This window comes from Serinicoccus shuyuelongi, from assembly GCF_045032955.1.
Classification (GTDB): domain Bacteria; phylum Actinomycetota; class Actinomycetes; order Actinomycetales; family Dermatophilaceae; genus Ornithinicoccus.
The window spans coordinates 1-221264 of record NZ_JBJFZU010000005.1 but is presented as its reverse complement, the minus strand read 5'-3'; the positions used below and the strand labels follow the sequence as shown (position 1 = coordinate 221264).

The 221264-nt window shown below is 72.7% G+C and carries 220 protein-coding genes and 2 tRNA genes (1 of these 222 running past the window's edge); 105 read left to right on the top strand and 117 right to left on the bottom strand.

Annotation, left to right across the window (positions count from 1 at the left end; translation table 11 throughout):
• Nucleotides 1-98, top strand: the final stretch of a protein-coding gene (mgtE, locus tag ACI3EY_RS08810; RefSeq protein WP_405040158.1) for a magnesium transporter. It extends 1261 nt beyond the left edge of the window; the window shows 98 of its 1359 coding nt (coding positions 1262-1359); its start codon lies off the left edge, out of view; it ends in the stop codon at nt 96-98.
• Here the strand turns inward: mgtE and ACI3EY_RS08805 are convergent.
• The 3 genes from ACI3EY_RS08805 to ACI3EY_RS08795 form a co-directional block, all read right to left on the bottom strand.
• Nucleotides 95-394: an antitoxin gene (locus ACI3EY_RS08805; protein ID WP_405040157.1), complete on the bottom strand. Its 300-nt coding sequence runs from the start codon at nt 392-394 to the stop codon at nt 95-97. The two genes, mgtE and ACI3EY_RS08805, sit on opposite strands and share 4 nt — an antisense overlap.
• A gap of 97 nt (nt 395-491) precedes the next feature.
• Nucleotides 492-1094 carry an SIMPL domain-containing protein gene (locus ACI3EY_RS08800; protein WP_405040156.1) on the bottom strand — a complete coding sequence of 201 codons (603 nt, stop codon included), beginning with the start codon at nt 1092-1094 and terminating at the stop codon, nt 492-494.
• 32 nt (nt 1095-1126) lie between these two features.
• A tRNA-Gly gene (locus ACI3EY_RS08795) sits at nt 1127-1197 on the bottom strand.
• Between the two features lie 83 nt (nt 1198-1280).
• Here ACI3EY_RS08795 and ACI3EY_RS08790 point away from each other — a divergent pair.
• Both ACI3EY_RS08790 and tig read left to right on the top strand, forming a co-directional pair.
• A tRNA-Pro gene (locus tag ACI3EY_RS08790) sits at nt 1281-1354 on the top strand.
• 107 nt (nt 1355-1461) lie between these two features.
• A complete protein-coding gene (gene tig / locus ACI3EY_RS08785) occupies nt 1462-2886 on the top strand; it encodes a trigger factor (RefSeq protein ID WP_405036502.1) in 1425 nt (474 codons plus the stop codon).
• A gap of 50 nt (nt 2887-2936) precedes the next feature.
• Here the strand turns inward: tig and ACI3EY_RS08780 are convergent, their stop codons facing one another.
• Nucleotides 2937-3878 carry a DMT family transporter gene (locus tag ACI3EY_RS08780; protein ID WP_405036073.1) on the bottom strand — a complete coding sequence of 314 codons (942 nt, stop codon included), beginning with the start codon at nt 3876-3878 and terminating at the stop codon, nt 2937-2939.
• Nucleotides 3879-4040: 162 nt separating this feature from the next.
• On the opposite strand from ACI3EY_RS08780, the gene ACI3EY_RS08775 reads away from it, so the two are divergent.
• The 3 genes from ACI3EY_RS08775 (at nt 4041) to clpX (ending at nt 6834) form a co-directional block, all read left to right on the top strand.
• Entirely contained in the window at nt 4041-4649 is a 609-nt protein-coding gene (locus ACI3EY_RS08775) for an ATP-dependent Clp protease proteolytic subunit (RefSeq protein ID WP_405036074.1), read from the top strand.
• 29 nt (nt 4650-4678) lie between these two features.
• The gene (locus ACI3EY_RS08770; RefSeq protein WP_405036075.1) at nt 4679-5344 is read left to right on the top strand and encodes an ATP-dependent Clp protease proteolytic subunit; all 666 of its coding nucleotides are present in this window, start codon (nt 4679-4681) and stop codon (nt 5342-5344) included.
• A gap of 212 nt (nt 5345-5556) precedes the next feature.
• Nucleotides 5557-6834 (top strand): ATP-dependent Clp protease ATP-binding subunit ClpX, encoded by a 1278-nt coding sequence (gene clpX, locus ACI3EY_RS08765; protein WP_405036076.1) that lies wholly within the window; start codon nt 5557-5559, stop codon nt 6832-6834.
• A gap of 20 nt (nt 6835-6854) precedes the next feature.
• On the opposite strand, the gene ACI3EY_RS08760 is transcribed toward clpX, so the two are convergent.
• Genes ACI3EY_RS08760 through valS form a run of 6 tightly spaced genes read right to left on the bottom strand, consistent with a single transcriptional unit; the run spans nt 6855 to nt 13787 of the window.
• Entirely contained in the window at nt 6855-7421 is a 567-nt protein-coding gene (locus tag ACI3EY_RS08760; RefSeq protein ID WP_405040155.1) for a hypothetical protein, read from the bottom strand.
• A 1-nt stretch (nt 7422) separates the two neighbouring features.
• The gene (locus tag ACI3EY_RS08755; RefSeq protein ID WP_405040154.1) at nt 7423-8787 is read right to left on the bottom strand and encodes a DUF58 domain-containing protein; all 1365 of its coding nucleotides are present in this window, start codon (nt 8785-8787) and stop codon (nt 7423-7425) included.
• Nucleotides 8788-8791: 4 nt separating this feature from the next.
• Nucleotides 8792-9802: an AAA family ATPase gene (locus ACI3EY_RS08750; protein ID WP_405036079.1), complete on the bottom strand. Its 1011-nt coding sequence runs from the start codon at nt 9800-9802 to the stop codon at nt 8792-8794.
• Nucleotides 9799-10314, bottom strand: coding sequence for a hypothetical protein (locus ACI3EY_RS08745; RefSeq protein ID WP_405040153.1), 516 nt, complete (start codon nt 10312-10314; stop codon nt 9799-9801). Before ACI3EY_RS08745 ends, ACI3EY_RS08750 begins: the two co-directional genes overlap by 4 nt.
• Nucleotides 10311-11045, bottom strand: coding sequence for a DUF4129 domain-containing protein (locus ACI3EY_RS08740; RefSeq protein WP_405040152.1), 735 nt, complete (start codon nt 11043-11045; stop codon nt 10311-10313). The genes ACI3EY_RS08745 and ACI3EY_RS08740 overlap by 4 nt, the downstream gene beginning before the upstream one ends.
• A gap of 9 nt (nt 11046-11054) precedes the next feature.
• A complete protein-coding gene (gene valS / locus ACI3EY_RS08735; protein WP_405040151.1) occupies nt 11055-13787 on the bottom strand; it encodes a valine--tRNA ligase in 2733 nt (910 codons plus the stop codon).
• Between the two features lie 221 nt (nt 13788-14008).
• Between valS and ACI3EY_RS08730 the strand changes: the two genes are divergently transcribed.
• Nucleotides 14009-15625, top strand: coding sequence for an alanine/glycine:cation symporter family protein (locus ACI3EY_RS08730; protein WP_405036083.1), 1617 nt, complete (start codon nt 14009-14011; stop codon nt 15623-15625).
• A gap of 74 nt (nt 15626-15699) precedes the next feature.
• Nucleotides 15700-16581, top strand: a complete 882-nt coding sequence (locus ACI3EY_RS08725; RefSeq protein ID WP_405040150.1) for a class I SAM-dependent methyltransferase — start codon at nt 15700-15702, stop codon at nt 16579-16581.
• On the opposite strand, the gene ACI3EY_RS08720 is transcribed toward ACI3EY_RS08725, so the two are convergent.
• Complete coding sequence (locus ACI3EY_RS08720) at nt 16572-17966, bottom strand: YcaO-like family protein (protein ID WP_405040149.1); 1395 nt, start codon at nt 17964-17966, stop codon at nt 16572-16574. The genes ACI3EY_RS08725 and ACI3EY_RS08720 overlap by 10 nt on opposite strands.
• A gap of 469 nt (nt 17967-18435) precedes the next feature.
• Here ACI3EY_RS08720 and ileS point away from each other — a divergent pair, with 469 nt between their 5' ends.
• Both ileS and ACI3EY_RS08710 read left to right on the top strand, forming a co-directional pair.
• On the top strand, nt 18436-21804 hold the full coding sequence (gene ileS / locus ACI3EY_RS08715; protein WP_405036086.1) for an isoleucine--tRNA ligase: 3369 nt from the start codon (nt 18436-18438) through the stop codon (nt 21802-21804).
• Nucleotides 21801-23246, top strand: a complete 1446-nt coding sequence (locus tag ACI3EY_RS08710; RefSeq protein ID WP_405036087.1) for a bifunctional folylpolyglutamate synthase/dihydrofolate synthase — start codon at nt 21801-21803, stop codon at nt 23244-23246. The genes ileS and ACI3EY_RS08710 overlap by 4 nt, the downstream gene beginning before the upstream one ends.
• Before the next feature lie 61 nt (nt 23247-23307).
• On the opposite strand, the gene ACI3EY_RS08705 is transcribed toward ACI3EY_RS08710, so the two are convergent.
• Both ACI3EY_RS08705 and ACI3EY_RS08700 read right to left on the bottom strand, forming a co-directional pair.
• Nucleotides 23308-24093 carry a DUF305 domain-containing protein gene (locus tag ACI3EY_RS08705; RefSeq protein ID WP_405036088.1) on the bottom strand — a complete coding sequence of 262 codons (786 nt, stop codon included), beginning with the start codon at nt 24091-24093 and terminating at the stop codon, nt 23308-23310.
• Complete coding sequence (locus ACI3EY_RS08700) at nt 24090-24722, bottom strand: DUF3105 domain-containing protein (protein WP_405036089.1); 633 nt, start codon at nt 24720-24722, stop codon at nt 24090-24092. Before ACI3EY_RS08700 ends, ACI3EY_RS08705 begins: the two co-directional genes overlap by 4 nt.
• 117 nt (nt 24723-24839) lie before the next feature.
• Here ACI3EY_RS08700 and ACI3EY_RS08695 point away from each other — a divergent pair, with 117 nt between their 5' ends.
• From ACI3EY_RS08695 to ndk, 3 genes are all read left to right on the top strand, one after another.
• Nucleotides 24840-25211, top strand: coding sequence for a DUF4233 domain-containing protein (locus tag ACI3EY_RS08695; protein ID WP_405040148.1), 372 nt, complete (start codon nt 24840-24842; stop codon nt 25209-25211).
• A 3-nt stretch (nt 25212-25214) separates the two neighbouring features.
• Nucleotides 25215-26045, top strand: a complete 831-nt coding sequence (locus ACI3EY_RS08690) for an undecaprenyl-diphosphate phosphatase (RefSeq protein WP_405036091.1) — start codon at nt 25215-25217, stop codon at nt 26043-26045.
• Between the two features lie 73 nt (nt 26046-26118).
• Nucleotides 26119-26547 (top strand): nucleoside-diphosphate kinase, encoded by a 429-nt coding sequence (ndk, locus tag ACI3EY_RS08685; protein ID WP_405036503.1) that lies wholly within the window; start codon nt 26119-26121, stop codon nt 26545-26547.
• A 69-nt stretch (nt 26548-26616) separates the two neighbouring features.
• On the opposite strand, the gene ACI3EY_RS08680 is transcribed toward ndk, so the two are convergent.
• The 4 genes from ACI3EY_RS08680 to ACI3EY_RS08665 are packed head-to-tail and all read right to left on the bottom strand — an operon-like array spanning nt 26617 to nt 31179.
• Complete coding sequence (locus tag ACI3EY_RS08680; RefSeq protein WP_405040147.1) at nt 26617-27975, bottom strand: lanthionine synthetase LanC family protein; 1359 nt, start codon at nt 27973-27975, stop codon at nt 26617-26619.
• A complete protein-coding gene (locus ACI3EY_RS08675) occupies nt 27972-28913 on the bottom strand; it encodes a T3SS effector HopA1 family protein (RefSeq protein ID WP_405040146.1) in 942 nt (313 codons plus the stop codon). Before ACI3EY_RS08675 ends, ACI3EY_RS08680 begins: the two co-directional genes overlap by 4 nt.
• Complete coding sequence (locus tag ACI3EY_RS08670; protein WP_405040145.1) at nt 28910-29806, bottom strand: phosphotransferase family protein; 897 nt, start codon at nt 29804-29806, stop codon at nt 28910-28912. Before ACI3EY_RS08670 ends, ACI3EY_RS08675 begins: the two co-directional genes overlap by 4 nt.
• Entirely contained in the window at nt 29803-31179 is a 1377-nt protein-coding gene (locus tag ACI3EY_RS08665; RefSeq protein ID WP_405040144.1) for a chymotrypsin family serine protease, read from the bottom strand. Before ACI3EY_RS08665 ends, ACI3EY_RS08670 begins: the two co-directional genes overlap by 4 nt.
• A gap of 175 nt (nt 31180-31354) precedes the next feature.
• On the opposite strand from ACI3EY_RS08665, the gene ACI3EY_RS08660 reads away from it, so the two are divergent.
• From ACI3EY_RS08660 to ACI3EY_RS08605, 12 genes are all read left to right on the top strand, one after another.
• On the top strand, nt 31355-32938 hold the full coding sequence (locus tag ACI3EY_RS08660; RefSeq protein ID WP_405040143.1) for a S8 family serine peptidase: 1584 nt from the start codon (nt 31355-31357) through the stop codon (nt 32936-32938).
• Complete coding sequence (locus ACI3EY_RS08655) at nt 32938-33546, top strand: RNA polymerase sigma factor (protein WP_405040142.1); 609 nt, start codon at nt 32938-32940, stop codon at nt 33544-33546. The genes ACI3EY_RS08660 and ACI3EY_RS08655 overlap by 1 nt, the downstream gene beginning before the upstream one ends.
• Complete coding sequence (locus ACI3EY_RS08650; RefSeq protein WP_405040141.1) at nt 33543-34025, top strand: carboxypeptidase regulatory-like domain-containing protein; 483 nt, start codon at nt 33543-33545, stop codon at nt 34023-34025. Before ACI3EY_RS08655 ends, ACI3EY_RS08650 begins: the two co-directional genes overlap by 4 nt.
• 3 nt (nt 34026-34028) lie before the next feature.
• Nucleotides 34029-36653 carry a CHAT domain-containing protein gene (locus ACI3EY_RS08645; RefSeq protein WP_405040140.1) on the top strand — a complete coding sequence of 875 codons (2625 nt, stop codon included), beginning with the start codon at nt 34029-34031 and terminating at the stop codon, nt 36651-36653.
• On the top strand, nt 36650-37693 hold the full coding sequence (mreB, locus tag ACI3EY_RS08640; RefSeq protein ID WP_405036100.1) for a rod shape-determining protein: 1044 nt from the start codon (nt 36650-36652) through the stop codon (nt 37691-37693). Before ACI3EY_RS08645 ends, mreB begins: the two co-directional genes overlap by 4 nt.
• A 5-nt stretch (nt 37694-37698) precedes the next feature.
• Complete coding sequence (gene mreC / locus ACI3EY_RS08635; protein ID WP_405040139.1) at nt 37699-38520, top strand: rod shape-determining protein MreC; 822 nt, start codon at nt 37699-37701, stop codon at nt 38518-38520.
• Nucleotides 38517-39002, top strand: coding sequence for a rod shape-determining protein MreD (gene mreD, locus ACI3EY_RS08630; RefSeq protein ID WP_405040138.1), 486 nt, complete (start codon nt 38517-38519; stop codon nt 39000-39002). Before mreC ends, mreD begins: the two co-directional genes overlap by 4 nt.
• A complete protein-coding gene (gene mrdA / locus ACI3EY_RS08625; protein ID WP_405040137.1) occupies nt 38999-41071 on the top strand; it encodes a penicillin-binding protein 2 in 2073 nt (690 codons plus the stop codon). Before mreD ends, mrdA begins: the two co-directional genes overlap by 4 nt.
• Nucleotides 41068-41586, top strand: a complete 519-nt coding sequence (locus ACI3EY_RS08620; protein WP_405036104.1) for a GNAT family N-acetyltransferase — start codon at nt 41068-41070, stop codon at nt 41584-41586. Before mrdA ends, ACI3EY_RS08620 begins: the two co-directional genes overlap by 4 nt.
• 28 nt (nt 41587-41614) lie before the next feature.
• Entirely contained in the window at nt 41615-44383 is a 2769-nt protein-coding gene (ppc, locus tag ACI3EY_RS08615; RefSeq protein ID WP_405040136.1) for a phosphoenolpyruvate carboxylase, read from the top strand.
• Between the two features lie 50 nt (nt 44384-44433).
• A complete protein-coding gene (locus tag ACI3EY_RS08610) occupies nt 44434-45093 on the top strand; it encodes a PepSY domain-containing protein (RefSeq protein ID WP_405040135.1) in 660 nt (219 codons plus the stop codon).
• Between the two features lie 70 nt (nt 45094-45163).
• Nucleotides 45164-46000, top strand: a complete 837-nt coding sequence (locus ACI3EY_RS08605) for an Fpg/Nei family DNA glycosylase (RefSeq protein ID WP_405036107.1) — start codon at nt 45164-45166, stop codon at nt 45998-46000.
• Between the two features lie 4 nt (nt 46001-46004).
• Here the strand turns inward: ACI3EY_RS08605 and ACI3EY_RS08600 are convergent, their stop codons facing one another.
• Both ACI3EY_RS08600 and ACI3EY_RS08595 read right to left on the bottom strand, forming a co-directional pair.
• Nucleotides 46005-46715, bottom strand: coding sequence for a PIG-L deacetylase family protein (locus ACI3EY_RS08600; RefSeq protein ID WP_405036108.1), 711 nt, complete (start codon nt 46713-46715; stop codon nt 46005-46007).
• Nucleotides 46712-47707: a DNA topoisomerase IB gene (locus tag ACI3EY_RS08595; protein ID WP_405040134.1), complete on the bottom strand. Its 996-nt coding sequence runs from the start codon at nt 47705-47707 to the stop codon at nt 46712-46714. Before ACI3EY_RS08595 ends, ACI3EY_RS08600 begins: the two co-directional genes overlap by 4 nt.
• A 129-nt stretch (nt 47708-47836) precedes the next feature.
• Between ACI3EY_RS08595 and rpsO the strand changes: the two genes are divergently transcribed.
• Both rpsO and ACI3EY_RS08585 read left to right on the top strand, forming a co-directional pair.
• Nucleotides 47837-48106 carry a 30S ribosomal protein S15 gene (gene rpsO, locus ACI3EY_RS08590; RefSeq protein WP_405036110.1) on the top strand — a complete coding sequence of 90 codons (270 nt, stop codon included), beginning with the start codon at nt 47837-47839 and terminating at the stop codon, nt 48104-48106.
• Between the two features lie 151 nt (nt 48107-48257).
• Nucleotides 48258-50807, top strand: a complete 2550-nt coding sequence (locus ACI3EY_RS08585) for a polyribonucleotide nucleotidyltransferase (protein ID WP_405040133.1) — start codon at nt 48258-48260, stop codon at nt 50805-50807.
• Nucleotides 50808-50886: 79 nt separating this feature from the next.
• Here ACI3EY_RS08585 and ACI3EY_RS08580 read toward each other — a convergent pair whose 3' ends face one another.
• The 3 genes from ACI3EY_RS08580 to ACI3EY_RS08570 all read right to left on the bottom strand — a co-directional run bounded on the left by ACI3EY_RS08580 (nt 50887) and on the right by ACI3EY_RS08570 (nt 52892).
• Nucleotides 50887-51036 (bottom strand): hypothetical protein, encoded by a 150-nt coding sequence (locus ACI3EY_RS08580; RefSeq protein ID WP_405036112.1) that lies wholly within the window; start codon nt 51034-51036, stop codon nt 50887-50889.
• Nucleotides 51037-51138: 102 nt separating this feature from the next.
• Nucleotides 51139-52305, bottom strand: a complete 1167-nt coding sequence (locus ACI3EY_RS08575; protein ID WP_405036113.1) for a heparan-alpha-glucosaminide N-acetyltransferase domain-containing protein — start codon at nt 52303-52305, stop codon at nt 51139-51141.
• A gap of 14 nt (nt 52306-52319) precedes the next feature.
• Nucleotides 52320-52892: a GNAT family N-acetyltransferase gene (locus ACI3EY_RS08570; protein WP_405036114.1), complete on the bottom strand. Its 573-nt coding sequence runs from the start codon at nt 52890-52892 to the stop codon at nt 52320-52322.
• A gap of 133 nt (nt 52893-53025) precedes the next feature.
• Here ACI3EY_RS08570 and paaA point away from each other — a divergent pair, with 133 nt between their 5' ends.
• The 5 genes from paaA to paaE are packed head-to-tail and all read left to right on the top strand — an operon-like array spanning nt 53026 to nt 56762.
• Nucleotides 53026-54051 (top strand): 1,2-phenylacetyl-CoA epoxidase subunit PaaA, encoded by a 1026-nt coding sequence (gene paaA, locus ACI3EY_RS08565; RefSeq protein WP_405036115.1) that lies wholly within the window; start codon nt 53026-53028, stop codon nt 54049-54051.
• Nucleotides 54048-54344, top strand: coding sequence for a 1,2-phenylacetyl-CoA epoxidase subunit PaaB (gene paaB / locus ACI3EY_RS08560; RefSeq protein ID WP_405036116.1), 297 nt, complete (start codon nt 54048-54050; stop codon nt 54342-54344). The genes paaA and paaB overlap by 4 nt, the downstream gene beginning before the upstream one ends.
• Nucleotides 54341-55117, top strand: coding sequence for a 1,2-phenylacetyl-CoA epoxidase subunit PaaC (gene paaC, locus ACI3EY_RS08555; RefSeq protein ID WP_405036117.1), 777 nt, complete (start codon nt 54341-54343; stop codon nt 55115-55117). The genes paaB and paaC overlap by 4 nt, the downstream gene beginning before the upstream one ends.
• Entirely contained in the window at nt 55114-55629 is a 516-nt protein-coding gene (paaD, locus tag ACI3EY_RS08550; RefSeq protein ID WP_405036118.1) for a 1,2-phenylacetyl-CoA epoxidase subunit PaaD, read from the top strand. The genes paaC and paaD overlap by 4 nt, the downstream gene beginning before the upstream one ends.
• 11 nt (nt 55630-55640) lie before the next feature.
• Nucleotides 55641-56762, top strand: a complete 1122-nt coding sequence (gene paaE / locus ACI3EY_RS08545) for a 1,2-phenylacetyl-CoA epoxidase subunit PaaE (RefSeq protein ID WP_405036119.1) — start codon at nt 55641-55643, stop codon at nt 56760-56762.
• A gap of 12 nt (nt 56763-56774) precedes the next feature.
• Here paaE and ACI3EY_RS08540 read toward each other — a convergent pair whose 3' ends face one another.
• Together ACI3EY_RS08540 and ACI3EY_RS08535 are read right to left on the bottom strand one after the other, a co-directional pair.
• Nucleotides 56775-57401 carry a Maf family protein gene (locus ACI3EY_RS08540; protein WP_405036120.1) on the bottom strand — a complete coding sequence of 209 codons (627 nt, stop codon included), beginning with the start codon at nt 57399-57401 and terminating at the stop codon, nt 56775-56777.
• A 31-nt stretch (nt 57402-57432) separates the two neighbouring features.
• Entirely contained in the window at nt 57433-59118 is a 1686-nt protein-coding gene (locus tag ACI3EY_RS08535) for a DUF885 domain-containing protein (protein WP_405040132.1), read from the bottom strand.
• 86 nt (nt 59119-59204) lie between these two features.
• Here ACI3EY_RS08535 and ACI3EY_RS08530 point away from each other — a divergent pair, with 86 nt between their 5' ends.
• The 4 genes from ACI3EY_RS08530 (at nt 59205) to ACI3EY_RS08515 (ending at nt 63235) form a co-directional block, all read left to right on the top strand.
• A complete protein-coding gene (locus tag ACI3EY_RS08530) occupies nt 59205-60239 on the top strand; it encodes a hypothetical protein (RefSeq protein ID WP_405040131.1) in 1035 nt (344 codons plus the stop codon).
• A 10-nt stretch (nt 60240-60249) separates the two neighbouring features.
• Nucleotides 60250-61035: a methyltransferase domain-containing protein gene (locus ACI3EY_RS08525; protein ID WP_405036123.1), complete on the top strand. Its 786-nt coding sequence runs from the start codon at nt 60250-60252 to the stop codon at nt 61033-61035.
• 67 nt (nt 61036-61102) lie between these two features.
• The gene (locus tag ACI3EY_RS08520) at nt 61103-61693 is read left to right on the top strand and encodes an MOSC domain-containing protein (protein WP_405040130.1); all 591 of its coding nucleotides are present in this window, start codon (nt 61103-61105) and stop codon (nt 61691-61693) included.
• Nucleotides 61694-61765: 72 nt separating this feature from the next.
• Nucleotides 61766-63235 carry a sodium/glutamate symporter gene (locus ACI3EY_RS08515; RefSeq protein WP_405040129.1) on the top strand — a complete coding sequence of 490 codons (1470 nt, stop codon included), beginning with the start codon at nt 61766-61768 and terminating at the stop codon, nt 63233-63235.
• Between the two features lie 9 nt (nt 63236-63244).
• Here ACI3EY_RS08515 and ACI3EY_RS08510 read toward each other — a convergent pair whose 3' ends face one another.
• Nucleotides 63245-63511, bottom strand: coding sequence for an acyl-CoA carboxylase subunit epsilon (locus ACI3EY_RS08510; RefSeq protein WP_405036126.1), 267 nt, complete (start codon nt 63509-63511; stop codon nt 63245-63247).
• Nucleotides 63508-65127, bottom strand: a complete 1620-nt coding sequence (locus ACI3EY_RS08505; RefSeq protein ID WP_405036127.1) for an acyl-CoA carboxylase subunit beta — start codon at nt 65125-65127, stop codon at nt 63508-63510. Before ACI3EY_RS08505 ends, ACI3EY_RS08510 begins: the two co-directional genes overlap by 4 nt.
• 23 nt (nt 65128-65150) lie before the next feature.
• Here ACI3EY_RS08505 and ACI3EY_RS08500 point away from each other — a divergent pair, with 23 nt between their 5' ends.
• Genes ACI3EY_RS08500 through ACI3EY_RS08485 form a run of 4 tightly spaced genes read left to right on the top strand, consistent with a single transcriptional unit; the run spans nt 65151 to nt 68553 of the window.
• Nucleotides 65151-65897, top strand: a complete 747-nt coding sequence (locus tag ACI3EY_RS08500) for a biotin--[acetyl-CoA-carboxylase] ligase (RefSeq protein ID WP_405036128.1) — start codon at nt 65151-65153, stop codon at nt 65895-65897.
• A gap of 10 nt (nt 65898-65907) precedes the next feature.
• Nucleotides 65908-66696 (top strand): enoyl-CoA hydratase/isomerase family protein, encoded by a 789-nt coding sequence (locus ACI3EY_RS08495; protein ID WP_405036129.1) that lies wholly within the window; start codon nt 65908-65910, stop codon nt 66694-66696.
• Between the two features lie 43 nt (nt 66697-66739).
• Entirely contained in the window at nt 66740-67483 is a 744-nt protein-coding gene (locus ACI3EY_RS08490) for a response regulator transcription factor (RefSeq protein ID WP_405036130.1), read from the top strand.
• An 8-nt stretch (nt 67484-67491) separates the two neighbouring features.
• Nucleotides 67492-68553 (top strand): sensor histidine kinase, encoded by a 1062-nt coding sequence (locus ACI3EY_RS08485; RefSeq protein ID WP_405036131.1) that lies wholly within the window; start codon nt 67492-67494, stop codon nt 68551-68553.
• Here the strand turns inward: ACI3EY_RS08485 and ACI3EY_RS08480 are convergent.
• Nucleotides 68526-69056, bottom strand: coding sequence for a GtrA family protein (locus ACI3EY_RS08480; RefSeq protein ID WP_405036132.1), 531 nt, complete (start codon nt 69054-69056; stop codon nt 68526-68528). The genes ACI3EY_RS08485 and ACI3EY_RS08480 overlap by 28 nt on opposite strands.
• A 42-nt stretch (nt 69057-69098) precedes the next feature.
• On the opposite strand from ACI3EY_RS08480, the gene ACI3EY_RS08475 reads away from it, so the two are divergent.
• From ACI3EY_RS08475 to ACI3EY_RS08465, 3 genes are all read left to right on the top strand, one after another.
• The gene (locus ACI3EY_RS08475; RefSeq protein WP_405040128.1) at nt 69099-70316 is read left to right on the top strand and encodes a 5-(carboxyamino)imidazole ribonucleotide synthase; all 1218 of its coding nucleotides are present in this window, start codon (nt 69099-69101) and stop codon (nt 70314-70316) included.
• Nucleotides 70317-70378: 62 nt separating this feature from the next.
• Complete coding sequence (gene purE, locus ACI3EY_RS08470) at nt 70379-70855, top strand: 5-(carboxyamino)imidazole ribonucleotide mutase (RefSeq protein WP_405036504.1); 477 nt, start codon at nt 70379-70381, stop codon at nt 70853-70855.
• A gap of 4 nt (nt 70856-70859) precedes the next feature.
• Entirely contained in the window at nt 70860-72020 is a 1161-nt protein-coding gene (locus ACI3EY_RS08465; RefSeq protein ID WP_405040127.1) for an acyl-CoA dehydrogenase family protein, read from the top strand.
• Between the two features lie 18 nt (nt 72021-72038).
• Here ACI3EY_RS08465 and ACI3EY_RS08460 read toward each other — a convergent pair whose 3' ends face one another.
• The gene (locus ACI3EY_RS08460; RefSeq protein WP_405040126.1) at nt 72039-73649 is read right to left on the bottom strand and encodes a serine/threonine-protein kinase; all 1611 of its coding nucleotides are present in this window, start codon (nt 73647-73649) and stop codon (nt 72039-72041) included.
• Nucleotides 73650-73683: 34 nt separating this feature from the next.
• Complete coding sequence (locus ACI3EY_RS08455) at nt 73684-74964, bottom strand: LCP family protein (protein ID WP_405036136.1); 1281 nt, start codon at nt 74962-74964, stop codon at nt 73684-73686.
• An 85-nt stretch (nt 74965-75049) separates the two neighbouring features.
• On the opposite strand from ACI3EY_RS08455, the gene ACI3EY_RS08450 reads away from it, so the two are divergent.
• Nucleotides 75050-76030, top strand: a complete 981-nt coding sequence (locus ACI3EY_RS08450) for a glycosyltransferase family 2 protein (RefSeq protein ID WP_405036137.1) — start codon at nt 75050-75052, stop codon at nt 76028-76030.
• A 38-nt stretch (nt 76031-76068) separates the two neighbouring features.
• On the opposite strand, the gene ACI3EY_RS08445 is transcribed toward ACI3EY_RS08450, so the two are convergent.
• Genes ACI3EY_RS08445 through ACI3EY_RS08435 form a run of 3 tightly spaced genes read right to left on the bottom strand, consistent with a single transcriptional unit; the run spans nt 76069 to nt 78303 of the window.
• Nucleotides 76069-76743 (bottom strand): CoA transferase subunit B, encoded by a 675-nt coding sequence (locus ACI3EY_RS08445; protein WP_405036138.1) that lies wholly within the window; start codon nt 76741-76743, stop codon nt 76069-76071.
• A 2-nt stretch (nt 76744-76745) separates the two neighbouring features.
• Nucleotides 76746-77546 (bottom strand): CoA transferase subunit A, encoded by an 801-nt coding sequence (locus ACI3EY_RS08440; RefSeq protein ID WP_405036139.1) that lies wholly within the window; start codon nt 77544-77546, stop codon nt 76746-76748.
• A gap of 10 nt (nt 77547-77556) precedes the next feature.
• The gene (locus ACI3EY_RS08435; RefSeq protein WP_405040125.1) at nt 77557-78303 is read right to left on the bottom strand and encodes a TIGR03089 family protein; all 747 of its coding nucleotides are present in this window, start codon (nt 78301-78303) and stop codon (nt 77557-77559) included.
• A gap of 60 nt (nt 78304-78363) precedes the next feature.
• Here ACI3EY_RS08435 and ACI3EY_RS08430 point away from each other — a divergent pair, with 60 nt between their 5' ends.
• Nucleotides 78364-79299, top strand: a complete 936-nt coding sequence (locus ACI3EY_RS08430; protein WP_405036141.1) for a DNA-3-methyladenine glycosylase family protein — start codon at nt 78364-78366, stop codon at nt 79297-79299.
• Here the strand turns inward: ACI3EY_RS08430 and ACI3EY_RS08425 are convergent.
• Together ACI3EY_RS08425 and cofD are read right to left on the bottom strand one after the other, a co-directional pair.
• Nucleotides 79277-80386: a coenzyme F420-0:L-glutamate ligase gene (locus ACI3EY_RS08425; protein ID WP_405036142.1), complete on the bottom strand. Its 1110-nt coding sequence runs from the start codon at nt 80384-80386 to the stop codon at nt 79277-79279. The two genes, ACI3EY_RS08430 and ACI3EY_RS08425, sit on opposite strands and share 23 nt — an antisense overlap.
• On the bottom strand, nt 80383-81375 hold the full coding sequence (cofD, locus tag ACI3EY_RS08420) for a 2-phospho-L-lactate transferase (protein ID WP_405036143.1): 993 nt from the start codon (nt 81373-81375) through the stop codon (nt 80383-80385). Before cofD ends, ACI3EY_RS08425 begins: the two co-directional genes overlap by 4 nt.
• Nucleotides 81376-81532: 157 nt before the next feature.
• On the opposite strand from cofD, the gene ACI3EY_RS08415 reads away from it, so the two are divergent.
• Genes ACI3EY_RS08415 through ACI3EY_RS08405 form a run of 3 tightly spaced genes read left to right on the top strand, consistent with a single transcriptional unit; the run spans nt 81533 to nt 86683 of the window.
• A complete protein-coding gene (locus ACI3EY_RS08415) occupies nt 81533-81802 on the top strand; it encodes a WhiB family transcriptional regulator (RefSeq protein ID WP_405036144.1) in 270 nt (89 codons plus the stop codon).
• A 55-nt stretch (nt 81803-81857) separates the two neighbouring features.
• Nucleotides 81858-85043, top strand: a complete 3186-nt coding sequence (locus ACI3EY_RS08410) for a glycosyltransferase (RefSeq protein WP_405040124.1) — start codon at nt 81858-81860, stop codon at nt 85041-85043.
• Nucleotides 85040-86683, top strand: a complete 1644-nt coding sequence (locus ACI3EY_RS08405) for a DUF5719 family protein (RefSeq protein WP_405040123.1) — start codon at nt 85040-85042, stop codon at nt 86681-86683. The genes ACI3EY_RS08410 and ACI3EY_RS08405 overlap by 4 nt, the downstream gene beginning before the upstream one ends.
• 4 nt (nt 86684-86687) lie before the next feature.
• Here ACI3EY_RS08405 and ACI3EY_RS08400 read toward each other — a convergent pair whose 3' ends face one another.
• Nucleotides 86688-87074 (bottom strand): metallopeptidase family protein, encoded by a 387-nt coding sequence (locus ACI3EY_RS08400; RefSeq protein ID WP_405036147.1) that lies wholly within the window; start codon nt 87072-87074, stop codon nt 86688-86690.
• Between the two features lie 95 nt (nt 87075-87169).
• On the opposite strand from ACI3EY_RS08400, the gene ACI3EY_RS08395 reads away from it, so the two are divergent.
• The 4 genes from ACI3EY_RS08395 to ACI3EY_RS08380 are packed head-to-tail and all read left to right on the top strand — an operon-like array spanning nt 87170 to nt 90492.
• Nucleotides 87170-87541, top strand: coding sequence for a DUF3499 domain-containing protein (locus ACI3EY_RS08395; protein WP_405036148.1), 372 nt, complete (start codon nt 87170-87172; stop codon nt 87539-87541).
• 13 nt (nt 87542-87554) lie between these two features.
• A complete protein-coding gene (locus ACI3EY_RS08390; protein ID WP_405040122.1) occupies nt 87555-88979 on the top strand; it encodes a phosphohexomutase domain-containing protein in 1425 nt (474 codons plus the stop codon).
• Between the two features lies 1 nt (nt 88980).
• Nucleotides 88981-89196, top strand: coding sequence for a Trm112 family protein (locus ACI3EY_RS08385; protein ID WP_405036150.1), 216 nt, complete (start codon nt 88981-88983; stop codon nt 89194-89196).
• 6 nt (nt 89197-89202) lie between these two features.
• Nucleotides 89203-90492: an SIS domain-containing protein gene (locus ACI3EY_RS08380; protein WP_405040121.1), complete on the top strand. Its 1290-nt coding sequence runs from the start codon at nt 89203-89205 to the stop codon at nt 90490-90492.
• Nucleotide 90493: 1 nt separating this feature from the next.
• Here the strand turns inward: ACI3EY_RS08380 and ACI3EY_RS08375 are convergent, their stop codons facing one another.
• A complete protein-coding gene (locus ACI3EY_RS08375; RefSeq protein WP_405036152.1) occupies nt 90494-91837 on the bottom strand; it encodes an FtsX-like permease family protein in 1344 nt (447 codons plus the stop codon).
• Entirely contained in the window at nt 91834-92577 is a 744-nt protein-coding gene (locus ACI3EY_RS08370; protein ID WP_405036153.1) for an ABC transporter ATP-binding protein, read from the bottom strand. Before ACI3EY_RS08370 ends, ACI3EY_RS08375 begins: the two co-directional genes overlap by 4 nt.
• A 110-nt stretch (nt 92578-92687) precedes the next feature.
• Here ACI3EY_RS08370 and ACI3EY_RS08365 point away from each other — a divergent pair, with 110 nt between their 5' ends.
• From ACI3EY_RS08365 to ACI3EY_RS08320, 10 genes are all read left to right on the top strand, one after another.
• Nucleotides 92688-93614 (top strand): tryptophan 2,3-dioxygenase, encoded by a 927-nt coding sequence (locus ACI3EY_RS08365; RefSeq protein ID WP_405040120.1) that lies wholly within the window; start codon nt 92688-92690, stop codon nt 93612-93614.
• Nucleotides 93607-94866: a kynureninase gene (locus ACI3EY_RS08360; protein ID WP_405040119.1), complete on the top strand. Its 1260-nt coding sequence runs from the start codon at nt 93607-93609 to the stop codon at nt 94864-94866. Before ACI3EY_RS08365 ends, ACI3EY_RS08360 begins: the two co-directional genes overlap by 8 nt.
• A 22-nt stretch (nt 94867-94888) precedes the next feature.
• The gene (locus ACI3EY_RS08355) at nt 94889-96319 is read left to right on the top strand and encodes a mycothione reductase (protein WP_405036156.1); all 1431 of its coding nucleotides are present in this window, start codon (nt 94889-94891) and stop codon (nt 96317-96319) included.
• Nucleotides 96320-96328: 9 nt separating this feature from the next.
• The gene (ahcY, locus tag ACI3EY_RS08350; RefSeq protein WP_405036157.1) at nt 96329-97792 is read left to right on the top strand and encodes an adenosylhomocysteinase; all 1464 of its coding nucleotides are present in this window, start codon (nt 96329-96331) and stop codon (nt 97790-97792) included.
• Between the two features lie 27 nt (nt 97793-97819).
• A complete protein-coding gene (gene mtrA / locus ACI3EY_RS08345) occupies nt 97820-98497 on the top strand; it encodes an MtrAB system response regulator MtrA (protein ID WP_405036158.1) in 678 nt (225 codons plus the stop codon).
• A complete protein-coding gene (gene mtrB / locus ACI3EY_RS08340) occupies nt 98466-100196 on the top strand; it encodes an MtrAB system histidine kinase MtrB (protein ID WP_405036159.1) in 1731 nt (576 codons plus the stop codon). Before mtrA ends, mtrB begins: the two co-directional genes overlap by 32 nt.
• Complete coding sequence (locus ACI3EY_RS08335; protein WP_405040118.1) at nt 100193-101968, top strand: LpqB family beta-propeller domain-containing protein; 1776 nt, start codon at nt 100193-100195, stop codon at nt 101966-101968. The genes mtrB and ACI3EY_RS08335 overlap by 4 nt, the downstream gene beginning before the upstream one ends.
• Before the next feature lie 86 nt (nt 101969-102054).
• On the top strand, nt 102055-102789 hold the full coding sequence (locus ACI3EY_RS08330; protein WP_405040117.1) for a ComF family protein: 735 nt from the start codon (nt 102055-102057) through the stop codon (nt 102787-102789).
• 118 nt (nt 102790-102907) lie between these two features.
• Nucleotides 102908-103585: a ribosome hibernation-promoting factor, HPF/YfiA family gene (hpf, locus tag ACI3EY_RS08325; protein WP_405040116.1), complete on the top strand. Its 678-nt coding sequence runs from the start codon at nt 102908-102910 to the stop codon at nt 103583-103585.
• A gap of 73 nt (nt 103586-103658) precedes the next feature.
• On the top strand, nt 103659-104867 hold the full coding sequence (locus ACI3EY_RS08320; protein WP_405040115.1) for a winged helix-turn-helix domain-containing protein: 1209 nt from the start codon (nt 103659-103661) through the stop codon (nt 104865-104867).
• Nucleotides 104868-104883: 16 nt separating this feature from the next.
• On the opposite strand, the gene ACI3EY_RS08315 is transcribed toward ACI3EY_RS08320, so the two are convergent.
• Complete coding sequence (locus tag ACI3EY_RS08315) at nt 104884-106080, bottom strand: GNAT family N-acetyltransferase (RefSeq protein WP_405040114.1); 1197 nt, start codon at nt 106078-106080, stop codon at nt 104884-104886.
• Between the two features lie 18 nt (nt 106081-106098).
• On the opposite strand from ACI3EY_RS08315, the gene secA reads away from it, so the two are divergent.
• A complete protein-coding gene (gene secA / locus ACI3EY_RS08310; protein WP_405040113.1) occupies nt 106099-108822 on the top strand; it encodes a preprotein translocase subunit SecA in 2724 nt (907 codons plus the stop codon).
• A gap of 27 nt (nt 108823-108849) precedes the next feature.
• On the opposite strand, the gene ACI3EY_RS08305 is transcribed toward secA, so the two are convergent.
• Together ACI3EY_RS08305 and ACI3EY_RS08300 are read right to left on the bottom strand one after the other, a co-directional pair.
• Nucleotides 108850-109380 carry an Rv3235 family protein gene (locus ACI3EY_RS08305; RefSeq protein ID WP_405038855.1) on the bottom strand — a complete coding sequence of 177 codons (531 nt, stop codon included), beginning with the start codon at nt 109378-109380 and terminating at the stop codon, nt 108850-108852.
• Nucleotides 109377-110213: a LysM peptidoglycan-binding domain-containing protein gene (locus tag ACI3EY_RS08300; protein WP_405040112.1), complete on the bottom strand. Its 837-nt coding sequence runs from the start codon at nt 110211-110213 to the stop codon at nt 109377-109379. Before ACI3EY_RS08300 ends, ACI3EY_RS08305 begins: the two co-directional genes overlap by 4 nt.
• Before the next feature lie 256 nt (nt 110214-110469).
• Between ACI3EY_RS08300 and ACI3EY_RS08295 the strand changes: the two genes are divergently transcribed.
• The gene (locus tag ACI3EY_RS08295) at nt 110470-111024 is read left to right on the top strand and encodes a hypothetical protein (RefSeq protein ID WP_405040111.1); all 555 of its coding nucleotides are present in this window, start codon (nt 110470-110472) and stop codon (nt 111022-111024) included.
• Between the two features lie 27 nt (nt 111025-111051).
• On the opposite strand, the gene ACI3EY_RS08290 is transcribed toward ACI3EY_RS08295, so the two are convergent.
• Nucleotides 111052-111279 (bottom strand): helix-turn-helix domain-containing protein, encoded by a 228-nt coding sequence (locus ACI3EY_RS08290; protein ID WP_405038852.1) that lies wholly within the window; start codon nt 111277-111279, stop codon nt 111052-111054.
• Between the two features lie 164 nt (nt 111280-111443).
• On the opposite strand from ACI3EY_RS08290, the gene ACI3EY_RS08285 reads away from it, so the two are divergent.
• The 4 genes from ACI3EY_RS08285 to pruA all read left to right on the top strand — a co-directional run bounded on the left by ACI3EY_RS08285 (nt 111444) and on the right by pruA (nt 115819).
• Entirely contained in the window at nt 111444-112136 is a 693-nt protein-coding gene (locus ACI3EY_RS08285; RefSeq protein ID WP_405040110.1) for a hypothetical protein, read from the top strand.
• Nucleotides 112133-113602 carry an AAA family ATPase gene (locus ACI3EY_RS08280; protein WP_405040109.1) on the top strand — a complete coding sequence of 490 codons (1470 nt, stop codon included), beginning with the start codon at nt 112133-112135 and terminating at the stop codon, nt 113600-113602. Before ACI3EY_RS08285 ends, ACI3EY_RS08280 begins: the two co-directional genes overlap by 4 nt.
• A 106-nt stretch (nt 113603-113708) precedes the next feature.
• On the top strand, nt 113709-114191 hold the full coding sequence (locus ACI3EY_RS08275; protein ID WP_405040108.1) for a DUF6912 family protein: 483 nt from the start codon (nt 113709-113711) through the stop codon (nt 114189-114191).
• The gene (pruA, locus tag ACI3EY_RS08270; protein WP_405040203.1) at nt 114191-115819 is read left to right on the top strand and encodes an L-glutamate gamma-semialdehyde dehydrogenase; all 1629 of its coding nucleotides are present in this window, start codon (nt 114191-114193) and stop codon (nt 115817-115819) included. Before ACI3EY_RS08275 ends, pruA begins: the two co-directional genes overlap by 1 nt.
• Before the next feature lie 22 nt (nt 115820-115841).
• Here the strand turns inward: pruA and ACI3EY_RS08265 are convergent, their stop codons facing one another.
• Both ACI3EY_RS08265 and ACI3EY_RS08260 read right to left on the bottom strand, forming a co-directional pair.
• Entirely contained in the window at nt 115842-116354 is a 513-nt protein-coding gene (locus tag ACI3EY_RS08265; RefSeq protein ID WP_405038847.1) for a DUF2505 domain-containing protein, read from the bottom strand.
• A 28-nt stretch (nt 116355-116382) separates the two neighbouring features.
• On the bottom strand, nt 116383-116859 hold the full coding sequence (locus ACI3EY_RS08260; RefSeq protein ID WP_405038846.1) for a hypothetical protein: 477 nt from the start codon (nt 116857-116859) through the stop codon (nt 116383-116385).
• Between the two features lie 120 nt (nt 116860-116979).
• Between ACI3EY_RS08260 and ACI3EY_RS08255 the strand changes: the two genes are divergently transcribed.
• Entirely contained in the window at nt 116980-121803 is a 4824-nt protein-coding gene (locus ACI3EY_RS08255; RefSeq protein ID WP_405040107.1) for an NAD-glutamate dehydrogenase, read from the top strand.
• Between the two features lie 19 nt (nt 121804-121822).
• Nucleotides 121823-123331 carry a sensor histidine kinase gene (locus ACI3EY_RS08250; RefSeq protein WP_405040106.1) on the top strand — a complete coding sequence of 503 codons (1509 nt, stop codon included), beginning with the start codon at nt 121823-121825 and terminating at the stop codon, nt 123329-123331.
• A 51-nt stretch (nt 123332-123382) separates the two neighbouring features.
• Here the strand turns inward: ACI3EY_RS08250 and ACI3EY_RS08245 are convergent, their stop codons facing one another.
• A complete protein-coding gene (locus tag ACI3EY_RS08245; RefSeq protein ID WP_010148753.1) occupies nt 123383-123631 on the bottom strand; it encodes a WhiB family transcriptional regulator in 249 nt (82 codons plus the stop codon).
• A gap of 313 nt (nt 123632-123944) precedes the next feature.
• Between ACI3EY_RS08245 and ACI3EY_RS08240 the strand changes: the two genes are divergently transcribed.
• Entirely contained in the window at nt 123945-125156 is a 1212-nt protein-coding gene (locus ACI3EY_RS08240; RefSeq protein ID WP_405038843.1) for an amidohydrolase, read from the top strand.
• A 44-nt stretch (nt 125157-125200) separates the two neighbouring features.
• On the opposite strand, the gene ACI3EY_RS08235 is transcribed toward ACI3EY_RS08240, so the two are convergent.
• From ACI3EY_RS08235 to ACI3EY_RS08220, 4 genes are all read right to left on the bottom strand, one after another.
• The gene (locus ACI3EY_RS08235) at nt 125201-126031 is read right to left on the bottom strand and encodes a (2Fe-2S)-binding protein (RefSeq protein WP_405040105.1); all 831 of its coding nucleotides are present in this window, start codon (nt 126029-126031) and stop codon (nt 125201-125203) included.
• A complete protein-coding gene (ppdK, locus tag ACI3EY_RS08230; RefSeq protein ID WP_405038841.1) occupies nt 126028-128697 on the bottom strand; it encodes a pyruvate, phosphate dikinase in 2670 nt (889 codons plus the stop codon). The genes ACI3EY_RS08235 and ppdK overlap by 4 nt, the downstream gene beginning before the upstream one ends.
• A gap of 76 nt (nt 128698-128773) precedes the next feature.
• Complete coding sequence (locus tag ACI3EY_RS08225; protein ID WP_405040104.1) at nt 128774-129613, bottom strand: pyruvate, water dikinase regulatory protein; 840 nt, start codon at nt 129611-129613, stop codon at nt 128774-128776.
• A gap of 22 nt (nt 129614-129635) precedes the next feature.
• Nucleotides 129636-129989: a DUF4282 domain-containing protein gene (locus ACI3EY_RS08220; protein ID WP_405040103.1), complete on the bottom strand. Its 354-nt coding sequence runs from the start codon at nt 129987-129989 to the stop codon at nt 129636-129638.
• Between the two features lie 28 nt (nt 129990-130017).
• Between ACI3EY_RS08220 and miaA the strand changes: the two genes are divergently transcribed.
• The gene (miaA, locus tag ACI3EY_RS08215) at nt 130018-130953 is read left to right on the top strand and encodes a tRNA (adenosine(37)-N6)-dimethylallyltransferase MiaA (protein WP_405040102.1); all 936 of its coding nucleotides are present in this window, start codon (nt 130018-130020) and stop codon (nt 130951-130953) included.
• On the opposite strand, the gene ACI3EY_RS08210 is transcribed toward miaA, so the two are convergent.
• Nucleotides 130940-131563: a class I SAM-dependent methyltransferase gene (locus ACI3EY_RS08210; RefSeq protein WP_405040101.1), complete on the bottom strand. Its 624-nt coding sequence runs from the start codon at nt 131561-131563 to the stop codon at nt 130940-130942. The genes miaA and ACI3EY_RS08210 overlap by 14 nt on opposite strands.
• A 161-nt stretch (nt 131564-131724) precedes the next feature.
• On the opposite strand from ACI3EY_RS08210, the gene hflX reads away from it, so the two are divergent.
• Nucleotides 131725-133188 (top strand): GTPase HflX, encoded by a 1464-nt coding sequence (gene hflX / locus ACI3EY_RS08205; protein WP_405040100.1) that lies wholly within the window; start codon nt 131725-131727, stop codon nt 133186-133188.
• A gap of 3 nt (nt 133189-133191) precedes the next feature.
• Here hflX and ACI3EY_RS08200 read toward each other — a convergent pair whose 3' ends face one another.
• A complete protein-coding gene (locus ACI3EY_RS08200; RefSeq protein ID WP_405040099.1) occupies nt 133192-133887 on the bottom strand; it encodes an SDR family NAD(P)-dependent oxidoreductase in 696 nt (231 codons plus the stop codon).
• Nucleotides 133888-133910: 23 nt separating this feature from the next.
• On the opposite strand from ACI3EY_RS08200, the gene ACI3EY_RS08195 reads away from it, so the two are divergent.
• Entirely contained in the window at nt 133911-136616 is a 2706-nt protein-coding gene (locus ACI3EY_RS08195) for an MGH1-like glycoside hydrolase domain-containing protein (protein ID WP_405040098.1), read from the top strand.
• Between the two features lie 15 nt (nt 136617-136631).
• On the opposite strand, the gene ACI3EY_RS08190 is transcribed toward ACI3EY_RS08195, so the two are convergent.
• Nucleotides 136632-137213 (bottom strand): DinB family protein, encoded by a 582-nt coding sequence (locus ACI3EY_RS08190; protein ID WP_405040097.1) that lies wholly within the window; start codon nt 137211-137213, stop codon nt 136632-136634.
• Between the two features lie 40 nt (nt 137214-137253).
• On the opposite strand from ACI3EY_RS08190, the gene fdhD reads away from it, so the two are divergent.
• The 3 genes from fdhD to ACI3EY_RS08175 are packed head-to-tail and all read left to right on the top strand — an operon-like array spanning nt 137254 to nt 141012.
• A complete protein-coding gene (fdhD, locus tag ACI3EY_RS08185) occupies nt 137254-138117 on the top strand; it encodes a formate dehydrogenase accessory sulfurtransferase FdhD (protein WP_405040096.1) in 864 nt (287 codons plus the stop codon).
• Entirely contained in the window at nt 138114-138773 is a 660-nt protein-coding gene (locus ACI3EY_RS08180; RefSeq protein WP_405040095.1) for a GNAT family N-acetyltransferase, read from the top strand. Before fdhD ends, ACI3EY_RS08180 begins: the two co-directional genes overlap by 4 nt.
• A gap of 4 nt (nt 138774-138777) precedes the next feature.
• The gene (locus tag ACI3EY_RS08175) at nt 138778-141012 is read left to right on the top strand and encodes an ATP-dependent DNA helicase (RefSeq protein WP_405040094.1); all 2235 of its coding nucleotides are present in this window, start codon (nt 138778-138780) and stop codon (nt 141010-141012) included.
• Here ACI3EY_RS08175 and ACI3EY_RS08170 read toward each other — a convergent pair.
• Complete coding sequence (locus tag ACI3EY_RS08170) at nt 140982-141656, bottom strand: class F sortase (RefSeq protein ID WP_405040202.1); 675 nt, start codon at nt 141654-141656, stop codon at nt 140982-140984. The two genes, ACI3EY_RS08175 and ACI3EY_RS08170, sit on opposite strands and share 31 nt — an antisense overlap.
• A 74-nt stretch (nt 141657-141730) precedes the next feature.
• Nucleotides 141731-142468, bottom strand: coding sequence for a CHRD domain-containing protein (locus ACI3EY_RS08165; protein ID WP_405040093.1), 738 nt, complete (start codon nt 142466-142468; stop codon nt 141731-141733).
• A 175-nt stretch (nt 142469-142643) separates the two neighbouring features.
• Between ACI3EY_RS08165 and ACI3EY_RS08160 the strand changes: the two genes are divergently transcribed.
• From ACI3EY_RS08160 to ACI3EY_RS08135, 6 genes are all read left to right on the top strand, one after another.
• A complete protein-coding gene (locus ACI3EY_RS08160) occupies nt 142644-143228 on the top strand; it encodes a sigma-70 family RNA polymerase sigma factor (RefSeq protein ID WP_405038828.1) in 585 nt (194 codons plus the stop codon).
• Nucleotides 143218-144027 (top strand): hypothetical protein, encoded by an 810-nt coding sequence (locus tag ACI3EY_RS08155; protein WP_405040092.1) that lies wholly within the window; start codon nt 143218-143220, stop codon nt 144025-144027. Before ACI3EY_RS08160 ends, ACI3EY_RS08155 begins: the two co-directional genes overlap by 11 nt.
• Before the next feature lie 46 nt (nt 144028-144073).
• Entirely contained in the window at nt 144074-145054 is a 981-nt protein-coding gene (gene holA / locus ACI3EY_RS08150) for a DNA polymerase III subunit delta (protein WP_405038826.1), read from the top strand.
• Between the two features lie 186 nt (nt 145055-145240).
• Nucleotides 145241-145507: a 30S ribosomal protein S20 gene (rpsT, locus tag ACI3EY_RS08145; RefSeq protein WP_405038825.1), complete on the top strand. Its 267-nt coding sequence runs from the start codon at nt 145241-145243 to the stop codon at nt 145505-145507.
• Nucleotides 145508-145728: 221 nt separating this feature from the next.
• A complete protein-coding gene (leuS, locus tag ACI3EY_RS08140; protein ID WP_405040091.1) occupies nt 145729-148686 on the top strand; it encodes a leucine--tRNA ligase in 2958 nt (985 codons plus the stop codon).
• 5 nt (nt 148687-148691) lie between these two features.
• Nucleotides 148692-149582, top strand: coding sequence for a DegV family protein (locus ACI3EY_RS08135; protein WP_405040090.1), 891 nt, complete (start codon nt 148692-148694; stop codon nt 149580-149582).
• Nucleotides 149583-149621: 39 nt separating this feature from the next.
• Here the strand turns inward: ACI3EY_RS08135 and ACI3EY_RS08130 are convergent, their stop codons facing one another.
• Complete coding sequence (locus tag ACI3EY_RS08130) at nt 149622-150989, bottom strand: patatin-like phospholipase family protein (RefSeq protein ID WP_405038822.1); 1368 nt, start codon at nt 150987-150989, stop codon at nt 149622-149624.
• 109 nt (nt 150990-151098) lie between these two features.
• On the opposite strand from ACI3EY_RS08130, the gene ACI3EY_RS08125 reads away from it, so the two are divergent.
• Complete coding sequence (locus tag ACI3EY_RS08125) at nt 151099-152043, top strand: LysR family transcriptional regulator (protein WP_405040089.1); 945 nt, start codon at nt 151099-151101, stop codon at nt 152041-152043.
• A gap of 15 nt (nt 152044-152058) precedes the next feature.
• Here the strand turns inward: ACI3EY_RS08125 and ACI3EY_RS08120 are convergent, their stop codons facing one another.
• Nucleotides 152059-153645, bottom strand: a complete 1587-nt coding sequence (locus ACI3EY_RS08120; RefSeq protein ID WP_405040088.1) for a ComEC/Rec2 family competence protein — start codon at nt 153643-153645, stop codon at nt 152059-152061.
• Between the two features lie 31 nt (nt 153646-153676).
• Entirely contained in the window at nt 153677-154357 is a 681-nt protein-coding gene (locus ACI3EY_RS08115; RefSeq protein WP_405040087.1) for a hypothetical protein, read from the bottom strand.
• A 101-nt stretch (nt 154358-154458) separates the two neighbouring features.
• Here ACI3EY_RS08115 and ACI3EY_RS08110 point away from each other — a divergent pair, with 101 nt between their 5' ends.
• Nucleotides 154459-155073: a hypothetical protein gene (locus ACI3EY_RS08110; protein ID WP_405040086.1), complete on the top strand. Its 615-nt coding sequence runs from the start codon at nt 154459-154461 to the stop codon at nt 155071-155073.
• Between the two features lie 142 nt (nt 155074-155215).
• Here the strand turns inward: ACI3EY_RS08110 and ACI3EY_RS08105 are convergent, their stop codons facing one another.
• The 5 genes from ACI3EY_RS08105 to ACI3EY_RS08085 form a co-directional block, all read right to left on the bottom strand.
• Nucleotides 155216-156898, bottom strand: coding sequence for a heparinase II/III domain-containing protein (locus ACI3EY_RS08105; RefSeq protein WP_405040085.1), 1683 nt, complete (start codon nt 156896-156898; stop codon nt 155216-155218).
• Nucleotides 156899-157257: 359 nt separating this feature from the next.
• Nucleotides 157258-157647 (bottom strand): hypothetical protein, encoded by a 390-nt coding sequence (locus ACI3EY_RS08100; protein ID WP_405040084.1) that lies wholly within the window; start codon nt 157645-157647, stop codon nt 157258-157260.
• A gap of 2 nt (nt 157648-157649) precedes the next feature.
• Nucleotides 157650-158825, bottom strand: coding sequence for a peptidoglycan recognition protein family protein (locus tag ACI3EY_RS08095; protein ID WP_405040083.1), 1176 nt, complete (start codon nt 158823-158825; stop codon nt 157650-157652).
• 62 nt (nt 158826-158887) lie between these two features.
• Nucleotides 158888-159247 carry a hypothetical protein gene (locus tag ACI3EY_RS08090; protein ID WP_405040082.1) on the bottom strand — a complete coding sequence of 120 codons (360 nt, stop codon included), beginning with the start codon at nt 159245-159247 and terminating at the stop codon, nt 158888-158890.
• A complete protein-coding gene (locus ACI3EY_RS08085) occupies nt 159244-159486 on the bottom strand; it encodes a hypothetical protein (protein ID WP_405040081.1) in 243 nt (80 codons plus the stop codon). The genes ACI3EY_RS08090 and ACI3EY_RS08085 overlap by 4 nt, the downstream gene beginning before the upstream one ends.
• Before the next feature lie 256 nt (nt 159487-159742).
• Between ACI3EY_RS08085 and ACI3EY_RS08080 the strand changes: the two genes are divergently transcribed.
• A complete protein-coding gene (locus ACI3EY_RS08080; protein WP_405040080.1) occupies nt 159743-159970 on the top strand; it encodes a hypothetical protein in 228 nt (75 codons plus the stop codon).
• Nucleotides 159971-159979: 9 nt separating this feature from the next.
• Nucleotides 159980-160189, top strand: a complete 210-nt coding sequence (locus tag ACI3EY_RS08075; protein WP_405040079.1) for a hypothetical protein — start codon at nt 159980-159982, stop codon at nt 160187-160189.
• Nucleotides 160190-160200: 11 nt separating this feature from the next.
• Here the strand turns inward: ACI3EY_RS08075 and ACI3EY_RS08070 are convergent, their stop codons facing one another.
• The 18 genes from ACI3EY_RS08070 to ACI3EY_RS07985 all read right to left on the bottom strand — a co-directional run bounded on the left by ACI3EY_RS08070 (nt 160201) and on the right by ACI3EY_RS07985 (nt 176213).
• Nucleotides 160201-161430 (bottom strand): hypothetical protein, encoded by a 1230-nt coding sequence (locus tag ACI3EY_RS08070; RefSeq protein WP_405040078.1) that lies wholly within the window; start codon nt 161428-161430, stop codon nt 160201-160203.
• Nucleotides 161427-161615: a hypothetical protein gene (locus ACI3EY_RS08065; protein ID WP_405040077.1), complete on the bottom strand. Its 189-nt coding sequence runs from the start codon at nt 161613-161615 to the stop codon at nt 161427-161429. The genes ACI3EY_RS08070 and ACI3EY_RS08065 overlap by 4 nt, the downstream gene beginning before the upstream one ends.
• Nucleotides 161616-161623: 8 nt before the next feature.
• The gene (locus ACI3EY_RS08060) at nt 161624-162466 is read right to left on the bottom strand and encodes a hypothetical protein (RefSeq protein WP_405040076.1); all 843 of its coding nucleotides are present in this window, start codon (nt 162464-162466) and stop codon (nt 161624-161626) included.
• Nucleotides 162466-164679 carry a hypothetical protein gene (locus ACI3EY_RS08055; protein ID WP_405040075.1) on the bottom strand — a complete coding sequence of 738 codons (2214 nt, stop codon included), beginning with the start codon at nt 164677-164679 and terminating at the stop codon, nt 162466-162468. The genes ACI3EY_RS08060 and ACI3EY_RS08055 overlap by 1 nt, the downstream gene beginning before the upstream one ends.
• Before the next feature lie 56 nt (nt 164680-164735).
• A complete protein-coding gene (locus tag ACI3EY_RS08050) occupies nt 164736-165536 on the bottom strand; it encodes a hypothetical protein (RefSeq protein ID WP_405040074.1) in 801 nt (266 codons plus the stop codon).
• Nucleotides 165536-169009 carry a phage tail tape measure protein gene (locus tag ACI3EY_RS08045; protein ID WP_405040073.1) on the bottom strand — a complete coding sequence of 1158 codons (3474 nt, stop codon included), beginning with the start codon at nt 169007-169009 and terminating at the stop codon, nt 165536-165538. The genes ACI3EY_RS08050 and ACI3EY_RS08045 overlap by 1 nt, the downstream gene beginning before the upstream one ends.
• Nucleotides 169010-169033: 24 nt before the next feature.
• On the bottom strand, nt 169034-169366 hold the full coding sequence (locus ACI3EY_RS08040) for a hypothetical protein (protein ID WP_405040072.1): 333 nt from the start codon (nt 169364-169366) through the stop codon (nt 169034-169036).
• 89 nt (nt 169367-169455) lie between these two features.
• Nucleotides 169456-170175, bottom strand: a complete 720-nt coding sequence (locus ACI3EY_RS08035) for a hypothetical protein (protein WP_405040071.1) — start codon at nt 170173-170175, stop codon at nt 169456-169458.
• A gap of 113 nt (nt 170176-170288) precedes the next feature.
• Nucleotides 170289-170822: a phage tail tube protein gene (locus ACI3EY_RS08030; RefSeq protein ID WP_405040070.1), complete on the bottom strand. Its 534-nt coding sequence runs from the start codon at nt 170820-170822 to the stop codon at nt 170289-170291.
• Nucleotides 170819-171052, bottom strand: coding sequence for a hypothetical protein (locus ACI3EY_RS08025; protein WP_405040069.1), 234 nt, complete (start codon nt 171050-171052; stop codon nt 170819-170821). Before ACI3EY_RS08025 ends, ACI3EY_RS08030 begins: the two co-directional genes overlap by 4 nt.
• A 70-nt stretch (nt 171053-171122) precedes the next feature.
• Nucleotides 171123-171593: a hypothetical protein gene (locus ACI3EY_RS08020; protein WP_405040068.1), complete on the bottom strand. Its 471-nt coding sequence runs from the start codon at nt 171591-171593 to the stop codon at nt 171123-171125.
• A gap of 17 nt (nt 171594-171610) precedes the next feature.
• The gene (locus ACI3EY_RS08015; protein ID WP_405040067.1) at nt 171611-172000 is read right to left on the bottom strand and encodes an HK97-gp10 family putative phage morphogenesis protein; all 390 of its coding nucleotides are present in this window, start codon (nt 171998-172000) and stop codon (nt 171611-171613) included.
• A gap of 3 nt (nt 172001-172003) precedes the next feature.
• Entirely contained in the window at nt 172004-172408 is a 405-nt protein-coding gene (locus ACI3EY_RS08010; protein WP_405040066.1) for a DUF6093 family protein, read from the bottom strand.
• Nucleotides 172409-172483: 75 nt separating this feature from the next.
• Nucleotides 172484-172876 (bottom strand): hypothetical protein, encoded by a 393-nt coding sequence (locus tag ACI3EY_RS08005; RefSeq protein WP_405040065.1) that lies wholly within the window; start codon nt 172874-172876, stop codon nt 172484-172486.
• Nucleotides 172877-173121: 245 nt separating this feature from the next.
• The gene (locus ACI3EY_RS08000) at nt 173122-173430 is read right to left on the bottom strand and encodes a hypothetical protein (RefSeq protein ID WP_405040064.1); all 309 of its coding nucleotides are present in this window, start codon (nt 173428-173430) and stop codon (nt 173122-173124) included.
• A 6-nt stretch (nt 173431-173436) separates the two neighbouring features.
• The gene (locus ACI3EY_RS07995; RefSeq protein ID WP_405040063.1) at nt 173437-174528 is read right to left on the bottom strand and encodes a phage major capsid protein; all 1092 of its coding nucleotides are present in this window, start codon (nt 174526-174528) and stop codon (nt 173437-173439) included.
• Between the two features lie 13 nt (nt 174529-174541).
• The gene (locus tag ACI3EY_RS07990) at nt 174542-174910 is read right to left on the bottom strand and encodes a capsid cement protein (protein ID WP_405040062.1); all 369 of its coding nucleotides are present in this window, start codon (nt 174908-174910) and stop codon (nt 174542-174544) included.
• A gap of 1 nt (nt 174911) precedes the next feature.
• Nucleotides 174912-176213: a hypothetical protein gene (locus ACI3EY_RS07985; RefSeq protein ID WP_405040061.1), complete on the bottom strand. Its 1302-nt coding sequence runs from the start codon at nt 176211-176213 to the stop codon at nt 174912-174914.
• Between the two features lie 35 nt (nt 176214-176248).
• Here ACI3EY_RS07985 and ACI3EY_RS07980 point away from each other — a divergent pair, with 35 nt between their 5' ends.
• Nucleotides 176249-176449: a hypothetical protein gene (locus ACI3EY_RS07980; protein WP_405040060.1), complete on the top strand. Its 201-nt coding sequence runs from the start codon at nt 176249-176251 to the stop codon at nt 176447-176449.
• A 137-nt stretch (nt 176450-176586) separates the two neighbouring features.
• On the opposite strand, the gene ACI3EY_RS07975 is transcribed toward ACI3EY_RS07980, so the two are convergent.
• From ACI3EY_RS07975 to ACI3EY_RS07950, 6 genes are all read right to left on the bottom strand, one after another.
• Nucleotides 176587-177645, bottom strand: a complete 1059-nt coding sequence (locus tag ACI3EY_RS07975) for a phage minor head protein (protein ID WP_405040059.1) — start codon at nt 177643-177645, stop codon at nt 176587-176589.
• A 6-nt stretch (nt 177646-177651) separates the two neighbouring features.
• On the bottom strand, nt 177652-179214 hold the full coding sequence (locus tag ACI3EY_RS07970; RefSeq protein ID WP_405040058.1) for a hypothetical protein: 1563 nt from the start codon (nt 179212-179214) through the stop codon (nt 177652-177654).
• Between the two features lie 20 nt (nt 179215-179234).
• The gene (gene terL / locus ACI3EY_RS07965; protein ID WP_405040057.1) at nt 179235-180740 is read right to left on the bottom strand and encodes a phage terminase large subunit; all 1506 of its coding nucleotides are present in this window, start codon (nt 180738-180740) and stop codon (nt 179235-179237) included.
• Nucleotides 180741-180762: 22 nt separating this feature from the next.
• A complete protein-coding gene (locus ACI3EY_RS07960; protein ID WP_405040056.1) occupies nt 180763-181038 on the bottom strand; it encodes a hypothetical protein in 276 nt (91 codons plus the stop codon).
• 13 nt (nt 181039-181051) lie between these two features.
• Nucleotides 181052-181285, bottom strand: a complete 234-nt coding sequence (locus ACI3EY_RS07955) for a hypothetical protein (protein WP_405040055.1) — start codon at nt 181283-181285, stop codon at nt 181052-181054.
• A gap of 114 nt (nt 181286-181399) precedes the next feature.
• Entirely contained in the window at nt 181400-182119 is a 720-nt protein-coding gene (locus ACI3EY_RS07950) for a DUF7341 domain-containing protein (RefSeq protein WP_405040054.1), read from the bottom strand.
• Nucleotides 182120-182277: 158 nt separating this feature from the next.
• Between ACI3EY_RS07950 and ACI3EY_RS07945 the strand changes: the two genes are divergently transcribed.
• On the top strand, nt 182278-182601 hold the full coding sequence (locus ACI3EY_RS07945; protein WP_405040053.1) for a hypothetical protein: 324 nt from the start codon (nt 182278-182280) through the stop codon (nt 182599-182601).
• Between the two features lie 8 nt (nt 182602-182609).
• Here the strand turns inward: ACI3EY_RS07945 and ACI3EY_RS07940 are convergent, their stop codons facing one another.
• Nucleotides 182610-183218 carry an HGGxSTG domain-containing protein gene (locus ACI3EY_RS07940; protein WP_405040052.1) on the bottom strand — a complete coding sequence of 203 codons (609 nt, stop codon included), beginning with the start codon at nt 183216-183218 and terminating at the stop codon, nt 182610-182612.
• Between the two features lie 29 nt (nt 183219-183247).
• On the opposite strand from ACI3EY_RS07940, the gene ACI3EY_RS07935 reads away from it, so the two are divergent.
• From ACI3EY_RS07935 to ACI3EY_RS07925, 3 genes are all read left to right on the top strand, one after another.
• A complete protein-coding gene (locus ACI3EY_RS07935; RefSeq protein ID WP_405040051.1) occupies nt 183248-183469 on the top strand; it encodes a hypothetical protein in 222 nt (73 codons plus the stop codon).
• 84 nt (nt 183470-183553) lie between these two features.
• A complete protein-coding gene (locus tag ACI3EY_RS07930) occupies nt 183554-183715 on the top strand; it encodes a hypothetical protein (protein ID WP_405040050.1) in 162 nt (53 codons plus the stop codon).
• 242 nt (nt 183716-183957) lie between these two features.
• The gene (locus ACI3EY_RS07925) at nt 183958-184509 is read left to right on the top strand and encodes a hypothetical protein (protein ID WP_405040049.1); all 552 of its coding nucleotides are present in this window, start codon (nt 183958-183960) and stop codon (nt 184507-184509) included.
• Nucleotides 184510-184517: 8 nt separating this feature from the next.
• Here ACI3EY_RS07925 and ACI3EY_RS07920 read toward each other — a convergent pair whose 3' ends face one another.
• The 19 genes from ACI3EY_RS07920 to ACI3EY_RS07830 all read right to left on the bottom strand — a co-directional run bounded on the left by ACI3EY_RS07920 (nt 184518) and on the right by ACI3EY_RS07830 (nt 195927).
• Entirely contained in the window at nt 184518-185021 is a 504-nt protein-coding gene (locus ACI3EY_RS07920) for a RuvC family protein (protein WP_405040048.1), read from the bottom strand.
• A 2-nt stretch (nt 185022-185023) separates the two neighbouring features.
• A complete protein-coding gene (locus ACI3EY_RS07915; RefSeq protein WP_405040047.1) occupies nt 185024-186397 on the bottom strand; it encodes a replicative DNA helicase in 1374 nt (457 codons plus the stop codon).
• Nucleotides 186394-187179, bottom strand: a complete 786-nt coding sequence (locus ACI3EY_RS07910; RefSeq protein WP_405040046.1) for a hypothetical protein — start codon at nt 187177-187179, stop codon at nt 186394-186396. The genes ACI3EY_RS07915 and ACI3EY_RS07910 overlap by 4 nt, the downstream gene beginning before the upstream one ends.
• A 91-nt stretch (nt 187180-187270) precedes the next feature.
• Entirely contained in the window at nt 187271-188107 is an 837-nt protein-coding gene (locus ACI3EY_RS07905) for a DUF2303 family protein (protein ID WP_405040045.1), read from the bottom strand.
• Between the two features lie 3 nt (nt 188108-188110).
• Nucleotides 188111-188284, bottom strand: a complete 174-nt coding sequence (locus ACI3EY_RS07900; protein ID WP_405040044.1) for a hypothetical protein — start codon at nt 188282-188284, stop codon at nt 188111-188113.
• Complete coding sequence (locus tag ACI3EY_RS07895) at nt 188277-188654, bottom strand: hypothetical protein (protein ID WP_405040043.1); 378 nt, start codon at nt 188652-188654, stop codon at nt 188277-188279. Before ACI3EY_RS07895 ends, ACI3EY_RS07900 begins: the two co-directional genes overlap by 8 nt.
• Nucleotides 188655-188695: 41 nt before the next feature.
• Nucleotides 188696-189259 carry a single-stranded DNA-binding protein gene (locus ACI3EY_RS07890; RefSeq protein WP_405040042.1) on the bottom strand — a complete coding sequence of 188 codons (564 nt, stop codon included), beginning with the start codon at nt 189257-189259 and terminating at the stop codon, nt 188696-188698.
• A gap of 16 nt (nt 189260-189275) precedes the next feature.
• Nucleotides 189276-189794 carry a hypothetical protein gene (locus ACI3EY_RS07885; protein ID WP_405040041.1) on the bottom strand — a complete coding sequence of 173 codons (519 nt, stop codon included), beginning with the start codon at nt 189792-189794 and terminating at the stop codon, nt 189276-189278.
• Nucleotides 189791-191410: a DNA cytosine methyltransferase gene (locus ACI3EY_RS07880; protein ID WP_405040040.1), complete on the bottom strand. Its 1620-nt coding sequence runs from the start codon at nt 191408-191410 to the stop codon at nt 189791-189793. The genes ACI3EY_RS07885 and ACI3EY_RS07880 overlap by 4 nt, the downstream gene beginning before the upstream one ends.
• Nucleotides 191410-191676 (bottom strand): hypothetical protein, encoded by a 267-nt coding sequence (locus tag ACI3EY_RS07875; protein ID WP_405040039.1) that lies wholly within the window; start codon nt 191674-191676, stop codon nt 191410-191412. The genes ACI3EY_RS07880 and ACI3EY_RS07875 overlap by 1 nt, the downstream gene beginning before the upstream one ends.
• Nucleotides 191673-192443, bottom strand: a complete 771-nt coding sequence (locus ACI3EY_RS07870; protein ID WP_405040038.1) for an exonuclease domain-containing protein — start codon at nt 192441-192443, stop codon at nt 191673-191675. The genes ACI3EY_RS07875 and ACI3EY_RS07870 overlap by 4 nt, the downstream gene beginning before the upstream one ends.
• Entirely contained in the window at nt 192440-193627 is a 1188-nt protein-coding gene (locus tag ACI3EY_RS07865; RefSeq protein ID WP_405040037.1) for a recombination directionality factor, read from the bottom strand. Before ACI3EY_RS07865 ends, ACI3EY_RS07870 begins: the two co-directional genes overlap by 4 nt.
• A 3-nt stretch (nt 193628-193630) precedes the next feature.
• Nucleotides 193631-194560, bottom strand: a complete 930-nt coding sequence (locus ACI3EY_RS07860; RefSeq protein WP_405040036.1) for a hypothetical protein — start codon at nt 194558-194560, stop codon at nt 193631-193633.
• The gene (locus ACI3EY_RS07855; RefSeq protein WP_405040035.1) at nt 194557-194781 is read right to left on the bottom strand and encodes a hypothetical protein; all 225 of its coding nucleotides are present in this window, start codon (nt 194779-194781) and stop codon (nt 194557-194559) included. The genes ACI3EY_RS07860 and ACI3EY_RS07855 overlap by 4 nt, the downstream gene beginning before the upstream one ends.
• A complete protein-coding gene (locus ACI3EY_RS07850) occupies nt 194778-194960 on the bottom strand; it encodes a hypothetical protein (RefSeq protein ID WP_405040034.1) in 183 nt (60 codons plus the stop codon). The genes ACI3EY_RS07855 and ACI3EY_RS07850 overlap by 4 nt, the downstream gene beginning before the upstream one ends.
• Nucleotides 194957-195226, bottom strand: a complete 270-nt coding sequence (locus tag ACI3EY_RS07845) for a hypothetical protein (RefSeq protein WP_405040033.1) — start codon at nt 195224-195226, stop codon at nt 194957-194959. The genes ACI3EY_RS07850 and ACI3EY_RS07845 overlap by 4 nt, the downstream gene beginning before the upstream one ends.
• A complete protein-coding gene (locus tag ACI3EY_RS07840) occupies nt 195223-195453 on the bottom strand; it encodes a hypothetical protein (protein WP_405040032.1) in 231 nt (76 codons plus the stop codon). Before ACI3EY_RS07840 ends, ACI3EY_RS07845 begins: the two co-directional genes overlap by 4 nt.
• Before the next feature lie 76 nt (nt 195454-195529).
• Nucleotides 195530-195676 carry a hypothetical protein gene (locus ACI3EY_RS07835; RefSeq protein WP_405040031.1) on the bottom strand — a complete coding sequence of 49 codons (147 nt, stop codon included), beginning with the start codon at nt 195674-195676 and terminating at the stop codon, nt 195530-195532.
• Entirely contained in the window at nt 195673-195927 is a 255-nt protein-coding gene (locus ACI3EY_RS07830) for a helix-turn-helix transcriptional regulator (protein WP_405040030.1), read from the bottom strand. The genes ACI3EY_RS07835 and ACI3EY_RS07830 overlap by 4 nt, the downstream gene beginning before the upstream one ends.
• 279 nt (nt 195928-196206) lie before the next feature.
• Here ACI3EY_RS07830 and ACI3EY_RS07825 point away from each other — a divergent pair, with 279 nt between their 5' ends.
• The 4 genes from ACI3EY_RS07825 (at nt 196207) to ACI3EY_RS07810 (ending at nt 198615) form a co-directional block, all read left to right on the top strand.
• Nucleotides 196207-196779: a helix-turn-helix domain-containing protein gene (locus tag ACI3EY_RS07825; protein WP_405040029.1), complete on the top strand. Its 573-nt coding sequence runs from the start codon at nt 196207-196209 to the stop codon at nt 196777-196779.
• Nucleotides 196780-196827: 48 nt separating this feature from the next.
• Nucleotides 196828-197643, top strand: coding sequence for a GAF domain-containing protein (locus ACI3EY_RS07820; protein ID WP_405040028.1), 816 nt, complete (start codon nt 196828-196830; stop codon nt 197641-197643).
• A gap of 346 nt (nt 197644-197989) precedes the next feature.
• On the top strand, nt 197990-198370 hold the full coding sequence (locus ACI3EY_RS07815) for an ImmA/IrrE family metallo-endopeptidase (protein ID WP_405040027.1): 381 nt from the start codon (nt 197990-197992) through the stop codon (nt 198368-198370).
• Nucleotides 198361-198615, top strand: a complete 255-nt coding sequence (locus ACI3EY_RS07810) for a DUF3263 domain-containing protein (RefSeq protein ID WP_405040026.1) — start codon at nt 198361-198363, stop codon at nt 198613-198615. The genes ACI3EY_RS07815 and ACI3EY_RS07810 overlap by 10 nt, the downstream gene beginning before the upstream one ends.
• Here ACI3EY_RS07810 and ACI3EY_RS07805 read toward each other — a convergent pair.
• The 3 genes from ACI3EY_RS07805 to ACI3EY_RS07795 are packed head-to-tail and all read right to left on the bottom strand — an operon-like array spanning nt 198599 to nt 201809.
• A complete protein-coding gene (locus tag ACI3EY_RS07805) occupies nt 198599-200023 on the bottom strand; it encodes a recombinase family protein (protein ID WP_405040025.1) in 1425 nt (474 codons plus the stop codon). The two genes, ACI3EY_RS07810 and ACI3EY_RS07805, sit on opposite strands and share 17 nt — an antisense overlap.
• Nucleotides 200024-200059: 36 nt before the next feature.
• Complete coding sequence (locus tag ACI3EY_RS07800; protein ID WP_405040024.1) at nt 200060-200872, bottom strand: hypothetical protein; 813 nt, start codon at nt 200870-200872, stop codon at nt 200060-200062.
• Nucleotides 200823-201809 carry a ComEA family DNA-binding protein gene (locus ACI3EY_RS07795; protein WP_405040023.1) on the bottom strand — a complete coding sequence of 329 codons (987 nt, stop codon included), beginning with the start codon at nt 201807-201809 and terminating at the stop codon, nt 200823-200825. Before ACI3EY_RS07795 ends, ACI3EY_RS07800 begins: the two co-directional genes overlap by 50 nt.
• A 154-nt stretch (nt 201810-201963) precedes the next feature.
• Here ACI3EY_RS07795 and ACI3EY_RS07790 point away from each other — a divergent pair, with 154 nt between their 5' ends.
• The 4 genes from ACI3EY_RS07790 to ACI3EY_RS07775 are packed head-to-tail and all read left to right on the top strand — an operon-like array spanning nt 201964 to nt 205565.
• Complete coding sequence (locus tag ACI3EY_RS07790; protein ID WP_405040022.1) at nt 201964-202695, top strand: response regulator transcription factor; 732 nt, start codon at nt 201964-201966, stop codon at nt 202693-202695.
• A gap of 2 nt (nt 202696-202697) precedes the next feature.
• The gene (locus ACI3EY_RS07785) at nt 202698-204245 is read left to right on the top strand and encodes a sensor histidine kinase (protein WP_405040021.1); all 1548 of its coding nucleotides are present in this window, start codon (nt 202698-202700) and stop codon (nt 204243-204245) included.
• Nucleotides 204242-205147, top strand: coding sequence for a Sir2 family NAD-dependent protein deacetylase (locus ACI3EY_RS07780; protein WP_405040020.1), 906 nt, complete (start codon nt 204242-204244; stop codon nt 205145-205147). The genes ACI3EY_RS07785 and ACI3EY_RS07780 overlap by 4 nt, the downstream gene beginning before the upstream one ends.
• Before the next feature lie 55 nt (nt 205148-205202).
• Nucleotides 205203-205565, top strand: a complete 363-nt coding sequence (locus tag ACI3EY_RS07775) for a PRC-barrel domain-containing protein (RefSeq protein ID WP_405038815.1) — start codon at nt 205203-205205, stop codon at nt 205563-205565.
• Nucleotides 205566-205631: 66 nt separating this feature from the next.
• Here ACI3EY_RS07775 and lexA read toward each other — a convergent pair whose 3' ends face one another.
• Nucleotides 205632-206351 (bottom strand): transcriptional repressor LexA, encoded by a 720-nt coding sequence (lexA, locus tag ACI3EY_RS07770; RefSeq protein ID WP_405040019.1) that lies wholly within the window; start codon nt 206349-206351, stop codon nt 205632-205634.
• Nucleotides 206352-206611: 260 nt separating this feature from the next.
• Between lexA and ACI3EY_RS07765 the strand changes: the two genes are divergently transcribed.
• Nucleotides 206612-206998: a LysM peptidoglycan-binding domain-containing protein gene (locus ACI3EY_RS07765; RefSeq protein WP_405040018.1), complete on the top strand. Its 387-nt coding sequence runs from the start codon at nt 206612-206614 to the stop codon at nt 206996-206998.
• Between the two features lie 7 nt (nt 206999-207005).
• Here the strand turns inward: ACI3EY_RS07765 and ACI3EY_RS07760 are convergent, their stop codons facing one another.
• The 3 genes from ACI3EY_RS07760 to ACI3EY_RS07750 form a co-directional block, all read right to left on the bottom strand.
• Complete coding sequence (locus ACI3EY_RS07760; RefSeq protein WP_405040017.1) at nt 207006-207641, bottom strand: hypothetical protein; 636 nt, start codon at nt 207639-207641, stop codon at nt 207006-207008.
• Between the two features lie 74 nt (nt 207642-207715).
• Nucleotides 207716-210298: a glycoside hydrolase family 65 protein gene (locus ACI3EY_RS07755; RefSeq protein WP_405040016.1), complete on the bottom strand. Its 2583-nt coding sequence runs from the start codon at nt 210296-210298 to the stop codon at nt 207716-207718.
• A gap of 8 nt (nt 210299-210306) precedes the next feature.
• Nucleotides 210307-211020 (bottom strand): HAD family hydrolase, encoded by a 714-nt coding sequence (locus ACI3EY_RS07750; RefSeq protein ID WP_405040015.1) that lies wholly within the window; start codon nt 211018-211020, stop codon nt 210307-210309.
• A gap of 65 nt (nt 211021-211085) precedes the next feature.
• Here ACI3EY_RS07750 and ACI3EY_RS07745 point away from each other — a divergent pair, with 65 nt between their 5' ends.
• Nucleotides 211086-213224, top strand: coding sequence for a RecQ family ATP-dependent DNA helicase (locus ACI3EY_RS07745; RefSeq protein WP_405040014.1), 2139 nt, complete (start codon nt 211086-211088; stop codon nt 213222-213224).
• Nucleotides 213225-213267: 43 nt separating this feature from the next.
• Here ACI3EY_RS07745 and ACI3EY_RS07740 read toward each other — a convergent pair whose 3' ends face one another.
• The 4 genes from ACI3EY_RS07740 to ACI3EY_RS07725 all read right to left on the bottom strand — a co-directional run bounded on the left by ACI3EY_RS07740 (nt 213268) and on the right by ACI3EY_RS07725 (nt 218137).
• A complete protein-coding gene (locus ACI3EY_RS07740; protein WP_405038808.1) occupies nt 213268-214068 on the bottom strand; it encodes a CPBP family glutamic-type intramembrane protease in 801 nt (266 codons plus the stop codon).
• A 41-nt stretch (nt 214069-214109) separates the two neighbouring features.
• On the bottom strand, nt 214110-215408 hold the full coding sequence (locus tag ACI3EY_RS07735) for a VOC family protein (RefSeq protein WP_405040013.1): 1299 nt from the start codon (nt 215406-215408) through the stop codon (nt 214110-214112).
• Between the two features lie 108 nt (nt 215409-215516).
• Nucleotides 215517-216545: an LLM class flavin-dependent oxidoreductase gene (locus ACI3EY_RS07730; protein WP_405040012.1), complete on the bottom strand. Its 1029-nt coding sequence runs from the start codon at nt 216543-216545 to the stop codon at nt 215517-215519.
• A gap of 209 nt (nt 216546-216754) precedes the next feature.
• The gene (locus tag ACI3EY_RS07725; protein WP_405040011.1) at nt 216755-218137 is read right to left on the bottom strand and encodes an HNH endonuclease signature motif containing protein; all 1383 of its coding nucleotides are present in this window, start codon (nt 218135-218137) and stop codon (nt 216755-216757) included.
• Between the two features lie 87 nt (nt 218138-218224).
• Here ACI3EY_RS07725 and ACI3EY_RS07720 point away from each other — a divergent pair, with 87 nt between their 5' ends.
• From ACI3EY_RS07720 to ACI3EY_RS07710, 3 genes are read left to right on the top strand one after another with little or no spacing between them, the layout of a single operon-like run.
• The gene (locus ACI3EY_RS07720; protein WP_405040010.1) at nt 218225-219319 is read left to right on the top strand and encodes a sensor histidine kinase; all 1095 of its coding nucleotides are present in this window, start codon (nt 218225-218227) and stop codon (nt 219317-219319) included.
• Nucleotides 219316-219921: a response regulator transcription factor gene (locus ACI3EY_RS07715; RefSeq protein WP_405040009.1), complete on the top strand. Its 606-nt coding sequence runs from the start codon at nt 219316-219318 to the stop codon at nt 219919-219921. The genes ACI3EY_RS07720 and ACI3EY_RS07715 overlap by 4 nt, the downstream gene beginning before the upstream one ends.
• A 41-nt stretch (nt 219922-219962) precedes the next feature.
• Nucleotides 219963-220718 (top strand): SDR family oxidoreductase, encoded by a 756-nt coding sequence (locus tag ACI3EY_RS07710; protein WP_405040008.1) that lies wholly within the window; start codon nt 219963-219965, stop codon nt 220716-220718.
• A 19-nt stretch (nt 220719-220737) separates the two neighbouring features.
• Here the strand turns inward: ACI3EY_RS07710 and ACI3EY_RS07705 are convergent.
• Nucleotides 220738-221264 (bottom strand): hypothetical protein (locus ACI3EY_RS07705; protein WP_405040007.1); only part of this gene is annotated, 527 nt, incomplete at its 5' end.

The window sequence follows — 221264 nt, the reverse complement described above, 5'->3', positions numbered from 1 at the left end:
ACCCGGCGGTGGTGAGCGCGCCCTTCATCACGACCTTCGTGGACGCCACCGGGCTCGTCGTCTACTTCCTCATCGCCGGGGTCGTGCTCGGGATCTAGGGCCGGGTGGGCCCGGGCGGGACGTCCGGCCCGGGGGTGCCGTCCGGGCCGCGCCCGCCGTCGCCCGGCCCGGGGGCCTCACCGCCGTGACCGCCGGCGATCTTGTCCTTCTGCTGGGTGGCGAAGCCCTGCACCTTGTCGACCTTGTCGGCGTATCTGCCTCCGGTCTTGTCGTCCACGAAGGTGCCCGCGCGCTGGATCCCCTGGTCGATGGTGTCCGAGTGCTCCCGCGCGAGGTCCCTGGCCTTGGCGCTCGAGCGGCTGGCGAAGTCCTTGGCCTTGTCCACGAAGCTCATCGGCGGTGTCCCTCCTGAGGGCGCGCCCCCCGGCGGGGCGTCGCTGCGGCCATCGCACCACACGGCAGCACACCTGTCGACACGTGCGCAGGACGGCTCAGCCGAGTCCCCAGGCCACCTCGACGGTCACGGCCACCTCGTGGTCGGCGGGGTCGACGGGCGGCCCGGCGGCCCGCGACATCATCTCCACCCGGGGCGAGGGCCCCGGCCCCTCGGTGCCGGGCTCGCGGACCCACCGGGCCGGGCCGAGCGGCATACCGACCAGCCGTGCGTAGTGCTCCGCCTTGGCGCGCGCGTCCGCGACCGCGTCCGCACGGGCGCGCTCCAGCAGCGCCGTGGTGTCCGCGATCTCCGGGCGCAGCTGGTGCACGGTCAACCGGTCGCCGACCGCCTCGCCGAGGCGCTGGATCAGCTCCCCGGCCCCAGCCGGGTCCTGGGTGCGCACCCGCACCGACTGGTATGCCGTGTGCCCCACCTGCCGTCCGTCCCGGTCGGAGCGGGCGTGCAGGCCCAGCCCGTGCGTGGTGAGCCGGTGCCCGGGCAGGGCCGCGGTGGCGGCCTCCGAGGCCTCGGTGAGGGCGGCCAGCGCCGCCGTGACGGTGCGGCCGTGACCCTCCAGCTGCACGTCGACGACGAGCGCGTCCGGGGCCGCGGAGGCGCGGCCGGTGCCGGTCACGACGATCGAGGGGGGTGCGTCCATACGCCACAGCGTAGGCCCCGACGTCCTGTCGGAGCGGGTGACGGGAATCGAACCCGCGTAGCCAGTTTGGAAGACTGGGGCTCTACCATTGAGCTACACCCGCACGGCCGTTCCGAGGTGTCTGTCCGGTCGGCCGAGGAGTTAGTCTAAACCCTCCACACACCACGGCCACGACGCCGTTCAGCACGGGGTATGGCGCAGCTTGGTAGCGCGTCCGCTTTGGGAGCGGAAGGCCGCCGGTTCGAATCCGGCTACCCCGACCGCCTAGCATGGTGGGGATCGCGTGCCACGTCCGGGGCCGCCCCCGTGCGCCCGACGAGCACGACACACCCAGAACATCCCCGACATGACTACGGAGCACCCAGCAGTGAAGAGCGCTGTCGAGAACCTGACCCCGACCCGGGTCAAGCTGACCGTCGAGGTCCCCGCCGCCGACCTCCAGCCCCGGCTGGACGCGGCGTACAAGAGCATCGGCGCCAACATCCAGATCCCCGGCTTCCGCAAGGGGAAGGTCCCGGCGCGGATCATCGACCAGCGTTTCGGTCGTGGGTCGGTGGTGCAGGAGGCCGTCAACGAGGCGCTGCCCGAGTACTACACCCAGGCCATGCAGGAGAGCGGGCTGACCCCGCTCGGCCAGCCCGAGGTGAGCCTGACGTCGCTGCCGATGGAGGACGGCCAGGACCTGGCCTTCGACGCCGAGGTCGACGTGGTCCCCGCCTTCGAGATCCCGGACTTCTCCGGCATCGAGGTGCAGGTCGACCCGGTCGCGCTGTCCGAGGAGGACGTGCAGACCCGGATCGACTCGCTACGCGAGCGCTTCGGCACGCTGAAGACGATCAAGCGCAAGGCCAAGACCGGTGACCACCTGACGATCGACCTCAGCGCCAAGATCGGCGACGAGGAGATCGACTCGGTCACCGGCGTCTCCTACGAGATCGGCTCGGCCACCATGCTCGACGGCCTGGACACCGCGCTGCGCGGCACCAAGGCCGGCGACACCGTCGAGTTCACCTCCGCGCTGGCCGGTGGCGAGCACGCCGGGGAGAAGGCGGACGTCACCGTCACCGTGCAGGTCGCCAAGGAGCGTGAGCTGCCGGCGCTGGACGACGAGTTCGCCCAGATGGCCAGCCAGTTCGACACCATGGAGCAGCTCGAGGCCGACCTGCGCGAGCAGGCCGAGCAGGGTGCTCGCTTCGAGCAGGGCGTCGCCGCCCGCGACAAGGTCCTCGAGCGGATGCTCGAGCTGGTGGACATCCCCGTCCCGGACAGCCTGGTCGAGGCCGAGGTGCACCGTCACCTGGAGGGCGAGAGCCGCCTCGAGGACGAGGAGCACCGCACCGAGGTGACCGCCTCGACGATCAAGGCGATGCAGACGCAGTTCCTGCTGGACGCCCTCGTCAAGCGTGACGAGGTGGACGTCGACCAGAGCGAGCTCATCGAGTACATCATGATGACCGCCCAGCAGTACGGGATGAACGCCCAGCAGTTCGCCCAGCAGATCGACCAGCAGGGTCAGGTGCCCGCGATGGTCGCCGAGGTCGGCCGCCGCAAGGCGCTGGCGAACGTGCTCGAGGGCGCGACCGTCACCGACACCGACGGCAACGTGGTCGACCTGGACGCGATCGACCCGGGTGACGACGACGAGGAGAGCGACGACGCCGACGAGGCTGCCGACGCCGACAGTGAGAACGCCGAGGCCGCCGTCACCGACAGCGACGCCGACGTCGAGGACGACGAGAAGGACGAGGCGTCTGCCAAGGCCCCGAAGTCTTCCAAGGCGTCCAAGGCCTGAGGCCCCTCAGCTGACCGCCCGTCGACGTGCCCTGGCACGCCGGCGGGCGGTCAGTGCGTGCTGGCGGGGGACGGCGCCTCGAGACGCGCCGCGACCGCGGGCTGCCGGGCCCGACGCTCGTGCAGCGACAGGGAGACGACGGTGGCCAGCAGCAGGACGATCCCGACCCACTGGCTGGCGTCCGGCCGGCTGGCGAAGGCGAGCACGCCGATGACGGCGGCGGTGAGCGGGAACGCGAGCTCGGCGAGGGTCGCGCGCGACGCCGGGGTATGCCTCAGCGCCCGGTAGTAGAGGACCATCGCCAGCAGGCCTGGCACCAGCGCCAGCGTGATGATGCCCGGGGCGGCGGACAGCGGGACCTGCAGCGGTGTGCCGGTGAGCGCGGCGATGACGGCCAGCGTCGCCAGCCCCACCCCGAAGCGCAGGGCGGTCAGGTCCACGAAGCGCAGCTCGCTGCTGGCCCCCCGTCCGAGCACGGTGCCGCACGCCCACAGGGTCGCCGCCCCCAGCGCCAGCAGGGCCGACTGGGCCGAGCTGATGCCGACCGAGAACGGGTCCGCGAAGGTCATCAGCCAGGCACCCGCCAGCGCCGGAGCCAGGAAGAGCAGGTAGGAACGGCGCAGCCGCTCGCCCAGCAGCACCGCGGCCAGCGCGAGCGCGATGAGCGGCTGCAGCTTCTGCAGCACCTGCGGGGTGATCGGGTCGCCGAGCCGGAAGGCGGCGGTGAAGAGCGTCGTGGCCAGGGCCGAGCTGCCGGCACCGATGACCAGCACCGAGAGCCGGGTGCGCAGCGTCGTCCGCCGCAGGCGTCCCAGGGCCGGGACCAGCCAGGGCAGCAGCAGCACGGTGAGCAGCAGGTGCTCCCAGAACACGATCGCCAGCGCCGGCAGCTCCTGGGAGAGGGGGCCGCGCCAGAGTGCGGAGAGTCCCCAGAGGGAGGCGGCGAGGGCGACCAGCCAGGTGCGGTCGGCGCGGTGCGGTGTCACGGTCACCCGGCCAAGCCTGCCACCCCGGGGACCGGCCGCGCGCCGACCGGTCGGCGCTGCGCTCACGGCGAACAAGCCCACGGCGGGGGAGTTTCGCCGGAGGGCCGGGCGTTATGGTCGACAAGAGGCGACAGTGTCGCCGCACCGCAGACCAAGCGAGGGAAGCAGATGACTGAGGACACCACGATGGCCGAGCGTCCGGCGCCGGCCGGGCTCGACGACCAGATCTACAACCGGCTGCTCAAGGAACGCATCATCTTCCTGGGCTCCGACGTCCGGGACGACAACGCCAACGCGATCTGCGCACAGCTCCTGCTGCTCGCCGCGGAGGACCCGGAGAAGGACATCTGGCTCTACATCAACTCCCCGGGCGGGTCGGTGACCGCCGGGATGGCGATCTTCGACACCATGCAGTGGATCCCCAACGACGTCGCGACCGTCGCGATGGGCCTGGCCGCCTCGATGGGACAGTTCCTGCTGTCCGCCGGGGAGCCCGGCAAGCGCTACGCCACCCCGCACTCGCGGGTGATGATGCACCAGCCCTCGGGCGGCATCGGCGGCACCGCCTCGGACATCAAGATCCAGGCCGAGCAGATGCTGCACATCAAGCACCAGATGGCCGAGCTGATCGCCGAGCACACCGGTCAGAGCGTCGAGCAGATCACCCGTGACTCCGACCGCGACCGCTGGTTCACCGCGTCCGAGGCCAAGGACTACGGCTTCGTCGACCACGTCTACGAGCGTTCCGGCGACGCGCCGACGACGTCGACCTCCTGACCGGCCGCGACAGACGAGAGAGAACTGACATGACGCACCTTCACGACCACCGCGCCGCCGGTCGGCTCGACGCACCGGCCCCCAGCAGCCGGTACATCCTTCCGCAGTTCGAGGAGCGCACCTCCTACGGCACCAAGCGCCAGGACCCCTACACCAAGCTCTTCGAGGACCGCATCATCTTCCTCGGCGTGCAGGTGGACGACGCCTCGGCGGACGACATCATCGCCCAGCTCCTCGTGCTCGAGAGCCAGGACCCGGACCGGGACATCCTGATGTACATCAACTCGCCCGGTGGCAGCTTCACCGCGCTGACCGCGATCTACGACACCATGCAGTACATCAAGCCGGACGTGCAGACCTTCGTCATCGGCCAGGCGGCCTCGGCCGCCGCGGTGCTGCTGGCGGCCGGTGCCCGGGGCAAGCGGTTCGCGCTGCCCAACGCCCGGGTGCTGATCCACCAGCCGGCCCTCATGGGCGGCGACTACGGGCAGGCCTCGGACATCGAGATCCAGGCCAACGAGGTGCTGCGGATGCGCACCTGGCTCGAGGAGACCTGGGCGCTGCACTCCGGTCGCAGCGTGGAGCAGGTCCAGAAAGACATCGAGCGGGACAAGATCCTCACCGCGTCCGAGGCCAAGGACTACGGCCTGGTCGACGAGGTCCTCGGCTCGCGCAAGGCCTCGCTGGACGACTGAGACGCAGCACCGGTGCACGCACGGATGACGGGTCCCCCGGGGCCCGTCATCCGTGTGTCCGGGGCGTTGCGCTGTCAGCGGACGCGCGGCCCAACACGCGGGCATACCCGTGAAAACCCTGTCCGGCGACCGCCGGGCAAGGTAGCGTCGGCGGGACAGGGTGAGCCGTGGCTCGCCCCGACCGCCCGACCGGAGTGAGGAAGGACGACCAGGTGGCACGCATGGGTGAGAGCAGTGAGCTGCTGAAGTGCTCGTTCTGCGGCAAGAGCCAGAAGCAGGTCAAGAAGTTGATCGCCGGCCCGGGCGTCTACATCTGCGACGAGTGCATCGACCTCTGCAACGAGATCATCGAGGAGGAGCTCGCGGAGTCGACCGACCTCGGTCTGGGCCAGCTGCCCAAGCCGCGGGAGATCTTCGACTTCCTGCAGCAGTACGTCGTCGGTCAGGACCCCGCCAAGCGGGCCCTCGCGGTCGCGGTCTACAACCACTACAAGCGGATCCAGGCGGGGGAGAGCAGCAAGGGCGGCGACGACGCCGTCGACATCTCCAAGTCGAACATCCTGCTCATCGGCCCCACCGGGTGCGGCAAGACCTACCTGGCCCAGACCCTGGCCCGGATGCTCAACGTCCCGTTCGCCATCGCGGACGCGACCGCGCTCACCGAGGCGGGGTACGTCGGTGAGGACGTCGAGAACATCCTGCTCAAGCTGATCCAGGCCGCGGACTTCGACGTGAAGAAGGCCGAGACCGGCATCATCTACATCGACGAGATCGACAAGATCGCCCGCAAGAGCGAGAACCCCTCGATCACCCGTGACGTCTCCGGCGAGGGCGTGCAGCAGGCTTTGCTGAAGATCCTGGAGGGGACGGTGGCGAGCGTGCCCCCGCAGGGCGGGCGCAAGCACCCGCACCAGGAGTTCATCCAGATCGACACCGGCAACGTGCTCTTCATCGTGGGCGGGGCCTTCGCCGGCATGGAGAAGCTCATCGAGGCACGCTCCGGCAAGCAGGGCCTGGGCTTCGGCGCCGAGCTCAAGGCGGCCAAGGACGCCGGGGAGCACTTCGGCGACGTGCTGCCGGAGGACCTGATGAAGTTCGGGCTGATCCCCGAGTTCATCGGCCGCCTGCCGGTCATCACCACCGTGACGCCGCTGGACCGGGACGCGTTGGTCAACATCCTCACCCAGCCCCGCAACGCCCTGGTGAAGCAGTACCAGAAGATGTTCGAGATCGACGGCGTCGAGCTGGAGTTCGAGGACCCCGCGCTGGAGGCCATCGCCGACCAGGCGCTGCTGCGCGGCACCGGCGCACGAGGGCTGCGCGCCATCCTCGAGGAGGTGCTGCTGCCGGTGATGTTCGACGTCCCCTCCGACGAGGAGATCGCCAAGGTCGTCATCACCCGCGAGGTGGTGCTGGAGAACGTCAACCCGACGATCGTCCGCCGCGAGGTGGCCCCGCGCAAGGGACAGCAGCGCAAGGAGAGCGCCTGAGGCTCGGCCGGCGCCGAGGCTCAGCCCCTCGGCCCTCTCGGACCCGCGGGTGCCTGCCGCTCCCGTAGCCGGACGAACGCGACCAGCGCTGCCGCGATCAGGGCCAGGCCCACCAGCCCGGGAACCACGTCGGGCCCGGTGCCGGCCCCGCCCACCAGGGCGCCGGCAGCCGCCCACACCACCGTGGTGGCCGCCCCGACGAGCAGCACCCGCTGCCCGGTGAGGACCACGACGGCGCGGGGCAGGCTGGCCTGCGGGGGGACCGAGGCCGCCAGCGCCGCGGACGCGTGCACCAGCAGCAGGCCCCAGGCCGCCGGCAGCAGGGCCCAGTGCCAGGTGCTCTCCGTCCCGGCCCACCAGCAGCCGATGGACCACACCACGAATAAGGCCGGCATCGCCCCGTTGGGCTGGTAGACGACGAGGGCCCCGAGCACCAGCACCCCCACCCAGGCGACCGGTCCGGCCGCACCGGCCAGCATCAGGGACAGCGCGACGAGGCCGGCCCCGGCCAGGGCCGCCAACCGGAGGCGGGTATGGCTCGGGGTCGCCGAGCGCAGGTTCAGCCAGCGCTCGCGCAGCTCGCCCATCTCAGACCCCCGCCCTACGCCCGCGGTGCGCCAGCTCGCGGAGCACGACGTCGAGGCTGCCCGGCCCCAGCCACGGCACCACCGCGACGCCCTGGGCCTGGACGGCGCGGATCTCGCGGTCCCGTTCGAGCATCCGGATCCGCCAGGCGGTGCGCGCCAGCGGGTCGTTGTCGGCGCTCGGCACGGCGCCCTCGGGACCGTCCGCCAGCGCGTCGATCACCACCACGGAGATCCCCCTGGCGGCCAGCATCGCGGCCTGGGTGAGGGCGTCCGGGGAGACCAGGGCGGAGATCATCACCACCAGGGTGCCCTCGTGGACGCCCAGGTGGACCCTGACCGGGTCGGTCCGGTCGTCCACCGAGGGCACCACCCGGCTCAGGGTGTCCAGGATGCGTACCCCGTGCCGCTTGCCGGTCCCGACCGGGACGGTCAGCGGGGTGCGTGCGGACAGCACCCGCAGCCCCACCCGGTCGCCCTGCTGCAGGAAGTGCTCGGAGACGGCGGCGGCCGCCCGCACCGACCGGTCCAGCGAGCTGACCGCGCCGCCCACGCCCTCGGAGCGGCCCAGGTCGTAGTGGGCGTCCACCAGGACCGCCACGTGGGTGTCCTGGTCGGCGTAGCTGGAGGTCACGTGCAGCTCACCGGTCCGGCTGGAGCGGGGCCAGTGGATACGGCGCAGCCGGTCCCCGACCTGGAACGGCCGGATGGAGGCGAACTCCGAGCCCTCCCCGGGTCGGGCCGACCGGTGCATCCCGACCAGGCCGCGTGGGTGCGGTGCCGGGGCGGAGGAGTCGAAGGCGGACGGCTGGGGGAGCACCCGCAGCCCCTGGGCGTCCAGCGAGACCGGCCCCCACCGGTAGCAGCCCCAGGCGCTGCTGGCACTCACCTGCAGGGGACCGATCCGTCGCACCCCCCAGCGGGTGACGCGGAAGCCCACCAGCAGCCGGCGGCGCCCCTCGACCAGCGGCCCCTCGGCGTCCGCGACCGCGGCCGTGCGCTGGGTGAGGAGGCCGTCGCTGTCCCGGGCCTGCCGGGCGCGCTCGGACAGCACCGCCTCGACGTACGGGGCGGGGCTCAGCGCGGCGGACATCACCTCCGCGCCCGGGACCGGCTCCAGGTCGGCGACGGCCAACGCCTGCTCACCCTCGCGCACCTGGGCGTGCGACAGGGCGAAGCGTCGGTCCGGGCGGGCCGTGGGCCGGGTGACGACCCCCCAGACCAGCACCACGGCCAACGGGGTGGCCAGCACCAGCAGGTCCGGCCGGCGGAAGAGCAGCGCCACCGGGGCGACCACCAGCACCGTCACCAGGCAGCGCAGCAGCGCGTGCGTGGGTCTCCAGGCGTCCAGGCGCTCCGCGGTGGCCACCGGCTCAGCCCTGCTCGTCGTCCACCGTGGAGGCACCGGTGCGTGCCCCGGGCACGGGGACCTGCCCGAGCACGGCGCTCACCACCGAGGCGCCCCCGGTGTCGGACATCCACAGCTCGGGCTTGATCGAGATGCGGTGGTCGAGCACCGCGTGCGCCACCGCCTTGACGTCCTCGGGGGTGAGGTAGTCGCGGCCGTGCACGACGGCATACGCCCGGGCGGTGAGCATGAGCGCCAGCGAGCCGCGCGGGGACGCCCCGACCAGCACCGCCCGGTGGCGCCGGGTGGCGGCGGCCAGCTCGACGCAGTAGCGGGAGATGTCGTCCTCGACCGGGACCGTCTCCACCGCGGTCTGCATCCGGGCCAGGCCCTCGGCGTCGGTGACCGCCTCCAGGTGCTGGTCCTCCTGACGACGCCCGACCCGGCGCCGCAGCACGTCCCACTCCTCCTCGGGCGAGGGGTAGCCGAAGGTGACCCGCATCAGGAACCGGTCCAGCTGGGCCTCCGGCAGCGGGTAGGTGCCCTCGTACTCCACCGGGTTGGCGGTGGCGAGCACGTGGAAGGGCTGCGGCAGGCTGAACGTCTGGCCCTCCACGGTGACCTGGTGCTCCTGCATGGCCTCGAGCAGCGCGGACTGGGTCTTGGGTGGGGTCCGGTTGATCTCGTCGGCCAGCAGCAGGCCGGTGAACAGCGGACCGGGGCGGAACGCGAACTCCGAGGTGCGCTGGTCGAAGACGAAGGAGCCGGTCAGGTCGGAGGGCAGCAGGTCGGGGGTGAACTGGGCCCGGGTGAACTCCAGCCCCAGGGTCTGCGCGAACGAGCGCGCGGCCAGCGTCTTGCCGAGCCCGGGGTAGTCCTCCAGGAGCACGTGACCCCGGGCGAGCACCGCGGTGAGGACCAGGGTGAGCGCATCACGCTTGCCGACCACGGCCTGCTCGACCCGGTCGAGCACCTCGCCGGCCTGCCGTGAGACGTCAGCCACGGTCAGCGGTGCGGGCGTATCGGTGTCGTTCACAGTCTCTCGACTCCTTCGATGGCGGTATGCAGGGCGCTCTTGCTGCGTCGGCGGGTGTCGGTGGGTGGGGTGTCCAGGTAGCGCCGGAGTGCGGGGTCGAGGACCGTGCGGGCCAGCTCCGGCTGGGTGTCCAGGTCGATGTCGTGGCGGGCCCGGAGGCGCTCGGCGGTCAGCTCGCGGATCACCGGGTAGATCTCGTCGGCCCGGTCGTCGCGCTCCAGGGCGTCGCGCAGGTCCCTGCGCAGCCGGACCAGCCGGTAGTCCAGGGCCGAGGGCGGGACCGCGTCCTGGCGCGGGGTGGAGACCCAGTACGCCTGGTCGACCTCCTCCCCGGTCCGGGCCAGCACCCACAGGGTCAGGGTGGCCACGGTGCCGCCGAGCAGCACCACCAGCACCGCTTCCGGGAGGCTGTGCGCCAGCGAGCCGATGTAGTAGAGCGCGCCGCCCACGACCAGGGTGACGAGCCCGGCCGGCAGCAGGCTGCGGCGCAGCGTGCCCCGCCCGCGCCTCACGACCTGGCCTGCTCGTCGTCGGCCTGCTCGTCGTCGGCGAGCTCGTCACGCTCGTCCAGCACCTGGGCGCGCAGGTCCTCGTGGATGCGGCGCAGGGCCTCGACGGCCCGGTCCCGCTCCTGCTCGCTCACCGGGTGCCGGGAGAATCGGGCCTCACGGTAGGCGGCGGACAGGGTGGCGATGGCGCTCTCGTCGACCTGCCAGCGGCCCAGCACCCGAGAGGTGAGCTCGGCGGCGGTCTCGGTGGGGTCGCGGCGCAGCCCGGAGTGCTGCACCGCCTCCTCCAGCGCGACCCAGCAGGCGACGACCGCGTTGCGCGGGTCGGACTCGGTGAGGGCGCGGTAGCGCACCTCCTCGCCGGTGGCCTCGAGCAGCGCGGTCAGCTCCTCGTCGTCCTGCAGGGGGAGCGGGTCCTGGCCCCGGTGCTGCCGGTTGGCCAGCATCTTGAGGACGATCAGCACAGCGGTGACGACGAGCAGCACGAAGCCGATGAGCACCCAGTCGACGACCTGCCCCACTTCTTGCGGAGGCTCCTCGACGCCCTCGGCGGTCGGGGCGGCGGTCTGCGCCGCCGGCTCCAACGGGGGCAGCGTGACGGGCGGCGGGGCCCAGGTGCCCTGGGGGGCGTTGACCAGGGGTGCCCCGGTGCTGGAGCCCCAGACCAGCAGCAACGTCGCGGCCAGGGCGGCGACGACCGCCACCACGACGGTCGACGTCACACCCCTGCGCATCACCCCACCCTAGGTCGGCTCCTCGCTGACCAGGACGACGTCGCGCACCTCCAGCGCGTCGGCCTCGACCAGGTCGAGCTCGCCGGTGACCTTGCCGGCGGCCTTGAGGTCGCGCATCGCTGCGCGGACCCGATCCAGCTCCAGCGAGGTCCCGGCCACGGTGCCCGTCGAGATCTCGGTGCGCATCTTGACCTTGGCCTCGGACTTGGCGCGGCGCAGACCGGCCAGGGCCTGGCCGACGGTGCCCAGCAGCTCGGCGTCGGCGTCGGTGTCGCCGGCCCCGCCCAGGGCGGGGGTCAGCTCCTCCACCGTCGGCCAGGGCTGCACGTGCACCGAGCTGCCCTCGTGGTGCCACCAGGACCAGACCTCCTCGGTGGCGAAGGACAGCACCGGGGCGAGCAGCCGTAGCTGCACCCCCAGGGCCAGCCGCAGCGCGGCACGCGCCGAGAGGGTGGACGGGTCCACGTCGTCGCCGGTCGCGCCCCCGGAGGCGAGGTCGCCACCGTAGGCGCGCTCCTTGACCAGCTCGAGGTAGTCGTCGCAGAACGCCCAGAAGAACGACTCGGTGGCGTCCAGCGCCGCCGAGTAGTCCCAGGCCTCGTAGGACCGGGTCGCCCGGTCCACCACCGCAGCCAGGCCGGCGAGCATCGCCCGGTCCAGCGGCTCGGTGACCAGCTCGGCCTCGGTGCCGCCCTCGGGCAGCTCGCCGAAGCTCAGCGCGAACTTGCTCGCGTTGAGCAGCTTGATCGCCAGCCGGCGGCCGACCTTGATCTGGCCCGGGTCGTCGACGGTGTCCACACCGGGGCGCGCGGCGGCCGCCCAGTAGCGGACCGCGTCGGTGCCGTGCTGCTCCAGCATCCCCTGCGGGGTGGTGGCGTTGCCCTTGGACTTGGACATCTTCTTGCGGTCCGGGTCCAGGATCCAGCCGTTGAGGTAGGCGTGGTGCCACGGCACGGTGCCGTGCTCGTGGTGGGCGCGGACGACGGTCGCGAACAGCCAGGTGCGGATGATGTCGTGCCCCTGCGGGCGCATGTCCATCGGGAAGACCGCGGCGAAGAGCTCCGGGTCGTTGCCGAGCTCACCCGTCGGGCGCTCGGCCACCGGCCAGCCGCCCGCGATGTGCGGGGACAGCGAGCTGGTCGCCCAGGTGTCCATGATGTCGGTGTCGGCGGTGAACCCGCCGGGCACGTCGCGCTGGTCCTCGGTGTAGCCCTCGGGCACGTCGCTGACCGGGTCCACCGGGAGCTGCGCCTCCGCGGGCACCAGGACCCGGTCGTGGTCGGGCTCACCGTGCTCGTCGAGGCCGTACCAGACCGGGAAGGGCACCCCGAAGAAGCGCTGCCGGCTGATCAGCCAGTCCCCGTTCAGGCCCTCCACCCAGTTGCGGTAGCGGGAGCGCATGAACGCCGGGTGGAAGTCGATGTCCTCGCCGCGGCCGACCAGCTCCTCACGCAGCTGGGCGTCCTTGCCGCCGTTGCGGATGAACCACTGCCGGCTGGTGACGATCTCCAGCGGCTTCTCGCCGTTCTCGTAGAAGTTGGCTTTGCGCTGGGTGGGGGCGGGCTCGCCGTCCAGGTCCCCGGACTCGCGCAGCGCGGCCACCACCGCCTCGCGGGCGCTGAACGTGGTCTTCCCGGCCAGCTTCTCGGCGTAGAGCTCGGCGCCCGGGCCACCGGCCAGCCACTCCGGGGTGTCCGCGTGCAGCCGGCCAGAGCGGCCGACCACGGAGCGGGTCGGCAGGTCCAGCTCGCGCCACCACTGGACGTCGGTCATGTCGCCGAAGGTGCAGCACATCGCGATGCCGGCGCCCTTGTCCACCTCCGCGGCGGGGTGCGCGAGCACCGGGACCGGGACCCCGAACAGCGGCGAGGTGACGGTGCTGCCGAAGAGGTCGGCATACCGCTCGTCGTCGGGGTGCGCGATCAGCGCCACCACGGCCGGGATCAGCTCGGGTCGGGTCGTCTCGATGTGCACCGGTCCGCCGGACGCGTCGTCACCCCTGCGGTGGAAGGCCACCCGGTGGTAGGCGCCGGGGTAGTCGCGCGCCTCCAGCTCGGCCTGCGCCACCGCGGTCTGGAAGGTGATGTCCCACAGCCCGGGCGCCTCCGCCTGGTAGGCCTCCCCGCGGGCCAGGTTGCGCAGGAACGCCTGCTGCGCCACCGCCCGGGAGCGGTCCTCGATGGTGCGGTACTGCACGCCCCAGTCCAGGGACAGGCCGAGCCGGCGGAAGGTGTCCTCGAAGGTCTTCTCGTCCAGCACGGTGAGCTCCTCGCAGAGCTCGATGAAGTTGGCGCGTCCGATCGGCTTCTGGTCGGCGGCCTTGGTGCTCTTGCCGCCACCGCGCTGCGGCGGCTCGAAGTCGGGGTCGTACGGCAGGGTGGCGTCGCCGCGGACGCCGTAGTAGTTCTGCACCCTGCGCTCGGTCGGCAGCCCGTTGTCGTCCCAGCCGATCGGGTAGAAGACGTGCTTGCCCCGCATCCGCTGGTAGCGGGCCAGGCAGTCGGCCTGGGTGTAGCCGAAGACGTGGCCCAGGTGCAGCGCCCCCGAGGCCGTCGGGGGAGGCGTGTCGATCGAGAAGATCTGGTCACGGGTGGTCCCCGGAGCCAGCGCGGACTCCCGGTCGAAGGCGTAGACGTCCGAGTCCTTCCAGACCGTGACCCAGGTGTCCTCGAGCCCGTCGACGGTGGGGCGGTCGGGGAGCTCGGCCGGGCGTGGGGGATCGAGGCGACGTGGTGCAGTCATGCCGGTCATTGTCCCAGACCGCCGGAGCGCCACCGGTGCCGGTGAACGGGCGGGGACTCAACGAAGGATCACCGCGACGGTGTTCCCCGATCGGGTCACGTTTTGGTCACGATCAAGGTATGTCGTTGACCGGCTCCTCGATGTGGCAAACAGTGTGACGCATGTTGACGTCACCCGTGCCACTTCCTATGACAACCGTCACCGATGATCCAGCCTGGCTGGTGTCCATCGAGAACGCGGTCGACAGCTCCTTCACCAACCTCACCGTGTGGTTCGACGCGGTGCTCTTCTGGTCGCCGAGCTTCTTCCCGATGCCCTGGATCGTGGCCTGGCTGCTGGTCGGCGCGATCGTCATCACCGTCTACCTCGGCTTCCCGCAGGCTCGCGGGCTCGGGCTCGCGACCAAGGTGGTCCGCGGCAAGTTCTCCTCGGACGACGACCCCGGCGAGATCCCGCACTATCAGGCGCTGACCTCGGCCGTCTCCGGCACCGTCGGCCTGGGCAACATCGCCGGTGTGGGTGCCGCGGTGGTCATGGGTGGTCCGGGTGCGACGTTCTGGATGATCATCGCGGGTCTGCTGGGCATGGCGACCAAGTTCGCCGAGTGCACCCTGGGTGTGAAGTACCGGGAGATCCGGGCTGACGGCACCGTCTCCGGTGGCCCGTTCAAGTACCTCCCGGTGGCGTTCAGCCGGTTCCCGAAGTTCATCTCCGTCGGCCTCACCGGCATGTTCGCCGTCGCCATCCTGCTGTTCGGCGTGGCCGGCGGCAACATGTTCCAGTCCAACCAGACCTACGCCCAGCTGGTGTCGGTCACCGGCGGCGAGGAGTCCCCGTTCGCCGTGCTCGGCTGGCAGTTCGGGATCGGCCTCATCATCGCCGCCCTCATCGGTGCCGTCATCATCGGCGGGATGAAGTCGATCGGCCGGGTCACCTCGACCCTGGTGCCGTTCATGGGTGGCATCTACGTGCTGGCCTGCCTCTTCGTCATCCTCACCAACATCGGTCAGGTCCCCGGCGCCGTCGTCGACATCGTGGGTGGCGCGTTCAACCCGGAGAGCGTGGCCGGCGGTGTGCTCGGTGCGCTGATCGTGGGTCTGCAGCGCTCGGCCTTCTCCAACGAGGCCGGCCTGGGCTCCGCGCCCATCGCGCACTCGGTGGTCAAGACCCGTCGCCCCGTCTCCGAGGGCTTCGTCGCGCTCTTCGAGCCGCTCATCGACACGGTCCTCATCTGCACCATGACGGCCCTGACCATCGTCATCGCCGACACCCCCTTCTTCAACGAGTCGCGGACGGCGTACTTCGAGGACGAGGTCTCCGCCGACGGTGTGGTCCTCACCTCGGACGCCTTCGAGTCCTCGATCAGCTGGTTCCCGTACATCCTGGCGCTGGCGGTGACGCTGTTCGCGATCTCGACGCTGATCACCTGGTCCTACTACGGGCAGCGGGCCTGGGCGTACCTCTTCAACGACAGCAAGACCTCGGTCGCGATCTACCGCGGCGTCTTCCTGATCTTCACGGTCATGGGCTGCGTGGTGTCCTTCGGTCAGCTGATCGACTTCACCAACGTCATCCTCTTCCTCTGCGCCTTCGTGAACCTGCTCGGTGTCTACTTCCTGCTCCCGGTCATCAAGCGGGAGATGAAGGAGTACTGGGCCGACTACCGCTCGGGCAAGCTCTACGACCTGGGCAACCTGGACCACGAGAAGGAGCACGCGGTGGAAGACCTGGCCGACGAGAACCAGGTCGTCGACGCCACCGGGCGCAACCGCCTCGCGGACCCGGACGACGACGGCTTCGGCTCGGGCGGGGCCACCGTGCCGCGCGACCGCCGCTGACGGCATACCGCTGAGACGACGGGCCGGGAGCGGGATGCTCCCGGCCCTTCGTCGTGCTCCGGAAGGACGACTGCATGAGCCAGGAGGACCCGATCGCACGGCAGGCCGCCGAGGCGCTCTGGCTGGCGGCGGCGCTGGCCCGGCCGGCCCCCGCCCCGTGGACCGACGAGCCCGGCGCCGAGGCGCTGCACCGGCTCCGGGAGGTGGCGCGACGGCGCTGGGGCCGAGCCGACGGCGACAGCGCTGCCGATGCCCCTCGGCAGCGGTCGGTGCGTCGTGAGCTGGCTGAGGCGTCCGCGCTCGTCCTCGGGGACCCGGCACGGGTCGATGCCGAGGACTCCTTGGAGACCGGACTCGCGTCGGGGCAGGAGCTGCTGTCGGCGCTGGAGGTCCTCGCCAGCGAGGACGCGGGGCTGCTCCACCTGCTGGACGGCGACTTCCGGATGCTGGACGTGGGCACCGGCGTGGCCGGCGTGGCGAGCGCCGTCGCCCGGGCCCGGCCCGGCGCCCGGGTGCACGGGATCGACGTGGACGGCACGGTCCTCGCCCTGGCCCGGCACGTCGTGGCCAGCCGTGGCTGCGCGGACCAGGTCGAGCTGGAAGAGGGGAACGTCGTCGACCTCGAGCCGGAGCAGGGCTACGACCTGGTCTGGCTGTCGCTGCCGATGCTGTCCCAGGACGAGGCGGCCGCCGCGGTCGGGTCGGTCGCCGCAACGCTTCGCCCCGGAGGCCGCGTGGTCGTCGCCGCCCTCGCGGACCCCCGCCCCGGCGAGACGAGCGACGACATCCTCACCCTGGCGCGGGACTGGCGGTTGAGCGCACGCGGCCGCTGCCGGTGGACCGCCGCCCAGATCCTCGCGGCGGTGGGTGCGGCGGGTCTGCGCCCGTACGCCCGCCTGGATCAGGACGGGGCCGGGGCGACCCTGCTGAGCGTGGGGCCGGACCCTCAGACCTGAACGCGCTCCCGCAGTCGGCGGGCCCGGGCGCCGGGACGGGGAGCGTGCCCGACGAGCACCTGGTGGAACGACTCGAGGCCGGGCACGTGCACCTGCCCCACGGTGGTGCCGGAGCCGAAGGTGTGCAGCGGCACCCAGCCGACCCGGTGCCCGGCGTCCTCGAGCCGGCGCACCACCGCGGCCACCTGGTCCGGCACCGACAGGGGCTGGTCGCAGGCCGCCCTCTCCGGCACCGGCTCCACCCGTTCGGGCGGTGACAGGTCGCCGAGCCGGAGGGTCGCGCACCGCAGCAGCGCGGGCTGGCTGACGAAGCGGTCCTGCACGGCCTGGTGCTGGACCGACTGCTCCCGCGCGAGGCGCAGGTAGTGGGGACCGGGCCCCGTGGGCCGGGTCGCGCCGGAAGCCTGGGTGCCCCCGGGGTCCTGGACGGCCCGGCGCAGCAGGTGCCCCTGGACGATCTCGGTGAGTGCCCGCTCCACCGCGACGCGGGGGTCCAGGGACGCCCCCGACCCGTAGACCGGGGTCGCGGTCCCGGTCCCGGCCAGGCACAGCACGGTGGGGATCCCGAGGTCGGTGGTGATGTCCAGCACCGCGATCGGGGACCCCAGGGCCTCCTCCGCCGAGGCCAGGCATGCCGCCAGCTCGTGGTCCTCCTCCGGGACGGTGAGCCGGGGCGGTACCGGCCCGCCGCCGAGGACGTGCAGCAGCAGGAACAGCGAGAGGGCGTCCCGCTCCACGGCCTCGTTCAGCCCGTGCAGGATCGCCTCGTCCGCGGTCGCTCCGATCGCGCTGCCGCTGTTGCTGGCGTAGGCCGCGACGGCGCGGTAGTCCGTGTCGTCGCCCGTCCGTCGGCGCAGCAGGTCCACTTCCGGGGTGTCGTCCAGCAGCCAGGGTGCGCTGCGGAAGACCGGCGCCGGGAAGTCCTCCCCGGGCCCCAGCGCGGTGGCCCGCAGGGTGGTGAGCCGGGCGGTGTCCGGCAGCAGGCCCACCCACTCCTCGCCCGCCCAGGCCCCGGTCAGCTCCGGGTCACCGCGCAGGGTGGTGGTGACCGGGAGTCCCTCCGCCCAGGACGGTCCGGTGACCGCGTGCTCGAGCGCCTCGAAGTGCGAACCCACGAGGGCGACGTCCAGCCGGCCCTTGCCTGCCCCCACGCCCAGCTCGACCTCGGTGCCGCCGCCGTCGCGCAGGATGCACTGGGCGGTGCTCGGCCCGTCCCGCTCGGCCCACCGGGCGCTGCTCGTCCAGCCCAGGTCGTCCAGGTCCCCGTGGATCCGGGCCCAGGCCTGCTCCCCGGAGAGCTCGCGCTCGCCCCGCCCGCCCCACAGGAAAGGACGGCCGGGGAGCGTGAGCTCCCCGGCCGTCCTTCGCCATGATGTGAAGGTCACTCGGTGGTGCCCCACGTGGCGACGAGGCTCTCCAGCTCAGCCGGGTCAACCTCGTTCCTGTCGATCGCTGCGGACATGTTGTAGGAGACGCAAGCCATCTTCTCTACCTCCATCCGAGCTCCACCTCGAGTGAAACTCTGTCGTGGTGCGCTCGACGCTACCTACCGTCGCCGGATCGGGCAACCCCCCCCAGGCATTCGTGCTCGTGCGCCCGTCGGCGCAGCGTTAGCATGGGGGCAGGCGTCCGAGCCGTCATCAGCGGCGAGCCTTCCGGAAGAACGGCCCCCGCACCCGGCGGGTGCGCCCACTAGACCCGGACGGGTATGCCCGACACAGCTGAGCAGAGTGGTGCAGCGAGTGCTGCGCAAGCGAGGTGGTACCGCGGTGCCGACCGGGCGCATACCCGGCAGGTGTCGTCCTCGTGGCACGCAGGACGACCACGACGCACCCGAGACCAGGAGCCACTGCCATGGCCTACCCCCTGTCCAGCACCTCCGCCCAGGCGTTGACCTCCTCACCGCGCTTCCCGGAGATCGAGCAGGCCGTGCTGGCCTACTGGGAGGAGCACGGCACCTTCGCCCGGAGCGTCGAGCAGCGGGACGCCGGCGAGAACGGTGCCGGGGAGTACGTCTTCTACGACGGTCCGCCCTTCGCGAACGGCCTGCCGCACTACGGCCACCTGCTCACCGGCTACGTCAAGGACGTCGTGCCGCGGTACCAGACGATGCGCGGGCACCGGGTGGAGCGGCGCTTCGGCTGGGACACCCACGGGCTGCCCGCCGAGCTGGAGGCGATGGACCAGCTGGGGATCAAGACCAAGGAGGAGATCCTCGGGCTGGGGATCGAGGCGTTCAACGCCAAGTGCCGGGAGTCGGTGCTCAAGTACACCTCCGAGTGGGAGGACTACGTCACCCGGCAGGCTCGCTGGGTCGACTTCGGCAACGACTACAAGACGCTGAACGTCGACTACATGGAGTCGGTGCTGTGGGCGTTCAAGAGTCTGTTCGACAAGGGGCTGGTCTACGAGGGCTTCCGGGTGCTGCCCTACTGCTGGAACGACCAGACCCCGCTGTCGAACCACGAGCTGCGGATGGACGACGAGGTCTACCAGGTGCGTCAGGACCCGGCGGTCACCGTCGGTGCGCGGCTGCTGCCGGCCGAGGGCAGCGGTGGCGGCGACGGCGCCGTGTCCGAGCGGGAGGACCTGCTCGCCGGGGCGCTGGCGCTGGTCTGGACGACCACCCCGTGGACCCTGCCGGCGAACCTGGCGATCATGGTCGGCGAGGACATCGAGTACGTCCTCGTGCAGGGCTCGCTGCCCGGGGAGGAGGGCGACGCCACCGAGCCGCAGCGCTACCTGATCGCCCGGGAGCGGCTGGCCTCCTACGCCCGCGAGCTGGGGGAGGAGCCGCAGGTGCTGGGCAGCTGGACCGGCGCCGAGCTGGCGGGACGGGCATACCGTCCGCCGTTCTCGTACTACGAGGGGTGGGAGCGCGCGCACCGGATCGTGGTCGCCGAGTTCGTCACCACCACGGACGGCACCGGGCTGGTGCACACCGCCGGCGCGTTCGGTGAGGACGACAAGGTGGTCACCGACCGGGAGGGGATCGAGCCGGTGATGCCGGTGGGCGCCGACGGTGCCTTCCTCAGCCCGGTGGACGAGTACGCCGGGATGCTGGTCTTCGACGCCAACGCCCCGATCCAGGACCACCTCAAGGCCGCCACCCGCAACCAGACGTCGGCGGGGCGGTCCGAACGCGGGGAGCAGGGCAGCGTCACCGAGGGCACCGTGCTGCTGCGCCGGGAGAGCTACGCGCACTCCTACCCGCACTGCTGGCGGTGCCGGCAGCCGCTGATCTACAAGGCGGTGTCGTCCTGGTTCGTCGAGGTGACGAAGATCAAGGACGACATGCTGCGCACCAACGAGCAGATCACCTGGGTGCCCGAGCACGTCAAGCACGGCCAGTTCGGCCGGTGGCTGGAGAACGCCCGGGACTGGTCGATCTCCCGGAACCGGTTCTGGGGCAGCCCGATCCCGGTCTGGCGCAGCGACGACCCCGCCTACCCTCGGATCGACGTCTACGGCTCGCTGGCCGAGATCGAGGCCGACTTCGGGACGCTGCCGCGGGACCGGGACGGCGACGTCGACCTGCACCGCCCCTTCGTCGACGAGCTGACCCGGCCCAACCCTGACGACCCGCGTCCGGAGGGGGAGCGCTCCACCATGCGGCGGGTCGAGGACGTGCTGGACGTGTGGTTCGACTCCGGCTCGATGAGCTACGCGCAGGTGCACTACCCGTTCGAGAACGAGCAGTGGTTCGACGACCACTTCCCGGCCGACTTCATCGTCGAGTACATCGGGCAGACCCGCGGCTGGTTCTACACGCTGCACATCCTGGCCACCGCCCTCTTCGACCGGCCGGCCTTCTCCACCTGCCTGAGCCACGGCATCGTGCTCGGCAGCGACGGGCAGAAGATGAGCAAGTCGCTGAAGAACTACCCGGACGTGCGGGAGGTCTTCGACCGGGACGGTGCCGACGCGATGCGCTGGTTCCTCATGTCCTCGCCCATCCTGCGCGGCGGCAACCTGGTGGTCACCGAGCAGGGGATCCGGGACGGGGTCCGGCAGACGATGATCCCGCTGTGGAACGCGTGGTACTTCTTCGGTCTCTACGCCAACGCCGCCGGCCACCAGGCCCGCTGGTCGACGTCGTCGACGCACGAGCTGGACCGGTACCTGCTGGCCAAGACCCGGGAGTTCGTCACCACGACCCAGGAGGCCTACGACGGCAACGAGATCGCCGTCGCGGCCGACACCATCCGGGACTTCGTCGACGTGCTCACCAACTGGTACATCCGGCGTTCTCGGGACCGGTTCTGGGCCGAGGACGCAGCCGCCTTCGACACGCTCTACACCGTGCTCGAGGTGACCTGCCGGGTCGCGGCGCCGCTGCTGCCGCTGCTCACCGAGGAGGTATGGCGGGGTCTCACCGGGGGTGAGTCTGTGCACCTGACCGACTGGCCCGAGGCCGACGACCTGCCCGCAGACCCCGAGCTGGTGGCGGCGATGGACACGGTGCGCGAGGTCTGCTCGGCGGCGTTGGCGCTGCGCAAGGCACGGGGCCTGCGGGTGCGGCTGCCGCTGGCCACCCTCACCGTCGCCACCGCGCACCCGCAGGGGCTGGCCGACCTGGCCGACCTGGTGCGCGAGGAGGTCAACGTGCGCGAGGTCCGGGTGCTCGACGTCGCGCAGGCCTCCAGCGCCGACATCGGGGTCGAGCAGCGGCTGGTGGTCAACGCCCGCGCCGCCGGCCCGCGCCTCGGCAAGCAGGTGCAGGCGGCGATCAAGGGGTCCAAGTCGGGGGACTGGTCGGTGGCCGAGGACGGCACCGTCACCTCCGGCGGGCTGGCGCTGGTCGAGGGCGAGTTCACCCTGGAGACCGTGGTCTCCGGCGGGGACGCGGACTCGGGCACCGCGACCTCGATGCTGCGCGGGCACGGCGGCGGCTTCGTGGTCCTGGACACCGAGGTGAGCGAGGACCTGGCCCAGGAGGGCCTGGCGCGCGACCTGGTCCGGGCGGTGCAGGGGGCCCGCAAGGACGCCGGGCTCGACATCGCCGACCGGATCAGCCTCACCGTGGTCGGTGACGACGACGTCTGGGGCGCCGCGATGGCGCACCAGCAGCTGGTGATGAGCGAGACCCTGGCCGTGCAGTTCGGTGCGGCGGGGACCGGGCAGGTCCTCCCGCCGGCGCGGGACGGGGCATACCGGACCGGAGCGACCCTCGACGGTGAGCGCACCGTGGAGCTGATGATCTCGAAGGTGGAGGCACGATGAGCGACGACTTCTTCGAGGGCAACGAGCTGCCGCTGGACCCGGGGCAGGCCGTCCCGGCGACACCGGCCCGCGAGCCCGAGCCCGACCCCGCGCTGCTGGCGCGCTACGCGCAGGTCAGCGAGGAGATCCTGGCGCGCACCCCCGAGCACATGCCGGAGCCGACCCTGCACCGGGTGGCCAGGGTGATGGAGCTGATGGGCGACCCGCAGCGGACGTTCCGGATGGTGCACCTGACCGGCACCAACGGCAAGACGTCGACCGCCAGGATCACCGAGCGCCTGCTGCGCGAGATGGGGCTGCGGACCGGCAGGTTCACCAGCCCGCACCTGCACGACATGCGCGAGCGGGTGAGCATCGACGGTGAGCCGATCTCGATGCGGACGTTCGTCGACATCTACGACGAGGTGCTGCCCTTCGTTGAGATGGTCGACGCCGAGAGCGCCGCCTCGGACGAGCCGTCCCGACAGGTGCGGATGACCTACTTCGAGGTCATCGTCTGCCTCGGGTATGCCGCCTTCGCCGACGCCCCGGTCGAGGTCGCCGTCGTGGAGGTAGGCCTGGGCGGGGTCTGGGACGCCACCTCCGTCGCCGACGGCGACGTCGCCGTGCTCACCCCGATCGCCCTCGACCACACCCGCCTGCTGGGCGAGACGGTGGAGGAGATCGCGGCCGAGAAGTCGGGGATCATCAAGCCCGGCGCGATCGCGGTCGTCGGTGTCCAGGAGCCGGAGGTGATGAGCATCCTGGTGGAGCGGGCCGAGGAGGTCGGCGCGGACCTGCGGGCCGAGGGCACCAACTTCGGGGTGCTGGAGCGGGACGTCGCCGTCGGCGGTCAGCAGGTGTCGGTGCGCGGCCTGGCCGGCGACTACACCGACCTGTTCCTGTCGATCTTCGGCGGGCACCAGGCACACAACGCGGCGATCGCGATCGCCGCGGTGGAGGCCTTCGTCGGGGGCGGTGAGCAGCCACTGAGCGACGAGGTGCTGCGCGCCGCGCTGGCCGACGTGAGCTCCCCGGGACGGCTGGAGATCGTGCGCCGCTCACCGACCGTGCTGGTCGACGCCGCGCACAACCCGGCCGGGGTGGCCGCCCTGGTCGAGGCGCTGCGTGAGTCGTTCACCTTCACCCGGCTGGTGGGGGTGCTCGCGGTGCTGGAGGACAAGGCCGCCGAGGAGATGGTGCAGCAGCTGGAGCAGGTGCTCGACCATGTCGTGGTCACCCGCACCACGTCACCGCGCGCCATCCGCCCGCGCCGGCTGGGTGAGCTGGCCGCGGAGTTCTTCGGCGAGGACCGGGTGAGCGTGGTGGAGGACCTCCCGGACGCCCTCGACGTCGCGGCCGGCCTGGCCGACGACGGCGGGGTCGGCGGGGCGGTGCTGGCCACCGGCTCGGTGACCACGGCCGCCGAGGTACGGGCCCTGGTGGGCATCACCACCACCTGAGTCAGACCCACCGAGCGTCGCTTGTGGTTGCTCTAGACCCGACGCTCGGTCGGGTATGCGATCAGTGGTCGGAGTGGTCCGGCTGGACCGGTACCGCGGGGGAGTCGTCCTGCGCGGCTTCTGCCTCCTGCTCGGCCAACCAGGCGTCGATGTCCTCCCGGGGTTCGGCGTCCCGCTCCACGAGCATGTCCCGCATCAGCGTGACCTCGCCGGTCTGCGCGTCGACCATCCGCTGGGCGGCGGCCAGCACCTCCGGCTGGTCGGCCGTGTCGAGGGCCGCCTCGGCCATCTCGACGCCGGCCAGGTGGTGGGTGGTCATCAGCTCCAGGAAGAGGACCTCGGCCTCTCCGCCGGAGGCGTCGGTCAGCTCCTGGATCTCGGTCGGTGAGGCCATCCCGGGCATGACCACGCCCGCGGGCAGGTCCATGTCCATGTGGTCGTGACCGGCCATCCACTCCATCCGGTCCCCGCCACGGGCCCGCGGCAGGCCCCAGTCCTGCAGCCAGGTGGCCATCATCCCGCGCTCGAAGGCCTGGTTGTTGGTGATGTCGACGGCCAACCGGCGGACGTCCTCGTCCTCGGTGCGCTGCATCACCAGCGTGGACATCTGCACCGCCTGGGCATGGTGCTCGCTCATGTCCCGGGCGAAGCCCGCGTCCGCACCCCCGTCGTCGGGAGCGCGATCGCCGAAGGCGAGCCAGCCGACCAACGCCCCCAGGCAGAGCGCCACGATGGTGACTGCGGCCAGCGCCGGTGCGCCGAAGCTGCGCCACCGGTCCCGGGGCGTCGTGGGCGCCGCGGGTCCGGCGGTCGCGGCGGGCCCTGGGCGCTCAGCAGGCTCGGTCACGAGCGTGCCACGAGGTCCGTCACCGTCCCGCCGGTGCAGGCCGCTCCGGGCTCGGGGGTATCGATGCCCTGCTTGTACTCGCGGATGTAGGCACGCAGCATCCGGTCGTCGGCGGTGTCGAGGCTCATCTGACGGTTCCAGGAGGTGGCGACGACCGGCGACTCCTGGTCGGGGTTCGGGCTGACGAGCATGTAGTCCTGACCGCCCAGGTCCGTGAGGACGTCGATCTGGTCCTGCGGCAGGTCGGGCTGGTAGGTCAGCCAGACGGCGCCGTGCTCCAGGGCGTGCACCGCGTGCTCCTGCGGGATCTCCTCGGGGTAGACGCCGCAGTTCCACCACGCGGGGTGGTGCGGACCGCCCACGCCGGGCGACTGCTCGTACTCGACCGGGTCGCCGGTGTGGTTGGCGGCCTCGGTCTCGTACTCCTCCACCCCGGACAGCTCCACCAGGGCGGGGGAGTCGCGGACCACGGCGAACACGACGGCCCCGACGATGAGGACGATGACCAGCGCGGCCGACCCCCAGATGAGGAGGCCGCGCCGGCGTTCGCGCGCCGCCCCGGCCTTCTGGATCTTGGCGGCCTTGGCCGCCCGGTCGTTCCCGGCCGTGCTGCGGTCAGGTCTGGGCATCTGGGGGCTCCTGCGGGTGACGGTGCGTGATCGGTCGAGGTGAGCGACACCAGGGTATGCGCTGCTGCTGGCGGGTTGCTGAGAAGGCTCCCAGCCGACGTCTGGGAGGATGACCCGGTGACCCCCGGCATCCTCACGCGTCGCCTGTGCGCCACGACCCTGCTGGCCCAGGCGATGTCGGTCTTCTTCGGTGCGCTGGTGGCCTGGCGCCTCGCCGGGATCGAGAGCGACCCGCGCGCGACGGCATACCTGGTGGGGGGCCTGGCGCTGGCGCTGCTGTGCGCGCTGGCCGCCGGGGCGATGCGCAGCCCGCGCGGGGTGGCGCTGGGGTGGCTGGCCCAGGCCCTCACCCTCGCCTCGGCGCTGGTGCTGCCGGCGATGCTGGCGCTGACCCTGATCTTCACCCCCCTGTGGTGGCTGTGCCTGCACCAGGGACGACGCCTGGACCGGTTGACCGCCGAGCGCGCCGCCGCCGCGGAAGGAGACTGACGGATGGACTACTGGACAGCGGTCATCCTCGGGGTGGTGCAGGGGCTCACCGAGTTCCTGCCGATATCCTCCAGCGCCCACGTCTCGATCGTGGGCCGGTTCCTCGGGCAGGACGACCCGGGCGCCGCCTTCACCGCGATCACCCAGCTCGGCACCGAGGCCGCCGTCCTCATCTACTTCCGGCACGACATCGCCCGGATCGTCGCCGCCTGGTGCCGTTCGCTGGTGGGCAGGGTGCCGCGCTCCGACCCGGACGTCCTGCTCGGCTGGTGGGTGATCCTGGGCACCATCCCGATCGGGCTGCTCGGCCTGCTGCTGCAGGACTGGATCGAGACCGACCTGCGCAGCCTCTGGATCACCGCCACCATGCTGCTCGTCTTCGCCTTCGTCATCCTGGCCGCGGAGCGGGTCGGGACCCAGCGCAAGGAGCTGCGCGACCTCACCTGGAAGGACGGCCTGTTCTTCGGGCTGTGGCAGGCGCTGGCGTTGGTGCCCGGCGTCTCCCGCAGCGGCGGCACCATCGCCGGTGGCCTGTTCATGGGCTTCACCCGGGAGGCCGCGGCCCGCTACTCCTTCCTGCTGGCCATCCCGGCGGTGCTCGCCTCGGGCGGCCTGCAGCTGGTCAAGGTGGTCACCGGGGACGCGATCGGCTCCGGCACCGCCTGGGGCGCGATCGGGATCGCGACCGTCATCGCCTTCGCGGTGGGGTATGCCGTCATCGCCTGGTTCATGCGCTACATCACCACGCACACCTTCACGCCGTTCATGATCTACCGGATCGTGCTGGCGCTGGTGCTCTTCGGCCTCCTCGGCTTCGGCGTCATCCAGCCGTAGACCGGTCCGGGACCCGGGCGGCCGGGGTCCGCTCGCGGCCCGGACGGGCACGTACCCTGGGCGGGTGACCGACATGCCGCAGACCGAACGCTCCCTCGTCCTCGTCAAGCCGGACGGCTACCGCCGCGGGCTCTCCGGGGAGGTGCTCCGCCGGATCGAGGCCAAGGGCTACGTGCTCGCCGCGCTCGCCGTGGTGACCCCCCGCCGCGAGCAGCTGGAGGCGCACTACGCCGAGCACGAGGGCAAGCCGTTCTACGAGCCGCTGCTGGAGTTCATGTCCTCGGGCCCGGTGACCGCGGCCGTCATCGAGGGCGAGGGCTGCATCCCTGGCTTCCGCTCGCTGGCCGGTGCCACCGACCCCACCGCCGCCGCCCCCGGCACCATCCGCGGGGACCACGGACGGGACTGGGGCCTGAAGGTCCAGCAGAACATCGTGCACGGCTCGGACAGCCCTGAGTCCGCCGCCCGCGAGATCGCCATCTGGTTCCCCGAGCAGGGCTGAGACCCTCCGCCGACCTGTCGCGCTGACCCACGCGCCGGCCCGTCGCGCCGACCCCGGTCGGTCCCGATCTCAGCCGGCGCCCCCGACGGGCACCCCGAACAGGCTCGGGCTGGGCGCGCAGGCGGGGTCGGCCACCCGGGCCAGCACCAGCGCGGTCCCGGCCAGCCCCTGGAACAGCCCGTACCCGCCGCGGGTGCGTTGCCCGGTCGGCCAGAGCGACGGGTCGTCCCCCTGGAACGTGGCCACGTCCAGGACCGCGTCCCGCGCCGTCGTCAGGTGCTGCGGCACGTCCCACCGGTGCGCCGCGGTCGCCAGCACGTCCAGCGGGCCGGCGAGGCCGTGGCACAGGGTGAGGCCCGACCCGTCCGGGTCCAGCCGCACCGGGTCCGGGCCGTGCGCCTCCAGGAGCTGCCGGGCCCGGCCCGCGGTCGCCGTCACCTGCCGTCCGCAGAGCAGCACCGCCGACTCCGCCTGCGCCCGCAGCACGTCCCCGAGGATCCCCAGGTCGACGCCCTGCTCCAGCAGCCGGAGCAGCTCCAGGCGGGTGGCCGCGATCCCGGCGGCACCGTGGCACCACAGCACGGGGTATGCGCCGGGTCCCTCGCGCAGGTCAGGCCAGCCGAGGACGGGGTCGGCCCACGCGCTCTCCCAGTCCCAGGTCTGACGCAGCCGCTGCCGGGCGCGGCGTGCCAGATCCGGCCGCGGACCGCCGGCCAGCCAGTGCGCGAGGGCGAGCAGGACCCCGCTGCTGCCGTGCGCCAACCCGGTCAGCGGTGCGAACACCGCAATCGCCTCACCGAACCCACCGCCGTCCCCGACGACCCCGACGTCCGGCCCGGGGTAGCACCAGCCCTCGCCTCGGGCCCGCCCGGCGGCGAGCAGCGCCTCCGCGACCTCGTCGGTGTCCCGCCGAGGGGCGCCCAGGCTCAGGTGGGCCAGCAGCAGACCGGACAGCCCGCTGAGATGGTCCACGTGCGGAGCCACCGCGGTGGCCGGGGGCAGCGCGCCGCGCTCGCTGTCCCCCAGGACGCCATGACCCGGGACGCTGTTCCCCAGGACGCTGGAGGCCTGCGCCCGGGCCACCTGCACCCCCGCCGCACCGTCCAGCAACCCTGCGCCCGGGGTGGTCCGCGCCGACCGGGACGACGGTGGGCCCAACGCGGCCCGGGCCCACGGCTCCAGCTCCGGCAGGCCCAGGGCCGGGGCCAGGTGCGCCAGCGCCCACCCGATGCCCGCGTCCCCGTCGTACACGCTGCCGTCACCGATCCCGAGCTCGGCGGGGGCGTCCAGGTCGGGGCGGTGCCAGGCCGGCCATCCCGTCCGGGTGCCGTCGGTGACCCGTGCCCGGACGACGGCGCCGACGCAGACCTGCGCCAGCCCCAGCACCGCCCGGGCGGTGTCGGGCGGGGCCAGGGTGCTGCTGCTCACCGGTCCGTCCCCTGCCCGACCGTCGCCCGTGGGCGCAGGTGCGGCCGGTCCGGGTCGAGGCCCGCGTCCCGCAGCCCCTGGCGGCAGTCGTCACGGGCCTCGGCCAGGGCAGCGTCATCGTCATCGTCATCGCCGAGCAGTCCACCCCGTGCCTGCCAGGCCCGCAGCCCCCGGGCCAGGGCGGCGCACCGGTTCTCCCCGAAGCTGGCCACGTCACCGTCGTCCTGCGCCCAGGCCAGCCCCGGCGCCGCCGACACGGTCAGCGGAGGCCGGAACGGCGCGAGCAGCCCGGCGGTCTCCCGTCCGAGCGTCGCGAGCGCCGGCGCGGCGACCTCGTCGGGCAGGTACACCACGACCCGGTCCGGGCGGGCCAGGGTGGCCGGGTCCAGCGCCGACTTCAGCAGCCACCCGCGCTGCAGCGGCAGCAGCGCGGTGAGCACGCGGCGCACGACCTCCACGTGCCGAGCGGCCGTGGCGCACACGTAGACCCGGGTCAGCCCGGCCGGCGGCCGGGACCGCGGGTCCCACCCCGGCGACCAGACCCGCCACCACCCGCCGACCACGACGCCGCCCAGCAAGGGGGCCACCCGCACCTGCTCGCCGACCTCCGGCGGCAGCCCGGCGCCACCGCACCCCGGCAACCGGGTGAAGGCGCCGGGCAGCACGACCCGGTGCCCGCCCCCGGTCGGACGCACCACCACCGCCCCCAGCGGGTCGACCCGGCGGACGGTCGCGGGCACCCAGGGGCCCGCGCCGAGGGCGGCCAGGCCCAGCGCCCCGGTCAGTGGTGGCGCCTGGGGATGGGCCGGCTCGACGGGGGTCACCGGATGGGCATACCAGGAGGCGTAGAGGCCGCGGGCCAGGTCCTCCCCGGGCGGCAGCGACCCGGCCACCCGGACCGCCCCGTCCAGCTCGTGGTCGAGGGTGGCCGTGCTCACCGACCGACCGCCCCGGCCGTGGCCCCTGCACCGGCGGCGCTCAGCTCCGTCAGCGCGGCCCGGACGTCGGCCATCGCGTCGTGCGCCAACCGCAGCGCGGGGTCCTCCTCGCCGGACCCGCCGCCGTCCCGGTACGCGCCCCAGAACGCCTCCCGTGCCGCCTCCGCGGCACCCGGCACCAGGGCGTCGTCCAGGCAGCGCAGGGCGCACACGACGTCCCAGGACGGGTCACCCACCCCGGCGTCCTCGAGGTCGAGGAAGCTCACCCGCGCCCTGCCTCCGACCCTGTCCACCAGGGCGTTCGCCCCGGACAGGTCGCCGTGCACCCAGTGCCCGGTGCGCCAGCGCCGGCCCGCCCCGGCGAGGCGGCGGGCGTCGGCACCGTCGCGGACCTGCGCCAGCAGGGTGGCGGCCGCGGAGTCCGCCGGGACCCGGTCGATGCTCGCGGGGGTGGCATCGGTGATAGGCCACGGGAGGGTGGCCCGGGGCGGCTCGGGCCACGGGTCGACCGCGGTCCCGTGCAGCGTGGCGAGAGCCGACCCCAGGGCCGCCGCCACCGGCCCGGGAGCGGTGGGCAGCGCCGCATACAGGGGTATGCCCTCCAGCGCCGCGGTCCAGACGCACCCGTCGTCCGCGTGGAGCAGGTCCGGCACCGGGCCGCCGCCCAGGAGCCGCAGCGCCTGCGTCTCCTGCGCGACGGTGGCCGTCCCGTCGGTGGCCCCCGCCTGGCCCTGCTGCTTGACGAAGGCGACCGGCCGGCCGCCGACGTCCAGCCGGTGCAGCAGGTTGCTACGGGGGACCGGGACGAGGCGGACCTCGTCGTCCAGGACGTCCTTGGCCCCGACCAGCCCGAGCTCCAGGGCCTGGGTCAGCAGCCCTGCGGCGGCCCTCACCGCTGCCCTCCGCCGTCGCCGCCCTCGAGGTCGTCGAGGTCGTCGAGCTGCTGGGCCACCTCGTCGAGGGCGGCGTGGTAACCGGCCCAGAAGGACGCGTCGTCCGGGCTGTAGCCGTACTCGTCGCCGGCGCCCTGCCACGGGGTCGGCACCCAGCCGCCGGGGCCGCCGCAGATCCGGCTGTCGACCGGGCACAGCCGGGTGTCCAGCGGGCCGCACAGCACCCGGGTGTCCAGCGTCGGGCAGCGTGGCGGTCGGGTGGTGAGGACCGGTGGACAGTCCACCAGCACCCGGGTCAGGCGCACCGGTGGGCAGTCGACCCAGGGCCGGGTCCGCAGCGGCGGGCAGTCGACGAGCACCCGGGTCGGGCACAGCGCCGGGATCCTGGTCCGCAGCGGAGGCAGCACCGGCCCCGGGCGTGGCGGGTTGAGCGTGACCTGCAGCTCGGCCAGGACGGCGGCCACCGGGTTGGCGAAGGTGAGGCTGCCGTCGGTGGCACCGGCGAAGAGCAGGCCGACGACACGTCGGGAGCCGTCCATCACCACCGACCCGGAGTCGCCCCGGTCTGAGAACCGCGGGGCACCCGGGGCCGGGCGGATCGAGATCTGCTGCCGCAACGTGCGCAGGCCCACGCCGTCGCCGTAGTCGAGCCGCACGCTGGCGTCGGTGGAGACCACCTCGCCGTGCGTGTGCTCGGTGGTGCGGCCACGCTTCTGCACGGCCATCCCGGCGACGGCCGGGGTGCTGCCCGCGACGGCCCCGATGTCGACGACCTCGTCGACCCAGGTCTCGTCCCCGTCCAGCCGGACGACGGCGCCGTCGACGTGCTCGGAGATGACGCCGCGGGCGAGCGTCCCCACCTGGTCGGTCGCCGGGTTGCCGGAGTCGAACCGGCCGGGTTGCAGGACCGACTCACCGGCCGACCAGGAGGTGTCGACGCAGGCGACGTGGAAATTCGTCAGGATCGACACGGCACCGCTGACCGTGTCCCGCACCATCGCCCCGCCGGTACCGGCGTTGGGGTGCCGCGCCGGGCCGATGCTGATGCCGCCGGCGATGGTGGTGTGCTTGCTGGTGTCGCTGAGCGGGTCCCCGGCATACAGGCCGGGTCCGCCCTGCAGCTCGATCTCCAGCTCCTGCACATCGGTCCTGATCCCGTCGATCTCCGCGGGGACCTGCTGGCTCTTCGCCAGCCGCGAGGCAGGCTTCTTCGCCTGCACGTAGACGACGATGCTCAGCTCGCCGGTGGGTCCGCCGTCGCTGATCTTCTCGCCGATGTCGACCCCGACGACCCCGTCGAGGTCGAGCAGCCGGTCCTCGACCTGCTCCTTGGTGGGGCGGATCCGTGCCGCCGCCGTCTCGTCATGCTCCATGGCTCCTCCTGGTCCCGTCCCCGGGAGCCGTGGTGCACCCGGTTGTCGGTCCAGACGCACGGGTCCCGGCGCAGATACATCACGATCCGGTGTATCTCCTGCCCGAGGGGCTGCTCTCCGAGGTGTCCTACCCCTAGGCTGGAGCTGCCGGGGACGAGCCAGCTAAGGAGCTGTGATGTCAGACCGCGACGACTTCGTCCTCTCCCTGCCGTCCTGGGTGCTCCGGCGACGCGGGGCCCGGATGCTCGACCCGGTCAGCGCCCCCCGCCCGGTCAAGGGCGACGAGGTCTCGCCGCGCACGGCGAGCAGCAGCGCCTACCTGGACGGGCGACTGATGGTGCGCGGTCTGCCGGGTCGGGCCGCCGCGCAGCGCCGGGAGGACCTGGAGTCGGTGCTGCGACGTCGGGGGTATGCCGTGCGGCTGCGCCCCGACCCGGTGGACGAGCGGCTGGAGGGCCTGCTGACCGAGTCCCTCGGCGGTGGACGGTCCGGCCTGCTGGACCAGCTGGACGGCGCCTACCAGACGCGGATGCTGGTGGAGCCGGTCGGCGAGCGTCCGGAGGACCCCGACCCGTGGGTGCTGGTGCTGGTCGCGCGTTCGGCCGGGCTGGACGGGGTCGACCTGGAGCACCTGGTCATCCCCGGCCCCGGGGGTGCCTACTGGGAGGGGCACGGCCCCGGCGCGTACTGGGAAGGCCACGGACCGGGTGCGTACTGGGAGGGCCACGGCGGGGACCCCGGGTGCCTGCCCGGCAGGGCCCCGGTCAGCGTCGCCGTGGCCGACCCCTCGGCCGGGCGCCGCCCGCTGCGCCGGCCCCCGGTGGTGGTGGTCCCGGACACGGGCATCGGGTCGCACCCGTGGTTCGACGGGCACGACCGGGTGCAGGTGCTGCACAGCATCCTGGGCGTCCCGGTCACCGAGAACACCACCCCGGACCCCGAACGGCACGGGATCAGCGAACCGCTGGTCGGGGAGCTGGACAGGCTCTCCGGGCACGGCACCTTCATCGCCGGCGTGCTGCGCCAACGCGCCCCGGACGCCCGGATCGTCGGGTTGCCGCTGATGGACGCCTCCGGCACCGCGGCCGAAGGGGACGTCAGCCGGACGCTGGTGGCGCTGCTGGTCGGTCACGTCCTGGCCCAGGAGCAGGGCCGGACGGACTTCGGCGAGGACGGCGGGGTGCTGGACGTGCTCAGCCTCTCCCTCGGCTTCTACCACCAGGACGGCGAGGTCGCCTCGCACCCGGTCCGGGACCTGCTGCAGCTGTTCGCCGACCGCGGGGTGATGGTGGTGGCGGCGGCCGGGAACCAGGCCACCAGCGTCCCGCTCTACCCGGCCGGCTGGGCCGCGGCACCGGGCGCGGCGGAGCCTGCCCCGGGAGCGGCCCCGCCGCTGGTGTCGGTGGGGGCGCTGAACCCCGACGGGGACTCCGTGGCCATGTTCAGCAACGCCGGTCCGTGGGTCACCGCGCACCGTCCCGGGGTCAACGTGGTCAGCACCATGCCGACCACCTTCGACGCCTCGGCACGGGCGGCATACCGCACCGAGACGGAGACCGGGGTCCGGGCCACCCCGGACCCGGACGACATGAGCGGGGGCTTCGCGGTCTGGAGCGGCACCAGCTTCGCGGCACCGTGGTTGGCCGGGCAGCTCGCCCAGCACCTGTGCGCCGGCAGCGACAGCGACGACGACGTCGGGGTGAAGGCCCTGCGGGCCCGGGCCCGCCGTGCCCTCTCCGCAGAGCTGGGCGGTCGCTGATGCTCACCGACGACACCCGGGAGGTCACCGGTCGACAGGAGGGCCCCTCGCTCGGGGAACGGGCCGGGGTCTGCTTCGAGCGCTACCGCGAGGGTGAGGACGCCGCCCTCGGCGAGCTGGTGGACCTGGCCTCCCCGCTCCTGTGGCACGTCGCGCGGGCGCACGGCTGCGACCGGGACGGCGCGCAGGACGTGGTGCAGGACATCTGGTTGCGGCTGGTCGACCATGCCGAGGGGATCCGTGAGTCGCGGGCCGTCCTGGGCTGGCTGGTGGTCTCGGTCAAACGGGAGAGCTGGCGGTGCTCCCGGCTGGCGCGACGCACCCAGCACGACCCCACCGGTGTCGCCGACCCCGGGGTGAGCGAGGTGGGCCCGGAGGAGGTGGCGATCCTCACCGAGCGGCAGCAGGTCATCTGGCAGGTGATCGAGGACCTGGACCAGCGCTGCCGGGCGCTGCTGCGGATCGTCGCCTTCTGCGACCGCCCGGACTACGACGAGGTGGCCAGCGCGCTCGCCATGCCCCGCGGCAGCATCGGACCCACCCGGGGCCGGTGCCTGGAGAAGATGCGACGCAGGCTGGTCGCCGACCCCCGGTGGGTGGACGCATGAGCGGCGCGCCGGGCGCGGGCGGTCCCGCGCTGGACGCCGCTGACCTGTCCCTGCTGGAGGAGCTCCGGGAGACGGTCGACCGGGTCGACCCGTGCCCGGCCGGCCTCGCCGAACGGGTGAAGTTCGCGCTGACCGTCCAGTCGTTGCACGCGCAGGTGGCCGAGCTCACCCGCGGCGAGGGCGCGCTGACCCGTGGCGCCGACGACGAGCCGGACCGGATGGCCACGATGACGTTCAGCACCGACAGCGTCAGCATCATGGTCACCGTCACCGAGGAGGACCCGGACCTGACCCGGATCGACGGGTGGCTCACCTGCCAGCGCGCGGAGGTGGAGCTGGTGCGCCCCGGCGGGACCGAGCAGCGGGTGAGCGTCTCGGACGGCAGGTTCGTGCTGACCGGGGTGCCCGCCGGTTCCGCCCGGCTGGTGGTGCACCTCGAGGACGCCCGCCCGGTGGTCACCCCGACGTTCAGCCTCTGACCCGTGCCTTCCCCGCCGCCGCTGCCCTCCCTGCAGCCGACGTCCACGGTCGCCGAGCTCTTCGAGCGGGGCCGGGCCGCGAACTCGGCCGGCCGACCGGCCGAGGGGGAGCGTCTGCTCGGTCGCGCCTGGCGGATCCTCGAGGAGCGCGGTCGCGGCGAGGTACCGGGCTTCCCGTGCCTGGGACCGCAGGAGTCCGCCTCCCTGGACGAGGCCCGGATCCGGGTGCTGCTGTCGCTGAGCACCGCCCAGCTGCAGCGGCACGGCCCGGACGCCGCGCTGGGCACGGTGCAGCGGGCGGTCCGGCTGGTCGGCTCCCTCCCCGTCGGGACAGCCGACACGGACGCCCTGCAGGGGATGTGCCGATCCCAGCTGGCGATGATCCACGGGCGCTCGGGCCAGCTGGACGAGGCGTTGCGCCAGCTGGACCTGGCGATGCGGGTCAGCGCGTCCCTCGGCCCGCCGGAGCACTTCGTGCTGCGGCTGTCCCGGGGGGTGATCCGGATGGACCAGGGGGACCTTGACGGCGCGGAGGAGGACTGCCGGGCCGCCGTCCGGATCGCGGTGGCCGCGGGGCTGGCCCGGCAGGAGTTCATGGCCCGGCACAACCTCGCGCTGGCGGCGTCCCTGCGCGGGGACCTGCCCCGTGCGTTGCGCCTGCACCGGGAGAACGACGCCCAGGGGGCGCAGGTCTCCCTCGCGGTGGCCCTGCATGGCAGGTCCCGCGCGTTGCTGGAGGCGGGGCTGGTCCAGGAGGCGACCGAGCTGCTGGAGCGCGCCGCGGTGGACGCGGTGGAGACGGGTCAACGGCTGGTGGCCGGGGAGATTCAGGTCGACCTGGCCCATGCGTGGCTGCTCACCGGACGCGCCGACCAGGCGGCCGAGGCCGCCGGCCGCGCCCGGCGCGCGCTGCGGGGCCAGGCCGCCGGCCTGTACCGGCGCGCCGAGCTGGTGCTGATCGGCGCCCGACGGCGTCGCGGCCGGCGGCTCGGGGAGGTGGCCGAGCGGGCCACCGCGCTGGCCCGGGAGTTCGCCCGGGACGGCGACGTGGTGGCCGCGGACCTGGCCAGGCTGGTCGCCGCCGAGATCGAGGTGGACCGGGGCCGGCACCTCGAGGCGGTGCACCTGCTGCGCCAGACCGCGGACCTGACCCGGGTGGGGTCGCTGAGCACCCGGCTGAGGGCCAGGGGCGTGCTCGCGACCGCGGCCCGGGCCGAGGCGGACCCGGCCACCGCGCGGCGGCACCTGCGGGCCGCCCTCCTGGATCTCACCGAGGCGGTCGGGGCGAGCTCCAGCCTCGAGCTGCGGGCCGCCACCCACCTGTACGCCGAGCACCTGGCCGACCTGGACCTGGAGCTCGCCGGCGGGCACGCCCGGGACGGCCTGCTGGCGGTCGAACGCTGGCGCGAGGCCGCGAGCCGCGCGCCCGTGGTGCGTCCCCCCGCCGACCCCGAGCTCGCGCGTCGCGTCCGGGTGCTGCGGCACCTGCGGCACCAGCTGGTCGAGGACCCGGTCCGGGCGGTGACGCTGCGGCCCCGGCTGCGCGAGCTGGAGCGTTCCGTCGCCAGCCTGTCCTGGTCTGCCCCCGGTGCCTCCGGCCAGCGGCAGGCGGTCACCCGGGAGGACGTCGTCGCCGGGGTGCAGACGGCGGCGGGCCGGTCCACCACGGTGGTCTGCCTGCTGGTCGCCGGCGGTCGGCAGCGGGCGATCGTCGCCACCGAAGGACGCTGCCGGGTGCACGACCTGGGCCCCCTCCCGGCCGTCGTGGAGGCCGCCCGACGGCTGGCGGCGGACCTGGAGACCTGCGCCCGGGCCTGCGGCGGGCCGATGGAGCAGGTGCTGCAGGACTCGCTGGCCCGCTCGTCGGACCTGCTCGACGCCACCGTGCTGCGTCCCCTCGACCTGCACGGGCGGGTGCTGGTGGTGCCCACCCCGGCGCTGGCCGCGGTGCCCTGGGGGATGCTGCCGAGCCGGCGGGGGCTGCCGACCCCGGTCGCCCCCAGCCTGACCTCCTGGGTCCGCGCGGGGACCCGGGTGCGGCAGCCACGGGTGGTGGCCCTGTCCGGGCCTGGCCTGTCCGGGGCGGACGCGGAGGTCGGTGAGGTCGGGCGCGCCTGGCCGGGCGGGGAGAGCCACCCCCGGGCCGACGGGGACGCGCTGCGGGGGGCGCTGGCCACGCACGACCTGGTGCACGTCGCGGCGCACGGCCGGCACCGGGACGACAGCCCGCTGTTCTCCTCGCTGTGGCTGGCGGACGGCCCCTACTTCCTGGCCGACCTGGAGCGGGAGTCCGTCCGCGCGAGCCTGGTGGTGCTCTCCGCCTGCGACTCGGGCCGGGCCCGGCACCGGGGCGGGTCCGCCGCGCTCGGGCTCGCGGCCGGGCTGCTCTCGCTCGGGGTGGGCACCGTGGTGGCCGCGCCCAGCCGGATCCCGGACGGGGTCGCCGCCGAGCACATGCCACGGGTGCACGCCCTGCTGGCCGGGGGGGCCGACGCCGACGCGGCGCTCGCCACCGCCGCCACCGACGCGCACCCGCTGGCCGGGGCCTTCGTCGCCTGGGGCGCACCCTGGCAGGCCCTCGCGGGGGGCTCGGACACCCCGGCCTCGCTGCGTACGATGCCGGGGTGAACAGGACACGCAGCACCGGCGGGGGATCGCTGCTGGGCCGTGACCTCGCGATCGACCTCGGGACCGCGACCACCCAGGTGCACGTGCGCGGCCGCGGGGTGGTGATCGACGAACCGACCCTGGTGGCGGTCAGCACCGACACCGGGCGGCTGGTCGCGGCCGGCACCAGTGCGCACGAGATGCTCGGCCGCACCCCGGAGCGGGTGGTGACCCTACGGCCCCTGTCCGACGGGGTGATCACCGACGCCGAGCTCACCGAGCAGCTGCTGCGGCACTTCGTGGAGCGGGCACGGCGGACCAGGCTCGTCCGGCCGCGCACCGTGGTCTGCGTGCCCAGCGGGATCACCGCCGTCGAACGTCGTGCCCTGGAGGACGCGGCGATGCGCTGCGGCGCCCGACGCGTCGACGTGATCGAGGAGGCGATGGCCGCGGCCATCGGGGCCGACCTGCCGGTGGAGTCGGCGACCGCCAGCATGGTGGTCGACATGGGAGGTGGCACCACCGACGTCGCGGTCATCTGCCTCGGCGGGGTGGTCAACGCGCGCAGCCTGCGGGTGGGCGGCGACGAGGTGGACGACGCCGTCGTCGAGGGCGTCAAGGCGGCCCACGACCTGCTGCTGGGGGAACGCTCCGCCGAGCAGATCACCCGTGCCGTGGGTTCGGTCTGGCCGCTCGCCGAGGAGCTGACCTGCCGGGTCCGGGGCAGGGACCTGAGCACCGGGCTGCCGCGCACCGTGCAGCTGGGCAGCGCTGAGGTGCGCCGGATGATCGAGCCGGTCACCGGGCAGGTCGTCGCGGTGGTCCGGGCCGTGCTCGACATCTGTCCGCCGGAGCTGTCCGGCGACCTGCTGGAGGCAGGGGTCACCCTCACCGGGGGCGGCGCCCTGCTCCGGGGCTGGGCGGAACGGCTCCGGCACGAGCTCGGGGTCCCGGTGCGGGTCGCGCAGGACCCGCAGCACGCGGTGATCCGCGGCGCCGGCGCCTGCGTCGACGACCTGGGGGCGCTGCGTCAGGTGCTGGCCGGCGCGGCGCGGCGGTGACGGCGGTGCCACCCGCCTCGCGCCGCACGGCCCTGCTCGCGACCGTGCTCGGCGTCGCGACCGCCGGGGTGCTGGTGCTGGACCTGGCCCGGCCCGCGCTGGCCGAGCCGGTGCGGGTCGCGGCCGCGACGGTGGCCGCCCCCGCCCAGCGGCTGGTGGCCGGCTGGGACGACGGCAGGGTGCTCGAGCTGACCACCGAACGCGACGAGCTGGCGGCCCGGGTGGACGCGCTGGAGCAGCAGCTGCGCGGGCGGGAGCAGCTGGAGGCGCTGGACCGCTCCGCCGCGGTGCCGCGGGAGCGACCGCTGCTGCCGGCCCGGGTGGTCGCCTTCGCCCCGGTCGCCTCCCCGGTGGGCGGGCGCACCGTCACCCTCGACGTCGGCGAGCGGGACGGCGTGCGCACCGACCAGACCGTCGTCGACGCCGAGGGGCTGGTGGGTCGGGTGCTGCGGGTCGCGCCGCGCAGCGCCGACGTGCTGCTGCTGGGGGACGCCGACGTGGTGGTGGGGGTCCGCTTCGGGGAGCAGGGGGCGCTGGGCAGCGTGCAGGCCACCCCGGTGCCGGGGCTGCCGACGCGGGGCCACGGGGAGCTCACCCTCACCGTGATGGGCGACAGCCCGGTCGCCGTGGGGGACGAGGTCGTCACCCTCGGCAGCCCGGACGGCGTCCCGTACGCGGCCGGCATACCGCTGGGCACGGTGACCTCCCTCGACCCGGACCGGGGGCAGCTGGACCGGACGGCCGTGGTGCGACCGCACGTCGACACCGACACCCTCGACCTGGTCGCCGTCGTGCTGACCGACGTGCCCGCCGGGGACCAGCCGTGATCCGGGTGCTGGGCGTCCTGGTGCGGGCGCTGCTCCTGGTGGCCGCGGTGCTGCTGCCCGGTGCCTGGCCTCCCGGGTGGGCGCGGCCGGACCTGGTGCTGGTGGTGGTGGCGGCGGTGGCCCTCCTGCACCTGCCCCGGGTGGGGGCGCTCACGGGGTTGGCCGGTGGCTGGCTGCTGGACCTGGTCCCGCCGGGGGCGGAGCCGCTCGGGGCGGGCGCGCTCACCTGCGCCGCCCTCGGGCTGGGCCTCGGGCTGGCGCGGCCCTGGTTGCGCGCCTCGCCGCTGCTGCCCTGGCTGGTGACCGGCCTCGGTGTGGCGGCGGTGCTCGGGGTGCGCTGGGTCACCGCGGCCGCCGGGGTCGGCGTCGTGCAACCGGTGGACCTGCTCTGGACCTGGGTGATGACGATGCTGGTGGCCGCGGCGCTGCTGCCGCTGCTGACCGGGCTGGAGCGCCGGCTCTCCTCCTGGGGCTGGGCGTGAGCCGCCCCGTCCGGCCCGGCGCCCGCGCCGACGTCCGGGTGCCACGGCCCGGCCTGGTCACCCCCCGGGTCCGGTGGCGCTCGTCCACCCGGGCCCTATGGGCGACCGTGGTGGTCGTGCTGGCGCTCGGCGGGATCCTGCTGGGCCGGCTCGGGCAGATGCAGCTCTCCCAGCACGAGGAGCTGGCCGCGCAGGCGGCGCAGGTGAGCACCCGCGAGATCCTCACCCCGGCCCTGCGAGGGCGGATCCTGGCCGCGGACGGGACCCCGCTGGTGAGCAACAGCGCCACCTCGGTCGTCACCGTCGAACCGGAGGTGCTGCTGGAGGCCGAGGACGGGGGACGGGCGCTGGTGGACTCCGTCGCCGCCGCGCTGGGGCTGCCCGAGGAGGAGCTGTGGGGCCGCACCCGGCTGTGCGGCACGGCCGGGGCCCCGCCGGTCCCGTCCTGCTTCTCCGGCTCGCCCTACCTGCCGGTGCCGATCGCCTACGACGTGGACCCGGTGACGGCGCTCGCGGTGCTGGAGCGCCCCGAGGACTTCGCCGGCGTCGACGTCCGCAGCGTGCCGGTGCGCAGCTACCCCGCCCCGGAGGGCGTCAACGCCGCCCACCTGCTCGGCTACCTGGGTCGACCCACCCAGGAGGAGGTGGACGCCTCGGCCGGGCAGCTGGGCGCCGACGACTGGCTCGGCCGGGCGGGGCTGGAGACCGTCTACGACGCCGGTATGCGAGGGGTGCCCGGACGCACGACGGTCACCCTGGACCCCCGTGGGGTGGTCACCGGGCAGCTGGAGAGCTCCGACCCGCAGCAGGGCGACGACCTGCGCACCCACCTCGACGTCGAGGTCCAGGCCGGAGCGGAGAAGGCCTTGGTCGAGGCGGTCCGCGCGGCACGGCGCGAGGGTGCTCCGGCACCCAGCGGCGCCGCGGTGGTGCTGCGTCCGGACACCGGCGCGGTGGTCGCCGCCACCAGCTTCCCGACCTACGACCCCGGTATCTGGACCCGGGGGGTCAGCGCCCGCGAGTACGACGGGCTGCTGGACCCCGACCGCGGCGCGCCGCTGGTGAACCGGGTGCTGGGGGAGACCTTCCCGCCGGCGTCCACGTTCAAGGTCGTCAGCCTGGCGGCGGCGCTGCAGACCGGCATCGACCCGGAGGCGGAGTACCCCTGCCCCGGCGCGGTGACGATCGCCGGCCAGCGGTTCACCAACTTCGAGTCCGAGTCCTACGGCGAGCTCGACCTGCCCGGGGTCCTCGAGGTGTCCTGCGACACCACCTTCTACCGCTGGGCGTACGACCACTGGCTGGCCCAGGGCGGGCTGGCGCAGACCTCCGACGACCAGGACCGGTTCATCGCCGTCGCCCGGGGCTTCGGGCTCGGCCAGCGCACCGGCATCGACCTGCCGGCCGAGGAGCCGGGCACCCTGCCGTCCCGGGCGTGGAAGGAGGAGTACTGGGAGGCGACCCGCGAGGAGTCCTGCCTGCGCGCCGAGGAGGGCTACCCGCAGGAGGAGGACGAGGAACGCCGCGAGTTCCTGGAGCAGCTGGCCCGGGAGAACTGCGAGGGCGGCTGGCAGTGGCGTCCCGGCGACGCCGTCAACTTCTCCATCGGCCAGGGCGACGTCGCCAGCACCCCGCTGCAGATGGCGGTCGTCTACGCCGCGGTCGCCAACGGGGGCCGGCTGGTCACCCCCCAGCTCGCCGACGCGCTCGTCGCCGGTGACGGCACGGTGGTGCAGGAGCTGGACGCCGCCGACCAGGGCAGCGTGTCGATCGACGAGGAGACCTGGCAGATCCTGCGCACCGGGCTCGCCGACGTGGTCACCGAGGGCACCGCCGCGCAGGCCTTCGCCGGCTGGCCGTCGCAGGACTACCCGGTCCTCGGCAAGACCGGCTCGGCCGAGGCCTTCGGGCAGGAGGCCACCTCGTGGTTCGCCTCCTACGGCCCGGGCGACGACCCCGAGTACGTCGTCGTCGTGGTGGTCGAGGAGGCAGGGCTCGGGGCGGAGGTCGCGGCCCCGGCGGCCCGGGACATCTGGGACGCCCTACGCACGGTCGAGGAAGAACGATGAGCGGGGTGCTGGTCCGGGACGCGACCGGGCAGGACGCGGCCGCCTGCGCCGGGATCTACGCGCCGTACGTCACCGGCACCGCGGTCACCTTCGAGACGGAGCCGCCCGGCCAGGCGGAGATGGCCACCCGGATCGCCCGGGCCCAGGAGGCGCACGCCTGGCTGGTCGCCTGCACCGAGCAGGGCACGGTCCTCGGGTATGCCTACGCCGGCACCTTCCGGCCGCGCCGGGCCTACGGCCGCACCGCCGAGACCAGCATCTACCTGGCCCCCGCCTCCGGGGGTCGCGGGGTGGGCCGCACCCTCTACACCGCGCTGCTGGACCGGCTGCGGCAGCAGGGCTACGGCACCGCGGTGGCAGGGTCGACCCCGCCGAACCCGGCCAGCGCGGCGCTGCACCGCTCGCTCGGCTTCACCCAGGTGGGGGCCTTCACCCGGGTGGGTCGCAAGTTCGGCCGCTGGCACGGGTGCGACTGGTGGGAGCTGGCGCTGGCCGATGGTGTCGAGGAACCCTGACCGCAGAGCTTGCCGTAGGGTCGGGCCCGTGAGCGAGGAGACCTCCACCGACAGCATCAGCCCCGACCTGCGCGCCGACGTCCGGCGGGTCTCGACCATGCTCGGCCAGTCGCTGGTCCGGCACCACGGGCAGGAGCTGCTCGACGCGGTCGAACGGGTCCGGCTGAGCACCAAGGCCAGCAAGGAGGGGGACCGGGAGGCCGCCGAGGAGGTCCGCCAGGTGCTGGCCGAGCTGCCGCTGGCCCAGGCCACCGACCTGGTCCGTGCCTTCTCCTCCTACTTCCACCTGGCGAACGCCGCCGAGCAGGTGCACCGGGTGCGCACCCACGCCGGTCGCCCGGAGGACCAGGGCTGGTTGACCGCGGCCGTCCGCGACGTCGTCGAGGCCGGCGGGCCGGAGCTGCTGGCCAGCAGCGTCGCCGAGCTCGACGTGCGGCCGGTCTTCACCGCCCACCCGACCGAGGCCTCCCGGCGCAGCGTGCTGACCAAGATCCGGCACCTGTCCGACGTGCTGGCCACCCCCACCGAGCCGGACACCTGGGGGCGCCGGCGGCAGGACCGGGATCTGGCCGAGCTGGTCGACCTGATCTGGCAGACCGACGAGCTGCGGCACAACCGTCCGACCCCGCTGGACGAGGCCCGCAACGCCATGTACTACCTCGACGAGGTGCTGACCACGACGATGCCGGCCCTGCTGGGCAACCTGGGTGAGCTGCTCGCCGAGCACGACGTCCGGCTCCCCGCCGACCACCCGCCGCTGCGCTTCGGCAGCTGGATCGGCGGTGACCGGGACGGCAACCCCTACGTCACCCCGGAGGTCACCCGCGAGGTGCTCCGGCTGCAGGGCGGTCACGCCATCGGCGTCGCCCTCGCCCTGGTCGACGTCCTCATCTCCCAGCTGTCCAGCTCGACCGTCGTGGTCGACGTCGAGCCGGACCTGGAGGAGTCGCTGCGGCGCGACCTGGCGCACCTGCCCGGGCTGGACGCGCGGGTGCTCGAGCTGAACGCGCAGGAGCCCTACCGGCTGAAGCTGACCTGTGTGCGGGCCAAGCTGCTGAACACCCGCAAGCGGTTCGCCGCCGGCACCACGCACGAGCCGGGCCGCGACTACGCCGGGGCCCCGGAGATCCTGGACGACCTGCGCGTCGTCGCCGACTCGCTACGCCTTCACGGGGGCGCCCTGGTGGCGGACGGTCGGCTGGCCAGGGCCAGCCTGACGATCGCCGCGACCGGCCTGCACCTGGCCACCCTGGACGTGCGCGAGCACGCGGAGAAGCACCACCAGGCGGTGGGGCCGATGCTGGAGGCGGCCGGTGCCGCCGGCGAGCAGGGGTACGACGCACTGACCCGGGACGAGCGCACCCGGCTGCTCGGCGAGGAGCTCGGCTCCCGGCGTCCGCTGCTGAACCGTGCCGCCCCGCGCGAGCAGACGCTGGCGGTCTTCGACGAGATCCACGAGGCGCTGACCACCTACGGCCAGGACGCGGTGGAGACCTACATCATCTCGATGACGCAGGGAGCCGACGACGTGCTCGCCGCCGCCGTGCTGGCCCGGGAGGCCGGGCTGGTCGACCTGCACGGCGACACCGACGGGACGGGCACCTTCGCGCACGTCGGCTTCGCCCCGCTGCTGGAGACGATCGACGAGCTGCGCGGAGCGGCCGACCTGGTCGACAGGCTGTTGTCCACCCCCGCCTACCGGGACCTGGTCCGGCTGAGGGGCGACGTGCAGGAGGTGATGCTCGGCTACTCCGACTCAAACAAGCAGGCCGGGGTCCTCACCAGCCAGTGGGGCATCCACCAGGCGCAGCGGGCGCTGCGGGACGTGGCCGCCCGGCACGGGGTACGGCTGCGCCTCTTCCACGGCCGCGGCGGCAGCGTCGGCCGGGGCGGCGGTCCCACCTACGACGCGATCCTGGCCCAGCCGAACGGTGTGCTCGAGGGCGAGATCAAGTACACCGAGCAGGGCGAGGTGATCTCCGACAAGTACTCCCTGCCGGCGCTCGCCCAGGAGAACCTGGAGCTGGCGCTGGCCGCGGTGCTGCGGGCGGCCGCCCTGCACCGGGACCCGCGCACCACCGCCGAGGAGCGGACCCGCTACGGCGCGGTGATGGACGTGACCAGCGACGCGGCCTACGCGGCGTACCGGAGCCTGATCGACGACGAGGACCTGCCCGCCTACTTCGTGGCCGCTACCCCGGTGGACCAGCTGGGGGCGCTGAACATCGGCTCCCGCCCGAGCAAGCGACCGGACACCGGCAAGGGGCTGGAGGGGCTGCGGGCGATCCCGTGGGTCTTCGGCTGGACCCAGACCCGGCAGATCGTGCCCGGCTGGTTCGGGGTCGGCTCAGGGCTGCGCGCCGCCCGGGAGGCGGGGCACGGCGAGGAGCTGGCGCAGATGCTGGAGCACTGGCACTTCTTCCGCTCGGTCATCTCCAACGTGGAGATGACCCTCGCCAAGACCGACCTCGAGGTCGCGGCGCACTACGTGCAGACGCTGGTGCCGACCGAGCTGCGGCACATCTTCGACACCATCCGCGCCGAGTTCGAGCTGACCGTCGCCGAGCTGCGCGCGCTCACCGGTGAGGAGCACCTGCTGGACGACCAGCCCGTCCTGCAGCGCACGCTGGCACTGCGGGACAACTACCTGGACCCGATCTCCTACCTGCAGGTGGAGCTGCTGCGCCGGCTCCGGGAGCGCCCCGACGACGACGCCGGCGAGGAGATGGACGAGCTGCAGCGTGCCCTGCTGGTGACCGTCAACGGGGTGGCCGCCGGCCTGCGCAACACCGGATGAGAGACCTCTCATGAGAGGGGTCCTCATCCACGGGGTGCACCCTGAGAGGTATGACGCGCACACGCCCGCACCTGACCGCCGCCCTCTCCCTCACCCTGGCCCTGGGTCTCAGCGCCTGCGGCGGGGACGAGAGCTCACTGGACGGGGTGAACGCGGACGCACCGGTGGACATGACCACCGACGACGCTGCTGCGGGTGCGACCGACGGGGCCACCGCCACGGACGGCACGGCTGACGACGCCGGCTCCGCCGGCGACCAGGCGGCATCCACCGACACGGCGGCCGCCGCCGACGACGTGACCGCCGCGGCGCTGGCCGCGATCAGCACGGCCGAGGACGCCGTCGGGGGCACCGCCTACGAGATCGACGACCAGGACGGCGACGGCACCTGGGAGGTCGAGGTCGCCGTCGGGGACCGCTCGCACGAGGTGACCGTCTCCGCCGACGGGGCACAGGTCGTGGGGACCCCGGAGGAGGACGGGCTGGACGCCGACGACGCGGCCGCTCTGGAGGCCGCCCAGGCCACCCTTGTCGGTGCGATCGAGACCGCCGTCGACGAGGTCGGCGGGGTGCTCGACGGGGCCTCCCTGGACGAGGAGGACGGCAGCCACCGGTTCGAGGTCGAGCTGGACCGCACCGGCGGCGACGACGACGACATCACCGTCGTCGTGGACGCCGCGACCGGGGAGGTCGTCGCCAGCGACGCCTGACCCGCCACGGACGCGACGCCCCGGCCACCCTGGCGGTCGGGGCGTCGCCACGTGCTGAGATCATCGGCCCATGCCCGAGGGTCACACGCTGCACCGGCTCGCCGCCTCGCTCGACGCCACCTTCGCCGGGGGGACCCCGGCGGTGAGCAGCCCGCAGGGGCGCTTCGCCGACGGCGCCGCCCTGCTGGACGGGCTCGCCGTCCGCCGGTCCTGGGCGCACGGCAAGCTGCTCTTCGTCGACTTCGCCGAAGAGCGCACGCTCTACGTGCACCTCGGCCTCATCGGGAAGTGGTCCGTGCTGCCGGTCGCGCCCGTCGGCAGCGAGCCCCCGGCCACCGGCGCGGTGCGGCTGAGGCTGCTCTCCCAGGCGCATGTGGCCGACCTGCGCGGTCCGATGGCCTGTCAGGTGGTGGACCCGGGCGCGGTCACCGACCTGGTGGACCGGCAGGGCCCGGACCCGCTGCAACCGGTGGGGGAGCTGAACGACCCGGACCAGGCATACCGGACGATCTCCCGGTCGGGCCGGAGCATCGCCGAGCTGCTGATGGACCAGGGGGTGCTGGCCGGGGTCGGCAACATCTACCGCTGCGAGGTCCTGTGGCGGCACCGGCTGCACCCGCTGAAGCCGGGGAAGGTGCTCAAGCGCACCTCCTGGCAGCTGGTATGGGACGACCTTGTGGCGCTGATGCCGCTGGGGGTCCGGACCGGCACGATCATCACGCTGGACGACGTCGCCGCCGACACCAGGGCGGCCCTGGAGCGGGGCGAGACACCGCAGGTGCCGCGTGAGTTCGCGGTCTACAAGCGCCCCGGTATGCCGTGCCTGCGCTGCGGCGCCCGGGTCCGGCAGGCGGTGGTCGCCGGCCGGAACCTGTTCTGGTGCGGCGGCTGCCAGCGCCGCACCTGAGGACTCAGCGCTCCCAGACCTGCGCCCGCCAGGCGAAGCGGCCCTCGTCCCCGCCCAGGATCCCGGTCAGCAGCTGCCGCGGCGAGGGGTAGTCCGCGGGCAGCGCGGCCAGGTACTGCCGGTGCGCCTCCAACGAGGCGACCGCCCGGTCGAAGGTGTCGGTGACGTCCACCTCGTGGGTGGGCTGGTGGCCGGCCGCGGAGGCGACCCAGCGCACCCCGTCCCAGGGTTCGTGACCCTCCTCGACCAGTTCCGGGAAGATCCACCGGTTGCCGGCAGCGGCGACCGCGTCCAGCACGGTGAGGCCGACCGCCCGGTGGTCCGCCTGGTTCAGCCCGCCGCCGGGGAAGCTCTCCGCGTGGGTGAGCGTGGTCACCACCTCGGGGCGGTGCACCCGGATGGCCCGCGCCAGCTCACGGCGCAGCCGCAGGTCCGCCTCGAGCACCCCGTCCGCGAAGCCGTCCAGGAAGTGCACCCGGGTGACCCCGACCTCGGTGGCGCCGTCCCGCTCCTCCTGCTCGCGCACCGGCCCGGCCTGCTCCGGCGCCATCGTGGCGATCCCCGCCTCGCCGCGGGTCACCAGCAGGTAGTCCACCTGCCGGCCCGCCGCGGTCCAGGTGGCCACCGCCGCGGCGGTGCCGTACTCCAGGTCGTCGGGGTGCGCGGCGATGCACAGCGCACGCTGCCAGTCGGTGGGGAAGGGTTGCAGAGTCATGACAGCATCTCTAGCACGGCACGCTCCAGGGCGCGCGTCCTGGCCGCGGGGTCCCGGTGCCGGGCCCGGGCGGCCTCGGCGATGGTGGTCCCGTGCTCGTAGAGGTCGATCACCCGGGGGTCGATGTAGGAGCTGCGCGCCACCGTCGGGGTGTTCCCCAGGTACTCCGAGACCTCCACCACCGCGCGGCGCACCGCCCGCCGGCGGGACGCCCGGGTGTCCCCCTTCTCCTCGCTCAGCGCCAGCGAGGTCGCGGCCAGCACCGTCGCGTGCCAGGTACGGAAGTCCTTCGCCGTCAGCTCGCCGCCGAGCAGCTCGCGCAGGTAGAGGTTGACCGCGGCGGCGTCCAGGTCCGTCCACCGGCGGGCCTCCTGGTAGGCGAGCAGCCGGCCCCCGGACCGGCGGCGCCGCATCCGGTCCAGGGCGGCCACCACGTCGGCGTCGTCGATCTCGATGACGTGCTCGATCCCGGACTTGCCGGTGAACCGGAAGACCAGCACCTGCCCGCGCGAGCGGACGTGCCGGCGTTCCAGGGTGGTCAACCCGTAGCTGCCGTGGGCGTCGGTGTAGGCGTCGCTGCCGATCCGGAAGTACCCCAGGTCGATGAGGCGCACGGCCACCGCCTCGGCGCGCGCCCGGGGCATACCCTCCAGCGCCAGGTCCCGGGCGATCCGCCGCCGGGCCGCCGGCAGCCGGGACGCGGCGGCCAGCACCCGGTCGAACTTCATCCGGTCCCGCTTCAACCGCCACTGCGGGTGGTAGCGGTACTGGCGCCGTCCGGCGTCGTCGGTGCCGACCGCCTGCAGGTGGCCGTTCGGGTGCGGGCAGATCCAGACGTCACGCCAGGCAGGAGGGATGACCAGCGCCTTGATCCGCTCGACCTCGGCGGGCGGCAGGCGCTCGCCGCCGGCGTCCAGGTAGACGAAGCCCCGGCCGGACCGACGTCGGGTCCAGCCGGGGGAGGAGGGGGAGACGGTGCGCAACCTCGGCATGGGAGCAGATTAGGGGGCCTACCCCCTCGCTGATAGTCTGAACGGTGCCGTCAGGACGGCCGCGGATCCACAGTGCCCCGGTGAACAGGCCCGGGAAGCGCCGCGCAACGAGACCAGAAGGAGTCGCCCATGGCGAACGAGACTGCCGCCAAGCAGGAGATCATCAAGGAGTACGCCACGACCGAGGGCGACACCGGCAGCCCGGAGGTGCAGGTCGCGCTGCTGACGCACCGCATCAAGGAGCTCACCGAGCACTCCCGGCAGCACAAGCACGACCACCACAGCCGCCGCGGCCTGCTGCTGCTGGTCGGCAAGCGCAAGCGTCTCCTGCGTTACCTCGAGGAGATCGACATCGAGCGCTACCGGTCGCTGATCAAGCGACTCGGACTGCGCCGCTGAGACGTCGCAGGGGAGCGGTTCCCGGTTCGGGAGCCGCTCCTCTGCGTAGGGGTGGGGTGGGCACCGGGTGCCCGCCCCGCCGCAGGACCAGCCGGGCACAACGACGATGCCCCGTGCTGTGAGACGAAGTGAACAGAAAAGGAGGACCCATATGGAGGGTCCAGAGATCACCGCAGCCGAGGCCCGTATCGACAACGGCAGCTTCGGCACCCGCACCGTCCGGTTCGAGACCGGGCGCCTGGCCAAGCAGGCCGGCGGCTCCGTCACCGCCTACCTCGACGACGACACCATGCTGCTGTCGACCACGACCGCCGGCAAGTACCCGAAGGACCACTTCGACTTCTTCCCTCTGACGGTGGACGTCGAGGAGCGCATGTACGCCCTGGGCAAGATCCCGGGCAGCTTCTTCCGTCGCGAGGGTCGCCCCTCGACCGACGCGGTCCTCACCTGCCGCCTGATCGACCGCCCGCTGCGCCCGACCTTCGCCAAGGGCCTGCGCAACGAGGTCCAGGTCGTCATCAGCGTCCTCTCGCTGAACCCCGACCACCAGTACGACGTGCTGGCGATCAACGCCGCGTCCCTCTCCACCCAGATCTCCGGGCTGCCGTTCAGCGGCCCGATCGGTGGCGTGCGGGTGTCCCTCATCGACGGCCAGTGGGTCGCCTTCCCGAACTTCTCCGACGCCGCGCGCTCGACCTTCGACATGGTCGTGGCCGGTCGGGTCGTGCAGGGTGTCGACGGGGGCGGTGACGACGTCGCGATCATGATGGTCGAGGCCGAGTCCACCGAGGCCACCTGGGACCTGGTCAACTCCGAGGGAAAGCAGGCGCCGACCGAGGAGATCGTCGCCCAGGGCCTGGAGGAGTCGAAGAAGTTCATCAAGGCCCTGTGCCAGGCGCAGGCCGAGCTGGCCGCCTCGGCTGCCAAGGAGGTGCAGGAGTTCCCGCGCTTCCTCGACTTCGAGGACGACGCCTACGCCGCCGTCGAGGGTGCGGTCAAGACCGACCTCGCCGCGGCCCTGCAGATCGCCGGCAAGGCCGAGCGGGAGGACCGCATCGCCGAGATCAAGATCGCGATGAAGGGCCAGCTGCTCGGGCTGCACTGGGACAAAGCCGGTGACAGCGACGTGACCGAGGACGCCCCCTTCGCCGGGCGCGACAAGGAGCTCGACGCCTCCTACCGCGCCGTGCAGAAGCAGCTCATCCGTGAGCGCATCCTGCGCGACGAGGTGCGCATCGACGGTCGTGGCCTCAAGGACATCCGTGCCCTGTCGGCCGAGGTCGAGGTCATCCCGCGGGCGCACGGCTCCGCGATCTTCGAGCGTGGTGAGACCCAGATCATGGGCGTCACGACCCTCAACATGCTGCGCATGGAGCAGCAGCTGGACACCCTCTCCCCGGTGACCCGCAAGCGCTACATGCACAACTACAACTTCCCGCCCTACTCGACCGGTGAGACCGGTCGCGTCGGCTCCCCGAAGCGTCGCGAGATCGGTCACGGAGCGCTCGCCGAGCGTGCCCTGATGCCGGTGCTGCCGACCCGCGAGGAGTTCCCCTACGCGATCCGGCAGGTCTCCGAGGCGCTGAGCTCCAACGGCTCCACCTCGATGGGCTCGGTCTGCGCGTCCACCATGTCGCTGCTGAACGCGGGTGTGCCGCTGCGCGCACCGGTCGCCGGCATCGCGATGGGTCTGGTCTCCTCCGAGGTGGATGGGCAGATGCGGTATGCCGCGCTGACCGACATCCTGGGGGCCGAGGACGCCTTCGGCGACATGGACTTCAAGGTCGCCGGCACCAAGGAGTTCGTCACCGCCATCCAGCTGGACACCAAGCTGGACGGCATCCCGGCGGAGGTGCTGGGCGGTGCGCTGACCCAGGCCCGTGACGCACGTCTGCACATCCTGGACGTGATGAACGAGGCCATCGACGCCCCCGACGAGATGAGCCCCTACGCGCCGCGGGTCATCGCGGTCAAGGTCCCGGTGGACAAGATCGGTGAGGTCATCGGCCCGAAGGGCAAGATGATCAACCAGATCCAGGAGGACACCGGCGCGGACATCTCGATCGAGGACGACGGCACCGTCTACATCGGTGCCACCGACGGTCCGTCCGCGGAGGCTGCCCGCGCGGCCGTGAACGCGATCGCGAACCCGCAGATGCCGGAGGTCGGCGAGCGCTTCATGGGCACCGTGGTCAAGACCACGACGTTCGGCGCGTTCATCTCCCTGCTGCCCGGCAAGGACGGCCTGCTGCACATCTCCGAGATCCGCAAGCTCGTCGGCGGCAAGCGCATCGACGCGGTCGAGGACGTGCTGGCCGTGGGTCAGAAGGTCCAGGTCGAGCTCAAGGAGATCGACCCGCGCGGCAAGCTCTCGCTGGCCGCGGTGAGCAGCGGCAACGACTCCGGTGGCAGTGACACCGACGGCAGCGACGCCGGGGGCACCGGCGACGACGCCAGTGCCGATGCCGAGGCGCCGGTGGCCGACGCCGTCGAGCCGGTCGCCGTCGAGCCGGTCGCCGTCGAGCCGGTCGCGACCGAGCAGACCGTCGAGGCCGATGCCGAGGGTGGCGCCGACGAGGCGTCCAGCGGCTCCGACGAGGAGGGCGACCGTCCGCGGCGCCAGCGTCGTCGGCGTGGCGGGCGTGGCCGCGGCGGCAGCAGCAACGGTGACGAGCAGGGCGCGGGCGACACCGACGCCTGACGCACGACGCTGACGCACGACGAGGGCGGGCCCGGTGATCCGGGCCCGCCCTCGGGTGTCGGTGCGGTCTGTGCGGTGCTCAGGCCGCCGAGGTACGACGGATACGCGGCGCGGGGACGCCGACGTGCCAGTGCATCTCCATGTGGGTGCGACCCTCGGCGTCGGTCACCGGGACCCAGGTGAGGACCCGGTCGGTGGACGTCCTGGACAGTGCGCGGATCGTGGCCATGCTGGCCACCTCCTTCTCTCGTTCACTTTCTGTTCATCTAGAGTACCTCAAGATGTACGGAAGGTGAACTGGACACGTCCGCAGCGTGTCGACGGCCCTCTGTCAGCGTTGCAGGGGGACGCGCTGGACGGCCTTCGAGACCACCGACTCCAGCGGGCCGCGCCGGTCTCGGGAGGCCACCACCGCGCCGATGACGACGGTGAGGGCGGCCTGCAGCGCCAGGCCGGAGGCGGTGTGCCGGGCCAGCGGTCCCACGTCCCCCAGCGGGCTGGCCAGCAGCAGCACGTGCGCGGTGTAGAACGTCAACGACATGGTGCCGGCGCCGGCCAGCACCGACCACGGCAGCGACGCCGTGACCCGGACCAGCCACAGGCATACCCCGAGGACCAGGAGCGACGTGCCCACGGTGTGAGCCAGGTCCACGACGGACCCGCTGTGCGGCACCCACACCCCGAGCCACCAGCCGCTCTCCGCCGGATGGGTGCCGTAGAAGCCGGTGCGCTGGAGACGGTCCAGCCCGGTCAGGGTGGACGGCCCCGGCGGCATCGTCGACAGCAGCGCCGTCTGCACGCCGGAGGAGCGGGTCAGCAGCGCTGAGGCGCCCAGCGCCGCGGAGGCCAGGCCGGCGCCGCCGAGCAGCAGCACGCGGGACCCCGGGAGGCTGCCGCCGCTCTCGCGCAGCAGCCGCCCCACCGCCAGGCCGACGAAGAGGTAGGTGGCCCAGGTCAGCACCGGGTAGTACCCGGTGACCAGGATCTGCAGGACCATGTCCAGGGGCCGGCTCAGCAGCATCACCAGCGAGGGGACCTCGCCGGTCGCCTCGGGCAGCACCCGACGCAGCAGCAGGCTGGCCACCGGGCTCAGCAGGCCCCAGCCCAGCGCCAGCAGCGCCAGCCGGGAGGCGCGCCAGGTGAGCACCGGGAGCGCGCAGCAGAAGAGCACGGCGTAGTAGGTGAGGATCACCGCGATCCCGGAGCCGAGCAGGCCGAGCCACAGGCCCAGCACCCCGACCAGGGCCGCCCGCACCAGGATGCGTCGGCGCAGGCCGCCGGGGTCCGAGCGGACCACCGCGAGCGGGCTGGCCAGTGCCAGGCTGACCCCCGCCAGCACCGCGAAGAGCGCCGCCGACCGGCCGGCGACCAGCTGGAAGCGCCAGTCGACGCCTCCCGGGCCGATGCCGACCTCGCGGTCCACCAGGTGGGCGGTGAACATCCCGAGCAGGGCGACCAGACGGGCCAGGTCCACCCCGACGAGACGCTGGTGCAGCACCGTCGTCGCCCGGACTACGCCGCGGTCCAGGCGACCAGGCGCACCTCGCGGGCGGTGCGGCCGTCCTCGGCGACCACCCGGTCGCGCCAGGCGCCGTCGGGTTCGAAGCCGGCCGTCTGCAGGAAGGCCCGGGTCGTCCCGGCGTCCGCCAGCACCCAGGCGCCGACGGCCTCCAGGTCGTCCGCCCCGGCGCGCAGCGTGTCCACCGCGGCGTTCAGCAGACGGGACCCGTGGCCGTCGCGACGCCCCTCGGGGTGGACCCCGCCGTCCAGGATCATCCCGGTCGTGCCCGGGGGTAGGCCCGGCTCGTCCTCGGCCGGGCCGAGGGCGACGTAGCCGACCACCTGGGGTCCGGCGCAGGCGACCAGCAGCCGGTGCCTCGGCGTGGGCGGGTGCTCCAGCGACTGCCGCCAGACCGCACCGAAGCGGGGGCCGGTGAGGGCCTCCAGCACGTCGGGGTCCAGGATGTCCGCGTACTCCGCCTGCCAGACGAAGGCCTGCACCAGGCCCACCGCGGGGGCGTCGTTGGTGCGGGCGGTCCGGACGCTGGCGTCGGCCTGCGGCGTGCTGGGGTGGGGATGGCTCACCCGGTCAGTCTCCCACCCCGGCTCCGGACCGGGCTGCACGCCCAGCCGCCGGCTGCGGCTCGTGTGACAACGGCGACGTCGTCCGACGTCACCGGTGTGACATGAAGGGCCTGCTCTCTGGCACACTGGGGACATGTACGGCAACGACTTCGGCCCCGATGCTCCCCTCAACGCTGCGGAGACCCCGGAGTACGAGGAGGCCCTGCGCGAGCACATGGAGTACTTCGACCGGCTGGTCGAGGACGACCAGCGGATCGAGCCGCGGGACGCGATGCCGGAGGCCTACCGGAAGACGCTGATCCGGCAGATCGCCCAGCACGCGCACTCGGAGATCATCGGTATGCAGCCGGAGGGCAACTGGATCGGTCGCGCCCCCAGCCTGCGCCGCAAGGCGATCCTGATGGCCAAGGTGCAGGACGAGGCCGGTCACGGGCTGTACCTCTACTCGGCCGCCGAGACGCTGGGGGTGGACCGCTCCGAGCTGCTCGACAAGCTGCACAGCGGCCGACAGAAGTACTCCTCCATCTTCAACTACCCCACGCTGACCTGGGCCGACGTGGGCACCATCGGCTGGCTGGTCGACGGCGCCGCGATCATGAACCAGGTGCCGCTGTGCCGGTGCTCCTACGGCCCGTACGCCCGGGCGATGATCCGGGTGTGCAAGGAGGAGTCCTTCCACCAGCGGCAGGGCTTCGAGATCCTGTGGGTGCTGTCCCGGGGGACGGAGGAGCAGCGGGCGATGGCCCAGGACGCCGCGAACCGGTGGTGGTGGCCGGCGCTGATGATGTTCGGACCGCCGGACTCGGGGGAGAAGGCCACCGAAGGGCATACCCGGCAGAACATGGAGTGGGGCATCAAGCGGTTCTCCAACGACGACCTGCGCCAGAAGTTCGTCGACATGACCGTCCCGCAGGCCCAGAAGTTGGGGCTGACCCTGCCTGACCCGGACCTGCGCTGGAACGCCGAGCGCGGGCACTGGGACTTCGGGCCGATCGACTGGGACGAGTTCTGGCGGGTGCTCAAGGGCGACGGACCCTGCAACGAGCAGCGGATCGCCACCCGGGTCGACGCCCACACCGAGGGGGCGTGGGTCCGCGAGGCCGCCACCGCCTACGCCGCCAAGCACGCGGCGGCGGGCGCCGGCCAGGACGTCGCATGAGCAGCGGGCACCATCAGGGCTGGCCGCTCTACGAGGTCTTCGTGCGCGCCAAGAGGGGGCTCTCGCACGTGCATGTGGGGTCGTTGCACGCACCGGACGCCACCATGGCGCTGCGCAACGCCCGCGACCTCTACACCCGCCGGCAGGAGGGCGTCTCCCTCTGGGTGGTGGCCTCGGAGGACGTCACCGCCTCCAGCCCGGACGAGCGGGACAGCTTCTTCGACCCGGCCGCGGACAAGGTCTACCGGCACCCGACCTTCTACGAGGTGCCCGACGACGTGGAGTACCTGTGAGCGCCGGCACCGCGACCGACACCCACACGGCCTACCTGCTCGGGCTGGGCGACGACGCGCTGGTCTACGCGCAGCGGCTCGGCGAGTGGCTGACCCACGCCCCGCAGATCGAGGAGGACATGGCCCTGGGCAACGTCGGCCTCGACCTGCTCGGACAGGCCCGGGCGCTGCTCACCCGCGCCGGTGAGGTCGAGGGCCGCACCCCGCCGCGGGACGAGGACCAGCTGGCGATGCTGCGCAGCGAGCGGGAGTACCGCAACGTGCAGCTGGTGGAGCAGCCGCGCGGCGACTTCGCGCACGAGATGGCACGGCTGCTGTGGTTCTCCAGCTACCAGTGCGAGCTGTATGCCCGCCTGCTCACCTCCACCGACGAGACCCTGGCCGGGGTGGCCCAGAAGGCGCTCAAGGAGGTCGACTACCACCGCGACCACGCGACCAGCTGGGTGCTGCGGCTCGGGGACGGCACCGCCGAGAGCCACACCCGGATGCAGGCCGCGCTGGTCGCCGTGCAGCCCTACGTGGCCGAGCTGGGCGAGGACCACGAGGCGGCGCGGTGGGCGACCGAGCAGGGCATCGGCGTGCTCCCCTCCTCGCTCACCGAGGCCGTGAACGCCCGGGTCTCCCCGGTGCTGGAGCAGGCCACCCTGACGATGCCGGACCCGCCCCGCTGGCACGCCCGCGGCGGCCGCGAGGGGGTGCACTCGGAGGCGATGGGCTACCTGCTGGCGCAGCTGCAGCACATCGCCCGCAGCCACCCCGGAGCCAGCTGGTGACCGTGCTCGTCGACCCGGTGCAGGAGGCCGCCCGTGCGGTCCGTGCCGTACCCGACCCCGAGATCCCGGTGCTCACCATCGACGACCTCGGGGTGATCCGAGAGGTCGAGACCGCCCAGGTCCGGGGTCGCCCCGGGCTCCGGGTGACGATCACCCCCACCTACTCCGGCTGCCCCGCCCTGCAGGCCATGGTCGACGGCGTCGTCGAGGCCGGCACCCGGCGCGACGTGCCCGTCGAGGTCGTCACCCGGCTGTCCCCGGCCTGGACCACCGCGTGGATGAGCGAGCAGGGCCGGGAGAAGCTGCGCCGGTTCGGGATCGCGCCCCCCACGGGGGAACGCGCGCACCGCGACGGCCCGGTCCCCGTCGGCCTGCAGCTGAGGCAGGTCGCCTGCCCCCGGTGCGGCTCCCGGGACACCGAGGAGGTGGCCCGCTTCGGGTCCACCGCCTGCAAGGCCCTGCGCCGGTGCCGTGCCTGCCGCGAACCCTTCGACGAGTTCAAGACGATCTGAGAGATGCCCCGTTGAGCCTGATCCAGCAGCCGACCCGCCGCCGGGCGACCTTCCACGAGCTCACCGTCAGCCGGGTGGACCGGCTGACCGAGGAGGCGGTCGCGATCAGCTTCGCTGTGCCGGAGGAGCTGCGTGCGGAGTTCGCCTTCGCGCCCGGCCAGCACCTCACCGTGCGCGCGGACATCGACGGTCAGGACGCGCGCCGCTCCTACTCCTGCTGCATCTCCCGCTCCCGGGCCCGCGAGACCGGTGAGGTCAGGGTCGCCGCCGCGCGGGTGCCCGGCGGAGTGATGTCCGGCTGGCTGAACGAGGCGGTGCGGGTGGGTGACACCCTGCAGGTGATGACCCCGACGGGGTCGTTCACCTGCGAGACCCGGCCGGACGCCCGGCGTCACCACGTCGGGGTCGCCGCCGGGTCGGGGATCACCCCGGTGCTGTCCCTGCTGGCCACCGTGCTGGAGGAGGAGCCGGGGTCGCGGGTGACGCTGGTCTTCGGCAACCGGCGCACGGACAGCATCATGTTCCTGGAGGAGCTGATGGACCTGAAGAACCGCTACCCGGGACGGTTCACCCTGGTCAACGTGCTCTCCCGGGAGCCGCAGGACGCGCCCCTGCTGACCGGGCGGATCGACGAGGAGAAGGTGCGACAGCTGCTGGCCACCCTGGTCCCCGCCGACGAGGTGGACGAGTGGTACCTGTGCGGGCCGTTCGGGATGGTCCGGACCGTGCAGCAGGCTCTCGCCGAGCGGGGTGTCGACGCCGAGCACGTGCACCACGAGATCTTCCACGTCGACGACGCCGGCGCCCCGGTGGCGACCACGCCTCCGGTCCCCGTCGACGAGGGCGCCCCACCGGCGGCCGTCGCGACGGTGACCCTGGACGGGCGCACCACCACGGTGCCGATGCCCAGCAAGGACGAGACGATCCTCGCGGCGACGCTGCGCGAGCGGCCGGACGCTCCCTTCTCCTGCACCGGCGGCGTGTGCGGCACCTGCCGGGCCCGGCTGGTGGACGGGGAGGTGCGGATGGAGCGCAACTACGCCCTGGAGCAGGACGAGGTGGAGCGCGGCTACCGGCTGATGTGCCAGTCGCACCCGGTCAGCGAGCGGGTCACCATCGACTACGACGCCTGAGCGGACCGCCGGTCAGTGCGGCAGCAGCTGGTGCCAGGCCAGCCCGAGCTCGCCCAGCAGGGTCCGCAGCAGGGGCAGGCTGACGCCGACCACCGCGTGGTAGTCGCCCTCGATACCGGTCACGTAGGGCCCGCCCAGGCCGTCGACGGTGAAGCCGCCCGCCACGTGCAGCGGCTCCCCGGTGCCCACGTAGTGCGCGATCTCGGCGTCGCTGAGGTCGGCGAAGTGGACGAGGGTCGAGGCGGTCGCCCCCAGGGTGGCCCCGGTGCCGGCCTCCCGGTCGTCGATGAGCCAGTGGCCGGTGTGCAGGGTGCCGGTGCGTCCGCGCATCCGCTGCCAGCGCTCGACGGCCACCTGCGAGGAGTGCGGCTTGCCGAAGACGTCTCCGTCCAGCTCCAGCACCGAGTCGCAGCCGAGCAGCAGCGCGTCCGGCGCGTGCTCGGCACCCACCTGCTCGGCCTTGGCCCGGGCCAGGGTGAGGGCCACGTCGCCGGCGTCCAGCCGGCCGTGCTCCTGCTGCGCCGCCTCGATCACCGCGTCCTCGTCCACCCCGGAGACGATCACCTCCGGGTGGACGCCGGCCCGGGTCAGGGTGGTCAGTCGCGCTGGTGAGGCCGAGGCCAGGACGAACGGGATCATGGCGGCCACCCTAGCCCGGTCCCCGGCCCGCTCAGAGCTCCTCGAGGACGGCGGCCCGGAGGGTGTCCAGCCCGACGCCGCCGATGTCCAGCGCGCGCCGGTGGAAGGCGCGCAGGTCGAAGTCGGCCCCCTCGCGGGCCCGGCACTCGTCCCGCAGCCGGAGCCAGAGCCGCTCGCCGATCTTGTAGGACGGCGCCTGCCCCGGCCAGCCCAGGTAGCGGTCCAGCTCGAAGCGGACGAAGCCCTCGTCCATGTTCACGTGGTTGTTCAGGAACTCCCAGGCCTTCTCGTAGGTCCACCCGCCGCCGCCGACCTCGGCCGGGGCCTCGAAGCCGCAGTGCACGCCGATGTCGATGACGACCCGCGCGGCCCGCAGCGACTGACCGTCGAGCAGACCCATCCGCATACCCGGGTCGTCCATGTAGCCGAGGTCGGCCATCAGCCACTCCGCGTAGAGGGCCCAGCCCTCGCCGTGCCCGGAGGTCCACGACGCCAGCCGGCGCCACCGGTTCAGCAGCTCGGACCGGTAGACGGTCTGCCCGATCTGCAGGTGGTGGCCGGGCACGCCCTCGTGGTAGACGGTGGTGAGCTCGCGCCAGGTGGAGAAGCGGGTGACGCCCTTGGGCACCGACCACCACATCCGCCCCGGCCGGGAGAAGTCCTCGCTGGGCCCGGAGTAGTAGATGCCGCCGGTCTGGCTGGGGGCGATCATGCACTCGATCCGGCGCACCGGGCCGGGCACGTCGAACTGGCTGTCCGCCAGCTCGGTCACCGCCTCGTCGGCCTTGACCTGCATCCAGTCCCGGAGCGCGTCGGTGCCCTCGAGGGCGTAGGCGGGGTCCTCGTCCAGGATCGCCACCGCCTCCTTGACCCCGGCCCCCGGACGGATCCGCTCGGCGGTCTCCTCCATCATCGCGGTGATCCGGGCGAGCTCCTCCTGCCCCCAGCGGTAGGTCTCCTCCAGGTCGATCACGGCCCCGAGGAAGCTGCGCGAGCGCAGCTGGTAGAGCTCGCGCCCGCAGGCGTCGGACTCCGGCGCGGTCGAAGCCAGCTCGTCCTCCAGGTATGCCGCGAGGTCACCGAACGCCGCCTTCGCGCCGGTCAGCGCGGTGGCCAGGTGCTCACGCAGGGCCGCGGGCTGCCCGGCCGCCTCGTCGGTGAGCGCGTCGAAGCTGCTGGCCTCCGTGCCGGCCTGGTCGCGGCACTGCTCCGCGACGGCCCGCACCTGGCGCAGCGGGGGAGCCTGCCCCCGGTCGGCGCCCCAGCGCAGCGCGGAGGCGTACTGCTCCAGCGCGGTGGGGACGGCCTCCAGCCGGGCGACCACGGTCTCCCAGTGGGCCTCGGTGTCCTTGGCCATCAGGTCGAAGATGTCGCGGACCGCCTGCGGGGCGGAGGCGATCACGTTGAGGTCGACCGGGGCGCGACCGGCCAGCACCAGGTCCAGCTCCTCGACCTCCAGCCCCAGTCGCTCTCGCAGCGCAGCCACCGTGACCCGGTCGGTGTCGTCCACCGGGTCGGCCCCGGAGAGCAGCTCCAGGGTGGCGGCGGACTGGTCGCGTCGGGCGCGCAGGCCCTCGACGGACAGGTCGTCGATCCGGTGGTCCTGACCCGCGACCCCCAGGTAGGTGGCCTCCAGCGGACTGAGCGCCACCACGGCGTCCAGGTGGTCCTCGGCGATACGGTCGATCTCGGTGAAGGTGCGGCTCGGCGTAGTCACCCCGGCAACCTACCGCCACCCGGTCGGGGTGTCGGGCGCACCCTTACCCTGGTGCCGGTGAGCGCTGCAGCAGGGGACCGGTCCTGATGGCCAGGCGTCGGCGGACCGCCGACCCACGTCGGGACACCGAGCGATGGTTCCTGGCGCACGGCCTGGCCTACTTCGTCCCGGACGAGCGGGCGGCCGTCCGCTCCGCGCTCCGGGCCCGCCACCTGGTCCCCCTGGTGGTGCTGGTCCTGGTCGGCACGGCTGCCCTGGGTGGGCTGCTCGGCTGGGTGTCCCAGCAGGTCAGCGCGGCCCCCGCGCTGTGGGCGTCGTCGTTGCTGGTGATCGGGGTGCTGTACGCCGCGACCGCGCTGCACGCCGGACCGATCCTGACGTTCGGGCTGCGGCGCACCGTCACCAGCGTGCCGCTGCTGGTCGGCTCGGCGATGCGGGCGCTGCCGCTGCTGCTGCTCTTCGTCGGCTTCCTCTTCATCAACGCCGAGGCCTGGCAGATGAGCGCCAGCCTCAGCTTCGCCACGCACTGGCTGGTGGTGCTGATGCTGCTCGGGATCGGCGTGGTCTTCCAGCTGGTCCGGCTGCCGGAGGAGGTGGACCTGGTCGACGACGCGGTGGACGAGGCCTTCCTGCGGCGCACCTGCCGCGGCACCCCGATGGCGGACACCCAGGAGCGGTTCGCGGCGGACCCGCAGGTGGACGCCCCCTCGCTGGCCCGGGTCACCGGCCTCGAGCGGTGGAACCTGGTGCTGGTGCTGCTGGTGATCCAGCTGGTCCAGGTGCTCGCCCTGATGGTGGCGGTCTTCGTCTTCCTGCTGGTCTTCGGCTCGATCATCATGAACCAGGAGACGCAGCTGTCCTGGACCGGGCTGGCGCAGACCCAGCACGTGCCGCACCTGGGCAGCGTCTCGGCCGAGCTGGTCAAGGTCTCCCTCTTCCTGGCCGGCTTCTCGGGCCTCTACTTCATCGTCAGCGCGGTCACCGACGAGACCTACCGGGCCCAGTTCTTCTCTGTGGTGACCCGCGAGCTCGAGCAGGCCGTCGGCGTCCGGGCGGTCTACCGGGCGTTGCGGGCGCAGGAGGAAGACCCGGCGCACCCGGAGCAGCACCCTCCTGGATAGCGTGTCGCGCATGAGCCAGCGCTGGGACCCGGAGCACTACACGCACTACTCCGCCGAGCGGGACCGGCCGTTCGACGAGCTGCTCGCCCGGGTGCCCGACATCGCGCCCCGCCGCATCGTCGACCTGGGCTGCGGGCCCGGACACGGTCTGACCCGGTTGCGCGAGCGCTGGCCGGAGGCCGACGTGCTCGGGGTGGACTCCTCGCCGCAGATGGTCGCCGCGGCACGCCAGGGTGGGGCCCGCGCCGAGGTGGGCGACGTCCGCTCGTGGGCGTTCGCGCCGCAGCAGCCGGTGGACCTGCTGGTCACCACCGCCACCCTGCAGTGGGTGCCGGGCCACCTGGCGCTGCTGCCGGACCTGGTGGGCCGGGTGCGTCCGGGCGGGATGCTCGCGATGACCGTGCCCGGCAACTTCGACGAGCCGAGCCACACCCTGCGCAGGGAGCTCGCCGCCCGTCCCCCGTATGCCGAGCACCTGGCCGGGGTCGCCTCGCCGGCCGCGCACGACCCCGCGGACTACCTGGCCGCACTGAGCGTCGCCGGCTGCACGGTGGACGCCTGGGAGACGACCTACCTGCACGTGCTCGACCCCCAGGACCAGGACCCTGACCCGGTGTTCACCTGGGTCTCGGCCACCGGTGCCCGGCCCACCCTGCAGGCGCTGCCGGAAGAGCTGCGCAGCGACTTCGTGGCGGAGTTCACGGTGGCCCTGCGCGAGGCATACCCGCGGACGGAGGTGGGTGTCCTGCTGCCCTTCCGTCGGGTCTTCGCGGTGGCCCGGGTGAGCGAGGGCTGAGGTGGGGGCGGGCACCGTCCGGTCCACGAACCTGGCCCGCCCACGGCCGGACCCGGGGACGCCGCGCATGACCGGCATCGACAAGCTGGACGTCCCGGCGATCGAGCTGCGCGTGCCGGGACCCCGGCACGGCGACGGCTCGGGCGTCGTCGGCGACCTGGTCGGCGACGACCGGCACCACGGGGGCGCGGACAAGGCGGTGTACGCCTTCGCCCGGGAGGAGCTGGACCGATGGGAGGTCGAGCTGGGCCGCCCCCTGCGCGACGGCGTCTTCGGCGAGAACCTGACCACCGAGGGGATCGACCTGGACGGCCTGGAACCGGGCCGGGAGCTGCGGGTCGGGACGGCCCTGCTCCAGGTCTCGCTGCCGCGGCAGCCGTGCGCGACCTTCGCCCGGCATCTGGGTGAGCCCCGCTGGACGAGGAGGTTCACCGAGCACGGGGCGTGCGGGGTCTACCTGCGGGTGCTGACGCCCGGCCGGGTGGTGCCGGGGGACCCGGTCCGCCTCGGTGCCTCCCCGGGGCACGGGGTGAGCATGCGGGTCACCTTCGCGGCGGCGATGGGCGACGACGAGGCGGCCGCGCGGGTGCTGGCGGCCGGGTGCCTGCCCGCGACCTACCACGCGGCGCTGCAGCGTCGGCTGGAGCGACGAGGCTGAGGAAGCGACCCTGGCGCGGGCCCCACGGGTATGCGAGGGTTGCCCGACATTCCGTCACCAGGGAGGGTCCTGATGTCCCCAGGCCAGATCGGTTTCGCACTCCTCGTCCTCGGACTCTTCCTGCTCCTGGGCAAGATCGTCCGGGTCCGGGCCGGCTGGGCGCAGAAGCTCTTCCTGCCCAGCTCGATCATCGCCGGCGTCATCCTGCTGCTCCTCGGCCCGCAGGTCCTGGGGCGGGTGGGTGGCCCGGTGGGGGAGAGCGGCCTGTTCACCGAGGGCATCCTCACCGTCTGGAGCGCGCTGCCGGGGCTGCTGATCAGCGTGGTCTTCGCCACCATGTTCCTCGGCCAGAAGCTGCCGACACCCGCCCGTGCAGGCCGCCTGGTCGGGCCGCAGCTCTCGCTGGGTGTCGCCCTCGGCTCCGGCCAGTACGTGGTCGGCCTGCTGCTCGCGGCGGTCGTCCTGGTCCCGCTGCTCGGGGCGCAGCCGATGACCGGTGCGCTCATCGAGATCGGCTTCGAGGGCGGTCACGGCACGGCCGCCGGGATGCGTCCGGTGCTGGAGGACCTCGGCTTCGGCGAGGGCGCCGACCTGGCCGTCGGGCTCGCCACGGTGGGCATCGTGGGCGGCGTGGTGATCGGCATCGCGCTGATCAACTGGGGGGTGCGGACCGGGCGCACGGAGATCCTCAAGGGTGACGTGCAGGCCTCGATCGAGGAGCAGAAGGGGCTGTTCCGCGCCGACGAGCACTACCCCGCCGGGACGATGACGAGCCGCCCCTCCTCGGTCGAGCCGCTGTCCCTGCACATGGCCCTGGTCTCGGTGGCGATCCTGCTCGGCTGGTGCGTGCTGGAGGCGCTGCGCTGGGTGGAGGCCCGCACCTACGGCACGGTCCTGATCAACGAGGACACCCCGCTTGAGATCTTCGCCTTCGTCCCGCTGTTCCCGCTGGCGCTGCTGGGCGGGGTCGCGCTGCAGGCGATGGCGACCGCGTTCAAGGTCGACCACCTGATCGACCACCAGATCATGCTGCGGATCCAGGGATGGGCGCTGGACTTCCTCATCGTCGCCGCGATCGGGACCCTCTCGCTGGAGGCGATCGGCGACAACCTCGGCACCTTCCTGCTGCTGGCGGTGGCCGGCATCACCTTCAACGTGGGCCTGTTCCTCTGGTTCGCCCCCCGGATCATCGGCCGCTACTGGTTCGAGCGGGGGATCGGCGACTTCGGCCAGTCCATGGGCGTGACGGCCACCGGGCTCATCCTGATGCGGATCACCGACCCGGACGCCGAGAGCCCGGCCTTCGAGGCGTTCGGCTACAAGCAGCTGGTGTTCGAGCCGTTCTTCGGTGGCGGCCTGGTCACCGCGCTGGCCGTGCCGGTGATCTTCCTCACCGGGATCTGGCCGCTGTTCTTCGTGATGCTCGCCGTTTTCCTGCTGGCGCTGGGGATCGGCTGGTTCTACTTCAAGCCGCGCGCCGAGGCCGAACGCCGGGAGCTGCATGAGCAGGGCGCCGAAGGGGCGGGCGCGGTCACCACCTGAGCGTCCGCCTCAGCGCGGCAGCGCTGAGGCACGCCAGCCGCCGGGTCCGACCGCCGGGCGGGGACGGGCGAAGCGGCTGCGTGCCGTCCACAGCGTCCCCGGGGTCCGGGCGCCCGACCCGCTGCCGGTGTCGTCGGCCGGCCCTGAGCCCGCCGTGAGCACGGCGGTCAGCGCCGCCAGCTGCACCGGGGAGGGGTGGCCACGGACGACCCGGATGACCGGGACGGCCTCCGCGGTCGTCGTCGGCTGCTCCTGCACGGGATCCACGGCGCTCACAGCGGGATGTTCCCGTGCTTGCGGGGCGCCCGGTTCGAACGCTTGGAGCGCAGGTGCCGCAGCGCCCGGGCGACCTGGACCCGGGTCTGGGCGGGCTCGATGACTGCGTCCACGTAGCCGCGTTCGGCGGCGACGTAGGGGTTGGCCAGGGTGTCCTCGTACTCCCGGATGCGCCGGGCCCGCTCGGCCTCCACGTCCCCGCCGGCGGCCGCGACCTCGGCCAGCTCACGCCGGTAGAGGATGTTCGCGGCACCCTGGGCGCCCATCACGGCGATCTGGGCGGTCGGCCAGGCGAGGTTGACGTCGGCGCCCAGGTGCTTGGAGCCCATCACGTCGTAGGCGCCCCCGTAGGCCTTGCGGGTGATCACGGTGACCAGCGGCACCGTGGCCTCGGCGTAGGCGTACAGCAGCTTGGCCCCGCGCCGGATGATGCCGCCGAACTCCTGATCGGTGCCGGGCAGGAAGCCGGGCACGTCCACGAAGGTCAGGATCGGGATGTTGAAGGCGTCGCAGGTCCGCACGAAACGGGCCGCCTTCTCCGAGGCGTCGATGTCCAGGGTCCCGGCCAGCTGCATCGGCTGGTTGGCGACCACCCCGACCGAGCGGCCCTCGACCCGGCCGAAGCCGACCACGATGTTCGGCGCGAAGAGCTCCTGCACCTCGAGGAACTCGCCGTCGTCGACGACGGTGCCGATCGCGGTCCGGATGTCGTAGGGGACACCGGCCGAGTCCGGCACCAGGGTGTTCAGCTCCTCGTCCTGGGCGTTCACCTCGTCGTCGGGGTCCTCGTCGTAGGCCGGCGGGTCCTCCAGGTTGTTCTGCGGGAGGAAGCCGATCAGCTCCTTGGCGTAGTCCAGGGCGTCGTCCTCGTCGTCGGCCAGGTAGTGCGCCACCCCGCTGGTGCTGTTGTGCGTGCGTGCCCCGCCCAGCTCCTCCATGGTGACGTCCTCGCCGGTGACGGTCTTGATGACGTCCGGGCCGGTGATGAACATGTGCGAGGTCTGGTCGACCATGACCACGAAGTCGGTGATCGCCGGCGAGTACACGGCACCTCCCGCGCACGGGCCCATGACCAGGGAGATCTGCGGGATGACCCCGGAGGCGTCCACGTTGCGCCGGAAGATCTCGGCGTACAGGCCGAGGGCCACCACGCCCTCCTGGATGCGGGCGCCACCGGAGTCGTTGATGCCCACCACGGGGCAGCCGATCTTCATCGCCAGGTCCATCACCTTGACGATCTTCTCCCCGAAGACCTCGCCCAGGGAGCCGCCGAAGACGGTGAAGTCCTGGGAGAAGACGGCGATCGGTCGACCGTCGACGGTGCCGTAGCCGGTGACCACCCCGTCGCCGTAGGGCCGGTTCCGGTCCTGGCCGAAGGCGGTGGACCGGTGCCGGGCCAACGCGTCCAGCTCGGTGAAGCTGCCCTCGTCCAGCAACGCCTCCACCCGCTCCCGGGCGGTCATCTTGCCCCGGGCACGGTGCTTCTCGAGGGCGGCGCTGGAGCCGGCGTGGACGGCGTCCTGCACGCGGGCGCGGTGGTCGGCCAGCCGCCCCGCGGTCGTGCGCAGGTCAGGTCCTCCGGCGTCCGGGTTGTCGGCGCTGACGGTGTCGCTCATGGGCACAACTTATCGTTGGCGGCATGCAGACCCTGCGCTGGGACGCGCCCGAGTGGCACGAGAGCCTCGGGTCGACGAACGACGTCGCCCTCGCCGACGCCCGGCCCGGCCGGGTCGTCGTCGCCGACCACCAGAGCGCGGGGCGGGGGCGCCGGGGCCGCACCTGGAGCTCGCCGCCGTTCACCTGCCTGGCGATCAGCGCGGTGCTGCCGGCGCCGGCGCCGGCGACGTCGGGCTGGGTCCCGCTGGCCGCAGGGCTGGCGGTCGTCGCGGCGCTGGGACGGAGCCGGTGGCCGGTGCGCGCCGTGCTCAAGTGGCCCAACGACGTGCTGCTGGAGACGGGTCCCCGACCGGGGAAGATCTGCGGCGTGCTCGCCCAGGTGGCGCCCGGGGGCGCCGTCGTCGTGGGTGCCGGCATCAACGTGGACCACGACGCCGACCAGCTGCCGGTCCCCTCCGCCACCTCCTGGCGGCTCGCCCGGGGTGGTGCGCCGTTGCCGGACGGAGCCCGCGCCTCGCTGCTCGAGGACTACCTGGCACGGCTCGCCGAGCTGAGCGACGCCCTCGGTGCCGGGGACGTGGCGGCGGTGCGGACGGCATACCTGGACCGGTGCTCCACCCTCGGCCGGCAGGTGGTCGTGCACCGCCCGGACGGCGGCCTGACCGAGGGCCGGGCCAGCGGGGTGGACGCCTCCGGCGCGCTGGTGGTGGACGGTGAGGGGACCTCGGTGCACCACGCCGGGGACGTGGTGCACGTCCGCCCCCAGTAGCCTGCTGGGCATGGATGCACCGACGATGCTGCAGCTGACCAGGCACGGCGAGCACGTGGTCGAGGTGACCCTGGACCGGCCCGGGTCGATGAACGCGGTCTCGACCGCGCTGGCCGAGGAGCTCACCGCCGTGACCGCCGCGCTGGCCGCCGACGCCGACGTCCGCGCCGTCGTGCTGACCAGCAGCCACCCACGCTCCTTCTGCGTCGGGGCGGACCTCAAGGAGCGCAACGGCTTCACCGACGCCCAGATGATGGAGCACCGGCTCATCACCGCGCGGGCCTACCGGGGGGTGCTGGACCTGCCGATGCCCGCGGTCGCCGCGGTGGAGGGGTATGCCCTCGGCGGTGGCCTGGAGATCGCGCTGTCGTGCGACCTGCTGGTGGCCGGGGCGGGGGCGACCCTCGCGCTGCCCGAGGTGGGGGTGGGCGTCATCCCCGGCGGGGGCGGCACCCAGCTGCTCACCCGGCGGGTGGGCTGGTCCCGGGCGGCCTCGATGATCTTCACCGCCCGACGCCTGGACGGGGCCCAGGCGCACCGGCTGGGGGTGGTGGACGAGCTGGTGGAGGCGGGGGACGCCCGCGACCGGGCGCTCGAGCTGGCGGCCGGGATCGCGGCCAACTCCCCGGTGGCCGTGCGCAACGCCAAGAAGGCCATGCGCCTCGGGATGGGCACCGACCTGGCCGCCGGTCTGGAGATCGAGGACGGGTGCTGGCGGGCCACCGCCTTCAGCGGTGACCGCCGGGAGGGGGTCGCCGCCTTCGCCGAGAAGCGGACCCCGAGGTGGCCCGGACGGTGACCAGGCCTCATACTGGCCGCTCAGAGTTGTGTGAGGAGACGACGTGACCAGAGTGCTGCTCGCCGAGGACGACCCCACGATCTCGGAGCCGTTGGCCCGGGCCCTGCGCCGTGAGGGCTACGAGGTGACCCTCGCCCCGAACGGCCGGCAGGCGCTGGCCGAGGCGACCGGTGACCCCGGCCACGACCTGCTCGTCCTCGACCTGGGCCTGCCCCAGCTCGACGGTGTCGAGGTGTGCCGCGCGCTGCGGGACTCCGGGGTGCGGCTGCCGGTGCTGATGCTCACCGCGCGCAGCGAGGAGGTGGACACGGTCGTCGGGCTGGACGCCGGCGCCGACGACTACGTCACCAAGCCGTTCCGGCTCGGCGAGCTGCTGGCACGCGTCCGGGCGCTGCTGCGGCGCGGCTCGGGGAACGCCCCCTCGCCCTCGGGTGCCGCCCTGCGGATGGACATCGAGGCCCGTCAGGTCTTCCTGCACGACCGGGAGGTGCGCCTGACGACCAAGGAGTTCGACCTGCTCCGCGTGCTGATGCGCGAGGAGGGCAGGGTGGTCTCCCGCGACGTGCTGATGCGGGAGGTGTGGGACACCTGGTTCGGGTCGACCAAGACCCTGGACATGCACGTGTCCGTGCTGCGCCGCAAGATCGGCGACGACGCCCACAGCCCCCGGCACATCGTCACCGTGCGCGGTGTCGGCTTCCGCTTCCAGAACGACCCTGACGGCCCGGACGAGACCGACGACCCCGAGGGGAGCCGCGTCCTCGACGCCGCAGACGGTGGGAGCTGACGTCCGCGATGCGGTCCGTCCTGCGCGAGCTGTCCCTGCGGATCGTGCTGTCCGTGATGGCCGTGTCCGTGCTGCTGGCCGGGGCCTCGGCGTGGCTGGTGCGCTCGGTCGCGATGCTGCAGTGGGAGGACCGCACCAAGGAGCCTGAGTGGCTCATCCCGGCCAGCATGGTGATGATGGGCGCGCTGCTGGCCGGCATCGGGGTGCCGATGGCCCGGTCGCTGGCGGACCGGACCTCGGAGACCGTCGCCGCACCGCTGCGGCTGCTGGCGCACCGCACCGACGAGCTCTCCTCCGGGGGGTTCGCGCTGGACCCGCAGACCCGCCCCGGGCGGGTGGTGGAGCCGGACCCGTGGAAGGCCGGGATCGCCGAGATCGACGCGGTCGCCCGGGAGATCGACCGGCACCACCACACCCTGGGCCGGGCGCTGGTCTTCGAGCGCTCGTTCGCGGCCGACGCGTCGCACCAGCTGCGCACCCCGCTGGCCGCGCTGCTGCTCCGGCTGGAGGAGATCGCCCAGTCCACCGACGCGTCCGAGGCCCGCGCCGAGGCGGAGATCGCGATCGGCCAGGTCGGCCGGCTCACCGGGGTGGTCGAGGAGCTGCTGCAGCGGACGCGGGCCGGTCACGCCAGCGGCGGTGCGCTGAGCGCCGCCGACGCCGTGCTGGCGGGCCTGGACGAGGAGTGGACCCCGGCCTTCGAGGAGCGTGGACGGTCGATCGAGCTGACCGCGGAGCGGGGCGTCATCGTCGAGGCCAGCGCCTCGGCGCTGTCCCAGGTCCTCAACACGCTGGTCGAGAACGCCCTGGCGCACGGCCGGGGGCAGGTCCGGGTGCACGTCGCCCGCTCCGGCCCGTCGGCCGTCTTCCGGGTCGCCGACGAGGGGCCGGGGATCCCGCGGGACCTGGCCCGGGTGATCTTCGACCGGGGACGGACCACCGGGTCCGGGACCGGCCTCGGGCTGGCCGTGGCCCGGGACACCGCGGAGTCGCTGGGCGGACGGCTGGAGCTGGTGCAGACCGCACCCCCGGTCTTCGCCTGCTACCTGCCGCTGGCCGCGACGCCCTGACCCGCCTCCCGGGGGTCGGGCACCGGCGGGATCTCGCCCCGGAACACGAAGGTGCGGTAGGCCCAGAAGCGGAAGACGGTGCCGAGCACCAGACCGATGCCGTTGCCGGAGATGTTGTCGGCCAGCTGGCTGTCCAGCCCGAGCACGTACCGGGAGAAGCCGAGGCAGGCCAGCGCGATCCCGAGCCCGACCGCGTTGAAGGCGACGAACAGGGCGAACTCGTGGGCGACCGGCTGGCTGCGCCGCCGCCGGAACGTCCAGAGCCGGTTCCCCAGCCAGGAGAAGACGGTCGCCACCGAGGTCGCGATCACCTTGCCCCACAGGGGTGAGTCGTCCATCGGCGCCCCCAGCAGCCCCGGTATGCCGAAGACGAGGACGTTGTAGAGCACCGTGTCCAGCACGAAGGCGAGGGCCCCGACCGTCCCGAACTTGGCCACCTCCTGGACCAGCACGCGGTAGCTCCGCACGGCGCGGGCGGCCACGGAGGAGCGGGGGGAGGTCACGGGGCGGGAGTCTAGGCGGACGCCCTGGGTAGGCTGGGTCAGGTGAGCTCTCCCACTCCCCTGCGCGCGGACGGCGGGTTCCCCGTCGTCGGCATCATCGGCGGCGGCCAGCTGGCCCGGATGTGCCAGCCGCCCGCCGTCAACCTGTCCCTCACCCTGTCGGTGCTGGCCGAGTCCCCGACCGCGAGCGCGGCCCTGGTGGTGCCGCACAGCCCGGTCGGTGAGCACACCGACACCGAGGCGGTGCTGGCCTTCGCCCGGGAGTGCGACGTGGTGACCTTCGACCACGAGCACGTGCCGACGGAGGTGCTGGCCGCGCTCGAGGCGGACGGCGCGGTGCTGCACCCGAGCCCGCGGGCCCTGGTGCACGCCCAGGACAAGCTGGCGATGCGGCGCCGGCTGACCGAGCTGGGCCTGCCCTGCCCACGCTGGGCGCAGGCCCGCACCCGGGCCGAGGTGGAGGCCTTCGCCGCCGAGGTGGGCTGGCCGCTGGTCGCGAAGGCGCCCCGCGGCGGGTACGACGGCAAGGGGGTGCTGGTGTGCCGGACGGCCGACGACCTGACCGGGTGGCTGGCCGGGGTCGGCGAGGGCGGGCTGGTGGACGGCATCCTGCTGGAGGAGGCTGTCCCCTTCACCCGCGAGCTCGCTGCGCTGGTGGCCCGCAGCCCCAGCGGTCAGGCCGTCGCCTGGCCGGTGGTGGAGACGGTCCAGACCGACGGGGTGTGCACCGAGGTGATCGCCCCCGCCCCCGAGCTGGACGACGAGCTGGCCCGGGACGCGGTGCAGGGGGCGCTGCGGATCGCCGGCGAGCTCGGGGTCACAGGGGTGCTGGCGGTCGAGCTCTTCGAGGTGCGAGACCCGGAGGGGGGCCGACCGGCATACCTGGTGAACGAGCTGGCGATGCGCCCGCACAACAGCGGCCACTGGAGCATCGACGGGGCGGTCACCAGCCAGTTCGAGCAGCACCTGAGGGCGGTGCTGGACCTGCCCCTGGGCGACCCGTCCGCCCGCGACCCGTGGACCGTGATGGGCAACGTCCTCGGCGGGGAGCACCCCGACCTGTACCCCACCTACCGGCACCTGATGGCCCGGGACCCGGGCCTGAAGGTGCACCTGTACGGCAAGGGCGTGCGTGCCGGCCGCAAGATCGGGCACGTCACCGTCGGTGGCGGCCAGGAGGACGACCCGGCCTCGCTGGCGGCGCTGCGGGAGCGCGCCCGGCACGCGGCCGACTACCTGCAGGGAGTGGTGACCGAGTGAACGCGTCGACGCGGTCGGGGGACGCGGGGGGACCTGAGTCCGCTCCTCTGGTGGGCCTGGTGATGGGCAGCGACAGCGACTGGCCGGTGATGGAGGCCGCCGCCCAGGTGCTCGGCGAGTTCGGGGTGCCCTACGAGAGCGACGTCGTGTCCGCGCACCGGATGCCGACCGAGATGATCCGGTACGGGCAGGAGGCCGCCGGGCGCGGTCTGCGGGTGATCATCGCCGGCGCCGGGGGTGCCGCGCACCTGCCGGGGATGCTGGCCTCGGTCACCGTGCTGCCGGTGATCGGGGTGCCGGTGCCGCTGAAGCACCTGGACGGGATGGACTCGCTGCTGTCCATCGTGCAGATGCCGGCCGGGATCCCGGTCGCCACCGTCTCGGTGGCCGGCGCCCGCAACGCCGGGCTGCTGGCGGTCCGGATGCTGGCCGCGGGGGAGGGGGAGCGGGCAGCCGAGTGGCGCCGACGGCTCGCCGCCTTCGCCGAGGAGCTGCGCGACCAGGCGCACGCGAAGGGCGAACGGCTGCGTAGGCTCTGACCTCATGAGCGACGTCGAGCTGTTCCGGACCACCGAGGACCACGAGGCGATGCGCGCCGCCCTGCGGGAGATCGCCGACGAGCTGATCGCCCCGCACGCGGCCGCCGTCGACGAGGAGAGCCGGTTCCCCGACGAGGCCCTCAAGGCCCTGGTGTCGACCGACTTCCACGCACCGCACATCGCCGAGCAGTACGGCGGCGTGGGTGCCGACGCGCTGGCCACCTGCATCGTCATCGAGGAGGTGGCCCGGGTCTGCGCCAGCAGCTCGCTGATCCCGGCCGTCAACAAGCTGGGCACGATGCCCCTCATCCTGGCCGCCGACGAGGACCTCAAGGCGCGCTACCTGCCGGCCGTCGCCGCGGGGGAGGCGATGTTCTCCTACGGGCTGTCCGAGGCGGGCGCGGGCTCGGACACCGCCGGGATGACCTGCCGGGCGATCGAGCAGCCGGACGGCAGCTTCGTCCTGAACGGGCAGAAGTCCTGGATCACCAACGCCGGGGTGAGCGAGTACTACACCGTGATGGCGGTCACCGACCCGGACGGACCCCGGGGCCGCAACGTCACCGCCTTCGTGGTCGAGAAGGACGACGAGGGCTTCACCTTCGGGGCGCCGGAGAAGAAGCTCGGGATCAAGGGCAGCCCCACCCGCGAGCTGCACTTCGACGACTGCCGGATCCCGGGGGACCGGATGATCGGCACGCCCGGTGAGGGTCTGAAGATCGCCCTGCGCACCCTGGACCACACCCGGGTCACCATCGGCGCCCAGGCCGTCGGGATCGCCCAGGGGGCGCTGGACGTCGCGCTGGGGTACGTGAAGGAGCGGCAGCAGTTCGGCAAGGCCATCGCCGACTTCCAGGGCATCCAGTTCATGCTGGCGGACATGGGCATGAAGCTGGAGGCGGCCCGGCAGATGGTCTACGTCGCAGCGGCCAAGTCCGAGCGCAGCGACCCCGACCTGTCCTTCTTCGGCGCCGCCGCCAAGTGCTTCGCCTCGGACGTCGCGATGGAGATCACCACCGACGCGGTGCAGCTGCTGGGCGGCTACGGCTACACCAAGGACTTCCCGGTGGAGCGGATGATGCGGGACGCGAAGATCACCCAGATCTACGAGGGCACCAACCAGGTCCAGCGGGTCGTCATGGCGCGCCAGATGCTCAAGGGCTGACCGGCTCCCTCGGGTACCTCAGCGCCCGTCGTCGGGTGCTCCGGTGCTCTGCGCGTCGTCGCCCGCACCGCGGGCCACCGCCGAGCGCTCGTAGACCAGCAGCTCGCCGGTCACCCGGCTGACGCCCAAGGTCTCGTCCTGGACGATCGGCGCGGCGCCGTAGTCGTAGGTCACCACGGCGGTGACCTCCGCGGTGCCGTCCGGCAGCTCGGTCGCCTGCAGGTCCGAGACCTCCAGGCCGGCCAGGCCGTCGGCGATGTCGGGGTGCAGCCACGCGTCCTGCGTCATCAGCGCGCGTGCGGCATCCAGGCCGTCGTCGTCCAGGGTGGTGTAGAGGTCCTCGGCGAGGTCGCGCGCCTCGTCCGAGGTCACCGGGGTGCCGGCGTCCTGGGTGGTCGAGGTGTCGCCACCGCCGTCGTCCAGACCGGAGGCGATGTTCCACACCAGCCAGCCGAGCAGCGCCAGCAGGGGCACCGCGACGAGCCACCCCAGCCACATCGAGCGCCGGGCCGGTGGCGTGGTCCTGCGCGCGGTCGAGGTGCCGGGCGCGGCCGCGGGCGGCGTGGCGGGCGTCACCGTGCGGCGCGGCGCGGGTGTGGGGGCGGCGGCAGGGGCGGCGGCACCTGCGGCGCGCGCCGGGCGCTGGGCGGCGAACGTCCGCGTCGGGTCCGCGGTCGGCACGGCCTGCGTGTGGTCGGCGTCGGCGGCTGCCGCAGCACCGGTCCCCGCGCCGGAGCCGCCGTCCGCCACCGACCGCAGCTCCTGCGCGGCGCGACCGGCGTCCCAGCGGGCGGCCGGGTCCGGATCCAGCATCCCGGCCAGCACCAGGGTCAGGGCGCCCGAGCGCCGGGGCGGACGGACCTCCTCGTTGACGATGGTGTGCAGCTGGGCCACGGCGTTGGAGCGGGTGGGGAAGGGGCGCTCGCCCTCCACCGCGGCATACAGGGAGGCGCCCAGGGCCCACACGTCGGAGGCGGCGCTGGCGTCGTCGCCACGGGCGAGCTCGGGGGAGAAGTACGCGGCCGTGCCGGAGACGAAACCGGTCCGGGTCAGCTGCGGGTCCTCGTCCGCCCGGGCGATGCCGAAGTCGGTGAGCTTGGCGTCGTCCTCGGCCCCCTCGGCGACGTCGGCCAGCAGCACGTTTGCCGGCTTGACGTCCCGGTGCAGGATGCCCGCCCGGTGCGCCGCGGCCAGTGCGGTGGCGACCTGTGCGCCGATCGCCGCGGCCCGCTCGGGGCTCAGCGGGGTGCCCTCCTCGATGAGCTCGGCCAACGAGCGGCCCTCGACGTACTCCATCACGATCCACGGCGAGCCCTCGTGCTCGAAGGCGTCGTAGACCCGGACCACGTGCTCGTGCGCCAGGGTGGCGCTGGTCCGTGCCTCGCGCATGCCGCGGTTCAGCAGCAGCTGCGTGTCGGCCTCCCCGGCCACCCGCTTGAGCGCCACCTGGCGGCCCAGCTTCTCGTCGGTCGCCAGCCAGACGTGGCCACCGCCGCCACGGCCCAGCGTGCGGACGATCCGGTACCGGTCCGCGACCAGGGTCGGATCCTCGTCGACCGGCGCGGGCGTCGTCGTGTCGGGGTCCGGGTCGGGCGAGCCCTCAGAGCTCGCGTCGTGCGGTTCGGCCATGGTCCACCTCCGAGGGACAGGGTAGTCGGACCGCTCAGGGCTCGACGGTGATCGCCTGGCCCTGGCGCAGGGCGGTGAACAGCTGGGTCGCGCCCTGCTCGTCCCAGAGCACCGCGCTGCCGACGTTGGTCTGGTAGTTGGTGTCGGCGACCGGCACGGTCACCGAGTTGCCACCGCCGGAGGCCACGGAGCGCATCGCGAGGGCCAGCTGGCCGGCCTCGACCAGGGAGGTGTCCTCACCCAGGGCGATCGCCCCGCCGGTGGCGGTGCCCACCTGGTGCAGCTGCCACGGGACCAGCACGGTCCCCGGGGTGGCCATCTTCGCGGTGAGGGCCGCCAGGAACTCACGCTGACGCTCCACCCGGCCCATGTCCCCCAGCGGGTCGCTGTAGCGCATCCGCACGTAGCCCAGGGCCTCCTCGCCGGTCAGGTCCTGGCAGCCGGCGGGCAGGTCGATGTGGGCCCGGTCGTCCTGCATCGGCTCGTCCAGGCACATCTGCACGCCGTCGACCTCGTCGACCACGTCGACGAAGCCGCCGAACCCGATCTCCAGGTAGCCGTCGATCGGCAGCCCGGTGGCGCGCTCGACGGTGTCGACCAGCAGCTGCGGTCCCCCGGTGGAGTGGGCGGCGTTGAGCTTGTTCCACCCGCCGTCCCGGATCTCGACGTAGCTGTCCCGGGGAAGGCTCACCAGCGTCGGGTCGCCGAAGGTCGGCACGTTGAGCAGCATCACCGTGTCCGCGCGGCTGCCCTCGATGGCGCCACCGCCGACGCTGGACTGCTGGTCCTCGGTCAGGTTCTCCCGGCTGTCGGTGCCGACCAGGAGGTAGTTGCTGCCGGCCGCGGCCCCGGGGCGGTCGGCCACCTCCGGTGTGGCGTCGAGCCGGTTGATGCTGCCCCACACCTGCGCGACCACGACCACCATGACCACCAGGTAGGCCGCCAGCAGCAGCGCCAGCAGGGCGATGACGCGGCGCACGCCGTACCGGGGGCGCCGCCGGCGTGGGGGCCGCGGGGGACGTCCGCCCCGTCCGGGACCGGCGCCGCCGCCTGCGACGGGCCGGGTGTCGCGGTGGGCGTCGTCGTCGCGGTACCCGTCGTGCTGGTCGTACCGCTCGTCGTACCGCTCTTCGTGGCGCCCGTCGTACCGCTCGTCCCCGCTGCCGGGTGCCTGCGCATACCCCTGGTCGTGCCGGTCCTCGTCGAAGCGCCCGCCCCGTGGGATCCGCTCCGTGGGGTCGGGGTCGGAGCGCCGTCCGTCGCGCGGGGTGCGGGGTATGGGACGGGTCCAGTCGTCCTCGGGGTGGTTGGGCACGGGAGGAGAGCCTACGGCCTCCACCTTGCCCATACCTGGGAGCGCCTCCTCCGCCGCGCGTGTCCGACCCGGGTACCCTCGCCGCGTGAGCACCTCCGAACGTCCCGGCACGCCCTCCCCGCCGGTGTCGGTGATCATGCCCATCCTCGAGGAGGAGCAGCACCTCCCGGAGGCCGTCCGCTCCGTCCTCTCCCAGGACTACGACGGCCCGATGGAGGTCGTCCTGGCGGTCGGGCCGAGCCGGGACCGGACCCGCGAGGTCGCCGACGCCCTGGCCCTGGACGACCCCCGGATCGTGGTGGTGGACAACCCCTCGGGGCGGACCCCGGACGGGCTGAACGCGGCGATCGCCGCGACCCGGCACGAGATCGTGGTGCGGATGGACGGGCACGGCGAGCTCAGCGAGGGCTACGTCCGGCGGGCGGTCCAGGTGCTCGAGGAGACGGGTGCCGCCAACGTCGGCGGCGTCATGCTGGCCGAGGGCTCCGGCCCGATGCAGGAGGCGGTCGCCGTCGCCATGCGCTCACCGCTGGGGATGGGCAGCGAGCGGTTCCACGTCGGTGGCGAGGCGGGACCGGCGGACACCGTCTTCCTCGGGGTCTTCCGCCGCGAGTGGCTGCGGCGCGTGGGCGGCTACGACACCGCCTACGCCCGCGCCCAGGACTGGGAGATGAACCACCGGATCCGGGGGGCCGGCGGCGTCGTCTGGTTCACCCCCGAGCTCACCGTCACCTACCGGCCGCGCGCGAGCTTCGCCGGTCTGGCCCGCCAGTTCCACACCAGCGGCCAGTGGCGCCGCCAGGTGGTGCGTCAGCACCCCGACTCGGTCCGCGCCCGCTACCTGGCCGCCCCGGTCGCGGTCACGCTGGTCGGCCTCGGCGCGGTCGGCGGTCTCGCCTGGCGACCGCTCTGGGCCCTGCCGCTGGGGTATGCCGCCTCGGTCACCGTGGGTGGGTTCTGGATCGCCCGCGGCCGGCCGGCAGGCGTGGTGGCCCGGATGCCCGCCGTGCTCGCCACGATGCACCTGACCTGGGGGGCCGGTTTCCTGCGCGGCCCCCGCCGCTGAGGGGCCGCCCCAGCAGCAGCGCTCGTGAGAGAGCGCCGTCAGGACTCGGTGGGCGGCTGCGGCTCTGGGGTGGGCTCGTCCACCGCGACCCGCAGCGGTGCTCCGGTCCGGGCCACCACCTCGTCGACCGACACGCCCGGCGCCACCTCGCGCAGCACCAGGCCCTCGGGGGTGACGTCGACGACGGCCAGGTCGGTGATGATCCGCTGCACGACCTGCAGGCCGGTGATCGGCAGGTCGCAGCGCTCGACGATCTTGGCGGTCCCGTCCTTGGCCACGTGGTCCATCAGCACGATGACCTTCTTGGCGCCCATGACCAGGTCCATGGCCCCGCCCATCCCCTTGACCATCTTGCCGGGGATCATCCAGTTGGCGATGTCCCCGGTGGCCGACACCTGCATGGCGCCCAGGATCGCGGCGTCCACCTTGCCGCCCCGGATCATCCCGAAGCTGGTCGCGGAGTCGAAGTAGGAGGCACCCGGGCGGACCGTGACGGTCTCCTTGCCGGCGTTGATGAGGTCGGCCTCCTCCTCACCCTCGTAGGGGTAGGGGCCGACGCCCAGGATGCCGTTCTCCGACTGCAGCACCAGCTCCACGTCGTCCGGGACGTAGTTGGGCACCAGGGTCGGCATCCCGATCCCCAGGTTCACGTAGTCGCCGTCGTGCAGCTCGGCGGCGGCACGGGCGGCCATCTGCTCGCGGGTGAGCGCCATGGTCAGGCCTCCTCTGGCTGGCGGGCGGTGCCCGGGCGGGGTCGGGTGGTGCGCTTCTCGATCCGCTTGTCGGTGGCCTGCTCCGGCGTCAGAGGCAGCACCCGCTGGACGTAGATGCCGGGCAGGTGGATCTCGTCCGGGTCCAGCTCGCCCGGCTCGACGAGCTCCTCCACCTCGGCCACCGCCAGCTGGGCCGACATGGCGCACAGCGGGTTGAAGTTGCGGGCGGACTTGTTGAAGACCAGGTTCCCGTGCCGGTCGCCGCGGGCCGCGCGGACCAGCGCCACGTCGGAGAAGATCGCATGCTCGAGCACGTGCTCGCGGGTCTGTCCCCGGGCGGTGAACGGACGGGTCTCCTTGGCCGGTGACTCGGCCACGACCGTGCCCTGGGCGTCGTAGCGCCAGGGCATACCCCCCTCCGACACCTGCGAACCGACGCCGGTGGGGGTGAAGAACGCCGGGATGCCCGCCCCCGCCGACCGGAGCTTCTCGGCCAGCGTCCCCTGCGGGGTGAGCTCGACCTCGAGCTCGCCGGAGAGGTACTGGCGGCCGAACTCCTTGTTCTCGCCGACGTAGGAGGCGATCACCCGACGGATCCGACGCTCCGACAGCAGCAGGCCGAGCCCGCCGCCGTCGACGCCGCAGTTGTTCGAGACGACCTCCAGGTCGGTGACCCCGAGCCGGAGGACCTCGTGGATGAGCACGGTGGGTATGCCGGAGAGCCCGAACCCGCCCACCGCGACGGTCATCCCGTCGGTGAGCCCCTCGAGCGCCTCGGCTGCAGTGGCGACGACCTTGTCCATGCCGGTGAGGCTACCGGTCGGGACCCACCTGCCCGGCCGGCACCCCCGCCCGGTGGTCGACCCGCTCGGCCACCATCCGGCTGTCCCCGTCCGCGGGTGCCGCGCCACGGACCAGGACCGCGGAGCCGTCGCTCGCCAGCACCTGCAGCACCTGGCGGACGAAGTGTCCGGGATCCGTGCCGGTGACCAGGGACCGGGCCCCGGTCGGCAGCTCCGGGAGGTCGCTGAGCAGGTCGGCGTAGCTGACCCGCTCACCACCGGTGACCAGGGCGGTGTCGTCGGCCGCGCACTCGTCCCAGGCGGTGAAGTCGTCGGCGTAGCTGGCCAGCTCGGCCGCCTCGTCCATCACCCCCGAGCGGAGCTCGCTGCCGAAGCTGCGGGCGAGCCCGGCCAGCGCCACCGCGACCACCTCGTCGCAGTCGTCGGCGAGCTCGCTGTCCGGGTCGGTGGTGACGAGCACGTCCGCGCCCTCGTGGGTGTCGACGGTGAGCGTGGCCCCCACCGACCACACCGCCAGCGCCCAGTAGGCCAACCGCCAGTGCGGGGCGGGCAGGTCGACGAGGACCACCGACCCGGGGGCGACGTCCATCCCCTCCTGCAGCGCGTTCGCGGCCTTGGCCACCCAGGTGCGCAGCACCGCGCGAGAGATCTCGATCCGCTCGCCGGCGCCGCCGGGGGTGTCGTCGTAGTAGGTCAGGGCCGGCCGGGTCGCGTCGGTGGCGACGGCCTGGGCCAGGATGTGGGCTGGGAGCTGCACAGGCCCCACGCTAGCCGGTGGCCTTGCCCGGCGGGCAACCGCCGGGCAGGGTGGTGCGCTGTGAGCATCCCCCGACGTCGCCGCTGGACCCCGGCGTCCCCGCTCGTCGTGGGGCAGACCTGGGGGACCCTGCGGCGCGGGGCGGGGGACCCCGCCTGGACGGTGCGCGCCGGGACGCTGTGGCGGGGGATCCGGACTCCTCTGGGGCCGGTGACGCTGGGCATCGCCGCCCGTGACCCGCAGGCACCGGTGCTGGCCCGGGCCTGGGGGCCCGGGGCCGAGTGGGTGCTGGAGCACCTCCCGCGGATGCTCGGCGAGGAGGACGACGACTCCGGGTTCACGCCGCGGCACCCGGTGGTCCGGGACGCCGCCCGACGGCACCCGGGGTGGCGGGTGCCGCGGACCGGCCTGGTGCTGGAGTCGCTGCTGCCGGCGGTGGTGGAGCAGAAGGTCACCGGCCAGGAGGCCTTCGCCGGATGGCGGCGGATCGTGCACCGGGCGGGGGAGCGCGCCCCCGGCCCCGGGGCCGAGCTCGGGCTGTGGGTGCCGCCGGGGCCCGCGGACCTGGCCGCCCTGCCGTCCTGGGAGTGGCTGCGCGCGGGGGTGAGCCCGCAGCGCTCGGCGACCCTGGCCCGGGTCGTGCAGGTGGCGGCCCGCCTCGAGGAGTGCACCGGGATGTCGTCGGCCCGCGCACGGGCCCGGATCACGAGCGTCCCGGGGGTGGGGGTGTGGACCGCGGCGGAGACTGCTCACCGGGCACTCGGAGACCCGGACGCCGTCAGCTTCGGCGACTACCACGTGGCGGCCGACATCGGCTGGGCCCTGACCGGCTCCCCGGTCGACGACCACGCCCTGGTCGAGCTGCTCGCCCCGTATGCCGGGCACCGGTACCGGGTGCAGCGGCTGCTGCAGCTGGCCGGGGTCCACCGGCCGCGGCGCGGTCCGCGGATGGCGCCGCGGACCCACCTGCCGGTCAGCCGGGCGGGGGGCCGCTGAGGACCCGGACCGGCACCGTCAGGCCCTCTCCGGCGAGGGCGACCTCGAGGCGGGCCGCCACCCTCCCGGCGAGCACCGGGTCACCGTCCGCGCGGACGGCGTAGCCCACCGGCGCGGCGTGCTCCACGGCGGCTTCCTCGTGGTCGAGCAGCGCCAGCCGCACGGCCCGCAGACCACGGTCCTCGTCGGTCTCCGGGAGGACGGACGGGATCCCCACCTGCTCGGCCCTGGGGGTGCCGGGCGGTGCTCCGAGCGCGGACCGGACGGCCTCCCGGTGGCCCAGGGCGAACCAGTCACCGGGGCCGGTACGGGTCAGCGACCCGGCCCCGGCCGGTGGGGCGTCACGCCCGGTGGGGCCCCGCGGTGCGTCCCCCTGCACCAGGTGGTCCAGGCCCCGCAGCAGCGCGGCACCCACCCCGTCGGCCTTGCCCTTGACCAGGTCCGCGGCGGCGGCGACCTCGTCACCGACGGCCCGCGCCGTGACCGCGAGCCGGCGGCCGTCGGCGTCGACGTGCCCGCCGCCGCGCAGGTCGTCCAGCACGCTGACCCCGCAGGCGCCGAGGGCGAAGTCGGTCTGGCCCTCGCGCCAGGGACGTCCGGCGGTGTCGCTGAGGACGAGGCCGAAGCGTCGGGGCGTCGTGCCCTGCTCGCCCTGCACCGCCGCGTACAGCTCGCGGGCAGCCCGGTCCGGGTCGGGCGGCAGCAGCAGGAACCCACCCTCGGGGCCGGTGTTGGACGCGTCCACCCCGGCCGCGGCCAGCACCGGCCCGGCGACCGCCTCGACGACCTGGGTCAGCCCGGCGGGGGTGAGCCGTTCGGCGACCACCCGGGTGCTCTGCGCACGGATGGCGGCCAGCCGGGCGGCATCGCTGTCTGCGTCGGTGGCGTCGGTGCGGGGCAGGTGGCGCAGCCCGGCAGCCTTGGAGACCAGCTTGCTGGAGACGACCAGCAGGTCCCCGTCGCGCAGCCCGCCGGCCTGGGCCGTCAGCGCCCGGGCCAGCTCGGCGGCCAGGTCGGTGCGGGTGGTGACCTCGGGCAGCCCGGTGAGCGGCAGCACCTGGACCGGACCGCCGGTCGGGGCGCTCACCGGTCCCCGACCGGCACCGCGGGGGAGAGCTCGGCGGCGAGGTCCAGGGCGGCGCCCGCGATCCGGGCGGCTCCGGCCTCGTCCCGCATCAGCAGGTCCAGCGCCCGCACCGGCAGCCGTGGCGGGAAGGTGGCATCGGCATCGGCGTCGTCGACGAGCCAGCCGCCGAGGAAGTCGGCGTACAGGCCGGCCACGCCCGCCGCGCTCACCTCGACGCCCAGGGGGGCCAGGCAGGCGTCCGCGTGTCCCCGGACCGGTCGGCCGCCCAGCAGGGGGCTCACCCCGACCACCGGCGCGCGGGTGCCGCGCAGCGCCTCGCGCACCCCCGGGACGCCGAGGATGATGCCGATGGAGACCACCGGGTTGCTCGGCGGCAGCAGCACCACGTCGGCGGAGCGGATGGCCTCCAGCACCCCCGGGGCCGGGGCGGCGTCCGCCAGCCCGGCCACCGTGAACCGGCGTGCCGGCAGCCGGGCCCCGTGCCGCACCCACCACTCCTGGAAGTGCAGCGCGCGCTCACCGCCGTCCTCGTCGTCCACCACCACGTGGGTCTCGATCGGGGTGTCGGTCGCGGGCAGCAGCCTCACCTGGCGCTCCGGCAGACCCCACCGGCGGGCGAGCCGGTCGGTGACCTCGCTCAGGCTCAGCCCCTGGCCCAGCCAGCGGGTCCGTGCGAGGTGGGTGCCCAGGTCGCGGTCCCCGAGGCCGAACCAGGACGGTCCCACGCCGAGCGCGTCCAGCTCCGCCTTCACCTCACGGGTGTCGCCCGCACGGCCCCAGCCCTGCTCCTCGTCGACGCCCCCGCCGAGCGTGTAGAGCAGCGTGTCGAGGTCGGGGCACACGCGCAGGCCGACCAGGGTGATGTCGTCGCCGGTGTTGCCCACCACGGTGACGGTGGACCCGGGGTCGTCGGCCACGGCAGGGGTGCGGAGCAGGCCGCGGACGAAGCGGGCGCCGCCGACGCCTCCGGCCAGGACGGTGATCTGCATACGTCCATTGTGGGTGGTGGGGGACGTTTATCAGATCCGGGGTTGACTCTGAGGGATGACACGCGTGTAATTCAGGGGTGGTGACCTTGCACCGGGGCGGCTCGGACGCAGGTGTCGCGGCGGCGGACACGTGTAGGCGAGAGGTCGAGGAGGAGCCATGCACGAGCTGGAACTGATGTCCATGATGCACGGGATCGAGGAGACGGAGGAGCAGTCCTGGCAGGAGCGCGCCCTGTGCGCGCAGACCGACCCGGAGGCGTTCTTCCCCGAGAAGGGGGGATCCACCCGCGAGGCCAAGAAGGTCTGCGTCGGGTGCGAGGTGCGTTCCGAGTGCCTGGAGTACGCCCTCTCCAACGACGAGCGGTTCGGCATCTGGGGCGGGCTCTCCGAACGGGAACGACGCAAGCTGAAGAAGCGGGCGGTCTGAGCCCCGACCGCCCGGTGCCGGCGCTGCCCACCGGGCACCGCCGCCGCCTGCGCCGATGACGACGACACCGCCGACCCGCGACGGGCCCGCCCGTGGCGGGCGGACCGTCGTCGAGGACGTCACCGCGGTCCTGCTGCACCCGGGGGGGAGCCCCGGTGACGCCGACACCACCGGGGGGCTGCTCGCGGCGCTCGCGGCGCAGCGTCGACCCCCGACCCGCGTGCTGCTCGTCGGTCTGGACCCCGACGGCGAGCAGGCCGAGCTGTTCCGGACGGGGGCAGAACGGACGCTCGGCGTGCGGGCGCAGGTGCTCCCCGACCCCGGCTCCCGCCGGCAGCAGGTGGAGTCTGTGCGGGCGACCCTGCCGCAGGATCCCGGTCACTGGATCTGGTTCCTGACCCCGGACTCCACGCCGGAGCCGGGCGCCCTGGGGGCGCTGGTCGCGGCCACCCGCCGCAGCAGCCGGGTGGGCATCGTCGGGCCCAAGCTGGTGCACGCCGACGAGCCGCGGTTGCTGCGGGCGATGGGCCACCACCTCACCCCGGCCGGCCGCGGCGCCGACCCCGCCGAGGCGGCGCTCGTCGACCAGGGACAGCTCGACCTGCGTCAGGACGTGCTCGGGGTGCCGCTGGCCGGGTCGCTGGTCAGCAGCTCTGTGCTCGAGCAGGTCGGTGGCCTGGACGCAGCCTTCGACGAGGACGGCGTCGACGGGCTGGACCTCGGCTGGCGCAGCCACCTGGCCGGCCACCGGGTCGTCGTCGCCCCGGACGCCGTCGTGCAGCAGGGAGCGGACGGTCTGGGGGTGCGGGACCCCCTGCGCACCCGGGTCCGGCTGCGCCAGGTGGCGCTCGCCCGGGGGCCGCTGCGGGCCGCGCCGGGTCGTGCCCTCGGGGTGCTGCTGAGCAGCCTCGCGGCCGCGGTGCTGCTGCTGCTGGTCAAACGGCCCCGGGAGGCGGCCGGGGAGTGGGCGGACGTGCGGGGCGTGCTCAGCCCTGCCCGGGGGTGGGGTGCCCGCCGCCGGTTCCGCGGCCGCCGGGTGGTCGACCCGCGCGACCTGATGGGCCTGCACGACCCTCCCGCGACCGGGTGGCGCAGCACGATGGAGACCGTCGGCGACGCCCTCGACCCGCGCCGGCGCCGGGGCAGCACCCCGGGTCGGGACGCCCGGCGCAGCACCGAGAGCGGGCCGGTCTCCGAGGACTTCGCCGAGCTCGCACCGGGGGGCCAGGCCCGGCCCCGTCGGTGGAGCTGGTCCCTGGCGTTCGCGCTGCTGCTCGCGGCGGGCGCCACCGCGTGGGTGGGGCGCGACCTCCTCTCCGCCCTGCGCCCGGGGGCTCCCGGCCTCGTCGGCCCCGAGCTGGGGGTGGCGGCCACCGACGGTTCTGCCCTGTGGTCCTCGGCCACCCAGGCGTGGCGCGGCGCCGGGCTCGGGCACGCAGGGATGCCCGAGCTGTGGTTGCTGCCGGCCGCCGCCCTCGCGTCCCTGGTCGGCCTGGCCCCCGGTGCCGGTGCCGGCCCGGCGCTGGCCTGGTTGCTGGCCCTCGGTCCCGTGCTGAGCGTGCTGACCGCCTACCTGGCCCTGCGCCGTAGCACCCACCGGCGCTGGCTGCGGGCCGGGATGGCCCTGGGGTGGGCCGCCGCCGCGCCCCTGACGGTCGGCCTGGCGCAGGGGCGGGTGGGACCGGTCCTGGTGCACGTGGCCGCGCCGCTGCTGCTCGCCGGGCTGGTGGTGCTCTCCTCGCGACGCGGCGGAGTGCGGCGCACGGCGGCCACCTTCGCCACCGTGCTCGGGGTGGCGCTCACGGCGCTGTGGGTCCCCTCGGTGCTCCTGCTGTCGTCCGCGGCCGGCCTGGGCCTGCTGGTGCTGGGGCGGGGCCGGGCCCGGTGGCGCGCAGCGGTGCTCGCGGTGCTGCCGTGGGCGCTGCTGCTGCCCTTCCTGCCCGGCCTGGTCGCCGACCCGGTGCGGATCCTCGGCGGTGCGGGTGCCACCTCGGCGACCGCGCTGCTGCCCGCGGCGGCGCAGCCGTGGCAGCTCCTGCTGCTGCATCCGGGCGGCGGGCTCGACCCCAGCGGCTGGGAGGCGCTACCGCTCTGGTCGGCCGTGCCGCTCTGGCTGGCAGCGCTGGCCGCGCTGCTGCTGCCCGGCACCCGCGGGCGGCGTGCCGCGGTGCTGGTCGCCGCCGCTCTCGTCAGCCTGGCGGTCGCCCAGGTCGCCACCCGGACCTCGCTCGGGGTGCTGCCGGACGGTCACCTCGAGCAGGGGCTGGCCGTGGTGGCCTGGCCCGGGACCGCGCTGTCCCTGGCCGGGGCGGGCCTGCTGCTGGCCGCTGCCTCGGCCCTGGACCAGGTGCTGCCGGAGGGGCGCCGGTGGCGTGCACCCCGGCCGCTGCTGGGGCTGGCGGCGGGCGCCGTCGTGGTGCTGCCCGGACTGGTCGTGGCGTCGTGGGCGGTGTCCTCCTCGACCGGCACGTCCGGTCTGCAGCCGGCGCGGGAGCCGTTGCCCGCGGTCGCCGCCGAGCAAGCCTCCGGGCCGGGGGCGCTGCGCACCCTGGTGCTGGAGCCCGGGTCCGGCGAGCGCGAGCAGCAGCTGGTCGTCGACCTACGGGCGGAGGAACCGGAGCCGGCGCGGATCCTGCGGGACCGGGCGGCGGAGCTGGCGACGGGCATACCGCCCCGGGACGCCGTCGAGACCACGGCGCAGACGTTGACCGGCGGCGCGGCGGGTGCCGAGGTGAGCGAGCAACTGGTCGACCTCGGGGTCGGCTACGTGCTGCTCGAGGCCGGCGAGGACCATCCGGTCGCCGTCGACCTGGACCGGGTGGACGGGCTGACCCGGGTCTCCAGCCCGCCGGGATCGGTGCTCTGGCGGATGGCGGAGAACGACCCCGCCCGGGTCCGGGTGCTCGACGAGGACGGCGATCCGTCGGCGCGGGTGGACGTGCTGGGTCCGCACGCCAGCGCCCGCGGCACCGTGGCGGACGTCCCGGACGGGGCCACGCTCGCGGTGGCCGAGGGTGCCGGCTGGGCCGAGCACGCGACCGTGCGGGTGGACGGGGAGCAGGTCGAGGTCTCGGACCCGGCGGCGATCCCGCTGCCGGAGGGCGGACCGACCGAGATCGAGATCTCGGTCGCGAGCACCTGGTGGCCGTGGCACGTGGTGGCCCTGCTGCTGGCCGCCGTCACCGCCTTCCTGGCGCTGCCGGTGGGGCGGACCGATCCTGAGCCGGAGGGCGGGCGATGACGACACGACGACGCTTCACGGCACTGCGGGCCGGCGTGCTGACGCTCGGCCTGGCGGCCCTGGTCGGCTGGGGCATCACGGACGGTGCCTGGGGGGACCGCCCGACCGGTGCCGTCCCGTTCGCAGATCCCTCGGCGCCGACCTCGTCGTCGCCGGCGGGCGGGGAACCGGTGGAGGACGCCTTCGTCCGCAGCGCCGCCCTGGGCTGCCCGGGTGTCGACGGCATCGGCGGAGCGGTCCGCGCCGCGACCGGGCCGCCGGAGCTCCTCGCGGCCGCCCACGCCGGCGGCACCGCGGAGGTGGGCCTGCACATCGTGGGGACCAGCCCGGAGGGAACCGCCGGGGCCCCGGACGCCACCCTCGCGGCCGGTGGGGCGAGCCAGCTGCTGCAGCTGGGGGCGGACGTCGGTGCCGTGCTCGAGGGGGGCGACGTCGCAGCCCCCGGCCTCGTCGGCGGACAGCTCGCGGTGAGCACCGGCACCGGGGACCGGGGCGCCCTGCTGGCCCCGTGCACGCAGGGGTCGGAGTCGCTGTGGCTGCTCGCCGGTGACGACGGGGCCGGACGCTCCGAGCAGGTGGTCCTCACCAACCCCGGCACGGACCCGGTCCAGGTGGAGCTCGAGGTGCGGGACGAGGACGGCCCGGTGGAGGGCGCCGGGGACAGCGGGATCGTCGTCCCGGGCGGTGCGCAGGTCGTACGGGTGCTGGATGCCCTGGCACCGGGTGTCGCCGCGCCCGCGGTCGGGGTGCGGTCCAGCGGCGGGCCCGTGGTGGCGCACCTGCTCGAGCGGGAGCAGGACGGCACCACCGACCTCGGCCGCGCGGCCAGCGCCGCGGTGGCGGACCCCGCGCGCGACCTGGTGGTCCCGGCCCTGCCCACCGAGGCCGCGGAGCTGACCCTGCGGGTGCTCGCGCCGGAGGCCGAGGCACTGGTCGAGCTGCGCGTCCTGGGCGAGGCCGGGGCGGCCGCCCCGGCCGAGGCCGCGGTCCGGGTCCCGGCCGGGGGCACGGTCGACCTGCCGCTGGAGGACCTCCCCGAAGGGGTGGCCGGCCTACGGCTGCGCTCCGACGCCCCGGTCACGGCCGCGGTGCTGCTCCGGAAGGTCCCGGCCGGCGACGACCCCGTCGCCATCGACGAAGCGGCCAGCACCTCCGCCGCCCCCGATGACGCGGCCAGCACCTCCGCCGCCCCCGATGACGCGGCCAGCACCTCCGCCGCCCCCGACGAGGAGCAGGACACCGTGGTCCGACCGGCCGGTGACCTCACCTGGACGGGGGCCACCGTGCTGACCCGGACCCCGGTGGGGATGGCGGTGCCGCCGGTGCCGTCCGCGCTCCCGGACGCCGACCTCGCCCTCGCAGTCTCCGCCGTCGACGCGACCTCCGCCGAGGTGCTCTGGCTGGACGCCGAGGGCGCCGTGGTGAGCGAGGAGATCACCCTCGCGAACGACACCAGCATGCGCCTCGAGGTCCCCGAGGGGACGGCCGCCGTCTGGGTGCGCAGCACCGGTGCCGCGGGGATCGCCGCCGCGCTGCACGTGGGCGGCCAGGACGCCCTCGGGCCCTACGCCGCCTCGGCCACGCTGCCGGCGGTGCCCTGGACCCGCGAGGTCACCGGCGTGCTCCGGCAGGTGCCCTGAGTCCTCAGCCCAGGTCCTCGGGGTTCCGCCCCAGCATCCGGGCCACCTGCTCGGTGACCACCTCACCGACCAGCGCCGCCAGCTCCGCCTCGTCGCCTGCGCGGTGCTCGATCGGCCTCCGGTAGAGCACCAGGCGCGGCGAGAGGTCTCTTTCCGCGGGGAAGAGACGACCGAGCGGGATCCCGTGCTCCCAGGGGGCGGGGTCGGAGGGCGGGACGTCCTCGACCGCGAGCTCGATCCCCAGCGGTCGACCCACCCGGTGCTCCACCGTCTCGGCGGCGTCCAGCACCATCTCGTCGAAGCGGTCCCGGCGGGCTCGCATCGCGGGGACGGCCGGCCAGGCGAGCGGGCCACGCATACCCCGCCCACGTCGGTCCCGGCGCCCAGTCATGAGCCCGACCCTAGACGACCGCCCGGTGACCCGGGACCGGCCGAGGGCGGGGTGGGACCGCAGGATCGGGGGTGGCGGCGCTTAGAGTGTCGGGCGTGACCCTGATTCGCCAGTGCTCGAAGACGGCGTGCGTCAGCCCTGCCACGTCGACGCTCACCTACGTCTACGCGGAGCAGACCGCGGTGCTGGGTCCGTTGGCGACGTACGCGGAACCCCACAGCTACGACCTCTGCGAGCGGCACGCCACCCGGTTGACCGCCCCGCGGGGATGGGACGTCGTCCGGCTGGAGCTGCCCGAGGGCGAGCCGCGTCCGCCGGTGGACGACCTCGCGGCGCTCGCCGACGCGGTCCGCGAGCACCGCGGCAGCATCGTCCGGGTGGAGACGGGCCAGCGGTCGGAGGCCGAGCGGCACTCGGTCACCGAAGTCGCCCGGCGCGGGCACCTGCGCGTCCTGCGCGACACCTGACCCGGGTGAGCAGGTGAGCACGCGGCTGGACCAGGTCGTCAAGGCCAACGACATCCGGGGCGAGGTCCCGGACCAGCTCGACGCGGAGGTCGTCCGTGCCCTCGGGTCCGCGTTCGCCCAGGTGGTGGTCCTGCCCGAGGGTGAGGCCGGGGTGGTCGTCGGCCACGACATGCGCACCAGCTCTCCCGAGCTCGCCGACGCCTTCGTCGCGGGGGTGCGCGACCAGGGGGTGGACGTCACCGCGATCGGGCTGTGCTCCACCGACGAGCTCTACTACGCCGCCGGCTCGCTGCGGCTGGCCGGCGCGATGGTCACGGCCAGCCACGGACCGGCGTCCACCAACGGGATCAAGCTGTGCCGCAGCGGGGCGCGCCCGGTCGGGATCGACACCGGACTGGCCGAGATCCGTGACCTCGCCCGGTGGTCCCTCGAGCGGTCGGCGGTGCACCCGCCGAGCGAGCGTGCCGCGCCGCGGCGCGGCACGTTCGACCGGGCGGACCTGCTCGAGCGGTATGCCGCCCACCTGCACTCGCTCGTCGACCTGTCCGAGGTCCGTCCGCTGCGGGTGGTGGTGGACGCCGGCAGCGGGATGGCCGGCCGGACGGCGCCCGCGGTGCTGCCGGCGCACCTGCCGGTGCTGATGGTGCCGCTGCACCACGAGCTGGACGGCACCTTCCCGCACCGGGGCCCGGACCCGCTCGACCCGGCGAACCTGCGGCTGCTGCAGGACGCGGTCCTCGAGCACGGGGCCGACCTGGGGCTGGCGTTCGACGGGGACGCCGACCGCTGCGCGGTGGTCGACGAGACGGGCCGGCCGGTCGCACCCGGCCACATCGCCGCCCTCATCGCCCGCTCGGTGGTCGCCGCGGAGGTGGCGGCCGGGCACACCCCCGCCGAGGTCTCGGTCGTGCACGGCTCCGTCGCGTCCCGGGTGCTACCCGAGGCGATCGCGGCGCTGGGCGCACGGGCGGTGCGCTCGCCGGTCGGGCACTCCTTCGTCAAGGAGCTGATGGCCCGGCACCACGCGGCCTTCGGGGCGGAGCACTCGGCGCACTACTACTTCCGCGACTTCTGGCACGCCGACTCCGGCATGCTCGCCGCCCTGCACGTGCTGGCCGCCCTCGGCCACCAGCCGCTGCCGCTGTCCCGCCTGGTCGGGGACGGCGGCGGCTACGTCGCCTCCGGGGAGATCAGCTCGGTGGTCGCCGACGTCGGCGCGGCCACCGCGCGGGTCCGGGACTGGGGACTGCGCCAGGGACTGGAGCCGGACGGCTTCGACGGGCTGGCGCTGGCGCACGAGCAGCAGCCCTCCTGGTGGCTCTCGCTGCGACCGAGCAACACCGAGGCGCTGCTCCGGCTGAACGTCGAGGCACGCGACCCTGGCACGATGGAGCAGGTCCGGGACACGGTCCTGGGCCTGGTGAGACAGGAGACCTGAGATGACCGGAGCACAGCTCGACCCGTGGGTGCGCGACATCCTGCGCTGCCCGGTGGGACGGCACCCGCTGCTGGACGTGCAGGACGAGCAGGGCCGGCCCGCGCTGCAGTGCGACCAGGACTGCGGCGGCCCGGGCCACCGCCGTCGCTACCCCGTCCGGGACGGCATCCCGGTGCTGCTGGCGGACGACGCCACCGACGTCACCGTGGAGGGCTGAACCGCCGTGCCCTACATCGACGAGGCGCTGCTCGACGACGAGAACGAGCTGGCGCGCAAGGACTCCCGGGAGACGCTGCGGGCCCTGGCCTCGGCCGGCGCCCAGGTGCGGGAGGCGGTGACGCTGACCCAGGAGGCCGGGATCGAACGGCTGGCGACCATGGACCGGCCCCGGTCGGTGCTGGTGGCGGCCATCGGTGGCTCGGCCATCGTTGCCGAGGTCCTCGAGCTGCTGGCCGAGCCGGGGTCGCCGGTGCCCGTGCAGGCGCGGCGCAACCTGCCGCTGCCCGGCTGGGTCGGTCCCCTCGACCTGGTGGTGGCGGTCTCCCTGTCCGGCCGCGCCCCGGGCCCGCTCGCGGTGGCGGCGGAGGCCGCCCGGCGCGGGGCCATGCTGCTGACCGTGGGGGCCGACGACTCCCCGCTGGCGCAGGTATGCCGTCAGGCGCGGGGGGTGCACGTCGGCGTGGGCCGCCACCGCACCAGCTCCCGGACGGCGCTGTGGACGCTGCTGACCCCGGTGCTGATGGGCGCGGACCAGCTGGGCCTGCTGGAGGCGCCGGTGACGACGCTGGAGGCGGTGGCGACCCGCCTGGACACCCGGGCCGAGCAGATGCGGCCCTCCTCGGACTCCTTCGTCAACCCGGCCAAGGTACTGGCGATCTCGCTGGCCGAGACCGTGCCCGTGGTCCTGGGGGACGGACCGCTGGGCGGGGTGGCCGCCGCCCGGGCCTCCTCGATGCTGGCCAGGACCGCCCGGGTGCCCGCCACCTTCGGTGAGCTGCCGGACGCCGCGAGCGGCATCGTGGCCTGCTTCGATGGGCCCTACACGGCCATCGGCGGACGCCGCCCCGGCACCTACGACGACTCCCGCATCCGGCTCGGGGACATCGACACCTCGGGCTGGGAGCCCCACCACTTCGCCGAGCCGGAGGGTGAACTGATGGAGCGGCGCGGTGGTGCCGCGGACGGCGGCGGCGAGTCGGACATCTTCGCCGACCCCTACCTGGACGGCCCCTCGCCGCCCCGGCTGGGGCTGCTGATGCTGAGGGACGCCCCGACCGAGCCGGCCACCCCCGAGTCGGTCCAGGCGGAGGCGCTGACCGATGCCGTGCTCACCACGGCCAGGGAGGCCGGGGTGCGGGTGATGGAGGTCCAGGCCGAGGCCGGGGCCCCCATCGTCCGGCTGGCGGACCACGTGGCGGCGGCGGACTTCACCGCCACCTACCTGGCGCTCGGGCTGGGGCTCGACCCCTCCGTCTCGCCGCACGTGGCCGACCTGCGCGACCGGACCCGCTGACTCAGACCACCGGCTGCGACTCGCGCAGCACGTCGGTGAGCAGCCGGCGGGTGAGCAGCACCCCGCCCCGGACCGTGAGCACCCCGACGACCAGGGCCACCAGCACCGTCAGCACGGTGACCGGGTCGACGACCAGGGCGAAGCCGGCCAGCGGGAAGGTCAGCAGACCACCGGCGAGCGCGCCCAGCACGGTGACCGTCAGCACCGGGCCGGCCACCGTCCGGGTCCGGGCCCGTTCGATGGTGGCGCGGGGCATACCGAGCCGGTCCAGGGCCAGGTAGAGGTCGCGCCGGTCGAAGACCTCGGCCGCGGCGTGCACCGTGGCCGCGGCGGCCAGGGTGAGGTAGGACAGCCCGATGGTCACCAGCACGCCGGTGCGCATGTCGGCCATCAGCACCGCGTCGCTGCCGCTGCCGTCACCACCGGAGAGCGCCAGCGCCACGCCCACCACCACGCTCACGAACGAGACCAGCGCGACGCCCTGGACCTGACGCCAGACGGCCCGCGGGTCCTCCAGCAGGGTGCGGGCCGCGAGCAGGCGCTCCACCGCCCGCGGACCGGTGGCCCGCCTGGCCGTGCGCCGAGCCCCGAGCGCGAGCACCGGCGGGCCGATGAGAGCGAGCACGGCCATCCCGCAGGCGAGCATGCCGACCACCACCACGACGGTCATCACCAGACCTCCGACCAGCTGCGGGAGCTGCTGCCCGACGACGACCAGCACCAGGACGGTGCCCGCCCCCGCCACGGCCTGCAGCAAGCGGGTGGGGGGCGCGTCCTGCCGGGTCCGCACCCCCAGCGGGGTGATCGCGACCCGGCGCAGGCCGAGTGCGGCGGCACCGGCCGCCGTCCCGACGACGACCAGCAGCACGACGGCACCCAGCCACGGCGGCGGGACGATCTGCGCCGTGCCCAACCGGACCCCGGCGAAGTGCAGCATGCCGAAGAGCGGGGCCATCGCCAGGTGGCCGAGCACCCCCAGCGCCGCCCCCACCACCGCCACCAGGGTCGACTCGACCAGCGCAAGACGGTGCAGCAGGCGCCCCGGGGCGCCGACCAGGCGCAGCGAGGCCAGCCGTCCGTCGCGGCGCCGGGTCGACAGCCGCACCGCGGAGGTGGACAGGCTCAGCATCGGTACCGCGAGCAGGGCGCAGGCGACCGCGGCCAGGGAGGCGTAGAACAGGCCGTCCTGCTCCCTCCCGGGGCGGGCACCGAGGGTGAAGAAGAACTCGGCGCCACCGGCCACCGTCAGGGCGAGCGCGGTGACGACGGCGTAGGCGAGCACCGGCAGGGCCTGGCTGACCCGGTCCTGCGGGGTGCCGCGCAGCAGCAGCCGGAGCAGGCTCATCGGGTCACCTCCACGGCCACGACCTGCCCGTCGGCCAGGTGCACCACCCGGTCGCAGGTCCCGGCCACCGCCTCGTCGTGGGTCACCACCACCAGCGTCCGTCCCTGCGCGGTGGTGCTGGCCAGCAACGCGGACATCACCTCGGCGGAGGTGGCCGAGTCCAGGGCCCCGGTGGGCTCGTCGGCCACCACCAGGGTGGGGGAGGACACCTGCGCGCGGGCGATCGCCACGCGCTGCTGCTGCCCCCCGGAGAGCTGGCCGAGACGCCGCTGCTCCAGGCCGGCCAGGCCCAGTGCCGCCATCCCGGCCGCGGCCTGCTGCTCGGCCTGCTGCCGGGGACGGCCGGCCAGCAGCAGCGGCAGCGCGACGTTCTCCACGGCACTCAGCTCGGGGAGCAGCAGCCCCTGCTGGAAGACGAAGCCCATGTGCTGCAGCCGGATCGCGGCGCGTCCCTCGGCGGAGGCACCGGCGACGTCGACGACGCCGGTGCGGGTGCTCAGCTGCACCGAGCCGGTGTCCGGGGTGATCACCCCCGCGACGCAGTGCAGCAAGGTGCTCTTGCCCGACCCGGAGGGGCCCATCACGGCCACCGCCTCACCGGGCCACAGGTCGAGGTCGACCCCGGCCAGCGCGGCGGTGCTGCCGTAGGTCTTGGTCAGGCCCCGGGCCAGCACCGTGGGCCGGGGGGATGCGGGTGTCGGGAGCGGGGCGGGCACGTGGCGTGCGGTCGTGGTGTCCATGCCCATACCGTCGCGGCAGGGACCCGCCCGACGCGTCGGCCCGTCGTCGCATCCTGGGGCCGGCCGGGTCAGACCCTGGGTGGAGGCCCACCCGTGACAGACTGCCTCCGGTGAGCACCGACGCCCCCGATCCCGGTCCCGCCGATCCCCGGTCCCGGGCCAGCAGGGAGGTCGAGCCGGGCGTCGAGCGCGACTTCGCCCGCAACCTGTCCTACGGCGAGTACCTCGACCTGCCCACCCTGCTCTCGGCGCAGCACCCGCGATCGGTGCCGGCCCAGCACGACGAGCTGCTCTTCATCATCCAGCACCAGACCACCGAGCTCTGGCTGCGGCTGGTGCTGCACGAGCTGTCCAGCGCCTGCGAGCTGATGGCCGCCGACGAGCACCGCCCGGCGCTCAAGCGGATCGCCCGGGTCAAGCACATCCAGGCCGCGATGACCGAGCAGTGGTCGGTGCTGGCCACCCTCACCCCCAGCGAGTACGCCCGGTTCCGGGCGTTCCTGGCGACCGGGTCCGGCTTCCAGAGCTGGCAGTACCGCGCGGTCGAGTTCATGCTCGGCAACAAGAACGCCGCGATGCTGGACGTCTTCGCGCACGACGAGGGGCAGCACCGGGGCCTGGTCGAGCTGCTGCACCGGCGCAGCCTCTACGACGAGGTGCTGGCCTGGCTGGACCGCCGCGGGCACGAGCTCCCGGGGTCCGTGCTGGGCCGGGACGTCACCGAGACCTACCAGGCGGACCCGGGCGTGGTCCGGGCCTGGTCCCTCGTCTACGCGGACCCGGACCGGTACTGGGCGGAGTACGAGATGGCCGAGGAGCTGGTGGACCTGGAGGACAACTTCCAGGTATGGCGCTTCCGGCACCTGCGGACGGTGGAACGGATCATCGGCAGCAAGCCCGGCACCGGTGGCTCCAGCGGGGTCCCCTTCCTGCGCCGGGCCCTGGACCTCACCTTCTTCACCGAGCTGTACGACGTCCGGTCCGCGATCCAGGACGTCACCCCGGCGGGCTACCACGGGGGCGACGGCGATGTCTGACCCGGGCACCGGGCCGAGCCGGGAGCAGGCGCGCCGGCTGGACGCCGCCGACCCGCTCACCCCCTTCGCCGAGCGTTTCGAGCGTGCCGAGGGGGTGCTGGCCTATTTCGACGGCAACTCCCTGGGCCGGCCGGTCGCCGGGGTCGCCGACGCGATGGCCGCGTTCGTCCGGCACGACTGGGGCAGCCGGCTCATCCGCTCCTGGGACGAGGGGTGGATGGGGTGGCCGGAGGAGGTCGGCGACCTGGTCGGCTCTGCCGCCCTCGGCGCCGCCCCCGGCCAGACCGTGCTGGCCGACTCCACCACCGTGCTGCTCTACAAGGTGCTGCGCGCGCTGGTCGACCACCAGGTCGCGCTGGACCCGGCCCGGACCGAGCTGGTGCTGGACACCGACAACTTCCCCACCGACCGCTACGTCGCCGAGGGCATCGCCGCCGAACGCGGGCTCCGTCTGACCTGGATCGACGCGGACCCGGACACCGGGGTGAGCCCGGAGCAGGTGCGGGCCGCGGTCGGGGAGCGCACCGGGGTGCTGCTGCTCTCGCACGTCGCCTACCGCTCCGGCTGGGTCGCCGACGCCGAGGCGATCACGCGCCTCGCGCACGAGGCCGGGGCCCTGGTCCTGTGGGACACCTGCCACTCGGCGGGGTCGGTGCCGGTGCACCTGGACGACTGGGGCGCGGACGCGGCGGTCGGCTGCTGCTACAAATACCTCAACGGGGGTCCGGGCGCCCCCGCGCACGCCTACCTCGCGGCGCGGCACCACGACATACCGTCGCTGCGGCAGCCGGTGCAGGGCTGGATGGGGCGCCGCGACCCGTTCGCGATGGAGCAGGGATACCGGCCGGCGGCCGGGATCCGGGCCCTGGTCAGCGGCACCCCGCCGATCGTCGGGATGCTGCCGGTCCGGATGGGCGCCCAGATGCTCGCCGAGGTCGGGATCGAGGAGGTCCGGGCCGGCTCGCTGCGGTTGACCGACTTCGCCTGGCAGATCGTCGACTCCTGGCCGGAGGAGCTGGGGATCCGGGTCGCCAGCCCGCGCGAGCACGCCCGTCGCGGCGGGCACATCACCCTGCGCCATCCGGCCTTCGCCCCGGTCTACCCGCGGCTGTGGGAGCGCGGCGTCATCCCCGACTTCCGCTCCCCGGACGGACTCCGCCTGGGCCTGGCGCCGCTGTCCACCACCTTCGTGGAGGTCTGGGACGGGTTGCGCGTGGTGCGCTCCGAGGTCGAGGCGGCGATGGGCCGCTGACCGCGGCGTCTACGCTGGGTCGGTGAACGAGAGCACCCACTACGACCTGGTCATCATCGGCAGCGGATCGGGGAACTCCCTGGTCACCCCCGAGATGGAGGGCCGCCGGACCGCGGTCGTCGAGGGCGGCGTCTTCGGTGGTACCTGCCTGAACGTCGGCTGCATCCCGACCAAGATGTTCGTGTATGCCGCCGAGGTCGCCACCACCGTGCGGGACGCCGCCCGGTTCGGTGTCGACGCGACCCTCGACCAGGTCCGCTGGGCCGACATCCGGGACCGCGTCTTCGGCCGCATCGACCCGATCAGCGACGGCGGGCGCGACTACCGCGTCCACGGACCGGACACCGAGGCCTACCTGGGCCACGCCCGCTTCGTCGGCGAGCGCGAGCTCGAGGTGGAGATCACCCGGCCCGGCGGCCGGCACCCGGTGGGCGAGCGGGTCCGGATCACCGGCGACCAGGTCGTCGTCGCGACCGGGGCCCGCCCGGTCGTCCCGGAGGCGATCACCCGCTCCGGGGTGCAGTTCCACAGCTCGGACACGATCATGCGCATCCCTGAGCTGCCAGCCAGCCTCGTCATCGTCGGCGGCGGTGTGATCGCCGCGGAGTTCGCGCACGTCTTCGGTGCGCTAGGGGTGGAGATCACCGTCGTGGCCCGCGGCGACCGGCTGCTGCGGGCCCTCGACGTGGAGCTGTCCCAGGCCTGGACCGACCTGGCCCGGACCCAGTGGCAGGTGCGCACCGGGGTGGAGCCGACCGACGCCCGGCAGACCCCCGAGGGGGTGGAGCTGACCCTGTCCGACGGGTCGCTGGCCACCGGCGAGCTGCTGCTGGTGGCGACCGGCCGCCGGCCGAACACCGACGACCTCGGGCTGGAGCACACCGCGGTGCGGACCCACCCGGACGGCCGGGTCGTGGTGGACGAGCACGGCCGCACCGACGCACCGGGGGTCTGGGCGCTCGGTGACGCCAGCTCCGAGCACCAGCTCAAGCACGTCGCCAACCAGGAGGCGCGGGTGGTCGCGCACAACCTGACGCACCCCGAGGAGCTGCACGCGTTCGACCACCGGTTCGTGCCGGCCGCGGTCTTCACCCACCCCCAGGTGGCCACCGTCGGTCTCACCGAGGCGGAGGCCATGGACCAGGGGCACCGGGTCACCACGAAGGTGCAGCGCTACGGCGACACCGCCTACGGCTGGGCGATGGAGGACTCCACCGGCCTGGTCAAGGCCGTCGGCGACGCCGACACCGGGAGGGTGCTCGGGGTGCACATCGTCGGCCCGCACGCCAGCACCGTCATCCAGCCGGTGATCCAGGCCCTGAGCCTGGGTCCCGACGTGGACGCGCACACCCTGGCCCGGGGGCAGTACTGGATCCATCCGGCGATGGCCGAGGTGCTGGAGAACGCGCTGCTCGGGCTGACCATGCCGGAGCAGGAGGGTCCGGGCACGTAGCATGAGGTCATGCCCGACACGATGACTGTGCCGACCACGTCGATGGACCACAAGGTGCGTGACCTGGCGCTCGCCACCCAGGGGCGCCACCAGATCCGGCTCGCCGAGCACGAGATGCCCGGGCTGATGGCGCTGCGCGAGCGGTTCGCCGCCGAGCAGCCGCTGGCCGGCGCGCGGATCGCCGGCTCGCTGCACATGACGGTGCAGACCGCCGTGCTGATCGAGACGCTGGTGGCGCTCGGCGCGCAGGTGCGCTGGGCCTCCTGCAACATCTTCTCCACCCAGGACGAGGCCGCCGCGGCCGTCGCCGTCGGCCCGCAGGGCACCGCGGACGACCCGCAGGGGGTGCCGGTCTTCGCCTGGAAGGGCGAGACGCTGGCCGAGTACTGGTGGTGCACCACCCAGGTGATGCTGTGGCCGGACGGCCAGGGGCCGAACCTCATCCTGGACGACGGGGGCGACGCGACCCTGATGGTCCTCAAGGGCCGGGAGTGGGAGCGGCAGGGTGCCGTGCCCAGCCCGGAGGCGGACGACCCGGAGGAGTGGCGGGTGGTGCTGGAGACCGTGCGCCGCGGCCTCGCCGAGCACCCGGACCGCTGGACCCGGGTCGCCGAGGGCATCACCGGGGTCTCGGAGGAGACCACGACCGGGGTGCACCGGCTCTACCAGCTGCACGAGGCCGGGGAGCTGCTCTTCCCCGCGATCAACGTCAACGACTCGGTGACCAAGAGCAAGTTCGACAACACCTACGGCTGCCGGCACAGCCTGATCGACGGCATCAACCGCGCGACCGACGTGCTGATCGGCGGCAAGGTCGCCGTGGTCTGCGGCTACGGCGACGTCGGCAAGGGCAGCGCCGAGGCGCTGCGCGGCCAGGGCGCCCGGGTGATCGTCACCGAGATCGACCCGATCTGCGCTCTGCAGGCCGCGATGGACGGCTTCCAGGTGGCCCGGCTCGAGGACGTCATCGGCTCGGCCGACTTCGTCATCACCGCGACCGGCTGCCGGGACGTGGTGACCGTGGAGCACATGGCGGCGATGAAGGACAAGGCGATCCTCGGCAACATCGGCCACTTCGACAACGAGATCGACATGGCGGCGCTGGCCCGGGTCCCCGACGTGCAGCGCACCGAGATCAAGCCGCAGGTGCACGAGTGGACCTTCGCGGACGGCCGCTCGATCATCGTGCTCTCCGAGGGGCGGCTGCTGAACCTGGGCAACGCGACCGGTCACCCCAGCTTCGTGATGTCCACGAGCTTCGCCAACCAGGTGCTCGCCCAGATCGAGCTGCACACCCGGCCGGAGGCATACCCGGTCGGCGTGCACACCCTGCGCAAGGAGCTGGACGAGGAGGTGGCACGGCTGCACCTGGACGCGGTGGGCGCAGGTCTCACCGAGCTGACCAAGGAGCAGGCCGGTTACCTCGGGCTCGACGTGGCCGGGCCGTACAAGCCCGACCACTACCGCTACTGAGCCGGACGGACAACGCAGGAGGACCTCGTGAGCGCACGCGTACTCGTCGTCGACGACGACCTGGCCCTGGCCGAGATGCTCGGCATCGTGCTGCGCAAGGAGGGCTACGAGGTCGCCACCTGCGGGGACGGCGGGCGCGCGATGCCGATGTTCCGCGAGTTCCGCCCGGACCTGGTGCTGCTGGACGTGATGCTCCCTTCCCAGGACGGCATCGAGGTATGCCGCGCGCTGCGGCAGGAGTCCGGGGTCCCGGTGGTGATGCTCACCGCGCGCACCGACACCAAGGACGTGGTGCTCGGTCTGGAGGCCGGGGCCGACGACTACGTGGTGAAGCCGTTCAAGCCGCAGGAGCTGCTGGCCCGGATCCGGGCCCGGCTGCGGCGCGCCGACACCGGTGACGACGCCCGGCTGCAGGTGGGCGACGTGCTGATCGACGTGGCCGGGCACGAGGTGACGCGGGACGGGGAGCAGATCCCGCTCACCCCGCTGGAGTTCGACCTGCTGGTGGCGCTGGCGAGCAAGCCGAGCCAGGTCTTCGACCGGGAGTCGCTGCTGGAGCAGGTCTGGGGCTACCGGCACGCGGGGGACACCCGGCTGGTGAACGTGCACGTGCAGCGCCTCCGGAGCAAGATCGAGCAGGACCCCGAGAACCCCCAGATCGTGGTGACGGTACGTGGCGTCGGATACAAGGCCGGCCACCCCTGAGCCCGCGCGGGGATCCCGCCTGCTGCGGAGCTGGCGGGGGTCCCTGCGCGTCCGGGTGATCACCTGGACCGTGCTGCTCGGCGCGCTCCTCGGGGTGCTGCTGGGCACCGTGCTCTACGAGCAGGTGGCCCGCGGCCTGGTCGACCAGGCGGTCGCCAGCGCGGAACGGGACTCCGCCCAGCAGGTCTCGCAGGCGCAGCAGGCCTTCGACTCCACCGACCGACGGGACGACAGCGGGCTGCGCGCCCTCGCCCTGGAACAGATCCAGTCGATGATCGGTCCGTCCGCCGAGGACGGACGCCGGGTGCTGATCACCCCCGCCCTGGGCAACGAGACGGGCGGCGTGGTCGAGGCGATGGGCGTCGGGGTCGACGAGCAGGACATCCCGGCCAGCCTGCAGGAGTCGATCGCGGCGGACCCGGAGAACCAGCAGGTGATGGTGGTCCCGGTCTCGCTGGTCGGCGGCATCGACGGGGCGTCGGACGTGACCGCGGTCGTGGTGGGAACCCGGGTCTCGCTGGCCCGGGCCGGCGCCTACGACATGGTCATGGTCTACCCGTTGCTGCGCGAGCAGGAGACCCTGGACCTGCTGCGCCAGCTCTTCCTGCTCGGTGGGCTGGCGCTGGTGCTGCTGGTCGCCGGCCTGGCGCTGCTGGCGACCAGGATGGTCACCCGGCCGGTGGAGGAGGTCGCCAAGGCGTCCCAGGAGCTGGCCCGAGGGCACCTGGACGAGCGGCTGCCGGTGGCCGGCACCGACGAGATCGCGCAGCTGGCCACCTCGTTCAACACGATGGCCGACTCGATCCAGCACCAGATCCGGGAGCTGCGCTCGCTCTCCCAGCTCCAGCAGCGCTTCGTCTCCGACGTCTCGCACGAGCTGCGCACCCCGCTGACCACGATGCGGATGGCCGGGGACGTGCTGCACGCCTCCCGCGAGGACTTCGCCGCCCCGGTAGCCCGCTCCGCCGAGCTGCTGGACCAGGAGCTGGACCGCTTCGAGGGTCTGCTCGCCGAGCTGCTGGAGATCAGCCGCTACGACTCCGGGGCGGCCACCGTGGAACGGCACGACGAGGACGTCGTCCCGCTGATCCGGGCCGCGGTTGACGGGGTCCGGCCGTTGGCCGAGCGGCTCGGCTCGGAGCTGACGCTCCGGGTGCCCGAGGACCGGGTGGACGTCTGCATGGACGGGCGCCGGATCTCCCGGGTGCTGCGCAACCTGCTCACCAATGCGCTCGAGCACGGCGAGGGACGACCCGTCGAGGTCACCCTCGCGATCACCACCGAGGTGGCCGCCATCTCGGTACGTGACCACGGCATCGGGCTCGACGAGGACCAGCAGCGCCAGGTCTTCGAGCGGTTCTGGCGGGCGGACCCGGCCCGGACCCGTACCACCGGGGGCACCGGCCTGGGACTGGCCATCGCGATGGAGGACGCCCGCGTGCACGGCGGGTGGCTGCAGGTGGGGTCCGCGCCCGGCGCCGGGGCCTGCTTCCGGCTGGTGCTGCCGCGCACCCACACCTACGTGATCGCCGAGGAGCCACCGCCGGTGCCGACGGCCGCGGTGCTGGCCGGGGTCGGCGGTGCGGCGGGGCGCGGCGCCCTGGCCGTCGCCGGCAGCGGCGGATCCGGCGACGCGAGCGCCGAGGACGGGACCGTCCCCCCGGTGGTGCTGGCGCTGGCGACGAGGCAGGAGCGATGATGCGACGACGCCCGATGGTGACGGCACTGGCAGCAGGGGCGGTGCTGGCGCTGACCGCGTGCTCCGGACAGCTGCCCACCACCCCGGCCCCGGAGCCGGGGCTGCCGGTGGTGGTGCAGACCGAGCGGGAGGTGGACCGGTTCCTCTCCGAGGCGCAGCCCGGGGACGGCCCGGCCGAGATCGTCAGTGGTTTCCTGCGGGCGAACGTCGGTTTCGCCGGTAACAACGACGTGGCGCGCAGCTTCCTCACCACGGACCTGGCCAGCCGGTGGGTGCCCACCTCGGACGTGCTGATCTACGACCAGACCCCAACGGTGACCGAGAGCGGCGGCGGCTCCGTCGAGGTGCAGGTCGAGGTGGTCGGCCGGATCGACGCCCAGGGACGGCTCACGGAGCAGACCCCGCGCGAGGCGAATCGGACCTTCACCCTCACCGAGGTGGAGGGCGAGAGGAGGATCAGCAGCTTCCCTGAGGACTTCGGGTTGTGGCTCTCCCGGGCCGAGGTGGAGCGTTCCTTCCAGGCGACGAACCTGTACTACCTCAACACCCAGCGCGGCTACTTCGTGCCCGAGGTGCGCTGGTTCGCCGACGGGGAGGGGTTGCCCACGGCGGTGACCCGGGCACAGCTGGCCCCGCTGCCGGAGCACCTGGTGGGGGCACTGCGCACGGCGGCCACCGACGGCCTGCGGCTGGCCACCCCGGCGGTGCCGGTCTCCTCGGACTCCCTGGTGGCCACGGTCAACCTGCAGGGGTCCACGGTGGCCCAGGACGACACCATCGCCGAGGAGCTGCAGAGCCAGCTCGCGCACTCCCTATTGGCGCTGCCCGGGGTGGCCGGTGTCGAGGTGCAGGTGGCCGGGCAGCCGCTGCAGCTGCCGGGGCAGGAGAGCCCGATCACGGCGACCACCGAGCTGCCGTTCACCGACGTGGAGCGCGACGTGGACCTGGTGCTGCTGCGGGTGGGCGAGGAGCTGGTCCCGGTGGACCCCACCCAGTACGCCCTGCGCAACCTGCCCGAGGAGGAGGTCGCCGACCTCGACCTGCCCCAGGTGGAGCTGGGCTGGACCGGGGTGGCCGCGACCGCGGACCTGGGTGACGTCGCCGCCGTCTCCGAGGACGGGCTGGCGCTGTGGCGCTGGCAGGACGGGGACACGCACACCAACGAGGGGATCGGTGACGCCCTGACCGACCCCGCGGTCGACGCGCAGGGGGCCTTCTGGCTGGCCGGGGTGCACCGCAGCAGCGGGACCCCCCGGATCTGGTCGGTCGACCGGGAGGACCTGGAGGCGGTGGCGCGGCCGGTCGAGGCCGACTGGCTGCGGGACGACGAGCGGGTGGAGTCGTTGTCGGTGTCCCCGGACGGCAGCCGGCTCCTGGTGGTCCTGCACGAGGAGGACGAGGAGCGCAACCGGGTGGTGCTCTCCGGGATCATCCGGGACGCCGCCGGGGAGCCGCTCGGGCTGACAGCCCCCGCCTCGGTGGCCCCCAACCTGGTGGACGTCACCACCGCGCACTGGGCCGGCACCGGTGACGTGGTGCTGGTCGGGCAGCGCTCCGGCGACCCGGCCCCGCGCGCGTTCAGCCTGCGCCTGGGGGAGTGGATCAACCCGTACGGGGAGCTGCTCGGGCTGACCGATGTGGTGGCGGTGCCGCGCCGGACTGGGGCCGAGGCGATCGCGCAGACCGAGGACGGCGGCATCTACACCCCGGAGGGCGAGGCGGGCTGGGGCTCGGTGCGCAACGCCGACGAGGTGGTCGTCCCGGGCTCCTGAGAGTCCCCGCCTCCTGCGGATCGCTCCTGCTCGGGCGCCCTGTGGACGACCACGTCGTGGTCGTCCCCGGCCTGTCAGGGTGGGGTATGCCGTGGCGCCCGGGGACCGACCTGCGTGCCCTGCTCGAGCTGGCCGCGCCGAGCGGGTGCGGCGGGTGCGAGGCCCGGGGCTCGCGCTGGTGCCCGGCCTGCGACGCCGTGCTGCGGGCCACGCCACCGCGGCGGTGGTGGCCCACCCCGACCCCGCCGGGGATGCCGCCGACCTGGGCGGGTCCGGCATACCAGGGCGTCGTCCGCGCCGCGGTGGTGGCCTGGAAGGAGTCCGACCGGGTGGACCTGACGCACCCGCTCTCCACGGTGCTGACGGCCGCCGTCTCCGCAGCGCTCCTCGGGTCGCCGGAGCACCGGGCGGCGCTGGCCGCGGGTCGGCCGGTGCCGGTGGTCCCGGCGCCCTCGGCCCGTTCCAGCACCCGGGCCCGTGGGCGGGCCCCGGTCCGAGAGCTGGCGAGGACGGCCCTCGGTCCCGGGGTGGTGGTCGACGCCCTGCTGCTGGGCCGCCCGGTGCACGACCAGGCCGGGCTGTCGGCCGCGGAACGGGCCCGCAACCTGGCCGGTGCCCTCACCGTGCGGGCACCGCTGCGGACCGGACTGCGCGACCTGCCGTGCGTGGTGGTGGACGACGTGGTCACCACCGGCTCGACCCTCGCCGAGTGCGCGCGAGCTCTGTCGCAGGCCGGTTCCGGGCCGGTCGTGGCGGCCGTGGTCGCGGCCACCGCGCGCCACCCGACGGGTCCTCTACCGCCGGTCGTCGGCGCGGACTAGGGTGTCTGCATGGAGCACCTCGTGAGCGTCAGCGAGGGGGTGAGGCCGGAGGAGAGCAGGCGTCGTCGCTGACGCCGGACAGCCGGACAACACACCCCACGTTCGCCATGGAGGACTGATGGAACTCACCGTCACCGGTCGCAAGAAGGACATCCCCGAGCGGTTCCGCCGCCACATCGAGGACAAGCTGGAGAAGATCCCGCAGCTGGCCCCGCGCGTGCGTCGGGCGGAGGTGCTGCTCACGCACGAGGCGAACCCGCGCCAGGCCAAGGAGGCCGAGCGCTGCGAGATCACCTGCTACGTGCACCGCACGGTGGTCCGGGCCGAGGCCGCCGCCGACGACGAGTACGCCGCCCTCGACCTGGCGATGGCCAAGCTCACCGAGCGGCTGCGCCGGCTCAGCGACAAGCGGCGGGTCAGCCACACCGGCAAGCACCGCCTGCCGTCGGTGGCCGAGGCGACCTTCGGCCTGCCCACCGAGCCGCTGGCGCCCGCGACCGAGGAGGAGCCGGCCGAGGACCTCAGCCCCGAGGAGGCGGTGGACCGGGCGCTGCAGACCGAGGGGAACAGCCCCATCGAGATCCGCGAGAAGGTGCACGCCTCCGTGCCGATGACCGTCGGTGAGGCGCTCAACCAGATGGAGCTCGTCGGGCACGAGTTCTTCCTCTTCCACGACTCCGAGCACGACCGCCCCAGCGTCGTCTACCGGCGGCGCGGCTGGTCCTACGGCGTGCTCCGGCTGGACATGGACGATGCCGGGCAGACCGGCGCCGACGAGGAGCCGGTGGCCTCCTGACCTCCGCAGCACAGCCCGGCAGCGCCACGGGGCACGACACCACGGTGTCGTGCCCCGTGGCGTGGTGAGCCGCGTGCGCACGCTCAGCACGGCGCAGGCCCGGCGGATCGCCCTGGCCGCGCAGGGGTTCGGGCGGCCACGGCCCCCTGCCCCCGGGGCCCGGCACCTGGCGGCGGTGGCCCAGCGGCTGGCGGTGGTCCAGGTGGACAGCGTCAACGTGCTGACCCGCAGCCACTACCTGCCCTTCTTCTCCCGGCTCGGGCCCTACGACCCCGCGGTGCTGGACCGGCTCCGGGACGGCACCGGCCGGCGGGGGCGGGCCCGGGCCGGGCGGCGGCTGGTGGAGTACTGGGCGCACGAGGCGGCGCTGGTCCCGCTGGAGAGCTGGCCGTTGTTCGGATTCCGGATGGAGCGGCCCCGGACCAGGGCCTGGCGCGAGTCGCTGGAGCAGCAGCACCCGGGGCTGCTGGAGGCGGTCGCCTCCGTCGTCACCGACCACGGGCCGATGACCGCCCGAGAGGTCGAGGCCCGGATGCCGCACGCGGCCCACCGCCCGAGCGACCACTGGGGCTGGAACTGGTCCGCCGTCAAGACCTCGCTGGAGTGCCTCTTCGAGATCGGTGCGATCACGTCCGCCGGCCGGACCGCCCAGTTCGAGCGGCTGTACGCCACCCCGGAGCGGGTGCTGCCCCCGCCGGTGCTGGGCAGGGCCCCGGGCGCCCCCGACGCCCCGGGGGAGCAGGAGTCCGTGGTCGAGCTGCTCCGGACGGCGGTTCGGGCGCACGGGATCGGCAGCCAGCGCTGCCTGGCGGACTACTTCCGCATCAGGGGGCCGCGGGTGGACCGCGCGCTGGCGGTGCTGGAGGAGCGGGGGGAGGTCGAGCGGGTGCGGGTCCAAGGATGGGACCGTCCCGTCTTCCTCGACCCGCAGGCGCGCCGCCCCCGGCGGGTGGAGGGGGCCGCGCTGCTGAGCCCTTTCGACTCCCTGGTCTGGCAGCGGGAGCGGGTCGAGGCGCTGTGGGACTTCCGCTACCGGCTCGAGATCTACGTCCCGGCGGACCGCCGGGTGCACGGCTACTACGTGCTGCCCTTCCTGCTGGACGAGCTGCTGGTCGGCCGGGTCGACCTCAAGGCGGACCGGGCCCGGGGCGCCCTGGTGGCCCGGGCCGTGCACTGGGAGCCGGGCACCGACGTGGCCGCGGCGGACCCCCGGCTGATGACCGAGCTGGAGTCGATGGCGGGGTGGCTCGGTCTGGAGCGGGTCGAGCTGCCACCCGGGTGAGGGCCGAGGCCGACGCTCACCCCCGGGCGGGGGGTCCCATCTCCGCGGCCAGCACGTCGTAGCGGACGAAGTCCTCGACGGTGCCGTCCCGCAGGCGCTCGCCGTCCCGGTCCCGCCCCACCTCGCGCAGACCGGCGGCGGTGGCGACCCGCCGGCTGGCGGTGTTGCTCGCCGCGGCCCGCCAGCCGACCCGGCGCAGCCCCAGCCCGTCCGGTGCCGGGCCCAGGGCATACCCCAGGGCGAGGCGGACCGCCCGGGTCATCAGGCCCCGACCCCGTGCCTCCGGGTGCGTCCAGCAGCCGAGCTCGCCGGCGGTGAGCGAAGGGTCGAGGCCGCGCAGGTCCAGGCTGCCGCACGCCCGGCCCGTCGCCGCGTCGGCGACGCACCAGCCGATCCCGGACCCCTGGGCGGCGGCCAGCCGTAGGCCCGCCAGGTAGCCGTGCGCCTGCGCGGGGCCGTAGGGCGTGGGCAGGTCTGGCAGGTACTGCAGCGACCGGGGGTCCGTGCAGGCCTGGACCACCCTGTCCACGTCGTCGTCGTCGTCGCGCCACGCCCGCAGCAGGACCCCGGCGCCGCGCAGCTCGGGCACCTCCAGCCACCGGTGGGCCGGTCGCCGGGGCTCGTCGTGCGCCAGGCTCGCGACCCAGCCGTCGCGGGGGCCGCAGTCCCCGCCGTCCTGCCCGCCGCCGGCCAGCAGCCCCCGCACCTGCTGCGGGGCGGAGAAACCCAGCTGCCAGGCGACCCGGGCGGAGGCCCAGTTCCCGGCCTCGGCGCGCCACCGGGCCACCCGGAGGCCGGTGCCGAAGGCATACCCGAGGGCGAGGTCCAGGGAGCGGGCAGCCAGGGCCCGGCCGCGCAGGTCCGGGTGCACGGCATACCCGACCTCGGCGGCGCCGTGGCCGTCGGGGCGCAGCTCCACCACCGCGCCGGGACGCCACCCGGAACCGGCACCGGCAGTGTCGTCGTCGGCCAGCTCGGCGACCCACTGCCACGGCGTCCACGGCCCGGGGTCGTCCCAGCGTTCCTGCGCCACCCGGACCCAGGACCGGGCGGAGGTCGCGTCCCGGACCGGGACCGCGTCCCCCCAGCGCCGGCACTGCTCGTCGTGGCCCAGCGCGAGCAGCAGGTCGGTATGCCCGGACCCGGGCGGCACCAGGCGGACCCCGTCCCCCTCCAGCACCGGCCCACCCACCGTTGCACCTTCCTTCGCCATGGCGGTTAGCCTAAGGGGGTGCCGAATCTGTTCGAGAAAGTCCTGCGTGCCGGGGAGAAGTCCGCCCTTCGCCGTCTGGAGACCATCGCCAAGCAGGTCAACGCCCTCGAGGAGGACTTCGAAGGGCTGACCGACGCCGAGCTGCGTGAGGAGACCGATCGGTTCCGCGCCCGGCTGGCCGACGGCCAGACGCTGGACCAGATCATGCCCGAGGCGTTCGCCGCGGTGCGCGAGGCCGGCAAGCGGACGATCGGCAAGCGGCACTTCGACGTGCAGATCATGGGTGGCGCCGCGTTGCACCAGGGCAACGTCGCCGAGATGCGCACCGGTGAGGGCAAGACGCTGGTGGCGACCCTGCCGTCCTACCTGAACGCGATCGCCGGCAAGGGCGTCCACGTCATCACGACGAACGACTACCTGGCCCAGTACCAGTCCGAGCTGATGGGGCGCGTGCACCGGGCCCTGGGGCTGGAGACCGGCTGCATCCTGAGCTCGATGACGCCTGCCCAGCGGCGCGAGCAGTACGCGCTGGACATCACCTACGGCACCAACAACGAGTTCGGCTTCGACTACCTGCGCGACAACATGGCCAGCTCGCTCAAGGACCTCGTCCAGCGTGAGCACAACTACGCGATCGTGGACGAGGTCGACTCGATCCTCATCGACGAGGCGCGGACCCCGCTGATCATCTCCGGCCCGACCGACCAGGCGACCAAGTGGTACACGGAGTTCTCCAAGCTGGTGCGCCGGCTGGAGCGGGGCGAGGCGGCGGACCCGCTGCGCGGGATCGAGTCCACCGGCGACTACGAGGTGGACGAGAAGAAGAAGACGGTGGGTGTCCTGGAGCAGGGCATCGAGAAGGTGGAGGACTACCTCGGCATCGACAACCTGTACGAGTCGGCGAACACGCCGCTCATCGGGTACCTGAACAACGCGATCAAGGCCAAGGAGCTGTTCGCCCGCGACAAGGACTACGTCGTGATGGACGGGTCGGTGATGATCGTCGACGAGCACACCGGACGCATCCTTCCCGGGCGCCGCTACAACGAGGGCATGCACCAGGCGATCGAGGCCAAGGAGGGGGTCGACATCAAGAACGAGAACCAGACCCTGGCCACCGTCACCCTGCAGAACTACTTCCGGATGTACGACAAGCTCGCCGGGATGACCGGTACCGCGCAGACCGAGGCCGCCGAGCTGCACAAGATCTACCAGGTGGGGGTCATCTCGATCCCGACGAACATGCCGATGGTCCGCCAGGACAAGGCCGACCTCGTGTACCGCACCGAGGAGGCCAAGTTCGGCGCCGTGGTCGACGACATCGCGGAGCGGCACCGGGCCGGCCAGCCGGTGCTGGTCGGCACCACCTCGGTGGCCAAGTCGGAGTACCTGTCCGACCAGCTGCGGCGGCGGGGCGTCAAGCACGAGGTGCTGAACGCCAAGCACCACGAGCGTGAGGCGTCCATCGTCGCCGAGGCGGGCCGCAAGGCGGCGGTCACCGTCTCCACCAACATGGCCGGTCGAGGCACCGACATCATGCTCGGTGGCAACCCGGAGTTCCGGGCGGTGGCGGCGATGCAGGCGCGTGGTCTGGACCCGCACGACACCCCGGAGGAGTACGAGGCGGCCTGGGACGAGACCCTGGCCCAGGCCGAGGCGTCGGTGCAGGCGGAGCACGACGAGGTGACCGAGCTCGGCGGGCTGTACGTGCTCGGGACCGAGCGGCACGAGTCGCGCCGGATCGACAACCAGCTGCGCGGTCGCGCCGGCCGTCAGGGTGACCCGGGGGAGTCCCGCTTCTACCTGTCGTTGCAGGACGACCTGATGCGGATGTTCAACGCGGCGATGGTGGACCGGGTGATGTCCACCTCCGGGATGAGTGACGACGTCCCGATCGAGTCCAAGATGGTGTCCCGGTCGATCGCCAGCGCCCAGTCGCAGGTCGAGGCGCAGCACTTCGAGACCCGGAAGAACGTGCTGAAGTACGACGACGTCCTCAACCGCCAGCGTGAGGTCATCTACGCCGAGCGGCGCCGGGTGCTCGAGGGCGAGGACCTGCAGGAGCAGGTCCGTCACTTCGTCAACGACGTGGTGACCGACTACGTCACCGTCGCCGGTGGGACCGGGATGGCGGACGGCATCGACCTGGAGGCGCTCTGGCAGGAGCTCGGCCAGGTGTACCCGATCGGGATCTCCATCGAGGACGTCGTGGCCCAGGCCGGCAGCCGCGCCGGGGTCACCACCGACCTGCTGGTGCAGGAGCTGACCAGCGACGCCCAGCACGCCTACGACCAGCGCGAGGCCGAGATCGGCGAGGAGGTCATGCGCGACGTCGAGCGGCGCGTGGTGCTGCAGGTGCTGGACCGCAAGTGGCGCGAGCACCTCTACGAGATGGACTACCTCAAGGAAGGCATCGGTCTGCGCGCGATGGCGCAGCGCGAGCCGCTGGTGGAGTACCAGCGTGAGGGCTACCAGCTCTTCCAGGCGGTCATGGAGGCCATCAAGGAGGACTCGGTCACCTTCCTGTTCCGGGCCGAGGTGAAGCCCTCGGAGGCCACCCAGGCCTTGGCGACCCCGACCCAGCAGCTCACCTTCGTCGCGCCCGGCGAGGGCGGCGAGGCCGAGGCGCGTCGGGTGCGACCCGACGGGACCCATCAGGAGGGTGGCAGCGCCGTCGACCCGCAGGACGCCGGGGCAGCGGGGAACCGGGCCGAGCGGCGCAAGGCGGACCGCGCCCGCTGAGGGTCGACCTGCCGGCCTGTCGCCCGGTCAGCCCAGCTCCAGCGCGGTGATGAGCCAGCGGCCGTCGACGCCGCTCATCCGTAGCGCCAGGGCCCGGGTGCGGCCCTCGGTGTGCACCACCGCCGAGATCTCGCAGACGCCGTCGGCGGGGTGGCAGGTCAGCAGCGTCCGGACCACCGGTGGTCGGTGCCGGCGCAGGCCGCGGCGGCGTGCGAGCTGGCCGCGGCGGGCGACCCGGTCCTTGACGTCCGGTGCGAGCCACCGGCTCAGCTGGTCCGCCGGTCGGCTGCCGTCGCAGACCTCCAGGGTGGCGTGGATCATCCGTCGGGCCCAGGCCTGCGCGCTGGGCAGGTCGTGGGTGCCGGTGGCCTGCGGGCCGAAGAACTCGTCCTGCGGTCCGTGTCGCACGTCCACCGCCAAGGCACCCTGCACGTAGCCGTGCCCCTGCGCGGGCCGGTCGACGTGGCGGGGACGCCAGTCGGCCCCGTCCGCCTCGGGCTCCATCCGGGGTGCCGGGGACAGGTGCAGCACCCTTGGTGGTGCACCATGCCCGCTCATCGGTGGCGCCCGTCGTCCGCGGGCACGACCAGCTCCTGACCAGGGCGGATGAGGTCGGGGTCGTCGCCGATCAGGTCGCGGTTCGCGGCATACCAGCGGGGCCACTCGGTGGCGACGTCCGTCGTCGTGGCGTCGGCGCCCAGGTGCCGGGCGGCGATCGACCAGAGCGTGTCACCGCGGTGCACCACCACCGGGTCGGACGACTCGGGCGCCGCCCGGGGCGCCGCCGCGACCAGGGCGACGGTGCCGGGGTCGGGAGGAGTCACCACCGGGGGCGGTGGGGTCGGGGTCCACCCCGGCACCGGTAGGTCGGCGTCGTCGGCGCTCGGCGTCACTCCCTGCGGCGTCACGGCTGAGCCCGTCGCCGTCGGTGGCGTGATCGCCGTGGGTGTCGTCACCGCCGTCGCAGCTGTCGCGGGGACCAGGGCGGCCGCCACCACGACCAGCAGCGTGCTGGTGCACCGGACCGCGCGTGCCCGGAGCCTCTCGGGCGCCGGTCCTGGGCCCGGCGGCGGGTGGTGCGGGCCACGAGCGAGGTCGAGGGTGGCCGCCAGCAGGACGGCGCCGAACCCACCGACCAGCAGGCTCGCGAGGAGCAGGCAGACCGAGGTCAGCGCGGCGGCCGGATCGACCGGGCCGTCGCCGGGCCAGGTCGCCGACAACGCCGTGACCAGTGCGGCCGCGCCGACGCCGGCCACCGCGGTCGCCACCGTCCCGAGGAGGACCGCCCTCGGGTGCAGGGCGGGGTCCGTCTCACCGCGAGGGGCGGCGGGTGTCCGCCCCGATCGCGCCCGCCCTGATGGTGCCCGCCCCGCGTGTGGTGATGTGCTCATCACTGCCCCTTCCGGACCTGGCCGCCTCGCGGGGCGGTCGTCTTGAGGAGGCCGCCGAGACGTCGAATGCGGTCGTTTGCGTTCGTCTGCGTCTGTTTCCGACGGTATGCCTCCGGCTTCGCTGCCGTCAAGGGACGCCCTCAGGTGTGGACGCACAGGACCGAACAGCCCGGGGGTGTGGACCATCCGGTGCCCGGCCTGTGGGGACCTGTGGGGAACGGCCTCGTGTCGACCCCCGGGCTGGCAGGATGACCGGATGCGGTGGCAACGGCTCCTGGAGGACCTGTCCGCCCAGCAGGCGGCGCTGGAGCGGGCCGACCAGGCCGCGGAGATCGCCGAACGCACCCGGGCCGAGCACGGGCAGGTGTCCCTGTCGCACCGCCTGGCCGCCGACCTCGGGCAGCCCCTGCGGCTGCGCGTCCGCGGCGTCGGGTGGGTCGAGGGCCGGCTGGTGGGGTTGGGCTCGGACTGGCTGCTCCTGGACGGCGGGGTCGGAGCCGTCGCCGGGCGGGAGGCGCTCTGCCGCCAGGACGCGCTGGTCGCCGTCGAGGGGCTGAGCGGCCGCGCGGACACCGACGCACGCACGCACCGGCTCGGCATTCGGCACGCGCTCCGGGCGCTGAGCCGGGACCGGGTCAGGGTGCGCCTGCACGACATCGACGGCGAGCACCTCGAGGGCACCGTCGACCGGGTGCTGGCCGACCATCTCGACCTGAGCAGGCACGCGGACGACGAGCCGCGGCGGGAGTCGGCCGTGCGCGGGCGCACCAGCGTGCCCTATGCCACCCTGGCGATGGTGCTGCGGCTCTAGGCGGGGCCGAGGAGCCCCCGATCCGCCTCAGTCCAGGGGGTCGGTGCCGGTCCCCTGCGCGATGGTGGCGCGGGTCTGCTCGTACATGCGCTGGATGTAGGACTCCAGCTCCGAGGCCTCCACCCGCCAGACCCCACGGCCGCCGAGCTTGACACCGGCCAGCTCGCCCGACCGGACCAGTGCCTTGACCTGCGACAACGAGACGTTGAGCGTCTCGGAGACATCGGTCAGCGTCAGGAAGCGTGCCGGGCTCATGGCCCACCCCTCTCCTCGGTGCCGGTCGTGCGGTGCTGTGCCGAGCCTACCCAGTCGTCGGCCGGCGCCGGGCGGCCTGTGGACAGGCTGGCACGGACCTGACGACCAGCGCTACGGTGCGGTAGGGCAGGTCGAGCGGACGAAGGGGGTCCTCGGTGGGACGGGTGACATCGGACCGCGACGGGGTGCCTGCCGGCGGGTCCGCGCCGCGGCTGGCGCGGAGGCTGGAACGTCCGGGGTGGCGCGACCTGCGGCTGGTCGGCGGGGTGCTGCTGGTGCTGCTCTCGGTCGCCGGTGGGGCACGGCTGGTGGGGTCCCTCGACGACACCACACCGGTGTATGCCGCCGCGCGGGACCTGCTGCCCGGCCAGCCCGTGCAGGACGGGGACCTGGTCCCGGTGCCGGTCCGGATGGGTGACCCGCTGGTGCACTACCTCGACGCGGACACGGCGCTGGCGCCCGGCACCTACCTGCTGCGCGGCGTGCCCGCCGGTGAGCTGGTCCCCGCCGGTGCGCTGGGGACGCAGCGCCAGGCCCTGGACAAGACGGTGAACGTGCTCGTGGACGGCACGGCGGTGGCAGGCCTGGGCACCGGATCGGTGGTGGACGTCTGGGTGAGCCGACGGGACACGGACGCGGTCGGCGAGGCATACCTGGACCCGGAGCTGCTGCTGTCCGGTGCCGTGGTGGACCGGGTCTCGGACCAGGGGACCGGTCTGGGCTCCACGCTCGGCAGGGTGGCGGTCGCCGTGGTGGTGCCCGCCGACACGGTGGGGGAGGTGATCGCCGTGGTCGACCAGGAGGCGCGGATCACCCTGGTGCCCGCCCCGCGGGCCGCGCAGGAGCCGCCGGGGTGACCTGGCCGCTGGTGACCGGGGTGGCGCCCCGGTGGGAGAGCGCCCTGGTGACCGTGCTCGGGACCTCGGGACGGGTGCACGTCGTCCGGCGCTGCGCCGACGTCGTCGAGCTGGTGGGCGTCGCCCGGGCCGGGCTGGCCCGGGTCGCCCTGGTCTCCAGCGACCTGCGCGGGCTGGACCGGGAGGTGGTGGCGGCGCTGCAGGAGGCCGGGGTGCACGTGGTCGGGGTGCGCCCGCCCGGGGACGAGGACGGTGCCCGCCGGCTGCGGCGCTGGGGGGTCCGGGTGGTCGTCGGCTCGGAGGTCTCCGCGGCGGAGCTGGACGCGGCCCTGGCCGGGCTGGAGTCCGGGGGCGAGGGCGAGGCGCCCGGACGGCACCCCTTCATCCGTCAGGCCGAGGCGTCGTTCCCGCAGGTCACGCAGGTGCAGGGCGGGGGGCAGCCGGACCGGGGCGAGGATGCCGGCATGGGGACGTCGGGGGACCTGCCCACGGATCCGGGCGACCGAGACCCCGCCCCGCGGCCCGAGCCCGACCGCGATCCCGGCGCCGGCGCCGGCACCGACCCTGACCGTGACCTCGGCACCGACTCCGGGGACGCGGGCCCCGCCGAGCCGGAACCGGGGGAGGTGATCGTCGTCTGGGGCGCCTACGGGAGCCCGGGGCGGACCACCGTGGCGGTGAACCTCGCGGCCGAGCTGGCGACCCCGCTGGAGCCCGTGATCCTGGTCGACGCCGACACCTATGCCGCATCCGTCGCCCAGTGGCTGGCGGTGCTGGACGAGGCGCCCGGGGTCGCCGCCGCCGCCCGTGCCGCGGACCAGGGGAGCCTGGACGCCGAGCTGCTGGTGCAGCTGGCCCCCGAGGTGCGCCCCGGGTTGCGCGTCCTGACCGGGCTGCCCCGCGCCGACCGGTGGCCCGAGCTGCGGGACGCCTCGCTGGCGGACGTGCTCGAGCAGTGCACCCGGGTGGCGCGCAGGGTCGTGGTCGACGTGGCCCCGGTGGTGGAGCAGGACGAGGAGCTGTCCTTCGACACCCGGGCCCCGCGCCGCAACGGCGCCGCCCTGACGGCGCTGCAGGCCGCGGACCGGGTCGTGGTGGTCGGGGTCGGCGACCCGGTCGGGCTGCACCGGCTGGTGCGGTGCCTGGACGCCCTGCCCGGCCTGAGCGCCGCGTCCCGCCAGGTGGTGGTCACCCGGGTCCGTCCCGGCCCGGTCGGTCCGGAGCCCGAGCGTCGGATCCGGGAGTCGCTGCGCCGGTTCGCCGGTGCCGAACGGGTGCACCTGATGCCGGAGGACCACGAGGCGATGGACGCGGCCCTGCTGCACGGCAGGCTGTTGCTCGAGGTCCGCCCCGACAGTGCGCTGCGGCGTTCGTTCCGGTCGCTGGCGGGGCTGGTGCGTGGGCAGGAGCTGCGGGACCGACGTCCGCGGCGTCGGTGGCTGTCCCGGTTCACGCGCCGGGGCTGAGCCGGACGCCCTGTCCCGGCGGACGCCGCAGGTCTGCGACGATGGGACGGGAGGCTCCCTGGGCGGCGACGCCGAGGGACGCGAGGACGTCGACGAGGAGGCCGGTATGCAGACGGTGCGGTGCTACCTACCGCTGGGTCCCGACCAGCTCGCGGAACTGCGCCGGGAGCGGTCCCTGACCGGCCCGCTCACGGCCACCGCCGTCACCGACGCGGTCCGCGCGACGGCGCAGGACCTCGAGGAGGAGGAGGCGGAGCACGCGGTCGCGCAGGTGGCCGCGGAGCGTCTCGTCGCGGACGGCGCCCCGGTGGTGCTCGTCGCCGCCGACCTGGAGGGTGCGGACGTGACGCCCGGGGACGGGCCCTGGGTGCAGGTGTCCGGTCTGACCCTCCCTCGCGTCGCCGCGCTCTACCTGGGCGACGACGTCGTGACGGGTGACCCCCGCGCCCTGCCTGGACCGGACCAGGACCTGGAGCTCGAGCTGTCCTGGTTCGACACCACCGAGCTCGACCTGGTCCTCGACCTGGCGCTCGCCGCCTCCGGACAGCCCACCCACGACCACCGTGGACCGACAGAGAAGGACTCATGATGGATGCCATCGTCGACGTGCCCAGCCCGTACAACGAGCCGGTGCTGGACTACGCCCCCGGCAGCCCCGAGCGGGGCTCCCTGGAGGCCGCCCTCGCGGAGATGGCGGCCTCTCCCGTGGACCTGCCCCACGTCATCGGCGGGGAACGGGTGACCGGGGGTGGTTCGGCCATCGAGGTGGTGCAGCCGCACGCCCATGCGGAGGTGCTGGGCACCTTGCGGGACGGCACCAAGAAGGACGCGAACGCGGCCATCGCGGCGTCGCTGGAGGCCGGCGTCGCCTGGCGAAGGATGTCCTACGAGGAGCGGGCCTCCGTCTTCCTCAAGGCCGCCGACCTGCTCACCGGCCCCTGGCGGGCCCGGATGAACGCGGCGACCATGCTGGGCCAGAGCAAGACCGCGACCCAGGCCGAGATCGACGCGGCCTGCGAGCTCGCCGACTTCTGGCGCTTCAACGTGCACTACGGCCGGGAACTGCTGACCGAGCAGCCCATCCGCAACTCGCCGGGCACCTGGAACCGGATCGACCAGCGTCCGCTGGAAGGTTTCGTCTACGCCGTCACCCCGTTCAACTTCACCGCGATCGGCGGCAACCTGCCGACGGCACCGGCGCTGATGGGCAACACCGTCGTCTGGAAGCCGGCCACCACCCAGCAGCGGGCGGCCAGCGTCATGATGGAGCTGCTCGCGGCGGCCGGGCTGCCCCCGGGGGTGATCAACATGGTCACCGGCACCGGCCCGGCGATCTCCGAGGCGGTGCTGGCGAGCCCGGACCTCGCCGGTGTCCACTTCACCGGGTCGACCGCCGTCTTCAACATGCTCTGGCGGGAGATCGGCACCGGCCTGTCGACCTACCGTTCCTACCCACGCATCGTCGGCGAGACCGGGGGCAAGGACTTCATCGTGGCCCACCCGAGCGCCGACCTCGACGTGCTGCGGACGGCGATGGTGCGCGGCGCCTACGAGTTCCAGGGGCAGAAGTGCTCCGCGGCCTCGCGGGCCTACGTCCCGGCCTCGGTCTGGGCGCAGATCCGCGACGAGATCGCCCAGACGATCGAGGGCATCCAGGTCGGTGACGTGCGGGACTTCTCCAACTTCATGGGGGCGGTCATCGACGAGCGCGCCTTCGCCAAGCACAAGGACGTCATCGACCGGGCCCACCGTGACGACAAGGTCGAGGTCGTCGCGGGTGGCAGCTACGACGACGCGGTCGGCTACTTCGTCCGCCCCACCCTCGCGGTGGTCCAGGACCCGGCGCACGAGATGCTCAGCACCGAGTACTTCGGCCCGATCCTCACGGTGCACGTCTACCCTGACGACCAGTGGTCCTCGATGCTGGACCAGATGGAGTCGGTGGCGCCCTACGCGCTGACCGGTGCGGTGATCGCGCAGGACCGTGCCGCTGTCGGCCAGGCGGTCGAGCGGCTGCGGTTCGCGGCCGGCAACTTCTACATCAACGACAAGCCGACCGGCGCCGTCGTGGGCCAGCAGCCCTTCGGCGGGGCCAGGGCGTCGGGGACCAACGACAAGGCGGGGTCCCCGGCCAACCTGCAGCGCTGGGTGAACACCCGCGTCATCAAGGAGACCTTCGTCCCGCCGACGGACTACCGCTACCCGCACATGGGCTGAGCACCCGCGCCGGTCGCCCGGGTCAGTGGTTCCCGAGCCACTCCCGGGCGACCTGCTCCTCGAGCTGCACCACCTGGTGGATCTGGGCACCGACCATCTGCTCGATCCGACGGCCGAGGAAGGGGATGCTGGCCTCCAGCTCGCCGTCCACCACGTGCGAGGTGACCCCGGGGTCGGGGGTGCGTCGCAGGTGCACGCCGCCGGTAAAGCTCACCGGGACCCCGGGCAGCTCCAGGCTCATCGCCCCCTCGCGGTCCCCGTCGGCGTCCGGTGAGCCCCAGCGCACGGTCTCCACGACGAGCAGCTGGGGTCCGACGACCCTCTTGGCGACGTCGGGCAGGCCCTGGATGTCGTCGCTGGACATGTGCCGCTGGGTCACCACCGTGGTCACGCCGTCGGTCGACGTCTCGATGGTGACGGTCTGGTCGACCGCGCCGGAACGCTCGCAGCGCAGCACCTGGTAGCCGTGGTCGGTCAGCATCTCGAAGGTGCGCTGCGGGTCCGCCGGGTGGGTGACCGTCTCGGTGATCTTCATGGGCACACGCTACGACCTCGGGGTCGGCTCAGCCGCGCAGACGCCGCTGCAGGGCGTGCAGGCGGCGGAGCACGACCCCCTTGTCGGAACGGGTCAGCCCCGCGCGACGGGTCCGCTCGGCCAGGTGGTCCAGGAGGTCCCCCAGCTCGACCATGATCGTGCCGCCCTCGGCCGCCCACGGCCGCGGGTCGGCCGTCAGCAGCGGGGACAGGGCCCTCAGCCGCGCCGACGCGGCCCGGCAGGACGCGTGGTCCGGAGGGCGGTCCGGCTCGCCGATCGCCCCGACCACGAGCGGCAGGGGGCGCGGTTCCTCCCGGTCCGTCGCGGCGTCGGCCAGCCGGTGCGCCAGGCCGTCCAGGAGGGCCTCGGTGACCCCGCTCGCCTCCGACCAGCCCAAATCCGGGGCCAGCCCGGCCAGCTCGTCCACCGCGTGCAGCAGGGCAGCGCCGGAGGAGGTCGCCGGGACGTCGGTCGGCGCACCGGCGGGGCCGTGCGGGCGAGGCATGGTCATCACTGTAGGCCGGGTCGGTGCGCCCCCGCCGCGCTCGTCCCCAGCCGGGTAGTCTGAGCGGCAGCGCACAGCGGCGTGCGCCCCGGCCGTTCGACCCGAGGAGAGCCCTTTCCGATGGTGTCCACAGACACGCTGACCGACCGCTTCTACCAGCACCGGGCCCCGGCCGAGCTGGCTGACCGTGAGCCGGACCAGCTGTCCGCCATGGCGCGGTCGATGGCCGAGCTGTCCACGGGCAGGGCCGCGGGCACGGCGGCGATCAGGGTGCTGAACCCCACCATGGAGCAGGGCGGCTGGACCAGCCGGCAGACCGCGGTCCAGGTGGTCACCGACGACATGCCCTTCCTGGTGGACTCCGTGCTCGGCGAGATCGCCCGTCACGGGCTCTCGGTGCAGCAGCTGCTGCACCCGCAGCTGGTGGTGGACGAAGCCGGCGGACACGTGCTGGACGTCTCGGCGCAACGGGTCGGGGACGGCCAGCGGCTGGAGTCCTGGATCCATGTCGAGGTGGACCGGGTCCCGGACCTGGACGACCGTGAGTCCCTGCGGGCCGGGCTGGAGCGGGTGCTGGGCGACGTCCGGCGGGCCTGCGACGACTGGGGCCGGATGCGTCAGCGCGCACGCGCACTCGTCGACGAGCTGGAGATCAGCCCTCCCCGCAGCGTCGACGCCCAGCAGGTGCAGTCCGCCGTCGACTTCCTCACCTGGATCGACGACCACCACTACACCTACCTCGGCTACCGGTGCTACGACCTGGTCGAGACCGACGAGGGACTGGCGCTGAGGACGGTCCCCGGCAGCGGGCTGGGGATCCTGCGCGACCCCGAGGGGGCGGGGGGCGGCGCAGCCGACGGAGGCGGGACCGGCACCGGGACGAAGGTGCTGCGGCCGCAGGCGGCCGACTCGGCACGGGAGCCGATCCTGCTGGCGGTGACCAAGGCCAACAGCCGGGCGACCGTGCACCGCACCGTCCCGCTGGACTACATCGGGGTCCGTCGCTTCGACGAGTCGGGCGCCGTCATCGGGGAGCACCGCTTCCTCGGGCTGTTCACCCAGAGCGCCTACGCCGAGTCCACCACCCGGTTGCCGATCGTGGGGGCCAAGGTCCGCGAGGTGCTCGAGAACTCGGGGTTCACCCCGGACAGCCACTCGGGCAAGGACCTGCTGAGCGTGCTCGAGGCATACCCGCGGGACGAGCTGTTCCAGGCCCCGGTCGAGGTGCTCTCCCGGACCGCACTCGACGTGGTGCGGCTGATCGAGCGCCCGGCCGCCAGGATCTACCCCCGGATCGACGAGTTCGGACGCTTCGTGAGCGCCCTCGTCTACCTGCCGCGGGACCGTTACAACACCACGAACCGGCTGCGGGTCCAGCACCTGCTGGAGGAGGTCTACGGCGGCGAGCTGGCCGACTACGCGACCCGCATCGGGGACGGCCCGCTGGCCCAGCTGCACTTCGTCATCACCCTGCCCGCCGGCCGCGCTGCCGACGAGGTGGACACTGCGGACCTGCAGCGGCGGGTCGCGGCCGTCACCCGCACCTGGGTGGAGAGCCTGGGCGACGCGGTCGCCGAGCACGTGGACGACGAGGGCGCCACCGGCGACCTCGTGGCCCGTTACGCCGACGCCTTCCCGGAGGCCTACAAGGAGGACTTCGACGGGGCCGCCGCCTACACCGACCTGCTGCGTCTCGGCGAGCTGCACGGCAGCCGGGCCTCCGCCCGGCCGCACGTCTACCGCGCCACCGAGGACAGGCCGGGGGAGCGGAGGCTCAAGGTCTACCGGGCGGAGCCGATGTCGTTGACCCACGTGCTCCCGGTCTTCGCGCACCTGGGCCTGGAGGTGACGGTCCAGCGTCCCTACGAGCTGCAGGGACGGGACGGGGAGACGGACTACATCTACGACTTCGCGCTGCGGGCCGCGGACGAGGCCGTGTGGTCCGGCGGCGAGCACCGCACCGAGGAGCAGGTCGCCGCCGCCTTCGAGGACGCGTTCACGGCGGTCTGGGGAGGGGACGCAGAGTCGGACACGCTGAACTCCCTGGTGCTGACCGCCGACCTGGACTGGCGCCGGGTCGTCATCCTGCGGACCCTGGTGCGCTACCTGCGACAGGTCGGCACCTTCAGCCTCGACTACCTGGAGGAGGCGTTGACCAGCAACCCGCGGATCGCGTGGGCACTGATCGAGCTCTTCGAGGCCCGTTTCGACCCCGACGCCGACCAGGACGAGGAGGAGCGCGCAGCCGCCGTCCGGGAGGCCGCGGAGACGCTGACGCTCGGCCTGGACGAGGTGGCGAGCCTGGACCAGGACCGGATCCTGCGGGGGCTGGGTGACGTGGTGCTGGCGGCGCTGCGGACGAACTTCTACCAGCGCGACGCCGACGGCCGACCCAAGGCCTGGGTCAGCCTGAAGCTGCTCCCCGGGCAGCTGGACCTGCTCCCCGAGCCGCGCCCGGCCTTCGAGATCTGGGTCTACGCGCCCCGGGTCGAGGGCAGCCACCTGCGGTTCGGCTCGGTCGCGCGCGGCGGGCTGCGCTGGAGCGACCGCCGTGAGGACTTCCGGACCGAGGTGCTCGGCCTGGTCAAGGCACAGATGGTCAAGAACGCCGTCATCGTGCCCACCGGGTCGAAGGGGGCGTTCTTCCCCAAGCAGCTGCCGGACCCCGGGACCGACCGGGAGGGATGGCTGGCGGAGGGGAAGGCGGCATACCGGACCTTCATCAGCGGGATGCTCGACGTCACCGACAACCGGGTCGGCGGGAGTGTCGTGGTGCCCGAGCGGGTCGTCCGGCACGACGGCGACGACCCCTACCTGGTGGTGGCCGCCGACAAGGGCACGGCGACCTTCTCCGACATCGCCAACGGGGTGGCCCGCGACTACGGGTTCTGGCTCGACGACGCCTTCGCGTCGGGCGGGTCCGCCGGCTACGACCACAAGGGCATGGGCATCACCGCCAAGGGTGCCTGGGAGTCGGTGAAGCGCCACTTCCGGGAGCTGGGGCTGGACACCCAGAGCGAGGACTTCACCGTCGTCGGTGTCGGTGACATGAGCGGTGACGTCTTCGGCAACGGGATGCTGCTCTCCGAGCACATCCGCCTGGTCGCGGCCTTCGACCACCGCCACATCTTCCTGGACCCCGACCCGGACGCGGCCGCCTCCTACGCCGAGCGGCAGCGTCTCTTCGAGCTCCCCCGCTCGACCTGGGAGGACTACGACGCCTCGCTGATCAGCGAGGGCGGCGGGGTGTACCCGCGCACCCAGAAGTCGATCCCGGTGAGCGCCAAGGTGCGGCAGCGGCTGGGGCTGCCGGAGGGCACCACCAAGATGGCCCCGCACGAGCTGCTGCGCGGCATCCTGACCGCCCCGGCGGACCTGCTGTGGAACGGCGGCATCGGAACCTACGTCAAGGCCTCGACCGAGTCGGACGCCGAGATCGGCGACCGGGCCAACGACCCGATCCGGGTCGACGGCTCCCAGCTACGGGTCCGGGTGGTCGGTGAGGGCGGCAACCTCGGGCTGTCCCAGAGCGGACGGATCGAGGCGGCCGCGCACGGGGTGCACGTGAACACCGACGCGATCGACAACTCAGCCGGGGTGGACACCTCCGACCACGAGGTCAACATCAAGATCGCCCTCACGCCGCTCGTGCAGGACGGCGAGATGACCCTGGAGGCCCGGGACGAGCTGCTGGCCTCGATGACCGACGAGGTCGCCCGCAAGGTGCTGCGGCACAACTACGACCAGAACGTGCTCATCGGCAACGGCCGGCACCAGCGCGAGGTGATGGTGACCGTGCACCAGCGGCTGATCCGGCACCTGGGCGAGCACGCCGGGCTGGACCCCGCGCTGGAGTTCCTGCCGGACGAGTCGGAGTGGGCCCGGCGGGAGCGGGCCGGGACCGGTCTGACCAGCCCGGAGTTCTCGGTCCTGGTGGCCTACTCCAAGCTCGGGCTGAAGCAGGCCCTGGCCGAGACCGAGCTGGCCGACGACCCGGCCCTGGTCCGCACCCTGATGGAGTACTTCCCGGAGCCGCTGCGCGAGCGGGCCGAGGAGCAGATCCGCCAGCACCCGCTGCGGCAGCAGATCGTCGTCAACGAGATCGCGAACGCGATGGTCAACCGGGGCGGGGTGTCCTTCGCCTTCCGGGCCGAGGAGGAGACCGGCGCCACGGTGGCCCAGATCGCCCGGGCGTTCCACGTCGCCCGCTCAGTCTTCGACCTCGCCGGGTTCACCGCGGCGGTGGAGCAGCTGGACAACGTGGTGTCCACCGACGCCCAGACCGAGCTCTACCTGGAGATGCGGCGGCTGCTGGACCGTTCGGTGCGCTGGTACCTCAACAACCGGTCGCTCTCGACCGGGATGGACGAGGAGATCGCCCGCTTCGCCGGGCCGGTGCAGGACCTGGTGCCCCGGCTGGGGGAGCTGCTCCAGGGCCAGGAGCGTGAGCGCTGGGCCGAGCGCTCCCGCTGGGCCCGCGAGCAGGGCATACCGGAGGACGTCGCGGAGGTGTATGCCTCGCTGCTGGACAGCTACTCGCTGCTCGACATCGTCGAGCTGGCCGGGGAGCTCGACGGTGACGTGACCGAGGTGGCCCAGGTCTACTTCGCGGTGTCCGAGTCGTTCCGGGTCGACGACCTGCTGACCCACGTCTCGCACCTGCCCCGGGAGGACCGGTGGGCCTCGTTGGCCCGTGGCGCGCTGCGTGACGACCTCTACGGGGTCATGCGCGGGCTGGCCCGCACGGTGGTGGAGCGGACCCCGGCGAACCCCGAGGACCCGCAGGGCCGGGTGCACGACTGGATGGCCGAGCAGCGAGAGGCGCTGGCGCGGACCAGCCAGGTGCTGCGCACCGTCAGCGGGATGGAGGAGCCGGACCTGGCGCCGCTGTCGGTGGCGTTGCGGACCCTGCGCGGGCTGGTCCGGCAGGGCTCGGCGAACTGACCTTTGCGACAATCGGCTCGTGGCCTTTCTCCGGGAGACGTTGGACCGTTCCTCCATGTCGGGTGCCGACGTCGACTGGGTGCACCGGCTGGTCGGTGACTGGCAGATGCTGGCCGACCTGTCGTTCGCCGACCTGACCCTGTGGCTGCCGGTGCAGCAGGACGACCAGGGCGACCCGGACGCCTCGCCGTGGTTCCTGGCTGCGCACGCCCGGCCCTCCACGGGGCCGAACTTCTACCACGACGACGTGATCGGTCAGGCGCCCAGCGCCGAACGGCAGTCCTGGCTGAGCCAGGTGCTGGCCAGTGGTCGTTCGGTGACCCCGGAGGAGGTCGGCTACGTCCGGGAGCAGTACGTCCCGGTGGTGCGCGCCGGGCGGCCGATCGCGGTGCTGGTGCGGCACACCGACCTGCAGAACATGCGCCAGCAGGGCGGTCTCGAGGTGAACTACCTGCAGATCAGCCAGCAGCTGTTCAGCATGATCGGCGAGGGCGCCTTCCCGATGGACAACGTGGCGACGGGCGTCGGCCGTGGCACCCCCCGGGTGGGTGACGGGGTGGTCCGGCTGACCGCCGAGGGTGTCATCGACTACGCCAGCCCGAACGCGGTCTCGGCGCTGCGCCGGCTGGGGCACACGGACCACGTCAGCGGTGCCGACCTCTCCGAGATCGTCACGGCGAGCCTGGTGCCGGGGACCACCGTGGACGAGACGATGCCGCTGGTGCTCACCGGCCGGGCACCGTGGGGGACCGAGATCGAGGCCGGCGCGATCAACCTGACGATGCGCTCGGTGCCGCTCATGCGGGGTGGGGCGCGGGTCGGGGCCCTGCTGCTGCTGCGCGACGTGAGCGAGATCCGCCGCCGGGAGCGGGAGCTGCTGAGCAAGGAGGCGACGATCCGGGAGATCCACCACCGGGTCAAGAACAACCTGCAGACGGTGGCCGCGCTGCTGCGCCTGCAATCCCGTCGGCTGGACGACCCCAAGGCCCAGGAGGCGCTCGCCGAGGCCGGCCGTCGGCTGGCGACGGTGGCCCTGGTGCACGAGACCCTCAGCGAGGGGTTCTCGGAGCGGGTGGACTTCGACGACGTCGCTGTGCGGCTGCTCCGCGCCACCGTGGAGGTCGCCTCGACGCAGGCGGTGGTGACCACCGCGGTGGAGGGGTCCTTCGGCTGGCTGCGGCCCGAGGACGCGACCCACCTGGCGATGATCCTGGCCGAGCTGGTGCACAACGCGGTCGAGCACGGCTTCGAGGAGGGCGGACCCCGGGACCCCGACTTCTCCCCGGAGGTGCTGGTGGGGGCGCACCGGGACCGTCAGCAGGGGCAGGACCTGCTGGAGGTCACCGTCCGCGACAACGGGCACGGGTTCGCCCCGGCCGAGCCGGGGGTGGTGCGTTCCGGCCTGGGGACCCAGATCGTGGAGGCGCTGATCACCGACCTGCGTGGGGAGATCACCTGGAAGACGACAGAGCCGCACGGGACCGCTGTGCGGTTCACCGTGCGGCTACGAGGTCCTTCTACCGGCTGAGAGTCACGGTCCCGGCCGGTCGGCCGCCCTGGGAGAGGGTGGCGGCAGGGCTCAGCTCGCGCGTCGGGCGCGCGCCTTGCGCCGCTTGAGGGCGCGGCGCTCGTCCTCGGAGAGGCCGCCCCAGACACCGGCGTCCTGGCCCGTCTCCAGCGCCCACTTGAGGCAGGTGTCGATCACCGGGCAGGTGCGGCAGACGGCCTTGGCCTCTTCGATCTGCTGCAGGGCGGGCCCGGTGTTGCCGATCGGGAAGAACAGCTCCGGGTCCTCCTCCAGGCATGCCGCGCGGTTGCGCCAGTCCATCAGTGTGTGCTCCTCGCTCCGTGGGCCCGGGGTGGGCCGTCGTGTGGTCGTCGCTCGGAGTAGGATCAGGGATACTGGCCGGGGCGACGACACGTCCTTGTCCGTCTGTGACGGCGTCCCGCAGGGGATCGGTACCGTCATCACTGCCTGTGCCAACGACACGGCCAAGCGCAGTGTTCCCATACTCCCATTGCGACACGGCGTAGCACAAGGACGTTACCGGGAGAATTCGGGCAGATGTGTGAGGCGTCAATCACAGTCGAGCAGGGTGCTGCGTAGGGTGGAGGTCCGTCCACCCGACCCAAGGAGTCCCATGCCTCGCGCCTCGTCCGCCACCTTCGCCGTCGTCGGAGCCCGCGTCCTGCCGATCGACACCGACCCCGTCGAGGACGGTGTCGTGCTCGTGCGGGACGGGGTCATCGAGGCGGTGGGCAGTCGCAGCGACGTCCCGGTGCCCGAGGGTGTCGAGGTCGTCGACGCGGCCGGCGGGTGGGTCCTGCCGGGCCTCATCGACGCGCACGTGCACCTCGGCGTCTGGGAGGAGGGCGAGGGCTGGGCCGGCATCGACGGCAACGAGGCCACCGACCCGGTGATGGCCGCGGCGCGCGCCATCGACGCCATCAACCCGCGTGAGCAGGGCTTCGACGACGCGCTCGGCGCGGGCGTCACCACCGTCAACGTGAACCCCGGCTCGGCCAACCCGATCGGCGGGCAGGCGGTGGCGCTGAAGACCTACGGCGGGGTCGTCGACGACATGGTGCTGCGCAACCCCTCCGGGGTGAAGGCCGCGCTGGGGGAGAACCCCAAGCGGGTCTACGGCGAGCAGAAGAAGACCCCCTCCACCCGGCTCGGGGTGGCGCTGGTGCTGCGCAAGGCCTTCTCCGCTGCTCGGTCCTACCAGGCGAAGCTGGCCGCCGCGGACGGGTCCCCGGTCGAGACCGACCTGGTCAGCGAGACCCTGGTGAAGGTGCTGGACCGGGAGATCCCGTGGCGTCAGCACTGCCACCGCGCCGACGACATCGCCACCGCGCTGCGCCTGGCGGAGGAGTTCGGCTACGACCTGGTCCTGGACCACGGCACCGAGTCCTACCTGATCGCGGACCTGATCGCCGAGCGTGGCGTGCCGGTCCTCTACGGGCCGATGATCGTCAGCCGGTCCAAGGTGGAGGTGCGCCACCGCAGCATCGCGGCGCCGGGCATCCTCGACCGCGCCGGCGTACAGGTCTCGATCATCACCGACCACCCGGTGGTGCCGATCGAGTACCTCATCACCCAGGCCGCGCTCGCGGTCCGCGAGGGGATGGACCGGGACGCCGCGCTGCGGGCGGTCACCGTCAACCCGGCACAGGTGCTGGGGGTGGCCGACCGGGTCGGGTCGCTGACCCCCGGCAAGGACGCGGACCTCGCCTGGTGGTCCGGGGACCCCTTCGACCTGTCGTCCCGGGTGCTGCGCACGTGGATCGACGGCGTCGAGGTCTACAGCTACGACACCGAGGCCGGCCGGGGCCAGGTCCGCCCCCGCTGAACCGCATCCCCCACCGGGCGTCGCCCGTGGTTGCCTGAGCGCCCTCAGTGACCGGGGGTGACCAGCTCGGGCCGGTGCTCCGCCCGCACGCAGTCGGGGCACAGCCCGTGCCCGGGCAGCCGGTCGAACAGGCAGCAGCCGCCCCGCAGGAAGGCCTCCTCGGGGCGTTCCATGCCACCACCGACGCCGGTCGGCAGCCCGGCCCGGCCCAGCGCCCGACCCCCGGGCCGCAGGTCCGGGTCCTGGAGCAGCAGCCGGGCCAGGGCCCACGCCTGTGGCCCGGCGGGCGGGCGGCGGGTCGCCAGCACCCGGGCCGCGCCGACCAGGCTGGAGGAAGCGTTGCTCAGCAGCGCCCGCTGCGGTGTCCGCCCCACCCGGGCGCACGCGTCGTCGAGGTCGCGCAGGCTGCCGCGCACGACCACCCGGGCGATGATCTCGGCCGCCGTGGTCGTCGCGTCGGGGTCGGCACCTGGCCCGGCACCTGGCCCGGCACCTGCCTCGGTGCCGGTCACGGCATACCCGCGCGTCGGGTCCGAGAGCGCCAGGGGCACCGGGCCGCCGTGCCCGGGACTGGCCAGCAGGTTGGCCGAGGACAGGTCCGGCACCCACCGGTGCAGCACCGCCCCGGCCAGGGCCACCGACCAGAGCCGGGAGACCAGGCCCACCTGCAGGGCGGAGACGGCGACCTTGGGGTCGACCGTGTCCACGGACAGGCCGCTGCCCGCGGCCAGCGCTCCCCGTACCGCCGCGATACGCGCTGCGAGCGGGTCGTCCGCCAGCAGCACCGACCAGGGCACCGCGTCGGTGCCTGCCGGCTGCGTCAGCTCGAAGAAGCCCCCGAGCTCGGCCAGCCCGGTCAGGACGGCCCGGGTCACGTGCCGCGCTGGGCGAGCACCGCGCGGGCGGCCGCGAAACGGGCGATCGGCACCCGGTAGGGCGAGCAGGACACGTAGGTCAGCCCCAGCTCCTCGAACAGGCCGATGGAGGCCGGGTCACCACCGTGCTCGCCGCAGACCCCGAGCTTGAGGTCGGGGCGCACGCTGCGCCCGCGCTCGGCGCCGATCTGGACCAGCCCGCCGACGCCGTCCCGGTCGATCGACTCGAAGGGGTTGCCCGGGATCACCTCGTCCGCGACGTAGGTCGACAGGAAGCCTTGCTCGGCGTCGTCCCGGGAGATCCCGACACCGGTCTGGGTCAGGTCGTTGGTGCCGAAGGAGAAGAAGTCGGCGTGCTCGGCGATCTGGTCGGCGACGATCGCCGCCCGGGGCAGCTCGATCATGGTGCCGATGGTCACCTCGAGCTCGGCCCCAGCGGTGGCGAGCTCGTCGGCGACCGTGCGCTCGACGACGGCGCGCTGTGCCTTGAGCTCGGAGGCGTAGGCCACCAGGGGGATCATGATCTCCACCCCGGCCGTCTGACCGTGCTCCTCGCGCACCGCCAGCGCCGCCCGGACGATGGCCCGGGTCTGCATCTCGGGGATCTCCGGGTAGAGCATGCCGAGGCGGCAGCCGCGGGTGCCCAGCATCGGGTTCTGCTCGTGCAGCCGCTTCACCTGGCCCAGCAGCCGGCGTGCGGCGCTGAGCTCCTGGGCGTCACCATCGGTGAGCTCCAGCCGCTGCACCAGCAGCGACTGCTCGACCAGGTCCGGGAGGAACTCGTGCAACGGCGGGTCCAGCAGCCGGACGGTCACCGGCAGCCCGGCCATCGCGGTGAAGATCTCCTCGAAGTCCTCCTGCTGCATCGGCAGGATCGTGGCCAGCGCCTGGGCGCGCTCGTCCTCGCTCTCGGCCAGGATCATCCGACGGACGGCGGGCAGCCGGTCCGCGGCCATGAACATGTGCTCGGTGCGGCACAGGCCGATGCCCTCGGCGCCCAGCTCGCGTGCCTTGGCCGCGTCCTCCCCGGTGTCGGCGTTGGCGCGCACGCCCATCCGCCGGACGTCGTCGGCCCAGGCGGTGATGGCCTGGAAGTCCTCGTTGATCTGCGGCGGGATCAGCTCCAGCGCCTCGCCGTAGACCTCCCCGGTGGACCCGTCCAGGGTGATCATGTCGCCCTCGGCGAAGACCCGGTCGCCGATGGTGAGGGTCCGGCCCGGCACGTCGATCCGGATCTTGCTGGCCCCCGCCACGCAGGGCCGGCCCATCCCGCGGGCGACCACCGCGGCGTGCGAGGTCATCCCACCGTGGGCGGTGAGCACCCCCTGGGCCACGATGACCCCGTGGATGTCGTCCGGCGTCGTCTCGTAGCGGACCAGGACCACCGCCTCGCCGGCCCCTCCGCGCTCCGCGGCGGTGTCGGCGTCGAAGACCACCTCACCGACGGCGGCGCCGGGCGAGGCGGGCAGTCCCTTGGTCACCGGGGACCTGCCGTGCTCGGGATCGATGGCCGGGTGCAGCAGCTGGTCCAGCTGGGCGGGTTCCACGCGCTGCAGCGCCTCCTCCCGGGTCAGTACCTCCTCGGTCACCATGTCCCGGGCGATCCGCAGCGCGGCGGCCGCGGTGCGCTTGCCGCTGCGGGTCTGCAGCAGGTACAGGGTGCCGTCCTCGACGGTGAACTCGATGTCCTGCATGTCCTTGTAGTGGGACTCCAGGTCGGCCATCGTCCGCACCAGCTGGGTGTATGCCTCCGGCAGCACCTCCTCCATCTGCGCCAGCGGCCGCGGGGTCCGGATCCCGGCCACCACGTCCTCCCCCTGGGCGTTGACGAGGAACTCGCCGTAGAGCTCGCTGACCCCGGTGGAGGGGTTGCGGGTGAAGCAGACCCCGGTGGCGGAGGTGTCACCGCGGTTGCCGAACACCATCTGCATGACGTTGACGGCGGTGCCCAGGTCGTCAGGGATCCCGTTGGCGCGGCGGTAGACCCGGGCCCGTGGGGTGTCCCACGAGCCGAAGACGGCGTCGATGGCTCCGCGCAGCTGCTCCCGCGGGTCGGTGGGCAGGTCCCGGCCCAGCTCACGGCGGGAGACGTCCTTGAAGGTGCGCACCAGCTCCTGCAGGTCCTCGGTGCTCAGCTCCGTGTCCTGCTCCACCCCGCGCCGGGCCTTGAGCGCGGTCAGCTCGTCCTCGTAGGCGTGCGGGGCGACGCCCTCGACGACCTCGCCGTACATCTGCAGGAACCGCCGGTAGGAGTCCCAGGCGAAGCGGGGGTTGTCGGCCTCGGCACCGAGCGCCTCCACGGTGTCGTCGCCGACCCCGAGGTTGAGGATGGTGTCCATCATCCCGGGCATCGAGACGACGGCGCCGGAGCGGACCGACAGCAGCAGCGGGTTGGCCCCGTCCTGGTCACCACCGAGGGTGCGGCCGGTGCGCTCCTCCAGCCGGGTGAGCGAGTCCAGGATGTCCTCCCACAGCCCGGCCGGCCACTCGCCGCCGCTCGCGGTGGTCGCGATGCAGGCCGCGGTGCTGACCGTGAAGCCGTCGGGGACGGGTATGCCCAGACGCTTCATCTCGGCCAGGTTGGCCCCCTTGCCCCCCAGCAGCGGGCGCATCGAGGCGTCTCCCTCGGACATGTCGTAGAGATACTGCACGGACTCCCCGGTCATCTGGATGCTCCTCGCGATACGTCGTCGGAGCGCCGTTGCTCCTCGGTCGGTGGCGCCGAGCCTACCGCTGCGGGGCTCACCGTCCCTGCGCCGCCTCGCGGCGCCGGTCCACCACCTCGATCACCCGGCCGGCGGCCTCCTCCAGCGCCAGGTCGGTGGTGTCGATCAGGGGACAGCCGAGGCTGCGCTGGATGCGCCCCACCTCGTCCAGCTCGTCGAAGATCTGGGCCAGCTCGGTGTAGCCGTCCTTGTGCACCCCGGAGCTGCCCATGGCGCGCACCCGGCGGCCCCGGATCTGCTGCAGCCGTTCGGGGTCGATGGTCAGCCCGATGAGCTTCCAGCGGGCGACCTCGCGCAGCTCGGGGGGCGGGGCGATGCCGGGCACCAGCGGGATGTTGGCCGTCCGGTAGCCCAGGTACCCCAGGTACATCGACAGCGGGGTCTTGCCGGTGCGGCTGACCCCGATGAGCACGATGTCGGCCTCGTCCAGGTGGTTGGACAGGTTGCCGTCGTCGTTGGCGACGGCGAACTCCATGGCGTGCACCCGCTTGAAGTAGTCCTCGCTGACACCGACCGGCCGGACCACCCGCTCCGGGGCCTGCCCGGTGACGGCGCTCAGCGCGGTGACCGCCGGTTCCAGCAGGTCGGCGTGCGCCAGGCCGCGCTCGGTGCACAGCTGGGTCACCCGGGCCCGCAGCGTCTCGTCCACCACCGTGGAGAAGACGACGGTCCGCACCTGGTCCGGGTGCATCCGGGAGAAGGAGTCCTCCAGGCCCTCCATGCTCGACTGACGCGGGTGCCGCATGATGCGGACGTCGTGGTCGGCGTACTGCGCAGCGGCGGCGCGGGCCACCCGGGCCGCGGTGTCCCCGGTGGAGTCGGCGATGACGTGGACCTCGATCGCTGGGCGTGTCATGCCAGGCAGGGTATGCCGCCGCTCAGAGCCGCCCGCGGCCGTGGTGGACGTCCTCGCTGAGCCGGATGACGGCGTAGTACAGCTCCAGGCTCATCCGGGCGAAGGCCAGGTAGATCAGCCCGATGATCGGGGCCGCCACCAGCAGCAGCAGGCCGAGCACGACGGCCCCGCCGCCCTGGGCCATGGTGGTGAACGCGCTGATGACCAGACCGAGGGTCAGCAGGCCCACCAGCAGGGTCGCGATCATGTAGACGATCTTGACGATGCTCGGGGTGACGAAGGTGTCGAAGTTGAAGTCGAAGAGGGCCTTGAGGCCGGCGACGTTGGCCGGGGAACGGCCGCTGGAGGGGTCCGGGGGCGGGGTGGGAGCGCTCATCGCCCCAACGTAGTGGGAAAGTGGGGCCGTGCGACAGAGCGAATCCTCCCCCGGGACGCCGGTGATCGCCGTCGTCGGGCCGACCGCCAGCGGGAAGTCGGAGCTGGGGCTGGCCCTGGCCCTCGAGCTGGGGGGTGAGGTGGTCGGTGCCGACGCCTCGCAGTTCTACCGGGGCATGGACATCGGCACCGCCAAGCTCTCCGTCCCCGAGCGGCGGGGCGTCCCGCACCACCAGATCGACGTCCTCGACCTGGCGCAGGAGGCCAGCGTCGCGACCTACCAGACCTCGGCCCGCGCCGACCTGGCCGCGACCCGGGGACGGGGGCGGGTGCCGGTGGTGGTCGGTGGGTCCGGCCTCTACGTGCGCGGCCTGCTGGACCGGCTGGAGATCCCGCCGACGGACCCGGTGGTCCGCGGACGCTGGGAGAGCGAGCTGGAACGGGTCGGACCGGGGGTGCTGCAGGAGCAGCTGGCGTCCCGGGACCCCGAGGCCGCACGCTCGATCGGCGCCCGCAACGGACGGCGGCTGGTCCGGGCGCTGGAGGTCGTCGAGCTCACCGGCCAGCCGTTCAGCGCGACGCTGCCCACCCGGGAGTTCCTGGAGCCGACGGTGCTGCTGGGGCTGCGGGTGGACCGGGAGGTGCTCGCCGCGCGGATCGCGCACCGGGCCGAGGGCATGTGGCGCGACGGCCTGCCGGAGGAGGTCCGTGAGCTGGACCGTCGCGGGCTGCGCCGGGGCAGGACGGCCTCCCGGGCGGTGGGCTACGCGCAGGCGCTGCGTCAGCTGGACGGGGAGCTGACGGCGGCGCAGGCGATCGAGGAGACGGCGGTCGCCACCCGGCAGCTGGCCCGTCGGCAGGTGGCCTGGTGGCGACCGGACCCCCGGGTGGTCTGGCTGGAGCACGACGCCCCCGACCTGCTCGAGCAGGCGCTGACCCTGGTGCGGGAGGTCAGCCCCGGCTGACCCGCAGCACCCGGAAGCCCTTGCTGCTGCCCTCCCGGGTGACCCGCACCGGGCCCATCACCTCGGGCAGGCTCGCCGTCAGCCAGCTGTGCAGGGAGTCGGCGCCCAGGTTCTTCTGCACCACCAGGTATGCCGCCGCCCGCTCGTGCCCGGCGAGCCGGGGCAGCCAGCCGAGCAGCAGTTCGTGCAGCGCCTGCTTGCCGACCCTGATCGGCGGGTTCGACCAGATCAGGTCGAAGCGCACCCCGGGGTCCACCTGCTCGGGGGTGGCGACCCGCAGGCGGGGGCACCCGAGCGCGGTGGCGTTGCGTCGGGCCAGGTCCAGCGCCCGCTCGTTGACGTCGACGGCATGCACCTCGGCGGCGGGGGAGCGCAGCGCGAGGGTGAGGGCCAGCGGTCCCCAGCCGCAGCCCAGGTCGAGCAGGGTGCCCTCGGGGGGCGGGGGCGGCGCCTGGTCGAGCAGCACCCGGGTGCCCTTGTCGATGCCGTCGGGGGAGAAGATGCCGCCGGCGGTCACCACCTCGACGTCCTGGCCGGCCAGCCGGACGGGGACCCGGCGCAGGGCCTCCGGCGAGGCGGGCCGGGCGGAGAAGTAGTGCTCGGAGGTCATGGCGGCGCCCAGTCTAGGGGGCCACGGCGCGGCGACCGGCAACAAATCGGTGGTCCCCGGCGTTGCACCGGTGAGAGGCTGGACCGGTAGGCCAGGCGTTCCACCCGGGACGACCGGCATACCGGGGCACCCCGCCCCACCCGCCCGACCTGAAGGAGACCATGCCAGCACCGCACACCGACGACGTGACCGAGGGCCGCCACCCCGTGACGGACCGCCGCGCCGAGGCCCTGGAGTACGACGGCGACCAGTTGGACCGCGAGGAGCGGGCCGCGCTGCGCCGGGTGGCCGGGCTGTCCACCGAGCTCGAGGACGTCACCGAGGTCGAGTACCGGCAGCTGCGGCTGGAGCGGGTCGTGCTGGCCTCCGTCTGGGAGGACAACGGCCAGGCCACCCTGGAGGACGCGGAGAACTCGATGCACGAGCTCGCCGCACTGGCCGAGACGGCCGGCTCGACCGTCCTCGACGGGGTGATCCAGCGTCGGCAGAAGCCGGACCCGGCGACCTACCTGGGCTCGGGCAAGGCCGTCGAGCTGCGCGAGATCGTCGCCGCCGAGGGGGCCGACACCGTCGTCTGCGACGGCGAGCTCGGCCCGTCCCAACGTCGTGCCCTGGAGGACGTCGTCAAGGTCAAGGTCATCGACCGGACCGCGCTGATCCTGGACATCTTCGCCCAGCACGCCAAGAGCCGGGAGGGCCGCGCCCAGGTCGAGCTGGCCCAGCTGCAGTACCTGCTGCCCCGCCTGCGCGGCTGGGGTGAGTCGATGTCCCGGCAGGCCGGTGGTCGGGTCGCCGGGGGTGAGGGCATCGGCTCCCGTGGCCCCGGTGAGACCAAGATCGAGCTGGACCGGCGGCGGATCAACACCCGGATCGCCAAGCTGCGCCGCGAGATCGCCGGGATGAAGACCGTCCGGGACACCAAGCGCTCCGCGCGCCGGGCCGGCCGGGTCCCCAGCGTCGCCATCGTCGGCTACACCAACGCCGGAAAGTCCTCGCTGCTGAACCGGCTGACCGGGGCGGGTGTGCTCGTCCAGGACCAGCTCTTCGCCACCCTGGACCCGACGACCCGGCGCACCGAGAGCGAGGAGGGGCGCGGCTACACGCTGTCCGACACCGTCGGCTTCGTGAAGCGGCTGCCGCACCAGCTGGTGGAGGCCTTCCGGTCGACGCTGGAGGAGGCCGCCCAGGCGGACGTCCTGCTGCACGTGGTGGACGGCTCGCACCCGGACCCGGAGGGTCAGGTCGCCGCCGTGCACGCGGTGCTGGCCGAGGTCCTCGACGCCGACGAGCAGACCATCGACATCCCGGAGATCATCGCCGTCAACAAGGCCGACCTCGCGCCGGCCGACGTGCTGGACCGGCTGCGCCGGGCATACCCCCGGGTGGTGGTCGTCTCGGCCCGCACCGGCGAGGGCGTGCAGGAGCTGCTGGAGAGCGTGGAGGCGGCGCTGCCGCGCCCCGAGATCCTGGTCGACGTGCTGCTGCCCTACGACCGGGGCGACCTGGTGGCCCGGCTGCACGACGAGGGCCAGGTGCTCTCCGAGGAGCACACCGGGCAGGGCACCCGGCTGGAGGCGAAGGTCGAGGAGGACCTGCACGGCCAGCTGCGCGACTTCGCGGTCTGAGCCTCAGCCAGCGGTGCCGAAGGCCTCGGAGCCCAGGTCGGCCTCGCCGTCCGTGATGGCCCGCACCACCCGGGCGGCGACCTCGTCGGGGTCGAGACCGGTGGGGAGGCGGGGTGCCTGCCCGTGCACCGGGCGGTCCGCCAGGCCGGTCTCGGTATGCGGCGGCCGGACGTCCAGCACGTCCACCCCGGAGCGCCGCAGCTCGCTGCGCAGGGCCCGGTCCAGGGCGGTGAGCGCGGCCTTGCTGGCCGAGTAGGCGCCCATCCCCGCCATCGGTCGTTCCGCGAGGACGGCGCTGAGGTTGACCACGTAGCCGCGCGACTCCTGCAGCAGCGGGAGCACCCGCCTCAGCAGGAACGCCGGCCCGATGACGTTGGTGGTGAAGACCTCCTCGATCACCTCGTCGGGCGTCTCCAGCAGCGACCCGAAGGCGGCCACCCCGGCCGCGTTGACCAGACCGTCGAGCCCGCCCAGGTGCTCCTGCGCCGCGGCCACGAGCCTGTCCCCCGTGGTGGCGTCCCCGAGGTCGCCCACCACCACCGGGGCGCCTGCCAGCACCTCCCGCAGCCGATCCTCGTCACGGCCCACCAGCAGCACGGCGGCACCACGGTCGGCGAGCGTGCGGGCGATCCGGGAGCCGAGCGCCCCGCTCGCACCGACGACTGCGACCCGGTGCCCGTCGATCTCTCGTCCCGTCATCTGCTCACCGTACGCTGAGCGGCGTGAGCACCGCTGAGCACGACCGGTTGGCCACCTCCGAGGACTCGCGGGCGCCGTGGCGCCGGTGGGGCCCGTACGTCTCCGCGCGGCAGTGGGGGACCGTGCGCGAGGACTACTCCGCCGACGGGGACGCCTGGGCGCACCTGCCCTTTGAGCACAGCCACCTGCGGGCCTACCGGTGGGGCGAGGACGGGCTGGCCGGTCTCTGCGACGTCGACGGCTTCCTCAACCTGGGGCTGGCGCTGTGGAACGGGCAGGACGACCGGCTCAAGGAGCGGCTCTTCGGGGTGACCAACCCCCAGGGCAACCACGGTGAGGACGTCAAGGAGTACTGGTGGGCCCTGGAGGGCACCCCGACGCACAGCTACGCGAGCTGGCTCTACCGCTACCCGCAGCAGGCCTACCCCTACGCCGACCTGGTCCGGGTCAACGGAGAGCGGGGGGTGCACGAGGAGGAGTACGAGCTGGCCGACACCGGGATCCTGGACCAGGACCGCTTCTTCGACGTGCAGGTCCGGCACGCCAAGGCCGCCCCCGGTGACATCTGCGTCGAGATCACCGCCACCAACCACGGCCCGGAGGCCGCGCCGCTGCACCTGGTGCCGCAGCTGTGGTTCCGCAACACCTGGTCATGGGGGCTGGACGAGCGTCGTCCGCACCTGTGGGCCGGGCACCGGGAGCCGGGCCTGACCCAGGTGCTGGCCCGGCACCGGGTGCTCGGGTCGCTCCAGCTGAGCGCCACCTCCGGCCCGGGCGCCGAGGGGGTCGACCCCACCCTCGTCTTCTGCGACAACGAGACGAACCACGCCGCGCTCTACGGGGGCGAGGCCGGGACCGGCACCGGGGCATACCCCAAGGACGCGGTGGACCGCGCCGTGGTGCACGGGCAGCGCGACGCCGGTAACCCCGGGATGACCGGCACCAAGGTCGCCCTGTGGTGGCAGCTGGACCGGGTCGAGCCCGGGGCCAGCGTCACCGTGCGGCTGCGGCTCAGCGAGTCCGGGCCCGGCCACGGCGACGCGGCGCGGGACGGGCGTCGGACGACGGCGCCGACCGTCTTCGACGAGCAGGTGATGGCCGACCGGGAGCGGGAGTGCGACGAGTTCTTCGCGGCGGTGATCCCGGAGCGTGCCGGTGACCAGGACGCGCTGGTCGCCCGGCGGGCGTTCGCCGGCCTGCAGTGGGGCAAGCAGCTCTACCTCTACGACATCGCGCGGTGGATCGAGGGCGACCCGGGCCAGCCGCCCCCGCCGCCGGGTCGGCACAGCCGGACCGGCGGCCGCAACACCCGCTGGCGGCACGTGAACCTGGCCGAGGTCATCTCGATGCCCGACGAGTGGGAGTACCCGTGGTTCGCCACCTGGGACCTCGCCTTTCACTGCGTCGCGATCGCGCACGTCGACCCGTACTTCGCGAAGTGGCAGCTGCTGCTGATGTGCCGGGAGTGGGTGATGAACCCGAACGGCCAGCTCGCCGCCTACGAGTGGAACTTCTCCGACGTCAATCCACCCGTGCACCCCTGGGCGGCCTGGCAGGTCTACACCATCGACGGTGGCCAGGACCGCGACTTCCTGCACCGGGTGGTGCTGAAGATGCTGCTGAACTTCCCGTGGTGGGTGAACCGCAAGGACTCCGAGGGCTCCGACGTCTTCGAGGGCGGCTTCCTCGGGATGGACAACGTGGGTCTCTTCGACCGCTCCGAACCGCTGCCCGGCGGGCAGCGCCTCGAGCAGGCCGACGCCACCGCGTGGATGGGCATGTTCTGCCTCAAGATGCTGAGGATGTCCGCCGAGCTGGCCCGCGAGGACGCCGCCTGGGACGAGGTGTCCACGAAGTTCCTGGTGCACTTCCTCTCGATCGCCGACGCCCTCGACGACTTCGGGTCCCGGCACACCTCCCTGTGGGACCCCGAGGACGAGTTCTTCCACGACGTGCTGGTCGCCGCCGACGGCACCGCCTACCGGATGCCGGTCCGGTCGATGGTGGGGCTGCTGCCGCTCGCCGGGGTCTCGATCGTGCCGGACTGGGTGGCCACCGAGCTGCCCGACCTGACCGACTTCTTCCAGGGCTGGACCGAGCGGCGTCCCGAGCTGGCGGACTCGCTGATCCACACCACCCACCGCGGCTTCAGCAGGCGCACCCTGTCGCTCATCTCCCGGGACCAGTGGCAGTCGCTGCTGCGCCCGCTGCTGGACGAGGGGGAGTTCCTCGGCCCGCACGGCATCCGCTCGCTGTCCGCGGCGCACCGGGACGGGGTCCGGGTCGACCTCGACGGGCAGCCGCTGAGCCTGGCCTACGTGCCCGGCGAGTCCGACTCCGGCATGTTCGGCGGCAACTCCAACTGGCGGGGGCCCGTCTGGCTGCCGGTGAACGCGCTGCTGCTGGACTCGTTGCGGGTCTACGGGCGCGGCGCCGGTGCCGGGCTCGAGGTGGAGTACCCGACCGGGTCGGGGCGCTCACTGGGTCTGGAGCAGGTCGCCGGCGAGGTGGAGGACCGGATCATCGGCCTCTTCCGCCCCGGCGCCGACGGGCGTCGCCCCGGTACCCCGCGGCACCATCCCGCCGGGCCCTTGTGGGATGCGCACCCCACGTTCAGCGAGTACTTCCACGGCGACACCGGGGCCGGGCTGGGAGCCTCGCACCAGACCGGGTGGACCGCCCTGGTGGCGCACTTCATCTGCGCGCCGGAGGGCATACCGAACCGCTGACGAGCCGCTCCGCCCTCACCGGAAGCGGTCCGCCACCTCCTGCACCCTGGCCACGTGCGCCGGCCAGTCGTAGCCGCCCACCAGGTTGGTGTCGCCCTCCCGGGCGCCCACCCGACCGTCCAGCCCCTCCCGCAGGATGTCGGCGTGCCCCGCGTGCCGGTGCGTCTCGGAGTTCATGTGCACGAGCATCGCGTGCAGGGTGGGGTGGCGCCGATCCTCCGCCCACCACGGCACCGTCCCGGTGACGGTCAGGTCGGTCGACCCGATCGTCCGGTCCGCCCAGGCGCAGGCCCGGTGGTACAGGCCCAGCACCTCCTCCCGGCCCTGCTCGGCGACCAGATCGATGTTCGGGTCGGTCCCGGGTGCCTCCCAGTCCCAGCCGGGTGCCTCGTCGAAGGGCGCCCCGAAGCAAACGCCGAAGTACTCGGCCTCCACCCAGGCGAGGTGCTGCACCAGACCGAGCAGGTTGGTGCCGGTGGAGGTCAGCGGGCGGTGCGCGTCGTACTCGTCGACCCCCTCGACCTTCCAGACCAGGCCCTCGCGCGCCGAGCACAGGTACCGGTGCAGCGTCTCCTTCATGCCCGACATGTCGTCCATCTCCCGAACCTAGCGCCGCCCACCGACGTAGGTTGGGTCCATGGCACGGGTCACCCAGCGGCGTCGGGTCCGGCGGCTGCACGCCGACGGCAGCACACGTGAGCGAGCGGACGTGCTGGCCGGCGAGGAGCCGCTGGAGGTCAGGGTGGACGGACGGGCCTTCTCGGTGACCATGCGCACCCCCGGCGACGACTTCGACCTGGCCGTCGGATTCCTGCACGGCGAGGGGGTGGTGCGCTCGTGGGCCGACGTCGCCCAGATCGACTACCGCTCCGGGATCGGCGCGGACGGGATGCGGGACTACAACGTCGTCGACGTCCGGCTCGCGGACGGGGTGCCGCCCCCGGACCCCTCCCTCGAGCGGCACGTCTACACCTCCTCCTCCTGCGGCATCTGCGGCACCGCCTCGATCGAGTCGGTCCGCCGTGCCGGCGCGTTCGACCTCGGCCAGGACGCCGGGGTCACGCCGCTGGCACAGCTGCTGGCGCTGCCGGACCGGCTGCGCGAGGGGCAGGCGGTCTTCGACCGGACCGGCGGGGTGCACGCCGCGGGACTCTTCCTCCCCGGTGACCGGGAGGGCGGCGGGGGAGGGGACGGGCTGGTCCTCGCCTGCCTCCGGGAGGACGTGGGCCGGCACAACGCGGTGGACAAGGTGGTCGGCTGGGCGTTGCGCGAGCGGGGCCTGCCGCTGTCCGGGAGCGTCCTGCAGGTCTCCGGCCGCGCCTCTTTCGAGCTGGTCCAGAAGGCGGCGCTCGCCGGGATCCCGACCCTGTCCGCGGTCTCGGCGCCGTCCTCGCTGGCGGCCGAGCTGGCCGAGGACGTGGGGCTGACGCTGCTGGGGTTCAACCGGGGCACCTCCCTCAACGTGTACACCGGTGGGCACCGGGTGGGGGCCGGGTCGTGACCTCCTCCGCCGGTAGGGACCGGCTCCGGGCGTCAGACGTCCAGGTGCTGCCGGCGACCGGGCGCTTCGAGGACGTGGCCGCGGTCGTCGGTCCGCGCCGCCCCGAGGCCCCCGCCTGCTGGTGCCTGGCCCACCGGCTGCGCACCGCCGAGATCACCGAGGACGGCCGCGACGTCCGGGAGCGGACGATGCGCGCCCTGTGCGCGGACGACCACCCCGGGTCGCCGCCGGGGTTGCTGGCCTACGTCGACGGGGAGCCGGCCGGCTGGGTCGGCTGCGGTCCCCGCCGGGAGATGAGCTACGTGCAGCACTCCCGGCGGCTGGTCCGCGTCCACGACGACGACGTGTGGGTCGTCATCTGCGTCCGGGTGCTGCCGCCGTTCCGCCGTCGTGGTCTGACCGCGCTGCTGCTGGCCGCGGCGCTCGACGCGGCCGCCGCGGCCGGTGCCGACGCGGTGGAGGCCTACCCGGTCGACCCCTCCGGAGGTCGGATCGACCAGAGCATGGCCTACGTGGGCCTGACCGGCTGGTTCGAGGCAGCAGGGTTCACCCGGCTGCAGGAGACCGGGGCGACCAGCGGTGGCCGGCGACGCTGGCTGGTGCGCCGGGAGCTGTGGACGGGCACCTCGCCGGCCGGGGCCGACCGCATACCCTGAACCCATGCCCTCCTCCACCCCCGAGCTCGACGATCTCCTGGTGGCCGCGGTCGGGGGTGTCGGCGGCTCAGACCGCCCCGGTCAGACCCGGATGGCGCACGCCGTCGAGCGGGCGGTGGAGCGCGAGGAGCACCTGCTGGTGCAGGCGGGCACCGGCACCGGCAAGTCGCTCGCCTACCTGGTGCCGGCGATCGCGCACGCGGTGCGCACCGGACGGCCCAGCGTGATCGCCACCGCGACCCTGGCGCTGCAGGCCCAGATCGTGGACCGCGACCTGCCCCGGATCGCCGACGCGCTGGCGCCCCTGCTGGGTCGACGGCCCACCTTCGCGCTGGTCAAGGGCCGGTCCAACTACCTGTGCCAGCACAAGCTCGTCGGCGGTTTCCCGGACGAGGACGAGGACACCCTGCTGGGGATGGGTCAGGTCGACCGGGAGCGCTCGCGGCTCGGCGACGAGGTCACCAGGCTGCGGGAGTGGTCCGAGCTGACCGAGTCCGGGGACCGGGACGAGCTGGTGCCCGGCGTCAGCAACCGTGCCTGGCGGCAGGTGTCGGTGACCGCGCACGAGTGCCTGGGGCAGCGCTGCCCGGTGGTGGCCGAGTGCTTCGTCGAGCGGTCCCGCGAGGCCGCGACCGAGGTGGACGTGATCGTCACCAACCACAGCTTCATGGCGATCGACGCCTTCGAGGGACGCTTCATGCTCCCCGAGCACGACCTGCTGGTCATCGACGAGGCGCACGAGCTCACCGACCGGGTCACCTCGACCATCACCGACGAGCTGACCGCCGGCTCGGTCGGGGTCGCCGCCCGGCGGGCCGGCAAGGGGGACGCCGCCGAACGGCTGACCGAGACCGCGGACCTGGTCTCCGCCGCCCTGGAGGACCTGCCCGAGGGGCGTCTGGGGCAGCTCCCGGAACGGCTGGTCGCCGCCCTGCAGCTGGTCCGGGACGCGGCCCGCGCCGCCCTCTCCGACCTCAAGCCGGACAAGGGTGCCGAGCCGGACGGGGGCGCCCAGATCGCGCTCGCCGCCGTCCAGGAGGTCTTCGACACCAGCGAGCGGATCCTCACCGAGGCCGACCTCGACGTGGTCTGGGTCAGCCACGACCAGCGCCGCGGCAGCGTGCTGCGGGTGGCGCCGATGAGCGTCGCCATGCGCGTCCGCGAATCGATCTTCAGCGAGCGCACGGTGGTGCTCACCTCGGCCACCCTGGAGCTGGGCGGCTCCTTCGACGCGGTGGCCGGCACGATGGGGCTGCGCGGTGCCGGCGCACCCGCCTGGGAGGGGCTGGACGTCGGCTCGCCCTTCGACTACCCGCAGCAGGGGATCGCCTACGTCGCCGCCCAGCTGCCGCCGCCCGGACGGGACGGCGCCGCCCCCGCCGTCTTCGACGAGATCGAGGCGCTGGTCCGGGCCGCGGGCGGGCGGACCCTGGGGCTGTTCAGCTCGCGGCGTGCCGCCGAGGCCGCCGCCGAGGAGATGCGCACCAGGTTCTCGGCCAGCGGCAGCGACATCCCGGTGCTGTGCCAGGGCGACGACCAGATGCCCACCCTGGTCCGCAGCTTCGCCGCTGATGCCCGGTCGTGCCTCTTCGGCACGCTGTCCCTGTGGCAGGGCGTGGACGTGCCCGGCTCCGCCTGCCAGCTGGTGCTCATCGACCGGATCCCGTTCCCCCGGCCCGACGACCCGCTCACCTCGGCACGCACCGAGGCGATCGGGCGGATGGGCGGCAACGGCTTCATGTCCGTCTCGGCGACGCACGCCGCGCTGCGGCTCGCCCAGGGGGCGGGACGGCTCATCCGCCGCGGCGACGACCGGGGGGTGGTCGCCTTCCTGGACTCCCGGATGATGACGGCCCGGTATGCCGGCTTCCTGCAGCGCTCGCTCCCGCCGTTCTGGCCGACCCAGGACCGTGAGCTGGTGCTGGGAGCCCTGCGCCGGCTGGACGAGACCGCCGCGGACCCGTTGCCCGTGCAGCAGCCGGGGGCCCGGGGGATCGGCGGCGCACCGCTGCCCACGGACCCCGTCCCGGTGGCGCGTTCGCCGCGCACCGCGGTCACCGGTGGTCACGCCTGGGACCCGGAGCAGGACGCGGAGCTGCGTGACGGCGTCGAGGCCGGGGTGGGACTGGTGGAGCTCGCCTCGCACCTGGACCTGCCGCCGGACCAGGTCAGCGCCCGGCTCGGGCAGCTGGGCCTGGAGCTGGCGGCTCAGGCCCCGTCGTCGACCGGCTCGGCGTAGACGACCCGGTTGTCCACGTAGGACAGGGCGCCCTCGTCCCACAGCCCGGTGCAGGTGATCAACCGCAGGGTGTCCCGACCGGTGGCGCCGAAGACGCGCTCGGTGGGGAAGGTGTCCTTGGCGTGGTCGCCGACCTCGGTGACGGCATACTCCAGCTGCTCGCCGTCGGCGCCCATCACCTGGATCCGGTCGCCCGGCTCCAGCTCGGTCAACCGGGCGAAGACACCGCCGCCGGTCGGGGAGTCCACGTGCCCGGCGATGACCGTCGGCCCGTTGCCGCCGGGGCGACCCCCCGGGGTGAACCAGCCGGCGTCCGCCGCGTCCACCGGGACCTCCATCGCGCCGTCGGGGGCGATCCCGAGGTCGATCAGGCTCTCGTCGACACCGATGTCCTCGACCACCAGCCGCTGCGGCACGAACGCCGCGCCGTCGGCGCCGTCCTCGGTGCCGCCCGCAGAGTCGTTCTGCCCGGCGTCCCCGGTCCGGGGGGCGGTGTCGATGGTGTCGGTGTCCGTGTCGATGTCCGGGGTCGTCGTCGCGGCGGCAGGCTCCTCGACGACGGTCGGTGAGGCACCCTGCTGCCCGTCACCGGGGCCACCGGTGGCGGGGCCGGGCGCAGCGCACCCGCCGAGGCACAGGAGCATGGCCACGGCGGGTGCGCGTCGTCGCACGTCACGGGGCACGGACGCCCCTGGACGTGCGGGTCGAGGGGTGCGCCTCAGGCACCGGTCTGACGGCGGGCCACCACAGCACCCGCACCGAGCAGGCCCAGGGCGACGGCACCGATGCCGACCCCGGTCAGGGCGGGGTTGATGCCGCCGGAACGCTCGGCGGTCCCGCCGAAGCCGGTCTCGACGCCACCGACCGGGATGGACTCCAGCTGGCCACGGACGGCACCGGGCAGGAAGTCCGCGGTGTGGGTGTCCGCGGAGAAGCCGGCCGGGTTGGCCTCGATCTCGGCGAGCGAGAAGCCCTCGCCGGTGTCGTTGCCGTCATCACCCTCGAGGCCGGTGGTGAACGGGCCCTGGAAGCAGCCGGAGCTGGTCCGGACGTCGCCCTCGCCCATCGGGTTGGGGAAGGCCAGCCGGGGCGGGCCACCCTCGCCGAGGTCGGCCTGGTGGATGTGGGTGGCCGTCTTGGCCGGGCTCTCGTACTCGCCGGTGACACCGGTGGTCTCGATGTCGTAGCAGATGATCTCCTCGTCCGAGTTGATCATGAAGGTGAAGGTGCCCATCGCGCCTTCGGGGCCGGGCGCCGGGTTGCCGTCGGCGTCGACGACGGCCTCGGGGGTGGCGGTGGCGGTGAAGGCGGAGGTGAAGGAGTCGGGGCGGTCGACCTCGGTCTCGGCGGACGCGGGGGCGGCCACGGCTCCGGCGAGCGCAAGTGCGCCGGCGGCGCCGAGGGCGGCGCGGCGACCCACCCGGCTCGGCTTCGTGCTGCTGGTGACAGTGCTCATGAGTGCTCCGTTTCTCGTCTGGCCCCGGTCCAGGACCGGGCTGTGCAGGGGTGTACGCCGGGACGTGCCGGGGCGTTCACCACGGATCGGACGACATCGTCTGAAAGGATGGTCTGAACGTCGGCGTCCCTGCCGACGTATCCCTCTGGTACTACTCACAGAGGGGTCGTGCCAGATGATTCAGCACAGCCCCGCTCCACCTGGACTGGCGCTGCTGGGCCCCCGGGAGGCGAGGACCCTGACGGAGCACGGTGAGTTCGACGTCCGACGTGCGTTCCACGAGCACGGGCAGGTGATCCTTGGGTTCGCGGTCAACGCGCTCGAGGACCGGCATGCCGCGGAGGACTGTCTGCAGGAGACGTTGGTGCGGGCATGGCGGGCACGAGACCGCTACAGCGCCGAGCGTGGGTCGGAGCGGACCTGGTTGATGTCGATCGCGCGGAACGTCGTCATCGACACCCACCGGGCGCGGGTCCGGCGGCCGGCACAGCCGCACGCCGAGCTGCCCGAGCCCCCGTCCACGGCGGTCCCGGGCGTGGACGCCGGGGTGGTCGACCGGGTCACCCTGATGTCCGGGCTGGCCCAGCTGAGCCGGGAGCACCGCGAGGTGGTGGTGGCCGTGCACCTGCACGGTCTGAGGTACGAGGAGCTGACCCGGGTCACGGGTGTGCCGGTCGGCACGCTGCGGAGCCGGATGTACTACGCCCTGCGCGCGTTGCGCGGGATCGTCGGAGAGGAGGTCGAGGAGCATGGACGCTGAGCAGCGACGGGCCGAGCTGGTGCTGGCGGCCGCCGAGGGCACCCTCGACGACGCCGGGCGCGCTCTCCTGGACGAGCTGAGGGCGCAGGACCCGGGCGTGGACGAGGAGGTCGTCGCGCTGCGCGCGACCCTGGACAGGATCCGGCGCCCGGGAGCCGGCTGGGACGAGTCGGCGATGGACCTGGTGCCGGACGCCGGTCTGCTGGACACGGTCCTGGCCCGGACAGAGGGCGAGGACGTCGACGGTGGCGAGAAGGACAACGGCGACGGTGACGACGACGCGAAGGACCAGGACGACGCCCGGCTGCGACTGGTGAGGCCCCCGCAGGAGCCTTCGCAGCCACGGCAGGACCGGCCGCCGCAGCCCGGACGGCGAGGGCTTCTGCTGGGCCTGGCCGCGGCCGGTCTGGTCGCGACCGGTGCCGTCGGCAGCGACGTGCTCCGCCGGGCACGCCCGGACACCCCCACCGGCCCGCCCGGGACGCTGGGGGCTCTGGAGCCCCTGTCGATGAGCGCCACCGGGACCGGCGCCCGGATCGAGGCCGGGTTGATCGCGCATACCTGGGGCACCGAGACGGTGCTGGTCGTGGACGGCGCGGACCCGGGCGCCCGGTACGAGCTCGTGCTGCTGACCGCGGACGGCACCCGGGTCCCCTCGGGGGGCTTCGTGGGCACCGCCGCGCCGCTGGACTGCGAGATGAACGCGGCGGTGCTGCGCGAGGACGCCACCGAGATCCGGATCCTCGGGCCGGACGGCACGACCTGGAGCGGGGCCGCGCTGCCCGCCGTCAGCACCTGAGCGGCGTCGAGGACCTGCTGTCGGTGACCCGTGGCAGGCTGGGCGCATGAACAGCGCGAGCCTGCCGACCCTGGTCCTGGTCACCGGGCCCGAGGAGCTGCGCGCCGAGCGGGCGGTGGACGAGGTGCTGGACACCGTCCGGGAGCAGCAGCCGGAGGCGGAGGTGGTGCGGGTCCGGGCCGCCGGGTACCAGGCCGGGGACCTCCTGGTGCACGCCGGCCCGAGCCTGTTCGGCGGGTGGACGGTGCTGGTGGTGCACGACGTGGACGAGGCCGACGACGCCCTGATCGAGGACCTCGGCCGGTACCTGGACCAGCCGGCGGACGAGCTCACCCTGGTGGTGCGGCACCGCTCGGGCAACCGGGGCAAGCGGGTGCTGGACCGGTTGCGCAAGGACGGGGCGCGGGTCGTGGAGGCCAAGGCGGTCAAGACCGAGGCGGACAAGCACGACTTCGTGGTCAAGGAGTTCTCCGCCGCGCGGCGTCGGATCGCGCCCGAGGCCGTCGGTGCCCTGGTGCTGGCGGTCGGCAAGGACCTGCGCGAGCTCGCCTCCGCCTGCAGCCAGCTGATGCGGGATGTCGAGGGGATGGTGGAGGTCGGCGACGTCACCACCTACTACGGCGAACGGGTCGAGACCACAGGGTTCCGGGTCGCGGAGGCGGCGCTGGCCGGTGACGAGGCCCGGGCGATGGCGCTGCTGCGGCACGCCATGCTCGGCGGCCTGGACCCGGTGCCGATCGTGGCGGTGCTCGCCATGCAGCTGAGGCAGGTCGGCAAGGTGGCCTCGGCGGGTCGCGGGGGCTCGGCCCAGATCGCCCGGGACCTGGGGATGGCCCCGTGGCAGGTGGACGCCGCCCGCCGGAGCAGCAAGGGCTGGGACGGCCCGCGGCTGGGTGCCGCCATCCAGGCCGTGGCCCAGGCCGACGTCGACGTGAAGGGTGGCGTCCGGACCGAGGCCGCGGTCCGCAGCCCGGAGCACGCGGTCGAGCGGGCCGTCCTGGCGGTCTGCCGTCACCGGCACGGCTGAGCGGACTTGGGCACAGCGCCTCCCGCTGCTACCGTTGTCCTTTGCGTGCCCGCCGGTCGTGCGTGCACGCACAGCAGCATCCGTGCTCAAGGTCGTCGCCACGGCATTCCCCACGCCTCGTCCGACCGCGGAGCCCGACCCTCGCCTCACGACACCCGAGAAATCACTGACGCAGGAAGAAGCTACGTGGCAAACATCAAGTCGCAGATCAAGCGCGTGAAGACCAACGCCCAGCGCACCGAGCGCAACCGGGCGCACAAGTCGGAGCTGCGCACCTTCATCCGCCGGTTCCGCGTGGCCGCGGACAGCGGTGAGGTCGCCCCGGCGAAGGACGCCCTCAAGGTGGCCTCCAAGAAGCTGGACAAGGCCGTCTCCAAGGGCGTCATCCACGCCAACCAGGCCGCCAACAAGAAGTCGGCGATGGCCAGGAGGCTCAACGCGATCGGTTCCTGAGACCGAGCACGCCCCTCGCTGACGCGAGGTCGGGGGCGCCCACCGCACCGCGGGAGGGCGCCCTCTGCGCTACCATGTGGGCACGATGACGACCCGCCACGCCCTCCTTGCCCAGCCGCGCTGACAGCACCTGACCCAGCGCGGCGAACCCCTCCTGCGAGAGGGGCTTTTTTGTGCACGGAACCCTGGGACGCCGAGACGACGAAGGACGAGAAGAGACGATGAGCGAGCGCACCCCCGAGCACCGCTACACCGCCGAGCTGGCCGGTGCGATCGAGCGCCGGTGGCAGGACCGGTGGGAGGCCGCCGACGAGTTCGCCTCGGCCAACCCGGCCGGCCCCTCGGCACGCCCCGAGGACCCGCGTCTGCAGCCGGGTCGGGAGCACCGGGTCGTCATGGACATGTTCCCCTACCCCTCCGGTGCCGGTATGCACGTGGGCCACCCGCTGGGCTACGTCGCCACCGACGTGCACGCCCGCTTCCTGCGCACCACCGGCGCGAACGTCCTCTACGCCATGGGCTTCGACGCCTTCGGTCTGCCCGCCGAGCACTACGCGGTGCAGACCGGGCAGCACCCCCGGGTCACCACCGAGGCGGCGATGGCCACCTACCGGCGGCAGTGGCGGATGATCGGCCTGTCGCACGAGCCGGACCGCAGCTTCGCCACCATCGACCCCGACTACTACCGCTGGACCCAGTGGATCTTCCAGCAGGTCCACGACTCCTGGTACGACCCGGAGGCCCCCGCCCGGGAGGGCTCGGGACAGGGCTCGCCCGGACGGGCCCGCCCGATCGGCGAGCTCGTCGAGGAGTTCGAGACCGGGGCGCGCCCCACCCCCGACGGCCGGCCCTGGGCGGACCTGGACCGGGTGCAGCGGGCCGAGGTGCTGCAGGCATACCGGCTGGCCTACGTCTCCTCCGCCCCGGTGAACTGGTGCCCCGGCCTGGGCACCGTGCTCGCCAACGAGGAGGTGACCGCGGACGGCAAGTCCGAGCGTGGTGACTTCCCGGTCTTCAAGCGGAACCTGAGCCAGTGGATGATGCGGATCACCCGGTATGCCGACCGGCTGGTCGACGACCTCGACCGGCTGGACTGGCCGGAGAAGGTGCGGCTCATGCAGCGCAACTGGATCGGCCGGTCCACCGGTGCCCAGGTGCGCTTCCCGGTGGCCGGCGCAGGGAGTGAGGAGGACGCGGGCGGACCGGGTGCGGGGCAGGCCCCTGCCGTCGAGGTGTTCACCACCCGGCCGGACACCCTCTTCGGGGCCACCTTCATGGTGCTGGCCCCGGAGCACCCGCTGCTGGAGCAGATCCTGCCGGAGCAGTGGCCCCAGGGCACCGACCCGGCCTGGACCGCGGGTGCGGCGGACCCGCGGACGGCGGTGAGCGCATACCAGCGTCAGGCCGCGGGCCGCAGCGACATCGAGCGGCAGGCCGAGGGCCGGACCAAGTCCGGTGTCTTCACCGGCGCCTTCGCCACGAACCCGGCCACCGGGACCCCGATCCCGGTGTTCATCGCGGACTACGTGCTGATGGGCTACGGCACCGGCGCGATCATGGCCGTCCCCGGCCAGGACCAGCGGGACTGGGACTTCGCGACGGCCTTTGGCCTGCCGATCGTGAGGACCGTGCAGCCCACCCCGGAGCACCCGGAGGACGAGGCGTTCACCGGGCAGGGTCCGGCCATCAACTCGGCCAACGACCGGATCAGCCTGGACGGCCTCGGCGTCGAGGAGGCCAAGGAGGCGATGATCGCCTGGCTGGAGCGGGTCGGCGCGGGGGAGCCGACGGTGACCTACCGGCTGCGCGACTGGCTGTTCAGCCGGCAGCGGTACTGGGGGGAGCCTTTCCCGATCGTCTGGGACGAGGACGGGGTGGCGCACCCGGTGCCCGAGGACCAGCTGCCGGTGACCCTGCCCGAGGTGCCGGACTACGCGCCGCGCACCTTCGACCCGCAGGACGCCGACAGCGAGCCCGAGGCGCCGCTGGCGCGGGCGCGTGAGTGGGTCGAGACGACGATGGACCTGGGCGACGACCGGGGTCCGGTGCCGGTGCGCCGGGAGACCAACACGATGCCCAACTGGGCCGGCTCCTGCTGGTACTACCTGCGCTACCTCGACCCCCGCAACGACGCGGCCCCGGTCGACCCGGCGGTCGAGGAGTACTGGATCGGCCCCCGCGAGCAGACCGTCGCCGGTGCGCCCGAGGGGGCCACCGACCCCGGCGGCGTCGACCTCTACGTCGGCGGGGTGGAGCACGCGGTGCTGCACCTGCTGTACGCCCGGTTCTGGCACAAGGTGCTCTTCGACCTGGGGCACGTCTCCAGCGAGGAGCCGTTCCGCCGGCTGATCAACCAGGGCATGATCGAGGCCTACGTCTACCGGGACGCCCGCGGTTTCGCGGTGCCCGCGGCCGAGGTCGAGGAGCACACGTCCTCCGACGGCGGCCCGTCCACCTTCTCCTGGGAGGGCCAGCCGGTCACCCAGGAGTACGGGAAGATGGGCAAGTCGCTGAAGAACGTCGTCACCCCGGACGAGATGGTGGAGCAGTACGGCGCCGACACCTTCCGGGTGTACGAGATGTCGATGGGCCCGCTGGAGCAGTACCGGCCCTGGGAGACCCGCGCCGTCGTCGGCAGCCAGCGCTTCCTGCAGCGGCTGTGGCGCAACGTGGTCGACGAGGAGACCGGCGAGGTCACCGTCACCGACGAGCCGATGAGCCCGGACGTGGCCAAGGCCGTGCACCGGACCATCGACCAGGTGGCCGCGGACTACGTTGGGCTGCGGTTCAACACGGCGATCGCCCGGATGATCGAGCTGAACAACCTGCTGACCAAGCTGGACCGGGTGCCCCGCGCGGCGGCCGAGCCGCTGGTGCAGCTGGTGGCCCCGGTGGCGCCGCACCTGGCCGCGGAGCTGTGGGAGCGGCTGGGTCGTCAGGACCTGACCTACACGTCCTTCCCGGAGGCCGACCCGGCGCTGCTGGTGGAGGACACGGTCACCGCGGTGGTGCAGGTCCGGGGCAAGGTGCGCGACCGGCTGGAGGTGCCGGCCGACATCACCGAGTCGGACCTGGAGGCGTTGGCCCTGGCGAGCGAGAAGGTCCGGCAGTTCCTGGACGGGGCGCCGGTGCGCAAGGTCGTCGTGCGCGCCCCCGGCCTGGTCAACATCGTCGTCTGAGGGCGGTGGACGTGGCAGCCACGGCCCCCGCCGGCCGGCAGCGGGTGGCGCTGGTCACCGACGGCGGTGCCTGCGTGCCCGATGGGCCGGGGCTGGCCGTGACGCCGCTGCACGTGCTGGTCGGGGAACGGCGCGGCGCCCGCTCGCGGGAGATCACGCCCGGCGAGCTGGTGGACATCATGCGCGCGGGGCGGGAACGCGTCTCCACCAGCGGTGTCTCGCCGGGTGAGCTGGTCGCCGCCTACCGCGACCTGGCGTCCCGCACCGGCTGCCGCTCCGTCGTCTCGGCCCACCTCTCCGGCCGGGTCAGCGGGACCGTCGAGGCCGCCCGTCAGGCGGCCGCCGTGGTGGCCGACGAGCTGGACGTGCGGGTGCTGGACTCCGGCACCTTCGGGATGGCCCTGGGCTGGGCGGTGCAGGACGGTGCCGCGCTGGCCGCCGGTGGCGGGACCGTCGAGGAGGTCCTCCACCTCGTCCGGCGACGGGCCGCGTCCTGCCGGACCTGGTTCTACCTGGACACCCTGGAGCACCTGCGCCGGGGTGGCCGGGTCGGGCGCGTCCAGGCGGTCGTCGGCTCGGCGCTGGCGATCAAGCCGCTGCTGACGATCACCGACGGGGAGGTCGCGGTCGCCGAACGGGTGCGCACCCGGTCCCGGGCGCTGGCCCGGCTGGTCGACCTCGGGGTGGCGGCCTGCGACACGATCGTCGAGCGGGGCGGCACGGCCAGGGTCGCGGTGCACCAGCTGGACGCGATCGCCGGTGCCGACCAGGTGGCGGCCGACGTGTCGTCCCGGACCGGGGTGGTGCCGACGGTGGTGGAGCTGGACCCGGGTATGGGGGTGCACGCCGGGCCGGGGACGCTCGGGCTGGTGGTCGGCGAGGTCGGCGAGAGGTGACGGGTGAGGCCGTGCACGGGGCGAAGGGGCGAGGGCCCCTCAGCGTCGCCCGAGGGCGGTGATGCGGGCCGAGTCCCGCAGCTCGCTCACCGCGTCCTCGCCTCGGGCCACCTCGGGGTGCGGTGCCCGTAGCGGCGCGTCCAGGGCGATGACCCCGGGACAGTGGCGGCGCACGGAGGCGTCGGCGACCAGGTAGCCGTGCCGCTCCAGCACCCGCTGCTCGCCCCGGCTGAAAGCGTCCAGGTCGGTGCGCACCGCGTTGATGGTCGCCACGACGTCCGCCGAGTAGGCCGCCGGACGGTCACCGGTCCGCGCCCGGGCCGCCTGCTCGGGGTGGTCGCCGTCCCGGGTGGTCGGTCGCATACCGTCCGGGGACTCCAGCGACCAGGTGGCGCCCTGCAGCACGCCCGCGGCGAAGCTGGCCCGCAGCCAGCGCAGGCGCGCCGTCTGCCCACCGCTGGAGGCGATCGCCAGCAGGTGCCACAACCGGCTCAGGCCGGCCCCGGCGTCCCGGCTGCGCAGGGCGCGTCCTGCGTCGCTGACCAGGACGTTCGCGTGGTCGGACCAGACCGGCTCCAGGCCCAGGTTGTCGTAGACGCCGCCGTCCGCGAGCTGGATCCGGCGACGGACGGACTCCCGCACCGCAGCGGGCTCGTCCGGGTCCGGCACGCCCCCGCTGAGCCCCAGCAGGTCGCCGTCCAGCTGCAACGGCGCGAAGAACGGGGGATAGGCGCAGGAGGCCACCACAGCGTCGACGATCCGCAGCCCCGGCGGCGGGGCGGCATACCCCAGCCGGTGGTCCCCGACCTGGCCTCGGGGCGCCCACGACCGGGCGTCGGCGAAGAGCCAGGAGACGCCGTACCCGATCTCGGTGGCGCCGGTGAGCACGACCGGTCCACCCCGCCGGTGCTCACGCAGGTCGGTGCCCCACCAGGGGACCAGGCGCTCCAGCTGGTCGGTGAGCCCCTGCACGCCGGCGTCCGGGCGGGCCCAGCCTCCGGGCCGGAACCGGGACAGCAGGACGGGGGTGCGCAGGTTGCGGGAGGTCAGCCGCAGCAGCGGCTCCGCGACCAGCTCGGACAGGCCGCCGACCCGGGCGGGCGGGCCGTCCGGGTCCGGCCACTCCAGGTCGGGGTGGGTGAGCAGGTTCGCGACGAGGGCACCGCCGGAGACGGCGCTGATGGTGCGCAGCCGGCCCAGCACGCCCAGCTCGTCGAGGCGACGGACCGCGCCCAGGTGGAAGAGGGAGGCGCGGAACCCGCCCCCGGAGAGGCAGAGCGCGGTCCCGCGTCGGTCGCGTCGGGCGGAGGGGCCGTGGTGGGCGGTGGCGCGGGCCGCCTCGAGTTGGGCGAGGGTCGGGTCACCGAGGGGCAGGGGCGAGGGAACATGCGCACGCAACGTCTGCACGGGACCACTGCAGCGGGTGGGGGTGTCGGGCAGGTGAACATGGGCGCCGTGCACGGCGTCGGGAGGATGACGTCTCGGCCCGGGGACCCGGCCCACTATGCTGGCCGACATGCTGGACGCTGCGGGGTTGCGGGTGATGCGGGCGATCGCGGAGCAGGGGTCGTTCACCGCGGCGGCGACGTCGTTGGGCTACACCCAGCCCGCCGTGTCGCAGATGGTGCGGCGGTTGGAGCAGCGGGCGGGCACGGTCCTCGTCGAGCGGATCGGCCGGACGGTGCGGCTGACCGAGGCCGGGCAGCTGCTGGCCACCCGTGCTGCCGACATCCTGGACCGGCTGGACGCCGCCGAGGCGGAGATGACGGCGATCGCGGGCCTGCAGGCGGGGCGGGTGCGGCTGATGGCCTTCCCCTCCTCCTCGGCGACGCTGGTGCCGCGGGCGCTGGCCCGGTTGCGGGAGAGCCACCCGGCGGTCACCGTGCAGTTCAGCGAGGCCGAGCCGCCGGAGTCGCTGGCCGCGGTGCGGGCCGGCAGCGTCGACCTGGCCGTCGCTTTCGCGTACGAGGGGACCGACGCGGGACGCGGTGAGGACGACCTGTCCGGTCTCGTCGTGCTGGACGTGCTGGTCGACCCGGTGATGCTGGTGCTGCCGCGCGAGCACGAGCTCGCCGGGCAGGACGAGGTCGACCTGGCAGACCTCTCGGCGGACCGGTGGATCGCCGGGTGCCCGCGGTGCCGAGGGCACCTGCTCAGCCTGGCGCACGGTGCCGGCTTCGACCCGGACGTCACCTTCGAGACCGAGGACTACGTCGCCGTGCTCGGGTTGGTGGCAGCAGGCCTGGGTGTGGCGCTGGTGCCGCAGCTCATCCTCAGCACGGTCTCGCACCCCGACGTGGTCATCCGCCCCATCTCGCCGCCGTCGCGGCGGACCGTGCAGGTCGTCACCACACCGGACCTGCGCAAGGTCCCCTCGGTGGCCGCTACCCTGTCCGCCCTGTGCGCCAGCGCACGGGAGCTCGGCGGGCACGGGGCAGGAGAGCACGTCCCCGCGCCGTAACGAAGCGTCCTTGGCTCACTCGCGGGCGTGCGGGACCAGCCGTCCCAGCTCGTCCCGGGCGACCGCGACGTCCCCGTGCAGGTCGGTCCTGAGCACGACGGCACCGATCTCCTGCAGCAGGCCAAGCGCACTGGGCGCGGGATGGCCGAAGGTGTTGTCGGCGCCGACCCCGATGAGCGCGATCGTGGGGTCGAGTTGCCGGGTCAGCACCTCGTCCTGGGCGGCGGAGCCGTGGTGGGCCACCTTGAGCACGTCGACCTCCCGGCCCCTCAGCAGCGCGCGCAGCGGCCGCGCCCCCTCCGGCTCCAGGTCCCCGGTGAGCAGGACGCTGGTCCCCGCCACCTCGACGTCCAGCACGACGCTGCTGTTGTTCGCGTCGTCCAGGCCGGGCGGCAGCGGTGACGCCGGGGCGAGGACCCGGACCCGCGCCTGGCCCCAGGCGCCGTGCTCACCGGCCCGCGCCGTCCGCACCGGTATGCCCGCGGCCGCCAGCTGCGCGCGTGTCCGCCGGGCGTTCTCCGGCGGGTCCGCGAGCGGGCTGACCAGCACGGACTCGACCTCGGTCGAGCCGAGGACACCGGACAGGCCACCGACGTGGTCGGCGTGGAAGTGGGTCAGCACCAGCAGCTCCACCACGTCCACGTCGAGGTCGCGCAGGCAGCGCGACGCGGCGGCCGGGTCCGGCCCGGTGTCGACCATCACCGCGGTCCCCGGACCGCTGCGCAGCACGAAGGCGTCCCCCTGCCCGACGTCGCAACCGGCGACCACCCACCCGGGCGGGGGCCAGCCGCGCACGCCCGGGACGGGTGCCACGAGGACCACCCCGACGAGCGACAGCGCCGCCACCGCCCACGGATGACCACGGGCCCGGGCCAACCACCAGGGACCGGTGAGCAGGGCGGCCACGGTGAGCGCGGTCAGCAGCCACGCCCCCGCGACGCCGTCGACCCAGTCGAGCGTCCCGTACGGGAGACGCGAGCACACCCGGGCCACCCGGGCGATGACCCAGGCGGGCAACGCCGCCGCCCAGGCGAGAGCGGTCGCCGCCGGCAGCCACAGCGGCGCGACCACCGCGGACGCGACCCCGAGGACCGTGGTCGGCGGCACCAACGGTGCGGCCAGCACGTTGGCCAGCACGGCGACGGTGGTCACGCTGCCCTGCAGCAGCACGATGACGGGGGCGCAGATCACCTGGGCGGCCAACGGGACCGCCGCGGCCCGTGCCGGCAGCTCCGCCCAGCGGGGCAGTCGGTCCGCCATCCACAGACCCCAGGGCCGGGCCCAGAGCACCAGCCCCAGGGTGGCCAGCGCGGACAGTGCGAAGCCGTAGGAGCGGGCCAACCACGGGTCCACGCACAGCAGGAGGGTGACCGCGGCGCCGAGCGCGGGGAGCGTCGCGCGCTGCCGGCCGGAGGTCAGCGCGAGCAGGCCGACCGTCCCCATCACCCCGGCCCGCAGCACCGACGGCTCCGGACGGCAGAGCAGGACGAAGCCCACCAGGGCCAGCAGCACGACGGGGGTCCGCCACCGGCGGGGCAGCCCGCAGCGGGCGGCCAGCAGCGCGACCCCGCCGACGACGATCGCGACGTTGCTGCCGAGCAACGATGTAAGGGAAGTGTAGTCCGAACAAACTCTAGTTTGAGAGCTTGTTGAGCTCCGTTCCTAGTGTCTTGGTTGTCTCCAAGAACTCGTAGGCCACCTGGCGTACCGCAACCTCGACAGGGTTACCCGTGAAGGGGCGGGTTCCTCCTTGATCTTCGAACGACCAGCCCAGGCCATTTTGGTGGACCATACGTTCGTAGGCGTCATCGAGGTGAGGATCGACGTGGGCACCGCCTTCCTTGTGGGCCAGGGAGCTAACGAGTTCCCACCGCGACCACGAGTGGTCGTCCACCTTCATGACAGGTCCGTTCCACCACTTCTCGTAGGGGACCAAGCCGAAATCGAAAGGTCCGCCTCCAAGCAGGGGAACGTACTTGCCATCGGCTGAGCCGTCGCCAAGCGACGTGCCTCGGAGCATTACGAGCCCGAGGGTGCTTATCAAGTTGGCTGGGTCCACGGGCCCCGCTGTGTCAAGAAATGTGCAATTCTTCTTGATTCCCAACTGGCCCAATATGGAGTGAGAACTCTTCGTGTCGTGCAAGAGCACCCTCAAGGAGACGGCTAGGCGCTTGGCCTCTGCTGAGTAGCCAGCATCGAAGGAAGCGGATGACGCCTGCAAAAATTGCACCGTCTCACGATAGGATTCAAGTACGCGATCTCGATCGCGTGCGATTTTTCGTTGCTCTACCTTGGCGCGTGATGCTCGACCCATGCGGTGATACTACGGACGCGGCGGGCCCAACCAGTGCTCGGGCCGAGGCCGGCCGAACACTGCGCCCGCTCTGGCTCGATCTCGTCGTTGGAAGGGCTGGGGTGGACGAGAAGGTCCTGAGACAGAGTGGCTCGAATTCCGTGGGAAGAGGCAGCATGAAGAGCAGGGTTCTGTTGGCCATCGCCGCTGCAGCAGTGGTGGCGGGGTGTTCGGGCGAGCCAAGCACGACCGTCGAGACCGTGACGGAGACCGCCACCGTCACCGTCACCGAGACGGTCACCGAAACCTTGACGGAGACCGCCACGGCGACCGTCACAGTGGAGGCCACTGCAGCGGCCGAGCCGACGTCGACAGAAGAGGACGGCCAGGAAGAGGAGCCCGCGGCCGCTGAGCGGACGACGCCGGTCGTAGCCGAGGATGACCCGAACTACGACGTCTACGAGCTGCTGGCGGCCAACGAAGGGGCTGAGTGGTACCAGCAGGTGCGGGGGGCGACCCGTGACGCGAACCTGCTGGAGGTGGAGACGTCTATCACCGACCCTAGGGGCACATCCGGCAGCGCGGAGGCGCGGGCGGCGCTGGAGGTGTGTGAGGCAGCGGTGACCTACATGGAGGCCACGGGTGAGAGCGAGCCCACGGTGCGGGTTCTGGAGTCGGATGGGTCCACGTTCGTGGTCCGGGCCGGCGTGTCCGGGTCGAACTGTACCGAGGCGTGAGCCCGGACGCACGAAACCGCCCCCACCCTCCCGGAGGAGAGTGGGGGCGTTCGTGGTGCAGGGGCGCCTACTTGCGGTCCTCCCAAGAGACGACGGCCCGCGGGGGCACGAGGGCCATGTCACCGACGAGCGGGAAGGTCTCTCAGGACTGCCGCACGACGAGTTCTCCGTCCGTCACCTTGATCCGCCACCGTGCCCCGCCGCGCACCAGATCGAGGCTCGTGGTGCCCGTGGTCGCGACGTGACTGCTGACCACCCCCAACGGGTTCCCAGCTTGAGGTACGAGCAGCGTCACGAGGCGAGGTGATCGTGCCCGTGACTCCGCCGTGATCCGAGCGCTCGGTTGCATCGTCTTCCACCTGGTCCCGATCCACGCGTCGTGGGACCGGTCGTCAGCGAGCCGGTGTGAGAGTGCGGTTCCCCGACCCAACCAGTACATCGTGAACTGCGCGCGTGCGCCGGCGAGGCGGTACCCGTTGTCGAGGACACGCACCTTGGTGTCGAGCTCGACGTGCCAGTGCTGGCGGATGGGGGCGCCGGCGGCGGGGTCTGCGGTGTCGATGACGAGCCACGCGTCGGGGCCGGTGAGGTAGATGACACGGCGGCGGACGTCGGCGTCGCCGTAGCCGTGGTCGAGGAGGGTGAAGTCGTGGGCGTCGTCGCTGACGTGCTGGGCGACGATCTCGACGGGCGCGTTGTCGTCGTGGTCGACGCCAGGCAGGAAGGCGACGTTGTGCGCCTCGCGGGACTTGAGGTACCTGACCTCCGGGGAGCCGGCCTGGTAGCTGTGGAAGCCGGAGTCGGTCAGCCAGCGTTGGCCGGCGGCGTAGATGTGGACACTGCCGCGGTCCTGGTGTGCGTGGCCGCGGTGGTGGATGCCGTGACGGATGACGGTGTGGGACTCCTGGTCGAGCGGCTTCTTCTCGCCCCACCCGCTGCGGGAAAGGATGTAGCCGCGGTCGAGCACGACGACACGCTCACTGGGCGTCTTGCCGCTTCGGCCGCCCGTGGCGGCGTACTCGGTCGCTTCTCCGAGACGTGGGGCAACCTTGCCTCGCACGGTGTCACCGATCTGGGTGATCTCCCCGTTCGGCAGGGTCATGTGCGCCAGGACGTAGGCAGCCCGGTCCAGGCGGTGCTGCACATCCTCCGGGGGTGCGATGCCCTCTGCTTCCACACGCCTCCAGCCCAGTGCCCACCACTGGATGTTGAGCTCGTGGTATTTGATCGCGCCCTCGTCGTTGCCGCCTTGCTCGTCGAAGGTGGTGCGGAACTGGGTGCGCATCCGCTCCACGGCCTTGTTGATCGCGTCGGTGTCGCGGAGGGTGGCGCCGAGGACGAGGAGGCCCTGGTGCTGGTGCAGCGCGTGGTTTTTCTGGACGATGTGCTTGTCGTCCATCAGCCAGTCCCGGTGGTACTTGAGCAGCTCGACGAACCATTCGTCCTCGGGGCCGACGAGAGGCGCGCCGAGGCAGAACTGGATCGCGCGGGTGCCGTCGGCCATGTCCTTCCAGGCAAAGTCGGACGGCGACTCCTCGGCGGGGATGTTGGTTTCGGCCCAGGACCGGGCGACGTACAGCCACTCACCGCGTGCGTCATTGACCCCGTCGAGCGCGGCCCACCGGATGGGGTTGAGCCAGCGCAGGGTGTGATGCTGGAAGCGCCAGTTGCGGTCCTCGAACGGGTCTGCTGCCCAGTTGGTGAACTCTCCCGTCCACACGGGTTGAGGGGGCAGCCGCAGCTGGCCGGCTCGGTAGGAGTCGAGCAGGCTGTCTAGGTTCTTGGGCCGTTGGAAGACTGCTCCGAAGGCTTGCCGTGTGCTCACGTCGGCATCGAGGTCGGCGACGGTTACGGCTGGTGCTTGGGGCATCCGCCCAACCTACCTGGACGCACGAAAGTGCCCCGCCCAGCGCGAGGCTGGGCGGGGGCACTCGTGGTGCTGGGGCTACTTGCGGTCCTCCCAGGAGACGACGGCCTGCGCGGGGGTGGCCGCGACGGTCATGCCACCGGCGAAGGCGAGGGCCGCGAGGGCGGCCGCTGCGATGCGCTTGGTCATGGGGTTCACCTCCCCTCGGCGGTAGTCGGGGTGGTGGGGTTCAGCTGGCCCAGAGGATCGGGCCCAGTAGCTGGACGAGCAGGATCCCGACCAGGGCGCAGACGACGAAGAGCGCGACGTCGAGCCAGTCAGCTCGTCGCACCGTCGTCCCGGTACGCCCCACCCTGGGCGTGGTCCGCGATGCCGTCGCCGTCGAGGTCGAGGTGGCGGCCACTTGCGTCGTCCTGGCCGACGAGGTCGGCGGCGGGGCCGTTGACGATGCGCCGGTCACCGTCGGCGTAGAGCGCGACGTCCTGGACCGGCACAACCTTGCCCTCGAGCACGGGCATGAGGGTCTGGGATACGACGCTCGTGACGAGCACCACCACCGCGGCGACCAGGGCCACGGTCGGGTGGTCGTTCAGCGCGCCGATGCCACCGACGCCGGCGGCGATGCCGTTGATGGTGTTGACGACCGCGCCGGCGACCCGCACGGGCCGGGGCTTGGTCGCGGGCATCTCCTGGTAGGTGGCGGCCATGATCAGACCGCCTCGGGGGTGTTGGTGGCGGCGCTGGAGAGGCGGGCGCCGAGCAGTTGGGCGATGTCCTCGGCCGAGGCTCCGGCACCGGAGTCCTTGACCGCCTGGAGAACGTCCTCGCGCAGGGCGTCGGCCATCGCGGTGCCGACGACCGTCGGGTCCATCTGTTGGCCCTGGAGGGCCTTGAGCACCTGCTGGAGCAGCACGGTGTTCGCGGCCGCCCTGCGGTTGCCGAAGGCGGGGTAGGCGCCGAGTTGGCTGACCTCGCCCGTCACCGGGTCGGGGTAGGGGTACTCCGCGATCTGCTTGGCCGTCGGCTTGGCCTCGACGGCCTGCCGCAGCTTCCTCATCTCGTCGAGCATGGTCATGCTGTCCTCCAGATGTGCGAGTAGGGACTTGCTGGGTGTGGTGGTGCCGCCTGTGAAGCCGTAGTCCTCGGCGTAGGTACCGGCCGCCGCCTGCGACAGGGGCCCGAAGGCGCCGTCCTCGGCGAGGGTCTTGCCGTAGAGCGCGTTGTAGCCGCGCTGGAAGGTGCGGGCCTCGGTGGTGATCGGCACGCTGGGCGGTGGCTGCGGTGCCGGGGTGGGCGGCGTGACCGGGGTGGTGACGTGGCCCTTCTCGTACCGGGCGGCGAGGGCGTTGATCTCACCGATCCGCGCGTACGCCTTGTTGCCCGGGCAGGACGTGGAGAAGCCGGTGTCGCGGTGGCCACCGTTGAGGCGTGCGTTGACGAGGGCACCCTCGCGCTTGAGCTGCACAAGGAGCCGGGCGATCGCGTCGACCTGCTGGTCGGTCAGGTCCTGGATGTCGGTGTTCCCCGGGACTGCGATGCCGAGGCCGTAGGTGTTGTACCCGGCGGTGTGGCTGGAGGCGCGGTTGATGCCGTGGCCCTGGTAGGCGCGGCCGGAGGGGAACACGACGTAGGAGTAGGAGATCCCGGCGCCAGCGGGTCGGGTCCAGCCGGTGTCGGCGTACTTGAACCGGTCGTAGCCGATGCGGTCGATGAGCCGCATCTCCTGCCGCTCTCGGGCCGTGGTCGCGTTCGCGGGCAGGTTGTTGGTGACGGCGTGGTGCAGCCATGCGGTGGTCGCGGGCAGGTCTCGGATTCGCCAGCCGAGTCCGTAGGCAGACCCCCAGTTGGGTCGCATGACGACGTTGATGAGTGCCTTGCTGGCCATGGGCCCTCCTGGGCATGGGTGTGGGCCCCACCAGGCGGCAGGGCTCCTCGGGGTGGGGTGGGTCAGGTGGTCTGTGCGTCCAGCTGGTCGAGGCGTCGGCGCTCGGCGCGGTGGCGGCGCAGGATCTCCAGGACGCGGCGTTCGATGCGCGGCGGGGGCGGGTCGGCGCCGGCTTCCTGCCAGTCCTCCTGCTCGGTGAGGGCGTCCACGAGCATGTGGGTGTCCTCTTCGAGCATCCGCAGCCGGCGGGTCTGCGACTGGATCAGGTCGCCCTTCTCGGCGTCCGAGGCCTCGAGCTTCATCACCCGGTTCGAGAGGGCGTCGTAGGGGGTGGCGCGGCGCTGGATGATGGCCACCCAGATCGCGGCGAGGGCGGTGATGATGACGCCGGCGACGGTGGCGATGGGGCCGAACCAGCTCATGCGTCCCCCCTGACCGCCCGGTCCTCCCGGGTGAGGTATGCCGCGGTGACGACGATGCCGACCATGGCCAGGTGCAGGCCGGCGTAGTAGTAGCCGCCGCGTATACCGCTCCCTGGGCCCTCGTCGAGGTAGATGACCCACGCCCACAGGTAGGACAGGGCCCGGATCACTGGGCCGACGATGAGCAGGGCGACGGTGGCCCAGGCGCCGCGGCGGGTGATAAGCGTCCACAACGCCATCGCTGCAGGGACACCCCAGATGAGTGCACCAACCGATCCCGGGATACGGGTGTGCCAGGCGTATGGGTTAGACCCACCGATGCCATCGGCGACCCCGGCGGCCATGAGGGCCCAGACGAAGACACACGTGAGGAGTGCGGGCATCCGGGCCGGGTGCGGGTGGACTGGCTGTGTGGTGGTCACGTGGCCTCCTGGATGGGTGGCTGAGCGGCCGCGCAGGGCGGCCGGGCATGCGAGGTCAACTAGGGTCGACGCCATGGCTTTCGAGTGGACCCCTGATGAAGTCAGGGCGGCGATGAGCACGTGCACCCCGCAGATCGACGAGACGGGTGACCAGTACCCGTACTGCACGACCCACCAGACGTTCATGGACCTGGAAGAAAACTGTCCGGTGGTGTTGGACATTCTCGATGCGCTGGAACCAGCGGCAGCGAAAGGGCCTAGCGGGGTTTCAGCGCAGGTGGTTGAGGTCAGCAAGGGCTAGGGTCGGCCGATGGACAAAGAGGCCGCGCAGCTCGAAGTGGAAACAGCTCTCGACGAGCGAGCGATCCCTGGGGTGGATGCCTATGACACCGAGCGGGTGATGGCTGACCTGGGTCAGCGGCTCGGTGAGGATTGGGCCTCGGTGGCCGCACTCGCTCGCGGTGACGATGCCACCTTCTGGGACGTGGCAGACGCTCACTCCTACCGCCTCCGGGACTAGAGTTCTGCGACTCAGGCGGTCAGTAGGACGACGCTCTCGAGCGTCGGACAGGTCGTGTTGCGCAGCATCGACACCTCGATCTCGACACCCCACCGTCCGGCGAGAGCAGCGAGCGGCTCGATGACGAGGTCGAATTCGCCGTTGCCCCCGGCGTGCATCAAGGTCATCTTGCTGTCGCTCATCGAGTGGGACGACACCACTGCCGAGCTGGCGGGCGACAGCGACGAACGGCCGAGCAGGCCATAGAAGTGCTTCTGCAGTGACTGGGCACCGGTGGAACCGGTCTGTGCGCCGTAGGTCGCCTTCAGGAAGATGTAGCCGTCCTGGGGGCCACGGAAGCGCAGCTGCAACCGCTGACCCGAGGTGATGTCGGAGTTGATCCCCGTGACGCTGGAGGTGACGTGGTACGTCTTGCGCCGGGGCGAGTCGTCGCCGATCGAGTCTGCGCGCAGGAGCCCGGGCTCGGCGGCCGTGCCGATCTTGCCGCCGTGGTCGTGGGACATGATTCCGCCGGAGTCAGTGCTGCGGTCGGTGTCGCCGGTCGGCTGGGTGCCGGAGGTCGCGAGGATGCCACCCCAGCGAGCGCCGAGGCCGAAGGTGTTGTTCGTGCCGGTGTTGTTGCGCGAGAAGATCCGCGACAGGTAGTTGGACCGCAGCCCATACCGCTTCCCGCCGAAGTCTGATTCCCTCACCATCACGTTCGAGCCGTAGTCAGCGAGCAAGCCGATGCACCCCTCGATGCCCTTCTCGACCGCGGCGTTGGACTCGGACAGGACGTTGGCGACCTCCACCATCGGACACCGGTAGAAGCGCCACGAGGCGCCCGCCGCTGTCTTCAGGGTCGTCGTCATGTTCCGGATCTCCAGGTGTCCCAAGACCGAGTCGCACCGCAGGGACAGGATCTTGTGGGCGTCGCGGTCCTCCGTGGATCCCAGGAGCAGGACCTGTCCGAGCACCACCCGGTGGTCGAGGGTCACCGCCTCGTCCCAGACTCCCGGTAGGAGCGTGACGGTGTAGAGGTGCCCGGAGCGGACGACGTCGGGCACCATCGACAGCGCCTTGCTGACGGTCCGGAACGGGGCGTGCTGCGCACCCGACGCGGTATCGCTACCGGTCGGCGACACCCAGAACGACGTCGTGGTGGTCGAGGCCGAGGGCATGATCTCGCCCAGGCGGCCGATGATCTTGGGTGGGAGGTCACCCGCGGGGGTTGCCTTGGGGATGATGGTGTGAAGGCTCACGGTGCTCCTTCCAGCAGGGCGTCGGGATCGCCGCCGGCGTCGAGGTACTCGCGACGCATGTCCGCTATCTGCTGGGGCAGGGCGGCGACGCGGGCCCGGCGCTCCTGCTCGACGAGGATGGCGCGGCGGTGCTCGTCGAGCTTCTCGTCGGACCAGTCGCGGTAGTAGGCGTTCAGCTCGTCCATGGGTCTCCTCAGGCGGGGGTTCCGGGCAGCGTCGTAGGCCATGACTGATTGGTCACGTAGGACACGGTGCAAAAACTGAGCGTTGGCGGGCTGATGAGGACAAATGCGCCGGCGACGTTGATATAGAAGCGGGTGTAGACGCTGGTCGGGATGAGTCCGTATACCGATATGGGCGGTCGAAATCCGTCTGGCATGAGGTTGGCGACACCGACGGTGCCGGAGGCATTGGAGTCCCGTGTGAGCCCCCAAAGATTGAAGAAGACCTGATCGCCTACGCGGCGGATCTGAAAGGTCGACACGCCGGTCCAGCCGTTCTCAGCGATCAGGGTCGCCGACATGTCACGCCACCCCGTGTCACCCCACACCATCCGCTCATCGGCGCCCTCACGGACTAGGAGCCTCTTCCCCACGGTGTTGTCCCAGCGCCACGCGAACTGCTCGGACTCCACGAACATGCCCTCGTCCTCGGTCTCGACCAGGCCGATCGCACCGCCCGGCCCGGGCACACCCCGCAACCCGCGAGGCAGCGTCAGGTCGAGAAGCTGCGAAGGGGACTCGCCGCGGATCTCGGCGTCGGCAGTCTCCCCAGGGGTGACGGTGCCAATGCCGAGAACGTTCGGCGGCCCGGCAATACCGAACTCCTGCGCTTCGGCCTTCAACAGGTAGTCCTGCTCGATGTGCACACCGAGGTCGTCGACGACGACACCGAGAGCCGCCAGTTGCGCCTTGACCGCCTCGTCACCAGAGCGCAGGGCGTAGTCGATCGACGTCGCCAACGTCTGCCACCACGCGGCCGAGGGATGCGTGTCGGAAGGCCCCGGGTACTGGATGCCGTTCTGCGTCTTGGGCACTACGTCCTCCTGAGGGGGTCGGCGTCGAAAGCGGCAAGGGTGGAGGTGGACCACTCGGTGTCACGAGCGGCGAGGGCCGCGGCCGCCCAGACGGTGTCGTACTGGCCGAGGGTCACGTCGAGGCGCTCCACGGTCCGGGTCTGCACGTCGAGGAACGTGTCACCGGACCCGTTGGCGACAACGTGGCGGATCCCGACGATGCGGCCGGTGATCCGCAGTCGGGACCGCGCGTCGTCGAAGACCCGCACCAGGTCCCCGAGCTGCAGACGGGGGTCAAAGGTGACCGGCACCTGATGCAAGACCGGCTGGGAGTTCGCGTGGTGGCTTGCTAGCCAGTCCGCGAGATCGACGGCATGTGAAGACAGCTGCACGTGCCATGAGGCGTCGTGCACCAGGGCTGGTGCGTCGGCGGGTCCGGTGATCGTGGAGGTGGTGGACTCCTGGACGCGATGACCGATACCCCTCGCGCGGACGGCTGGAAACTTGTCGCCGTACCGGGCTCGCCACACACCGGTTGAAAAGGAGTCGTCCGGGACACGGGCCGTCAGGGCGTCAGCGGCGGCGTTGACCGTGTAGGCGAGGACCCACGTGCGTGGGTCGACGTGCCGCATCGCGACCGCCGAGAACACCGAGGACGGTGACCAGCCCTCGCCGCCGGTTGAAGACTCGTCGACCCGTGCCGCGCCCAGCAGGGTTCCGCGTAGGTAGTTGAGGTCTTCGATGCCCTGGCCTCCGAGCGAGCCAGGCAGGAGCGTGACGGACGTGTCGACGCCGAGCCAGTCCTCGAGGTCGTCGGGATGCAGAACGTGCTCGTAGGTTCCAGTGTCGAGGCCGGACCCGCCGCCCTCCCAGACCGTGACCCGCTGCTCGAGGGAGCGGGTCGTCGAAGCAGACTGCCATTGCACGGTGACCTCGGACGCCGACTGTCGGTGGTCATGGGACCAGGTCAGGTCGAGCAGGTCGTCGGTGGCGGTGAGGTCGCGCACGGGTGTTGTGCCGCCGTCGAGCCACGCCCGGTCAGCCCACACGACCCGGCCGAGCTCGTCGATCCACCACTTCGCGCCGACAGCGTCCGCATGCTCAGAGATCAGGCTGAGAGTGTCCCGCTCGACGATGCCGGGGACGATGGTCAGGGTCGTCTGCGCCGGGAACAGGCCCCGGCGAAACAGCGTCGTCGGGGTATAGTCCAGGCCCACGAAAGGGTTGGCAGTGCCGGGGAAGCGGGCAATGACCGCGCCAGTGCGGACACCAGGGGCGCTGTAGGCGCGGACCCGGTCCAGCGGGGCGGACGCCATGCCTGCGGGCATCGTGAACGTGCCCGTGCCCTGGCCGCCGGTATCTGCGCGGACCTCCAGCGTCAGCGTGGACCCGGACACTGTCACCCGGAGCATCCCCATGCGGGTCTCAGAGGTCCGGGCAGCGGTTGCGACCGTCGTCGTCGTGCCGCCGACGACCACCTGGGCACGGACCTGCGACGCGACCCAGCCGATGCGCACCAGGTAGGAGCCGAAGTACGCGGTCCACGAGGGGTTGTGCCCGTCGACGACCATCTGCATCATCTCGAACGGGCCTGAGGCTGCGAGGGTGTGCGTAGCGCCGGCAGGGAGGTACCAGGCGTCCGGGGACTGCAGCGACAGTCCCCACGGCGCGGCCGCAGGCGCCGGGAAAGCGGTCTCCGTGCCTACACACTCGTCGAGTGCACCGACCTCTGGCCACGCGGAGCCCATCATCGTGGCCGAAACGACCGCCCCGGATCCCCACTGGGGGGTGGCCCGGTAGCCGCACCGGCGCATGACGTAGTCCACGAGCCACAGGCCGTTCATCTGGGCATATCGGGACGTCTGCCGACCATCGATGCGAGGCGGCATCACACCAGCGACCGGGTCCATCGTCACGGGCCGGCGCAGGCGATCGATGTTGTCGACGAGCTCGACGGAGACGGACCCGTCAGCGACGGACCCATCAGCCTTGTCAGTAACACCGGTGAGGACCTGGACGTCCCCGAAGCCCGCATCGCCCATGCGAACGATTCCCGGCGTGCCGGACACGGGCGGCCATGCCCCCGAGCGGGACCAGGGAGTGCGCACCCGCTCGGTGACGTCATCCGGTGCGATCAGGTCGGCGTCGCCCGTGGCCGCCGTGAGCTCGCGGACGCCCATCGAGCGGGACACAGAGACGCGCTCGACCTCCATCGCGATGCCGTCGACCGTCACCGACGCTGAGGGTGTCGTGACATCGGCGGCCGTGGACCACCCAGCAATCGTCTGCATCAGCGGGACCCGAGCTCGACGATCGACGCGGAGCCACTGAGGTGCTGGCGGCCCTGCTGCGGCTCGGCCCGCAGTGCGGACCGATCCATGCCAGTGAGCACACCGACGATGCCCTCACCCGGGCTCCATCCCACGGGGCCGTCGGTGAAAGAGACCGCGGGGCGAGCCACACGCGCGAAGCCGGAGACACCCGGGGTTATCCAGTGGATGTCGTCGGGCACAGACCAGGTGGCCGACACCGGTGCCATCGGCACCTCGGGGGCCACCGATGCGGTCAGGTTGCTCCCCCGCGTCTTATCCGCGGCGTAGGCGGCCAGCTGGAGCACCCCCGACCCCTGGGCATAGGTAGAGACCGTCACCCGGGACCCAGGCAGTACCGGCAGAGTGGCCGGCGTACCCATGTAGGCGATGCCATCGGTGATGAGCAGCGACCGCGGCGACAGAGACCCGTCAGCCAGAACGACAGGGCCACCCTCGACCGCGGCCGACGACGTGAAGAACCCGGGCATCAAATTTGCCTCACGCGGCAGCAGCACGCTCGTGACCGCCGCCAAGTCGGTGACGAACCGGAACGGCCCCGGCCCCCATACGCCCTCGACGAGGTCGAGCAAGGAACCCAGCTCAGTCGGCGTCCGCGCATCCCATGACACCGGCACCGTGCGCAGAGAGCGCGGCGCCACCTGCATCTTCCGGACCCCCGCCAGCGTCACCCGCTCCGACGAACCACGGACTGTGGTTGCTGACACGTCCGTCGCGCACTCCAGCTGCAGCGCGCCGGCGCCTGTGCCCACAAGGAACATCAGCGACCACCCCTGTCCTTCGAGTAGGAGCGAGAGGCGGACACGACCTCTGCCATCACGCGGCGGTCAACAACGAGCTGTGCCGGGCGGTCGGAAACGGATTCCGCTAGCGACGCGACCCGGTCACCCAGGGCAGCGATCTGCGAGGTGATACCTGACATGTCGGCCGACTGAGAAGGGGTGGGCCGGTACGACGGGGCCAGGGTCGTAAGCCGAGGAGCCATCGCGGTGTGGCGGTAGTCCTGGACGGATCCGCCGTCTGCTCGCTTCAGCGCGCCCAGGAGCGCCATCTTGTCGATGCGCTGCTCGTTGATGGCGTGCATGAGGCCCAGCCCGTAGTGGTCCACCGACGCGGTCCGGTGGACGAACTCACCGTTGGACAGGGCGTAGGGGGTGCGCCCGGCCATCGCGGGAACGAGGTCGTCCGTCGGGCCTCCTGGGCCGTGCACTGGCCCGCCGAGAGCCCTGTACTCCACGATCGGGCCGCCGTTGGCGCGTCCACCGGAGGCGGCGACGACCGCTGCACCGAGGCCGACGATGCCGCCGCGAAGTTGGGCCTGGATGTTGACCGTGGCCCACTGCATGGACGCCCAGCCGAGCGCGCCGTTGACGTCGCCGTAGAAGGGGTTCGTGTTCGCCCCGACCCTGGCCTCTCCGTAGGCAGCGTTCGCTGCTCCCAGAGCGAAGGACAGCGACCCCATGAACGGAACGTTCTCGCCGAGGATGTCGGCGGTCGCGGCGGAGCGGCCCGTGATGCCCAGCGCGGAGTTCAGCTCGTCGATGTAGCTCTGGTGGTTGCCCAAGATATCCGAGGTCGCCTCGGAGTCGTTGGTCGCACCCAGGGCCAGCCCGAGGGTGGCACCGTGCTCGGTGGCGTCGCCCCGGATCTCCGAGGTGGCGAACGAGTCGTTGACGAACGCGATGGCTTGCGCCACCTGGGCGTCGTAGGGGTTGAGGTCGCCCACCACCTCGACCGTGGCGCCGAGGTCGTACTGCCGGACTACCTCGGCGGCCGTGGTCTCCCCGGCCAGCAGCTCCGCCTGCACCTGGTCGGCCATGTCGGTGCCCCAGCGGGCGGCAACGGCCTGCAGGACGGGGATCCCGTCGATCATGGTGTCGGCGTAGGCACCAACGATGGCGTTCGCCTGGTTGCCGACGGCGCCCTCGATCCGGGCCAGCGCGGCAGGGTCCTCCAGCGCCTCGGCGAGCAGCGGTGCACCCTCGACGCCCATCCGCTGGAACTCGTCGATGACGCCCTGGCTGGCCACCCGGGACAGGGCGACCATGTTCTCCTGCCAGCCCAGCTGCGCCTCCTGCTGGCGCTCCAGCTCAGCGATCCACTTGTCGATGCTGACGGTCTGGCCGTCCCAGAAGTCCTCCCAGGAGTCGTCAGCCGTCTCGGTGGCGTCGGCCTGGGCCTGTGCCCACTCCTGGGTCTCGGTGTTGACCGTGGCCAGTGCTCCGGAGCCGTCCACCATCGCGTCGGACACCCCGGTGATCTGCTCGCGCAGATCGAGGTATGCCTGGGCGGCTTCCTCGCCGTTCTCCATCGCTGCCTGGGAGTACGGAATCCAATTCTGCAGGGCCTTCGTCGCGCCCTCCTGCGACGCGGTGTAGGCGTCGGCCTGTGCCTGCATCCGGCGGGACTGGACCTCCAACTGCTCGGTGGTGACCTCGCCGGCGCCCTGGGCCTCGTTGAGCCGCTGCTGCGCTTCGGTGGCGCGCTCGGTCTCGCCCCACATCCGCTCCAGCGTCCCCGTGAGAGACCGGGCTGCACCGTCCTGACGTTCCGTGGTGCCACTGACGGTCTGCACGCTGCGCGACTGCTCACCCAGCAGAGCGATGACCCGCTCCCGTGCGCCCGTCTCACCCTCCAGTGCAGCCGTGATGTCCCGGACGTCACCACCGAGGGACTGGTAGTACTCCAGGTGGCCGTCCTGCTCCAGCTGGGCGGTGAGCATGGCCGTGGTGTTCTCGGTGATGGCACCGGTCTGCTCGTCCAGGGTCGTCCGCAGCTCCTCGACCCGCTGCCGGGCCTCAGCCTGCTTGCCCGCCCAGATCGTCAGGGCTGTGGCACCAGCGGCGAGTGCGATACCCCACGGGCCCATGAGCAGCCCCGTGAGGGACTTGAGGCCGGTGGCGGCCCGCGGACCGATGATGCCCAGCTGACGCAGTGCACGGCCCGTCTCCAGGGCCCGTGGCGCGAGGAGCAGGAACCCGCCGGCCAGCAGCGACGTGGTGCCCACTGCGGCGCCGCCCCAGGAGACGAGCTCCTGCAAGGGCTGGGGCAGGTCGCTGATCGCGCCGAGCGCGTCAGCGCCGAGAAGGGCGACAGCGTTGAGGACCGGCAGGAACGTGTCACCGAGGGAGATCGCCGCGTCGACCGCGTTGTTGCGCAGCACCTGCAGCCGGGACGCGACCGTGTCGTACCGTTGGGCGGCCTCATCCGCGAGCGCGGTGTTCTCGGCGAAGGCGGTGTTGCCGGTGGTCATGGCGTCGGTGAAGATGTCCGACCCCGCGGCGGCGCGGCGCAGGGCGTCACCGACGCGGATGTCGGTCATGCCGAGCTCGTCGAGGACAGGCTGCACCGACTGCCCGGAGGCCTCCATCTGGCCGAGGCCGCTGATGAACGCGGTGATGGCCCCGCCGGCGTCGTCGCGCCAGGCGGTGGAGAACTCGGCCGCGGACATGCCTGCGGTCTCGGCGAAGGTCTGCAGCTTGGCGTCCTGGGTGTCGACCGAGGTGCCCATCTCGATGAGCACACGGGAGAACGCGGTACCGCCGGCCTCCGCTTCGATACCGACCGATGACAAGGCGGTGGCCAGGCCGAGGACTTCGCCCTCGGACAGCTTCGCCTGGCGGCCGGCGCCAGCGAGGCGCAGACCCATCTGGAGGATCTCGGCCTCGGTGGTGGCGTAGTTGTTGCCGAGCTCGACGATCGAGGACCCCAGGTTGGACGCCTGGTCCGTGGTGGTGCCCATGATGTTGGAGAACCGGGCAAGCCCGGTCGCGGCGTCGTTCGCCGACAGGTTCGTCGTCTCCCCGAGGTCGATCATGGTCCGGGTGAAGCCGGTGATGTCGTCCCTCTTCACGCCCAGCTGGCCGGCGGCCTCCGCGACGCCGGCGATCTCGCCCTGGGCGGCGGGCAGCTCACGGGCCATGCCGCGCAGCTCGTCGGAGAGAGCGGCGTACCCGGCGGCGTTGTCGTCGACGGTCTTGCGGACACCGGCGAAGTCGGACTGCCAGGACACCGCGGCGGCTGCGGACCCGACGAGGGCGCCCGTGGTGACGGCACCGAACGTGGCCAGGGCTGTCCCGGCACGCTGGTAGGCCTGCTCGTTCTTGTCGATCGAGGCACCGAGCCGGTCGACCCTGCCGGCGGCGCGGTCGGCGGCGTCCCCTGCGGCGGAGAACGTCTTGGTGAGGCCTCTATCTGCGCCTTCGAGAATGACGCGGACGGTGCGTGTCGTCACCTGGTCACCTCCTCGGCGTGGGGGTCAGTCGTCGGGAGGGTCAGTCAGGGCTGCACGGGGTGGGTAGGTCAGTCCGGACGCGCCGGTGATCCACCGGGCGTCGTCGTCCTCGTACGTCAGGACCGGGTTGGCCATCGCGTGGACCATGCCGTCGTCCGGTTGGGCACCGAAGTACGCGCCCGGGCGTGAGGCCTTGTCCTTGGCGTGGGCGTCCTCGGCCGCGAGCTTGGGCGTGCACCCGTGGCACCGGATGGCCTTCGTCGCCTGCCAGTGGTGTTTCGCCTGGGCGTGCATCGTGTAGGTGCGTGGCCACCCGCACCCGGGGCACAGGTCCCGTTCGTAGGCCTCCAGGCCCATCGCCAGCAGCCGGTCTTTCTCGGTCCACGGGGCGCCACGTTCCCCGCCCCGGAACTCCGAGACGGGGATCTGCAGCTTGGCGGCGGTCCTCAGCTCGAGGAGGTGGTCCTGGTTCCTCGGGATGCTGAGTACCGCTCGTAGAAATCCGGCGTCACACCCTGGTAGGTGAGCGACGTGTGCGTCTTGTCGAGGGTCTCGTACTGCTCGATGCCGATGACCTCGATGAGGTCGACCCACTGCTCAGCGGTCAGTGACGACCACGCGTCATCCCCCTCCCCTGCGGGGCGAATCGTCGCGGCGTCCTCGAACACTGCACCAGCCACTTCAATCCCCGGAGGGAGGCGCAACAGGCGGACAGCGGTCTGTTCGCCGGCGGTCGAGGCCCTGAGTTTGATCTCGACCCAGGTGCCGTCGAGCTCCGGCTCCAACTCAGCGATGCGGGCCTTGATCTCGTCGATTCGGCGGGCGCGGATGGACTTGGCGGACAGCCGCTTGGGGGTGCCACCCTCGGAGGCCTTGTCCTCCTCGATCAACGCGACGAGTTGGTCCTGCTCATAGGTGAGAGCGGCGAGTTCGCCCGCGATGTCAGGCCGAGAGGTGACGGGCATGATCCGAGTGTTCGTGTGCGACTTGGCGCCGGAGATGAACCCGGGGAGGTCGAACGTCGCGGGCCGGGTCGGGTCGAACTCCGGGGCGTCGTCCTTGGTCTTGGCGGTGGGCTGCTGCACGTCCTTGCGGAACGCGGCACCCGGGGTGCTCGCGGCTGGACTGGGACGGCTGCTGCCGCTGACGCGGTTCTGCTTGGGCATGACGGTGCCTCCTGTGGGGCGACGGGTGGTGACGGGGCGGTGGTCGTGCGGCTGGGCCTCCCGGCCCCGAGGCCCCGTCAGATCACGGGGCCGGGAGGGGTTGTGGGAGCCGGTCAGGCAGCGGGCAGGACGTAGTCGATGCGCTGGTTCTGCACGACGACCTCCTGCGTGACCTGCAGCTCGTCGTTCTCCTCGGGCGCCATCTTCACCTGCACGCCGAGGCGCACCGCGAAGATGTCGACGATCTGGCCCTCGGCGAGCGGCTCGGCGGCGTCCATGCCCCAGCGGACGACGAGGTACCCGGAGGCGTCACCGTCGGAGGACAGGGCCTCGTAGGCGCGGTTGGCCTCGGACCCGTCGTTCTGGACGTCGTAGATGTACTGCAGCGCGTCGATGGTGTAGGTCGTCGCGCCGAGCAGCTCGTACTTGTACTTCGAGCACAGGCGCCGCTTCTCCTTGCGCTCCGTGTTGGCGCCCATGCCGATGCCGAACATGTGGCAGCCGATCATCTCCGCAGTCGCGCCGTCGACCTCGGCGAGAGTCGCGGCGAGGCCCTCCGCGGCGATGCCGCCGGCGGGGATGAAGTCGACGCGGACGGTGCCGTCGGAGGGCACGCCCTGCGGGATCTCGAGGGTCGTCTGGCTCACTTGCCGGCCTCCTTCTTCTCGCCGCTGGTGTTGGCCTGCGGGGTGGGGTTTCCTGCCTTGTCGGTGCGCTGCTTCGCGCGGACGGTGCGGCCGAAGCTGTCGGTCGCGGCCTTGCTCTCGTGGATCGGGAGCTTGTGGCGGGTGGCGTATGCGCGGGAGACGGTCGTCTCCGCCCCGTTGGGGAGCGTGACGCGCACACGCCCGTACGCGGGCTTGCTGTCCTGTGCCATGTGGTGGCCCTCCTCGGGGCGTTGGTGGCGGGTTGGGTGACGGGGCAACCAGCCAGTGGGGGCTGGTGGTTCAGTGGACGGTGGTCTCGTACCGCAGCGCGGCGGACCACCGGATGGGGTCGACGTCCTCGTCCGGTGCGATCTGCACCTGGTCGAAGTACGGCGTCAGGAGCCCGGTATGGCCGGGGACCAGCCGGGCCCGGGCGGTCACCGGCGCGAGCCGCCCGAGGGCCCACCGGACACCCGCGGGGGACCCGGCGGCGACGGTGAGCTGGAAGCCCCACCGGCCCATGGATCGGCCACCGGCGAGGCGGGTGTGCTGCCCGGTGGTGGCGGTGGGCCACAGGACCATGTAGGGCAGCGCGGTGCCGTCGGGGCCATGCGCGACGGCGAAGACGTGCCCGTCGTGCAGGTCGATGCCCTCGGCGTTGACCACCTTCGTCTCGGTGGTCTTCCCGAGCCGCTGGTGCAGGTTGCGGGTGATGGGGGCGAGCAGGACCAGGAGCGCGGCGTGCAGGTCCTCGTCGGTGGGCATCGGCACGGTGGCGACCCCCTGTCTCAGAGCTTGGGCTCGGCGGCCTGGGCCATGGCGGCGATGAAGCTCGCTTCGTGACGGTCGGCGGCGGGGAAGAGGTAGGGCTGCGGGGCCATGCGGGAGGTGCCTTGCTCGACGTAGCGGCCGTAGTGGGCGGTGGGGCCGATCTCGGCGGACATGCGCCCGTTGCGGCCGTCTCCGGTGATGGTGCTGCTGATGGAGGCGCGGAGGTTGCCGCCTACGTACCCCGGCTTGCCTGTGGACTCTGGGGTGCCGACGGGGGCCATGAGGCGGGCGTCGCGGGTGATCGCTGTCGCGGTCTTGCGGACCACCGCGGCACCGCGCGCACCGACGCGCTTGGTCTCGCCCTTGAGGTCAGCGGAGATCTTGCGCAGAGGGTCGCCGGCGGCCACGTGTCAGCCCTCCAGGGTGCGTTGCTGGTTGTGCTCGAGGATGAGGTCGCGGGTGAACCGTTCCGAGCCGTGCTGCTCGTCGATGACGAACATGACCGCGCCCACGAGGTGGACGTCGTTCGTCGCGGACCGGACGGTGACCTCGTGCCCGACCTGGACGTCAGGGACGTCCGCGGGCAGCTGGAGCAGGTACTGGCGGGTGATGATCTGCTGCGTCACGTGCAGCGTCTGCGCGTCGGAGTCCAGCGCCTGCAGGCGGCACGGCACACCCTCACGCCAGTCCGCGCGCTCGTCTTCGGGGCCGCCGGCCACGTAGTGGGGCTGCCCGGGGCCGTAGCCGCCCGTGCCCGGGTCGAACTGGCCGGGGGTGGAGCGCGAGGGGTCGGTGATCGCGACGGCCGCGTTCATGGACGTGACCATGGGCCGCTGGTGGTGCGCGGACCACCCGGTGGGGATGATGCGCGTCGAGCGCAGCGGCATGACCTACAGGCCCGTCACGAGCGGGTTGGTGTGCTCGGGACCAGACCTGCCTGACAGGGGCGGGTAGGCGACGTCGAACCCGAACCAGTCGGCCTGGTCGTCGACGGCGTCTGCGCGGTCTCGCAGGTCCTTCGCGCGGGCCCGCAGCTCAGCGGCGACCTTCGCGCCGTCAGTCTGCAGGTCCTGGGTGCGGATGACCTTGGACACGAGCAGCTCGGACACGGCGATCGCGTCGAGGGCGTCGGCGGCCGCGCGGCGGACGTTGCCGTCGTTGAGAGCGAGATAGGTGTCGATCTCGTCGTCGTCGAAGACCTGGTCGTCGCCCAGCATGAGGTCGGCGATGAGGTGGCGGACCTGCCCGACCTGCTCGGTGTTGTCGGGGGAGGGGGTGCTCATGGTTCGTACCTCCTGGTGGGTGCTCACGTCGTGGGGCGCAGGGCGCGCTGCTACAGCGGGCGAAAGGACCGGGACTTGATGTGCTTCCCGCCAAGCGGCCTTCGTGCGTGATCGCGATGCGTGGACTTCGTGCCCGGACGCACGTTGACGCCTCTACGTGAGCACCCGCCGGGGCGCACGCGCCCAGCTGGGTGCCACCCCGCCCGACCCGCTGGGGGTGCCGGGTCAGGCGGGGTGGTCTTCGGTCAGGACTGCTCGGAGCCCTTGGCCTTCGCGATGGCCTCGACCATCGCCGCCTTCACGGTCGCGCCGGCCAGGTCGACGCCGTGCTTCTCGGCGTAGGCCTTGAGCTGCTCGCCCTTCCAGTCCTCGGACGGGTCACCGTCCGGGATCTGCACCTCCTGCGGCTCGGGGTCCTTCGCCGCCTCCGGCTTCGTGAAGCCCGAGGAGTAGGCCGAGCCCTTGGCCAGCCACGACTTCGGGACCGACACGGCCTCGCCGTCGCTGACACGGACCGCGTCGACGAACTCGTCGCTCTTGTACGTCTTCGCCATGACCGATCAGCTCCCGTCCGAGGCGTAGGCGAACACCGGGTCGCCCGGCGCGGCACCGGTGATGTGCCGGGTGCGCCAGTAGATGGTGTCGTCGTCGAACGACCCCGCGTCGGCCCCGAGCGGGGACCCGCCCTGGGAGTTGCCCTGGTCCGCCCGGTAGCGGGTGTCCGGGGTCTCGTGACCGATGAGGAACCCCTGGTAGAACGCCGGCCGCGGCGAGGACGGCACCGGCAGGATGAACCACGCCGACCCCGGCAGGTCGTCGCGCACCGTGAGGGTGAGGTCACGGAACGGGTTGGTCTCGATGACCGTGACACCGCCCTCGGTGGTGCGGATCTCCTGGGTGTTCAGGATCCGCTGCGCGGTGAACTGCAGGGCCGGGCCGACCACGAGCTGCAGCTGCCCCGGGTAGAGCAGGTTGCCGTCGGTGTCGCGCTTGGTGCGCACACCGGTGACCGCGGTCTGCAGGTTCTCCTGCGTCAGCGCACCGGTCCCGAGGTTGCCGTTGCCGCCGTTGAAGAACGCCGTGTTCGGGGCGCCGGTCAGCGGGTCGGCCAGGGTCCGCAGGGACTCCAGGTCCTCGGTACGCCGCGCCTTGCCCGCCCAGGACTGCGGCACCAGCCGCAGCTCACCGAGCTGGTCGTTGACGCGGGCCTCGAAGGAGTAGCCGAACTGCTCACCGAACTTGCCGACCGAGATCTCCGACTCCCGGATGGCGTACAGCGCCTCCGGGTAGTTGGTGTGCTCCGGGACCTTCGGCAGCGCGGTGCGGGCACCGGCCAAGTCGCGCAGCTTCTTCGGCCGGAAGTCCGGCAGGGTGGTGCGGGCGTGGGTCTTGGTCCACTGGGTCGGCATCTCCTCGTACGCCGCGAGGATCGCGACGGCGAGGACCTCACCGGTGGCGGACCGGAACAGGTCGGACGTGGTGAGCGCCTCGTTGACGGCGAGCTTGCCGCGCTCGTCGCCGTTCCACGCCAGGTGGAGCAGGCGGGCGGTGTCGGCCACGTCGGCCTCGGACATGCGCCGGGGCATGACCCCGGCGAGGCGCTGGTCGTCGACCCCGAGGGACTCGGCCAGGCGTGCGATGGTGCTGGGCATGGTGGTGGCCTCCTCAGACCTGGGCGGGGCGGACGACGGCGACACCGGAGGTGGCGGCGCGGGCACCGGACTCGCCGGCCTTGGGGACGGTGTAGCCCCACGGGTCGCCTTCGCCGGTGGTGGACAGGACGGGGGCGGTGGACCCGGAGCGGGCGGTCAGGTAGACCGCGTCGCCGGGGCCGGTGATCGCGCCGTCGACCTCGTAGGAGTAGGCGCGGGCGTCGGTCACGACCGAGGCGTGGGTGGAGGCGTTGCCGCCCGCACCACGGTCGGTCGCGGCGACACCGTTGAAAACGCCGACGCGGACGGGGTCGTCGGAGACGGTGCCCTCCACGACGGGCAGCGACAGCTCGTTCGCGGGACGCATGTACTCGTTGCGCATGTCAGGCCCCCTTCGGGCTCATGCCGAACGCGCCGAGCACGGTGGCCCGGGACTCCTCGGCGGTGACGGTGTTGGTGGTGTCGGTCTCGTCGACCGTCTGGCCGAAGCCGCGGACCGTGCCGGCACCGGCGGCCTTGGCCACCTCGGCGGCGGCCTCCTTGACGGTGTCGGTGTAGGCGGACTCGTCGAGCGCGCCGTCCTTGACCGGGAGGCCCGCGAGCAGGCCGCGCTCCTCCATGGCGGTGAAGGCCACGCCGGCCTCGCGGGCCTGGGTGGTGATGATGGTCCGCGCCTGGTCGGTGCGGTCGCGGGCGGCGAGGGCCTCGCGGGCCTCGTCACGCTCGGTGGTGGCTGCGTCGCGCTCGGACTCGAGCGTCTGCACCCGGCCGGCGTCCGCCTCGAGCTGGGCCAGGCGGCCCTCCTCGATCTGGGGCATGGTGTCCTCCTTGGGGGACTCATGGGTGGGGGTGGACCCGGCCGGGGCGACCGGGGGCTTGGGGGACGCCTCGGCGGCGTCCGTGGTGGTGACGGGGACGTACTCGGTGCGGGCTCGCACCTGCGTGGGGTCGCCGTCGGCCAGGGTCACGGCCCCGGCGTCGTCGGTGCTGTAGCCCTGCTGGAAGGTGGACCAGTCGTCGGGGGACTCGACCGTGAACCACACCAGCGACTGGTCGGGGTCGAAATCCTGCACCCACACCCACGTGTCCTCGGCGCCGTACGCGCCGCGCAGGGCGTCGATGAGGGCGCGGCGGGTGTCCTCGGTGGACGCCTCGGACACGCGGCCGGCGCGGGCCGACTCCAGCACCGACAGGACCTTGCCGCCGCGGCCGGGGAAGGTCACGAAGTCGACAGAGAAGGCCTCGGTGAGGTTGGTGACGATGGTGCCCTTGCGGCCCTGTGCCTCACCGATGGTGGTGTCGGCGTATGCGGCGATGGACATGCCGATGGAGTCGAGGAAGGTCTCGTCGGTGAGCAGGTCGCGGTAGGGGCCGACGATGGTGGCTTCACCGACCAGGCCCTTGCGATCGGGGTCGTAGGTGGCGTCCTCGGCGAGCACTGCGGCGAGGTCGCGGACGGACCGTTCGGGCCGGTCGTGGCGTTCGGTCTCGCCGGGGTGGTCGAAGAACAGCTTGGTGCCCTTGGCGAAGACCTTGGCGGTGGCGGCGTTCTCCAGGACCTTGCTGGAGTAGTAGCCGCTGGATCCCCAGCCTTCGTCGATGAGTTGCAGCTGGAGCCGTGCGGGCTTGTCGCTGGTGGACTCGCGGACGGTGAGCGTGTGCGACTCGGTGAGGCGCTGGGGCATGGCGTGACCTCCTGAGGGCGTGGCATGGTGGAGAGATGAAGACGTACAAGGGCGTCGCCAGGTACAACGAGGACATGAGCCGGAAAGACAAGCCGGAGTGGCTCCTCGGCTTCGACAACACCGGTTCAGGATTGGATTGCCTCGCCTGTGGTGCTCGGATAGGTGCGCGACCCGATCTGACCGAACGCCACCGGGCATGGCACGCGGCGCTTACTGAAGCAATTGATGAGCGCTGACGACCGGAACGAAGGCGGCGACGGGTGCGTCGAGCACGACTTCGCACCGACCGGGATGGTCCTGGCCCGCGACGGGGCCTACATCACGAACGTCTGCACCCGCTGTGACGCCACGTCGGTGACGACACCGGACCAGGTCACAGGCCGAGCAGGCTGAGCGGGCTCGGGACGAACGAGTCCCGCCAACCCCGGTTCGTACGGCGCGTCACCAGGTCATCCCAGACGACCGCACCGTCCCGGTAGCCCGCCATCCGCCGCTTCCCTGCGATGCGGTCCTGGGTGGCGTCCGGTAGCCCGTCGAACCACGCCCGGGCATCCGGCAGCAGGTCGTCCGGTTCGTCGATGCCGTCGAAGCCGAGGTCGGCCCACGACTTCGCCACGGGGACGCCGGCGCACCGGCACTGCTGGTGCCCCAGCGGGCCGGGCTCGGTGACGGGGAACTCGCGGCCGTGCATGACCAGGCACCCGATGCAGGTGCGCTCGTCGAAGGTGGTCACCCACTGCCACTTCGCGACCACGGTGCGGTTCGCGACGTTCGCGGCCTGCGCCGCAGCGCGGTGCGCGTCGAGGATCTCGGTGTGGGCGATGACGAGTGCCCTCGCGCGGCCCAGGTTGAACGCACCCTCCAGGCGGCGCAGCATCTCGGTGGCGACGGCGTTGGGGTTGGCCCCGGTCTGGATACCTCGCACAAGCGTCGACTGGATCGTCGTCGTCACGTAGGCCGGCAGCAGGGCCGCGTCCGCAGTGACCCCGGCCATGGTGCGCTCCACGATCGCGGCCAACGATGCGGGGTCGACCCGGTCGAAACCAGCCACCAGCGCCGCCGTGCGCGGGTCGGCCGGCGGCAGCTGGGAAGCGAGCAGCCGCAGCTCCCACTCGACAGCGTCCGGGACCATGCTCGACAGCGCCCGCGAAGTGGTCAGCCCGAGGTCATCCACGGCCCGCTGCACGGCAGCTGCGGTGACCTCCGCCGCCTGCTGTGCCCGGCGCGCCCGCAGGATCTGCCGACGCGAGGGCCACTGCCCATCCGTAGACGCGGCGACCAGGTCAGCCAGTGCCGCTTCCCACTCGACGGCTACCTCGGTCCAGGCACGGGCCCAGGCGGCGATGATGGCTCGGTCGGTGGCTTCGAGGGCTGCGTCGATGTGGATCTTGAGGCCGTCGAGGAGCTCGAGCGTGCCGCGGTCGATGGCCACGGGCGCCTACTCGGTGCCGGTGGTGCCGCGGCCCGCGCCGACACCGGCGAGAGCGGACGCGGCGGCCCGGACGTCGTCGGGCAGCTGGATCGCGCCGTTGTCGTCGCGCATGCCCTCGATGACCTCGTCGGCGTTGTCGACGTCCAGGGCGACGAGCAGGAGCCGGATTGTGACCTCGTCCGGGATCTTCCCGGTCTGGTCGGCCTTCACGATGGCTTCGACGATCGTCTTGACGTCGACGTCCTCCAGCGACGGCCAGTCCACGACGATGCCCCGGGACTGCTCGCCGGTCAGGATGACGCGCTCGGCGCCGGTGTACCGGTCGATGGTGACCGTGCCCGTGAGCGGCCCGCGGGGTGCGCGGATCGCGGCGTCGATGACGTGGTCCAGGACCCGGGTGATAGTCCCGGCGGCGAGGTCGCGGCGCATCATGGTGACCAGAGCGAGGGGCTTGTCCAGGGTCTCGGCGGTCGCTCGAGCACCGGTGACACCGGGGTCGGCGGTGAGCATGGTGACGGGGACGTCGGTGGCGGAGGCGACCATCGCGGCCAGGGGTCGGCCGGAGTTCGAGTCGATCGTCGCGCCGGACTTGCCGATGGCCTCGAAGGACTGGCCCTCGGGGGTGATGACGGTGCCACCGACGCCGGTCTCGGCGGGGGAGGCGATCTTGGAGCGGACTTGCGCGGCGCTGCGGGCGTTCTTCGCGGTCGCGCGGAACGCGAACGCGGACAGGGCCTTGACGAGCTTGGCCCAGTCGGTGAGGAAGTCGCGGTAGCCGCGAGCCCACGCCATCGCCGAGGTCAGGTCGGACGTGCCCCACTTCGACCCGGACGGGCGGTTGACCCGCACGTGCAGCACCGGGCAGTCCCACATGACGGGGTGCCCGTCGATGGTCCGCGGCCGCGCCTTGGGGCGGAACCCCAGGGCTGGGTAGTAGGCGGTGCGTGACTGGGTGCGGGTGATGGTGGTCGGCTTGCCGGTCGCGCGGTCCCGTGCGGCCTGCAGCCCGGTCTGGGTCCAGGTCCGCTTGTAGAACCAGGGCGTTTCGGCGTCCTCGGGGTCGGTGAGGACGTCGTCGATCTGCGCGTCGGGGATCGTGCGGACCTGTACCCGGCCGGTGACGGGGTCGGTCACCAGCGACAGGTGAACGTTGCCGTCGGTCATCAGGGACCGCTCCCGCTCCTCGCACGCCTGCGCGGAGGAGAACGTGCTCGCCTGGTCGTCGAGGAACGCCTGCACGACCTCGTTGACGTTCTGGGTGCCCTTGGGGCCGCCCTCGGTGTCGTCGCCGGCGGAGGCGCCGATGGTGACGCCGGAGCCCCACACGTACGCGATGCGCAGGTTCACGGCCCGCCGGATCAGCGGGTCCACGATCGCCATCGTGCGTCCCAGGCGCGCCTCTTCGCGGATCGTGGCCCGGTCCCGCACGGTGCCGTCGTCGGCCAGGGACCAGCCGCGGTCCTCGGCGGCGAGCATCCGCTGCGCGTCGGTGAGGGACTCTTCGAGGGTCTCGACGAGGTGCTCGAGCTGGGCCAGCTCGGAAGTCTGGAGGGTGGTCGTGTCGGCCATGCGGGTCACCCCCATCGCGGTCAGTAGGTCGGTGCCCAGTCGAGCTGGTCCTCGAGGTCGTCGAGCAAGTCGGTGGCCCCGTGGGTCGTGGTGTCGAGGATCGGGACGAGGAGCAGCCGGTGCACGGCCTGGGTAGCGGCGTCAACGGTGTCGTCGTGGGCGGCGCCGGGGAAGTCTCTGGCCTCCTCGGTGAGGTCGGTGACCCACGCGGTCCCTTCGACCTTGAGCGGGTCCGGGAGGAGGACGTCGTCTGCTTCGACGAGGGGGGTGATCGCGACCGCGCGGGCGTACTTCGACCCTTCGGGTTCGACGGGGACGAGGCCACCGACGGTGCCGCGCAGGGAGTTCATCACCGCGGGCCCGTTGGCCTTGTCCTCGACGAGCTTGGCGGTGGCTTGGGGCCACTTCGCGGTGAGGTCCTTCACGGCCTGCACGGTCTGGGTGAAGCCCCACCGGCCGCGGACCTGGTCGAGGAGGAACGCGCGGGTGCCGCGGCGCAGCCAGATCTGGCCGACGACGTAGTCGGAGCTGGTGGTGTCCTTGAACGCCATGTCCCAGGACTGCACGAGCTCGGTGTGCTCGTCGCGGCCGACCTCGGGCACGATGTGCGCACCGTCGGAGCGGACGATCCACTGGGGCAGGTCGTAGCGGGCCCACTGGTCGGCGGGGAAGAGGTTGCCGGTGTCCGGGGTGGGGCGCCCTTGGTAGAGGGAGGCCCATGTGCGGATGCCGGCGGTCTTCTTCCGCTGCTCCCACTGGGCTCGGGTGCGGCCACGGGCGGACACCATGAACTCGCCCTGTGCCCGGCCCAACGGGTCGGTGTCAGGGTTGTCGCACTGGGCGGGGATGTTGAGCTCGACCCACCCGGCGTCCTTGTCGCGGTCCAGGAGGCGGCCGGCGAGGTCGTCGTGGTGCCACCGGGTGAGGATGAGGACGACGGCGGCGCCGGGTGCGAGGCGGGCGGACGCGGCGTCGGTCCACCAGTCCCACACGTTCTCCCGGTAGGTGGGGGAGTCGGCCTGGGCACGGTCCTTGATGGGGTCATCGATGATGAGCAGGTCAGCGGCGCGGCCAGTGATGCCACCGCCGACACCGACAGAGAACACGCCACCTTGGTGGCCGTCGATCTCCCACTCGTGGGCGGCGCCGTTGTCGGCCGCGAGGGTGAGTCCGAGGTCGGGGTTGCTGGTGATGCGGCGGCGGATGGCGCGGCCGTTGCGGTTGGCCAGCGACTGCCCGTAGGACGCGGTGACGATGCGGGTGTCGGGGTTCTGGGTGAGGACCCAGGCGGGGAAGTCGCCGGCGGCGCGGGTGCTCTTGCCCTCCTGTGGGGGCATGGAGATGATGAGCCGGGCGTCGGGGGTGTTCGCGGCGTGGACGAGGGCGGCGTCGATGAGGTCGAGCGCGGGCGTCTGGACTGTGCCGGGGTTGATGTGCCGGGCGAGGTCGCCGGGGGTCGTCCAGCGGCGTGCGGGTGGCTCGAAGTGGCGGGCCGCGTGTTCGGCCCAGTCAGTGGTGAGCGTCATGGTCGCTCACCTCGGCTCGCGGTCAGATGGTGCGGTTGCTCTGAGCCTGCTGTTTGAACGTGCGGGCAGCGATGAACGACGTCGTGGCCAGCGCTAGGAAGACGATGGCTGCTAGCCACACAAGGACGTCGGTCTCTCCTCGCACGAGGCGGACGCAGGCAGCGCCACCGGCGAACAGGGCGAGCATTCCAACAAGCTGGTGCAGGCGCCACGTCCACGGCTGGGGCTGGGGCTGGGGCTGGGGCTGCGTAGCAGAGTCTGGCTCGGCGGGGCCTTCCCGGCGGCTCGGCTCGCTCATACCGGCGACGGTATCAATTCGGTGCGCTGTCCCGTTGCTGCTGAATCGCCTTGCGCTTGTAGCGGTCCAATGCGAAGAACATTACAGGCCAGGTGAGCCAAAGTACTGCGAGGAACCACGTACGCCAATCGGTGTCACCGTTGACGATCTGATACCAGTAAGCCCCACTGAGCAGCACGGCAGCGACGCTGAATACGATCGTGAACTTACTCACCGGAGGAGCAGCGTCATTGGGGGCGGTCGGCACCGGATGATGCTACCGCGATTCAGCCCGACTACGGCTGGACGAGGGATGCGAAAGCGACCCGGGCCGCCTCACAGTTTCAGGGCAGCGCGAATCGCCACCGCCAACTATGCCACATCACGCCCCACGAGCAACAGCCTCGGTCTGTCCGGCGCGCCACGATGCCCAGGCCTCCCGGAAGTCGAGGCACTCGGTGCACTCGACAGGGAACCCACCATCGTCGAGCAGCCAGTGCCGGGGCTTGGTGACCTCGTGGTCGCTGCACCACCGGACGTGCTGCGCGAGGAGCCCCAGGGGTGGGGTGTCTGGTGACCCGGTTGCGTCCCACGTCTCGCCGCACCCCGTGCAGTGGCCGATCTCCTCGTCGATGCGGATGCGGAGGGTGCCAGTGTCCCAGCACGCGGGGCACGGGGTGCCGTGCGGGCGGTAGGCGGGGGAGTCCCAATGGGTGATGACCCGGGCTGCGGACCACCACGCCTTGACCTGGCGATCGGGGCGGTGGCCGATGAACCCGGACAGGCGGATGAGGCGCTTGGTCAGGTGGGGTTCGTCGATGCCGTGGACGTCGCCGAGGGCGGCGGACTGGCGGTCGATGCGGGCGAGGAGGTCGAGTGCTTCGAGGTGGCCGGCGGGCTTGGAGCCGAACCTGGTGCCGGCGTTGTCGTCGGAGAGGTTGGAGGAACCGGTGGTGGCCTGTTGGAGCTGGTCGAGCAGGGGTGGGTGGGTGACGGCGTGGATGGAGGTGGTGCCGTCGTCTCGGGTGATGCGTTCGGTGTTGGTGTGGGACTGGACGAGCTCACGGATGTGGTCGGCGGCGAGGAGTTCGGGGCGAGTCATGGCTGGTCCTCCTGGGTGGGGGCGAGGTGGTGGCAGTCGAGTCGGAGTGCCGTTGAGAGGGTGAGCACACGCTTGCTCACGGATGACCGGTGAGGCTGAGGTGCGGTGAAGGCTGGTGAATGCACGTTCGTGGTCGAGGCTCTGTAGGTTGCTTTCTCATGAGCACTCCCGATGAGCCGAAGCCGAAGCGCAAGCCGACGATCGATCCTCTTCCGGCACGAGAGGTAGGGACGTCGGCCAGTGAGCAGCCGTTCGCGCTGAGCCTGGTCTGGGGCATCATTCTTTGCGCTGCTGGCTGGGTGATTTACATCCTCGCGCTGGGAAGTCTCGATCCGGGGCCTTGGCCGGTCATCGCGCTCTTGACTTCGATCATTGGAATCGTGGCCGTGGGTGTCGGGGCGCACCGACTCTTGGCGGCGCTCGAGGTGCACATGGCGAATGCTCGTTCTCGCCACGGAGCCCAGCAAGACCGTCAATCCTGAGGGGCGCCTCACGCGCCTTCACCTCCGGCTAGTGCCCGCAGGTGGCGCGGCACGACCTCACCGACCAACGCCTGCTGCCCCTCGGTCAGCTGAAGGTCACCCAGGATCCGGCGGATGACGTCAGCGACCAGGGCGCCGGTCTGCTCTGCGACGCGGACCCGGCGTTCGTCGACGCCGGCCTTGAGCGCGGCGGAGGCGTAGGCGGCGAGCTTGTCCTGGGCCTCGACGAGCAACCGGTAGGCGACGTGCGCGGTTGCCTGCTCGGTGGTCTTGTCGATGGGTCCCTCGGGCCCGTGGCCGTGCTCCCGGGAGGTGCGGCCCCATTCCAGGTCGGCGTCGGGGACGTCCTGGATCCGTTGCCGCCAGTAGGTGACGATCCCGGCCTGGTACTGGACGAGCTCGACGAGGGCTTCGGCGGGGTGGATGTCGGTGCGGGCGGCGAACCGGGTGGCGTCGGCGCGGGCGGTGGCTTCTTGGACGCGGCGGTCGGCGGCGGCCTTGACGGCGGGTGCGGAGCCGCCGTGCCAGCGGCAGACGGTGCCGCCGGGGATGGGGGTGCGGGCGCATTGGTTGCCGGTGCGTTTGGAGATTGCTTTGCAGCGGTTGGGGTCGGTCACGGGGTCTCCTGTCCGGTTACGGTGGGCGGATGGGTGATGAGGGGAAGCGGGCGCGGGGGCCGTACCTCGGTTGGCCGATGCTGTTGCTGATAGCTGCTGGCGGGGCCGTCGCGGGAACCGTCGGCACTGCCCTGAGCCCCCGCATCGGGTTCGGGTGGACGGCCATCGTGATCGTGTTGGCGGCGGTCCTCACGGCGGTCGCGGTCCTGTGGGTGCAGCGACTGCGCGGCGGCCGGAAGCGGGAGGTCTGAGTCGTGGAGCCTGACGGGGCGCAGGGTGGGCGCAAAGGTAGGCACCAACTGCTCGGTGTACTGGCAACCTGGGTCGGGTTGCTGATGTCGCTCATCAGCGGCGTCGGCTGGTTCCTGCTCTGGCGGGGCGTGGAGGCGGGAACCGTTCTCGGGGTCGTCGCCCTTCTGCTGGGGCTGACCGGTCCCGGGGTGCTGCTCTTCGCCCTGTCCTACCGGCGTCGTCTCCGCGACCAGGGCAGGCTCTAGCTCGGCCGCGAGCCGGTTGGCGACGCTGTCGACCCGGTTGGCGGTGGCGACCAGGTGCGGCCGGCCACGGGCGGCGTAGGCCGCGACGATCGCGGCGGCGACGTGCAAGGACCGCACGTCCGGGTGGACTTCGGCGGGTTCGACGTCACTCATCGGGTCGCCCCCGACCCCGCCACATGCAAGAGGTCTCTTCGCGTGCGTGAATGGCCACCCGAACGTTCGCTCTCGTGCAGACTTGCAGGATGGAAATCGCAGCGCTGATCGTGTCGATCGTGAGCGCAATAGGCGGAGCAATCGCAGTCGGGGTCGCCATCAAGGCCAACGGATCTGCGGGTAGGTCGCTCATCAAGGCAGAAGAGGCCAACCGGCTGGCCGAGAAGGCGAACGAGTACTCGGACCGTGCTGAAGCCCGTGAGCTGGAGCGGAATGATGTCCACTGGGAGTGTCGGACCGAGAGCAAAGGGGTCGTGAAGTTCGTGAACGAGGGCCAAGACCTGGCCCGCAACGTGACGATTGCAGCAGGCGTGTGGGATGGGCCGAGGCAGGTGCGTCGAGCGGATGAGGTCCGCCCAGGTGCAGGACTGCGCTTCGAGTTTCGAAGCGAGGCACAAGATCGGGAAGCCAGGGTCTACAGCGCCTCCAGCACCATCGGTGGGATGCCCCGACTGTATGACTCCACGTTGGGACAGGGTGAGTTCATAAGCGTGCGGGTCACTTGGGAGACTCCGAAGGGTCGCCCCTACGTCTGGGATGGCAGGGCCGTTTACAACGACCTGGGTGTCGAGTATCCGTGAGATTCGCTTCATTCTGCGGCTCGTGCCCGTGAGTGTGTGCCCGTGAGGTCTGCCGCGTAGACGGCGAGGGCGTAGGCCTGCCAGATGTCGGCGCGGAAGCCGTGGAACCATCCGGGCTCGGCCTTGGTGCCCTTGCCGTGGTTGGGCTGGCCGGGGGCGAAGCGGTCGACGAGGGCTTGGCGGACGTTGGAGTCCTTGGCCTTCGCGGAGTGGCAGTGGTGGACCTTTACGGGCTGCCGGTAGACAAGGTCGACGGGGATGTGGGTGTAGGGGATGGTCTCGTAGAAGCGGCCGACCCAGACGCAGGTGTCGAAGACGGTCTTGCCGACGGCCATGCCGTAGGAGGCGACCATCTCGATGACGGCCTTGTCGACGACGAGCCCGCTGAGCTGGAGGCGCTCGAGGAGGTCTTCGTTGTCGGTCTTGCCGAAGTCCAGGGGTCGGCAGGTGTCTGCGTCGATGACGCACCACCCGGATTCGATGTTGCCGGGGTCGATAGCCAGGATGCGCATGGTCAGTCCTCTCGGTGGGTGTGCTCGATGTGGCGTGCTGGGTCGTGGTCGCCCCAGCGCGGTGGTTCGGTGACGCGGGAGTAGTGGCCCTGGAAGATGAGCTGCAACTGGGTGACGGCGCCGTGGCGGCTCTTGGGGATCCCGATGCGCAGCTCGGATGGGTCTGCGTCGCCGGACAGGTCGCGGTGCAGGAGGAGGACGGTGTCGGCGGCGGCTTCGATTTCGCCGGACTCGCGCAGGTGGTGCATCTGGGGTGCCCGGTCGGCGGTCTGTTCGCTGGCGCGGTTGATCTGGGCGAGGGCGATGACGGGGACGTCCAGTTCGCGGGCGAGGAGTTTGAGGCCGCGGGCGATGGCGTCGACCTGGACGCGGCGGTCGTTCTTGGGGGCACCGACTGGGGGTGCGATGAGGCCGAGGTAGTCGACGACGACGGGGCCGACGTCGGGGGTGGTGCGGCGCAGCGCCCGCAGGTGTGCGCGGATCTGCGCGAGGGACATGCCGGAGCGGTCGTCGATGGTCATGGGCAGGGCGGCGAGGGTGTCGCCGGCGGTGTTCAGCTTGTCCCAGTCGTCGGCGGTGAGTTCGCGGCGGAGCATGCGGCCGCCGTCGACGGAGCCGATGTTGGACAGGAGCCGTAGGTGCAGTTGGGTGCGGGGCATTTCGAGGCTGTACATGACGGGGTGTGCGTGGCGGTGGGCGGCGTCGAGGAGGATCTGGCCGGCGACGGCGGTCTTGCCGATGGAGGGGCGTGCGCCGACGATGTAGAGCTCGCCGGGCTTCCATCCGCCGATGGCGTGGGTGAGCCGGGACCAGGGGGTGGGCATGCCGGGCGGCGCGGTGAGGGAGTTGAGGGCGGTCTCGATGGCTTGGGCGTGGGTGGGTGCGACGTCGCGGGTGGTGACGAGGGCGTCGAGGCGGGCGCGGGCTGCGTCGACTGCTTCGAGGGCGTCGTCGGCGGTGGTGGGGTTCGTGTCGGTGGCGGCGAGTTCGCGGCCGGTGGTGGCGATGGTGCGCAGGGTGTGGGCGTCTCGGACGATGCCTGCGTGCCAGGCGGCGTTGGTGTGGGTGATGACGTTCGCGGCGAGCTGGTGGAGGTAGGGGGTGCCGCCGATGCGGTCGAGGAGACCTTGGGTGCGCAGGTGTTCGGCGACGGTGAGGACGTCGGCGGGGATGCCGGTCTCGGCGAGGTGGAGCGCGGCGGCGTAGATCCGTTCGTGGGCGGGCCGGTAGAAGTGCTCGGGGGTGAGGGTTTCGGCGACATCGGTGAGGGCGTCGGTGGACACGAGGATGGATCCGAGGACGGCCCGTTCGGCTTCGACGGCTTGGGCGGGGAGGTGCTCGGGCAGGTGCTCTGGGTCGATGGGCTGGGCGCTCACGTTGGGTCACCACCTGGTCGTGGGGTGGCGACGTCGTCGAGCATGGGCAGGTTGGCCCAGGGGTCGGCCTTGGCCTGGGCGTGGTCGCGGAGGGCGGTCTCGAGGTCGCCGGCTTCGTGGCAGGCGTTGATCCATGCCTTGGGTGAGCGGACGCGCTGGGTGGCCAGGAGGCTGTCGAGGTGGTCGAGTCTCTCGTCCTCCTCCTGCCAGCCGAGGAGTCCCGCGACGTGGCTACGAGGGGTAAGGGGAGAAGAGGGACGGGACGGGTCGGGACGGGGGTCGCGAACTTCGGGCGAAGTTCGGCTGTTGTTCGGGCGAACATCTGAGCCCTTACGGCTGCTCCGGACGTTCCTCATCCGCTCCCGTGCGGCATCCCTCTCGGCCCTGACCTGCGCTCTTGTCGGCTGGTAGTCCTCCCAGTCGTGGAAGCGGTAGGCGTGTGTGGGCTGGCTGTTCCTGCCACGGCGCGGTTTCGCGGAATCGGTGCCGTGGTCGTTCTCTGGCTGAGATGTGGCGGGATTCTGGCTGGATCGTGGCGGGATCTTGGCAGCCCGGCGCCGGGGAGCGGGGTCGACCGCGTCCCAGAGTCCGGCCTCGACGAGGGCTTCGGCGTCGCGGCGGCGGCCGCCGAGGGCGAGCAGCGCGCTGGTCGGGACGATGCCGTCGGTCTCGTTGCTGGCGCAGTAGGACCCTGCGGTTACCCAGAGGGCACGTGCCCCGGGGGGCAGGCTCATCCACTTCGGGTGGCCCCAGAGCTTGTCGTCGACCTTGAACCAGGTCATCAGGTGGTTGTCCTTTCGAGTCCAGGGGGCGGTGGTCGGCCTTGGCCGTCTCTCGGCCGCCCGGGCGTGTGTCCGGGCGGCCTGGGGGCGGTCAGGCGTGCCAGACGGTGCGGCTGGTCTGTCCCTGCACGAACTCGATGACCTGGTCGAAGGCGTCGCGCAGGACGTCCTCGGGGCGGGTCAGGCGGTAGCCGAGGGCGAGGTTGCCGCCGTTGATGCGGTAGCGGAACCGGGCCTCGACGCGGTAGGCCTCGCCGCGCTCGAAGGGCTGCAGCGCGAGGGAGAACTTGTCGGGGATCGCCAGGGATCCCTTCTTGCCGGCGGTGGCGTTCTGCTCTTCGGTGTAGAGGAGCTGGGTCTCGCCGGAGGCGATCCGCTGGGAGGAGGCGAAGTCGACCTTGGTGGTGGCCTGGAAGGTCTGGGCGAGCTCGAGCATGTCGGCACCGGAGGGGGTGACGAAGTTGGGTAGGTGGTCCTCGATGAACTCGGCGAAGTCGGCCTGGGTCATGAGCTTGCCGTCGTGGGCGGTCCACTGCTGCCAGTCCTTGGTGGCGGGCAGGGCGAGGGTGATGGTGTGGTCGCCGTAGCCGGCGGCGTCCTCGGTGCCGCCGGAGGTGAAGCCGTGGGCGTTGATGACGGCTCGGATGGTGCCGGCCTTGGTGTTGGCGTAGAGCTCGGTCTCGGGGAGGCCGTGCTTGGCGAGGGCGTCGATGAAGGAGTCGACGTTGGTGAGGGTGATCTGGCCGGTCTTGCGGTCGGGGTGGGCGGGAAGGATGCCGAGCTTGTCGCGGACGTCGATGACTCTGGCCTGGCCGTCGGTGTCGCGGACGATGTAGAGGCCGACGGTGTCGTCGGCTGGGATCGCGTGCGGGGTGACGGACTCCTGGGCGGTGGTGATGAGGTCGTGGTTCTCGGTGTTCTCGGGCATGGCTCAGTCCTTCTTGGTCTTGACGGTGATGACGGTCGTCCCGCTGCCGGGGTAGACCTGGGTGTTGCTGACGTAGCGCCGCCCATCGGTGATGACGACGTGGTTGTCGGTGATGACGACGGACTCCTCCTCGCCGGTGGCGAGGTCGGTGCAGGTGACGCGCGTGCCCTCAGCCATCGGTGCCGTCCTTGACCTCGCCGGTGACGGGGTCGACGCCCTTGGGGACGGCGACCTCGCGCAGCGACTCGAAGGTCATCTGGTTGGGGTCGTCGCGCTGGAGGTTGCCGTCGCTGCCGCGGAAGAAGATGGAGGCGCCGCGGTTGTGCTCGGGGAGCTTGAGCTTGATCTCGTCGGAGACCTGGAGGGCCTCGTCGTTGCCCTTGAGCGGCTCAACGGTGATGGTGAGGGTGAGGGAGCCCTTCTTGCCGGTGTCCTCGACACGGGCGACAAGGTCGCGCAGGCCTTCACCGAGCTCGTCGTGGGTGCGGCCGCGGTTCTGTTCCCGGATGAAGTCCGCGAGGGGCCGGACGGGTGGGTGGTCGGTCATGGTGGTGCCTTCCTGTGTGGGTGGTGCCGGTGGTGGCTGGGTCAGAACGGGGGCTCGTCGTAGGTGGGGGCGCCGCCCCAGCCGCTCTTGGCGGGATCCGGCTTGGGGTCCCAGGGCTGGCCGGGGCCGTCGGGCGTCGTCGTGGTGGGTCGGGCGCTGCCGGCGCCGGCGGAGGGCTGCTGCTGGCCCTGCTGGCTGCTGCCCTGGTTGCCGCCCCACGAAGAGCCGCCGCCCTGCTGCTTCGGGGCCTTGGTGACCGCCGCGGTGGCGTAGCGCAGCGAGGGCCCGACCTCCTCGACCTGCATCTCCATGACGGTGCGGTTCTCGCCCTCCTGGGTCTGCCAGGAGCGGGAGACGAGGCGCCCGGTGGCGAGGACGCGGTCGCCGCGGTGCAGCGACTCCGAGACGTGCTCGGCGGCCTCGCGCCACACGGAGCAGCGCATGAAGAGGGTCTCGCCGTCCTTGAACTCGTTGGCCTGCTTGTCGAAGTGGCGGGGGGTGGAGGCGATGGTGAAGTTGGCGACCGCGGCACCGCTGGGGGTGAAGCGCAGCTCGGGGTCGGCGGTGAGGTTGCCGACGACGGTGATGGGGGTCTCTCCGGACATGGGTGGGTCCTTCCGTTCAGGCGGCGTTGGTGCCGCGGTGGGTGGTGCTGGTCTGGTTGGGGAGCCACACGCGGATGCCGCGGCGCTCGACCCATCGGCCGCCGACGAGGTCGCGGGGTGACTCGTTGTCGTGCGCCAGCTCCTGGTGGTGGGTCTCGCAGAGGCCGGTGCTGCGGCCCTTGGCTTCCTGGCGGCGGCACCCGACCTCGGTGCACTTCCGGTGGGTGCGGGGCTCGCTGGGCTCGTCCTGCCGGGGTGGGCGGGCGTTGAGGATCTGGCGGACCCCGGAGCGGGTGAGGCCGTGGGCGTCGGCGATCTGCTGGTAGGTGGCGCCGACCTTGCGCTCGGTGGCCATCTGCTCGACGACGTCCGGGTGCACGGAGCGGGGGTCGCGGAACTTGATGCCGAGGTCGTGCGCGAGCTCGCGGACGTAGGCGGGGCTGAGGCCGTAGCGTTCGGCGGTCTCGGCTGCGGTGAGGTGCTCGTCGCGGCAGGCGAGGAGGTCGGCGCGGTCGATGGCTGGTGGGCGGCTCATGCCGCCGCTCCGTCCGTGAGGGTGGCGACGACGCAGGCGATGAGGTCTCGTGCTGCTGGTGGGGTGACGGCGTTGCCTGCGAGGCGGACCTGCTCGCGGCGGTTGCCGAGCATCACGTAGCTGGTGGGGAAGGCCATGGCGCGTGCGCACTCGGCGGGCTCGAGCATCCGGAAGAGGACGTCGTCGACGTGGGCCTCGGCTGCGGCGATGTCGCCCGGGGTGAGGAGCGACTGGTGCCCGGTGGTGGTGATGGTGCGGGCGACCTCGTGGATCGGGGTCGACATCTGGCCCTGGTCTCCGCGTGCGGTGTTGTTCCGCATGAGCAGTGCGTGCCGGGCGGTCGTGGTGACCGCGTCCAGCGGGTCGCTGGTCGGGCGTGCACCGCGGGTGTTCGAGCCGTAGTAGGAGGTGATGAGGGCGTGGTGGTTGCCGGACGCCGTGAGTGTGGCCAGGGGGTGCGCGGCTGGTCGTGCGGTCGATCCGCCGCCGCGCAGCTCAGCGATGAACGGCGGGGCTGGGTAGGCCAGTCCGGTCTCCAGGCGGGTGGTCTGGGTCCGCAGGGCCCGCTCCATGGACTGGGCGACCTTGCCGTCGCGGCCCTCGACGGGCACGGCCAGGGCCTTGGACTCGATGGTGTGCAGCGTCCGCAGGGGTTCGTCGACCGACCATGCCCGGTAGTAGGAGTTCGGGTCGCCGTGGCGGGCGTGCTTGGGGTCGGCGGCGTCGTAGGTGTTGCCCGCGGCCTCGAGGTGGATCGGGGTCCAGTAGCGGGCGATACCGGCGGCGATCCGCTTGCGGGTCTTCTCGGCCAGGGGCCTGGCACGGTCGCCGATGCGCTGGCCGGGGATGTCCCAGTCGATGATGGTCGACGCGGGCAGCCATGCGGGCTCGACGATCTGGTTGCGGCAGGCGACGTTGGGGCACCGGTAGACGTACTGGGACCGGTAGCGGCCGACGCCGGTGTGGTCGGGGCGCTTCCATGCCTGCATGGCGGCGACGGTCGTGTCGCAGCTGTCGCAGTAGGCCTTCGGGCGGAGGGCGGCCTGGAAGTCGGGCCGCACGTTGCCCTTGCGGTGGAAGACGACGTAGAGGCGGTCGCGGGACTGGGGTGCGGGGTCGCCGAGCCCGGCGGCGTGCATGGAGTTCAGGGACACCACCTGGTGGTGGTAGCCGAGGGAGTCCATGGCGAGCAGCCACGCCTGGAAGGGGAGCCAGTCGGCGGCCTCGACGACGTTCTCGACGATGATCGCCTGGTAGCGGTGGTGTTCGGTGAAGCGGACGACGTCCCACATCGTGGCGCGGGACCGGTCGGCGGCTTCGTCGGGCAGGGCCTCGCCCCAGAGTTCGGTCTGCAGGGTGTCGCGCTTGCGGCCCTTGGCCCGGGAGTGGTTGGTGCACTCGGGGGAGGCCCAGAGCAGGTCGGTGGCGGGGAAGTAGGGGGGGCTGATCTGGGAGAGGTCGGCGCAGATGTGGTCGGCGTCCTGGTGGTTGGAGTTGTGGGTGTCGATCGCGAGCTGCCAGTGGTTGGAGGCGACGCGAACCTGGACGCCGGGAACGTCGATGGCGCCGGTGGAGGAGCCGCCTGCGCCGCAGAAGAGGTCGGTGAGTGTGAGCATCAGTGGTCTCCTCGTGCGATCAGGTCGTCCCACCAGATGCCGGCCTCGTCGACGTTGCGGGGCACCCACTGCTGGGGGTCGGCGGGGCGGATCCCGGAGAGCCGGTCGAGGCGGGAGATGTCGCCGGGCTGCTCGGGGCGGGGCGGGGTGCCCTGCTTGGGGTGCCGGGTGGTGACGCCTGCCCACAGGACGTAGGCGCAGGCGGCGAGGAACGCCGTGAAGATCGCCACGGGGACGGCGCCGAAGAGAGAGGCGAGGGTGCTCACGCTGGGACCTCCTCGCGCGCTGGCAGCTGGTCCGGGGCCCATCCCTGCGGGGCGGGCTGGATCGGCCAGTCGCGGGAGACGTCGTCGGTCTTGCCCTGGCGGACGAGGTAGCGACCGAAGGACTCAGACTGCTCCCGCTTGGCCCGCACCTGCAGGGCGTGCAGCTCGGGCAGGTCGACCTGCACCTCGGGGAAGCGGTGCGCGATCGTCCAGGCGACCCGGCCGGCGGCGAGGGCGTCCGCGGCAGCGCCGTGGGCCTGCTCGGCGGTGAGGGTGACGCCGTAGTGCTTGGTGACGTCGACGAGCTTGCGGGAGCCCTTGCGGTAGGTGTCGACCATCTTGTCGAGGACGAAGGTGTCGATGACGGGCTCGATGGCCTGGAGCTGGCCGGCGAGGCCGTAGTGCCCGTGGCGCATGCACTCGGCCCAGAGGAGGGTGAGGTCGTAGGTGACGTTGTGGCCGACGACCGGGTATCCCTCGGCTACGGCCTCGAGGAGGCGCTGGGCGAGGTCTGCCGTGGCGAGGGCCGGGTCTCCGCCGTGGGTGCGGGCGTGTTCGGTGGTGATGCCGTGGATGGCGGCTGCGCCGTCGGGGATGGGGATGCCGGGGTCGACGGTCCAGTTGGTGGTGTCGGTGGCGAGGTTGCCTCCGGCGAGGATGACGGCGGCGGTGACGATGCGGTCGCGGTGGCAGTCGACGCCGGTGGTTTCCAGGTCGAAGAGGGCGAGGCGTCCGGTGTGCCAGGCGGTGGCGAAGAGGGTGCTCACGCCGACACCGCCTCGGGGACCTCACCGGTGGTCAGCGTGTGCAGAGCGGCCTGCAGGTGCTCCACGGTGCACTCGGCCAGCGGCAGCGACGCCTGCTTCTCGACCATGCTGCGCGTCTCGTCGAAGCCCAGTCCGTGGGTGCCGGCCTTGGCCAGCAGCTGCTGCCAGACCACGGCGCGCGGGTCCGCGCCAGGGTCGGTGGCGGGCTGCTCGTCCTCGACGACCTCGGCGTCGACCGGCTCGTCAATCGGAGCCTGCTCGGTGGGCTGGTCAGAGTCGTCGGGCCAGTCGCCCTCGCCCGACTCGTCAGCGACCACGGCCGCGTTCTTGAGCTGGTCCGCGCGCAGGGTGATCGCCTCGTGCAGGTCCGGCGTCATGTGCCCGGCGTCCTTGACCCGGGTCCAGAGCGCGCGACACTCGTCGAGGTCGTCGATGGCCGCAAGTTCCGCGAGGTAGTCCGGGCGGGACTCCTCGAGCGCGGCCCGCTCCTGCGCCGGGGCCTCCAGCATCGGCACTCCACCGACCCCGCCCACGAGCTCGACGAGCCGCTTCTTCGTGACGTGCAGGTCCAGCACCGGCACCACGTACCGCGAGGTCTGCGGCTTGCCCTTGACCTCGATGATCGAGGACCGGTCCGCGAGCGACAGCGTCGCCGGGACCAGGTCGCCGACGTGCATCGCCAGCTCGGCCATCGACGGCAGCTCGGCGGCGGCGTTCCAGCCCTTGGACTCCATGCGCCAGACACCGAGGGTCTCGACCTCGGCCAGCATCACCGACAGGCGAGTCGTCGGCTTCTCGATGGCCTGCAGGTGCTCGGGGTCCTGGGGGTCGCAGAAGGTGCCGGCCGGGTCCTTCTCGCCGTCGCAGCGGTGCTTGCAGCCGCCGCGGGTCCAGAACTCGTGCCACTGGGAGAAGCCGCCCTTGACGACGATGACTGGGATGGAGCGGGCGTCGGTGATGACCTCGTGCTCGGCCTTGCCGTCGTTGTCCCAGGGCTGGGCGTTGCCGCCGTAGAGGCTGGCGACCTCGGCGACGAGTCGCTCGCTGGGGGAGGTGAAGCGGAAGCGGTCGAGCTTCTCCGGGCGGGTGTAGGTCTTGCCCTCGCGGCTGGTGCCGGTGACCTTCTGGCCGAGGCGGATTCGGCCCTGCTCGGCCATGCGTCGCTGGATGTTGATGATGGGCATGGGTCATGCCGCCTTTCGGGTGGTCCGGGCGGGCTTGCGCGAGGCGCGGGCGCGACCGGAGGGGGTGATGGGGTGGCAGGCCTTGGCGTGGCTGGCGTGCATCCACGTCTGGCCGGCGATGAAGCCGCGGAAGGCGGCGAACTCCTCGTTGCCCGATGGCACGGGGATGAAGGCGTAGGAGTCGCTGCGCAGGTTGAGGATCGCCGCGCCCGTGGTCTTGAGCATCGGCATGATCGAGCCGTCCGGGAGCCACATCTCGGTGGCGTTGCGTTGGGCGGCCAGCTGCAGCGGCTGCTCGTCGTAGAGGACGTCGTCGGCCTTGGTGCTGCTGGTCTTGGTGTCGACGACCCAGCGGGCCCGCTTGTCGCCTTCGAGCTTCTTGGGCTTGACCCCGGCGAGGTTGCCGTCGAGGCGCAGCCGGTAGATCGCGTCCAGCGTCCCGGCGTACCCGGCCTGGGGGTGGGCGACGGTTAGCTCGGCGGCCTCGACGTCGCGGGTGATGTCGATCTCGTAGTCGTCGAGGAAGCGCAGGTACTGGCCGACGTAGGGCTCGACCTCGTCGTCGTCTGGCAGGGCGCGTCCGGTGAGGTGCGCCTCGGCGTAGTCGTGGATCCGGCTGCCGAGGTCGGCGGCGGTCTCGCGGACGATCTTGACCTCGCGCTTGGTGGCCTTGTGCAGGCAGTCGAGGCAGGTGCCGCACTCGTCGGCGACGCGCTTGGGCTTGCACGGTGCGATGAGCGCTGCGGCGACCATCTGCGGCATGAGGTCGAGGGCCTTCTCGGCGGTGATCTTCGCGGCCCAGGGCACGAGCGCGGGCTTGGAGATCGAGTCCAGGACGTTGGTGATGGAGATGAACTCCCGCCCGGGGTGCTCGGGGTGCCGGTAGTAGCGGCCTTTGTCCTCGGTGGCCTGCGCGAACTTGGGGTTCGTCATGCCGCTGCCCTGCTCTCCTGGTCGTGGGTGATGCACCGTGTGCTGCGGGCGCACTGGCAGACGCCAGTGCCGAAGTCGTGTGCGGGGGACCAGGGGGTGTCGGTCTCGTGGACGCAGTCCTGGGGCTGGTGGAGGCAGTCGGCGATCTCGGCCGGGGCGAGGAGGCGGGGGACCTCGGTGCTGGGGAGGTCGTCGTCGGTCCAGGTGACGATGGCGTTCATGCGCCGATCGCCGCCTCGATCGCCTGCGGGTCGTCCACGGTGTGCAGCGCGTCGCGGAGGGCTTCGAGCAGGTCTTCGCCGGCCTCGGGCGTGAACTCCAGCACCGTGCGGGCGGTGTCGGCGTCGTAGACCTCGATGAGGCGGACCTCGGGGTGGACGGTGACGGTGAGGTTGCTCATGCGCGCACCTCGATCCCGTGCGCCGCGATGAGGGCGGTGGTGTAGACCTTCCGGCCGGTGTCGGGGTCCTCGATGGTGACGAGGAGTCCGTCGCGGATGGGCTTGACCTCGGTGATGCGCCAGACGTCGCCGTGGATGGTGACGGGGTAGCCGGTGCGGGCGGCCAGGAGGTGGCCCAGCACGCCGGCGCCGACGGCCTCGGCGTCTTGGTCGGCCATGATGCGCGGCCGGTCCGTGGTGGTCTCGGGGGCGATGGTGGCGCTCATGCCGACACCGCTTCGATGCTGGCGGTGTGAACGACCGCCACCGGGGCCTCGCGGTTGAGGCCGTGACGAGCCGAAGCGGCACACACCGCCCAGAGGCGAGAGCGTCCGGGGCCGAACTCCTCCGGCGGGCGCGTGAGGTTGAAGGTCTTGCGCGGGATCGCTGACCCGCCGCGAAGGGTGCCGCGCGGGATCGCGGTGATGGTGCTGGTACTGGGGGTGGTGCTCATGGGATGCTTCTCCTGTTCGTTCGGTGAAGCCGGTCACTCGTTGCGCGGGGGCCGGCTTCGCTGTTGCTGGGGTGTGTCAGGCCGGCTTCTTCGCCGGGGCCCGACGGTCTGCGGGGGCGGACGCCTGGCGCATGGCCCGCGCGATGTCCTGCAGCTGGCGGTCGGGGATCGGGCCGCGCTCGGCGAGCATCCGGTCGACGACCTCCTTGGCCTCGGCGCTCATGCCGCCGTCCTCTTTCCCTTGGCGGACTGTCCAGTGCCATGCGACACCGACGGCGCGAAAAGGGTGTTGGGGAGCACGCGAAGGCCCTCCTCGATGCGCTGAGCGACGGTGGGCGTGCACGTGGCGCGCTCTCCGGTGCACAGCTGGTTGATGAACTGGCGGCTGACTCCGGCGTACCGGCCGAGGCGTGCCTGGGAGAAGTCGCCGAGGTCCATGTACTTGCGTAGGAGGTCGCGGTCCTTGAGCTTCATCCATCTACCTCTCGCCATCCGACGGCGCCTCATGGCCTGTTGCTTCATCGTCTCTCCTGTCGTCTTGGTTGTCAAGCACTGTGTGACTAAGTGTTGCATAGCGCTTGACATGCTGTCAACGAATGACACGTTTGTGCTTCCGCAGATGGGGGATGACCTGGGTGGATGGGGTGTCGCGTATTGCTTGACGAAGTGTTCAGCGTCTCGTTGCTACGCTGCTTGACACGTTCGGTCACGGGGAGTGGCCGGCACCCGAGCTGGTAGGAGAGTCTGCGTCCCATGCACGCGCTTCGCCGATACCTGCAGGACGGGCTCGATGCCCGTGGCTGGCAGCAGAGGGACCTGGCGCGTGAGAGTGGACTGTCCAGGCAGCGGGTGTCTCAGATGCTCACGGACGACCGGGGCCTTCTACCGTCGGTGCCGCAACGCGACACGCTCCAGGCCTTGGCCCGGGCGTTCGGGGTGGCGGAGTCGACGGTGACGGCCGTGGCGTTCGAGGCGATGGGGTACGACCTAGCAGCTGTGCGCCGTGAGGCGGACCTGTCCACTGCATCGACAGAGGACATCGTCCGCGCCCTCGCGCAACGCCTGGGGGTCGGACTCGATCGTGAGGACGGTGATGGGCATGGACAACAGTCCGCCCCCAGTACCCGCGCGGGTGACGCCCGTGACGAAGAGCAGGACCCCGGTGGCCACGTCACCGAGTTGCACCGCATGGACCAGGAAGCCAGGGCCGCCGCCGCAGCCCGGCGCGCTGCCGAGGTGCCTGACGACCTCGCCGCCCGCAAGACCGGCAAGGCCTCCCGGGTGCAGCGGGCCCGCGACCAGCAGGACCAGGATGCGCAGGAGTAAAGGTGTCGGAGGACCTGACTGCCCAGCGTTGATGCGAGGCGGTTGGTGATGGACGGCAGTTCCAGCCGGAGGGGCCGCCACCGAGCCTCCTTCCGGATCCGGCCCCTTGGCGTGCTCTTCGGCCTGCTCGTTCTGGCCTGCATCCTGTCGCTGGCGGCTCAGGACTACTGGCCGGGCCGTCTGCGAGGTGAGGACGGACTCACCCGCTGGGGGCTATGGGCGCTCATCGTGCTCTCGGCCGCCGCCTGGTTCTTGCCACGCTTGGACGGGTGGTTGAGGGAAAGGGAACAGGAGAGCGAGCGGCGAGGAGCACTAGCGAAGGCAGACGAGCTGTACAAGGTCCTATCGACGAACTTTCCCCTGATCACGGCCAAGATCCAGACCTACACGACGATCCCACGCAACCAGCGAGCGGATCGGGAGAGCATCGTGGGGGGCGTCTCCTCCGAGGTGCTCGACGCGGCACTCCGGGTCGCGGAGGGGGAGGGCGGCCGCTCCACCCTGTTCTGGTGGCAGCCTGAGCGAGGTGCGTTTGTCCCTGCGGAGTCCAAGGGGCGTAGCCCGATGGCGACCACAGTCCTTAAGCCCGACGCGGACTCGCCTGAATCGCCGTTCATGCAGATGTTGCTCAAGGGCGTGCCTCAGGTCGAAGTGCGAGCCAACCGCTCGAAGCCCTACCGGTGCTACGTGTCTGCCGCGATTCGGTCACTCGATGGCAGGGTGTTCGGGATCTTGACACTCGATCACGTCGAAGAGGACGGCCTGGACGACCAGGACGGGGACGTTCTGTTCGTCCTGGCTGACCTCCTGGCGATCGCGATAGTAGGTAAAAAGGAGGCCCCAGCTTGGACCGCTCCAGCATAGATACCTGCAATACTGGGGGCATGTCAGCGCCGACTCCCAAACCAGAGGTCGCGTTCACGACGCGCCTGGACGAGTACGACGCTGACCCCGAGGGGTACCGCCGCAGGTGGGATCGCCGTGCCGAAGAGATGCTCGTCCGCGATGTCAGTCGTCGAGCGCGTTCCATCCGGAAGGCAGGTGGGCGGCGCCGCTCTGGCCCATCAGGCTGGCTCAACCGATGGCGAGAGGCCTAGTTCCAACGTCGTCTCGGCGCCCTTGCCGACCCTGTCGGTGGTGCCGCCTACGGTCTCACTGCATGTCCTCGTATCACCCATGGAGAGAGCTTCGAGCCCTCACGCACATCGCCGTGCACTGGGTAGAGCTGCACCCCGGAGTCTGGGGCGCCAGCGACGGCCACGCGCGCATCTGGATCGACCACCGCCTCGGCCAGGTCGAACGCCGCTGCACCGTCGCCCACGAGCTTGAACACATCCGCCGCGGCCACCGCGGCTGCCAACCCGAACGGGTCGAGCGGTCCGTGCACGCCGCCGTCGCCCGCCGGCTCATCCCTGACGTGCACCGCCTGGCCGACGCCCTAGTGTGGGCGCGCGGGCACCACGACACCGCCGCCGACGAGCTGTGGGTCGACGAGGACACCCTCGCCGCCCGGCTCGACCCGGTGCACCTGCACCCGGCGGAGAAGGCGATCCTGACCGCGCGCATGGACGGGGTGCACGCGTGGCCCTGAACGTGACCGACCGCGCCATCCTGCAGGCGGCCGCCGGTACCTACACCGAACCGGGCGGCGAGCTGGAGGCCATCACCTACGCGTCCGGAATGAGTCTGGCCAAGACGTACCAGCGGCTCAACGAGCTCATGGCCGACCCCGAGGCATGGGCGGCGGATCCGGTGTCCCTCGCGCTGCTGGTTCGTAGGCAGGAGAAGTACGTGCGCCGGCGCCAGCACCGGCGCCGGGTCACCAACGGGGCGTGACGATCACCGTGTGCCGCTCGAAGATCCGCGGCTGCTTGAGCGACTCCCGGCGGTGCACGACGACGTCGACGAGGGCGCGCAGTTTCTCCCGCCGCTGAGGCATCGGCATCCGCTCCCACTCACCGTGCAGGTCAGACAGGTCGATGCCGTCCAGCGCCCGGGGTGTGAGCATCTGCCGAACGCGACGCTCGGCCGCCTGGATCTGTGGGCGCAGCCGCGCCTCGATGGTGGCGAGGGTGGCGGGGGAGACCTGCCCGTCGGCGGCCGCGGACACGAACCCGTCGAGTCGGTCGTGCAGCGTCTGCAGGTCGGCCCGAGCCGCGGCGACGTCCGGGCGGGGGTCGTCGGCGCCGGCGGCCAGCTGGGGGCCGTGGGCAGTGAGGAGCTCGAGGAGGACGTCGGTGACCCACGCGTCGGTGCCGGCGATGGAACGGGTCACCCGCATGCAGCCGGAGTGCATGCACGAGTACGACGGGGTGCCGCGGTTCTTCACCCTGCGCAGCGGTGCACCGCACTCACCGCAGGTGGCGATGCCGGTGAGCAGGTGCCGGGCGGTGGAGTCGCCGGTCCGTGACAGCCGGGACGGGTCGGTCAGGAGTGCGAAGGCCCGTTCCCAGGACTCGACGTCGACCAGGGGTGCCCACTGGGCGTCGCCGACGATGACGCCCTTGTGGGTGCGCTTCGCCGCGTAGGTGGGGGACGTCGCGATCCTCTTGACGGTGATCTGCAGCCACTGCTGCGGCGGCCACGTCCGCGACGTCGGCGGCCGCGGGGGAGTGACACCCCTGCGGGTGAGGTCCTTGGCGATGGTGTTGCAGGCGTCGCCGGCCAGGACCCGGGTGTAGATCTCGCGGACGATGGGGGCGGTGGTCTCGTCGGGGACCTGGCGCAGGAGGGCGCCGGTGGTGGGGTCGTACTCGCGCCGGTAGCCGTAGGGGAGTTTGCCGTGGGGTGCGCCGGCTGCTGCCCGGGCGCGGACCGCGCGCAGGACACGCTCGCTGGTGCGGGCGGACTCGTCCTGGGACAGGAGGGCGTCGAGGCCGGTGCGGAACCGGGCGTCGCGGGTGGCGAGGTCGTAGACGGTGCCGGAGTAGCCCCAGAGCACGCCATGAGTGGTGCAGAGGTCGGCGAGCTCGGCGTACTCGGCGAGCTGGCGGGTGGCGCGGGAGGCTTCCCAGGTGAGGAGGATGTCGTGCTGGCCGGAGGTGATGGCGTCCGTGAGGTCGGTCCATCGGGTGCGAGCTCGGCCGCCGCTGGCGTAGCGTGAGGCGGACCCGGTCTCGGTGATGACCGCGGTGACGTCCCACCCTTCGCGGGTGGCCCAGGCGCGGCACTCGGCTTCCTGCTCGGAGACGGAGCGGCCCTCGTGGGCGTCGATGGAGACGCGTGCGTAGATGAGTGCCCTCATGCGAACAACTGTACGAATCGACACAGACAATCCCCTCTAGACCTTGCTCCCGCTGACGGCGGACAGGTGGGTCATCCCGGTGTCGCGCATGGCCTGGGTGAGGTCCGGCGGGGTCAACGAGGTGTCCCCGATGACCAGACCGGGGACCAGTCCCCGAGGGTCGGTCGGCAACGGGCCCACCGCGGTGCGGAAGCGGTCCCGGACGTGGTCCACGCCGCGTAGCAACGCCAGGGGCTCACCGGCCGTCTCCGGGGGACCACGCGGTGTCAGCACCGCTACCGCCCGCTGGCCCGGCTCGGCGGGTGCCCACCGCCCCTGTGTCAGCACCTCGCTGCGCCAGCGGGCCTGCGCCCAGGCCGGGTCGTCGGCGAAGACCACCACCGGCGTCCGCGGGGTGCTCACCTGCCCCCGGGACCGTGCCTCCAGCACGGTCGCCTCCAGCACCACCAGCGGTTGCCGTTCGTCACCGCGGGCGATCACCCGTGGCTCGGTGGTCACCAGCAGCCGGGCCTGGGTGACGGCACCCTGCGCCGCCCAGTCCGGCACCGGACCGCTCCGGGCCGCGGCCAGGTGCAGTGCCCCGGACCCGCAGACGAGCGCTATCGCGGCGCCGGCGAACCCCAGCACCAGCACGCGGTCCCTCACCCGCGTGCGCAGGCCCAGGCAGGCCAGCGCGGTGAGAGCGGCACCGGCCGCCACCATTCCGGCCACCCACGGCGGGTGGGGGAGCACCGCGACCAGGACGGCCCACGCGAGCAGAGCGGGCAGGAGCAGCCGCAGGTCGAGGCGGCGGGCCTCCTCACCCACCGGCCCGGACCAGCGGTGCCAGCTGCTCCAGGGTGCGCTCACCGATCCCGCTCACCTCGAGCAGCTCGGTGGGATCGGTGAAGCGGCCGTTCTCGTCCCGCCAGGTCAGGATCCGTCCGGCGGTGACGGGGCCGATGCCGGGCAGCTCCTCCAGCTGCGCCTGGGTCGCCGTGTTCAGGTCCAGCGGGACCACCGGCCCGGTCCCGGGGGTGGTGCCCGAACCCCCTGGGCCGGCGGCCGTCCCGGTCCCGCCCTGCGCGGGTGCCGGCGCCAGGGCGGGCGGGTCCTCGCCGGGGGCGCCCACCCATACCTGCTCGCCGTCCAGCAGTGCCCGCGCCAGGTTCACCGAGCCGGCGTCCGCGGCGTCGGTGAACCCACCGGCGGCCTGCACCGCGTCCCCCACCCGGGAGCCGGTGGGCAGCTCCACCACGCCGGGGGCCTGCACCTCGCCGACGACGTGCACGATCACCGTCTGCGGGCCGGTGGTCGGGGCGTCCCCGTGGGTGCCGCCCGGAGCGGCGTCCCCGCCGGGTTCCTCGTCCGGCGCGTCACCGTGACCTGCCTCCTGCGCACCGCCCGACTCGCCCGACGTGCCCGGCCCGTCCGGCGGTGCCCCGTCGGCGTCGTCCTGGGACCAGCCTGTCGCCTCACCCACCGGCACCGCGCTCGCCTGCTGCTCCACCCACCACCAGCGCACCCCGAGGGCCAGGCAGCCGACCAGCGCCAGCAGCAGCAGCCCCCGGACCGCACGGGCACCGACCCCGAGGTCGGCGGCCCGCAACGACGCGGGCAGCGTGACCAGACGGGGCGCCGTGCTGTCGGGGGCAACGCCGTCGGGGACGACCTCGGCCACGTCGTCGAGGTCCATCACCTCGCGGGGGTCCGGCCCCGTGCCCGGTGCCCGGTCCGGGGGCGTCAGCAGCATCCTCGCCGGTCGGTGCCTCCCCTCGTGGGTCGGGGTGCGGGCCTGCGGATCCATGGCAGCACGCTAGGCAGCCCGGTGGTCCCGGAGAAGGTGCCGCCGCACATCTGTGGACGGCCGGCCGGTGCCGTCCAGGATGTGGACGGCCCGGCACAGCGCACGCACAGGTGGCGTACAGGGCGCATACCGGCTGGCAGGATGGACTTCCACCATGGTCACCTCACCGGCGCCCCCGCTGACCCGGCTGGACGGCAGCCCCGTCCGGGTCCTCGTCGTCGACGACGAGCCCCAGCTGACGGAGCTGCTGTCGATGGCGCTGCGGTACGAGGGCTGGCAGGTCCGGGCGGCGGGGACCGGGACCGAGGCGGTCCGGGCGGCCCGTGAGTTCGGCCCGGACGCCGTGGTCCTGGACATGATGCTGCCGGACGTCGACGGGCTGGAGGTGCTGCGCCGGATGCGCGCCGAGGACCCGGGCGTCCCGGTGCTCTTCCTCACCGCGCGGGACGCCGTCGAGGACCGGGTCGCGGGCCTGACCGCCGGCGGCGACGACTACGTCACCAAACCGTTCAGCCTGGAGGAGGTGGTGGCCCGGGTCCGGGCGCTGATGCGGCGCACCGCCGTCACCGCCGCCTCCAGCTCGGTGCTCGTCGTCGGCGACCTGACCCTGGAGGAGGACAGCCACGAGGTGCGTCGCGCCGACGAGGAGATCCAGCTCACCGCGACCGAGTTCGAGCTGCTCCGCTTCCTCATGCGCAACCCCCGCCGGGTGCTCTCCAAGGCGCAGATCCTGGACCGCGTGTGGCACTACGACTTCGGCGGGCAGGCCAACATCGTCGAGCTCTACATCTCCTACCTGCGCAAGAAGATCGACCACGGACGGGAGCCGATGATCCACACCATGCGCGGTGCGGGCTACGTCCTCAAGCCGGCCGCGGGATCCTGAGGGTGAGCCTGCGACGGCGCTCCCTCCGGGCGACGATCGTCGGCTCCGTGCTGGCCACCTTCGCGGTGCTGCTGCTGCTCTCCGGGACGTTCACCGTGCTCGCCCTGCAGCGCTCGCTGGTGGGGCAGCTGGACCGCGACCTGGAGCTGGCCTCCGCCCGGGACCTCGCCCTCGTCCAGCAGTATGCCGAGCGTCCCGGCTGGGCGCAGGAGCTGGGGCCCGAGGGCGGTCCAGGGGAGGGGCCGGACGTGCTGCGGGCGGCACCCGGGGGCGCCGGGCGCAGCCTCAACCTGGTGCTGAGCACCGAGGAGAGCGGCACCGTCGAGGTGCTCCGCAACAGCGTCGTGACCGCCGACAACACGACCGGGTCGCTGGCCGACGACCAGCTGGCCGGTGTGCTGGAGCAGGCAGGGGAGAGCCGGGTCGGTGAAGGGACCCCGCAGGTCTTCAGGACCACGATGGAGCTCGGCCCGGACATCGGCGAGTACCGGGTGCAGGTCGTGGAGCTGGGAGGGACGCCGGAGGGGGCACAGGGCCAGACCTCGGTGGTCACCGGCCTGCCGCTGTCCGGCGTGGCCGCGACGACCCGGCAGGCCGTCTGGATCCTGGTGCCCACCGGGCTGCTGACGCTGGCGCTGGCGGGGGTGGGGTCGGCATACCTGGTGCGCCGAAACCTGGCCCCGCTGGACCGGGTCGCGGCCACCGCGCGCAGGGTCTCCGAGCAGCAGCTGGCGCACGGCGAGGTGGCGGTCGCGGACCGGGTGCGGCCGGACGACACCGACCCGGCCACCGAGGTCGGCCAGGTCGGGCTGGCCCTCAACAACCTGCTGGACACCATGGAGGCGGCGCTGTCCGCCCGGCACGCGAGCGAGCAACGGGTCCGCCAGTTCGTCGCGGACGCCTCGCACGAGCTGCGGACCCCGCTCGCCTCGATCCGCGGGTATGCCGAGCTGTCCCGCCGCGAGACCGAGCCCGTCCCGGAGCCGGTCCGGCACGCGCTGCACCGGGTGGAGTCGGAGTCGTTGCGGATGCAGGGGCTGGTGGAGGACCTGCTGCTGCTGGCCCGGCTGGACGCCGGGCGCCCCCTGGAGCGGGACCAGGTCGACCTCACCCTGGCCTGCCTGGACGCCGTCGGGGACGCCCGGGTGGCCGGTCCCGAGCACGTCTGGGCGCTGGAGCTGCCGGACGAGCCGGTGGAGGTCGTCGGTGACGAGGCTAGACTCCGACAGGTGCTGGGCAACCTGCTGACGAACGCGCGCACGCATACCCCGGGGGGCACCACCGTCACCACCAGGCTGCGACGCCACGCAGGCACCGTGCAGCTGGTCGTGGCCGACGACGGGCCGGGCGTGCCGGAGCCGTTGCGCCCGACCGTCTTCGAACGCTTCGCGCGCGGCGACGACTCCCGCTCGAGGGCGGCCGGGAGCACCGGGTTGGGGTTGTCGATCGTGTCGGCCGTGGTCCGTGCCCACGGGGGCGGCGTGCGGGTCGAGTCCGAGCCGGGTCGGACCGAGTTCGTGGTGCAGCTGCCGGCCGGTGGTGCGCCGTGAGCGGGCAGCAGCCGGCACGGGTCGGCCCGATGGACCTGTCCCTGACGATGCCGCCCCCGACCCGGATCGACGAGGACCGGTACCAGCGGGCCCGTGACCTGCTCGCCGGTGGCGCGGTGGTGGCGCTGACCGGGGCGGGGATGTCCACCGCGAGCGGGATCCCGGACTACCGGGGACCGGATGGCACCCGGCGGGTGACCCCGATGCAGCACGGCGACTTCGTCACCTCCGCGGAGGCGCGCCAGCGCTACTGGGCCCGTGCCTACGCGGGCTGGAGCAGGTTCGCCGGGGCCAGCCCCAACGCGGCGCACCGCGCCGTCGCCGACCTCGAGGCGGCCGGGCTGCTGAGCCACGTGATCACCCAGAACGTGGACGGGCTGCACCAGCAGGCCGGCTGTCGACGGGTGCTCGAGCTGCACGGCACCCTGACCCGGGTGGTCTGTCTCGACTGCGGGGAGCCCACCGGACGCGGGCAGGTGCACGAGTGGCTGGACGTCGCGAACCCGGGCTTCCTGGCCCACGTGGACACCGCCGGCGAGGTCCGTCCCGACGGTGACGTCGCCCTGCCCGAGGACCTGGTGGCGGGTTTCCGCACGCCCAGGTGCTCGGTCTGCGGTGGCGACCGGCTCAAGCCGGACGTGGTCTTCTTCGGCGGCTCGGTGCCGCGCGAGCTGGTCGAGGTGGCCTTCGAGCTGGTGCACGAGGCCCGGTGCCTGCTCGTGCTCGGGTCCTCGCTGCGGGTGATGAGCGGCTACCGGTTCGTGCGGCGGGCGGCGCGGGAGGGCATACCCGTGGTGGTCGTGACCCGCGGTCCCACCCGGGGGGACGCCGAGGCCACCGTGCAGCTCGACGCCCTCGTCGGGGACGTCCTGGGTCGGCTGGTCACGGACCTGGGTCGCTAGGCTGACGGCGACCACCCGGCCGGGGCCGGGGGACCGCACGGTCCGGGTCGCCCACGTGCAGGACGAGACGGACGAGGAGGTCGTCGTGGTCAGCTACGAGCAGCTCGGCGAGCTGTACGACGCCGAGGTCGTGGACCAGGACGGTCACAAGGTGGGCCGGCTCGACCAGGTCTACCTGGACAACGGCACCGGGGAACCGGCCTGGATCACGGTGCGCACCGGCTTGCTCGGCGGCCGGAAGATCTTCTGCCCGGTCGCCAACGCCGTCGTCGAGGACCGACAGGTGCGGGTGCCCTACCCGGTGGAGATGCTCAAGGGGGCGCCGGAGATCGCGTGCGACGGGCACCTCAACGAGGACGAGGAGGAGGAGCTCTACGACTACTACGCCGTGGAGGAGGGGCCGGCCCCCTCGGCATGACGCGACGACGCCCGCCCCGGCCAGAGGATGGAGGGGCCGGGACGGGCGCCGCGATCGTGGAGCCGCTCAGACGCGGCGCAGGACCGCCGTCACCTTGCCGAGGATCACGGCGTGGTCACCGTCGATCGGCTCGTAGGCCGGGTTGTGCGGGATCAGCCAGGTCTTGCCGTCCCGGTGGCGGTAGGTCTTGACGGTGGCCTCGTTGTCCAGCATCGCCGCGACGATCTCCCCGTTGACCGCGGTCGGCTGCCGGCGTACCACGACCCAGTCCCCGTCGCAGATGGCGGCGTCCACCATGGAGTCGCCGACCACCTTCAGCAGGAAGAGCTCGCCGTCCCCGACCAGCTGACGGGGGAGGGGGAAGACGTCCTCCACGGCCTCCTCGGCCAGGATCGGGCCACCCGCCGCGATCCTGCCGACCAGCGGGACGTAGGAGGGGCGGGGGCGGTCGTCGCCGATCCCGGTCTCGTCGAAGCCGGCATCCGGCGCGGTCGCACCCTCGCCGTCACCGCGGCGGTAACCGGGGCCTTCGCCGCCGGGGTGCACGACCTCGATGGCGCGCGGACGGTGCGGGTCGCGGCGGAGGAAGCCCTTGCGCTCCAGCATCTTCAGCTGGTGCGCGACCGAGCTCGGTGAGGTCAGTCCGACCGCGTCCCCGATCTCACGCAGGCTCGGCGGGTAGCCGCGGTGGTCGATCGCGTCCCGGATGACGTCCAGCACACGGCGTTGCCGGTTCGTCAGCGCCGCGCCGCCGTCCCGGTCCGGCATCTCGTGGATCGTGGCCATGCTCTCCATCCCCTTGCTCGGGTCCCACCCTCGGCGTCCCTCGTGCGGTCCGGTGCTGAGGCATCGTCCCTGGTCAGAGGGTATGTCAGTGGCGGGTGGTTGAGTCCCTGACATGAATACAGCCTACGGGGGCACGACACCGGAGGCAAACACCTGTTCGGCCCGCGTGTCGACATGCATCGTACGGGTGTGCTACACATGGAACAGACGTGCTATCGGACAGCTGTCCGGTGAGCACCGCCACGAGGAAGGTGATCAGCATGAGCACTGCCACCGCGAGCTTCATCTCCGTCCCGCTGCCCGAGGTCGGGCGCGGATGGAGCACGTCCACCCGCAGGGTGGTCGCCACGTCCCCGGCCGGGACGTCCTCGCTCCACCTGACCCGGCGCGGTCGGTTGGCGATCACGGCCACGGTCGCGCTGGCGGTGGCCGTGCTCGCGGCGACGCTCTTCAGCGTCGGCGTCATGGGCCCGGCGAGCGCGGCGTCCTCCGTCGTCGTGGAACCGGGCACCACGCTCTCGCAGGTCGCGCAGGAGCACCTGCCCGGACTGCCGCTCAGCCAGGCGATCGCCGACATCCAGCAGGCGAACCGCCTGAGCGGTACCTCGATCGCCGTGGGTCAGGAACTCGTCATCCCCGGTCGCTGACCGGTTGTCAGGAGCCGGACGGGCGCGGCGCGTCCACCGGTGTGTCCGAGTCCCCGTCCACGTCGCCGCCCAGCGCGTCCCACACGACGGGCAGCTGCTCGGAGGGCATGAAGTAGCCCGCGAGATGCGGGTCGAACATCAACCCGCCGATGCCGGCCTCGCTGTAGGTCTGAGCCGAGTCGACCACCTCGGCGGGTGCCAGGGCGATCGCCCGTAGGTCCTCGTCCGCGCCGATCATCTCGTTCTGCACGGCGAAGTGCCGGGCCCGCTCCGCGCTGGTGAACGTGAGCAGCATCAGCTGGTCGTCGATCTGGGCCGCTGCGGGAGACTCCGCACCGGGCTCGCCGACCGCGACGAACCACCAGTGACCCAGGTCCATGGTGGCCCGCCAGAGCGCGGTCATCCCCTCCTGGTCGTGCGGTCCCGCGACGCGCGCCGCCAGGATGTCGGTCTCCGTCTCCTCCGGGTCCGCCAGCATCCCCAGTCGGGTGGTGGAGGGCCCCGGGCGAGGGGCCGAACCGTCCGCCGCCGGGTCCGTGCCGTGCTGCGAGCCCGTGTCCTTCTTCGGCCGCCGACCCTCGTAGATCGACTCGCGAGGCTGGTCGGAGTCCCCCTGGAACGGCATGTCGGTCGGGTCAGTCATGCCCCCATCCGACCACAGCGCCCCGCACGGGCCAAGCCGGACGCGGGGCGCCGACCGTCAGCGGCACCTCATCCTCAGGGGTGGGCCGTCGGCGGGTCCTCGGTGTGGGGCCGGTTCACCGGTGCCGAGGGGCCGTCCTCGGCCCCGTCGGTCGCGGACCAGCTGTGCGGGACCACGCCGCTGCGGGACGCGCCGTCCGCGGACCGGTGGGTGGGTATGCCGCTGGCCACCGCGGGCGCCCGCGGGCCGCCTGCGCGCCGGGGCCCGTGCCCGTCGAGCTCCACCCGCACCTCCTCGCTGCCGACATGGACCGTGCTGCCCCGCACGCTCAGGTCGACGGGTCCACCGACCTCGACCGCGAGCAGCACCGCCTGCTGTCCGACGGTGACGCGCAGCCGGGACCCATGCCAGCGCATACGCCAGGTGATCCCGGTCCAGGAGTCCGGGAGCCGCGGGTCGAGCGTCAGCTCCCCGTCGTGGTCACGCATCCCGCCGAAGCCCGCGACCAGGGCGCTCCACACCCCACCGGTGGAGGCGACGTGCACCCCGTCGGAGGCGTTGCCGTGACCGTCCGCGAGGTCGACGAAGAGGCCGGCGTAGAAGTAGCGCAGCGCCAGGTCGTGGTAACCGACCTCGGCCGCGACGATCGACTGGACCACCGCGGACAGGGTGGAGTCCCCGGTGGTGATCGGGTCGTAGTAGTCGAAATCGGCCAGCTTCTGCTCGGCCGTGAAGGCGTCCCCGGCGAGGTAGAGCGCCAGCACGACGTCGGCCTGCTTGAGCACCTGGAAGCGGTAGATCACCAGCGGGTGGTAGTGCAGCAGCAGCGGCCGGGTGTGGGCGGGCGTGGCGTCCAGGTCCCAGACCTCACGCTCCAGGAAGTGGCTGTCCTGGGGGTGCACGCCGACGGTCTTGTCGTAGGGGATGTGCATCCCGTCCGCGGCGTGCTCCCAGGCCGTGACCTCGGACTCCCCGAGACCCAGCCGGGCCATCACCCGGTCGAACTGCCGGGGGTCCGCGTCCCGCAGCTCCCGGACACCCTCCACGGCGGCGCGCAGGTTGAGCTGAGCCATCACGTTGGTGAACAGGTTGTCGTTGACGATCGTCGTGTACTCGTCCGGGCCGGTGACGGCGTGGATGTGGAACTGCCGGGAGCCGTTGCTCTGCCAGAAGCCGAGGTCGGCCCACAGCCGGGCCGTCTCGACCAGGATGTCGACGCCCTGGTCACGCAGGAACTCCACGTCCTCGGTGGCCCGGGCGTACTTCATCAGCGCATAGGCCACGTCCGCATTGATGTGGTACTGCGCGGTGCCGGCCGCGAAGTAGGCCGAGGCCTCCTCGCCGTTGATGGTGCGCCAGGGGAAGAGCGCGCCGTGCTGGGACATCTCGGCCGCCCGCCGCCGCGCGGACTCCAGCATCCCGTGCCGGAAGCGGAGCGCGTTCCGGGCCGCCTGCGGGTGCGTGTAGACCAGGAACGGCAGCACGTAGCACTCGGTGTCCCAGAAGTAGTGCCCGCCGTAGCCGGAGCCGGTCAGCCCCTTGGCGGGGATGCCGTGGGAGCCCGCCCGCAACGACGCCTGGCCGAGCTGGAAGAGGTTCCACCGGACCGCCTGCTGCAGGTGCGGCTGGTCCGGGATCTCGACGTCGGACTCCGCCCAGAACCGCTTCCAGGTGCCGGCGTGCTCGGCCTGCAGCTCCGGCACCCCGCGCACCACGGCGCGGTCCAGGGTGCGGGCGCAGCGGTCCGCCAGCTCTCGGGGCGGGACCCCGCGGGAGCTGTGCACCGCGACCAGCTTCTCGATCCGCACCGGCTGTCCTTCGCGGGCGTCCACCCGGAAGACGTGCTTGGCCAGGTCCGGCTCGACGTGCTGGCGCTGGGTCCAGGCGTTGTCCGTCTCGACCCGGTGCTCGGCCATCGTGGCGATGGTCATCCCGGAGTTGTGGCAGCGGTAGCCCAGTAGCAGGCGCTCGCCGCGGCTCTCGTGCAGCACCGGGTCGAGCACCCGGTGCTCGAAGGACTCCGCCTTGCGCGGGTCCAGCCCCTCGCCCATCGCGGCGCTGGTGACGTGGTACTCGTCCGAGCCGTCCTGCCGGTTGAGGATCTGGCTGGAGATGTCCAGGGCGGCGTGCCCGTCCAGCATCTCCACCTCGAAGGTCATCACGGCCAGGTGCCGCTCGACGACGCTGGTCATCCGGGTGGAGGTGATCCGCACCCGCTTGCCGGCGCTGGTGCGCCACACCACGGAGCGGCGCAGCAGGCCGTCCCTGAAGTCGAGGCGCCGCTCGTACTCGTCCAGGTCGGCGGTCGAGAGCAGCAGCGGCTCGTCGTCGACGTAGAGCTTGATGGTCTTCGGGTCCGGGACGTTGACGATGGTCTGCCCGACCCGGGCCAGGCCGAAGGCCTCCTCCGCGTGCCGGATCGGCCAGGTCTCGTGGAAGCCGTTGACGAAGGTGCCGTGCGCGTAGGTGTCCCGGCCCTCCTCGACGTTCCCGCGCAGCCCCAGGTAGCCGTTCGAGACGGCGAACAGGGTCTCGGTGACACCCAGGTCGCCTCCCTCGTAGGCGCACTCGGTGAACGACCAGGGGTCGAGCGGGAAGCGGGTCCGGTCCAGCGGGTCGACGGGCGGGGGCGGGCGGTGGTCGGAGGTGGGTGGCACGCCCCGCCTCAGATCAGCTCGGCGAGGTCGCTCACGACCTCGTCGGCACCCGCGTCGAGCAGGACCTGACGCCCTGCCCCCCGGTCGACGCCGATCACCCGGGCGAACCCGCCGGCGGCGCCGGCCTGGACACCGGAGACGGCGTCCTCGACCACGACGCACCCGGCCGGGTCGTGACCCAGCTGCTCGGCGGCATACCGGTAGGTGTCCGGGCGGGGCTTGCCGGGCAGCTGCTCACGGGTGGCCACGGTGCCGTCGACGAGCACCGGGAACCGGTCGGTGAGACCGGCGCTGCTCAGCACGACCGGTGCGTTCTTCGAGGAGGAGACGACGGCCATCGCGATGCCGCGCTGCTCCAGCGCCTCGACGAGGCGCAGAGAGCCGGGGTAGGCGCGGATGCCCTCACCCTCCAGGACCTCGTTGAAGATCTCGTTCTTGCGGTTGCCGAGACCGCAGACGGTCTGCCGCTCCGGCGGGTCGCTCGGCTCCCCCTGGGGCAGGTCGATGCCGTGCGCGTCGAGGAAGGACTGCACCCCCTCGTAGCGGGGCTTGCCGTCGATGTAGGCGAAGTAGTCCTGGTCGGTGTAGGGCGACATGGGGTTCGGCTGCTGGTCGAGGACCCGGGTGAACATCACCTCCCAGGCCCGCATGTGGACGGTTGCTGTCGGGGTCAGCACACCGTCGAGGTCGAACAGCACTGCGGTCACGGGGTCCCAGTTCACCGCCCAAGCGTAGGACAGGTGGGCGGGGCGTGGGGTGCGTCGGGGGTCGGGTCTACCGTCGGGGTATGCAGCAGGTGGAGCAGGAGCAGTTGTCCGGCGCGGCGCGCGCGGCACTTCGACGGTTGGTGGGCCGGGAGGACGCCGACTTCCGCGACGGCCAGCTGGAGGCGGTGCAGGCCCTGGTGGAGGAGCGGGCCCGGGTCCTGGTGGTGCAACGGACCGGGTGGGGGAAGTCAGCGGTGTACTTCGTCGCGACCGCGTTGCGACGGGCCGCGGGCGCTGGCCCCACCGTCATCGTCTCGCCGCTGCTGGCGCTGATGCGGGACCAGATCGCCGCCGCCGGACGGGCGGGGGTGCGCGCGGTCACGATGAACTCGGCCAACGCCACCGAGTGGGACGAGGTGCGGGCCGCGCTCGCCGCGGACGAGGTGGACGTGCTGCTGGTCAGCCCGGAACGCCTCAACAACCCCCGCTTCCGGGAGGAGCAGCTGCCGGACCTGGCCAGCAGGTGCGGCCTGCTCGTGGTCGACGAGGCGCACTGCATCAGCGACTGGGGGCACGACTTCCGGCCCGACTACCGGCGGATCAGGACGCTGCTGGACGTGCTGCCCGAGGGCACCCCGGTGCTGGCCACCACGGCCACCGCCAACGAGCGGGTGGTCGAGGACGTGGTCGAGCAGCTGGGTGTCGGGGGACGCGGGGTGCGCACGATCCGGGGGCCGTTGGCCAGGTCGTCGCTGCGTCTGGGCGTGCTGCCCCGGTTGACGCCCGAGCAGCGTCTGGGGTGGCTGCTGCAGCACCTGCCGTCGCTGCCCGGCAGCGGCATCGTCTACTGCCTCACCGTGTCCGCCGCCGAGGACGTCGCCGAGGCGCTGCGGGCGGCGGGGCACGACGTGGCCGCCTACACCGGTCGCACCGACCCCGACGACCGGGAACGGCTGGAGGGGGCCCTGCGGGACAACAAGGTGCGTGCGCTGGTGGCGACCAGCGCGCTGGGGATGGGGTTCGACAAGCCGGACCTGGGCTTCGTCGTGCACCTGGGGGCGCCCAGCTCGCCGGTCGCCTATTACCAGCAGGTGGGCCGTGCCGGGCGCGCCACCGAGCGGGCCGACGTGCTGCTGCTGCCGGGCTCGGAGGACCGTGACATCTGGAACTACTTCGCCACCGTCTCGATGCCCCGGCAGGACCAGGCGGACGCGGTGCTCACCGCGCTCGCGGAGTCCGGCCGGCCGATGTCGACGCCCGCCCTGGAGACCGTCGTCGACGTGCGCCGCACCCGGCTCGAGCTGCTGCTCAAGGTGCTCGACGTGGACGGCGCGGTGGAGAAGGTCCAGGGCGGCTGGACCGCCACCGGCCAGCCCTGGGTCTACGACCGGGAGAGGTACACCCGGGTCGCCGAGGCGCGGGTCCGGGAGGCCGAGCTGATGGTCACCTACCAGCAGACGGAGGGCTGCCGGATGGCCTTCCTGCAGGAGTGCCTGGACGACGCGACCGCCGCACCCTGCGGACGGTGCGACCGCTGCGCCGAGCCCTGGTATCCCACCGACATCCCCGAGGGAGCGGTCGGTGCCGCCCGGGACCGGCTGGGCGCGGTGGGCGTCGCGGTCGACCCGCGCGGACAGTGGCCCAGTGGTATGCCGCGTCTCGGCGTCGAGGTCAAGGGGCGCATCCCCGAGGCCGAGCAGGCCTCTCCGGGCCGTGCGCTGGCGCGGTTGTCCGACCTGGGATGGGGGCAGCGGCTCCGGGCGGTGCTCGAGGCCGGGACGGCCGGCCCCGAGTCCGCGGGGGAGCCCGTCCCGGACGAGGTCACCCAGGCGGTGGTGCAGGTACTGGCCGGCTGGGGCTGGCTCGAGCGCCCCGTGGGGGTGGTCGCCATGCCGTCCCGCCGGCGGCCGGCAGTGGTCGGGTCGTTGGCGGAGCAGATCAGCCGGATCGGCCGCCTCCCGCTGCTGGGCACCCTGGACCTCGCGCACGGGGGACCGGTGGGCGAGCCCGGGGGCAACAGTGCCTTCCGGCTCGCCAACGTCTGGGACCGCATCGTGGTCGGGCCCGAGCTCGGGCAGGCCCTGGCCTCGGCCCGAGGCCCGGTGCTGCTGGTCGACGACGTGGTGGACTCCCGCTGGAGCATCACCGTGGCTGCTCGTGCGCTGCGCCTGGCCGGGGCCGACGGGGTGCTGCCGCTGGTGCTCGCGGTGGAGGGCTGAGAGGGCGGTCGCCGGGTCGGGCGTCTCGTAGCAGCCCGGTCGGCTAGTAGAGGAAGAACGGGAAGAAGGTGCGGTCGTGCGCGTGCACGATCGCCAGGAAGACCACCGCGTCGAAGAGCAGGTGGATCAGGACCACGTACAGCAGCGACTTGGTGCGGGTGAAGATGTAGCCCTGCAGCAGGGCGAACGGCACCGTCAGCAGCGGACCCCAGGACTGGTAGCCCAGCTCCCACAGGAACGACACGAAGATCGTGGCCTGGAGGATGTTCGCCTGCCACATCGGGAAGTGGCGGCAGAGCAGGGCGAAGCACACGCACATGAAGAAGAGCTCGTCCCACAGGCCGACCGCGTTGACCCCGACGAAGAAGCGGCCGAACTCGCTGGCCGTCTCGATCGGCGGCCAGTTCTGGTAGCTGCCGGAGCGGATGAAGTAGACCGGCAGGATGAGGTAGCCCAGCACCGGGACCGCGACGATGTAGGACCACTGGAACCTGGTCCACCGCCCGCCGGTGAACCACGGGAAGAGGATCGCCTGGCGGCGGTAGACGAGACGGTCCACCAGGACCGGGACCGCGACCGCTGCGGTGAGCACGAAGCCCAGCAGGAAGAACCGGTCCCAGCTGATGTCCGCCGCGACCGAGGTGGTGGACACGATCCCGATCCCGAGGGCGATCAGCAGCAGGTCCCGGAAGAGCTCACGGTGCAGGAAGAACGCGCCGACCAGGCTGGCGACGAGGACGGCATACCCCGGCAGCTGCAGGTGGATGCCGAACAGCAGGACCGCGGACACCGCGACCCCAACGGCGGGCAGCACCTTCAGTGCTGGAGAGGTGGTGTGCGGCACACCAGCAGAGGGTAGTCGACCGGCGAGCGGGGGCCGCCCGGTCAGCCGGACGCCGCCTGCCAGGCCTCCTCCCGACCCACCGAGAACGTGAGGTCGACCTCGTTCCCCTCCGGGTCGGCCAGGGTCCACCACTCGGGCGACTCGGGGTGGCGGACGACCCGGCCACCAGCGGCCAGCGCCGCGTCCACCCGTGCCCGGGCCTGGTCGTCCGGAAGGAAGACGTCGACGTGGAGGCGGTTGCGCTGGGCCCGTCGGGCGGTGTCGGTGGCGTCCAGGTCCTGGAAGACCACGGGCATGCCGAGGCCGCGGGGGTCGACGATGTCGGTCACCCCGGCACGGGGGTCCGGCTCGTAGCCGAGGGCGGCGACCCAGAACCGACGCACGGCGGGGATGTCGACGGCGTCGACGACGACCTGGACGAAGCCCGGCCGGGCCGGGTCGGCGACCAGGCCCGCGGCCCTGGCCACCTGCTGGACCCGCGCCGCCAGCGCTCGGTAGCCGTCGTTCATCTCCCAGGCGTCTTTGGCGGTGCCGAGGACCACCAGGTCCGCACGGACGTCGATGCCGAGCGGCAGCCCGGCGGCATCGGCGAGATTCGCCACCGCGGTGACCAGCGCCGCCGCGTCCTCGGGTGAGGAGGTCGGGTACCCGGCGACGGCCGCGAAGAGCAGCCGCCAGTCCTCGGTCCCGGGGGCGTCCCAGCGGTCCGATCCGGGCTCGAGCGGGAGCAGGTCGGCCTCGTTGCCCTCGGCGTCCGTGACCGTGGCGTGGTAGCCGTGCGCCGCGACGCGTGCCCCCAGGCCCGGCGCAGCCTCCACGGTCGCGGCCCCGATCTCCTGCGCGCGGGCGATGTCGAGGTGCAGCCGGTTCCGCAGGGGCCGCGGCGCGTCCTGGTCCTGGAACCAGATGGGCGGGGTCCGACGCTGGGGGTCGACCAGGTCGTCCTCGCTGCGTGCATACCCGAGTGCGGTCTGCCAGAACGGCATGACCGCCTCCTGGTCGAGGGTGTCCATCGTCAGCTGCACGTCCTGGACAGCGCTCGGATCCGGCATCAGACCCAGCTCCTGGGCCGCTGCGGAGATCCGGGCCGCAAGGGCGAAGTGCTCGTCGGTGAACCCGCCGTCGGGGTAGGGGATGCGCACCTGCACACCGCGCTCGCGCACGTCGATGTCAACCGCGCCACGCGGTGCCGTGGTGAGGACCCGTGCGGCCACGTCCGCTCCGGCCCGGTGCGACGAGGTCACGAACCAGGCGTTCGCCCCCGCTCCGAGCACCCTCCAGTCGCGGGTGCCGTCCGCCAGCTGGAACTCTCGGGCCGTCAGGATCCGCGGGGTGCTCATGCGTGCACTCTGACACCGTCGCGGGTCCGACCGCAGGAGACGGAGGACGGTTCCAGCTCGGTCCCGGTCAGGATCTGTCCGCAGAGAGGCGTCCGGGGAGGGGGCGTCTCAGGCGGCGGACATCCCCCACGCCTCGGCCAGCATCCGATAGCTGCGGCGGCGCATCTCGGGGTCGAAGGTGTAGGTGGTGACGATCAGCTCGTCGAGCTCGTGCGCCTCGGCGAACTCCTCGAGCATCGGCACGACCGTCTCGGCGGTGCCGACCATCTTCACGCTCTGGTGCGCGTCGGCCAGCGGCAGCAGCTCCATGGGCACGACCGAGGCCAGCGACTCCACCGGCGGGTCCAGGGGCGCGGGCTGGCCGGAACGGATCCGGATCGCCATCAGCTGAGCGGTGGTGAAGAGGTATTCGGCCTCCTCCTGGGTGGGTGCGACGAGCACGTTCACCCCGGCCATCGTGGTGGGCCGGTCCACCTGCGCCGTGTCCGCGTCGGCCCGGAAGCGGTCGCGGTAGAGGCTGAGGGCGTCGCGCAGCTGGTCCGGTGCGAAGTGGGAGGCAAAGGAGAACGGCAGCCCCAGCGCCGCCGCGACCTGCGCGCCGCCGGTGGAGGATCCCAGCATCCACAGCGGCACCTGGGTCCCCTCACCCGGGAGGGCGCGGACGCGCGCTCCCTCGCGGGGCGCCCCGAGGTATGCCTGCAGGTCCGCCACCTCGCTCGCGAAGTCGGGCAGATGGCCGCTGGTCCGGGTGAGCGCGGCTGCGGTCATCGGGTCGGTGCCCGGGGCCCGCCCCAGACCGAGGTCGAAGCGGTCGCCGTGCATCGTCGCGAGCGTGCCGTAGTACTCGGCGACCATCAGGGTGGAGTGGTTGGGCAGCATCACGCCGCCCGAGCCGAGCCGGATGCGCTCGGTGGCGTGCGCGACGTGCCCCAGCAGCAGGGAGGTCGCCGAGGACATGAACGCCTCGGACCCGTGGTGCTCCGCCATCCAGAACCGCCGGTACCCGAGCTCGTCGGCCTCCCGGGCCAGGGCGACCGACTCCTCGATGGCGACGGCCGGGGTCATCCCCTGCGAGCGGGGGACCAGGTCGAGGACGGACAGGGGGACACGCGTCGAGGAGGAGCTCGGGGAAGGCATGGTGGGGACAACGCCCGGCACCGGACGGGTATGCCCCACGGCCTCTGGTCGACTCGGTCCCGCCCCTGCCCCTGCGCCTGCCCCTGCCCCTGCGCCTGCCCCTGCCCCTGCGCCTGCCCTTGCTCCTGTGCCTGCCTCTGTCTACCCCTCGTTGGCTCAGGGCGTGGTGGTGTGGCCGGCCGGTGGGGGTCGGCGGTGGGGCGGGGTGTTCAGGTGTGCCAGCGGACGGTGCCGCCGGTGATGGTGGCGTGCAGGTCCAGCTGGTGGACGAGGGTGTGGTGGCGTCCGCAGAGCAGGGCCAGGTTGGTGGTGTCGGTGTGTCCGCCGCGGGCCCAGCCGTGCAGGTGGTGGCTGTCGCACCACTGCGGTGGGGCACTGCACCCGGTGAACGTGCACCCGCCGTCGCGGGCGGCGAGAGCTTTCCATTGCCCGGGGGTGGCGTACCGGGCGGTGCGGCCCAGCACCAAGGGTTCTCGGTCGGTCGACAGCCACACGGGTGTCACGTCCGCCGTGCACGCCAGCTCCGCGGCCTGCCGTGCTGGGACGGACGCGCCGGTCGCAGTGGTCGCGGGGCCGGTCGGTGTCCCGGTGGCCTGGTCGAAGGGGATCATCAGGATCACCGCTGCCCGTGCGCTCGAGGGCGCCGCACCCGGGCGGGACAGGCCCCGACCCACCACGGCCAGCAGCGCGTCGAAGCGGCGCTGGCCCGGGGTCCGCGCATCGGGCTCACCACCGGGGCCGGGGGCGGGTGCGGCGAGGTGAGAGGTCAGCACCCCGTCCAGGGTGGCTGCGGCACTGTCGGGGGCATCGATCGTGAACCGGGTCAGACCCGGGCCCACGTTCCGGTGGGTGATGGTCCGCAGCTCGTGCGCTGCCCGCTCCCGCTCACCCGGTACGGCCTCGATGAGCAGGTCGTGCACCAAGCGGTGGCACACCACCGCCAGGTCCCGATCGGCCAGGTCGACCCGTGCCGCAGCGGCCGTGGCGAGGTCGGTGTACGCCTGGCGTTGGTCCGGGTCCAACGACGACTCCAGGCGCAGCAACGTACGCGCCACGACCGCGCCGCGGTGCACCGCGACCTCACCCGCGGTGACCGCGTCGGCCAGCACCGCGCCCGTCGGGCTCGCCCCGAGCCGGGCCAGGACCATCACCCGGGACGCGGCCTCGGCACTCAACCACGGGATCCGTACCCGCAGCCAGTCCACCAACGACAACCCGACCTGGGTGTGCAACCCCCGCCCGTACGCCTCCCGGGCCAGGGTGAACGCGACCGCCTCAGCCTGGGCCTGGACCCGCCCGGCCTCCTCCAGGCACGCCACGAGCTGCTCATCCAGGACCTGCACCACCTCATCCCCCGACAGGCTCGCCCGTCGCAACCCCCGCCGTGCGCCGTCCAGACCGCCCTGCACCTCACGCGCCGGCAGATCCCCACACCCACCCCGCAACGAGGCGACCACGTCATCCATCACCAGCCGAAACTCATCCCCGTCCAGCCCCTCATCCCACCGGGCGTCGTCCACCCCAGGATCCACCCCGAACCCGGCCACCGACACGTCACCCGCGCCGCCGCCTACCCCCCTGAGAACCTCCATACCTCAACCAACCACACCCCACCGACAGACCCGTCCGGATGACACCTGTCACGGCGCCGCAGTCCCTCCCGGTGAGAGGCTGACCGCATGAGAGCGGCGGATCCCCGGCAGGACGCCTGGGCACGGTGGGGGTGGATCTTCGGCGGGATCTGGTTGTTCTTCTTCCTCTTTCCGCTGGTGGAGATCTGGACCTCCGACCGAACCCTGGTGTGGCAGCTCGTGCCGACCGCGGTCATCGTGGCCTTCGCGGCCGTGTACGTCGCGACCCTGCGCAGCACGGTGTCCCGTGTCTCGGACGGTCGGCACCGCTCCGCCGCCCGACGCGGCCTGCTCGGCCTGGGCGTCCTGCTCGTGCTCGCCCTGATGCTCGCGCTGATGATCGGCTCCAACGCGATGACCGCGCTGCCGTTCCTCGTCTCGATGCCGGTGTTCTTCCTTCCCTGGAGGGCCGTCTGGACGACCTCGCTCGGCGTCCTCGGGGTGGCCGTGGTCGGCAGCACCTGGGCGTGGGGGTTCTGGCCGAGCTCGATGCTCTGGGGCATCTCGGTGCTGGTGCTCGGGATCAGCGTCCTCAGCCGCTACCTGGAGGAGCATCAGGAGTCAGCGGCCGAGACCAAGGGCCAGCTCGCGCTCACCGAGGAGCGGGAGCGCGTGGCCCGTGACGTCCACGACGTGCTCGGCCACTCCTTGACGGTGGTCACCATCAAGGCCGAGCTCGCCCAGCGTCTCGTCGACGTGGACCCGGAGCGGGCCAAGCAGGAGATGGCCCAGGTGCAGGACCTGTCCCGGCAGGCGCTGGCGGAGATCCGCGCCACCGTCGGTGGGCTGCGGATCGCCCGGCTCGCGGACGAGGTCGAGGCGGCCCGGGTCGCGCTGACGGGGGCCGGGATCGAGGGCGTGCTGCCCCCGGACGTGTCGACGGTCGACCCGCGGCACCGGATCACGGTCGCCTGGGTGCTGCGGGAGGCGGTGACGAACGTGGTGCGGCACAGCCGGGCGCATACCTGCGTCGTCGAGCTCGGCGAGTCCTGGTTGCGGGTCAGCGACGACGGTCGCGGCCTCGGCGACGGGCCGGAGGGCAACGGGGTGCGCGGACTGCGGGAGAGGGTCGAGCAGGCGGGCGGCTCGCTCTCGCTGGGTCCGTCGTCCGAGGGCGGCACCGTGCTGGAGGTGAAGCTGTGATCCGGGTCCTGCTCGCCGACGACCAGGCGCTGGTCAGGGGCGCGCTGGCGGCGCTCCTGGACCTCGAGCGCGACATCGATGTGGTCGCGCAGGTGGGGCGTGGGGACGAGGTCGTGGAGGCGGTGCGCAGCGCCCACCCGCAGGTATGCCTGCTCGACATCGAGATGCCCGGGCTCGACGGGATCGCGGTGCTGGGGGCGTTGGCGGAGTCGGGCTTGCCGACCCGGGCCCTGATGGTGACCACGTTCGGGCGGCCCGGGTACCTGCGGCGGGCGATGGACGCGGGGGCGCGGGGCTTCGTGGTGAAGGACACCCCGGCGTCTGAGCTCGCCGAGGCGGTGCGCCGGGTGCACGCGGGGGTCCGGGTGGTGGACCCCACCTTGGCGACGGAGTCCCTCATCGGCGGACCGAACCCGCTGACCGAGCGTGAGCGTGAGGTGCTGCGGCAGGCGCTCGACGGTGCTCCGGTGCAGACCATCGCCTCACGGCTGTTCCTCTCGCCCGGCACGGTGCGCAACTACCTGTCCTCCGCGATCGGCAAGACCGGGTCGACCACCCGGGTAGAGGCGGCCAAGTTCGCGGAGGACCGCGGCTGGTTGTAGCTCGACCGCCCGCGCCCGGTCGCGACCTGGGAGGGTGAGGTATGCCTTTTCGCCAGAACGTCCTGATCACCGGCGCCAGCAGCGGGTTGGGGGAGGAGATGGCCCGTCAGTTCGCCGCCCTTGGGCACGACCTGGCGTTATGCGCCCGCCGGACCGACCGGTTGGCGACGCTGCGGGAGGAGATCCTGACGGCATACCCGGGCGTGCGTGTCGTGACGAAGGCGCTGGACGTCACCGACGACGAGCAGGTGTTCACGGTGTTCGAGGAGTTCCGGGCGGAGCTGGGCACGATCGACCGCGTGGTCATCAACGCCGGCCTCGGCAAGGGCGCGCCGCTGGGGACGGGAAAGCACCACGCCAACCGGCAGACAGCGATGACGAACTTCATCGGCGCCCTCGCCCAGGCCGAGGCGGCGATGACGATCTTCCGCGCGCAGAGCTCCGGACACCTCGTGATGGTCAGCTCGTTCAGTGCGTTGCGTGGGCTGCCGCGGCAGATGGCGACGTATGCCGCGACGAAGGCGGGGGTCGCGCACCTGGCGGAGGGGTTGAGGGTGGAGCTGCACGGCACGCCCATCGCGGTCACCGTTCTCTACCCCGGATACATCGTCAGCGAGATGAGCGAAGGCGCGACGACGGGCAACCGGCTGATGTCGAGCACCACGCGTGGGGTCACGGCGATGGTGTCAGCGATCGAGAAGGAGAAGGCGCGGGCGTACATCCCGGCCATGCCGTGGACGGCGCTGGCGCCGGTGATGAAGCGGGCGCCGATCCCGGTCTTCAAGCGGATGCTCTGAGAGCCGCCGGGTCGGCTGCTTAATTGGTGTAGAGGCGGTTGCGCGAGGTCAGCACCTGCAGCGGACTGCTGGGACCTTCGATCACGGCACTGCTCGGGATGGTGGTCCAGGAGCCGCCGTCCACGCTGACCTCGCCGCCGTACTCGACGGAGATGTAGGGCGCGATGTCCGCGGCAGCCGTGTAGTCGTGGGTGATGTCGCCGTCGGGGTACGGGCCCCCGAGGCTGGTGGTGGGGCCGATGCTGGCTCCGTCGCCGGTGACATAGGTGGCGCCGATGAGGGTCGGTCGGATGCGGACCTCGTGGCCCACGATCGTCGTGGTGTCGATGTCCTGCGGTGCGTACCCCTCCTCGGGCCATGCGAGCTCGAAGTAGACGGGGAGGTTGACCAGGGTCCGGCCGTCCGGCGGCTGGATCACCGTCTGGGGGAGGGCGAACGCGGTGCGGTGGAACTGCTCGACGATCATCGCCTCGGTGACTTCCTCGGCGGGTTCGCCGGAGCGGGCGGGGACCGAGTCCGTGAAACAGGTAGGCGCCAACTCCTCCC

What these genes read in the sequence shown, in the direction of transcription:
- ACI3EY_RS08440 (WP_405036139.1), bottom strand. Translation starts at nt 77,546, where the DNA reads ATGGACAAGGTCGTCGCCACTGCAGCCGAGGCGCTCGAGGGGCTCACC.
- ACI3EY_RS07825 (WP_405040029.1), top strand. Translation starts at nt 196,207, where the DNA reads ATGCACGCGCTTCGCCGATACCTGCAGGACGGGCTCGATGCCCGTGGC.
- leuS (WP_405040091.1), top strand. Translation starts at nt 145,729, where the DNA reads ATGAGCGAGCGCACCCCCGAGCACCGCTACACCGCCGAGCTGGCCGGT.
- fdhD (WP_405040096.1), top strand. Translation starts at nt 137,254, where the DNA reads ATGGCACGGGTCACCCAGCGGCGTCGGGTCCGGCGGCTGCACGCCGAC.
- ACI3EY_RS08515 (WP_405040129.1), top strand. Translation starts at nt 61,766, where the DNA reads ATGTCCCCAGGCCAGATCGGTTTCGCACTCCTCGTCCTCGGACTCTTC.
- ACI3EY_RS08360 (WP_405040119.1), top strand. Translation starts at nt 93,607, where the DNA reads ATGTCTGACCCGGGCACCGGGCCGAGCCGGGAGCAGGCGCGCCGGCTG.
- ACI3EY_RS07910 (WP_405040046.1), bottom strand. Translation starts at nt 187,179, where the DNA reads ATGACCTGGTTCAAGGTCGACGACAAGCTCTGGGGCCACCCGAAGTGG.
- ACI3EY_RS08010 (WP_405040066.1), bottom strand. Translation starts at nt 172,408, where the DNA reads ATGAACGCGGCCGTCGCGATCACCGACCCCTCGCGCTCCACCCCCGGC.
- ACI3EY_RS08210 (WP_405040101.1), bottom strand. Translation starts at nt 131,563, where the DNA reads ATGACCTCCGAGCACTACTTCTCCGCCCGGCCCGCCTCGCCGGAGGCC.
- ACI3EY_RS07970 (WP_405040058.1), bottom strand. Translation starts at nt 179,214, where the DNA reads ATGGCCGACACGACCACCCTCCAGACTTCCGAGCTGGCCCAGCTCGAG.
- ACI3EY_RS07995 (WP_405040063.1), bottom strand. Translation starts at nt 174,528, where the DNA reads ATGCCCAGCACCATCGCACGCCTGGCCGAGTCCCTCGGGGTCGACGAC.
- paaA (WP_405036115.1), top strand. Translation starts at nt 53,026, where the DNA reads ATGTACGGCAACGACTTCGGCCCCGATGCTCCCCTCAACGCTGCGGAG.
- ACI3EY_RS08525 (WP_405036123.1), top strand. Translation starts at nt 60,250, where the DNA reads ATGAGCCAGCGCTGGGACCCGGAGCACTACACGCACTACTCCGCCGAG.
- ACI3EY_RS07890 (WP_405040042.1), bottom strand. Translation starts at nt 189,259, where the DNA reads ATGTCCGGAGAGACCCCCATCACCGTCGTCGGCAACCTCACCGCCGAC.
- ACI3EY_RS08665 (WP_405040144.1), bottom strand. Translation starts at nt 31,179, where the DNA reads ATGGAGCATGACGAGACGGCGGCGGCACGGATCCGCCCCACCAAGGAG.
- ACI3EY_RS08115 (WP_405040087.1), bottom strand. Translation starts at nt 154,357, where the DNA reads ATGGGTCGAGCATCACGCGCCAAGGTAGAGCAACGAAAAATCGCACGC.
- ACI3EY_RS08330 (WP_405040117.1), top strand. Translation starts at nt 102,055, where the DNA reads ATGCCGTGGCGCCCGGGGACCGACCTGCGTGCCCTGCTCGAGCTGGCC.
- ACI3EY_RS08085 (WP_405040081.1), bottom strand. Translation starts at nt 159,486, where the DNA reads ATGGCGTTGTGGACGCTTATCACCCGCCGCGGCGCCTGGGCCACCGTC.
- ACI3EY_RS08725 (WP_405040150.1), top strand. Translation starts at nt 15,700, where the DNA reads ATGAGCCAGGAGGACCCGATCGCACGGCAGGCCGCCGAGGCGCTCTGG.
- ACI3EY_RS08080 (WP_405040080.1), top strand. Translation starts at nt 159,743, where the DNA reads ATGGCTTTCGAGTGGACCCCTGATGAAGTCAGGGCGGCGATGAGCACG.
- ACI3EY_RS07865 (WP_405040037.1), bottom strand. Translation starts at nt 193,627, where the DNA reads ATGCCCATCATCAACATCCAGCGACGCATGGCCGAGCAGGGCCGAATC.
- ACI3EY_RS08650 (WP_405040141.1), top strand. Translation starts at nt 33,543, where the DNA reads ATGAGCGGCGCGCCGGGCGCGGGCGGTCCCGCGCTGGACGCCGCTGAC.
- cofD (WP_405036143.1), bottom strand. Translation starts at nt 81,375, where the DNA reads ATGCAGATCACCGTCCTGGCCGGAGGCGTCGGCGGCGCCCGCTTCGTC.
- ACI3EY_RS08605 (WP_405036107.1), top strand. Translation starts at nt 45,164, where the DNA reads ATGCCCGAGGGTCACACGCTGCACCGGCTCGCCGCCTCGCTCGACGCC.
- ACI3EY_RS08065 (WP_405040077.1), bottom strand. Translation starts at nt 161,615, where the DNA reads ATGGACGAGCTGAACGCCTACTACCGCGACTGGTCCGACGAGAAGCTC.
- ACI3EY_RS08505 (WP_405036127.1), bottom strand. Translation starts at nt 65,127, where the DNA reads ATGAGCGACACCGTCAGCGCCGACAACCCGGACGCCGGAGGACCTGAC.
- ACI3EY_RS07950 (WP_405040054.1), bottom strand. Translation starts at nt 182,119, where the DNA reads ATGACTCGCCCCGAACTCCTCGCCGCCGACCACATCCGTGAGCTCGTC.
- ACI3EY_RS08500 (WP_405036128.1), top strand. Translation starts at nt 65,151, where the DNA reads ATGCAGACCCTGCGCTGGGACGCGCCCGAGTGGCACGAGAGCCTCGGG.
- ACI3EY_RS08240 (WP_405038843.1), top strand. Translation starts at nt 123,945, where the DNA reads ATGCCTCGCGCCTCGTCCGCCACCTTCGCCGTCGTCGGAGCCCGCGTC.
- ACI3EY_RS08540 (WP_405036120.1), bottom strand. Translation starts at nt 57,401, where the DNA reads ATGATCCCGTTCGTCCTGGCCTCGGCCTCACCAGCGCGACTGACCACC.
- ACI3EY_RS08170 (WP_405040202.1), bottom strand. Translation starts at nt 141,656, where the DNA reads ATGCTCCTGTGCCTCGGCGGGTGCGCTGCGCCCGGCCCCGCCACCGGT.
- ACI3EY_RS07795 (WP_405040023.1), bottom strand. Translation starts at nt 201,809, where the DNA reads ATGGATCCGCAGGCCCGCACCCCGACCCACGAGGGGAGGCACCGACCG.
- ACI3EY_RS07790 (WP_405040022.1), top strand. Translation starts at nt 201,964, where the DNA reads ATGGTCACCTCACCGGCGCCCCCGCTGACCCGGCTGGACGGCAGCCCC.
- ACI3EY_RS08260 (WP_405038846.1), bottom strand. Translation starts at nt 116,859, where the DNA reads ATGCCTCGCCCGCACGGCCCCGCCGGTGCGCCGACCGACGTCCCGGCG.
- ACI3EY_RS08800 (WP_405040156.1), bottom strand. Translation starts at nt 1,094, where the DNA reads ATGGACGCACCCCCCTCGATCGTCGTGACCGGCACCGGCCGCGCCTCC.
- ACI3EY_RS07725 (WP_405040011.1), bottom strand. Translation starts at nt 218,137, where the DNA reads ATGGAGGTTCTCAGGGGGGTAGGCGGCGGCGCGGGTGACGTGTCGGTG.
- hflX (WP_405040100.1), top strand. Translation starts at nt 131,725, where the DNA reads ATGCCAGCACCGCACACCGACGACGTGACCGAGGGCCGCCACCCCGTG.
- ACI3EY_RS08165 (WP_405040093.1), bottom strand. Translation starts at nt 142,468, where the DNA reads ATGAGCACTGTCACCAGCAGCACGAAGCCGAGCCGGGTGGGTCGCCGC.
- ahcY (WP_405036157.1), top strand. Translation starts at nt 96,329, where the DNA reads ATGCCCGACACGATGACTGTGCCGACCACGTCGATGGACCACAAGGTG.
- ACI3EY_RS08690 (WP_405036091.1), top strand. Translation starts at nt 25,215, where the DNA reads ATGGACTACTGGACAGCGGTCATCCTCGGGGTGGTGCAGGGGCTCACC.
- ACI3EY_RS08095 (WP_405040083.1), bottom strand. Translation starts at nt 158,825, where the DNA reads ATGGCCAGCAAGGCACTCATCAACGTCGTCATGCGACCCAACTGGGGG.
- ACI3EY_RS08305 (WP_405038855.1), bottom strand. Translation starts at nt 109,380, where the DNA reads ATGAGCGGGCATGGTGCACCACCAAGGGTGCTGCACCTGTCCCCGGCA.
- ACI3EY_RS08300 (WP_405040112.1), bottom strand. Translation starts at nt 110,213, where the DNA reads ATGAGCACATCACCACACGCGGGGCGGGCACCATCAGGGCGGGCGCGA.
- ACI3EY_RS07895 (WP_405040043.1), bottom strand. Translation starts at nt 188,654, where the DNA reads ATGACCGACCACCCACCCGTCCGGCCCCTCGCGGACTTCATCCGGGAA.
- ACI3EY_RS08090 (WP_405040082.1), bottom strand. Translation starts at nt 159,247, where the DNA reads ATGAGCTGGTTCGGCCCCATCGCCACCGTCGCCGGCGTCATCATCACC.
- ACI3EY_RS08710 (WP_405036087.1), top strand. Translation starts at nt 21,801, where the DNA reads ATGAGCGACGACTTCTTCGAGGGCAACGAGCTGCCGCTGGACCCGGGG.
- ACI3EY_RS07925 (WP_405040049.1), top strand. Translation starts at nt 183,958, where the DNA reads ATGGAAATCGCAGCGCTGATCGTGTCGATCGTGAGCGCAATAGGCGGA.
- ACI3EY_RS08200 (WP_405040099.1), bottom strand. Translation starts at nt 133,887, where the DNA reads ATGACGGGACGAGAGATCGACGGGCACCGGGTCGCAGTCGTCGGTGCG.
- ACI3EY_RS07805 (WP_405040025.1), bottom strand. Translation starts at nt 200,023, where the DNA reads ATGAGGGCACTCATCTACGCACGCGTCTCCATCGACGCCCACGAGGGC.
- rpsO (WP_405036110.1), top strand. Translation starts at nt 47,837, where the DNA reads ATGGCGAACGAGACTGCCGCCAAGCAGGAGATCATCAAGGAGTACGCC.
- ACI3EY_RS08610 (WP_405040135.1), top strand. Translation starts at nt 44,434, where the DNA reads ATGACGCGCACACGCCCGCACCTGACCGCCGCCCTCTCCCTCACCCTG.
- ACI3EY_RS07720 (WP_405040010.1), top strand. Translation starts at nt 218,225, where the DNA reads ATGAGAGCGGCGGATCCCCGGCAGGACGCCTGGGCACGGTGGGGGTGG.
- ACI3EY_RS07840 (WP_405040032.1), bottom strand. Translation starts at nt 195,453, where the DNA reads ATGAGCACCACCCCCAGTACCAGCACCATCACCGCGATCCCGCGCGGC.
- ACI3EY_RS08335 (WP_405040118.1), top strand. Translation starts at nt 100,193, where the DNA reads ATGATGCGACGACGCCCGATGGTGACGGCACTGGCAGCAGGGGCGGTG.
- ACI3EY_RS08155 (WP_405040092.1), top strand. Translation starts at nt 143,218, where the DNA reads ATGGACGCTGAGCAGCGACGGGCCGAGCTGGTGCTGGCGGCCGCCGAG.
- ACI3EY_RS07985 (WP_405040061.1), bottom strand. Translation starts at nt 176,213, where the DNA reads ATGCCCCAGCGCCTCACCGAGTCGCACACGCTCACCGTCCGCGAGTCC.
- ACI3EY_RS07945 (WP_405040053.1), top strand. Translation starts at nt 182,278, where the DNA reads ATGAGCACTCCCGATGAGCCGAAGCCGAAGCGCAAGCCGACGATCGAT.
- ACI3EY_RS07920 (WP_405040048.1), bottom strand. Translation starts at nt 185,021, where the DNA reads ATGCGCATCCTGGCTATCGACCCCGGCAACATCGAATCCGGGTGGTGC.
- ACI3EY_RS07860 (WP_405040036.1), bottom strand. Translation starts at nt 194,560, where the DNA reads ATGACGAACCCCAAGTTCGCGCAGGCCACCGAGGACAAAGGCCGCTAC.
- pruA (WP_405040203.1), top strand. Translation starts at nt 114,191, where the DNA reads ATGGATGCCATCGTCGACGTGCCCAGCCCGTACAACGAGCCGGTGCTG.
- paaB (WP_405036116.1), top strand. Translation starts at nt 54,048, where the DNA reads ATGAGCAGCGGGCACCATCAGGGCTGGCCGCTCTACGAGGTCTTCGTG.
- ACI3EY_RS08040 (WP_405040072.1), bottom strand. Translation starts at nt 169,366, where the DNA reads ATGGGCCTGGAGGCCTACGAACGGGACCTGTGCCCCGGGTGCGGGTGG.
- ACI3EY_RS08125 (WP_405040089.1), top strand. Translation starts at nt 151,099, where the DNA reads ATGCTGGACGCTGCGGGGTTGCGGGTGATGCGGGCGATCGCGGAGCAG.
- ACI3EY_RS08025 (WP_405040069.1), bottom strand. Translation starts at nt 171,052, where the DNA reads ATGGCACAGGACAGCAAGCCCGCGTACGGGCGTGTGCGCGTCACGCTC.
- ACI3EY_RS07735 (WP_405040013.1), bottom strand. Translation starts at nt 215,408, where the DNA reads ATGAGCACCCCGCGGATCCTGACGGCCCGAGAGTTCCAGCTGGCGGAC.
- ACI3EY_RS08000 (WP_405040064.1), bottom strand. Translation starts at nt 173,430, where the DNA reads ATGGCGAAGACGTACAAGAGCGACGAGTTCGTCGACGCGGTCCGTGTC.
- ACI3EY_RS07980 (WP_405040060.1), top strand. Translation starts at nt 176,249, where the DNA reads ATGAAGACGTACAAGGGCGTCGCCAGGTACAACGAGGACATGAGCCGG.
- ACI3EY_RS07730 (WP_405040012.1), bottom strand. Translation starts at nt 216,545, where the DNA reads ATGCCTTCCCCGAGCTCCTCCTCGACGCGTGTCCCCCTGTCCGTCCTC.
- ACI3EY_RS07905 (WP_405040045.1), bottom strand. Translation starts at nt 188,107, where the DNA reads ATGCCCGAGAACACCGAGAACCACGACCTCATCACCACCGCCCAGGAG.
- ACI3EY_RS08295 (WP_405040111.1), top strand. Translation starts at nt 110,470, where the DNA reads ATGCGGTGGCAACGGCTCCTGGAGGACCTGTCCGCCCAGCAGGCGGCG.
- ndk (WP_405036503.1), top strand. Translation starts at nt 26,119, where the DNA reads ATGCCGCAGACCGAACGCTCCCTCGTCCTCGTCAAGCCGGACGGCTAC.
- ACI3EY_RS07845 (WP_405040033.1), bottom strand. Translation starts at nt 195,226, where the DNA reads ATGAGCGCCACCATCGCCCCCGAGACCACCACGGACCGGCCGCGCATC.
- ACI3EY_RS07710 (WP_405040008.1), top strand. Translation starts at nt 219,963, where the DNA reads ATGCCTTTTCGCCAGAACGTCCTGATCACCGGCGCCAGCAGCGGGTTG.
- ACI3EY_RS08530 (WP_405040131.1), top strand. Translation starts at nt 59,205, where the DNA reads ATGGCCAGGCGTCGGCGGACCGCCGACCCACGTCGGGACACCGAGCGA.
- ACI3EY_RS07760 (WP_405040017.1), bottom strand. Translation starts at nt 207,641, where the DNA reads ATGACTGACCCGACCGACATGCCGTTCCAGGGGGACTCCGACCAGCCT.
- ACI3EY_RS08370 (WP_405036153.1), bottom strand. Translation starts at nt 92,577, where the DNA reads ATGGACACCACGACCGCACGCCACGTGCCCGCCCCGCTCCCGACACCC.
- ACI3EY_RS07885 (WP_405040041.1), bottom strand. Translation starts at nt 189,794, where the DNA reads ATGAGCCGCCCACCAGCCATCGACCGCGCCGACCTCCTCGCCTGCCGC.
- ACI3EY_RS07855 (WP_405040035.1), bottom strand. Translation starts at nt 194,781, where the DNA reads ATGAACGCCATCGTCACCTGGACCGACGACGACCTCCCCAGCACCGAG.
- ACI3EY_RS08655 (WP_405040142.1), top strand. Translation starts at nt 32,938, where the DNA reads ATGCTCACCGACGACACCCGGGAGGTCACCGGTCGACAGGAGGGCCCC.
- ACI3EY_RS08050 (WP_405040074.1), bottom strand. Translation starts at nt 165,536, where the DNA reads ATGTTCCTTGTGGGCACAGGCGCCGGCGCGCTGCAGCTGGAGTGCGCG.
- ACI3EY_RS07935 (WP_405040051.1), top strand. Translation starts at nt 183,248, where the DNA reads ATGGGTGATGAGGGGAAGCGGGCGCGGGGGCCGTACCTCGGTTGGCCG.
- valS (WP_405040151.1), bottom strand. Translation starts at nt 13,787, where the DNA reads ATGACTGCACCACGTCGCCTCGATCCCCCACGCCCGGCCGAGCTCCCC.
- ACI3EY_RS07830 (WP_405040030.1), bottom strand. Translation starts at nt 195,927, where the DNA reads ATGAAGCTCAAGGACCGCGACCTCCTACGCAAGTACATGGACCTCGGC.
- lexA (WP_405040019.1), bottom strand. Translation starts at nt 206,351, where the DNA reads ATGGCCACGATCCACGAGATGCCGGACCGGGACGGCGGCGCGGCGCTG.
- ACI3EY_RS07835 (WP_405040031.1), bottom strand. Translation starts at nt 195,676, where the DNA reads ATGAGCGCCGAGGCCAAGGAGGTCGTCGACCGGATGCTCGCCGAGCGC.
- ACI3EY_RS08255 (WP_405040107.1), top strand. Translation starts at nt 116,980, where the DNA reads ATGGTGTCCACAGACACGCTGACCGACCGCTTCTACCAGCACCGGGCC.
- ACI3EY_RS08485 (WP_405036131.1), top strand. Translation starts at nt 67,492, where the DNA reads ATGCGGTCCGTCCTGCGCGAGCTGTCCCTGCGGATCGTGCTGTCCGTG.
- ACI3EY_RS07880 (WP_405040040.1), bottom strand. Translation starts at nt 191,410, where the DNA reads ATGCTCACACTCACCGACCTCTTCTGCGGCGCAGGCGGCTCCTCCACC.
- ACI3EY_RS08245 (WP_010148753.1), bottom strand. Translation starts at nt 123,631, where the DNA reads ATGGACTGGCGCAACCGCGCGGCATGCCTGGAGGAGGACCCGGAGCTG.
- ACI3EY_RS08460 (WP_405040126.1), bottom strand. Translation starts at nt 73,649, where the DNA reads ATGGCCGAACCGCACGACGCGAGCTCTGAGGGCTCGCCCGACCCGGAC.
- ACI3EY_RS07960 (WP_405040056.1), bottom strand. Translation starts at nt 181,038, where the DNA reads ATGAGCGAGCCGAGCCGCCGGGAAGGCCCCGCCGAGCCAGACTCTGCT.
- ACI3EY_RS07820 (WP_405040028.1), top strand. Translation starts at nt 196,828, where the DNA reads ATGGACGGCAGTTCCAGCCGGAGGGGCCGCCACCGAGCCTCCTTCCGG.
- ACI3EY_RS08315 (WP_405040114.1), bottom strand. Translation starts at nt 106,080, where the DNA reads ATGGCGAAGGAAGGTGCAACGGTGGGTGGGCCGGTGCTGGAGGGGGAC.
- ACI3EY_RS08220 (WP_405040103.1), bottom strand. Translation starts at nt 129,989, where the DNA reads ATGAGCGCTCCCACCCCGCCCCCGGACCCCTCCAGCGGCCGTTCCCCG.
- purE (WP_405036504.1), top strand. Translation starts at nt 70,379, where the DNA reads ATGGGCAGCGACAGCGACTGGCCGGTGATGGAGGCCGCCGCCCAGGTG.
- ACI3EY_RS08385 (WP_405036150.1), top strand. Translation starts at nt 88,981, where the DNA reads ATGACCGGAGCACAGCTCGACCCGTGGGTGCGCGACATCCTGCGCTGC.
- ACI3EY_RS08740 (WP_405040152.1), bottom strand. Translation starts at nt 11,045, where the DNA reads ATGCGCAGGGGTGTGACGTCGACCGTCGTGGTGGCGGTCGTCGCCGCC.
- ACI3EY_RS07850 (WP_405040034.1), bottom strand. Translation starts at nt 194,960, where the DNA reads ATGAGCAACCTCACCGTCACCGTCCACCCCGAGGTCCGCCTCATCGAG.
- ACI3EY_RS08700 (WP_405036089.1), bottom strand. Translation starts at nt 24,722, where the DNA reads ATGCCCAGACCTGACCGCAGCACGGCCGGGAACGACCGGGCGGCCAAG.
- ACI3EY_RS08760 (WP_405040155.1), bottom strand. Translation starts at nt 7,421, where the DNA reads ATGGGCGAGCTGCGCGAGCGCTGGCTGAACCTGCGCTCGGCGACCCCG.
- hpf (WP_405040116.1), top strand. Translation starts at nt 102,908, where the DNA reads ATGGAACTCACCGTCACCGGTCGCAAGAAGGACATCCCCGAGCGGTTC.
- ACI3EY_RS08035 (WP_405040071.1), bottom strand. Translation starts at nt 170,175, where the DNA reads ATGCCCAAGCAGAACCGCGTCAGCGGCAGCAGCCGTCCCAGTCCAGCC.
- ACI3EY_RS08290 (WP_405038852.1), bottom strand. Translation starts at nt 111,279, where the DNA reads ATGAGCCCGGCACGCTTCCTGACGCTGACCGATGTCTCCGAGACGCTC.
- ACI3EY_RS08770 (WP_405036075.1), top strand. Translation starts at nt 4,679, where the DNA reads ATGACGCACCTTCACGACCACCGCGCCGCCGGTCGGCTCGACGCACCG.
- ACI3EY_RS08600 (WP_405036108.1), bottom strand. Translation starts at nt 46,715, where the DNA reads ATGACTCTGCAACCCTTCCCCACCGACTGGCAGCGTGCGCTGTGCATC.
- ppdK (WP_405038841.1), bottom strand. Translation starts at nt 128,697, where the DNA reads ATGACCGGGGAGTCCGTGCAGTATCTCTACGACATGTCCGAGGGAGAC.
- ileS (WP_405036086.1), top strand. Translation starts at nt 18,436, where the DNA reads ATGGCCTACCCCCTGTCCAGCACCTCCGCCCAGGCGTTGACCTCCTCA.
- ACI3EY_RS08805 (WP_405040157.1), bottom strand. Translation starts at nt 394, where the DNA reads ATGAGCTTCGTGGACAAGGCCAAGGACTTCGCCAGCCGCTCGAGCGCC.
- ACI3EY_RS08585 (WP_405040133.1), top strand. Translation starts at nt 48,258, where the DNA reads ATGGAGGGTCCAGAGATCACCGCAGCCGAGGCCCGTATCGACAACGGC.
- ACI3EY_RS08520 (WP_405040130.1), top strand. Translation starts at nt 61,103, where the DNA reads ATGACCGGCATCGACAAGCTGGACGTCCCGGCGATCGAGCTGCGCGTG.
- terL (WP_405040057.1), bottom strand. Translation starts at nt 180,740, where the DNA reads ATGACGCTCACCACTGACTGGGCCGAACACGCGGCCCGCCACTTCGAG.
- ACI3EY_RS08265 (WP_405038847.1), bottom strand. Translation starts at nt 116,354, where the DNA reads ATGAAGATCACCGAGACGGTCACCCACCCGGCGGACCCGCAGCGCACC.
- ACI3EY_RS08410 (WP_405040124.1), top strand. Translation starts at nt 81,858, where the DNA reads ATGACGACGACACCGCCGACCCGCGACGGGCCCGCCCGTGGCGGGCGG.
- ACI3EY_RS08375 (WP_405036152.1), bottom strand. Translation starts at nt 91,837, where the DNA reads ATGAGCCTGCTCCGGCTGCTGCTGCGCGGCACCCCGCAGGACCGGGTC.
- holA (WP_405038826.1), top strand. Translation starts at nt 144,074, where the DNA reads ATGAACAGCGCGAGCCTGCCGACCCTGGTCCTGGTCACCGGGCCCGAG.
- ACI3EY_RS08580 (WP_405036112.1), bottom strand. Translation starts at nt 51,036, where the DNA reads ATGGCCACGATCCGCGCACTGTCCAGGACGTCCACCGACCGGGTCCTC.
- ACI3EY_RS07930 (WP_405040050.1), top strand. Translation starts at nt 183,554, where the DNA reads ATGTCGCTCATCAGCGGCGTCGGCTGGTTCCTGCTCTGGCGGGGCGTG.
- ACI3EY_RS08775 (WP_405036074.1), top strand. Translation starts at nt 4,041, where the DNA reads ATGACTGAGGACACCACGATGGCCGAGCGTCCGGCGCCGGCCGGGCTC.
- ACI3EY_RS08415 (WP_405036144.1), top strand. Translation starts at nt 81,533, where the DNA reads ATGCACGAGCTGGAACTGATGTCCATGATGCACGGGATCGAGGAGACG.
- ACI3EY_RS08225 (WP_405040104.1), bottom strand. Translation starts at nt 129,613, where the DNA reads ATGACACGCCCAGCGATCGAGGTCCACGTCATCGCCGACTCCACCGGG.
- ACI3EY_RS08495 (WP_405036129.1), top strand. Translation starts at nt 65,908, where the DNA reads ATGGATGCACCGACGATGCTGCAGCTGACCAGGCACGGCGAGCACGTG.
- ACI3EY_RS08275 (WP_405040108.1), top strand. Translation starts at nt 113,709, where the DNA reads ATGCAGACGGTGCGGTGCTACCTACCGCTGGGTCCCGACCAGCTCGCG.
- ACI3EY_RS08175 (WP_405040094.1), top strand. Translation starts at nt 138,778, where the DNA reads ATGCCCTCCTCCACCCCCGAGCTCGACGATCTCCTGGTGGCCGCGGTC.
- ACI3EY_RS08075 (WP_405040079.1), top strand. Translation starts at nt 159,980, where the DNA reads ATGGACAAAGAGGCCGCGCAGCTCGAAGTGGAAACAGCTCTCGACGAG.
- ACI3EY_RS07900 (WP_405040044.1), bottom strand. Translation starts at nt 188,284, where the DNA reads ATGGCTGAGGGCACGCGCGTCACCTGCACCGACCTCGCCACCGGCGAG.
- ACI3EY_RS07745 (WP_405040014.1), top strand. Translation starts at nt 211,086, where the DNA reads ATGCAGCAGGTGGAGCAGGAGCAGTTGTCCGGCGCGGCGCGCGCGGCA.
- ACI3EY_RS08660 (WP_405040143.1), top strand. Translation starts at nt 31,355, where the DNA reads ATGTCAGACCGCGACGACTTCGTCCTCTCCCTGCCGTCCTGGGTGCTC.
- ACI3EY_RS08160 (WP_405038828.1), top strand. Translation starts at nt 142,644, where the DNA reads ATGATTCAGCACAGCCCCGCTCCACCTGGACTGGCGCTGCTGGGCCCC.
- ACI3EY_RS08445 (WP_405036138.1), bottom strand. Translation starts at nt 76,743, where the DNA reads ATGGCGCTCACCCGCGAGCAGATGGCCGCCCGTGCCGCCGCCGAGCTG.
- ACI3EY_RS07765 (WP_405040018.1), top strand. Translation starts at nt 206,612, where the DNA reads ATGAGCACTGCCACCGCGAGCTTCATCTCCGTCCCGCTGCCCGAGGTC.
- ACI3EY_RS07990 (WP_405040062.1), bottom strand. Translation starts at nt 174,910, where the DNA reads ATGCGCAACGAGTACATGCGTCCCGCGAACGAGCTGTCGCTGCCCGTC.
- ACI3EY_RS08400 (WP_405036147.1), bottom strand. Translation starts at nt 87,074, where the DNA reads ATGACTGGGCGCCGGGACCGACGTGGGCGGGGTATGCGTGGCCCGCTC.
- ACI3EY_RS08595 (WP_405040134.1), bottom strand. Translation starts at nt 47,707, where the DNA reads ATGCCGAGGTTGCGCACCGTCTCCCCCTCCTCCCCCGGCTGGACCCGA.
- ACI3EY_RS08190 (WP_405040097.1), bottom strand. Translation starts at nt 137,213, where the DNA reads ATGGACGACATGTCGGGCATGAAGGAGACGCTGCACCGGTACCTGTGC.
- ACI3EY_RS08405 (WP_405040123.1), top strand. Translation starts at nt 85,040, where the DNA reads ATGACGACACGACGACGCTTCACGGCACTGCGGGCCGGCGTGCTGACG.
- ACI3EY_RS08465 (WP_405040127.1), top strand. Translation starts at nt 70,860, where the DNA reads ATGAGCGACGTCGAGCTGTTCCGGACCACCGAGGACCACGAGGCGATG.
- ACI3EY_RS08620 (WP_405036104.1), top strand. Translation starts at nt 41,068, where the DNA reads ATGAGCGGGGTGCTGGTCCGGGACGCGACCGGGCAGGACGCGGCCGCC.
- ACI3EY_RS08100 (WP_405040084.1), bottom strand. Translation starts at nt 157,647, where the DNA reads ATGGCCGCCACCTACCAGGAGATGCCCGCGACCAAGCCCCGGCCCGTG.
- ACI3EY_RS08005 (WP_405040065.1), bottom strand. Translation starts at nt 172,876, where the DNA reads ATGAGCACCCCCTCCCCCGACAACACCGAGCAGGTCGGGCAGGTCCGC.